Here is a 222,555-nt window from a genome sequence, read left to right as displayed (position 1 = left end):
CAGGAAATCGAAGAGCGTCAGGCAGAGATAGGAGCAGGCCGCGAAAACGAGTGCCAGGGCGAAGCTTGTCGTGGGAATGGCGGCGATCGAGCCTGTAATCTCCGCCATGAATATTGGCTCAGCGTCCGGTAGACCAGCCAGCCGGCGACAAGCACTGCGCAGGCGACAAGGGCATGCAGGATATGGCTTCGTTTCATGCGTCGGGTCTTCCTCGCTCTGTCCCGGCGGAACGAAAATGCGGCGTCCCGGGTTCCCGAAGGCGTCGGAAGCAACGAGAGGACGGCAATGGCGAGGCGGCTCAGGATCGCAACCTACAATGTGCACAGCTGCTTCGGCACGGACCGGAAGCTCGATCCCGCCCGCATTGCCGCGGTGATCGCCGAATGCGAGGCTGATATCATCGCCTTGCAGGAGGTCGATGTGGCCCGTGCCCGCAGTGGCGGCATCGACCAGGCAGAGACCATCGCCAGCATCTGCGCATGGTCTCGCATTTCCATCCGGCGCTGCATCTGGAAGAGGAAGCGCTATGGCGACGCCCTGCTCACGGCGCTTCCGACGCGGCTCGTCAAGGCCGGCGGTCTGCCGTCCCGTGGCGAACCGCGCGGCGCGCTATGGGTCGAGGTGCCGGTCGATATGGTGAAGCTGCAGGTCTTCGTCACCCATCTCGGCCTTCTCGGCGCCGAGCGCGTGCGGCAGACCGAAGCGCTGATCGGGCCTGGCTGGCTCGGAGCGGAGATGCCGGAGAATTCCCGCATCCTCTTTGCCGGAGATCTCAACGCCATCTCGCGCTCCGCCTCCTATCGCCTGCTCGTGCGGCGCTTCGGGATGCGCAGGTCATGGCCGGCGGCCGCCGCAGCCGACCTTTCCCTCACGGCTCCCGCTGCTGCGGATCGATCATATCTTTGTCGGGAGGGATTCGCGTCGAGCGGGCATTCGTGCACGACAGCCCGCTTGCCCGCCGCGCCTCCGATCACCTGCCGCTCTGCGCCGACTTCGAGATCATGTAATCCTGCCGGCGGGAAACGCGTTCCTCTTTCGGGGCTTGCGCCCGTACGCGGTGTTGATCGACAAGACGACGAAGGAGACGCTTGCAATTCGGCCTCTACCGCGACAGGCGGTTCTCGTCGTCGATCAGGACGAGGCGGCTGGGCATGGCCTCGCCCATGTCCACAGGACGAGGTTGAGATCGCCGTCCATCGCGGCCGGCGCGAAACTCTTCACGAGCAGCCCCTGATAGCCGGCGCCGAAAGCCGGCGCGCAAAATCCTGGGTTCGGGAGGTGCCGGAAGCCCGCATCTGGTCGCGCCAGGCCGGATCGGCGATCGCGGCCGCATCCATGCCTTCCGCACACAGCGCCTCCGCGTCGCGGCAGTCGAAAACCCGCGCGATATCGGCATCGTAGGAAACGAGGGTGGTCGGCTGCAGGTTGCCGACCTGGTTGGCCTCCCGCAGCGCCGTCTGATCGACAGCGACGTGTAGAGCGCCGGCATGCCCTTCGGGTTGAACCGGCCGCCCATAGAGCTCCGCACCGCGCCCGGACAGCGGTTCGCGGGCATAGACCGGGTTCAGCGCCCGGTATAACTTTCCCTGATAGCGCATCTGCCGGGCTATGCGTGGATGCCGGCGTCGACTGCGTCGATATAGTCGAGCACGTCGTCCGCGCGCCCGCTTCGGACCAGTTGCATGGCCGTCTGGCCGGAAAAGCCGGGAAGCGGCTCGGAACGATACCAGCATAAGCCATCAGCGCCGAGCCGAAACGGGGCTCGACCTTGTTGACGATCTCGATCATCTCGCGCAGGCGGCGCTGGGTCTTGTCTGAGCGGACGCGGTCCTTGCGCTGGACGGCATCCTTCCCGAGCCCGGCCCGTCCGCGCGATTTCCTCGCTGGTCGTGCGCAGGGCATCGGCGATCTTGCGCGGCACGAAAAGCCCATCGTCGGCATACTGGGCAAGGCCATGGCGATTTCCTTCCGAACTTGCCATTCATTATGACCGCAATATAGCGTCAGATATCGCGGAGTTCAATGGTAAGGTGCCGAAAGGAGGAGGCGACCGTGCCCGCAGCAGAGGGACGTCCACCCGCGAGATTCATTCGAAGCGCTCCGTTTTTGGCAAGATCGATGGAGCAGAATACGGGAAATCCGAATTATCCATTCTATGGCAGGGCAATTATCGGCGAAGGCCGCAAGACATATCTTCTCCTCGTTCATACCCGCAACGAGGCGCTCTCGCCGGTCCATCTGCCCGGCAGGCCCTGCTTTTCGCAGTACATATTCAGGAGTTTCATGATGCGAGCCATCGGCTACGAAAATCCGCAATCCATCGATGCCACGACGGCCCTCGTCGATATCGACCTTCCGCGCCCGGAACCCACGGACGCGACATTCTTGTCGAGGTGAAGGCGGTTTCGGTCAATCCGGTCGACACCAAGATCCGCGCTTCGGCAAAAGCCGAACCGGGTCAGTGGCGGGTGCTGGGCTGGGATGCGGCCGGCATCGTCACGGCCGTCGGCCCACAGGCAAGCCTGTTCAAGCCCGGCGACACGGTCTTCTATGCCGGCGCCATCAACCGCCCCGGCACCAATGCCGAATATCACCTCGTCGACGAGCGCATCGTCGGCAACAAGCCGGCCTCGCTCGACTTCCCGGCAGCGGCCGCCCTGCCGCTGACGTCGATCACGGCCTGGGAGATGCTGTTCGACAGGCTGGACGCGACGCGGCCCGTTACCGGCGCGGCAGATGCCATCCTCATCATTGGCGGCGCCGGCGGCGTCGGCTCCATCGCCATCCAGATCGCCCGGGCACTGACGGACCTCACGGTCATCGCCACCGCCTCGCGGCCGGAAACCCAGGACTGGTGAAGGCGCTCGGTGCCCATCATGTCATCGATCATCGCAAGCCGCTGGCCGCGCAGGTGGAAAGCCCTCGGCATCGGCCAGCCGGCCTTCGTCTTCTCCACGACCAACACCGACGACCATCTGGGTGAAATCGTCGAACTGATCGCGCCGCAGGGCCGCTTCGGCCTGATCGATGACCCGAAGACGCTGGATGCCCTGCCGCTGAAGCGCAAGTCGATCTCGCTGCACTGGGAATTGATGTTCACCCGCTCGCTGTTTGCCACCGCCGATATCGAGAAGCAGCACGCGCTACTGAACCGGGTCAGCGCGCTGGTGGATGCCGGCAGGATCAAGTCGACCCTCAACGAGAACTTCGGCACCATCAATGCGGAGAACCTCAAGCGCGCCCATGCGCTCATCGAATCCGGCAAGGCCAGGGGCAAGATCGTGCTCGCCGGCTTCTGACGCTCAGACGCCGCAGCCCGTCGAAAGGGCCGCGGCGATGCGGTCGATGAGCATGCGCACGCGCCGTGGCTGCACGGCGCTTGGCGGATAGACGATCTGCAATGCCGTGCTGCCGGCGGAGAAATCACCGAGCAGCTCGACAAGCGCGCCGGCGGCGAGATCCTCGGCCACGTCGCGGATCGATTTCAGCGCGATGCCGCGCCCCTGCCGGCACCACTCACGCACCAGCCCGCCATCGTTCACGACCCGCCGCCCGCGCACGGTCACCTTGCGCACCACACCGTCGATGACGAACGGCCAGTCACGGTCGATGTTCTGCCCGAAGCGCATGACGATGCAGTCGTGCTGCGCAAGATCGTTCGGATGGGTGGGCGTGCCGTGCGCCGCGAGATAGGCCGGCGCGGCGCAGACGACGCGGCGGTTCTCCCCGAGCGACTTTGCCTTGAGGCTGCTGTCGGCCAGCATGCCGTGCCGGACGGCGAAATCCATGCCCTGCCCGACGATGTCGACATTGCCGTCCGTCAGGTTGAGATCGATCGTGACGGCGGGATGCTCGGCCAGGAAGGCGTCGATGACAGGCACGAGCAGGCGACGGCCGAGATCTTCCGGCGCGCTGAGCCGGATCGGTCCGGAAATGACATCCGCGCCGTGCCGCACGCGGCTTTCCAGCTCCTCCGCCTCCGCCAGCAGTCGTCTCGCCCCTTCGACGAGCGCCCTGCCCTCCTCCGTCAGGCTGATCGCCCGTGTCGTGCGGGTCAGGAGCGCCGCGCCGTAATAGGCCTCCAGGGATGCCAGGCGTTCCGAGACGGTCGCAGGCGACAGGCCGACCTCGCGGCCCGCAACGGCAAGGCCGCCCTTCTCGACGATGCACAGGAAGAGGGAGAGATTTTCAAGCAGCATTGATCGCTTTTCCCGAATGATGATGCCGGGAACGAAGCAATTATCGGGCTCGACCGCAAGGGATGTTGCGCAACCATGTTTCCCGCGCCGAAAGGTTCATGGCACGTGGTGCTGTCGGACTTGGCGCGGATGACGGTGCCCTCGCCGTTCAGGAACGTCCCTTCAGATGTCCGGTCGGAAGCGCCGTCGTATACTTGATCTGGCTGAGGGCGAAGCTCGAGCGGATATTGGCGACGCCCGGGATGAGCGTGAGGAAGTCGACGACGAGGGCCTGGAACTTCATCAGGTCCTCGACCACCACGCGCAGCATGTAGTCCGCCTCCCCGGTCATCAGGTAGCATTCGACGATCTCGGGCTTGGTGCGGATGGCGGCGTTGAAGACGTCGAGCGATTCCCGGTCCTGCTGCTTCAGCGAGACCTGCACGAAGACATTGACCGCCAGCCCCAGCGCCTGTGCATCGACCAGCGCGACCGACCCCTTGATGACGCCGTTTTCCTTGAGGTCGTTGACCCGCCGCCAGCAGGGCGAGGCCGACAGGCCCGTCGCCTCCGCCAGTTCCGAAACGCTCAATTCGCATTCTGCTGCAGGAGGTCGAGGATGCGGATGGAGGCGGCATCGAGGCCAGGCTTGGAAATCGGCATAGTTGACCGCAGAAAGAGGAATTATCGAAATCTATTTCGCAATTTCGTTATCGTCGGTCAACTGCGATCAGTTTTCCCGGCCGCGCCGGTGTAGCATTCCTCGTCATTGGAGGACGGGAGTGAGACAAGCATGAATGAGGCGGCCTTGACGCCAGCGCAGCTGGCATGCCTGAAAGACCTGGAGCGGCAGGTGCTGTGGCATGCCTGCTGGATGATCCACAATGCCAACCACCTGCGTGAGAAGGGCGAGGTGAAGGTCGGCGGGCACCAGGCCTCCTCGGCTCGCTCGCCTCGATCATGACGGCGCTCTATTTCCATGTGCTGCGGCCGCAGGACCGTGTTGCGGTCAAGCCGCATGCCTCGCCGGTCTTCCATGCCATCCAGTACCTGATGGGCAACCAGACACGCGAAAAGCTCGAGAATTTCCGTGGTTTCGGCGGGGCGCAATCCTATCCGAGCCGCACCAAGGACATCGACGACGTCGATTTTTCCACCGGATCCGTCGGGCTTGGCGTGGCGATCACCGCCTTCGCCTCGATCGTGCAGGACTACATTGCCGCCAAGCCCTGGGCCGGGACGCAGCCGGGCGGGCGCATGATCGCGCTGGTCGGTGATGCGGAGCTCGACGAGGGCAACATCTATGAATGCCTGCAGGAAGGCTGGAAACACGACCTGCGCAATACCTGGTGGGTGATCGACTACAACAGGCAGAGCCTCGACGGTGTCGTGCATGAAGGCCTGTGGCAGCGCATCGAAGGCATTTTCACGGCTTTCGGCTGGGATGTGAAGGTGCTGAAATACGGCGCGCTCCAGCACGCCGCCTTCCGGGAGCCGGGCGGCGAGGCGCTGCGCGGCTGGATCGATCGATGCCCGAACCAGCTCTATTCCGCGCTGACCTTCCAGGGCGGGGCCGCCTGGCGCAAGCGGCTCACCGACGAGATCGGCACGCAGAAGGGCGTCGCGGACCTTCTGGCGGCGCGCAGCGACGATGCGCTTTCCGACCTCATGGGCAATCTTGGCGGCCATTGTCTCGAAACGCTGATCGAGACGTTCGAGAGCATCGACCACGACCGGCCGACCGTTTTCCTCGCCTATACGATCAAGGGCTGGGGCACGCCGCTCGCGGGCCACAAGGACAACCATGCCGGCCTGATGACCAAGGCCCAGATGGAGACGTTCCAGGAGCGCATCGGCGTTGCGCCGGGTACGGAGTGGGAGACGTTCGGGGCGATCCCCTCGCCTGCCCCGGTGCGCGCGTTCCTGAAGACGGTGCCTTTCTTCGCCGAGGGCACGCGACGCTTCACCTCCCCTGCCGTGCCCTCCTCCGGCCCGGTTTTCCTCGAGGATCGCGAGCTGTCGACGCAGGCCGGTTTCGGCAAGATCCTCGATGCGATCGCCAGGCGCGACGACGCCCTGTCGGCGCGCATCGTCACCACGGCGCCGGATGTGACCGTCTCGACGAATCTCGGGCCCTGGGTCAACCGCCGCGGCCTTTTCGCCCGCGAGCGGATGGCCGATACGTTCCGCGACGAGCGCGTGCCCTCGGCGCAGAAATGGGAGTTCGGCCCGGCGGGCCAGCATATCGAGCTCGGCATCGCCGAGATGAACCTGTTCCTGCTGCTCGGCGCCGCCGGCCTGTCGCATTCGCTGTTCGGCGAGCGGCTGCTGCCCATCGGCACGGTCTACGATCCCTTCGTGGCACGCGGCCTCGATGCGCTGAACTATGCCTGCTACCAGGATGCGCGCTTCATGATCGTCGGCACGCCTTCCGGCGTGACGCTGGCGCCGGAAGGCGGGGCGCACCAGTCGATCGGCTCGCAGCTCATCGGCATGAGCCAGGACGGGCTGGCCAGCTTCGAGCCGGCTTTCCTCGACGAGCTGTCCGTCATCATGGACTGGTCCTTCGACTATATGCAGCGTGACGGCGACGGCACGCATGACAGGCGCACCTGGCTGCGGGACGAGACCGGCGGCTCGGTCTATCTGCGCCTGACGACGCGGCCGCTGGAGCAGATCGCGCTTCGCCGCGAGGATCCGGCCTTCCGGCAGGGCGTGATCGACGGTGCCTACTGGCTGCGTCCGCCTTCGGCGCGCACCCGCATCGTGCTCGCCTATCAGGGCTGCATCGCGCCGGAAGTGCTGATGGCGGCCGGGCGGCTCGCCGAAACACATGGCGACGTCTCGGTGCTGGCGGTCACCTCTGCCGACCGGCTGAATGCCGGCTGGACGGCGGCGCAACGCGCCCGCCGCCACGGCGATGCCAGCGCCCGCAGCCATATCGAGACGCTGCTTTCCGCGGTTCCGCGCGCTGCGGGCCTCATCACCGCCACCGACGGCCATCCGGCGACGCTCGGCTGGCTCGGCGCAGTGGAAGGGAACCGCACGGTCTCGCTCGGTGTCGAGCACTTTGGCCAGACCGGCACGATCGCCGATCTCTACGCCCATTTCGGCATCGATACGCATGCCATCGTGGACGCGGCGCGCACCTTCCGAACCGGCGGCTGAAGCGGAACGTCGCATCCGGAAGGGCGGCAGCACGGGTTCGGGAACGTGAGCGGCGCCGCGCTGTCGTCCTGGATGTCTGTCATCGGCTCGCGGACCAGCCGTCTGCGGGCACGGACTGGCGTCGCCTAGGTCAGGTCCACTCGTAGGCCCGTTCCGTGCGGTAAGGCCGCTCGGCCACGAAGAGAGACGGATCGTTGCCACCAACGTAATGCAGGGCATCCGCATCGTCGTTGAAGCCGACGAACACCATCAGCATGGCGCGGGCGGCCGGGTGCCCTTTCCGGCGATAGGAGAAGCGGACGGCGCAATGCGGATATTGCGCATCCAGCGTGTCGTCGCCCCCCTTGCGGTTGCCGGTGAGCGCGACGAACTGGCCGAGCGCGAAGAACCGGTCGATGGCGGCAAAGGCCGAGGCCTGCGACATCTGCTGGTTGGCGCCGGTGCCGGCGGGACAGCCATAAAAGAGGCTGTCGGTCTGGCCCTTGCGGCGCGTCGTTTCGTAGACGACGAGGCCGCCTGCCACGGCCAGTTCCAGATGGGCGCCGAAGGTCTGGAAGCGTTCGGGATGGCGATCCAGCTCCGCGAACAGACCCCTCAGGTCCGCGACATAGTCCGCGTACAGCGCAGCATTCATGGAAGGCTCACCCTTGATTTCCGGTCGACGTGCCGCGCTCCCTAACACAGACACGGCGGCGTGGAAACGCCGCCGTGCCTGGTCTCTATTTCATGGAGGCTGCCACCGAACCGTTGTGGCCCGCTGCGCCGCTCCAATCACGGCCGTTCAGGCCGCGACTGGTGCGGCAACCTCCCTGCGGCGTGAAGATCAGGAAATTCTGCTGAAGGGGCAGTTCCTTCGCCAGCAGCATGCCGACAAGCTCAAGGGGTTGATCCGCGAAATGTATGCGGAGAACCCGCCTTGGCTGCGGCTGTCGAACGTCACCTGGTCGGCCCCTCCCCTCGTGTCAGGTGCCTGCCTGCCGGCGGACCACCTTGCCCTCTTCGGCCTTGTAGAAATACTGGCTCGCGACCAACCATCCCTTGAGTGGTCGTAGCGGGGGTATGCAGGTCAACAGCATGAAGGGCCCGGTGACCAGCACCTGCGTCAGCAGCGAGGCACTGAAGGCGACCTCCAGCCAGACGGCGAGCAGCACGCTCGGCACGCAGGCAAAGCAGATGACGAAGAAGGCCGGGCCATCGGCCGGGTCGGCGAAGGAATAGTCGAGGCCGCAGGCCTCGCATTTCGGCGCCAGGGTCAGGAACCCCTTGAAGAGATGGCCCTGGCCGCAGCGCGGGCAACGGCCCCGGATGCCGGTCTGCATGGGTGGGAGTTGAGGATAGGTCTCGTTCATGGCTGCATTTTCCTTATCCATTCAATCCTATCATTGTGTGCTGTCATATAGATGCAATCATGCGGTCAATATGTCGATCAGACATACTGACGCAGGCGCGCGGATGCCTGCCGCCGGCGGGGCTGCTTTCATTCGATCGGGAGATGTGTGGGATCAGAAGAAGGAGCCGGCCATTTCCGGAGGTCCTTCGAGCGCATGCGCCATGAATTCGAGGGCGGTCTGAAGCTGCGGCCGCGTTACCGGGCCGCCGAGGCTGACCCGCACGGCCTCGGGCGGCGTGCCGTCGACCGCAAAGGCATCGCTGGCCATCACGCCGAGGCCGCAGGTCCGCATGTGGGTGCCGAAGGTGGATCGTGTCCAGCCCTGCGGCAGCGGCAGCCAGATGTTGAAGCTCAAGGGATCGGCGCGGTAGCCGGCGGGCAGGAGACTGGCGGCCAGTGCCTGGCGGGCCGGCGCTTCCGTGCGGAGGAATTCGAGAATGGCGTCGGCCGTGCCATCCTCGATCCAGCGTGTGGCGAGCGCCGTCGTCAGGGGCGAGGCCATGAGATTGCCCGCCCGCATGGCTCCGGCGAAGGACCAGAGGGCCCGGCTGTCGTCGGGCGCGGCCACATAGGCAAGGCGCAGGCCCGCACCGATGCATTTCGACAGGCCGCCGATATACCAGGTGAGCTGTGGCGCGAGGGCGGCAAGCGGCGCGGGGCCATCTTCCGGAATGAAGCCATAGGCATCGTCCTCGACGATCGGCAGGCGGTATGTCTGCGCCACGGCGGCGATCGCCGCGCGCCGGGCGGCGGGCATGGTCAGCGTCAACGGGTTCTGCAGCGTCGGATTGAGATAGATCGCCTTCGGCTTTTCGCGTTCGCAGGCATCCGCGAAGGCATCCGGCAGGACGCCATGATCGTCCACTGGCAGGCCGACGAGCCGCAGACGCAGCTGCGCGGCGATCGAGCGCATGCCCGGATAGGTGATGGCTTCGGCAAGCACGGTGTCGCCCGGTTTTGTGAGCATGCCGAAGATCGCCAGCAGCGCGGGATGGGCGCCGGGTGCCACGAAGATGCGTTCCTGCGGCGGCGTGAGGCTGCGGCGGCTAAGCCAAAGCGCGGCGGCTTCCTTGTCCATGGCCGCGCCGCCGAAACTCTGGTAGCGCAGCAGGGGAACGAGATCGGCGGCGAGCGCGGAAAGGCCCTCGCGCATGCGAGCAAGCAAGGCCGGATCGTCCGGTTCCGGCGGCATGTTCATGGAGGGATCGATCAGGGCGGCGCGGCGGCTGTCGGGTGATGCGTCCAGGGTGAAATTGCCGCGCGCCGTATCCGCGCTACCCGTCACGAAGGTGCCGCGGCCAACATGCGACTGCACGAGCCCGCGCTTCTGCGCTTCGAGATAGCCGCGGGCGACGGTGGTGACGTCGATGGCGAGCCGCCGGGCAAGGTCCCGGTGCGTCGGCAGCCTGTCGCCGGCCGAGAGCTGCCCGCCGCGCAGGTCCATCTCGATCAGATCGGCGATCGCCATGTAGAGGGGGCTGCTGCTGCGGCCGAGATCGGGATGCCAGTTCTTCATGCCTGCGGGTTCCAAGCCAACATAGATTGACGGTATATTGCCTGTATGCTGGCCTGTCATCCCGCGGATGCGGACAAAGCGTCGCAATTCCGGAGAAGCCGGCTTGACGAATGTCAGCCGGCAGGGATGGCGGCCTTCTGCGTGAGGACGTCGGCCATGGTGCGGGCAAGCGCGCGGGCGGCGAGGGTCGGCTGCCTGTCGGCGTAGCGGATGCTGAGGGAGGAAGCGGGAAGTGGCGGCAGCGGGCCGCCTGCGGGAGCCGCGCGGATGCCGCTGCCGATATCGCCCTCGGTCACCACGGCCACCGCCAGGCCGGCACGCACGACGGAGAAGACGCCCTGCAGGCTGGTGCAGGTCACCATGCATTTCCAGCGCACGCCGTTTTGCTCCAGGGCGGAAATCGCCGCGCCGCGGTAGGCGCAGGGGCCGCGAACCAGCGCCAGCGGCACGGTGCCATCCGGTGGCGGCACCCAGTTGGGGGCGGTGATCCAGACGAGGTTCTCCGTGCACAGCACGTCGCCGTCCTGCATTGCGGGTACGTCGCGGATGACGGCGAGGTCGATGTTACGCTGGCGCAGGTCCCGCAGCAGGTCACTCGACAGCCCGCCCCGGATCTCCACGCCAACCCGCGGCTTTTCACGCATGAAATTCTTCAGCGCCACGGTGAGCGGGACGAAGAGGTAATGGTCGTCGGGAACGCCGACCACCAGCGTGCCGCTGAGAAGATCGGGCTTGAAGCTCTGCTCCATCTCCTCGATCGATTGCACCACGCGCGTGGCATGGGCGATCAGCTCCCGCCCGTCGGAGGTCAGCACGCAGGAGCGGGTCGTGCGCTCGAATAGCTGTTTGCCGAGATGGCTCTCGAGGCGTGCGATCTTGTGGCTGACGGTCGACTGCGTGATGTTCAGCCGTTCTGCCGCCGCCGAAAAGCTCTGCGTGTCCGCTACCGTGAGGAAACACTGGAGAAGAGAGGTGTCCATGGAAAAAGGATATATGAAGATTATCGCTTAATCCATGAAGAAACATCGCTTCTATCGATTAACCTTTGCGGTCATCAATGCGGGCCTGTGAAGCAGCGGAGGAGATGCCGGCGTGGCGGATGAGGACAGGCAAACCGGCGGTGATCGCCGGCGAATGACACCGTGATCGAGCCGGAAACACGGCGTTTTCTGCTGCTGCCTCGCGTCGAGGCCTGTTCCAGCATCGTCGACGCCGTGGAAGCGGTGACGGGCAAGCCGACCGCCGCCAGCAACCCGGCGCTTGCCTGGGATGCGTTTCGAAAGGCGGGGCACAACAGCCCCCTCCCCCGTGCTGGCCGTCTTTGGGCGGCATAGCGGCAAATCCACGTCTAATCAGAAGGATCACCATGATGACGACAAGCGAAAGCATCGATTCCCGGGCCGCCATGGACGGCGAGATCGGCATCCTCGCCCGGCGCAAGATCGAGGCCGGCATCATCGCGCCGATCTATGAGGAAATGTGCCGGCAGATTGGCGTGGAAAAGGCGGAGGCCATTCTCGATGCCGCCATCCGGCAGGCCGCGATCAAGGCCGGGCAGGCCTTCGCCGCGAAGACCCCCGGCGGCACGACGCTGCGCACCTTCCAGGAACTGCAGGATCTCTGGACGCAGGATGATGCCCTGGTGATCGAGGTTACGAAGGCGACCGATGCGGAATTCCACTATAACGTCAAGCGCTGTCGCTACGCCGAGACCTATCGGGAAATGGGCCTCGGCCATATCGGACACCTCCTTTCGTGCAACCGGGGCGGTGTCTTCTGCACGGGCTATGATCCGCGCATCACGCTGGAACGCAGCCAGACGGTGATGGAGGGAGCCTCCCACTGCGACTTCAAATACCGTTTCCACGCGGATGTGCAGGGGCCGGGAGAATGAGCGCCATCCCGTCACCCGCCGCCCTGCCCTCGCTTCTCGTCGATGCGGAGCGGCTATGGTCCGATATCGTCGTGACCGCGCGCTTTGGCGCCGCCGGCGAGACCGGCATGAACCGCCTTGCCGGCAGCGTGGCCGATGGCGACGTGCGCCGCTGGTTCGAGGCGGAATGCCGGGCGCTTGGCTGTACGGTCGAGGTCGATCGCATCGGCAACATGTTCGCCACCTATCCCGGTACGGATCCTTGTCTCCCCTCCATTGCCGTCGGAAGCCATCTCGACACCCAGCCGGCCGGCGGTCGCTTCGATGGCATTCTCGGCGTGCTGGCCGGCGTCGAAATCCTGCGCATCCTGCGCATATCCGGCCGGCGGCTTGCGCATCCCTTCACCGTGGTCAACTGGACCAATGAGGAGGGCTCCCGCTTCGCCCCCGCCATGATGGGGTCCGGGGTGTTCTGCGGCGTCCATGCGCTTGACGCCATGTCCGCCCGCACCGACAAGGATGGTATCTCGCTGGGAGAGGCGCTGGAGGCGATCGGCTACAGGGGCGAGCATCCGCCCGGGCATTTGCCGATGGCGGCTTATCTGGAATTGCATATCGAGCAGGGACCCGTGCTGGAAGCGGCCGGACGCGCCATCGGCATCGTTACGGGTGTGCAGGGGCTCCGCTGGCTGGACATCCGCATCAAGGGAACGGAGGCGCATGCGGGGGCCTTTCCGATGACGTTGCGCCAGGATGCGCTGGTTTCGGCCGCGAAGGTCATCCAGGCCGTCGAGGCCGTCGCCCTGAAACATTCCCCGGGCGTCGGCACGGTGGGATATGTCCATGTTGCCCCGAATTCCCGAAATGTCGTTCCGGGCGAGGTCTGCCTCGAAGTGGACCTGCGTCACCCGGACGAAGCGGGTCTTATGGCGATGGAGGCGGGTATCCGGGACGAAGTGAATCGGCAGGTGCCCGGGGCGGCGGTCTCCACCGTATGGCGCAAGGCTCCGGTCGCCTTCGATGCGGGGTTGCGCGGGCTGGTCGCACAAGCCGCGGAGGATCTAGCCCTCCCGGCGATGGACATCGTGTCGGGCGCGGGCCATGACGCGGCACATCTTGCCGGCCAGGTGCCGACGGCGATGGTTTTCATACCCTCGCGTGATGGGCTGTCGCACAATGCGCGTGAATTCTCCTCTCAGCAGCAATGCGCCGACGGCGCGAATGCCCTGCTGCGAAGTGTTTTGCGCGCCGATGAACTTTTGCTATCAAGACGGGCGCGGATCTGAAGGATACCTGCCGTTCTTCCGGACCGGGAAGAGCGTGCTGACAAGCACTTCGTTCCCCTACCCCGTCCGAGCCGCCTGCATGATTCCAGCTTCGTGCGGGAATGATCGACGCGGACAACGCCTTGCGAAGGATTGACACATGAACACGAATTCGACGCGGTTCCAGACGGAAGCCGTCCCCTCTCTCGACTGTGCCGACCGGGCCTGGGCACGCAATGCGATCGGCATCCTGGAGGGCGATGCCCGCCGTTCGGCGGATACGCATCTGGTCAATCCGGTGTTCAAGGGGTTGAAGGGCATCGCCATCTATCTCAAGGATGAGAGCACGCACCCGACCGGAAGCCTGAAGCATCGGCTCGCCCGCTCGCTGTTCCTCTACGGCATCTGCAACGGGAGGATCAGCAAGGGCACAACACTGGTCGAGGCCTCGTCGGGCTCGACCGCGGTGTCCGAGGCCTATTTCGCCAATCTGCTCGAACTTCCGTTCATTGCCGTCATGCCGCGCAGCACCAGCCGGACGAAGATCGACGTCATCGAACGTTTCGGCGGCCGCTGCGCCTTCGTCGACAGCCCGTCTGAGGTCTATGAAACCGCAGCACGCATCGCGGCGGAGACCGGCGGCCACTATCTCGACCAGTTCACCAATGCCGAACGGGCCACCGACTGGCGGGGCAACAACAACATCGCCGAGAGCATCTTCGGCCAGATGGAGCGGGAAGCCCATCCGGTGCCGAGCTGGGTGATCATGGGCGCTGGAACCGGCGGCACGTCGGCGACGATCGGCCGCTATATCCGCTACCGCAACCTCTCGACGCGGCTTTGCGTGACGGACGTCGAGCATTCGGTGTTCTACGATGCCTGGAAGGCGAGCGACATGCAGGCGACCTGCACCGCGCCGTCGCGCATCGAAGGCGTCGGGCGGCCGCGCGTCGAGCCGTCCTTCATCCCCACGGTCATCGACCACATGATCAAGGTGCCGGACGCCGCCTCCATCGCCGCCGCGCATGTTCTCTCCGACCGGCTGTTCCGCCGGGTGGGCGCCTCGACTGGGACGAACTTCTTCGGCCTGCTCTCCATCGCCGACAGCCTGATGAGGGAAGGGCGCGAAGGCTCCCTCGTCACCCTCATCTGCGACAGCGGCGATCGCTATTCCAGCACCTATTTCAATCCGGACTGGCTGGCGAAAAACGGCATCGACATTGCCCCGTGGTGCGAGACGATCGAGACGTTCCTCGACACAGGATCGTTCAAGGCACCCTGATCGCGCAAGGAAAGGGTCGCGCCGCAGCCCGGCTGTAACGGGACCCGCCCGCCCGCTTCGTTTGGGTTGGCGGATGTTGTAGACGGGTGTTGTACATGTACAACCGAGAGGCTCCCGTATGTGCCGGTGAGTCGACGCCGTGAGCGGGCATTTGCGGATGTGAGGTTCGGCCGGCAAGGCAGAAGTGCAAGGCCGGCCGATGCGGTTGTACATGTACAACTTGAAGCCTGTGGGCGCCGTCGCAGCCCTTTCCAAAAAGGGTTTGCCCGACTCGGGGAATCGGACTAGCTTCATCAGCGCTTATTCATCGAATTTCGGGGAAAAAGCGCAGAAGTTAAATCCGAGGCCACGATGTTGAAACAAGCCGCGACAGACCAGAGCGGAAATCTGCGTTCGCTGATCGTCTCTGACGCAGAGGAACTGATGCGCCAACTCCAGGCCCATCAGCAGCGGAGCTTTCCGCCGACCGCCAGGAAGAGCATCCGGCATTTCTCCTCGGCCGAAGCTGCCGAGTTCATCGGAATCCACCAGGGCTATCTGCGCCAGATCGTGGCGGAAGGCCATGGGCCGGAGCCGTCCCCCAATGGGCGCCGCACCTATTCCGTCGACGATATCGAGGCCTTGCGCAAGCTTCTCGACGAAGGCGGGAAGGGGCCGCGCAAATATATCCGGCATCGGCGCGATGGCGAAAAGCTGCAGGTCATCTCCGTGATGAACTTCAAGGGCGGCAGCGGCAAGACCACGACCTCCGCCCATCTCGCACAGTTCCTCGCCCTTCGCGGCTATCGCACGCTGGCGATCGACCTCGATCCGCAGGCCTCCCTGTCGGCTCTGTTCGGTCATCAGCCGGAACTGGATGTCGGCGACAACGAGACGCTCTATGGCGCCATCCGGTATGACGACGCCCGCCGCGACGTGACCGAGATCGTCCGGGCGACTTACACGCCCAATCTCCATATCATTCCCGGCAATCTCGAGCTCATGGAATTCGAGCATGAGACGCCCAAGGCGCTGATGGCGCGCACCGATACCAATTCCATGTTCTTCGCGCGCATCGGCGAATGCCTTGCAGATATCGAGAGCGCCTACGACGTCGTGGTGATCGACTGCCCGCCGCAGCTCGGCTTCCTTACCCTGTCCGCTCTCTGCGCCGCGACCGCCGTGCTGATCACCGTCCATCCGCAGATGCTCGACGTCATGTCGATGAGCCAGTTCCTGCAGATGACCGGCGACCTGCTGCAGGTCGTGGAGAATGCCGGCGGCGCGATGAACTACGACTGGATGCGGTATCTGGTCACCCGCTTCGAGCCGAATGACGGGCCGCAGGCCCAGATGGCCGGTTTCATGCGTTCGATTTTCGGCAACCGTGTTCTTTCCAACGCGATGCTGAAGTCGACGGCGATTTCCGATGCCGGGCTGACCAAGCAGACCCTCTACGAGATCGACCGGGCGCAATTCACGCGCGGAACCTATGATCGCGCCCTCGAATCCCTGACCGCGGTGAACACGGAGATCGAAGAGCTCGTCAAGCAGACCTGGGGACGGAAGTAAGCGATGGCCAGAAAGAACATCTTCGGCGCGGATACTGATGCACCGGTAGGCGCCAGCGGCGAAACCGGCTCACTGGCCGATATCCGCCCGCTGGCCAATCTCGATCGGCCCCTGCGGCGCTCTGGTCCGGTCGGTGCCTTCTCGCAGTCCCTGGGCAGCATTTCGGAAAAGGCGCAGCGCGCGGCCGACCTCGAAAAGCAGCTCGCCCATGGCCAGACCGTCGTCGAGCTGGACCCGTCCCTCATCGACAGTTCCTTCGTGCCGGACAGGCTCGAGATCGATCCCGAAGGCCTCAACAGCCTTGTCGGGCAGATCCGTGAACACGGCCAGCAGGTCCCGATCCTGGTCCGCCCCCATCCGGATGCCGAGGGCCGTTACCAGGTTGCCTACGGCCATCGGCGGCTTGCCGCCATCCGCAAGATCGGTGGACCGATCAAGGCGGTCATCCGGCCGCTCACGGATGAGCAGCTCGTCGTCAGCCAGGGCCAGGAGAACAATGCGCGCACCGATCTTTCCTATATCGAGCGGACATTCTTTGCCCTTCGCCTCGAGCGGCGAGGCTTTTCACGCGACATCATCATGTCGTCGCTCGGCGTGGACAAGGCCGCCCTGTCGCGGATGATCGCCCTGGCGGGCCGGCTTCCCGATGCGCTGATCGAGGCGATCGGCCCGGCGCCGAGTTTTGGCCGCACGCGATGGGCCGAGGTGGCCGATCTGCTCGACAACGCCCTGAAGAAAGCCAGGGCGCTGAAACTCATTCATGCCGATGACTTCAAGGCGCTGTCTTCCGATGGCCGCTTCGAGCACCTCTTCGAACAGTTGCGGGCGACAAAGCCGAAGCCCAGGAGCGGGGAGTGGCGCGCGGACGGCGCAAGGGCGGTGAAGGTCACGGAGACCGAGAGCCAGCTCACCTTGAATTTCAACAAGGCTGCCGTGCCGAAGTTCGGTGCTTTCGTCGAGAAGCGGCTGGACCGGCTCTACGAGGAATTCCTGAAGGAAAACGAGGAGCTTGAACCGTAAAAGAAAAAGGCCCCCGAACGACCAAAGCCGTGGAAGCCTTCTCCTGATTTCTAGCAAGATCAAGAATCGCATTTCCACGAATCCTAGTCAAGAGTCTTTGGCACCGTTTTGGTGAGCGGATTTCTTTTGCCTGAAGAGAGGTGAAGGAAAATGCGAAATGCAAATGTGACGACGCCTTTTGGGCGGCGGCCGATGACGCTTGCCCTGGTGAAAGGCCAGCTGGAGACGGCCGACCGCAACCCGAACAAGGCGGTCGACAAGTGGAAGGTCTTTCGGGACGTCTGCGAGGCCAAGGAAGTTTTCGGGCTTCAGGACCGTGCGCTGGCGGTGCTTCATGCCCTGTTGAGCTTTTATCCTGAAGCTGATCTTTCCGACGAGCGCGGCCTGGTGGTCTTTCCCTCGAACGCCCAATTGGCGATCCGCGCGCATGGCATTGCCGGAACGACTCTGCGGCGCCATCTGGCGGCCCTGGTCGATGCGGGGCTGGTCCAGCGTCGCGACAGCCCGAACGGCAAGCGGTACGCTCATCGCAACCGGGGAGGGGAGATCGAGGAGGCTTTCGGTTTCAGCCTGGCGCCGCTCGTTGCCAGAGCGGCCGAACTGGCGGGGCTCGCACAGCAGGTGGCCGAGGAGAAGCTGCGTTTCAAGCGCGCCAAGGAGGCTCTGACGCTGTGCCGGCGCGACGTGCGCAAGCTGATTTCGGCGGCGATGGAGGAGGGGGCCGATGGCGATTGGGCCGCGATCGAGGACCTTTACCTCGCTCTGATTGCGCGCCTTCCGCGTCTGCCGCGGCAAGATCAGGTCGACGCCGTGCTGGAAGAAATGCAGCTGTTGCGTGAGGAAATCGTCAACCGTCTGGAAATGCAGCTGAAAACAGAAAAAACAGATGGCAATGCTGTCCAGAATGGACAGCACATACAGAATTCAAAACCCGATTCCACCCATGAATTTGAACCTCGCTCTGACAAAGAGCAGGGCGCGATGCCGAGACCGGAAATGCGGCGACTTGCTGAGCCGCCCAAGACGTTTCCCCTTGCCATGGTGCTGAAGGCTTGCCCCGAAATTCGCGACTATGCGCCGGAGGGCCGCATCACGCATTGGCGGGACCTGTTGTCGGCTGCCGTGACGGTGCGTTCGATGCTGGGCGTCAGCCCTTCGGCCTACCAGGAGGCATGCGAAACCATGGGACCTGAAAATGCTGCCGTCGCGATGGCCTGCATCCTTGAGCGGGCAGGGCACATCAATTCCCCGGCGGCTACCTGCGCGATCTCACGCGAAAGGCCGCACGCGGCGAATTCGGCCTCGGCCCGATGCTGATGGCGGCGCTTAGGGCAAACGGCGCAGCGGAAAGGCGTACGGGCTGAGCGCTGGACTTGTGGAATCCCGAGGGCTGTGGTGCTGTTTTCAGCGGGAACTCGGACCATTTCCCCTATAATGAACAAAACGACCGATAAGGCAATCTTATCCGTTGTTTTAATCATCTCATAGGTGGTGCGGATTCTTATCAAGTTTGATTTGAAAGCGCACATGGGCTGAATCGGGCCTTCAATCCTCGGTAAGCAGTTTTCAGGTCTCGCGCAGCGGTTTTGACGCAGATCATCGCGGCGCGGCCGAATTGGAGGCTAGGCTCTTCTTCGTTGGGCAACCATTCAGGCGAAGGAGTTCGAAAATGTCTTTCAAGACCATACTCTCGCTCATCGGCACGACAAACGCCGAAGCGGATATCGACAAGGCCGCGACCTTGACGGCGGAGCTGGAGGGGCATCTGTCCGTGGTGGCGCTGCGAACCGCGATATCACCGTTCGGTGCGGATTATCCGGCCGCCGCGGCTTGGCTGAACGAACGTCAAAAGGAGATCGATGGACTGATAGACGTCCGGCGCCTGGCCGACGACCGTTGCCGGAAAGGTAGGCTGCCGTTCGACATCGACCATATCTACGATGACCGGTTCATCATCGAAAGCAACATCGGCATGCGCGCGATGTATGCCGACGTCGTCGTCGCCGGGGAGGGTATCCGTTCGGATACCGACTTGCGCAAGGCAGCCGTCGCGGCCACGGCTTTCAATTCCGGCACGCCGCTCCTCCTGATGCCGAAAACGGGTCGCGTCAGCCTCAGGCCGAAAAATGTCCTTCTGGCTTGGAACTCGCGTCCGCAGGCCGCCAGCGCAGCGAAGGCCGCAATCGAGATGCTTGCAGGGGCCGATGCGGTTCACCTCACCGTTGTCGATCCGGACACATCCTATTTTGGGAACGGCGGAGAACCGGGCGCCGACATGGCGGCGTACTTGTCCCGTCATGGCGCAAAAGTCGTCGTCGAACAGCTGGCAAGTGGGGATCGGGCGACGGAGGACGTGATCCGGCAGCATGCGCTCGAACTCGGCTGCGATATGATCGTCATGGGAGCCTACGGCCATTCGCGCCTGCGCGAGCGCGTGTTCGGCGGCGTCACCGCGTCGATCCTCGAGAATTGCGACATACCCGTCTTTATGGCGCGGTAAGGATCGAAGCGCCTCGGCCATCTGTCCAGCGCCGGGGCGATCCTATCAATCTGTGGCCGTTTGCCGTGCCGTCCAGGCAGCCTGTCCGGAGTTGCCGAGGGCGGCGGTCCCGTGGCCTCCGGATAGGCTGATCCTCGCTTCGTGACTCAAGGATGGTAAGGGGGCTGCTGTCAAGCCAGCGGCAGGGCGTAGGCGGCATAGGCCGCCGTGCCGGCGACGAGCGTGATGGCGGCGAGCGGCAGGCTGAAGGAGGCGGGTGCGAGGACGGCTGCGATCCCCGCGCGGCACAGGGCATTCGTCGCCATGGCTGCCAGGATCGCCTTTCCGATCACGTCGAGCGGCAGCACATCCCTGCCCATTTGCAGAGCGGTCAGCACGGCGACGTCCACATCGACCGTGCCTGTCAATGCCGTCGTGGCCAAAAGACCGGAGCTGCCGAACTGCGAGACCAGAACAGCGCTCGCAATGCCGGCCACCGCGAAAATCGTCGCGAAGATCAGGAGTGGACCGATTTCGAACGGGTTGCTGGCCGGTACGTCCGCGAAGGGCTTGTTCTGCGGCCAGTAGAACATCGCGAGCCCGCATGCGGAGAATATGACTGCGGCCGTGGCGGCCGCCGGGCCGACAAGAATGATCGCGGTCGGGTCGATCAGCAGGATCAGCCCTATCACACGCGTGATGGATACGGCTGCACCCAGTGCTGCGGCGCCGGCGAGCGGAAGCGGATCGACGGACAGTTTGGCGGTTCGCGCCAGAACCATGGTGACGGCGGTCGACGATACCAGGGAACCGGCAATCGCACTCAGGACGAAGCCCTTCCTTGCCCCGAACATCCTGACGGCGATATAGCCGAGGAACGAGAGGCTCGCGGTCAGGACGGTGAAGAGCCATACCTTTCTTGGATTGAGGCCTCCCCACGGATCGATGGTTTCGTCCGGCAGAATCGGCAGGATCACGGCCGTCATGACGGCCAGCATCATTGCAGAGCGCAGCTCCACCCAGGTCAGGCGCTTCAGGAAACCGTGCAGGACGTCCCGGCTTGCAAGCGTGGCCGCAAGAGCCGCCCCTCCGGCCGCCGCCGCCTGGGCGTCCCCGGCCACAGCCAGCCCGCCGAGAGCGAAAACGCCAAGGCCTGCCATGACGGTGGTGACGCTATAGTCCGAATCCGATTGCGCCTCGCGCAGCTTGAACACGCCCAGCGTGACGGCGAAGCCGAGGAAACCGATCGGAAACACCATCGGATAGTGGAGGGATGCCGCGACGGCGGCCAGCACGCCGCCGAGAAGCCCCGATATCCCGAATGTGCGCATGCCGGCGGTTCTGCTGCCCGCGGGCGCCCGGCGTTCCTGCCAGCCGCGCTCGAGCCCGACCAGAAGGCCGATCGAAAGGGCAATGCCAAGTCTGGCTATGAGTGTGTCCATCGCCCGTGCCATCTGGATTGATCCCACAGGCCGGTGCGCGGCCATGGGCTGTGAAAAGCCACTGTAGACGAGTTGTGGCCTTTGGAATTGATCTTGCGCAAGGTGGGCATGGTCGTTTGCGGCCTATTCATCCGGTATTCTGCCGATGGGAGAAGGGAACGTGCCCCAAGCGAACCAGGGCTACTGGCCGCGGCATTCCAGCATGATACTGGTCGCGGTCGCAGCCGGAGGGCTTTTGATCGGGCTGGTCTTGTCGTGGCAGGCCGCCCGATATGCCGGTTTGGTCTGGACCATCGCGACGCTGGTGGTGCTTGCCAGCCTGTTCGCCCAGATTGCCGGTGCGCTGCGTCGGGGCGATATCGGGCTCGATATCGTCGCGGCACTTTCCATGTCTGCAGCGATTGCATTCAACGAACCGCTTGCGGGAAACGTCGTCGGCGTGATGTATGCCGGCGGCCAGTTGCTCGAAGCCTTTGCCGAAGGGCGAGCGCGCCGGGAGATGACGGCCCTGATGGGCCGCGTTTCGCATTCTGCCATGCGCTACGGTTCATCGGGGCTCGAAGAGATCGCGATCTCGCAGATACGGCCGGGCGACCGGCTGCTTGTCCGGCAAGGTGAGGTGCTCCCGGTGGATGGGGTCGTGTCCGGCGATGCGGCGGCGCTCGATATGGCGGCATTGACGGGGGAGTCCTTGCCGCGGCCCGTTCCGCCGGGCGGTGAGGCCCTGAGCGGCTCCACCAGCATGGGAGCGGCCTTCGACCTCGTCGCGAGCCGGAGTGCCGCCGAAAGCACCTATGCGGGGGTCGTGCGCCTGGTCGAGGCCGCGCAAGCCATCAAGGCGCCCATGGTCCGCATGGCGGATCGCTTTGCGATGGGCTTTCTGCTTTTGACCATCGGCATCGCGGGCCTCGCCTGGTATTTGTCGGAAGATCCGATCCGGGCGCTCGCCGTCCTTGTTGTCGCGACGCCCTGTCCTCTCATCCTTGCGGTTCCTGTCGCCATCATTTCCGGAATGTCGCGTGCAGCAGGGATCGGCGTCCTCGTGAAGAACGGCGGCATGCTCGAAATGCTGGCACGCGTGCGGACGGCGGTTCTCGACAAGACCGGCACGCTGACCCATGGCCAGGCTGCGGTGATGGATATCAGGACGACGCCGGCTTTCGCGGCGGAAACGGTTCTGCAGGCGGCCGCGAGCCTCGATCAGGCTTCCGGGCATGTCGTCGCCGCCGCGCTGGTTCATGTTGCAACCGAAAGGGGCCTGCCCCTGTCGAAGCCGGAAAGCGTGCAGGAAACACCAGGGACAGGCATTGAAGGGTGCGTGGACGGAAGAAGGGTCGTGGTCGGCGGGAGCGGTTTCGTGCAGCGCACATCCGGCTGTGATGATCCGCACGCCCTGATATCGCCCGAGATGCGAGCCTCCATGACCGTTGCCGTCGCCATCGATGGCGTGCTGGCGGGCATGATCGTTCTGAAGGACCAGATCCGCGCGGACGCGGTGTCGGTTCTGAACGACCTTCGGGCTGCCGGCATCCGGAGGCTCGTGCTGGCGTCGGGAGATCGTGTGGAGATCGCGCAGGCTGTGGGCAGGGCGCTTGGCATGGATGCCGTCCTCGGCGACCTGACGCCCGAAGCCAAGGTGGCCGCCGTCCGGGCGGAGGCGCGCGACGGCCCCGTGATGATGGTGGGCGATGGCGTCAACGATGCGCCGGCGCTCGCCGCGGCCGATATCGGCGTTGCCATGGGCGCGCGCGGCACGGCCTCGTCGTCGGAGGCCGCCGGCATCGTGCTTCTCGTCGATGAGCTCGCTCCGCTGGTCAAGGCGATTGCCATCGCGCGCCGAAGCCATCGGATCGCGCTCCAGAGCGTATCGGTGGGCCTTGCGCTTTCGATCGGCGCGATGGTCGTGGCGGCGTGCGGATATCTGCAGCCTCTCGAGGGCGCGATCCTTCAGGAGGCGATCGACGTGGCCGTGATCCTCAATGCATTGCGGGCGCTCCGGTAACGCGGGAATCCGGCCTGTCCGGCGGGCGTATCCCACCCTTTCAGGCATTCCAGGATGCTGCCGGCGAGACCTTTCGCATAAGGGTCTTTTCAAGCTCCAGCACCACCATCGTCACCAAACCGACCGCAAGGATCAGCAGCCCATCCGGCAAGGCGACCGGCGCGCTGTCGAAGAGCGCGTGCATGAACGGGGCGAAGGTGAAGAGGAGCTGCGCGGCCACCACGACCGCGATGGCAGCAAGAACGGCCGGCGTGCCCATCGCGCCGATCAGGCTGAACGACGTGCGGTGCAGATAGCGCACGTTGAACAGATAGAAGATCTCCATCACCACCAGCATGTTGACCACCATGGTGCGCGCGCCGTCCTCGCTATAGCCCCTGTAGAGTGCATATTCGAAGATACCGAAGACGCCGAGCATGAAGATGAGGGAGACGAAGGCGATGCGCCAGACGAGGAAGCGCGAGAGGATCGGTGCGTCGCGCCGGCGCGGCGGGCGGCGCATGACGCCAGGCTCCGAGGGCTCGAAGGCGAGCACCAGGCCGAGCGTCACGGTAAGGATCATGTTGATCCAGAGGATCTGAACCGGCGTCATCGGCAGCGTCAGGCCGAGGAGGATCGCGAAGATCACGCACAGCACCTCGCCGCCATTGGTGGGCAGCGTCCAGCCGATCACCTTGCGGATATTGTCGTAGACCGTGCGGCCCTCGTGCACGGCGGCGACGATCGAGGCGAAGTTGTCGTCGAGCAGCACCATCTGGGCGGCCTCCTTGGCCGCCTCCGTGCCCTTGCGGCCCATGGCGACGCCGACATCGGCCTGCTTGACCGCCGGGGCGTCGTTGACGCCGTCGCCGGTCATGGCGACGATATGGCCGTTGGCCTGGAGGGCGCGCACGATGCGCAGCTTGTGCTCGGGCGTGGCGCGGGCGAAGACGCTGACCTCCTCGACGGTCCGGCGCAGCTCCTCGTCCGTCATGGCGTCGAGCGCGCTGCCTTCGAGTGCCTTCGGATCGTCGGCGATGGCGAGCTTGCGGGCGATGGCGACGGCGGTGCCGTTGTGGTCGCCGGTGATCATCTTGACGGCGATGCCGGCGGAGCGGCATTCGGCCACCGCCGCAATCGCCTCCTCGCGCGGCGGGTCGATGAAACCCGCGACGCCGAGGAAGGTGAGGCCGGTCTCGACCATCGCGAAGGTCAGCCGCGCGACATCTTTCGGCGCGGTCCCCACCGCGAAGCCGAGCACGCGCTCGCCCTCGGCGGCGGCGGCGTCGATGCGCTGGCGCCAGTAGGCCGGGTCGATGGCGCCCGTCGCCTTTTCGCCCGCCTGGTTCGTGCACATGGCCAGCACCCGCTCGGGCGCGCCCTTGACGAAGATGCGGCGCGTGCCGTCCGGATCGTCGTGCAGCGTCGCCATGAAACGATGCTGGGCGTCGAACGGGATCTCGTCGAGCCGCCCCCAGATCTCGCGCTCGGTCTCCGGGTGCAGCCCGGCCTTGGCGGCAAGGGTGACGAGCGCGCCTTCCATCGGATCGCCCAGCACCGCCCACTGTCCGTCGCGCTCGATAAGCCGCGCATCGTTGCACAGGAGGGCGGCGCGGATGAGCGTATCGCGCACGGCATCCGGTCGTGCCGTGCCGCCGTCCGGGGCAGCGAGCCTGCCCTCCGGCGCATAGCCCGCGCCGGCAAGCTCCGTCACGCCCCCGGCCGTCACCACATGGCGCACGGTCATTTCGTTCTTCGTCAGCGTGCCCGTCTTGTCGGAGCAGATCACCGAGGTCGCGCCGAGTGTCTCGACGGCCGGCAGCCGGCGCACCACGGCGTTGCGCGCCGCCATCCGGCGCACGCCGATCGCCAGCGTGATGGTGATGACGGCCGGCAATCCTTCCGGCACGACGCCGACGGCGAGCGCAACGACCACCATCAGCGCGTCGAGCCAGTCGTAGTTTCTCGCCAGGACGGCGAAAACGAAGAGGATGGCGGCCGTGCCGATGGCGAACCAGGTGAAGAGCCGGCCGAACTCGTTGATCTGGCGCAGCAGCGGCGTGGTCAGCGTCTGCACGTTGCCGATGAGGTTGGAGATGCGGCCGATCTCGGTGCGGCTGCCCGTCGCCACCACGACGCCGTGTCCCTGGCCGGTGGTGATGAGGGTGCCGGAATGAAGGATCGGCAGCCGGTCGCCGAGCGCGGTATCGGCAGGAACGGTCTCCTCCCGCTTTTCGGCGGGTACGGATTCGCCGGTCAGGATCGCCTCGTCCGCGGTGAGCCCGCGCGCCCTGATGAGCCGGATATCGGCGGGCACCTTGTCGCCTGCCTCCAGCACGACGAGGTCGCCCGGAACGATCTCGCGGGCATCGACGGTATGCCGTTCGCCTTCGCGCACGACGACGGTGTGCGGGGCGATCATGTCGCGGATCGCGTCCAGCGCCCGCTCGGCCTTACCCTCCTGGATGAAACCGACCACGGCGTTGACCACGACGACGATGACGATGACCACGCCGTCGATGACATGGCCGAGCAGCATGGCGGCGAGGGCGGCCGACAGGAGGAAGTAGATGAGTGCGTTGTTGAACTGCGCAAGGAAGCGCAGGACCGGATGCGTGCGGGCGGTGGCCGGCAACTGGTTGGGGCCGTGAGTGCCGAGGCGCCGCCCGGCCTCGTCATGGCCGAGGCCGTCGAGACCCGTCGCCAGCACTGCGCAGGTCTCCTCCTTCGTGCGGGCGTGCCAGGCCTGCGGGCCGGATTGAATGTCGACCGCGCTCATGCGCTTCTCCTTTGCCATCACACCGTCACGCCGATCATCCATCGGATCGCACGCCCCTGCCGGGAACGATCATCACGTCGCACTCCACCTCTTCCAGAAGCGCCTCGGCGACGCTGCCGATCAATGCGCCGAGAAGGCCGGTCCGGCCGTAGGTGCCGGCAAGGAGCAGGTCGATGTCTTCCTTGATCGCGAATTCGGCAAGGAGGGGTGCGGGATCGCCATGGGCGACATGGATGCCGACATCGTTTCCCGCATCCGGCAGATGACTTGCGACGAAGGCTTTCGCATCCTTCCGCGCCAGGTTCGCCCGGCCCCGCTCGGAACCATCCTTGTCGTCGAGGAAACCGCGGAACGGCATGTCGAAGGCGTGGAAAAGCGTGATGTGGGCCGGCGGGAAGAGCAGGGCGCCCATTTCGAGCGCGCCGGTGGAGGCTTCGGAAAGGTCGCTGGCCACCACGATGCGGCGATAGGCCTGCCGCACCCGCTTCTTCACCACCAGCACTGGCAGGCCGGCCTGGCGCACCACGCTTGCCGTCGTGCCGCCGACCAGCATGTGCCCGAGCGCATCGTTGCCGGCAATGCCGGTGACGATCATGTCGCAATTCCTTTCGCGCGCGACGGCGAGGATGACGTCGGCCGGCTCTCCCTCGCGGATGTCGATATCCCAAGCGATATCGCCGACATCCGCGAACTCGCGATCGAGATGGCTGGATGCGCGCCGCCTGGCCGCGGCGAGGATGGTGGAGGTCGTGCCGGTCATGCTGACGACGTCGAGCGCATGCACGATCGTCAGCTTCGCCTTCCATGCCCGCGCAAGGTCGAGCGCACGGTCCTGCGCCCTGTCGCAGCGTGCGCTGAGGTCTGTTGCCAGGAGAAGGTGACGAGGGGGATTTTCGGTCATGGGCAAGCATCCTTGTCGTGTTGGCGCAGCGGGACGGTGCGGTTGCTGGCGGCGGTCACCTCGCGATGCCCTCCAGGATCGAGACGGTTTCCTCAGCGATCACCTGCTCCTCGTCGGTGGCGATGACGAAAGCGGCGATGCGGCTTTCCGGGGTGCTGATGCGGGTGGCGTTTGCGGCATTGGCGGCGGGATCGAGGTCGAGGCCGAGCCAGCCGAGCCGCTGGCAGACATCGGCCCGGACCGCCGGCTGGTTCTCGCCGACGCCGGCGGTGAAGACGACGGCGTCGAGACCGCCGAGCGTGGCGGCGAGCCGGGCGATCTCGCCGGCGATGCGGAAGGTGAAGAGCTCGATCGCCTCCCTCGCCTCCGGCGCATCGCTGGCGAGAAGATCGCGGCTGTCGGCGCTGATGCCGGAGACGCCGAGAAGGCCGGACTTGTGATACAGGAGATCCTCGACATCCCGCAGAGTGCGTTCCCCAGGCCCCAGGAGATGCAGCAGCACGCCGGGATCGAGTGCGCCGCATCGCGTCGCCATCGGAATGCCGTCGAGGGTCGAAAAGCCCATGCTGGTGTCGCGGCTGGTGCCCTCGTTGAGGCCGCACAGGCTCGCGCCGCTGCCGAGATGGGCGACCACGACCCTGCCGCTGGCCCTTTCGGGCGCAAGGCGGGTGAGTTCACCGGCGATGAACTTGTAGGAGAGGCCGTGGAAGCCGTACCGCTTGATACCGTGCTCGTGGAGGGCGCGCGGGATGGCGAAGCGGCGCACGAGCGCGTCGTTCGTCCGATGAAAGGCGGTGTCGAAGGAGGCAGCCTGCGGCAGGTCCGGCAGCACGCTGCCGATCGCCCGGATCAGGCGCAGGCTCTGCGGCTGGTGGAGCGGCGCCAGTGCCGTCAGCGCGTCGATCGCCGCGATCGTTTCCGCATCGAGGCGCACGGGGCCGTCGAACCTGTCGCCGCCGTGCACGACGCGATGCCCGACGAGCGCAACCTTCCCGAGATCGAAATTGCGGCCGAGGATGGCGAAGGTCTCCGACAGGATGTCGCTCAGGTTCCCGTCCGGCCGGGCCTCCAGCGTGGTTTCGATCCGCTGCTCCCCCTCGCCTGCCCGCAAGGTCAGCGGATCGTGGCGAAAATCGATCACGCCGCGCGCGATCCGGGCAGGACCGGCGACATCAAGCTCGAACAGGCCGATCTTCACGGTAGAGGAGCCAGCGTTGAAGGTCAGCAGGGTTTTCCGGCTCATGCGGACAGTCCTTTCATCGGATACGGCGTTCCGGCCATCTTGGCGGGCAGGAGGCCGACCGTCCACAGGCCATGGGCGACGAACCGGGCGATTGAGGCGGTATCGCGGGGTCGAGGCGCGCCGAAGGTCCTGTTGCGGAGAATGTCGGCCAGCGGAGTTTCACCTTTGCAAAACATAGGTCCCCGGAGCATCGGCGAGCGATCTGTTGCCCTTGCGGCGGGCGCCCATCGCCGGTGCTGCGACCCGCTCCGGCGCCGAACGCGCGGCAAGCCATCTCGTCCAGGCCTCCCACCACGAGCCCGGTCGCCCCTCGGCGGTTTCCGCCCATTCGTCCGCGCCCACGCATAGCCCTTCGGCCGCGCGCGTGGCGATGCGGTAGCGGCGGCGCGGGTGGCCCGGTTCGCTGACGATGCCGGCATTGTGGCCGCCGCTGGTGAGGACGAAGGTGAGGTCTGTATTGCTGAGGTAATGGATCTTGTAGACCGATCGCCAGGGCGCGACGTGATCGCGCTCGGTGCCGACCACGAACATCGGCACACGGATGTTCTGGATGGCGGCAGGGTGCCCGTCGACCAGGAAGCGCCCGGCGGCAAGCTCGTTGCCGAGATAAAGGCGTTTCAGGTATTCGGCATGCATCCGGTAGGGCATGCGGGTGGAATCGGCGTTCCAGGCCATCAGGTCGATCATCGGCGTGCGCTCGCCCATCATGTGCTCGTGCACGATGCGCGACCAGACGAGGTCGTTCGAGCGCAGGAGCTGGAAGGCGCCAGCCATCTGGTCGGCCGAGAGATAACCGCGGTTCCACATCATGCTTTCGAGCACATGCAACTGGCTGTGGTCGATGAAGAGCGCGAGTTCGCCGGGCTCCGTGAAATCCGTCTGCGCCGCAAGCAATGTCAGGCTCGCCAGCCGGTCGTCACCCCGGCGTGCCATGTCGGCGGCTGCGATGGACAGCAGCGTGCCGCCCAGGCAATAGCCCGCGGCATGGACCCTGCGGCCGGGAACGACGGCATCGACCGCCTCGAGCGCCGCCATCACGCCGAGCCGGCGATAGTCGTCCATCGTCAGGTCGCGGTCGGCCGCCGTCGGGTTGCGCCAGGAAATGCAGAAGACGGTGTGGCCCTTCTCCACCAGGTAACGCACGAGCGAATTGTGCGGCGAAAGGTCGAGGATGTAATATTTCATGATCCAGGCCGGCACGATCAGCACCGGTTCGGCCAGCACGGTTTCGCCTGCCGGCGCGTACTGGATCAGTTCGATCAGGTGGTTGCGGTAGACCACCTTGCCCGGCGTTGCGGCGACATCCCGGCCGACGACGAAATTCTCCGTGCCGGCCGGCTGCTGTCCGGTGGCGAGGCGCCCTACATCCTCCATCCAGTTGCGCAGGCCGTCGAGGAAATTCATGCCGCCGGATCGGATCGTCCTCTCCAGCACCTCCGGATTGGCGAAGGGCAGGTTGGAAGGCGAGAAGACATCGAGGATCTGGCGCGCGGCGAAGGACACGATATCCTGGTGATGCGGCGCCACACCGGGCACCTCGTTCGTGACATTGTGCCACCATTGCTGCTGGAGCAGGAAGGCCTGCGCCCAGATGCTGAACGGCGGCTTTTTCCAGCGCGGGTCGGCAAAGCGGTAGTCTCCGGCGAGAGGCTCGATGCAGGGCGGTGCATCCGGATCGGCTGCCGCTGCCGCGAGATGGCAAAGCAGGCGGACGGCCTTGCGGTTGGCCTTGTCGAGGAGTTCCAGCCGCTTGCCGGGCGCGGAGGCGAGATGGATCGACCAATCCATGAGGGCAAGCGCGAAGGCGGCAGGCGACAGGCCCGCGCTGAACTGCCCGGTGAACGCCTCCCGCATGCGGTCGATCGCGCGGAAGGCTTCGCTCCCCAGCTCCTCCATGCGCGGAACGGGCGGCAGGCCTGCCGCGTGCCGGAAAGGCAATGTCTCGCTCATCGGGCTGTTCATGGATGTCTCCTTCGGCAGGTTCATGTGCACTGCTGGAAGCAACCGCATTCGCATTGCGACCCCATGACCGGATGGCGGATCGAGCGCCACCCTATACAGGGCAGTCTCCATCTCCGTTGACACAGATCAAGTTTCATTGTGCGAAATCGCCTAGAATGAAATGATGTCGAAACGGGAAAAAGGGAGTTCGTCATGCCTGAAGTCAATGCGACGGATGCGGAGCGGGTTGTTGCGGCCTTTGCCCCCATGGCGGCCGATCCGCTTCTCCTGACGCCCTTCGAGATCGGAATGGCGATGTACCGGCACTGGCTGGGCGCGACGTCGCGCCTGCTCCAGGACCAATCCGCCCATCTGCAAAATCTCGCCGAATGCGACAATCCCTTCAACATGCTGGTCTATCAGACGGAGTTCGCCGAGAAATCCGTCGCGGCCGGCCTCGATGAACTGCGCCGGGGCGTCGATACGGTCACGGACGCCGCCCGTGGCCATATGGCTGTCGGCGGGACGTTGCCGCAATAGAACCGTGCCGTTGCCGGAGCAAACCGGAGGGTATGGGCGTTGAAGCCTTCGAACAGGCGACAGGGAGAGAGGGCATGGCGAACGATCCTGACACCGGGGACCTCGCGCTGATCGACCGTTACTGGCGGGCGGCCAACTATCTTTCCGTCGGCCAGATCTACCTGATGGACAATCCGCTGCTCCGCGAGCCGCTCAAGGCGGAGCATGTGAAGCCGCGCCTTCTCGGCCACTGGGGCACCACGCCGGGTCTGAATTTCATCTACGCCCACCTCAACCGGATCATCAAGGCCCGCGATGCCGACATCCTCTACATCTGCGGCCCCGGCCACGGCGGGCCTGGCATGGTGGCCAACACCTATCTGGAAGGCACCTATTCGGAAATCTATCCGGAGGTGGGCGAGGACGAGGCAGGGCTGAAGAAACTCTTCCGGCAGTTCTCCTTCCCCGGCGGCATTCCGAGCCATGCGGCGCCCGAGACGCCCGGTTCGATCCACGAGGGCGGCGAGCTCGGTTATGCGCTGGTGCATGCCTATGGCGCGGCCTTCGACAATCCCGACCTCGTCGTCGCCTGCGTGGTGGGGGACGGCGAGGCCGAGACCGGCCCGCTCGCCGCCGCCTGGCATTCCAACAAGTTCCTGAGCCCCGTCAGCGACGGCACGGTGCTGCCGATCCTGCATCTCAACGGCTACAAGATCGCCAACCCGACCGTGCTGGCACGCCTGCCGGACGAAGAGCTTGCCCATCTCTTCACCGGCTATGGCTACGATCCGATCTTCGTGGAGGGCCACGAGCCGCAGGCCATGCACCGGGACATGGCGGCGGCGCTCGACACGGCCTTCGACCGCATCGCGGCCATCCGCGCCGCAGCGAAGGGCGAACCCGCCCGAAGGCCGCACTGGCCGATGATCGTGCTGCGCAGCCCCAAGGGCTGGACGGGGCCGAAGGAGGTGGACGGCAAGGTGGTCGAGAACCATTGGCGCTCGCACCAGGTACCGGTCTCCGAATGCCGCTCGAACGCCGCCCATCGCGATATCCTCGAAGCCTGGATGCGCAGTTACGATCCGGAAGATCTCTTCGACGCGGCCGGCCGCCTCAAGCCGGACCTGCGGGCGCTCGCGCCGACAGGGGAACGCCGCATGGGTGCCAGCCCGCACGCCAATGGCGGCGTCCTGCGCAAGGCGTTGCGCACGCCGGACATTCGTGACTATGCGGTCGCCGTCGACAATCCCGGGGCTATCGACGCGCAGGCGACGAAGGTTCTCGGCGACTATCTGCGCGACGTGATCCGGCTGAACGCGGCGGAAAGCAATTTCCGCGTCTTCGGCCCGGACGAGACGGCCTCGAACCGGCTCGGCAGCGTCTTCGAGGCGACGGATCGCGTATGGATGGCCGAGACGCTGCCGACGGACGATCATCTTTCGCCGGACGGCCGCGTCATGGAGGTCTTGAGCGAGCATCTCTGCCAGGGCTGGCTGGAAGGCTATCTCCTCTCCGGCCGCCACGGCTTCTTCTCCTGTTACGAAGCCTTCATCCACATCGTCGATTCGATGTTCAACCAGCATGCCAAGTGGCTGAAGGTCGCGCGCGAGCTGCCCTGGCGCAAGCCGGTCTCCTCGCTCAACTACCTCCTGACCTCCCATGTCTGGCGGCAGGACCACAACGGCTTCTCGCACCAGGATCCCGGCTTCGTCGATCTCGTCGCCAACAAGGGCGCGGATATCGTGCGCGTCTACCTGCCGCCGGACGCCAACACGCTGCTTTGGGTCGGCGATCATTGCCTGAAGACCTGGAACCGCATCAACGTCATCGTCGCCGGCAAGCAGCCGGCGCCGCAATGGCTGGCCATGGATGAGGCGGTGCGCCATTGCGAGGCCGGGCTCGGCATCTGGGACTGGGCGGGCACGGAAGAGGGGCTTGGCCCGGACATCGTGATGGCCTGCGCCGGCGACGTGCCGACCATGGAAACGCTCGCCGCCGTCGATCTCCTGCGCCAGGCGCTGCCGTACCTGCGCATCCGCGTCGTCAATGTCGTCGACCTGATGGCGCTGCAATCGCCGCAGCACCATCCGCACGGCATTTCGGACGCGGCTTTCGACCGGATCTTTACCCGCGACCGGCCGGTGATCTTCGCCTATCACGGCTATCCCTACCTCATCCATCGGCTGGTCTACAAACGCACGAACCATACGAACGTGCATGTCAGGGGCTTCATCGAGGAGGGCACGACCACCACGCCCTTCGACATGGCCGTGATGAACGAGCTCGACCGTTATCATCTCGCCATCGAGGCCGTCGAGCGCCTGCCGGTTCTGGGTGAAAAGGTGGCGGATATCGTTGCCGCGCTGAAGGGGAAGCTTGCCGAGCACCACGCCTATGTGCGCGAGCATGGCGAGGACATGCCGGAAATTCGGGACTGGAAATGGCCCTATCCGCGGCAGTAGCCGTGCCGTGGGCAAAGCGGTCCGCGAGGGGAGGGGATCATGCTGTCACTGAAATCGCTCGGCGGCGCCGGAACCGTCACCGGTTCGAAGCATCTGCTTTCCCTCGGCGAGCATCGCATCCTGATCGATTGCGGTCTTTTCCAGGGCCTGAAGAACCTGCGTGACCTCAACTGGACGCCCCTGCCGGTCTCCCCGCACGCCATCGATGCGGTGATCCTCACCCATGCGCATCTCGATCATAGCGGATACCTGCCGCGTCTGGTGCATGCGGGCTATCGCGGCAAGGTCTATGCAACGCCGGCCACCCGCGACGTCGCCGAACTGATCCTCATGGACAGCGGCCACCTGCAGGAAAAGGATGCCGAGTTCCTCAACCGGCACAAGCTGTCGCGCCACCAGCCGGCCCTTCCGCTCTATGGCGTGCGGGACGCGCAACGGGCTGTCGAGCACTTCTCGACCGTGGAGTTCGGACAGGCGGTGCGGCTTGCCAACGGCGCGACCTTCCGCTTCCGTCCCGCCGGGCACATTCTGGGCGCAGCGAGCGTGGACCTTGAATGGGGCGGCCGCCGGATCGTCTTTTCCGGCGATATCGGGCGCTACGGCGATCCGCTCATGCCGGACCCGGCTCCGCCGCCGGAGGCCGACTATATCCTCATCGAATCCACCTACGGCAATCGTATCCACGACAGGACCGACCCGGCCGATGCCCTGCAGGCGGTCATCGACCGGACGGTCAGGCGCGGCGGCACGCTCGTCGTCCCGGCCTTCGCCGTCGGCAGGGCGCAGGAACTGCTCTACTATTTCTGGAAGCTGAAGCGGGCGGGCCGCCTTCCGGCCGTTCCGCTGTTCCTCGACAGTCCGATGGCCATCGACGCGACGGGGCTTCTGGGCCGGCACATGCAGGATCACCGTCTCGATATGGAAACCTGCAAGGCCGTGTTCTCCATCGCGCGCTACACCGACGACGTCGAGGCTTCGAAGGCGATCAGCGCCAACCGGTTCCCCAAGATCGTCATTTCGGCTTCGGGCATGGCGACGGGCGGGCGCGTCCTGCATCATCTCAAGGCGTTCGCGCCCGATGCCCGCAATACGATCCTGCTTGCCGGCTTCCAGGCGGCCGGCACGCGAGGCCGCTCGCTCCAGGAAGGCGCGAGGGAGCTGAAGATCCATGGCTCCTGGGTGCCGGTCAATGCGGAGGTGGCACATCTCGACATGCTCTCGGCCCATGCCGATGCCGACGAACTGATGCGCTGGCTCTCCGCCTGCCCGCGCCCGCCGCGCAAGGTCTTCATCGTGCACGGCGAGGCCGAAGCCTCCGAAGCGTTGCGCATTCGCATCGCGCGGGAGCTTGGATGGGCGAGCGTCGTGCCGCGGCTCGATCAGGAATTCGTGTTGTGAGCCCGGCAGACCGGGTTCAGGCGGAGCGGAGGTCCTTGCGGATCAGGACGAGGGTCGCGTCGTCGGGATAGGGGATCGCGACGAAACCCTGCTCCCGTTCGAGTTCGATGGCCTCGTGGTTTTCGCGGCTTTCGAGCGATTCCAGGGTCTCGACGCCGCGAGACTGCGCGTAGCGGGCCGCATGGCGCAGCATTTCCCAGGCGATGCCCTTGTGCTTGTCCTCGGCGCGAACGGAGATCGCCACCTCCGCCTTCGTCATCGACGGATCGCAGGCAACCATCGCCGCCGCGACGATCGCCTTGCCGTCATCGGCAAAGGCAAGGAAGTGCTCTGTCGCGCGATGATCGACCTGCGTCATGGCGAGGAGACGTTCATGGCTCACCTCGCGCACGCCGCCGAGGAAACGGAAGCGCAGGTCTGCGGGCGCCACATGGGCGAAGAACGCGGCCAGAAGCACCTCGTCCTCGGGGCGGACCGGGCGAATGTGGAGCACGAACCCGGTGCGGGTCACCAGATCGCAGCTCCAGAGGTCGGTGGCCGGCCGAACGGATGAACCGCCCGCTCGTTCCGGTTCCTCGTAGACAAGTGCTATCATCGCATTCTCCTTCGCAAGGTTCGAGATCGATTTCCGATGTTGGCCATTGTGCACCCGCTGCCGCAACCGGGCTTTGATGCGGGTCAAGGTGATGCGGAGGGACCGGGTGCAGTCTTCCCACACTTTCGAATGCCGGGAGGCGGTGCCGTGCCTGACGCAGAACATGGCCGCCAGGGCCGCGGCGGGGCCACTGCATGACCTGCCCCATCGCGCGCGATCCGATCTGACAGAGGAGAAACCGACATGCCCGTCAATCTGCATGGCCGCAGCGTGCTGACGCTGGACGATTTTTCCGGCGCGGAGATCCGCTACCTGCTGCGTCTTGCCGCCGAGCTCAAGGCGGCGAAGCAGGCCGGCACGGAGGTGCCGCGTCTTGCCCGCAAGAACATCGCCCTGATCTTCGAAAAGGATTCCACCCGCACCCGCTCCGGCTTCGAGGTCGCGGCCTACGATCAGGGCGCGCACGTCACCTATATCGGCCCGTCCGGCAGCCATATCGGCCACAAGGAGACGATGAAGGACACGGCGCGCGTGCTCGGGCGCATGTACGACGCCATCGAGTTCAGGGGCTTCAGCCAGCATCAGGCGGATGTGCTGGCCGCCTATGCCGGCGTGCCGGTCTATAACGGGCTGACCGACGAGGCGCATCCGACCCAGGTTCTCGCCGACTTCATGACGATGCGCGAATTCACCCACAAGCACCTGTCGGACACGACGCTCGTCTTCGCCGGCGCGGGGCGGGACAATGTGGCGACGTCGCTCGCGATCGGCGCGGCGAAGGTCGGCATGGACATGCGCATCGCTTCGCCCCGCGCGCTCTGGCCGGACGATGCGTTCTGCGATCGCGTCCGGTCCATGGCAGAAGCGAACGGCGGCAGCTTCCGGCTGGATGAGGATGTCCATGCCGCCGTGCTCGGGGCCGATTTCGTCTATACCGACGTCTGGCTTTCCATGGGCGAGAACGAGAGCGCCTGGCGGGAAAGGATAGAGCTCCTGACGCCCTATCGCGTGACCCGCGCGCTGTTGGCCGCGACGAGAACGCCGCATACAAAGTTCATGCATTGCCTGCCGGCCTTCCACAATGCGGAGACGGAGGTCGGGCAGGACATCGCCCGAAGCTACGGCATCGATTGCATGGAGGTCACCGACGAGGTCTTCGAATCGGCCGCATCGATCGTGTTCGACCAGGCGGAAAACCGCATGCACACGATCAAGGCAATCCTCGTCGCCACTATCGGAGCGTGACATGAGGATCGGTGCCGGGCGGGTTTGCTGCACTTGATCGGCGTCAAGGTGACGTTTTGCATGTGCACTATCCTTTACCCAGATAGAAAACAGGAGGGAGGAGCAGTCCGATGAGCTACAAGTCCATTCTCGTGAATCTGGATGTCGACGGGCCGATCGGTCCGGTCGTGAAGGCGGCGCGTGCGCTGGCGCAGCGTTGGAACGCCAGGCTGATCGGATTTTGCGCGGCCGACGTGTATCTGCCGGTCACCGGGCCGGAGGGCGCGACGCTCGCCGCGGAAGTCTGGCAGCAGATGCGCGACGACGACGAGCGCCGGTTCAAGGAACTGCGCAAGGAATTCGAGACCCTGGTTGCCGGCGCCGTCGAGACCGAATGGCGCGAAGCCCTGGAAAGACCGACCTACGCCCTTGTTCAGGCATCGAGAGCAGCCGATCTCGTCGTCATGCAGGCGGCCGATGGCGCCGCGACGCGGGATACGGCGCGCCGGTCCGATCCGGGGAGCGTCGTCCTGCAGGCGGGGCGTCCCCTGCTGATCGTCGGGACGGAGGCGGAACACAGGCTCGGCAGGAAGATCGTGGTCGCCTGGAAGGACACGAAGGAAGCGCGGCGGGCGGTCCTCGATGCCGTGCCGCTGCTCCAGGCGGCCGACGATGTCATCGTGGTCACGGTGGCGCCCACCATCGATCAATGGGCTCGCGAGAGCATGGCCGACGTTACTGCGTTTCTCGCCCGCCATGGCGTGGCCGCGCGCAATGAAAGCATGGAGAGCTACCACGAGAGCGACAGCCTGATCGCGCTCGTCGACCGCTACGATGCCGATCTCGTCGTTTCGGGCGCTTTCGGGCACAGCCGGCTCAGGGAATGGGCTTTCGGAGGCATGACCCGATCGTTGCTCGACGAAGTCCGGCTCAACCGTTTCATGTCGAGCTGACCGGGCCGCTTGCGGCTGAACAAGGAACGCATGGTGGAAGGGTTTCGCAGTTCTGATTGTTGCAGCGCAAGCTCTGCGGCAATTCGGCAGGTAAGGAGCCTTTTCATCGCGAAGCACGATTGGTAAGCCTTGCGGGAGAGGTTTCGATGAACAAGCGTCTGCAACAAAGCCGGATTGGAATGGTGGCCTTCGCCGTCGCCATCCTGATGGCGTTGCAGGTGCTCCTCAGCCCGTTCGCCGTTGCAGCCAGCGCCGCCACGTCGCCGGTCGATGCCTTCGGCAACCCGCTCTGCATCACGCATATCGAGGAGCAGGAACCGGCGTCCGCGCCGGGCAAGGAGCGTTCGCTCGCTCCCGATTGCTGCGTGCTTGCCTGCGGCTCGGCCGCAGCCTTCGTGCCGACGCACCACGCCGTCCCCATCCTGTTCAATCCGCTTGCCCAGCCATCGCAGCGGATCCTCGATGGCTATGGCGTCACTGTCCCGTCGGTGTATGACGCGCTCCCCGGACATCCGCGCGGTCCCCCCACGAACGCCTGATCGCCAGGCAGGGACCGTTCCGCGGCCATGATGATCAATCTGCCTTGGGCCCATTGACGGGCAGGGCAGGTGACGTCGCGCGCCTCCTTCTTCCTTCAAATCTTGCCGGCAGGGATGACCGGCCTCATGGAGACTGACTATGCTGAAAAGAATGCTTGCAACCGTTGCCGCCCTCGCAATCGGTTCCGGAACCGCCTTCGCCCATGTTTCGCTGCAACTGAAGGAGGCGCCGGTCGGCTCGACCTACCGCGCGATCTTCCAGGTGCCGCATGGTTGCGAAGGCAAGCCGACGAATGTGGTCCGCGTGCAGATCCCGGAAGGCGTCATCGCGGTCAAGCCGCAGCCGAAGGCCGGCTGGACGCTCGAAAAGATCAAGGGCGCTTATGCGAAATCCTACGACTACCACGGCACGCCGACGACTGAAGGCGTGAAGGAGATCGTGTGGAGCGGCGGCAGCCTTGGCGATGACGAATATGACGAGTTCGTCCTGCGGGTCTATCTGACGAAGGACCTGAAAGCGGGCGAAACGCTCCACTTCCCCGTGGTGCAGGAGTGCCCGGATGGCATGGCCGAGCGCTGGATCGAGATTCCGGCCGAGGGCCAGTCGGCCGACGATCTCGAGCTTCCCGCGCCCGGTGTGAAGCTGCTCGAGGCTGCAGGCGGCCACTAAAGCATGTCGCAAAGGCGCGAAGCGGTTTTGCGCTCGCAATTGCGGAGAAGCAAAAAGGTAAGGGTAGTGTTTCCGCGGTTCGGTGAAAAGCGGAAGACATCCTGACCCCGTGAAGGCCGGCGCCATCGGGGTGCCGGTCGCATCTGTCCTTCGGAGATCGTTCGTGCGGAACCATCTTGGCCGATCCTGTATCCGGGTATTTCTAACCGGCATCCTCTGGTGCTGCCTCACCGTGGCGGCGATGGCGCATGCCGCGCTGACGGGGGCGGTGCCGGCGGATGGGGCGGTCGTCGAAACGCCCCCGAAATCCCTGTCGCTGTCCTTCAGCGAGCCGGTTTCGCCGCTCGTGCTGAGGCTCATCCTGCCGGATGGCCAGGCAAGGACGCTCGGAACATTCGTCCTTCGAGACCGCGTTCTTGAAATCGCGCCGCCGGATGACCTCGGGGCCGGTACCCATGTCCTTGTCTGGCGCGTCGTCTCCGAGGACGGGCATCCGGTTGCGGGTTCCACGGTCTTTTCGATCGGTGCGCCAGGCAATGTGCCGCCCGTCGCGGAAGGGGCGGTCGACTGGCCGGTCAGGATCGCGCTGTGGCTTGCGCGGGTCGTGAGCTATGCCGGTCTTTTCTTCGGGATCGGCGGCCTCTTTGCCGTCCGCTGGCTGATCCCGGGCGGGGCCGATGGCCTGCGCGTCATAAGGGCGGCAACGCTGCTCGGCGCGGTGGCGACCATCCTCTCCCTGGGTTTTCAGGGGCTGGACGCACTCGGCGCTCCCCTGTCTGCCCTCGCGGATAGAGCGGTGTGGCAAGCCGGCCTCGCCACGCGTTTCGGCTTGACCGTCATGGCGCTTCTGGCGGCATTCTGTCTGGCAATCGTTGCCCCTTCGAGGGCGCGATTTGCGGGCCGGGCGGCATCCCTGGTGTCTCTCGTCGTCGGAAGCGGCGCCTTGGCGTTGAGTGGCCATGCAAGTTCGGCCGCGCCGCAGTGGCTGATGCAACCTGCCGTCTTTGTGCATGCGATTACGATAGAGGTCTGGATCGGCGCCCTTCTGCCGCTGGCCTACGCCCTGCGGCGGGGCGGTGATGCGGGCCGGCAGGCGCTCGGCCGATTTTCACGCCTGATCCCCGTCTGCGTTGCCGTCCTGACCGTGGCCGGCCTGCTGCTTGCGGTCGTTCAGGTTCAGCAATTCGGCGCGCTTTTTTCAACGGCCTACGGCAACGTGCTGCTGGTCAAGCTGGCGCTGCTTGCCGTCCTGTTTGCGCTCGTGGCTCTCAACCGCTGGATTTTCACCAGGCCTGCCGTGGGTGGGGATCGCGGCGCAGCGCGGCGGCTCGGGCGCGCGATCATTGTCGAGACCATGATCGTCCTTGCGATTTTTGCCGTCGCTGCGGCGTGGCGGTTCACGCCACCACCGCGCGCACTGGTGCTCGTGGCGGCGCGACCGGTCTCGACCCACATCCATTCGGACAAGGTGATGGCCGAAATCACGCTCACTCCCGGGCGCTCCGGTCCGGTCCAGGTATCCGCCGTCATCTTGTCGCCGGGCTTCACACCCCTGACCCCGAAGGATGTCACGTTCGTCTTCTCCAACCCGGAAGCGGGCATCGAGCCGATGCGCAGGCGGGCCGTCCTACAAGCCGACGGGACCTGGCGGGCCGTGGACGTCGTGATTCCCCTGGCCGGGCAATGGCGCGTGAGGCTCGACGTTCTCATCAGCGATTTCGAGCTCGTGCGGTTGCAGGAAACGGTTGAAATCGCGCCCTAGAACATCCGACCCTCCACGGGCCGAATGTCGATTGGTCTTTAGAGTCTACCACGTATAGCTCAGGTTCGCCTTGACGGCTCGGCGGTTTCCAAACAGGACGGTGTCGGAATAGAAACCGGGCGTGAAGTATTTCTCGTCTGTCAGGTTGCTGCCCGAGACGGTGAGCTTCAGCCCGTCGAAATCCGGGTTCCGCGCGCCGAAATCATAGCTGACCGCCGCGTCGAGCAGCGTGTAGCCCGCGACCTTGACCTGCGCGCCCGTGCCTCCGTCCATCACCGCCATCGAACTTCCGACGAAGCGTACGCCGCCGCCGACCGTCAGGCCCGACAGCGCTTCCTGCTGGAAGGCATAGTCGAGCCACAGCGAGGCCTGATGATAGGGAACCGCTGCCATGCGGGTGCCGGCCTTGCTGATGCCGGTCGCATCCGGATTGTCCTTCGTTATGCGCGTATCCGTGTAGGAATAGGCGGCCGTCAGCGCCAGCGCGTCCGTCAGGTCCGCCTTCGCCTCGATCTCGAAGCCGCGCGAGCGCACCTCACCCTCCTGCACCAGGAAGCCGGGATGGAGCGGGTCATTCGTGGTGACGTTCTGCTGGGTGATCTGGAAGAGCGAGGCCGTGACCAGGCCGTTCCAGCCGAGCGGCTGATACTTGATGCCCGCCTCCCACTGTTCGCCCGTCGTCGGCTCGAAGGCGCGGCCGGAAAAGTCCGTGCCGGCCTCCGGCTGGAAGGAGGTGGAATAGCTGAGATAGGGGGCGAGGCCGTTGTCGAAGAGATAGCCGATGCCGGCCCTGCCCGTGAAGGCGTGATTGCGCTCCGATGTGCTGATGGCGCTGGCAAGGTCGTCCACATCGGTCTTGACCCAGTCGTAGCGGCCGGCGAAAGAGAGCACCCAGTTGTCGATCCTGACCTGGTCCTGCGCATAGAGGCCGACCTGGGTCTGGATGAGGTTCTCGTCCGACCAGGGTACGCCGAAGGTCAGGCCCGAGGGATCGTAGACCGGGTCGAAGATGTCGATCGTGATGAAATTGGTCGAATTCGCGCGGCGCTCGTGGCTGTCGTAGCGGCCGTAGTCTAGGCCGAAGAGCAGATTGTGCTCGCTTGCACCAAGCTCGACGGTACCGCCGATATTGTTATCGACGAGGAAGCTGTTCGTGGTCTTCGGCCGCTGCTGTGCGCCGATGCGCGCATAATGCCCATCGAAGAGCGTCGTCGGCCAGTCCCAGATCCAGCCGGCCGTATAGTCGACCTTTGCGTGGCTGTAGCGAACATTCTGGTTGAAGGTCCAGCCGTTGTCGAATTCGTGCTTGAATTCGTAGCCGACGGAGGTGTTCTGCGTGTTCCATTCCGTCACGCCGGGAATGCCGAGATAAAGGCTGGACGGGATGCGCACGCCCTTGTCGAAGATGGTGTTGTCCATCGGCAGGCTCTGCTCGCCGCCGCCCTTGTGGACCTTGTGGTAGTTGGCAAGCAGGGTGAACGACGTGCCCTCGTCGGGCTTCCAGGTGAAGGCGGGCGCGATGTAGAGCGCGTCGTCCGGCGAATGGTCGATCTGGGTGCCGCTGTCGCGGAGAAGCGCGGTGAAGCGATAGAGGAAAGCGTCGTCCTCTGAAACCGGACCGCCGAAATCGGCGGTCACCTGCCGGCGTCCGTAGCTGCCATATTCCACCTGTACCTCGCGGTAGGGCGCCTCGGTCGGGCGCTTGGAAGTGGCGTTCACGAGGCCGCCGGGCGTCGACTGGCCGAAGAGCACCGAGGACGGTCCCTTGAGAACGTCGAGCCGTTCCAGCCCGAACATCTCGATGTCGTTGTCGTAGGAATTGAAGCCATTGCGGATGCCGTCGCGATAGTTGGCATATTGGCCGATGGCGCGGAAACCACGCAGATAGAGGTCGGGCATGCCCTGGCCGCCCGGATAGTCGATGACGCGCAGGCCCGGCGTGTAGGCGACGGCCGCGTTGAAATCGCCCGCGCCGCGCGCATCCATCTCCTTGCGCGTCACGACGTTCACGGTCTGCGGCACTTCGAGGATCGGCGTGTCGCTCTTGGTGGCGATGCGGCTGCCCTTGGCGACGATGCCGTTGGTGCCGCCGTCCTCGCCCGTTACCACGATGGGCGAAAGGGCGGTGGAACCTTCCGTATCGCCGACGCTGCCGGTCTCGGACGGGTCGATCAGCATGACGGTCCTGTCGGTCCGGAAACGCCAGGTCAGGCCGCTGCCGCCGAGTAACTTCGCCAGCGCCGCGTCGGCCGGGAGCGTGCCGCTGACGCCCGGCGAGCGGATGCCGGCAGGCACCGTGCCGTTGAAGACGATGTCGATGCCGGTCGTTGCGGAAAAGCGCACCAGGGCGGCAGGAAGCGGCTGCGCGGCGATGGAGAAGCTGTAGGACTGGCTGGCCGCCTGCGCCGCTGCCGGCTGGAGCGGCGCAAGGAGCGCCATGCCCGCCGTGCTCGCCGCCAGCATCAAAGGCATGGCGATGGCCATCCTGCCCTGTCCCGATCTCTTCCGATAAGCTGTGCGCACCATGAACCCCCTGGATACTCTGAAATCCTGCCGTCGAAACGGTCTCGAAGGATTCGACGAGCGATGTTCCGAAAAACCTGAGTGGTTCTGGAAATTTTTATCGGCGGTAGATGAGGGTAAGCCAGGGCGAGAGCGGGACGACGCGGATCGGCAGGCCGAGTTCCAGGGTTTCGAGGATCCGGTCCGATCGTTTCACGTCGACGATGAGCGTGACGGGCTGGCGCGCGAGCTGCCTGTCCATCACGACGATCTTGCCCTGCCGCCAGCGCCCGATATCCTCGACCACCTTGCTGAAGGGGGTGGAGAGGAAGACGAGCTGCCCGCGACGCCAGGCGAGCCGGGCCTGCGTGTCGGCATCACCCGGCTTGGAAAGCCGGCCTTCGCTGTAGGAAAGGCTTTGGCCCTCATCCAGGATGAGGCTCCGTCCGCCGGCGGATACTTCGACTGCGTGTTTCGTCACCAGCACGGACGTTTCTTCCGGCGCTATGGCGACGGAATATTCGGTGCCGAGTGCCGTCGCCTTGAGGTCGCCGGCCTCGATCGTGAAGGGGCGCGCTGCGTCGGCCGCGACGTCGACGAAGATCTCGCCCTCCTGCAACCGCACACGCCGGGCCGTCTCGCTGAAGTCGATGGAAAAGGTCGTGCGCGGGGAAAGTTCGACGCGCGTGCCGTCGGCAAGTTTCACCGTGGCCGTTTCACCGGTGCCGGTCGCGTGGTCGCCGAAGGGGCGGGTAAGCCTCAGCGCAGTCAAGCCGGTGCCGGCGGCAATCAGGGCAAGGCCGGCCCCCTTCAGGACGGTTCGCCGGGAAACACCGGTGGTGGAGCCAGGCTCGCCGGCAAGGCCGGCCCCGGTCCACAGGCGCTCGAGTTCGCAATAGGCGTGCCCATGCCGTTCGTCCGCCAGCAGCCAGGCGCGGAACCGCTGGTGGTCGGCCGCGCTCGGCGCGTCGAGAAGGCGCGCAAACCATTCCGCGGCTGCCGTGGAAATGGCTGCTTCGCTTTCGCTTGTCTCGCCGGTTCGGGGTTCCTTTTCCATGCTTTACTCGCTGCGGCCGGATATGCGCTCCGTCACTCTTGTGGACGGCGGGGCACGGTGAAAATCTGGGTCAGGTCCGCGCCATTTCCGCTTTCAGGCGTTCCAGGGCCGTCACCATGTGGCTGAACACGGTTTTCGGCGAGATGTTGAGGCGTGCGCCGATTTCGGCATAGGTCAGCCCCTCCAGCCGCGACAGCAGGAACACCTGCCGGCACTTCGGCGGCAGGCTGTCGATCGCCGCCTGCAGCCGCCGCAGATCGTCGCGCCCCATGACGACGTCTTCCGCCGAAGGCGCGGGATCGGCGATGCGCTCAAGGCCCTCGATGCCGTGCAGAAAAGGAGCGATCCGCCGTCGCCGTTCATGGTCGGCAGCAAGGTTGCGCCCGGTGGTGACGAGATAGCCGGCGAGATCCGCCACGCCCGTCAGCAGGCTTCGGCGTTCCCAGAGCTTCAGGAATGCGTCCTGCGTCAGGTCCGCCGTCGTCGCGCGGCAGCCGACCCGGCGGTAGATGATCGCCCGCATGCGTTCCTGGACGGCAAGAAAAGCGTGAAGCAGTGGGGAATGACGGGATTCGCTCATGCCAGTCGGCAGACCACGGGACCGATTGAGGCGGGTTGTCGCCTGCAAAGTTGAGAATTAAATTCATCTTATTTGATGATTGCCTTCTTTGCAACGCTGGCCGGTTTGCCCGATCCCGGGCGCGGTCATCGGAAATTTGACTGTTATTCCAGATTAAGTGCCTCGACATTTGAATGGCAAAATCCAGACCCTAGCCGGAAACCGATGACAGAAACGCCTCGGTCGGCATTGCGTCCATCTGGGCGGTAAATCTGCGTTCGAGCAGCTTCAGCGATGCGTCATAGGTTTCGTCCGTGCCGCTGCAGACGGCATCGGTCAGGATGATTGCGCGATATCCGAGATCGATGGCACCCAGCGCGGTGGCGAGGACGCAGACATCGGTTTCGCCACCGGTGATCACCAGCGTGTCGACCTCAAGGCCTTTCAGATAGGCGTTCAGCCGACCGTCGATCCAGGGGGAATAGGTCCGCTTGTCGAAGACGATCGCGGGGGGCGTGAATGCTGCAAGCTCCGGAAGCAGGCCATACATCTCCGCCGGCAGATGCTCAGCCGTCATCATCCACCACTTCTCGTAGTAGACGCGCCACATGCCGGCTGCATCGGCAGGACGCGTCGGCGGCAGGAAGCGGGAGAAGATCGTGCGCTCGGTATGCCGGCCCGCGACCTCAAGGACCTGCGGCGAAATCCGCTCCATCCAGGACACTTTCCAAGGCGTGTCCTCGGCAAACATGCGCTGCATGTCCACGCAGATATGTCGCCACTCTCCGGTCATCTCCACTCCCGTAGATGCCCTGCAGCCGCCTGTCGCGCTGCAGGGGTGGGCGGAGATCTCGTCTCTCCGCCCATGCCGGGTCAAGCGGCCTTGGTCTTGCTCTCGCGGTTGACCTTCGCCTCCGCGAGCTGCGTCAGGGCCTGGTCGGTCTTGGTTTCTTCGGCGAGCGTCTGGTCGAGCAGCTTGGCGATATCGTTCTTGCCGAGCTGCATAGCCCAGGACTTCAGGGTGCCGTAGCGGGCGATCTCATAGTGCTCGACGGCTTGGGCTGCCGCGAGAAGGCCGGCGTCGAGCGCGGGCGAATTCTTGAACTCCTCGAGAATCTCCTGGCCTTCCTCGAGGATGCCGTCGATCGCAGGACACGTCTTGCCCCGTGCCGGCTTGCCGAGAAGGTCGAACACCTGGACGAGCCGTTCGACCTGGCCCTCGGTTTCCTGCAGATGCTTGTCGAAGGCGGCCTTCAACTCCTGCGCCTCGGCTCCCCGGATCATCTTCTTGAGGCCGGCGATGATCTTGCGTTCAGCGTAGTAGATGTCCTTGATGCCGTCGACGAAAAGGTCTTCCATTGTCTTCGTGGCCATTGGTCTCTCCTGGTTGTCTGGGTTCGTGCCGAAATGGCGAGCGCGATTGCTCAGGGATTGAACAAGCCGCCCGGGCCTTTGTTCCTTGCAGATACGGCAAAGCGCATCGTCCGCTATGCGGACGGAACGGAAGCCTTGCCGAGCTTGACGGAAGGCTCGCGCGTCCACAGGCGCAGCTTGCCCAGTTCCGTGACGAAGGCCGAAAGGCCTCCTTCGCCGGGAAGCTCGATCACGCCCTCATCGAGCTTGTCGGCGATCCCCGCCATCTGCATGAGCGGGAGGGCATCGGCGACATAACCGATGAATTTGCAGTGCTGAAAGGCATCGGCGACGAAGTCGCGCGCCGTCGCCTCCTGCAGGAGGTCGTCAGTGGCTTCCTTCGCCGGCAGCAGGGCAACCGCGTCGAAGAGGACGGAGGGGCCGCCGTCGATCATGAAATGCGCCGGTACCCACGACCCATCGGATGCGGTGACGCCGCCGATTTTTGGCGCGATCAGAGCGACTTCCGCCTTTTCGGCCAGAATGGCGTCCTGAAGACCGGTGAGCAGGTCGATATCGACGCCGTCGGTAATGAGAATGCCGAGCTTGCGTCCCTCGAAGCGCCTCGGACCGCGCTCCACGATGCTCAGCGCCGGCGAGGGATCGAGATCCTGCCGGGTCGGCAGGGCGGCGGCAGCCGGCTTTGGCATCGACTGGAAGCCGAGTTTGGCGGCGACGGTATTTGCCAGCGTCTCGTCGATGTTCATCAGATGCGAAACGACCCTCTCGCGGATGACCGGCGTTTCGACCTTGCTGAGTTCGAAGGTCAGCGCGGCCGCGATGTGTCGCTGCTCGGGCGGCGTCTGGCTGATATAGAACTGGCGTGCCTGGCTGTAGTGGTCGGCGAAGCTTTCGGGGCGCAGCCTTGCCTTCTCGCCCTGTTCCTCGGCGCGAAAGTGCGGGAAACCGCTGGCTGGCGATTCACGGGGCCCTTCGCCCCAGGAGTTCGGTTGGTAATTTGCCCGGCCGACGGGGTTGCGCATGGCCATGTGCCCGTCCTGCTGGAAGTGGTGGAAGGGACATTTCGGAGCGTTGATCGGGATATGCGTGAAGTTCGGGCTGCCCAGGCGCTTGAGTTGCGTATCGAGATAGGAGAAATTCCGGCCCTGCAATAGCGGATCGTTCGAGAAATCGATGCCCGGCGGCACATTCTGGGTCATGAAGGCGACCTGTTCCGTCTCGGCGAAGAAATTCTCCGGCATGCGATCGAGGACGAGGCGGCCGACCGGCTTTGGCGGCAGCACCTCCTCGGGAATGATCTTGGTGGGATCGAGGATGTCGAAGTCGAAACTGTCGGCGAAATCCTGATCGAAAAGCTGGAGACAGAGTTCCCATTCGGGGAAGTTGCCGGCCTGGATCGCGGTCCACAGGTCGCGGCGGTGATAGTCGGGATCGGCGCCGTTGATCTTGACCGCCTCGTTCCACGCGACAGATTGCAGGCCGAGCTTGGGTTTCCAGTGGAATTTCACGAAGGTGGATTCACCCTTCGCGTTGACGAGGCGGAAGGTGTGCACGCCAAAGCCTTCCATGAAGCGGAAGGAGCGCGGGATGGCGCGGTCGGACATGACCCACATGATCATGTGCATGCTCTCGGGCGTCAGGCTGATGAAGTCCCAGAAATTGTCGTGTGCGCTCTGGGCCTGGGGAAAGGCCCGGTCCGGTTCCTGCTTCACCGCATGCACCATGTCGGGAAACTTGATGGCGTCCTGGATGAAGAAGACCGGGATATTGTTGCCGACGAGGTCCCAGTTGCCCTCCTGCGTGTAGAGCTTCACGGCGAAGCCGCGCACGTCGCGAGCGAGATCGAACGAGCCCTTGTTGCCGGCGACGGTGGAAAACCGCACGAAGGCCGGCGTCTTTTCGCCGGGGCGCTGGAAAAGGTCCGCTTTCGTATAGGCGGCGAGCGACTCGTAGGTCTCGAAGAAGCCGTGCGCACCATAGCCGCGCGCATGGACGACCCGTTCGGGAATGCGCTCGTGATCGAAATGGAAGATCTTTTCGCGGAAATGGAAATCGTCCACCAGCAGCGGGCCGCGGGCACCGACGCGCAGCGAATTCTGGTCGTCGGCGACGGGGCCGCCCTGCGCGGTGGTCAGGACAGGCGTTTCGCCTTCGGCAAGCTGGTGCAGTTCGCCGCCATTGCCGCGTACCAGCTTTTGGTCGTGGATCTGCGCGGCCGCTGGCATGGATTTCTGGGATTTCGACGCTGCGGATTTCGATGCGGTGCTCTTGGCCATGGTTCGCTCCCTGTTTTGCGAAGGGCCAACAAAGCATGCCGCGAAAAGTTCCGCGGGGAGTGCCCCTGCAGGCCTCCGTGCGAAACCGTACAGGAACTTCGCGCCTCTCCCGCCATTCCGCTGGTTCGAACAGGAGGTCGTCATGCTGGTCAAAACGTACGTTTATTGCGGCGATGGTTTGCAGGGTGTCGCGATCATACGTGTCAAGGAAATCACGGTGCGGCTGCCGGCTTTGGGAACCGAGCCCGCGCGGCAGGGGAATGCCGAACGGGACGCCAGCGCGGGACGTGAAGGGAACACACGCTTTCCCTCCGACATACGGGGATGACGATGGCTCTTCCCGTAGCGATGATAACCGGGGCCGGCTCTGGAATAGGCCAGGCCACGGCGGAGCTCCTTGCGGCAGCAGGCTACAGGCTTGTCCTCTTCGACCGCGACGAGAAGGCTGTGTCCGACACATGCCGGGTACTTCCGGCCGATGCGCAAGCAATCGCCGTTACCGGCGACGTCTCATGCGAAGAGGATGTTCGCACGATGGTTCGGCAGGTGACGGAGCGCTTCGGCCGTCTGGATGCGGTTGTGGCGAATGCCGGCATAAACGGCGTATGGGCGCCCATCGAAGACCTGAAGCCCTCCGAATGGGACGAGGCGATCGGCATCAATCTCCGTGGCACCTACCTCACGCTTCACAATGCTGTTCCGCTCCTGAAGAGCGCTGGAGGCGGGGCAATCGTCATCGTCTCGTCCATCAACGGGGTGCGAACGTTCACAAATCCCGGCGCAACCGCCTATAGCGCCTCCAAGGCGGCCCAGGTCGCCATGGCGAAGCAACTCGCCCTCGAACTCGGAAAGTATCGCATTCGCGTGAATGCCGTCTGCCCGGGAGCAATCGACACGAATATCGTCGCCAGCAGCGAGATCCGCAACCGCGAGGCGGCGGAGGTGCCGGTCATCTGGCCGCAGGGCAGCATTCCCTTGACCGATGGCGAGCCTGGTCGGGCAACCGACGTCGCCAAGGTCATTCGTTTCCTTCTCAGCACCGATGCATCGCACATTACCGGCTCGCCGGTGTTCGTTGACGGCGGTCAAGGGCTGCTGAGATGATGCGAGCCGCATCTCGGCGAGGATGGTTCTCCGGCGTTCCAACTCCGGGGCCTGCCGGCTCCTGAGCTTTGTCAGACCTGCGACAGCCATTTCCGCGAGGGGCGGCCTGCCGTTCGAACGCCGAGACGAACGCGCGCTGTTGCCGGCGCCTTTCCGAAATGACGAAGGGCGCTCGACCCTTTCGGGGAGCGCCCTTCCGACCCGGACGACTGCGAACGCGCGACAGAGCACCATCGCTGCAGGCAGTCATCGATTACGGGCAGTGAGCGACAGATGGGGAGAAGGGGTCGCGATTTCAAGACCGTCCAGATCATCTGTCGCGCGAACGGGTACACCGAGGCACGCATCACAGATGCCGCAGCCGTCATCGTCCATCGGTTGGTCCGCCCGCTCACAACAGAGACAGACGACCGAGCATCGGAGGCGATCCTTGCTTTTCTTCGGCACCATGATTTCGATCGCATCGTCCGATACGACATTGATGACGAGTTTCTTCATCGCCCGGTTCTCCGTTGACCTCCGCAATAGAAGATAAGAGCTGCTGGACGCTTTGCAATGTTCGAAGGTTTGGAAACCGCGGCCGTCATCCCTTGCAACCCCGCCCGAGAATCCCCCTGTTAAGGGCGGCTTGCGCATGTTTGATCCCGGCTTTGATGGTGCGATTTTTTCGCCGAAGGGAAGGAAGCAACATGGGGCAAATACACTAGGCAGCGCCGCGACCACACAAGCAGTTCGCGTGGCGGGGCGTCTGCGCCGTCAGGCATCGTCGCGCTCCCAGTACCATGCGGCGTAGGTGCGCTTGCGGTCGTGCCCGCGACCCTTGAGGAAGGCGCGGATGAGCCGCACGTCCTCCCGTTCGCAGGCGACCCAGACGAAGGTTTCGCTATCCACGGCAGCGAGTGCCGCTATCGCCTTCTGCGCAAGGACGTTCTTGGCGCCGGCGGCATAGGTCGCGCGATGCAGCCAGTGTATCTCGAGCGTTCCGGCGGTCGCGAGCGGCTGCTCTTCCGCCGCATCCGCCACCTCGATGATCGCCTGCATGCGGGTGCCTGCCGGCACCTCCGCGGCGATGCGGGCGATGGCGGGCAGGGCGCTTTCGTCGCCGGAAAGGAAGATGGTTTCGGCCTGCGGCAGGTCGCCGCCGCCGGGGCCGAGAAGGGCGAGCCTGTCTCCCGGCTGCGCGTCGCGGGCGAAGTCAGCGCCGGGCGTCGGAACGCCGGGTCGGGGGTGCTGGAGAAAATCGACCCAGAGTTCGCCGCGTTCGGCATCGACGGCGCGGATCGTGTAGACACGGACGAGAAGTGCGTCCTCGCCCTCCGGCCAGGCGATGCGGCCATCGTCACGCAATCCTGGCCAAACCGGCGTCCGGCCTTTCGGCGGAACGAGCAGGCGCACATGCATGTCACCACCGATGAAGGGCTTGACGTCCGCGCAGGCGAAGACGACGCGCCGCATATGCGGCGTCACATCGAAAGCCGAGACGACGGTCACCTCATGGAGGTTGGCGAGCCGCGTGCGCCTGGCCGGTTCGGACCAGGTGAGCTCCAGCGGGTCTTCGCCTGCGAAATAGAAGAGGTGCTCGGCGATGACCGTACGGCTCATCTGGAGCGCCTCGTCGTTCGGGCAGGCGAGGTCGATGAGGAGCCGGCCGCCATCAAGGCGCATATGGGCGATGCCGATCTCGCTTGTCAGCGTTGCGGTGTTTTCCGTGCGCTGCACGTCGGCGTGCTCGATGAAATGCTCGCAGACCTCGTCGAGCAGTTTCGACGCGTCCTTGGGCAGCGCGATGCCGTTGAGCTTGAATTCCGGAAGGGCGTTCATACTGGCTCCTTGGTGGCGGAGGCGGTCATGCGATGGCGGCCGATCGGCAGCATGGCCGGCCGGCCCGAGGTCGGATCGATGATGATGCGGCTTTCGAGGCCGAAGACCTGGCGCACATGGTCTTCCGTCAGCACGGTCTCCGGCGGGCCGGCGACATGCAGCCGGCCCTTCGCCATCGCGACGAGATGGTCGGCGTAGCGGGCGGCGAGGTTGAGGTCGTGCAGCACCATGACGATGGTCGTGCCGCGCATCTGGTTGAGGTCGGTCAAGAGGTCCAGCACCTCGATCTGGTGGCTGATGTCGAGGAAGGTGGTCGGTTCGTCGAGCAGCAGCAGGTCCGTCTGCTGGGCGAGCGCCATGGCGATCCAGACGCGCTGGCGCTGGCCGCCGGAAAGCTCGTCGATCGGCCGTTCGGCCAGGTCGTCGGTCTTCGTTGCCGCAAGCGCGGCGGCCACCGCCTCGTCGTCCTCGCGCGTCCAGCGGGAGAAGACGCCCTGGTGCGGGTGCCGTCCGCGGCTGACGAGATCGGCGACGGTGATGCCCTCCGGCGCGATCGGCGATTGCGGCAGCAGGCCGAGCGTGCGCGCGAGGTCGCGTGAGGGGATGCGGTGGATCGACTTGCCGTCGAGCAGAACCTCGCCCTTTTTCGCCGGCAGCAGGCGCGACAGGGTGCGCAGCAGCGTGGACTTGCCGCAGGCGTTTGCGCCGACGATCACGGTGATCCTGCCCGGCGGTACGATAAGGTCCAGCCCGTCGAGAATGAGGGTTTCGCCGTAGCCGGCCGAAAGGCCGTTGGCGATGAGGGTGTGCGGCTTCATAGGGAACCTCCGGACCGGTTGACGCGCACGATCAGGAAAATCAGGTAGGGCGCGCCGAGCGCGCCGGTGACGACGCCGACGGGATAGCGGCTCGGCAGCAGGAACTGGCCGCAATAATCGCCGACCAGCACCAGCGCTGCGCCGGTGAGTGCGGCGGGGAGGAGCAGCGAACCGTTGCTGCCGACGATGCGCGCGGCGATCGGCCCGGAGAGGAAGGCGACGAAGGCGATCGGCCCCGAAATGGCGGTGGCGCTTGCGATCATGCCGACGGCGGCGATGATGATCAGCACGCGGGTGCGGCCGACACGGACGCCAAGCGCGGCGGCCGTGTCGTCGCCGAGCCGCAGGGCTTCGAGATCGCGGGCGCGGCTGAGCAACAGCCCGCCGAAGACGGCGAGCGCCATGAGGAGCGGCAGCGCCTGGCCGAGCTGCGCGCCGTTGACGCTGCCCGTCAGCCAGCGCAGGGCCTCCTGCAGGGTCCAGGCGGGGGCGGTGGAAAGGATGTAGGCGATGACGCTTTCCAGCATGGCCGAAACGCCGATGCCGACAAGGATGAGCCGCGTGCCGGCGACGCCGTTGCGGAAGGAAAGGGCATAGACCAGGAGCGCCACGCCGAGCCCGGCGGAAACGGCGAGGATCGACACGATCGACCCCTTAAGGCCGAGCACGACGATCGCAAACACCGCCGCGGCGCTCGCGCCCCAACTGATGCCGATGATGTCGGGACTGGCCAGCGGATTGCGCAGCATGATCTGGAAGGCGACGCCGCCGAGGCCGAAGCTGAGGCCGGCGAGGATGGCGAGGATGGCGCGCGGCAGCCGGAGCTGGCCGACCGTGAAGGCGACGCCCGGCACGTCCTCGCCCATCAGCATGCGAAGAATGTCCTGCGGCGGGGTGAAGGACTGGCCGAGCAGCAGGGTCAGCACGAAGGTCGCGGCGACCAGCGTGAGGAGAAGGCCGAGGACGCGGCGATGCCGACGGGCGCGGCGGCGGCGGTTTGTCACGATGGAATCGACGAGCGGCGCAAGCATGGTCACAGGTCCCGCACCCGCTGGCGGCGGACGATCCAGATGAAGACCGGCGCGCCGACGAGGGCCGTCACGATGCCGACGTCGAGTTCGGCCGGCCTTGCGAGGATGCGCCCGACGATGTCGGCGGCGATCAGGAGGCACGCGCCGCCGAGGGCGGAGAAGGGTAATAGCCAGCGGTGGTCGCTGCCGGTGAGGAGACGGGCGAGATGTGGCACGACGAGGCCGAGGAAGCCGATCGGGCCGCAGACCGCCGTCGTCGCGCCGCAGAGCAGGATGGCGCCGAAGGCGGCGACGGCGCGGGTCGTGGCGACGTGTTCGCCGAGGCCGGCGGCAAGCTCGTCGCCGAGCGCGAGCGCGTTCAGCTTGCGGGCCGAGAGAAGGCTGACGACGAAGCCGGCCGCGAGGAACGGCAGGACCGGAAAGATCCGCTCGAAGGTCGCCCCGCCGACGCCGCCGATCTGCCAGGCGCGCACGCCGCCGGCAATGTCGGCGCGCGGCAGCACGACCGCGATGACCAGCGAGGAGAAGGCGATGGAGGTGGCGGCGCCGGCAAGCGCCAGTTTCAGCGGCGTCGCCCCGCCGCGCCCGAGCGAGCCGATGACATAGACGAAGATCGCCGCCGCCCCCGCGCCGAGGATGGCGGTGACGATATAGGCATGGGCGGTTTCGATATGGAACCACGCGACGCCAACCACCACCGCGAGCGACGCGCCCATGTTGACGCCCAGAATGCCGGGATCGGCGAGCGGGTTGCGCGTGACGCCCTGCATGATCGCGCCGGCGAGGCCGAGCGCCGCTCCGGCGAGGAGCGCCAGAACCGTGCGGGGAATGCGCATCGCCACCGCCGCTTCGCCGATCGTCTCGACCTTGCCGCCGAGCGCCGAGGCAATATCGCTGAGGCCAACGTCCCGCGTGCCGATCGCGACGGACAGCGCGACCAGCACGAGGAGCGCGGCGGCGACCAGCAGCAGCCACAGGGCGCGCAGCCGGCGGAGGCGCCCGATGGGCGCCGGCACGCTGTGCGCCGTGGCGGCGTCAGGCCTCATTTCGCCTTCCCGGCGGCTTCGGCGAGAAGCGCGACATAGTCCTTCAACACCCAGGAGATCGACAGCGGCGTCGGGTTGGCGGCGGTGCCGACGGGGTCGCGGCCGAGCATGACGAGCGCATCCTTGCCGACGGCGGGCATGCGCGAGAGCAGGAGATCGGCCTTCACGGCATCGAGCAGCGGCGTGCCGCCGTAGCTGACGACGATATCGACGTCTTCGAAGGCATCGACCTGCTCGGCGCTGACGCTGGCGGCGAATTGTCCGGGCTTCGTCGCTTCCAGCACGCTTTTCGGGGAGGTGAGGCCGAGGTCGCCGAAGAATTTCACGCGCGTATCGTTGGCGGTGTAGAAATTGACGGTGCTGAGATCGGTCGCGTCGAGATGGGTGACGAAGATCGCCGACTTGCCCTTGAGGACCGGGTAGCCCGCAACCGTGTCGGCGATCTCCTTGTCGATGCGCGCGATCAGCGCTTCGCCGTCCTTCGCCATGCCGAGCCCGGCGCTGTTGAGCCGGATCATCTCGCGCCAGTCGGTCGACCAGGCCGATTGTGGATAGGCGATGACGGGGGCGATCTGGCTCAGCGTCTCGTAATCCGCCTGGCTGAGGCCGGAATAGGCGGCCAGGATGACATCCGGCCTCGTCGCTGCAACCGCCTCGAAATCGATGCCGTCGCCTTCGTCGAACAGGACGGGCTTTCCGCCGCCGAGTTCCTGCAGCTTCTCCGCCACCCAGGGCAGCAGGCCGTCGCCGTCGTCATCGCCGAAATTGGCGGCGGCGAAACCGACGGGCACGACGCCGAGCGCCAGCGGCACTTCATGGTTGGCCCAGGCGACGGACGCCACGCGCTCCGGCTTCTTTGTGATCGTCGTCGTTCCGAAGGCGTGCCTGATAACGATCGGATAGGTGGTTTCGTCGGCGGCCCAGGCTGTCGTCGCGATCCAGAGGCAGGCGGTGAGAAGGATCAGGGGAAAGCGCAAAAGCCGCGGCATTGGTGAAACCCTCCAGGGCGGTTTAAAGTGGAGTTTCCGTTTCAGGTTCATCGGGCGGCGTCAAGGCGAAGGCGCACCTTGCGGCGGGAGAGCGGCGAAGTTTCCGGGGTTTCGTACAAAACCATGGAAATCTACAATACTGGATAATACGTCTCAAGTTATTGCCGCTTCAAGGGACAGCCGCATCGACCTGAGGGGGTTTTGATGCGTAGGGATTTACGCCTGTTCCGACTGGCGTTCGGCATGACCTGCCGTGCGCCGGCCAGCGCAACTTCAATTTCTGGAACACGATGATGGACATCAAGACGACCGGCGCCGACATCAGACAGCCTCTCACCCGTTTGAGGACCGCGCTCCTTCTCGGCTGCACCGCGCTCGCTCTTGCGCCTTCCGTCTCGTTGGCCCAGCAGGCGGATGCGGGCTCCACCACGGTTCTCGAAACCATCACCGTCGAGGGCGACGGCTCCGCGACGGGCGTCGACAACGACGCGAAGTCGATCGTCGCGAGGAAGACGACCGCGGGCGGGCGGATGGCGACGGAGATCCTGAACACGCCGGCGACGGTTTCCGTCATCACGGCCAAGGAAATCCAGCAGCGCGGCGCCGAGACGGTCGAAGAGATACTGCAATATACAGCCGGCGTTACCACGGACTTCTATGGTTCGGACGACCGCTACGATTTCTTCAAGATCCGCGGCTTCGACGCGACGACCTACCGCGACGGGCTGATCCTCGGGCGCCCCTTCGGCGGCGTACGGGAAGAGGCCTATGCCTTCGAGCGCGTCGAGGTGCTGAAGGGCGCGAACTCCACGACCTTCGGCGTTTCCGATCCCGGCGGCGCGGTGAACTATGTGACGAAGCGCCCGAGGAGCGAGAAGTTCGGCGAAGCCTATGTCACCGGCGGCTCGTTCGACCGCAAGGAGGTCGGCTTCGACTTCGGCGACAACCTGACGGCCGACGACACGCTCTCCTATCGCTTCACCGGCAAGCTACGCGATGCGGACGCGGAATACGACCATTCACGGGACGACGAAAAGTTCTTCATGGGCGGGCTCACCTGGCGGCCGACGGATGCCACCAGCCTCACCATCGTCTATGATCACCTGAACAAGGACGGCGTGCCCGGCAGCGGCGGCCATCCGGTCGGCACGGATTTCGACCGCAGCCGTTTCTTCGGCGAGCCGGACTACAATTATCGCGGCACGAACCGCGACACGGTCAGCGTGATGTTCGATCATGATTTCGGCTCGGGCCTGACCTTCGGCGCGAATGCACGCTACAGCAAGTCCGACACCGATTTCGGCTATGCCTATATTTCCGCGACGCCGACGGACGGCTCGACGACGGCATCGCGCGCCTTCTTCGGCAACGAGGCCACGAACCGGCAGTTCATCATCGACGCGCATCTGCAATACGAGGCGAACCTCGACGCGGTGGACAGCCGCACCCTGGTCGGCATCGAATACAACGACATGAAGGGCGACAACGACACCTGGTGGGGACCGGCGCCCGGCATCGACTGGACGAACCCGACCTATACGGGCCGACCGACCAACCTGCCGCTGATCGCCAGCACGCGCAGCGACCAGACGGGCAAGGCGCTCTATATCCAGCAGGAGCTGACCTTCTGGGACAAGTTCATCGTCACGGCGGGCCTTCGAAACGACTGGCTCGACCTCAGCGAGACGAACAGGCTGACGGGCGTGGAGAGCGAAGGCGACTTCAGCGAACTGACGAAGCGCATCGGCCTCACCTATCGCCTGACGGATGAGATCGCGCCCTTCGTCAGCTACGCCGAATCCGTCGCGGCGCCCTCCATCGGCCTCGCACCGGAGCGCGGCGAGCAGATCGAGCTCGGCGTGAAATACCAGCCGGACGCTTTCCCGGCCCTCATCACGGCCTCGATCTACGACCTGACGAAGAACAACATTACGCGGACCAACCCGGCGACGAACCTGCAGGAGACGATCGGCGAGGTGCGGGTGCGCGGCCTCGATCTGGAAGCGAAGGCGGAGCTGACGCCGAACTGGAGCCTGACGGCCGGTTATTCCTATCTCGATGCCGAAATCGTCGAGAACGGCACGGCCGGCAACGAAGGCAACCGGCCCTACCATGTGCCCAAGCATACCGCCTCGCTCTGGGTCAACTACCTGCTCGAAGGCGACGGCAAGCGTGGCGACATGACCTTCGGCCTCGGCGGCCGCTATACCGGCTCCTACTACTTCAACGACGCCAACACGGTGAAGACGGGCAGCAACTTCGTCGTCGACGCGGCCTTCAGCTACAAGGTGTTCGAGAACACCTCCTTCGAGGTGAACGTCTCCAACCTCTTCGACCGCAAGCATGTCGACTACGGTGGCTTCGGCGCGGACTTCTACAATCCGGGCCGCTCGATCTCGGCGACGCTGCGCCAGACCTGGTAAGGCGCGCTGGAGCAATTCCAGCAAAAGCGCGAAGCGGTTTTGCGTCCGGAATTGCGTTTAAACAGAAGCTGGAGCGTTTTCGCGATTCGAAGAAAAGCGGAAATGTTCTAGCGGGCCTGCTGCACCCGCCGCCAGGCGGCGGGTGTCTCGCCGGCGATCTGGCGGAAGGCCTTGGTGAGGTGCGCCTGATCGGAGAAGCCGAGCTTGGCGGCGATGTCGGCGATGGTCAGCTCGCTTTCGGCCAGCAGTTTCTGCGCAAGATCGATGCGCTTGCCGAGCTGCCATTGCAGCGGCGTTTTGCCGGTCGTCTGCTTGAAGACGTTGGCGAACCAGCTCTCCGAAAGGCCGACCGTCTCTGCCATTTCGGAAACGGTCAGGCGGCCGTCGCTGCGGGCGTTCACGCGGGCGATGAGCCGGTTCATCTGCGCCTGTGTGAGCCGGCCGTTTTGCGGTTCGCTGGAAAAATCCTGGATGTCGAGCAGGCCGCTGACGATCGTGCCGACCAGGCTTTCGGCATAGAGCGCGTGCTTCGTCGGGCTCGATACCTCCTCGACGAGCAGGCTCGCCAGCGTCTCGATCGCGCCGACATCCTGGATCTCCACCGGGCGGCGCAAGGCGGCGAGCGCCGCCGACGTGCCGACCGTGGGCGACAGGAAACGCAACATGCGGTCCTTGTGGAGGTGAAGGTCGAGATGGGAGAAACGGTGCGCGGCGGTGAAGCTCGTCCAGAGCGGCACCCCCGCGGGCACATAGACCGCACGGGTCATCGGGCGGGAGTGCTCGATCATGCCGTCTTCGCGGTTGGTCATCTTGATGTGCGACGACACGTCATTGAAGAAGATCACGATGCGCGGATCGGGCGAAAGATAGTAGCCGCGCGCGCCGGATGGCCCTCCGCGTCCCAGAAGACGCCGACCAGCCCGTCGAGGCTGCGCCATTTCACCGGCGCAAGCACCTTGATACCTTCCGTATGGCAGGTCATTGCGTGCTGGTAGTTCACTGGTCAAAGTCGTCCATGTTTCGAGCCGTCAGGGCATGTCTCCCTGCGTTTAAGGCCTGGCGGAGGGCGATGGCAACCGCTCCTGGACACGCTCCGTCCGCCTGAAAAAGATGATTGAAAATATCATGTTTTTTCGGCTGAGCAAGTCGCCAGAATGGCAATCCGTCGACGGCTCGATCGAGGGGCGCGCCGCCGGGCGTGGCCGGGGAGGACGGCGGGCCGCCGCTTGGCGTATCGGACTGTCAGACGTCGTCCCGGATGCAGGCCTTGAAGTGACCCGGCGCGACTTCGCGGAGTTGCGGCACGGCCGCGGCACATGCATCGAGTACCTTGGGGCAGCGGGTGCGGAAGACGCAGCCGCTCGGGGATTGGCGGGACTGGGAATATCGCCCTTCAAGATCTCGCGCGTTCTTGCGGCATCCGGGTCGGGCGAGGGGATCGCCGACATCAGGGCCTGCGTGTAGGGATGCTGCGGGCGGGTGTAAAGGTCCTCGCTTGTGGCGATCTCCATGATGCGGCCGAGATAGAGCACGATGACGCGGTCGCAGATATATTCGACGACGGCAAGGTCATGCGAGATGAACAGCATGGTCAGGCCGAGGCGCTGCTGCAGGTCGCGCAGCAGGTTCACCACCTGCGCCTGGATGGAAACGTCGAGCGCCGACACCGGCTCGTCGGCGACGATGAAGTCGGGCGCAAGCGTCAGCGCCCGCGCGATCCCGATGCGCTGGCGCTGGCCGCCGGAGAATTCGTGGGCGTAGCGGTTGATGGCGTCCGGCGGCAGTTCCACCTGTTCGAGCGCCTTCCTTGCCCGTTCCAGCCGCTCCGCCCGCGAACCGATGCCCTGGATCTTCAGGCCTTCCGTCAGGATCTCGCCAATGGTCATGCGCGGCGACAGGGAGGCGTAAGGATCCTGGAAGATATATTGCATGCGCGGGCGCCGGCGGCGCATCTCGCCGCCCGAAAGCTTCGTCAGGTCCGCGCCGTCGAAGACGACCGCGCCGGCCGAAGGCTCGATCAATCTCAGGACCGACCGGCCGATGGTGGTCTTGCCGCTGCCCGATTCGCCCACCAGCCCCACCACTTCGCCCTTTGCAATATCGAAGGAGATGTCCTGAAGGATCTTCAGGGTGGCGCCGCGCGTCTGGTAGTGCTTGGCAAGGCCGCGGACGGAGAGGAGGGGCGCTTCGGTCATGCGGAGATCTCCTGCCAGCGGATGCAGCGGCTGCCGTGATGGTCGTTGACGGGGGAAAGGGCCGGCATGGCCTGCCGACAGGCGTCGAGTGCAAAGGCGCAGCGCGGCGCGAAGGCACAGCCGGCCGGAAGGTCGGCAAGGCTCGGCACCATGCCGGGAATGGCGGGCAGCTTTGCGCCGGTCCGTTTCATCTCGCTCGCCGTGCCGAGGCGCGGCATCGATTTGAGCAGCCCCATCGTATAGGGATGGCGCGGGGCCTTGAACACCTCGGCGACGGGGCCGGTCTCCACGATGCGGCCGGCATACATCACCGCGACCCGGTGGGCGATCTCGGCGACCACCCCGAGATTGTGCGTGACGAACAGCATGCCCATGCCGCGCTCGCGCTGCAGCGCCTGCATGAGATCGAGGATCTGCGCCTGGATGGTCACGTCGAGCGCCGTGGTCGGCTCGTCGGCGATCAACAGCGTCGGATCGCAGGCGAGCGCCATGGCGATCGTGGCGCGCTGGCGCATGCCGCCGGACAGTTCGTGCGGATACTGGCCCGCCCGGCGGCGCGCATCGGGGATGCCGACCTTGTCGAGCAGGCCGACGGCCGCCTCGACGCCCTCGCGCCGGCCAAGGCGCCGGTGGACGCGCAGCGATTCGGAGATCTGGTCGCCGATGGTGTAGACGGGGTTGAGGCTCGTCATCGGTTCCTGGAAGACCATGCCGATGTCGTTGCCGCGGATCTGCCGCATCTCCTCCTCGCCGAGCGTGACGAGGTCCTTCGTCTTGCCGTCCTTGCCGCGGAAGCGGATCGAACCATTGTCGATCACGCCGATCCTGCGCGCAAGCAGCCGCATGACGGAGAGGCTCGTCACCGATTTGCCCGAACCCGATTCCCCGACCAGCGCCACCGTCTCGCCGGGGCGGATGACAAGATCGATGCCGTTGACGGCCGCGATCTCCCGGCCGCGCACGCGGAAGACGGTCCTGAGGTTGCTGATCTCGAGAATGGGTTCGGGCGTCATCGGCAACCTCAGGCGAGGAGGCCGACGGAGCGCAGGATCTCGTCGATCCTGCGCGATTCGGCCTCGTTGAGCGGGGCGCGCGGACGCGCCATGACATTGGTGGAAATGATGCCGAGGCTGCGCATCGCGGTCTTGAAGCCGCCGACGCCGGTCGCCCCCCCGCTGACGCGGCCGGCGGCGACCCAGACGATCTCGAACAGGCGGCAGAGCCGTTCCTGTTCCGTGCGGGCGGCGGCCCAGTCGCCGCGCTTTGCGGCGTCCCAGAGGCGGACATAGCCTGCCGGATCGACATTGGCGAGGCCCGGCACGACCCCGTGCGCGCCCATGGCGAGCACGCTGTCGACGACGATCTCGGACCCGGTCATCAGAAAGACGTCCTTGTTGTCCGCGAGATCGCTGAGGACATAGCGGAAATTGCCGTCGTCGCCGGAGGAATCCTTCAGGCCGATGATCGTGCCTTCCTGCGCCAGCGTCACGACGGTCTGGCGGGAGAGCTTGGTGTGGACGCAGACCGGGATGTCATAGGCGATCAGCGGGATATCGACGGCATCGCGCACCATGCGGAAGTGATCCAGCGTCTCGGCCTGGCTGGTGATGGTGTAGAAGGGCGCGGTGACGACGACGGCATCGGCCCCCACTTCCCTGGCGGTGCGGGCATGGCGGATGACGCGGTCGGTCGCCGGATCGATGACGCCGGCGATGACGGGCACGCGGCCGTTGGCGACCTTCACCGTGTGCTCGAGGATCCTGCGGCGCTCGGCCTCGTCGTAGAACACCACCTCGCTGGTCGAGCCGAGCGGGAAAAGGCCGTGGCAGCCATTGTCGATCAGGTGTTCGAGGACGCGCGTATAGGAGGCGTAGTCGACGGAGAAATCGTCGTTGAGGGGGGTGACGACGGGAGGAACGACACCGAAGAACTTGGACATTTGCTTCTCTTTCAGGGGTTTCAATTGAGGTCTGCGCGGGGGTCGAAGGCGTCCCTCAGACCGTCGCCGATGAAGTTGATGGCCAGCACGGCAAGCACCAGCGCACCGCCGGGAAACAGCCATTGCCAGGGATACTGTTCGAGCACGGCGGTGGAGCGCGCGGCGTTCAGCATGTTGCCCCAGCTCGCCGCCGGCGGCGGCACGCCGAGGCCGAGGAACGAGAGGCCCGCCTCCAGCAGGATGGCGTTGGCGACCTGCAGCGTGGCGTAGACGACGAGGATGTCGATCGAATTGGGCAGGCCGTGGCGGAAGAGCAGGTGGCCGATGCCCGCGCCCATGCCGCGCGAGGCCATGACGAATTCCCGCTCCCGCAGCTCCAGCAGGCGGGCGCGGATCATGCGCGACAGGACCGGCCAGGACAAAAGCGCGATGACGACGACGGTCGACCAGATGCCGGAGCCGACGATGGAGGCGAGGACCAGAAGGAAGATCACCGGCGGCAGCGTCATGGCAAGGTCGACCGAACGCATGGCGAGTGCATCGGCGAACCGCCCGCCGAAGGCCGAGATCGCACCGACGAGAAAGCCGATGGCCGTCGACAGGACGACGGAGGCGGCGGCGACCAGCAGCGAGATCCGCCCGCCTTCCAGCGTTCTTGCAAGCACGTCGCGCCCGACGCCGTCGGTGCCGAACCAGTGCGCCGCCGATGGGGCGGCATTCATCGCCAGGAGGTCGATGTCGTTGGGCCTGTAGGGCATCCAGAGGGGATAGGTCAGGACCGCGGCGAGCAGCGGAAGCAGCAGCGCCACGCCGAGGAGGGCCGCCCGGTTGAGGAGGAAGCGGCCGGTTGCCCGCGCCAGCGGACCGGAGGAGGAAGGGGAGGCGGGCATTGTCATCTCAGGCTACCTTGATGCGCGGGTCGATGACCGCATAGGCGAGGTCGGTCAGGATGTTGACGACGATGACGCAAGCGCCGATGACGAGGGTGGCCCCCATGATGACCGGATAGTCGCGCGTCTCCACCGCGCTGATCAGAAGCAGACCCATGCCCGGCCAGTTGAAGACGCTTTCGACGAAGATGGCGCCGCCGACGGCAAGGCCTATGGTCGAGCCGATCAGCGTGACGACGGGCAGGAGCGCGTTGCGCAGGGCATGCTTGGTGACGACCCAGAATTCCCGGACGCCCTTGGCGCGCGCCGTGCGGACATAGTCTTGGTTCAGCACTTCGAGCATCGAGGCGCGCATGTAGCGCATGATCAGCGCCGCATGGCCGATGGACAGCACGGTCGCCGGCAGGATGAGGTGGTGCAGGAGATCGCCCACCGAGAAGTCGGTCGCCGGGGTGAGCATGCCGCCCGACGGCGTCCATTTCAGCCGGACGGAAAAGACGTAAAGGCCGAGCAGGGCGGTGAGGAAGGCCGGGCTGGAAATGCCGAGCAGCGCCAGAACCGAAAGCGAGTAATCGGGCACGGTGTTGCGGCGCACCGCACTGAGGATACCGCTGGCAATGCCGATCACGATGGCAATCGAGAGGCCGGCGCCCATCAGCAGGAGGGTGGGGCCGATGCGCGAGAGGATGAGGCCGGACACCGTCTCGTTGAAGCGCTGCAGCGAATGACCGAGATTGCCCTGCGCGGCCTGCGACAGCCAGGCGAGATACTGCACGGGCAGCGGCTGGTCGAGGCCGAGCCGCGCCCGCAGCGCGTCCATCGCCTCCTTCGTCATGGCGACGTTGGGATCGATATAGGCATCGATCGGATCACCCGGCGTCAGCTGCAGCAGCGTGAAGATCAGCACCGTCAGCGCAAGCAGCATGGCGAGCCCGACGAGCAGGCGATGGAGACAGTAGCGTAGCATGCGGGTTCAACACCTGATCGAGTGGCTGGCCAGGGATGGCCTGCGGAAAGGGGCGCGGGGCAGCCCGCGCCCTCTTGTCTGCGCCTATTCGGCGATCGACCACTTTTCGACATGGGCCTGGTACGGGCCGCCGGCCGGCGCAGGGGTCCACACGAAGTCCTTGAGCTTCGCCGAGGCGACGCCGTAGCGGTTGGCGACCCACATCGTCGCCCAGGGCAGTTCGGCATTGGTCGCCTTGCAGACGTCCTGGTAGCGGGCATCGCTCCTGGCGGCATCCGTTTCTGCCAGGGCGGCGTCCAGCGCGTCCGTCACCGCCGCCATGCGGATGCGCAGGATGTTGGCGCCGGCCGGCGGGATCTGCTTCTCGTTGAGGCCGATATTGATGTTCGAGGCATCCGGGCCGTTCTGCAGGCCGGCATAGATCAGCGGGTAGTCGCCGGCATTGCCCGACTGCTGGTAGACGATCGAGTTGTAGGTCGGCGTGTCGACGGCGCGCGGCACGATGTTGATGCCGACCTGTGCGAGCATGGCCTGCATGGCGGCGAGCACGTTGGTCGCCAGTGGCGAGGTGTAATAGGTCAGGATCGTGATCGGCTTGTCGCCGTTGATCTTGTCCCAGCCCGCCTCGGCGAGAAGCTGCTTGGCCTTTTCCGGGTCGTAGCCGTAGTTCTCGATGCCCTGCGGCACGAGCTGGTCGGCGACGTAGACGCAGTTGGCCGGCTTGGCCGCCCCGCCATAGAGGCTCTGGATGATGGCGTCGCGGTTGATCGCATACATGAAGGCCTGCCGGATACGCAGGTCCTGCCAGAGCGGCACTTCCTGATTGAAGCCGACATAGTTGACGACGTAGGAATCGCCCTCGATCACCTTGAAATTGATGTCGCTGCTGAAGGTCGAGACATCGTTGGAATCGACATAGGTGAACTGGATCTCGCCGGACCTCAGGGCCGCGATGGCGGCGGCCGGATCGGCGAAATAGCGGTTGATCAGCTTGTCGGCCGCCGGCTTGCCGCCGCGGTAGTCGGGATTGGCGGCAAGTTCGACATATTGGTCGGCGACGTATTTGGTGAACTTGAACGGGCCGGTGCCGATCGGCGAGCTGGACCACCAGGCATGTTTTGCGATCTGCTCGGCCGGGATCGCTGCGAGGGCGTGTTCCGGCAGCATCATCACCTTGGTCAGCGTGTCGAGCATGCTCGGCGACGGCGCCGACAGGGTGATCACGACCGTGCGGTCATCCGGCGCCTCGACGGACTGGACCACGCCGAGGCGTGCGGCGAAGACCGAGCCTGCCTTCTCGTTGCGGGCAAGCTCCAGCGTGAAGCGGACGTCCTTTGCGGTGAACGGCTGGCCGTCATGCCATTTGGTCTCGGCAAGCTTGAAGGTGTAGGTCTTCTGGTCGGCGCTGACCTCGTAGGTGTCGGCCAGCGCGCCGACGATTTTCGCCAGCTTGTCGTCGTAGATGACCAGAGGCTCGAAATAGGTGACGAGCCAGGTAAAGCCGCTCGTCGCCGCCAGCGGATTGAAATTGCCCTGGAAGCCCCCGGACCGACATCGAAGCCGCCCGAGATGGTGCCGCCCTGGGCGAGGGCATTGCCATTGCCCGATGCCAGAGGCAAGGCGCCGAGCAATGCCGCCGAAAGGGCAAGTGCCGAGAGTGTGGTCTTCAGATTCATGTCATCCTCCCTGATGAAACGGTGGTCTTGTTGTCGGCGATCACGCGGGTGATGCCGGCATAGTGCTTGTCGAGCCGGTCCCGGGCGGCGGCGAGGTCGCGCGCCTCCACGGCATCGACGATGGCGGCGTGGTCGCGCCAGGTCTGCATGGGGTCCGTATTGTTGAGGTTGACGAAGTCGGATGCCTTGTAGAAGGCCAGCCAGAACACCTCGATCAGCCGGAGCAGAACTTCGTTCTTCTGGCAACGGAAGAGCAATTGGTGGAAATGCCGGTCCTCTTCGGGAAAGCTCTCGCCGCGCTCCGCCCGGATCCGCATCCGCTCGACGGTCTCGCGCAGTTCGCGGATATCGTCGGCGTCGATGACCTCCAGCGTCCGCTCGATCAGGCCGACCTCCAGCGTGCGGCGGATGATGATGACCTCCTCGATCTGCTTCAGCGCGCCGCCGAGGCCATAGGCAAGGTTTTCCAGCAAGGGTTCGAAGGAGAACGCCTTGACGAAGACGCCGATGCCACGGCGCGATTCCAGCACCCCGACGGATTCCAGGGCCTTGATGCCCTCGCGCACCGAATTTCGGCTCACCCCAAGCTGGGTGGCAAGCTCGCCTTCGGGCGGCAGGGGCGCGCCCGCATCGAGATGGTTGTCCTCGATATAGCTGCGCAGGCTTTCCTGCACAGAGACATGCAGGAGCGGGGCTCGCTTCAGGGGCTTGATCGACTTCACGTTCATCTTCGTCTCCGGTTGCCTTTTGACTCCGAAAAGACAGCGGCCTACGTTTATTCACTTGTAGGATATCTGTCAATTGGATATCGAAATTGCCAATAGGTGGCTCACCCGGAGATACGCCAAATATGTCTCCCGGCGAAGCGCAAACGGCATCGGTCACGATGGCCAGCGCAGCGCCGCGCTGTGCGCAAAGCGAAATCCATTGCGCAAAGCCAATACCAGTTTAACATCAGAGAAATATTTTGACGGGGATTCGCCGCAAGGAGTATGCTTTCCGTGACCGATCGACCGATCCTCGACTTCCTCGCCGCGGAGCTTTCCGCAACAAGCAGCGATCCCCTTTACCGACAGTTGGAAAATGCCCTGAAACAGGCGATTGCCACCGCGCATGTCAAACGCGGCGGCGTCATCCCGAGCGAGCGGGTGTTGAGCCAGGTGCTCGGCCTTTCGCGTGTCACCGTGCGCAAGGCCATCGATGGCCTCGTCTCGGACGGGTTCCTCGACCGACGGCAAGGCGCCAAGACGGTTGTTTCCTCCCGGCTGGAGAAATCCCTGGCCACAATGACCAGCTTTTCCGAGGACATGCGTTCACGCGGGCTGGAGCCTGGTTGCACCTGGATTTCGCGGGAGATTTCAAGGCCTTCTCCAAGCGAAATGATGGCTCTTGGCATTTCCGGCAGCGAAAAGGTCGTGCGGCTCCGCCGGCTGCGGACGGCTGATGGCGTGCCGATCGCCATCGAGATGGCGACGCTGCCCGCCCGCTTCGTACCCGAGCCGCAGGCTGTCGGGGACTCGCTCTACGACTATCTCGAAAGAAACGGTGCATTGCCGGTGAGGGCGCTGCAGCGCATGCAGGCCAAGCCCGGCACCGAGGAAGAACGGCGGCTTCTCGACGCCCCCGACGATGCCTCGCTGCTCATCATGGAGCGCCGCTGTTTCCTTGCCGACGGGCAGATCGTCGAGTTCACGCAGACCAAATATCGCGGCGATGTGTATGATTTCGTCATCGAGCTGATGCGATAATACCAGTTTAAATCCTGTTGCCATCTGGTCTTGTTTTGCTACCATCCTGCCAACGACAGGAGATAGCCGGTGCCGCTTGACTTCAAATCCCTCGACAAGGGTCTGATCGTATCCTGCCAGCCCGTGAAGGGCGGCGCCATGGACAGGGCCGATATGGTCGTCGGCTTCGCCCTGGCTGCGCTCGACGGTGGCGCAGCCGCCCTGCGCATCGAATCGGCGGACTACGTCGCCGCCGTTCGCGCCGCAACCGACAGGCCGATCATCGGCCTCGTGAAACGCGATTTCGACGACAGTCCCGTGCGCATCACACCCTGGATCGAGGATGTCGACGCGCTGGCACAGGCCGGCGCCGATATCATCGCCTATGACGCGACGCAGCGCCTGCGGCCTGTGCCGACCCGCACGCTTGTCGAGCGCATCCACGGCCACGGCCGCATTGCCATGGCCGACTGCTCCATCCTCTCGGATGCCGAACGGGCGCTTTCTGAAGGCGCAGATGTGGTCGGCTCCACGCTCGCCGGCTATACCGGTCCGGTCGAGCCCACCGAACCCGATCTCGGCCTCGTCGCTGCCATGCGCCGCCTGACGCCGCATGTCGTTGCGGAAGGCAACATCCGCACGCCGGCGCAGGCCCAGCAGGCGCTGCTTGCCGGGGCCTCCATGGTCGTCGTCGGCTCCGCCATCACGCGGCCCGAATATGTCACCTCCTGGTTCCGCTCGGCGCTCGACATGGCCCTTGCCGGACAGGGAGCCTGAGGCCATGGCCCGCCCCGACACCATTCTTGCTCTCGACATCGGCGGCACCAAGATGCTCGCGGCGCTGGTGCGCGACGACAGGCTGATCGAGGCGCACACCATGCCGACCCCGCGCGGGGGCGATCCCGAGGCCTGGCTTGCCGCGCTCTTTGCGGCGATTGCCGGCTGGAAGGGTCGCTATGACACCGCGGGCGTCGCCGTCACCGGCATCATCGACGAGGGCTGTTGGTCGCCGCTCAACCGCCGAACCCTCGATATCCCGGATCGCTTTCCGCTCGTGGCCTTGGTCGCGCGGCTTTCCGGTGTCGATCGGGTACTGGCGGCCAATGATGCGCAGGCCGCCGCCTGGGGCGAATATGTCTTCGGCGCCGGCCAGGGCCATGATCTCGTCTTTCTCACCGTCTCCACGGGCATCGGCGGCGGTATCGTCGTCAACGGCCGCCTGCTCGGCGGCCTCGCCGGCCATTTCGGTCAGTTCCGCAGCCTCGGCGAGAAAGGCCGCGCGCTGGAAGACAAGGTTTCCGGCCACTGGATCGCCAGCGAGGCCTCACCGCACCGGCCGGGCGCCACCGCGCGCGATGTCTTCGACGCGGCTGCCGCCGGTCACGGCTGGGCGCAGGCCATCATCCAGGCCTCGGCGCGCCAGACCGCGCTTCTGTGCGGCAACATCCAGCTCGCGCTCGATCCGGCCCGCATCGTCATCGGCGGCGGCATCGGCCTTGCGTCTGGCTATCTCGAATCCGTCCGTCAGGCCCTGGGAGGCCTGCCGCCGCGGCTCACCCCGCAGCTTCACCCCGCCGCACTCGCCGAAAAGGCCGGCGTCGTGGGGATCGCGGATCTCGCAAGACGTCAGAATTAACCTGAGGGAGAACCAGACCATGACTTTTGCCAGAATGAAGAAGGGCGGCCTGATCGCCGCCGCGATCGCCAGCCTGCTGGCCGGCCCCGCCTTTGCGAAAGTGACCGTGCTCGGTTGGCCGGGAGGCCCGGAGGAGGCCGCGCTGCGCGCCGCCGCCGATACCTACAATGCCAAGGCGGATGTGAGCGACGACAACAAGGTCGAACTGCTGTTCTTCAACCGCGACGGCTTCTGGGACAAGCTGCAGGCCGACCTTGCCGCGGGCTCCACGGCTTTCGACGTGAACCTGCTGGCCACCTATTCCATCGGCCGCTACGCGCCGTTCATGGAACCTGTCACGCTGTCAGACGAGGCCAAGTCCGTCTATGGCGACCAGGTCCTCACCACCATGCAGTACGAGGGCGAGCAGTTCGGCGTGCCGACCGACCTTTCGCTGCACTTCATGTATTACCGCAAGGATCTGATCGAGGCGCTGCTGAAGGACGATGCCGCCAAGGCAAGGTTCGCCGAGATCTCTGAAAAGCATCTCGGCAAGAAGCTGGAGCCGAAGACCCCCGACGAATGGACGTGGGACGACTATGCCGCGACCGCGCTCTACTTCACGCAGGCCGTGAACCCCGACAGCCCGACCCGCTACGGCACCGTGCTGCAACTGAAGAACCTCCTCTTCAACATGATGGTGTTCCAGTCGCTGCCGCGCGCCTATGGGGCCAACTGGATGGACGATGCCGGCAAGATCACCGTGGATTCGGAGGCCTATCGCAAGGGTCTCGAAACCTACAAGATGCTCTACGACGCCGGCGCGAGCCCACGCGACTCGCTGTCCTATGAATATGCCGAAGCGAACGCGGCCTATGCCTCCGGCCAGGTCGCCGCCATGGTGCAGTGGAATGCGGCCGCCTCCGAGCTGATGTCGAAGGACAAGTCGCCGGCCGTCGGCGAGGTCACGGAGGCCATCGCCCCGCCGGCCGGCCCCGAAGGTCGCTTCACCCACATTCACGGCCTCGGTTTCGGCCTCAACAAGAACGCCGCGAACAAGGAGGGCGCGAAGGCCTTCATCTCGTGGCTGTCCTCAAAGGAAGCCGCACTCGTCTATGCCCGGAACAGCGGCGCACCGGCGTTGACGCCAGACGTCGTCACGGAGGTTGCCGCCGAGCGGCCGGACCTCGTCAAGCTCGGGGAATTCGCCGGCAAGTACGGCTACGTCATGAATGGCGGTACGTCGGCCAAGGCACTTTCGGTCTACGAGCTTCAGGCCAAGGAATTCACCGGCTACTGGTCGGGCCAGCAGTCGATCGACGACGCCCTGAAGAACACCGAGAATGGTATGAGCGACCTGCTCAAGTAAGGTGTTTGCCGATGGCGGCCCTATCGCCGCCATCGGCCCATCGTGGCGACGGTGATGACGCCGTCGCCGGGCTCCGGCGTGCTGTCGCTGTTCCCGAAAAGACCGAACCAGGATCGATCGATGACAACGAAGACACATCGCAGCCCCGTGTCCGAATTCCGCCTGCTGACGATCCCGCTGGTCGTGTTCCTGCTCGTCTTCCTGGGCTTTCCGGCCATCGTCAACCTTGTCTATTCGGTCTCCGAGGTCAGCTTCGAGACGTTGCGCAGCCCCGAAATCACCGGCTTCGGCAATTTTGCAGCCGTGTGGAGCGATGCCGCCTTCTGGCGGGCAAGCTGGTTCTCCTTCCGCTTCGGCCTGCTGACAGCCGTGCTCGAATGCGCGCTCGGCCTGTTCCTTGCCATATTCCTTGCCCCGCTTCTCGAAAGGCGAAGCTGGCTGATGGCGATCCTCATGCTGCCGCTGATGGTGGCGCCCGCACTGGTCGGCCTGATGTACCGGCTCGTGTTGCACGAATTCGCCGGCCCCGTGCCCTATTATCTCTGGGCCTGGTTCGGCGCGAGCCTTTCCTTTCTCGGCCCCGGTTCGGCCTTCTGGACCCTGATCGTCGTCGAGACGCTGCAGTGGACGCCCTTCGCCTTCCTACTGTTCTACATGGCCTACCAGGCGATCCCTCGTGAGATCATCGAGGCCTCGTCCATGGACGGCGCGCGCTACCACCACCGGCTGTGGTACATCGAGCTGCCGCTGATGACGCCGACCATCGTGGTGGCGCTGCTCATCCGCTTCATCGACGGCTTCCGCGTCTTCGACAACGTCTATGTGCTGACCGGCAGCGGCCCGGGCGGCTCCACCGCCTCGCTGTCCATCTATATCTATGAGGCCTTCTTCAAGCAGGGCGCCATCGGCAAGGCCGTCGCCGCCTCCGTCATCCTGTTCGCCGCCTCGTTCGCCGTGCTCTACGGCCTCAACGCCATTGCCGCCCGCCGCAAGGGAGCCACCCGATGATCAATATGCTGCGCTGGATCGTCTTTGCCCTCGCGGCCATCGCGATGAACTTCCCGATCCTCGTGACGCTCTCCACCTCCTTCAAGAGCGCGCGCGAGCTGACCACCAATCCGGGCCTCTGGGTCCAGGCTCCGACGCTTGAGAACTACGCTGCGGTCTTCACCGTCTCCGACCGGCTGAACATCTTCCTCTATCTCGTCAACAGCTTTGCCGTCGCCGCGCTGGGCACGCTGCTGGCGGTGGCGCTCGCCCTGCCCGCCGCCTATGCGATCGCGCGCGGCAAGGTCGGCGAACGCACGCTCTTGCCGCTCATCGTCAATCTGCGCGCCGTTCCGCTCGTCATCTTCGCCATCCCGCTCTACATGATGTTCCAATGGCTGTCGCTGCTCGACACGCGGCTCGGCCTCGGCCTCATCCTCGCCATCGTCAACCTGCCGCTCGCCCTCGTCATCCTCGTCAACGCCATCCGCGACCTGCCGAGCGAACTCGACGAGGCTGCACTGATGGACGGGGCGACGCGCACGCAGATCCTCGCGCGGGTCATCGCCCCGCTCTGCCGGCCGGCCATCGTCACCGGCGTGATCTTCGGCTTCATCACCGCCTGGAACGAATTCCTCTTCGGCCTGATGCTGACGACATCCAAGGCCGTGCCGATCACCGTCGGCGCCTCCTTCTTCTTCGCCGCCAGCGGCGGCGGCGTGCAATGGGGCGTCGCCTCGGCCGTCATGATTGTGGGCGCACTGCCGCCCATGCTGCTCGGCCTTCTCATGTATCGCCAGATCAGCGGCTCCATGACGGCCGGCGCGGTCAAGGGCTGAAACAGGGTTTCCCGGAGGTTCAAATGGGTACGATTGTGCTGGAAAAGGCCGGAAAGCGTTATGGCGGCGTCGAGATCATGCGCGATCTCGACCTTGCCATCGCCGACGGGGAATTCGTCGTCATCGTCGGGCCGTCGGGATGCGGCAAGTCCACGCTGCTGCGCATGATCGCCGGCATCGAGGAGACCACGTCGGGCAAGATCCTGATCGACGGCCGGGATGTGACCAATGCTCCCCCGGTCGAGCGCGAACTGGCCATGGTGTTCCAGTCCTATGCGCTTTATCCGCATATGACGGTGCGCCAGAACATGGGCTTCGGCCTGAAGCTCGCCAAGCTGCCCGCCGCCGCCATCAAGTCCAAGGTCGACGAGGCCGCCGAGGCGCTGAAGCTGACGCCCCTCCTCGATCGCTATCCCAGGCAGCTCTCCGGCGGCCAGCGCCAGCGCGTCGCCATCGGCCGTGCCATCGTGCGCCAGCCGACAGCCTTCCTCTTCGACGAACCGCTCTCCAATCTGGATGCGGCGCTGCGCGTCGACATGCGGCTGGAGATTGCAAGGCTCCACCGCTCGCTCGGCGCCACCATGATCTATGTCACTCACGACCAGGTGGAGGCAATGACGCTTGCCGACCGCATCGTCGTGCTGAAGGAAGGGCGCATCATGCAGCATGGCAGCCCGCACGAGCTCTACGAACGACCGGCCAATCTCTTCGTTGCGCAATTCATCGGCAGCCCCAAGATGAACGTGCTGGACTGCGCGCCCGTCGGCGAAAGTGCACTCGACCTTGCCGGCGAAGGCCGGATCGAACTTGCCTTTTCCGGTGCACCGGCTCGGCTTGGCGCGCGCCCCGAACATCTCCGGCTCGTTTCACCCGAGGCGGGCCATTGCCGCGGCACCGTGGAGGTCGCCGAATATCTCGGCGGCAGCACCAGCGTCTTCGTGCGCAACGATCGCCTCGGCCTGGTCAATGTCAGCGCCCCAGCCGACATGCCGGTGCGCATCGGCGAAACCGTCGGGATCGCCATCGACCCCATCCGCGCCTCCCTCTTCGACGCCGACGGTTTCAGCCTCGCAAGACAGGCCGGCTGATACGCTTCGCCGGGTGGCTGAGAATGGTGCCGTCTTCCGCAATCCTCCGCTCAGCCGCATCGTCAAGACGACGGTGCTCTTCGGCTATCATCTCCTAGGAGGATGGCGAGGCATGGCGGAAAACGGCACACAGGGACGACAACACAGCGTTCTGCAAAGGGTGCCGCCCATGACTGCCTATCCGATCGACCTGATCCGCGCCTCCTTCCCTGCTCTGGAAAATTCCCGCACGGCCTATCTCGACAATCCGGCGGGAACACTGGTTCCGCAAACGGTCATCGCGGCCGTGGCGGAGGCGATGGCGACGGCCTCGTCCAATCTCGGCGGACGATTTGCCGCCTCGCAGCGGGCGGATGCCACCTGGCGCCTGGCGCATGAGGCGGCGGCGGAATTCGTCAATGCCCGGTCCTGGCAGGAGATCGTCATCGGCCCGAACATGACGACGCTGGCCTTCCAGATGGGCCGGGTCCTCGGCAAGACCTTTTCGCAGGGCGACGAGATCATCGTTACCCGCATGGACCATGAGGGCAACGTCTCGCCCTGGCTTGCGATGGCCGAGGAATACGGTCTCGTGGTGAAGTGGCTGCCGTTCAACAGGGAAAGCTGGCGCATCGAGCCTGATGATCTTGCAGCCCTTCTGACGCCGCGCACGAAATTCCTCGCTCTCAACTACGCCTCCAACATGACCGGCAGCATCAACGACGTTACCGCGCTGACGGCGATGGCGCGGGCGGCGGGCGCGCTCGTCTGGATCGACGCCGTGCAGCTTGCGCCGCATCGCCTGCCCGACGTGCAGGCGATCGGCTGCGATTTCCTCGTGTGCTCGTCCTACAAGTTCTTCGGCCCGCATCTCGGCGTGCTGTGGGGGCGCGGCGATCTGCTGCGCGCGCTGCCGCCGCACCGCGTGCGCTGCCAGAGCGACGACATTCCGGACCGCTTCTGCACCGGCACGCCGCAGACCGAACTTCTGGCCGGCCTGACGGCGACGATCGACTATCTGGCTTCGGCAGGCGAGGCGACCGGCAACACCGGCACGCGGCGCGAGAAGATGGCCGGCGCCTATCAGGCCTTCGACGCCTATGAGGCCGGTCTCACGCGGCGGCTGATCGGCGGGCTGACCGCCATGCCGGGCGTCCGGCTGGTCGGCATCGCCAATTCCAATCTCTTCGCCCATCGCGTGCCGACGATCTCCTTCACGCATGAGCGTGTTTCGACCCATCGCTTTGCCGAGGCGCTGGCGGCCGAGGACATCAATGTCTGGTCCGGCCACAACTATGCGCTGGAGCCGGCCCGTCATCTCGGCCTTTCCGAGGAGGAAGGGGTGGTCCGCATCGGCATCGCCCATTACAACTGCGCCGAGGAGATCGAGCGCACGCTTGCGGCAATCGACAAGCTTGTCGCCTAGGACGGGGTGTCGTAAGGCGTAGAAGTAACCGTTTTCCTTGGGAATCTTGCAGATGGCCCCATGACAGAAACCGTCGCCGCCAGTTGGATCGCGCCTTTCGCGCATGCGCTCGACCGCTACGACCAGCCCGACAGCGTTTCGGCGCTTCTGGCGGCCATCGGTTCGGTCGCGCGATTCCATGTGGCATTGTCGGTGGTTCATCGCAAGAACGGCGGCCCGAGCTATGTGTTCGACACGTTCTCCGGGCCACGGGCCAAGCGAGCGGTGCAGCTTTTCATTGCCGGCACCTACCTGCTCAATCCCTTCTACAATGCTTATCTCGCCGGCCTGCCGGCCGGCATTTACCTGATGCGCGATCTGGCGCCCGACCAATATCTCGATTCCGATCTCTACCGCGGCCTCGACATCCGTCGCCACGAGGACGAGGAGCTGGGCTACCGCACGCATGGCTGGCCGGAGGGCATGGAGGAGCTGCTGATCGCCATGGACCTGCCGGGCGGGGAGATGGCGGAGATCAGCCTGTCGCGCATCCGCAGCGAGGGTGGTTTCGACGAGGCCTCGATCGCCCGGTTGCGCGAGGCGCATCCGATGATCGCCGCGATCTTCCGCCGGCTCTGGGCGCATCTTTCGCGCAGCGAGAATACCCCGCAGGCGCGCCCCATCGATCATCTTTTCAGCGATTTCGGCCGCGATCTCCTGAGCCCCCGGGAACGGGAAGTGGCCCTTCTCATCCTGAAGGGCCATTCCAGCGAGTCGATCAGCTATCACCTCGGTATTTCGATCGCGACGGTGAAGACCCACCGGCAGAAGCTTTACGCAAAGCTCAATCTGTCCACGCAGCAGGAGCTGTTTTCGACATTCCTGCGCAGCCTCAATCTGTGAGGCGAGGGGACGAACCGGGCTCGCCCCCTCCTTTCCTTTCAACCCTTCAGGTTGTCGCGGATCGCGGCGGAGATGACGGCAAGGCCCTTGCGCAGCTCGTCCTCGGTCGGCCAGGCATAGCCGATGCGGAAATGCCGGTCGTCCTGCTCGAACCAGCTGCCGCGGCCGACATAGGCCTGGTGACGGCTGTAGAGGCTTTCGTGGAAGCCGGCGAGATCGACATCGGCCGAAGGCACGATGCGCGGGAAACAGACGCAGCCGCCCGACGGCTCGATCCATTCGACAAGCGGTTCGGAAGCGATCCAGTCCTTGACGATGGCAAAGGCGCTGGCGATGCGGGCATTGTTGAAGGCGAGCCATTCGTCGCGCTGGCTGAGCGCGACATAGGCGATGTATTCATCCACCGTGCTGCCGGAAATGCCGATCTGCTCGCGGGCGGCAAGGAAGGTTTCCATGAGCGCGGCATCGCGCGTGATCAGCCAGCCGATGCGGATGCCGGGAATGCCGTAGGTCTTGGAGAGCGAGGAGACACTGATCACCCGGTCCGACAGGCTTGCGGCGACCGGCAGCATCGGCCCCGAGGTCATCTCGCGATAGGTCTCGTCGAAGAGGAGGCACGTGCCCTTGCGCTCGACCAGTGCAACCAGCGCCTTCATCTCGTCCTCGCAGATCATCACGCCGGTCGGATTGTGCGGATAGGTGACGGAGACATATCTGGTCTCGGGCCGGATTGCCGCTTCGATGGCCTCGAGGTCGAGCCGGTAGCCGGTCTCGAAGGTGAGGTCGACGATGCTCATGTCCGCGCCGATGGTGCGCGGCGTTTCGAGGTTCGTCGCATAGTTCGGGCGCACAACGACGATGTGGTCGCCGGCCTGAAGCATGGAGGTGGCGATGATGAAGAGCGCGCCCGCGGCGCCTGCGGTCACGAGCACGTCGTCGGCCGAAAGGCCTTCACCGGTGCGGGCGATGAGGCCGCGCAGGTCCGGCGCGCCGCGATGGTCGCCATAGCACAGGAGGATATCGTCCAGCTTCAGGTTCAGCTCGCCGAGGCGCCGGTCGGCGACGGAGCTTTCCGAGAGATTGTAGCGGATCGTGTCGTAGCCGAGCTGTTCGGGCGATTCCAGCTCGATGGGCATGCGGACATATTTCATGGGGCTCTCCTCTGGCCTGCATGTGACAGGGCTAGATCAACCGCGCGTCACATTCCATCCTCCCCGAGGGTGATGACGGGCATCATCCCCTAGGTGGATTTCCTCCCCCTTCCTCCCGGCGCATCGTTCCCCATCGGCGGAGTGAGGACCGTCGCAAGAACTGACCTAACAAAGAAGGGGAATGCCATGAAATTCATGACCGGTCTGTTGTCTGCTGCAATCGTCGGCTTGGCGGTTGCCATGCCTGCCCAAGCCGAAACGTTGCGCGTCGGCATGGAATGCACCTATGCGCCCTTCAACTACCGCACGCCGGAGGGCGAGATGGCGGGTTACGACGTCGACGTCGCCAAGGGCATCGCCGAGCGTATCGGCGTCGATCTCGACTATGTCTGCCAGGAATGGGACGGCATGATCCCGTCGCTGCTTGCCAACAAGTTCGACCTCATCGTCGCCTCCATGTCGATCACCGAGGAACGCAAGCAGAAGATCGACTTCTCGATCCCCTACCGCGTTTCCGTCGGCCGCATCCTCGGTTCGAAGGAAGCGAGCCTGAAGCTGTTCGACGAGGCCGGCAAGCCGATCCCGGATGCCTTCAACGGCCTGCGCTTCGGCGTGGAGCGCGCCTCGACCTATGCGAAATGGGTGGAAGCCAAGCTGCCGGGCGCCGAGATCTCCCTTTATGACGGCGCCCAGCCGATGCTGCTCGACCTGCAGAACGGCCGCATCGACATCGCCATCACCAACCCGATGAAGGCCTATCTCGACTTCCTCAGCAAGGAGAACGGCGCCGGCTTCGAATTCGTCTCGCCGCCGATCGACGAGGTCGAGTATTTCGGTCCGGGCGTGGGCGTCGGCCTGCGCAAGGGCAATGACGAGCTGCTCGCCAAGATCGACACGGCACTGGACGAGATGATCAAGGACGGCTCGCTCGAAAAGTACAGCCTGCAATACTTCCCCTTCTCCATCCATCCGTCGAACTGGAAGGGCGTTGGCCAGTAAGCATGACCTCCGGGCGTCGCGCCAGGCGCGGCGCCCGATCTCGCATGAAGATTACGGAGGTATGGCATGTCGGTTCTCGACGGCTGGTGGGACGACTTCTTCTTCGGCCTGATGACGGTGTTGCAGGTCTTTTCCGTAGCCCTGGTGATTGCCGTCGCCTGCGGGCTGCTCGGCGCCTCGGCCAAGCTTTCCAAAAGCCGCATCCTGCGCGCCATCGCCCAGGCCTATACGGTGGTGTTCCGCGGCGCGCCGGAGCTCCTGGTGCTGCTGCTCTTCTATTTCGGCATGGCCATCACGCTCACCTCGATCGTGCAGGCCTTCGATCCCTCGGTGAAATTCATCGATCTTCCGCCATTCTGGGCCGGCTCCATCGCGATCGGCCTGATTGTCGGGGCCTATATGACCGAGACGTTCCGCGGCGCCTTCCTCGGCGTCGACCGCGGGCAGATCGAGGCCGCGCGGGCGCTCAGCCTCAAGCGCCACCAGATCTTCCGCTATGTGCGCCTGCCGCAGATGTGGCGGCTCGCCCTGCCGAATTTCGGCAATCACATGCTCTCCATCATGAAGGATACGGCGCTCGTCTCCATCATCGGGCTGGAAGAGATCCTCTTCGTCGCCAAGATGGCGAACTCGCTGATCCACCGCCCCTTCCTGCTCTACATGACCGTCGCCCTGATCTACCTTGCGATGACGACGGTGATCACGTTTGCCGTCGGCTGGCTGGAGCAGCGCGCCAACCGTCACCTGAGAGGTGTCCGATGAGCTTCGACCTCTCGCTGATCGCCGTCAGTCTTCCGAAGATCCTGCAAGGCCTCGGGCTGACGCTCAACCTGCTCGCCGTCTCGACCCTGTTCGGGCTGATCCTTGCCGTCGGCATCCTGCTGATGCGGCTCTCGCGCCGGGCCTGGCTGGTCTGGCCGGCCAAGGCCTATATCTACTTCTTCCGCGGCACGCCGCTGCTCGTGCAACTCTTCGTCATATATCACGGCCTGCCGCAGTTCGGCTTCATCAGGCAGAGCGTACTCTGGCCGCTCCTGCGCGAGCCCTACTGGTGCTCGGTCATCGCGCTGTCGCTCAACACGGCGGCCTATGTCTCGGAAATCCTGCGCGGCGGCGTGCTCGGCGTCGACAAGGGCCTCATCGAGGCGGGCAAGGCGCTCGGCCTCAGCAGGTTCCAGCGCACGAGCCGCATCACTGCTCCCCTCGCCGTCAGGCTGGCGCTTCCGGCCTACAGCAACGAGATCGTCTCGATGCTGAAGTCGACGGCGCTCGCCTCCACCGTCACGCTGATGGAAATGACGGGCGTTGCCCGCACCATCGTGGCCGACACCTTCGCCCCATACGAGATCTTCATCGCCGCGACGATCATCTACCTCGTGCTCGTCTGGATCATCCAGACCGGCTTCACGCTGGTCGAGACCTACGCGAACCGCCATGTGAGAAAGACCTGATGGCCGATATCATTGTCCTCGAAAAGATGAACAAGTTCTACGGCACCTATCACGCGCTGAAGGATGTCGATCTCACGATCGCCAAGGGCGAGAAGGTCGTGGTCTGCGGCCCCTCGGGCTCCGGGAAGTCGACCATGATTCGCTGCATCAACCGACTGGAAGAGCATGACAGCGGTCGCATCGTCGTGGGCGGGGAAGAGCTGACCGACGACGAGAAGAAGATCGATCTCGTCCGCCGCGAGGTCGGCATGGTGTTCCAGAGCTTCAACCTCTTCCCGCACATGACCGTGCTGGAGAACCTGACGCTCGCGCCGCGGCTGGTGCGCAAGATGGCGACGGGGCAGGCCGAGGCGATCGCCATGAAATACCTCAACCGCGTGCGCATCCCCGACCAGGCGAGCAAATATCCCTCCCAGCTTTCGGGCGGCCAGCAGCAGCGCGTCGCCATCGCCCGGGCGCTGTGCATGAACCCGGAGGTGATGCTCTTCGACGAACCCACCTCCGCGCTCGACCCGGAGATGATCTCCGAAGTGCTCGACGTGATGACCGACCTTGCCCGCGAGGGCATGACGATGGTCTGCGTGACGCACGAGATGGGCTTTGCCCGCTCGGTCGCCGACCGCATCGTCTTCATGGACCAGGGCGAGATCGTCGAGGTCTCCACCCCGGCCGAGTTCTTCGCAGCCCCGAAATCCGAGCGTGCCCGCACCTTCCTCGGACAGATCCTTGCGCATTGAGAGAGCCATGACCGATCGTACCGAAACCTTTTTCGCCTTCGCCCAGGAGATCGCCAACGACTCCCGCGCTCTGCTCCTGGCCGCCGCCGAAGAGGCGCCCCGCGTCAACCTGAAACAGGATGCGAGTTTCGTCACCGCCACCGATCGCGCCGTGGAGGCACGCCTTCGCGAGCGGATCCACGCCACCTTCCCCGATCACGGCATCATGGGCGAGGAATATGGCAGCGAGCGGCTTGATGCCGAATTCGTCTGGGTGCTCGATCCGATCGACGGCACGGCGGCCTGGGTCGCCGGCATTCCGGTCTATGGCACGCTGATCTCGCTGGCGCGCGGCGGCAAGCCGCTGCTCGGCGTCATCGATCTGCCGGCGACGGGCGAACGCTTCACCGGCATTTCCGGCAAAGGCGCATGGCACAATGGCAAGCCGGTACGCTGCCGCAAGGGCACGGCTCTTTCGGATGCCTATATGACCTCATCAAACCCCCGCTTCATTCCCGAAGCCGACCGCGCGCCCTTCGCGCGTCTCGACGGTGCGGTGCAGTTCACCCAGTACGGCGGCAGTTGCTACAGCTATGCCTGCCTTGCGCGCGGACGCACGGACCTTGCCGTCGACGCCGGGTTCGACGCCTACGACCTCTTTGCCCCCACCGCCATCATCGAAGGCGCGGGCGGAATCGTCACCGACTGGCAGGGCGGCCCGCTCGATCTGAGCTGGAAGGGCTGTGTCGTCGCGGCCGGCGATGCGGCACTTCATGCGAGCGCCGTTCGTCTACTTGCTGCCTGATCGGTCCGAAGGGCCAAACGGATTGGCGACGGGTGCGCCAACAGCGCTCTGCATGTTTGAATCCAAAGCATCCTGCATGCAGGCTATTCTGCCTGGGTGCAGGATGCTCCGGCGATAGCCTTGATGAGTGCGGCGGCGGACACCGCGCCGGGGTCGGCATGGCCAAGCGAGCGCTCACGCAGGCGTGCGGCGCGGCCCTTGGTGGCGATCATCGTGGCAGTGGCGGCCGCGCCGTTTTCAGCGGCGTTTTCCACGGCCTTCCAGAAATCCGGTTTTGAAAGATTGCTGGCAACTCCTGCCGTGGCAGTCTCGGCGGCCGGCAACCAGACGTCGAGCATGGTCTTGTCGCCGCGCTGCGCCTTTCCGCGGTCGCGGATACCCTCGGAAATGGCGCTCAGCATGTCTCGGCAGGCGGCAAGATCGAGCTGATCACGGCCCGCGAGCGCTTGTGCGGCGCGCCGGAAGCCCGTCGCATAAAGCGGCCCGGTGGAAGCGCCGACGGCGTTGAGGAAACCGGACGCGGCCGTCGACAGCACGTCGGACGGGCTCGCGGCATCGAGATCGAGCGTGGAGAGGGCGGCGTTCACCGCCTTGAAGCCGATCGACATGGTGATGCCGTGGTCGCCATCGCCGATGGCGCCGTCGAGCTCGGACAGGTGATCCTTTTCCGTCTCGATCACCTCGGACATCCGTTCGAACATCCGGGCAAGCACTCGCGTCGCAGTTTCCGACATGTCTTCCTCCCCTTGAGCGCAGGCGGCCTCAGCCTCGCCCGGCTCCGTCCGTTTCAGGCGCATTGATGCTCAGGATCGCCGCCTGGCACGGATGGTGCAGCAGGTCGGTGAGCTGGCGGTCGAGATGCAGGATCGAGATGGAGGCCCCCACCATGTCGAGCGAGGTGCAATAGTGCCCGACCCAGTTGGCCTCGATCGTGATGTTCTTGGCGGACAGCCGCTGCTCCACCCGGCGGAACAGGATGTAGAGTTCCATCAGCGGCGTTGCGCCGAAGGAGTTGACGAGAACCGCCACCCGATCCCCGGGCTCGGCCTTCATCTCCTTGAATATGTTGTCCATGATCGTATCGACGATCTCGTCTGCGGTGCGGATGCGCTCGCGCGAGACCCCGGGTTCGCCATGGATGCCCATGCCGAGCTCCATGTCGTCGGGACCGATCTCGAAATTGTGCCGCCGCGTCTGCGGCATGGAGCAGGATTCGAGCGCGACGCCCACCGTATAGGTGCGGTCATTCGCCTTGCGGGTCACGGCCTCGCATTCATCGAGCGTCATGCCGCGGTCGCAGGCCGCGCCCGCTACCTTGAAGACGAAGAAATTGCCGGCGACGCCGCGCCGGCCTTCCCTGTCCTCGACCGGCGAGGAGACGATATCGTCGGTGGTCAGCACGGTGCGGATGGGGATGCCCTGTTCCTCGACCAGTTCGGCGGCCATTTCGAAGTTCATCACATCGCCGGCATAATTTCCGTAGACGAAGAGCACGCCCGCGCCGCCGGAGGCGGCTACGGCGCATTTGGCGATCGGATCCGGCGGCGGGGAGGAAAAGATGTTGCCGATCGCCACCGCGTCGGCCAGTCCCTTGCCGACATAGCCGACGAAGCAGGGCTCGTGCCCGGTGCCGCCGCCGATGACGAGGCCGACCTTTCCGGGCCGCGGACCGTTGCGGGCGACGAGCGCGCGGCGCGAATTGCCGATCGGCTGGAGATAGGGCTTGTGCGCGGCGATCAGTCCGTCGAGCATCTCCTCGACTACATCATTGGGATTGTTGAGGAACTTCTTGACGTGGGTGCGATAGGCGTTGGCGACGGGCGTGCTCTTCTGGCGCTGAGAGAGCTTGCCGTCGAGGCTCGTCACGCCATCGGCGCGCAGGATGCCGGCGCCGGTCGCCGCGTCCGTCACCAGCACGTTGACATAGCCCCCACGCAGCGCCGCCAGCAAAGCCGGCACCTTGTCGAAACCGCCCGCGACGGCGACGCGGGTGCCGATGCCACGCAGCATCTCCAGCGAGATACCGATCGTACGATCATCGAGGGGACCGGCGATGTGGCGGCCGCGCTCGTCTATGAAACGCCCGGCGAGCACGCCGGCGGCGCCCTTTGCGAGATAATGCTGCAAAGGCACGGATTCGAAGAAGCCGCTGGTGTGGATCGTCGAATTGGGACGGAGGGAGGAAATGCCGAAGACGATGCGGTTGGCGCGGGAAAGCGTGTCGAACTGTTCGCGGATCAGCGGCTCGGCGAGCAGCATGTCGTGCATCTGCGCGGAGGCGACGATGGCGGGGGCGGTGATGTTGACGCAGCGGGCGGAGATGGCGCGGGCGACGGCGGCCGTCGTCAGCTCCGGCGTATAGGCGAAGCTGGCGGTCGTGCCGCCGGTCGCCTGGACGACGGTGACATCCTGCAACGGGGCCATGTCCAGATGCTCGCCGACGGAGAGGACCGTGCGGCCCCAGGCGACGGCGAGCGTGTCGCCGGACTTGATCATCTTGGAAAGCGCCTGCGCGCCGGCAGCACCCAGCCTGCCGATCAGCGGGCGCGTGTTGTCGTCGTTCGGCACGACGAGACAATCGGCGAGGCCGAAATGGCGCTTCAGCTCCTGCGCGATGGTGAGCGAGGCGAGGCGGGCGGGCTCGATGGAGATGTTGACGATGCCCTTTTCGCGGGCGTCGGCGAGGTAGCTGTTGACGGTGGCGCGCGAGACGCCCATCGCCTCGGCGATCTCACCCTGCGTCATGCCGTCTTCATAGTAGAGCCAGCAGGCCCAGACATAGGGGTCGTCGCCATAGCGTAGCGGGATCGAATCGAGGCCCTCCGGCCCGTTCGCCCGGCTGATGCCGCCCTTGCGCGGCGAGGAAGTCTTCAATGCCATAGGTTTCGCCGGTCCCCCTTCAGGCGGCGACCATGAAAGCAACGCCGCCGGTTTGCAACATGCTTCGGCAAAAAAGCGGCGCGCGACCCGTCACGATAGACGGGCCGCGCATCCTGGGAGGAACTCTTGGGCCGGCGTCAGACGAGCCGGGTGCGCGCGCCCTCGGACAATTCCTTGAGGATGATGGCGCAGGAGGTCGCGCCGGCATCGAGCACGCCGAGCGAGCGTTCGCCGAGCCGGCTGGCGCGGCCGATCTTGGCGACGAGGCCGATCGTCGAGTCGCGGCCGGCCTCGGCGGCGGTGACCAGCACTTCCAGCGCCTCGCCGAAGGATTTTCCCTCCGCCGTCGCCTTGTCGAAGGCCTCGACGGCGGGCACGAAGGTGTCGAGCAGCGTCTTGTCGCCGACCTTGGCCGAACCGATCGACTGGATGCCGGAAAGGCCGGCATGCAGCATTTTGCTGTAGGCGGCTGCGTCGATCTTCTCCACGCCTTGGATCGTCTCGGCGAATTCCGTGAACATGACGCCGTAGAGCGGGCCCATCGAGCCGCCGATCTCCGTCATCAGCACGGTGCCGAGCGTATCGAGGGATTCGGCGAGCGGCGCATTCTTGCCCTTCAGCCGCTCGGCGGCCATGCCGAAGCCCTTGGCCATGTTCACGCCATGGTCGCCATCGCCGATCTTGCCGTCGATCTCGCTGAGATAGGCCCGGTTCTCGACGATCCGCTCGGCCATCGAGAGGACGATCGCGCCGCAGGACGCATTGTCGAAAGTCTGCATGGGTCTTCCTCCCGTCACAGGATGATCGTGCAACGCGTCTCGACATCGAGCAGCGTCTTCAGGTCGTCGTCGAGCGCCATGACGGTCAGCGTCGCACCGACCATTTCCAGCGAGGTGAAGTAGTTGCCGATCCAGGTTTTGCGGATCTTCAGGCCACGCGCCGAGATCTCGCTCTCGATCGTGTCGTTGAGGATGTAGAGCTCGTTGAGCGGCGTCGCGCCGAGGCCCGAGACCAGCACGGCGACCTCGGTGCCTTCGGGAAGATCGTGATCGTCGAGCACGATCTTCACCATGTCCCTGGCGACCTCCTCGGCCGTCTTCAGCGTCTCGACGCGCACGCCCGGCTCGCCGTGATGGCCGATGCCGACTTCCATCGTGCCCGGCTCGATCTTGAAGTTCGGATGGCCGACGGCCGGCAGCGTGCAGGGGCCGAGGCCGACGCCGATCGAGCGGCAGTTGTCGATCGCCTTCTGCGCGGCGGCGCGGACTTCTTCGAGGCTGGCGCCGGTCGCGGCCTTCGCGCCGCCGATCTTCCACATGAAGATCTCGCCGGCGACGCCGCGGCGCTTTTCGCGTTCCTCGATCGGGGCCGAGCAGACGTCGTCATTGGCGACGACGGTGGCGACCTCGATCCCGTCCTTGGCGGCGAGCTTCGTCGCCATCTTCACGTTCATGTTGTCCCCGGCATAGTTGCCGTAGAGCACGACGACGCCCTTGCCGCCGTTGGCTTCGCGGATGGCGTCGTGGAAGCTCTTGGCGGTGGGCGAGGAGAAGAGTTCGCCGACGGCGACGGCGTCGAGCATGTTCCTGCCGGTATAGCCGATGAAGGCGGGCTCATGGCCGGAGCCGCCGCCCGTCACCACGCCGACCTTGCCGGCAAAGGGGGCCTCCCTGGCGACGACGACGCGCGGGTTTTCCGCAAGGCGCACGATATCCGAATGCGCCTTCACGAAGCCCTTCACGGTATCCTCGACCACCAGATCCGGGTCGTTGATGAAACGCTGCATGGTAACTCCTTGAGAATTGCGAGAGCCGGTCCGGGCTCAAAGAATGGTGTAGCCGCCGTCGATCAGAAGGTCCGCGCCGTTGATCATGTCGGCGCCCGGCGAGGCCAGGAACACGGCGGCGGCGGCGATCTCTTCCGGGAAGGCGAAACGGCCGGTCGGGATGCGCTTCTTGGCGGCTTCGCCCTTCTCGCCGGCCCAGGCCTTCTTGCCGAGTTCGGTGAGCACGATGGTGGGCGAGATCGTGTTGACGGTGATGCCGTGTTTGCCCCATTCGGCGGCGAAGGTCTTGGACATGCCGATGACGCCGAACTTGGACGCGCAATAGGCGACATGCTCCTCAATGGCGACGGAGCCGGCCTGCGAGGCGAGGTTGACGATCTTGCCGCCCTTGCCGCTAGCGATCATGCGGCGGCCGACCGCCTGGGTGACGAGGAAGCTGCCCTTGAGATTGATGTCGATCGTCTTGTCCCACTGGGAAAGCGTCAGGTCCTCGGCGGGCGCCAGCGCGACGATGCCGGCGCTGTTGACCGCGATATCGATGCCGCCGAAGGCTTCGACCACGTCGGCGACGGCCTTTTCCACCGAGGCCGGGTCGGAGACGTCGCAGACGAAGGGCTTTGCCGCACCGCCGAGTTCCTCCGCCTTCGCCTTGGCGATGTCGGCGTTGATGTCGAGGACCGCGACCTTCGCGCCCTTGGCCGCAAAGGCAGCGGCGATGGCCGCGCCGATGCCGGATGCGCCGCCGGTGACGAGCGCGACCTTGCCGTCGAGCGGGAAGTTGAGGTCGATCTTGGGAGGTGTGTCGGTCATCGGTTCAGCCTTCGGATGTTGAAGAGAACGGGGCGGCGAAGCCGCCCCGCAGATCGTGTATTACTTGCGCAGGTCCAGGAGCTGGTCGACGTTCTCGGCCGTGACCGGCGTCCACGGAACATTGTATTCCTTGTCCTTGCCGTCGTTGAACGGCATGTCCGGGTATTGCGCCCAGATGTCGGACTGCGGCTTGTAGTCGCCCTTCCTGGCGTGGAAGATCGCAAGATCCAGCGCACCCTGGGCCTGTGCGCGGGCGTCCTGGAGGATCGAGGTCATCGTGCCTTCCTTGACGGCGGTCAGTGCGTCGGTGACGCCGTCGATGCCGGCGATCGCGAAATCCTCGGTCTTCAGGCCCGCGGCCTTGATCGCCTCGATCGCGCCGAGCGCCATCTCGTCGTTCTGGCCGATGACGCCGTTGATCTGGCCGGGATGGGAGGTCAGCCAGTTCTCCATCAGCGTCTGGGCTTCGGCGCGCGACCAGTTGGCGGTCTGCTGCTCGAGGACCTTGACGTCCGGGCACTCGGCGAGCGCCTTCTGGTTGCCTTCCAGGCGCGAGATCTGCGCGGACTGGCCGATCGGGCCCTCGATGATCACGACATTGCCCTTGCAGCCGATCTTGTCGAGAACGGTCTTGGCTTCCATGTAGCCGGAAACCGTGTCGTCGGAGCCGACATAGGCGGCGAGCAGGTCGGAGTTCACGCGGGTGTTGGAGCCGACGACCGGAATGCCGGCGTCGCTGGCGGCCTGCACGGCCGTCGCCCCGGCCTCGATGTCGATCGGCACGAAGACGATCGCATTGAACTTCTGCGTGATCATCGTGTTGAACTGTTCCTGCTGGACCAGCGCGTCATAGCGGCCGTCGAAGACGGTGAGCTGGACTTCGCCGCTCTTGACAGCGGGGTGCTCTTCGAGCGCGGCGGACCAGATCTGCATGAATTCCGCGTTGAGGCCGTAGGGGGCCGCGCCGATCTTCAGCTTCTCCTGGGCCAGGGCGGACGAGGCGAGCAGGGCGGTCGCCGAGGCGAGCGCGATCATCAGTTTCTTCATGTCTTTCTCCTCCTTTGAGAATTCCGGCAGCACTTCGGCGTGCCGTTTCGTCCACGGGCGCGGGAAGACGCCCGGTTCCTGTCGGGCTAGACGCCCTGGTTTCGCTTCTGGTCGAGCATGACGGCGCCGACGATGAGGGCGCCCTTGAGGACCTGCTGGTAGTAGGACTGGATGCCCATCAGATCGAGGCCGTTGTTCATGACGCCGATGATGAGCGCACCGATCAGTGTTCCCGTCACCCGGCCGACGCCGCCCGAAAGCGAGGTGCCGCCGATGACGACCGCCGCGATGGCGTCGAGTTCGTAGGCGATGCCGGCCTGCGGCAGGGCGGAACCCGTGCGCGCCGAGAGGATCATGCCGGCAAGGCCCGACAGCGCGCCCGAGATCACATAGACCATGAAGCGGATGCGCGTGACGTTGAGGCCGGAGGTCTTGGCCGCATGCGGGTTGCCGCCGACGGCATAGATGTAGCGGCCGAAGCGCGTGCGGGTCAGTACCCACCAGGAGACGAGGAAGACTACGGCGAGCAGGATGACCGGCATCGGAATGCCGAGGATGTTGCCCGTGCCGATCCAGCGGAATTCCGGGGAGAGCGCCGGCACCGGCTTGCCGCCGCCATAGATGAGGGTCGCGCCGCGGGCGGCCGAGAGCATGCCGAGCGTCGCCACGAAGGCGGGCACGGAAAAGCGCGAGACGATGAGGCCGACCAGCGCGCCGCAGCCGACGCCGACGAGGATGCCGGCGGCGAGCGCCACCACCATCGGATAGGGCGCGCCGGCAATGCCGGCCGTTGCCGAACTCGTCACGAAGCTGGCGCTCACCATGCCGGCCAGCGCGACGACCGAGCCGACCGAAAGGTCGATGCCGCGGGTCAGGATGACGAAGGTCATGCCGATGGCGAGCACGCCGTTGATCGACGTCTGCAGCAGCACGTTGGAAATGTTGCCGGGCGTCAGGAAGAATTCGTTGGACACCGAGAGGATGGCGACGAGCAGCAGGAAGGCGAGGAAGATGCCGTATTCCTGCACGATCAGCCGGCGGCGATCGGAATTCAGCCAACTGCTGGCGGTCTTGTTCTCGATACTGGTCACGGTGTCACCTCTTGCCATGCGGGGTTGGATGCGTCGGTCGGGTCTCGTTCCGGTCAGGTCGACAGGTGCACGAGGGACTGGGCATCCGTTTCCTGCCGGCCGTGAATGCCGGCGGATCGTCCCTGCCGCATGACGAGGATGCGGTCGGACATTCCCAGGATTTCGTCGATTTCGGAGGAGATCATCACGACCGTGCCGCCGCTTGCGGCAAAATCGCAGATGATGCGGTAGATCTCGCGCTTGGCGCCGACATCGACGCCGCGGGTCGGCTCGTCGAGCAGCAGGACGCGCGGCTGGCGCAGGAACCACTTGCCGAGCACCACCTTCTGCTGGTTGCCGCCGGAAAGGCCGGAGACCGGCATCGTGTCGCGCGCGGCCTTGATGGCGAAGCGGGCGATCATGTCGGCGCTGGCCGACTGCTCCTCGCTCCTGCGCATCACGAAGGCCGGGCTCATTTCGGGCAGGCTGGCAAGGCAGATATTGTTGCGCACGCTGTCCGTCAGGTTGAGACCCGTCACCTTGCGGTCCTCGGTGACGAAGGCGATGCCCTCGGCTATGGCGTCGGAGGGCTGGCGGATGCTGACGACCTGGCCGTTAAGGCGGATCTCGCCGGATGACGGGCGGTCCATGCCGAAGAGGCAATTGAAGATTTCCGTGCGGCCCGAGCCCATCAGGCCGTAGATACCGAAGATCTCGCCCTTGCGCGCGGTGAAGGAAATGTCCTCGATCTTGCCGGGTGCGGAAAGCCCGGAGACTTCGAGGCCGGCGGTCTCGGTCGGCGTGTTGGTCTTGATATATTCCTCGCCGAGCTCGCGGCCGACGATCATGCGGATGAGGCCGGGGCGGTCGATATCGGCGAGCCTGCCCGCGCCGACGAAGCCGCCGTCGCGGAAGACGGTGTAGCTGTCGGCGATCTGGAAGATTTCGGAAAGCCGGTGCGAGACGTAGACGATGCCCTTGCCCTCGGCCTTCAGGCGCTTGATGGCGGAGAAGAGGTGCTGGGCCTCCTTCTCGCCGATCGCCGAGGTCGGCTCGTCCATGAAGATGACGTCGGCTTCGTGGCTGAGCGCCTTGGCGATCTCGACCAACTGCATCTGCGCGACCGAGAGGTTCATCATGTATTCGCGTGCGGAGATGCTGAATTCGAGGCGGTCCAGCAGCGCCTGGGCGTTGCGGTTCATCGTCTTGAAATCGATGCTGCCGAAGCGGGCGGAGGGCTCGCGGCCGAGATAGATGTTTTCGGCCACCGTCATGTGCGGGACCGGGCTCAGCTCCTGCTCGATGATGGCGATGCCGGAACGGAGCGCTTCCGCCGGGCTGCTGAATTCGACCGGCTTGCCGCGGTGCAGGATCGTGCCGCCGTCGCGCTTGTGGATGCCCATGAGGATGGAAAGGAAGGTCGACTTGCCGGCGCCGTTGCCGCCGCAAAGCGCGTGCACCGAGCCGGTTTCCAGCTCGAAGCGACCGTCACGAAGCGCGGCAACGCCGCCGAAGGATTTTTTCAATCCCTCCACTTTCAGAAGTGGCTGCATGCATTCCTCCCGGCATTTCGAACGATGCTCTCCCATCGCATTTTTACAAAATACGTTTCTATGGCGACAAATGTCAATATATGAAATTAACAAACGATGGGCGTCATTCGTCATTTGTCAAAATGTGTCGAATTGTGCGCGTGGTGCGATCGCCATCTGGTGCCACGCGTGGATGGAGAAGTTGAGGCCGTGACGGGAACCCAATTCGCGTGTTCAAAATCAGGAACTCTCAAGCGATCAGGCCGCGCCCGCGGTAAAAAGCCACCAGATTTTGGGTCTCCGGGGCACCCCAGCCCGGGCCGTTGCCGCAGATCCGGTGAGGCGAAAAAGCCCTCTCAGCCGCAACCGAGATCAAGCCCGGCTTCGCCCCACTTCACCGGCTCTCCCGCTGCCAGAATTTCAACTCGATACCAATCGAGGCTGTTCTATGGGCGAAGGTTCAGAAGGCGGTTGGCGACGTCCACTCCCAACGCAGCACAAGCGGATTTGGCGTCTCGACGGTGTGGAGGAGATAGCTGAGCGCCAGCGAGGCCGCGTTTTCGGTTGTCGGAGTTTTCCGGGATACTCAGCGAAAGCGCTGATCCTTTATTTGCGACCCACGTAGATACGGCGCCCGTGTCAAGGGGTCATATCCCTTAAATGTCCGGGATTTGAACGGCCGCTGGAATCTGTTCGAGGCCAGAGTGAAAAATGCCGTCCGGGGTCGCGCCGGATGCGCGATTGCTGACTTCTGTCAGTTCGCGAAGGCGCCGAAGGGCACCAGGTCCGCGATCATCTTGGCCGATGTGAGTGCCAGAAAAATGCCGAACAGCTTGCGCAAGGTGCCGGGCTCGATCGTGTGGGCGGTCCTGGCTCCGAGCGGGGCGAACCACATGCTCGTCAGCATGATCGCCACCATGCCCGCGATGTTGACATAGCCGAGGGAATAGACGGGCAGGCCTTCCTTGCCCCAGCCGTTGACGATGTAGCCGAGCGTGCCGGGCAGGGCGATGATGAGGCCGATCACCGACGCCGTGCCGACGGCGCGACGGACCGGATAGCTGCAGATGCTCAAGGTCGGCACGGTGAGCGTGCCGCCGCCGATGCCCATCAGCGTGGAGATCGTGCCGATGCCGGTGGCCATCGCCGCCTGGCCGGGTTTTGCCGGCAGCGAACCGATCGGATGCCAGCCTTCCCGGGTGAAGAGCATGTAGGCGGCGACGATGGCCGCGACGAAACCGAAGATCGCCGTCAGCGTTTCCCCCGGCGCATAGGCGGCGATCAGGACGCCGATCATCACGCCCACGGCGACGAACGGTCCCCAGAGCTTCAGAAGGTCCGTATCCACTGCACCGCGTGCCCGGTGAGCCCGGATCGACTGGAAGGACGTGGGGATGATCGTTGCAAGCGACGTGCCGACTGCGATGTGGGCGCGCAGCGCCGGATCGACCTCGAAGAAGGCGAGCACATGGTAGAGCACCGGCACGACGATGATGCCGCCGCCAACGCCGAGCAGGCCGGCAAGGAAGCCCGAGACGCAGCCGACAAGGCCGAGAACCAGGGCGAATGTCGTCATAACGGTCAGCGAAACCGGCATCGTCGTTCTTCCGATCGAGGGGAGCTTGGGCGGGGCGGGACGGCGCGCCGGAGCGCGCCGCCGGTCTTTCAGGCGACCTTGAAGGACACCTCGTCGACACCGTCGACATGGGCGACCATCTCGTCGCCCTTGACGATCGCGCCGACGCCGGCCGGCGTGCCGGCGAAGATCAGGTCGCCGGGCTGCAGCGTGAAGAGGCGCGAGAGATAGGCGATCATTTCCGGCACCTTCCAGATCATCTGGTTGAGATCGCCGTTCTGGCGGACTTCGCCATTGACCTTGAGCCAGATCGCGCCTTCCGTCGGGTGGCCGACCTTGGCGACCGGATGAAGCGGACCGCAGGGCGCGGAGTTCTCGAAGGCCTTGCCGGTTTCCCACGGGCGGCCGAGCTTCTTGGCTTCGCCCTGCAGGTCGCGCCGGGTCATGTCGAGGCCGACAGCGTAGCCGTAGACGCAGTCGAGCGCCTGATCGAGGGGGATGTTGTCGCCGCCGCTCTTCAGCGCCACGACGAGCTCGACCTCATGGTGCACGTCCCTGGTCTCGGCCGGATAGGGGAAATCGGTGCCGGGCAGGACGAGCGTGTCGGGGTTCTTCTGGAAGAAGAACGGCGGTTCCTTGTTCGGGTCGTGGCCCATCTCGATGGCGTGGTCGGCGAAGTTACGGCCGACGCAGTAGATGCGGTGCACCGGGAAGAGTGCCTGGCTGTCGACGACAGGAAGCGTGGGGACGGCTGCCGGCTTGAAGACGTAGGCGGCATTGATGGAGGACATGTCGTTCATTATCGCGCTCCTGCGTAATATTCGATGCGTTTTTCAAAGAGTTCCACGCCCGCGGACAGAAGCATGGCTGCCGCGAAGAGGATGATTGTCAGAGCCCAGAAGCGCTCCATGTCGAACGAGCGGGAATAGAGCTCGAAGAGTTCGCCGTATCCGATGATGGACACGAGGATCTGGCCGATCACCACGCCCTTCACCCCACGGATGAGGCCGATGCGGATGCCCGCAAGGATCTCCGGAAGGGCGGAGAGCAGGATGATCTTGGTGAAGATCGTCAGCCGCGAGGCGCCGTAGCAGCGCCCCATCTCGATGAGCGAGGGCGGCACCTGCATGACGCCGGCCCGGGCATCGAGCACGATGATCCAGACGGCGAAGAGGAAGACGGTCACGACGACGGTGGTCTCGCCGAGGCCGAAGAGGATCATCAACACGGGCACGAGCGCGGACAGCGGCGCGCTGACGAACATGTTGACCCACAGGCCGAAGATGTTGTCGACGATCTTGAACCGCCCCATGGCAATGCCGAGCGGCACGCCGACGCCGATCGCCAGCGCCATGCCGACCACGAAGGACCGGAGCGTCACCAGCGAGGCGTTCTGCCAGGAGTTCGTCGCGACGAGGTCGAAGCCGGCCGAGACGATCGCGCTCATCGGGGGATCAGGAAGATCACGTCCATCCTGCCGACGACTTCCCAGACGAGCGCCCAGAACAGGAGCGAGGTCATCATGGGGATCTTGATGCCGAAGAGTTTCATGGCGCGTCACTCCGCATATTGCCGGAGGCCCTGCCAGATCTCCTCGACCACATCGAGATAACCCTTGTCGCGCCGGATCACGTCCGGTGCGGCGGAGCGGTCGATATTGGGTTCGATGATCTGGGAGACGCGGCCGGGGCGTGGTGAAAGCAGCACGATGCGGTCGGAGACATAGACCGCCTCCTCGATCGAGTGGGTGACGAAGAGGAAGGTCTTGCGCTCCTTCTCGACGAGCTGGAGCAGGTCTTCCTGGAATTTTCGACGGTTCTGCTCGTCGACAGCCGAGAAGGGTTCGTCGAGCAGCAGCACGTCGGCATTGACAGAGAAGGCGCGCGCGATGCCGACGCGCTGGCGCATGCCGCCCGAAAGCTCGTGCGGATACTTTTCCTCGAAACCGGAGAGGCCGACTTCGCCGATATAGTGCTTGGCGATGCGATGGCGCTCCGCCTGCGGCACGCCCTTGAGCTCAAGACCGAAGCCGACATTGCGCAGCACCGTCGCCCAGGGCATCAGCGCGAAATCCTGGAAGACGAAGGCGCGCTCGGGACCGGGCCCGGTGACGACCTTGCCGTTGATGCGGATCTGACCGGAGGTCGCGGGCACGAGGCCGGCGATGATCTTGAGCAGCGTGGTCTTGCCGCAGCCGGAGGGGCCGAGCAGCGTCGTCAGCTTGCCGCGCTCGAATTCGAGGTTGATGCCGCGCAGCGCCTCGATATCGCCGTAGCGCTTGCAGATGTCGCGCACCTCGACAATGGCGTCGGACGTGGCGGTTCCGGATTGGTCGGCCGCGCGGGCCGGCATGGGATTGGCCATGTCACTTTCTCCTCTTTTCGGGACGCAGGAAGCGGACCTCGACATATTGCAGGGCCGCAAGCGTGATCGTCGAAACGGCGATGATCGAAGCCACGGCCGCATACATGTGCGCGTAGTTGGCGATCGAGCGGTGGTAGGTGATGAGATCGCCGATCCCCGTCGGCGTGATCAGAAGCTCGGCGAGCATGACGCCGATGAAACCGGCGGCAATGCCGAGGCGCAGGCCGGCAAACAGCACCGGTGTCGCATCGGGAATGATGATCTTGGAGATCTGCTGCAGGCGCGTGCCCTGGAACGAGCGGCACATGTCGACGAGCGACGGGTTGACGTGGCGCACCGCCTTGTAGGAATTGAGCACGATCACCGGCAGCGCCAGCATGATGACGGCGAGCGTCTTGGCGACGAGGCCGATGCCGTAGACGAAGGTGACGAGCGGCACGAGGGCGGCCATCGGGGCGGCCTGGAGCACGATGAAGACCGGCGCCAGAAGCCATTCCGCCTTGTCGGACAGGCCCATGGCGATGCCGAGCCCGATGCCGAGCACCGCGGAAACGGCGACGCCGATGACGAGCGGCTGGAACGTGATGGCATAGGCCGGCAGCAGCGTGCCGTCGAGCGCCATCTCGATGAGTGCGGCGAGCGTTTCAAGGAATGTCGGGAAGGCGAAGCTGATCGGAACGCGACCGGCGATTTCCCAGGCGGTGAAGAGCGTTGCGAGCGACACCACGACCCAGAAGGACTTCCGGCGCCGGGCGAATTCGGCGAGCGTTTCGACGATGGTGGAGGAGCCGCTGCCGGCTCCTCCCGTCGCGCTCACCTTGTGAGGTGTAGCGGCCATGTGCATTATTTGGTTCCGATTTTGGCGAGCACCGCATTGAGTGCCGTGAGGTCCCAGAAGTCCTCGACCTTGAGATCCGCGGCATTGCCTTCGAGCGCGCCGGAAATCGTGTAGAAGTCGAAGTCGTCCTTCGCGGCATCCTCGCCGCCGCCGTTGAGCGGAAGGGCGGGGGCGGCTTCCGCGAAGTACGGGTCGATGTCGGCGACCATGTCGGGCGTCGCATCCGGCAGCAGCTTGTATTTTTCCCGCAGCGCGACGGCCGACGTCGGGTCCGCCGCGACCTCGCGCCAGGTGGTCAGGATGCTCTCGACCAGGATTTCCACGTCCTTCTGGTTCTTCGAGAGATAGTCGGTGTTGGCAAAGAGCGCCTCGTCGGTGGCGGCCACCTCGCCGAGCGGCAGGAAGGCGAACTTGCCCGGCGCTTCCTTTTCCAGGATGCGCTTGCCGGAGGAGTCGACGATCGTCGCCTTGACGTTGCCCTGGAGCAGGGCGCCCGTGCGCACCTCGGCACCCGGCACGTAGGAGATGTTGGAATAGGCGATGCCGTTCTTGTCGGCCATCAGCTGCATGATCGCCTCGGTGCCGGAACCGCGCGAATGCACGGCGACTTCCTGGCCGTTCAGATCCTTCCACTCCTTGTAGAACTCGGTGTTGACCACCGGATAGAACTGCAGCTTGGACAGTTGCAGGAAGATGCGGATCGGCGCCTTCACCTTCTGGAGCAGCGCATAGGGGCCGCCGATGCCGATATCGGCCTGGCCGCTGACGACGGCCTGCGCGGCGATGTCCTCGCTTTTCAGGAAGGTCACCTGCACGTCGACACCCTTTTCCTTGGCGCGTTCCAGCGCGGCGAGGAGATGGAGGGATTCGACCGTCGCGATATCGCCGAAGGCGATACGCATCGGATCGGCGAAGGCCAACCCGGGCACTGCGGCAGAAAGGCAAAGTGCGGCGGCGACCGCAGACGCCCTCATTCGTCTGGCAAGCATGTTCATCTTTCTTCCTCCCAAAATCGGGTTTTCCTCAACCCAATTGAAACCAATTCTTCATTAAACAAACATTGTGTCAACCAATTAAACGTGCTGCGCTGCGGGATACGCAGGCCAGTTCCGTTCCTTAATTGATTTAAATATCTGATTTTATTCCCTATAAATTTATGGCAGGACGCTTGATGCCAGCCGCATTGACAGCCGCTTATATGTCCAATATAACCGAACCAATCCTGAATTGGTTTGGATAATGCCATGATAGAGAACACCGACAGCGCTGTGCTTTCCCGCCTCAGGGACTTCCTCGCAACGGCGCAGCTTCCCGATGGCGGGCGCCTGCCGCCGGAGCGCGACCTTGCGGAAGCGCTGGATGTCGGACGCGGCGCGCTGCGCAAGGCGCTCGCGGCCTTGCAGGCGGAAGGCGTGGTCTGGCGCCATGTCGGCAAGGGCACGTTCACCGGCGAGCGTCCGATCGACACGGTCGCGGATATCAATGCCATGGTGCAGCGGACCAACCCGCTGGAGGTCATGGGCGCCCGCATTGCCTTCGAGCCGGAGGTCGCGCGCTGCGCCGCGCTAAATGCCACGCCCAGCCAGATCACCGAATTGCGCAGCGCCATGATGAAAGCGCAGCAGGCGCCGACCTGGCGGCTCTACGAGCAGTGGGACAACCGTCTGCACCGCCTGATCGGCGAATCCTCGCAGAACTCATTGCTGCTCGGCCTGCTCGACACGCTGAATGCGGTGCGCCGCGCCGTCACCTGGGGGCGGCTGCGCGACACGCCCGTCCGCCCGCCGCCGGACCACCATTCCTTCGAGGAGCACGCCCGCATTGTCGAGGCGATCGCCAACCGCGACGGCGCTGGCGCGGCGGATGCGATGCGCCGGCACCTGCGCAGCGTCGAGGGCCATATGCGCGACATGCGCTGAACCGAAATCCGAAGAGGGGCGGCAAAAGGCTGCCCAGGGGAGAACATGGAATGACGAAGATCAAGGTCGCCAACCCCGTCGTCGAACTCGACGGCGACGAGATGACGCGCATCATCTGGCAGTTCATCAAGGACAAGCTGATCCATCCGTATCTCGACGTGGATCTCGACTACTACGATCTCAGCATCGAGAACCGCGATGCGACGGACGACCAGGTGACGATCGATGCGGCCCATGCGATCCGCAGGCATGGCGTCGGGGTGAAATGCGCCACCATCACGGCCGATGAGGCCCGCGTCGAGGAATTCAAGCTGAAGAAGATGTGGAAGTCGCCGAACGGCACGATCCGCAACATCCTCGGCGGCGTCATCTTCCGCGAGCCGATCATTGCCAAGAACGTGCCCCGCCTCGTTCCGGGCTGGACCAAGCCGATCATCGTCGGCCGCCATGCCTTCGGCGACCAGTACCGCGCCACCGACTTCAAGTTCCCCGGCAAGGGCAAGCTGACGATGAAGTTCGTCGGCGAGGACGGCAAGGAGATCGAATACGACGTGTTCGACGCGCCGTCGGCCGGTGTCGCCATGGGCATGTACAATCTCGACGATTCGATCACCGAATTCGCGAGGGCCTCGTTCAACTACGGCCTGCAGCGCAAGGTGCCGGTCTATCTCTCGACCAAGAACACCATCCTCAAGGTCTATGACGGCCGCTTCAAGGACATCTTCCAGCAGGTCTTCGACGCCGAATTCGCGGAAAAGTTCAAGGAAGCCAAGATCTGGTACGAACACCGCCTGATCGACGACATGGTCGCCTCGGCGCTGAAATGGTCCGGCGGCTATGTCTGGGCCTGCAAGAACTACGACGGCGACGTGCAGTCCGATATCGTGGCCCAGGGCTTCGGCTCGCTCGGCCTGATGACCTCGGTGCTGATGACGCCGGACGGCAAGACGGTGGAAGCGGAAGCCGCGCACGGCACGGTGACGCGCCACTACCGCCAGCACCAGAAGGGCGAGGAGACCTCGACCAACTCGATCGCCTCGATCTTCGCCTGGACACGTGGCCTTGCCCACCGTGCCAAGCTGGACGGCAATGCGGAACTGGCCAAGTTCTCCGAGACGCTGGAGCGCGTCTGCGTCGAGACCGTCGAATCGGGCTTCATGACCAAGGACCTCGCGCTCCTCATCGGCCCCGACCAGCCTTGGCTCTCCACCACCGGCTTCCTCGACAAGATCGACGAGAACCTCAGGAAGGCCATGGCGGCCTGAAGCGGAGAACTGCTGGGCGTCGTCGTCTTCCCAGGTGAGGGTGCGGAGGCGTGGCTGGATTTGCCGAGGGCATCGGTATCCAGCCTTCTGCCGCCGCGCCTTGTGACTCAGGATCGCACTGGCGAGGATGGGACCCGGTTGGCCTGTGTTCCCGCATCGATTCAGCGCAGATGCAATAACAGTTGTGTGGAGCGGGCACGCTGAGCTGCAACGGCTGCCCGAGGCGGCCGCCTCCGCGCGCATGCCCGACATCGACACGCTGGCCCATTATTTCCGCAGGCAACCGCATTCCCTCGCACAGGTTCCGCCCGCGGGCGTGACGCCGGAAGCCTACGCGGTCTCACCGGCACTCCATTCCCCGCAATCCTTCGGCCTTTTCGATGAAAAGACGGGGATATTGTTCAGCGGAGACGCGATCCACGAGGGCAGCCTCGTGGATGACCTGCCGGGCTGCGTGCCCCTGTCGGACAAACCCTCCAAGTCACGTCGCGCCAAGGCTGGGATATCGTTCCGGCAAGGCAACGGCGTAGCGTTCCGGCCCGATCTCCGTGAAGAAGGCGCGTGCCAGTTCTATGAAGTTGCGCAGGAAGGCGGGTTTTGCGTTTCCGTAGCGATCGGCGACCATCAGACGCGGCGTGGGCAGGATTTCGATCAGCGGGCGGCGCACGAGGCGATCGCTGTCAGGGCTTCCGAGCCCGATGGGGCGCATGTTGAGGATCGACATGCCGAAGCCGGCGGCGACGGCGGCGCGCACCGTGTCGTAGCCGCGCGTGCGAAACGAGATCTGGGGCCTTTGACCTGCAAGATCGAAGAGCGTCACCAGATATCCCGAGGTCTGCGGCAGATCGAGCAGGACCAGGGGACGCGTCACCAGCTCGGCAAGGCTGAGACACTCTTTCCGGGCGAGGGGATCGTCGGCATGGAGCAAGGCATGTGCCGGCACACGCGCGAGGGTGACCGCATCCGAGGGAAGGCCGGGACCGATGTCATAGGCCACGATCACATCGACCAGGTTCGATTCGAGCCATGTCAGGAGCTGCGGCTGTTCGCCTTCGAAGAGCTGGATCTCGGTGCCGGTTCCCGCGACGAACCGGTGCAGGAGTTCCGGCATGAACAGCGCGCCGAAGGGCTCGAAGCAACCGATTTTCAGGACCGGCGGCATCCCCGAGGTGAACCTGTCCATCGTGCGTTCGAATTCCGCTTCGGCGGCGAGCAGGCGGCGGGCAGAGGCGATGAAGCGTTCGCCGGCCGGCGTGAGCGTGACGCCCTTGCTCGGCCGGCGGTCGAACAGCCGCGAGCCCATCTCGCCCTCCGCCTGGCCCATCGCGGCCAGGATCGAGGACTGTGCGATCCGGCAAGTGCGCGCCGCAGCCGATATGGAGCCGGTCTCGGCAATGAGCACGAGATAACGAAGCTGGCGAAGGGTAAGGTTCATTGTTCTATTCCATGTAGCAAGTAGCATCATATTTTGCATTTTATAGAATTCAATGTTTCGGCCATGCTGTCTTCACTGGGTTTTCAGGAGGGGAAGACGCCGTTGAACAGCCGCCAGTCCGTCTCGCCAATTTCCAACGCTCCGGACCTCTGCCGCATGGACGTGGCTGCCCTGAACGCAGCCTTCGGGTCCGGCGCGCTCTCACCGGTGGAGGTCGTCCAGGCGGCTCTTGCCCGGGCCGAGGACGTTCAGCAGCGGTTCAATGCCTTCACCTTCATCGATCACGCCGGCGCTCTGGCAGCCGCGCGCGCCGCCGAGGCCCGCTGGCGGGCGGGTGCGGCGCTCTCGGCCATCGACGGCGTGCCGACGACACTCAAGGATATCGTCCATGTCGAGGGGTGGACGGTGCGCTATGGCAGCCGGGCGACGGATGCCACGCCGATGCTTCAGGATGCGCCATCCGTTGCCGGCTTGCGGGCGGCCGGCGCCGTCTTCATCGGCCAGACCACGACGCCGGAATTCGGTTGGAAGGCCGTGACCGACAGCCCGGCCTTCGGCATTACGCGCAATCCGTGGAATCCCGAATGCACGCCTGGCGGCTCATCCGGCGGTGCGGCCGTTGCCTCCGCCACGGGCGCGGGTGTTCTCCATCTCGGCACGGATGGCGGCGGATCGATCCGGGTGCCCGCGGCCTTCACCGGTACCTTCGGCCTGAAGCCGACCTTTGGCCGCGTGCCCGCGGATCCACCAAGCGCCTTCGGTACGGTCGCTCACATCGGGCCCATGACGCGCAGCCCTGCAGACGCGCGCGCGATGCTGTCTGCCATGGGCGGGCGAAGCCTCCGGGACTGGAGCCAGCCTTGGGGCGCGATGCCTTCGCCCGACCCTCGGCCTTTCGATTGGAAGGGGCGGAAAGTCGGCCTCTGGATGACGCCGCCGACGGGTACGCTCAGTCTTGCGATCAAGCGGGTGATTTCGGATGCCGTCCGGCAAATCGAAGCGGCCGGCGCCACCGTCGAGCCCATTCGGTTGCCCGGCGAAGGCCTGCATGAAATGTTCCATGCGCATTGGATGACGGGCGCTGCAAGCCGTCTTGCCCAGATTCCTCAAGAGGCGCGCAGAGACCTGGATCCCGGTTTCGTCGAGGCTGCGGCGGAGGGGAACCGGTTCAGTCTGCGCGGCTACATCTTCGCCCAGCAGGCGCGCGCCCGCTTCGGCGCAGCGATGGACCAGCTGCTTGCCGACTACGATCTTTTGCTGTCCCCGGCCACCGCCTGCCTGCCCTTTGCGGCCGGACGGGAGGTCCCCGAAGGCTCCGGCCTGTCGCGCTGGACCGAGTGGGCGGGTTTCAGCTATCCGATCAACCTGTCGCAGCAACCGGCCTGCACCCTGTTCTGCGGATTGGCGGAAGGACTGCCGGTCGGCCTTCAGATCGTCGGCCCACGCGGCGCGGACGGCTTCGTGCTCGATGCCGCCGAGGCGGCCACCAGCCTGTTGGGAGGACCATGATGCCGGACATCGTCTCCCTTTGCCTCAACGCGCTGACGCTGATGAGCATCCTGATGCTCGTCGCGCTGGGCCTTGCCATCATCTACGGCCTGATGGGCATCATCAATCTCAGCCACGGCGAGTTCGTGACCATCGGCGCCTATACGCTGTTTACGGTGCAGGCGGCGGGCGGCTCGTTCTGGCTGGCGCTCGTCGTCGCGCCGGTCGTCGGCTATCTTCTCGGCACGGTGCTTGAGATAGCGGTGATCCGGCGCCTCTACGACAGGCCCATTTCCACCATTCTCGCCACCTGGGGCCTCAGCCTCATCCTGCAGCAGGCGATCATCCTGACCTATGGCGCCGCACCTCGGCCGGTGACGGCGCCGTTCGAGGCTTCCGTACAGCTTCTCGGCATCACCTATCCGGCTTACCGGCTCTTCCTGATCGTCTTCGCCTTCGCCGTCATGGCGGCCTGCGTTCTGGTTTTCCGCAAGTCGCCGTTCGGGCTCGATGTCCGGGCGGTGATCCAGAATGCGGGCATGGCGCGGGCCCTCGGCGTGAATGCCGAAAGGGTCTATCGCCGGGCCTTTGCCAGCGGGGCGGCGCTCGCCGCCCTTGCCGGTGTTCTCATCGCCCCGCTCGTCGCCGTGACGGCGCTGATGGGCGTCAACTATCTGGCCCGGTCCTTCTTCGTCGTGCTGGTCGGCGGCGCGGGCTCCATTCCCGGGGTGATCGCCGGATCCGCTTTCGTGGGCGGGCTGGAGTCGCTGCTCTCCACCACCGTGCCGATCACCGTGGCGCAGGCCAGCGTGCTGATCCTCGCGGTGGTCATCGTGCGGTTCCGCCCGCAGGGGCTGGTGCCGGCATGACGCAGCGGGACAAGACCTGGCTTTTCATCACCCTCGCCATCATGATGGCGCTCACCCTCTATCCGGCCTTCGGCTCCTTCTCCGGCATTTCGGGCCTGCGCGACATCCTGCTTTTCGCGCTCTTCGCCGTCTCGCTCGATCTCTTCTGGGGCCGCACCGGCATCCTTTCCTTCGGCCACGCCACTTTCTTCGGTGCGGGAGCCTATGGCATGGCGGTGATGACGATCCATCTGGCGCCGGGCGCTGCCTGGAGCAGCCTTGCGGGGCTTGCCTTCGGCGTCGGCCTTGCCGGCGTGATCGCGCTGGCTGTCGGCTACTTCGTCATCTTCGGCGGCGTGCGCGGCGCCTATTTCACCATCGTCACCCTCGCCCTGACCCTGATTGCCCAGCAGATCGCCATCGGCTGGTCTTCCGTCACCGGCGGGGATGCGGGCCTGATCGGCGTTCCGCCGCTCACTCTCGGCATCCCGATCACCGGCAAGCTCTTCTACTATGTCGTGGTGGGCCTGCTGTTCGCCGTCGTGCTGGCACTCTGGGCGGGCCTTCGCGGCCAGCGGGGCCTCATCCTGCGCGCCATCGAAGACGATGAACGCAAGGCGCAGACGCTCGGTTACAACACGCCGCTGCATCTGCTCGCCGTCTTCGTGCTTTCGGGCCTGATCGCCGGGCTTGCCGGGGCACTCTACGTCACCGGAACGGGTTTCGTCGCGCCGGACATGATTGCGCTTCTGCTTTCGACCGAGGTCATCATGTGGGTGGCGGTTGGCGGGCGCGGCTCGCTCATCGGCGCGGTCGTCGGCACGATGATCGTCTGGCGGTTGCAGCAGGAGGTTTCCACCCTCAGCGCCTCGGCCTGGCCGCTGTTCATCGGCGCCTTCTTCCTCGCGATGGTGTTCTTCTTTCCCGATGGCCTGCCGGCCGCCGCCCAGAAACTCTGGGCGCGCGGGAAAGGCATGAAGGAAGGGAGGACGGCATGACGGGCGGCGGCGACCTGCGCACGGAAGGCCTCGGCCGCCGCTTCGGCGGGCTGGTCGCGGTCGAGGATGTCAGCGTGACCTTTGCGGCGGGGGACGTCTCCTGCGTGATCGGGCCGAACGGCGCCGGCAAGTCCACGCTGCTCAACATGATCTGCGGTGCGATCGCGCCGAGTTCCGGCCGCATCCTCTTCGACGGCAAGCCGATCAACGGCCTCTCGCGCCATGCGATCGCCCGCGCCGGCATAGCCCGCAAGTTCCAGGTCCCCTCGGTTTTCGGTTCGTTGACGGTCGCGGAAAACCTCGCGGTGGCAGGCGGCGGCGACACGGAAGAAGTGATGGCGCTTACCGGGCTTTCCGCTGAACGCGATACCCGCGCCGATGTGCTGGCCCACGGAAAGAAGCAATGGCTGGAAATCGCCCTGGGGCTGATCCGCAAGCCGCGCCTCCTTCTGCTCGACGAGCCGACGGCGGGCCTGTCGCCGGAAGAAACCCAGGCCGTGGCCGATCTCCTCCTGTCGCTGCGCGGCGCATGCACGGTGGTGGTGATCGACCATGACATGCATTTCGTGCGCGCGCTCTCCGCCCGCACCGTGGTGATGCATCAGGGCCGGCTCGTCGCGGAAGGCGATTTCGCCTCAATCGAGCGCGACCCGATGGTGCGCGACATCTATCTGGGGCGGGCGTGATGCTGGATGTGAACGATCTGCGCGCAGGTTACGGCAGCACGGAAGTCCTGCAGGGCGTCACCCTGTCGGTTCGAAAGGGCGAGGTCGTGTCGATCCTCGGCCGCAACGGCGTCGGCAAGACGACGCTGATGAAGGCGCTGATCGGCCTCAACCGGCCGTGGGGCGGACAGGTTGCGCTGAACAGCAAGGCGGTCGCCGGCCTCGCGCCGGAAAAGATCGCCCGCTCGGGTCTGGCCTATGTGCCGCAGGGCCGAGGCATCTTCCACAAGCTTTCCGTGCTGGAAAACCTGACGATGGGCACACGCGCCCGCCGCGATGGCAGCACGACGGTTCCCGCCGAGATCTTCGAGATGTTCCCGATCCTCGCCGAACGCCGCAACCAGCTAGGCGGCACGCTCTCGGGCGGCCAGCAGCAGCAGTTGGCGCTCGGCCGGGCGCTCGCTTCGGCCCCCGATTTCCTGCTGCTGGACGAGCCGTCCGAAGGCATCCAGCCGAATATCGTGCAGATGATCGGCGACATCCTGCGCAGGCTCGCGGCTGAAAAGGGCCTCGGCGTGCTCCTGGTCGAGCAGAACCTCGACCTCGGCCTCTCGGCGGCCGACCGGGTGCTGTTCATGGAGAAGGGACGCATCGTCCACGAAAGCACGCCTCGGACTCTCGAAGAGGAGACGCTTCACCGATACCTGGCCATCTGAAGACGCCCGGATGGCCGGGATTGCATCAAGGCGAACCAAAAGGGGAACTGAAATGACGCTTATCACCCGCCGCCGCACGCTCCAGGGCCTTGCCGGCATCGCCGCCGTCTCGGCGCTCGGCGCGCCGTCCATCCTGCGCGCCGCCGACACGATCAAGCTCGGCTTCCTGTCGGGCCTCACCGGCCTTGAGACCATTCTCGGAGAAACGCAGCTCCACTGCTTCGAGCTGGCCGTCGAGGAACTGAACGCCGCCAACGGCATCGGTGGCCGCAAGATCGAATATGTCGTGGAGGACGACCAGACCACCACGCGCGGCGCCATCGAAAAGGCGCGCAAGCTGGTGTTCGAGGACGAAGTCGTCGCGACCATGGGCATGATCGCATCCCTGGAGCATGTCGCTGCCCGTTCCGTCACCAGCCCGGCGAACCATATCCTGATGTACTCGACCTATTATGAGGGCGGGGTCTGCGAGAAGAGCTTCTTCTCGACCGGCCAGGTGCCCAACCAGCAGATCGTGCCGTCGCTTGGCTGGCTGACGAAGAACACCGGCAAGACGGTCTATGTCATCGGCTCCGATTACATCTGGCCGCGCAATTCGACGGAAGTCATCAGGACGGAGATCGAAAAGCTCGGCGGCAAGCTGCTCGGCGCAGAATTCGCTCCGTTCGGCACGCAGGACTTCGCGCCGATCTTCGACCGCGCGCGGGCGGCCAATCCCGATTTCATCTGGATGATGGTGGCAGGGGCCGATGTCATCACGGCGCTGAAGCAGTACCAGTCCTTCGGCTTCAAGCAGCAGCTTTTCTCGAATGCGCTCGACGAGCTGTTCTCCTTCGCCCATCCGGAGCTGACGGCCGGCACGCTTTCCAACCAGGCCTATTTCATGAAGCTGGACACGCCGCGCAACAAGGTCTTCACGGAAGCCTTCGCCAGGAAATACGGCGCCGATAAACCGATCAATGCCATTGGCGAGGCAGCCTATGACGGCGTCTATCTCTATGCCGCCGCCGTGGAGAAGGCTGGATCGACCGACAGCGACGCGGTCATCAAGGCGCTGCGCGAGGTCGAGTTCGAGGCGCCGCAGGGCAACGTGAACTTCGCCGCAAACAACTGCCTGCGTGCCAACTCCATTCTTGCCCGCGGCACACCGGACGGCCATTGGGAAACCGTCGAGAATTTCGGCCAGATCGACCCGGACGTGCCCGGATGCACCCTCTGAACGGCATCCTCACCTCGGCGAAGGCCGCCCGCGCCGCCTTTCTCTCCGGCGCGGCGAGTGCCGAGGAGATCGCCCGGGCGATGCTGGCGGGCATCGTTCGGGAGAATCCCCGGCTCAACGCCTATCGCGAGGTCCTGGAGGCCACGGCGCTCGCCGAAGCCCGCGCCGCCGATGCCACCCGGGCGGCAGGCCGCGATCCCGGCCCGCTCGCCGGGCTCTGCGTGGCCGTGAAGGAAAACATCGATACGGTGCCGGCGCATGCAAGCGCCGGCATGCGCTTCCTGCGGGATCGAAGGGCGACGGAAGATGGCTGGATCACTGCGCGGCTGCGCGCGCTGGGTGCGACGATCGTCGGCACGACGGTCAGCGACCCCGGCGCCTTCGGGGTGCGGACCGCCGAAGTGACGCATCCGGCGGACGCCACGCTTTCCGTCGGCGGCTCGTCGGGCGGTTCCGGCGCGGCGCTGGCGGCCGGGCTCTGCCATGCGGCGATCGGCACCGATACCGGTGGCTCGATCCGCATCCCCGCGGCGCTATGTGGAGTTGCGGGGCTGAAACCGAGCTTCGGACAGTGGTCTCTGGCGGGCGTCTGGCCCCTCGTTCCCTCGCTCGATCATGTCGGCCCCATGGCGCGCACGCGCGAAGACCTGGCGCTGGTCAACAACGCGCTCGTTCCGCCCGGACAGCCTCGCTCCGCAGCAAGACGTGTCGTCTTCGATCCGGATTGGATCGCGGAATGCGATGGGGAAGTGCAGGCCGCTTTTGCAGGGGCGCTTGGAAGGCTGGAGCGTGCTGGTCTCACGCTGTCTGAAGCCCGCTTGCCTGCCCTCGACCGGGTGAGCGGCGTTCACAGCACGATCTTCTGCGTTGAGACGGCTGCGTTCTACCGCAGTTTCGTCGCATCCGGTGCCGAATTGCCGAGAGAGGGGCAGGGAGCCATCGCTCATGGGGAATCGATCGCCATGCCGGCCTATCTGGACGCTTGCCGCGACCGCCGGCAGATGCGGTCGGCGGTCGATGCGATCCTTGAGGACGACACCCTGATCCTGAGTCCCACGACCGCGGTTGCCAGGGCACCGAAAGCCGCTCAAAGACTGAAGATCGGCGGAAAGGAACGGGATTTCACCTATGGGCTGGTCCGGTTGACATGCCTCTTCGACCATACGGGCCATCCCGCGGCTGCCTTGCCGGTGGAGAGGGGCAGCGTTCAGGTTGTCGCGGCAAGAGGCGATGAACACGCAATCCTGGCGCTGCCGCTGATGTAGCGCCTCAAAAGCCCTCCTATCTGCGGTTCCGCCAGGATGTCAGATCATGCCTTCGCGAAAAATCTCCATCGAAGGTTTCCTGCTCTGGATTCAATCATGTCGATTGAGCCTAGGCTTCGTGCAAGACATGGGCAGCCTTAACTGCCGCGGAGGCGCGGTTCTCGACGCCGAGCTTGATATAGATCTGCTCGAGATGCTTCGTCACCGTTCGGGCGCTGAGGCCGAGGATGTCGCCGATGTCGCGGTTCGATTTGCCCTTGGAGATCCACAGCAGCACCTCGGACTCGCGCTGGGTGAGGAGAAAATGCTGGCGCAGGATCTCGTCGTCGGACAGCCGGTTCACGGCGGTGAGGCGGAAGAGATATTCGTCCGCGCCGATCGTGCCGAGGAAGGAGAGCTGTAGGCTTGCCTGCCCGGCCTGCGTGATGGTGAAGGTGTTCTCGCGCGCTGCTGTGCGCGTCTTCATCCAGTCCCGGATATGCTCCGAGATCGTATCAAGCCCGTCGTCGTTGCCCGTTGCGGCATTGACGAGGCGGGTTGCTTGCGGCGTCGACCAGCGGATCGTTCCGCCGTCGCTGACGGCAAGCAGGTGCCGTCCAGCCGCGTCGAGCGCCACGCGGGCACTTTGCGCGGAGCGGGCGTTGGTGAGATGCACGCGGATACGGGCGCGCAGTTCGTCGATATTGATCGGCTTGGTGAGATAGTCGACGCCGCCGGCTTCCAGCGCGCGCACGACATGCTCGGTCTCGGTGAGGCCTGTCATGAAGACGACGGGAACGGGGTTGCTCGCCGGATTTGCCTTGAGCTTCTGGCAGGTCTCGAAACCATCCAGGCCGGGCATGACGGCATCGAGCAGGATGATATCGGGCGTGATGCGATCGACGATGTTGAGCGCCGAGGCGCCCGAGGTCGCGATCAGCACGGAAAAGCCGGATTGCTCCAGCGCTTCCGTCAGGAAGCCGAGGGCCTCGGGGGAATCGTCGACGATAAGCACGATGTCGCGCGGGCTGGCTGTCTCGGTCACGGGCAGCGCTTTCCTGTCGGTCCATGATTTTTCAGAAAGGCGTCATAGCCGGCGAGGTCGAAGACCTGGACATAGGCGCGCACGGCCTCGGCAAAGGGCTGGTGTTCGGGCGTGCGGGCGATTTCCGAGAGCTTTGCCTCGATGCCGCGCACATAGCCGATCTCGCCGAGGCGGATCAGCTCCTGAACATGGTTTTCCGCGGGTATGACGATGCTGGCCTCTGCCGGCGCGTCCGGCTCCGCCGCGTCGTGATAGATCCATTCTAGGCCCATCTGCAGCGCGAGCTTGTCGGTGAGCTGGCGCAGGTCGAACGGTTTTGCCAGCGTGTCGTTGTGGCCGGTATGGGCCGATGCCACCGAGCCGTCGCCGATATTGGCCGAAAGCATGATGATCGGGCCGGGCTGGCCGAGCGCGCGCAGGCGTGCGACCAGCTCCCAACCGTTCATGCCGGGCATGGAGATATCGATGAGGAACAGGTCCGGCTTCAGGCCCTCGATCAGCGTCAGGCAATCCGCGCCGTCGCGCGCCGTCAGCACGGTGAAGTCGAGCGGGCGCAGCACCTCTTCCATGAGCCGGCGGTGGTCGGCATTGTCGTCGACGACGAGCACGGTGCGGCGGCGGCCGACATAGCCCTTGATGCGCCGCACGGCGTCCTTCGGGGTCGTCGGCCTGTCGACGGCGGACAGCATCAGGCGCACGCGGAACTCGGTGCCCTTGTCGCGCTCGCTCGTCACGGCGATTTCGCCGCCGAGCGTTTGGGTCAAGAGCCGCGTAATCGTGAGGCCGAGGCCGAGCCCCGGCATGCGGCCGTGCTCGGCATCGCCGCGCTGGAAGGGCTCGAAGATGCGTGGCAGGTCCTTTTCCAGAATGCCGCGGCCGCTGTCCGTGACCGTGAAGGTCGCGACCTGGCTGCGATAGGCGACATCGAGGCGGATGGTGCCGTGATCGGTGAATTTCAGCGCATTGGAAATGAGGTTCACGAGAATCTGGCGCAGGCGCTTTTCGTCGGTGCGCACGTAGTGCGGCAGGTTCGCGGGACGCGTGTGTTCGAAGGCGACGCCCTTCGCCTGCGCCTGCGGGCGGAACATTTGCACGATCTGGTCGAGGAAATCGTGGATATGGATCTCGTTGGAATAGACCTGCAGCTTGCCCGCCTCGATCTTGGAAATGTCGAGCAGCCCGTCGATGAGGCCGGAAAGATGGTCCGCGCTGCGCTTGATGACGCGGATCGCACCCTGCCGCTGCGGCGGGATGCTCTCGTCTCGCTCCAGCACCTGTGCATAGCCGAGCACGGCGTTGAGCGGCGTGCGCAGCTCGTGGCTGAGGCCGACGACATAGCGGCTCTTGGCGCGGTTGGCGGCCTCCGCCGTTTCCTTTGCCTGCTGGAGCGCGGCGTCGGTCTTCTTGTGCGCGGCGATTTCCTTCAGGAGCAGCGTGGTCTGGCGGGAGGACTCTTCCTCCGCCACCACCCGGCTGTCATGCGCCAGCACGTAGAACCAGCAGACGACGCCCGCCACCACGGCGAAGACGAAGAACACCACGGAGATGGTGCGCTCCACCACCGACGCCGTTTCCGGCGAATGGGTGACGACCTGATGGGCGATCATGGCAAGGATGATGCCCATGCCCGTGATGGAGAGCACGGTGGCGATGCCGTAGCGGCCGAGGCGGGTGGCGAGCGCCGATGTCACCGGCTCCGGCAGGATGGCCTTCGCGACGCCCGCCACCTGCGCGTTGAAGCGCGCCTTCGGCTTGCAGAGGTCGTGGCAGCGGCTGTCGAGCGAACAGCAGAGCGAGCAGATCGGCGCGGCATAGGCCGGGCACCAGGCCATGTCCTCGGGCTCGAACGGGTGCTCGCAGATCGAGCAGGTGATGGAGTGCTGGAGCGCCCAGCTCTTCCGCGGTTTTCGCGCGAGGTAGTATTTGCCGCGTGTTGCCCAGGCGATCAGCGGGGAGGCGAGGAAGGCGACGATGGCGGCGATATAGGGCGCAAGCGAGGCCGGGATTTCGCCGAAGGTGCCGAAATGGGCGGTCAGCGCGATGATGGCCGACAGCGTCATGGCGCCGAGGCCGACCGGGTTGATGTCATAGAGATGGGCGCGCTTGAACTCGATGCCGGGCGGCGAGAGGCCGAGCGGCTTGTTGACGAAGAGGTCCGCCGAGATGGTGCAGAGCCAGGCCATGGCGACGATGGAGAAGACGCCGAGCGTTTCCTCCAGCAGCCGGTAGATGCCAAGCTCCATCAAAAGCAGCGCGATCGCCACGTTGAATACCAGCCAGACGACGCGGCCGGGATGGCTGTGCGTCAGGCGCGAGAAGAAGTTGGACCAGGCGAGCGAGCCCGCATAGGCGTTCATCACGTTGATCTTGAGCTGCGAGACCACGACGAAGGCGACCATCAGCAGAAGGGCTGCCATGTCCCAGGGCAGCATGTAGCCAAAGGCGGTGTAGTACATCTGCGCGGGATCCGCCGCCCGCGTGGAGGGCACGCCGGTCGACAGCGCCAGCACGACGAGGAAGGAACCCGCGATCAGCTTCGGTGCGCCGACGATGACCCAGCCGGAGCCGGCGAGGAAGACGGCGATGCGGTGGTGTAGCTTGCGCTGCCCGTTCGGAGGCAGGAAGCGAAGGAAATCGACCTGCTCGCCGATCTGCGCCATCAGGGCGAAGATGACGGCCGAGGCCGCGCCGAATTCCACGAGGTTGAAGGGCGCATAGGTGCCGGGCGGGCCGGAGGGGTGGTGGAGGCCTGAATAGGCGAGCCACTCGCCGACCTTTTCCCAGTCCGCGAAGGCGATGAAGACGAAGGGCAGGATGTTGAGCACGATCCAGAACGGCTGGGTGAGGAGCTGGAAGCGCGAGATGAGCTGTACGCCGTGCGTGACCAGCGGGATCACCACGACGGACGAGATGATGTAGCCGATCCAGAGCGGGACGCCGAGCGCCAGCTCCAGCGCACCGGACATGATCGATGCCTCGATGGCGAAGAGGATGAAGGTGAAGCTGGCATAGACCAGCGAGGTCAGCGTCGAGCCGATATAACCGAAGCTCGCGCCGCGACTGAGGAGATCGATATCGACGCCGTGGCGGATGGCGTAGCGGCTGATCGGCAGGCCGACGACGAGGATCATCAGGCTCGCCACCACGATGGCGACGATGGCGTTCGTCGTGCCGTAGGACATGGTGATGGCGCCGCCGATGGCCTCCAGCGCCAGGAAGGAGATGGCGCCGATGGCGGTCTGCGAGATGCGGTCGGACGAGAACCGCCGCGCGCTCTTGGCGGTGAAGCGCAGCGCGTAGTCTTCCAGCGTCTGGTTGGCGACCCAGCGATTGTATTCGCGGCGGATCGGGATGATGCGCTGGCGTGCGGCCATCTTTCGCTGCTGTTCCCTCGTGTTGTTTTCGGGGCCGGTTCATCCGGCCCTTTCGGGGTGCATCGAGGCACGGCCCACCCCCATCCCCCCACCCTCCGTCATCCTCGGGCTTGACCCGAGGATCCACACGGCACCCGCTGCATGGATCCTCGGGTCAAGCCCGAGGATGACGGAGAAGAGGGTGGTGAACCTCAACACACCAGGACCCTTCGTAACACAGATGCGGCGCCCCTGAAATTGCTGCGTTGCCGCAAACGATTCCCGCTTCCCCCCGGCAACTACGTAGAATGACGTATGTGCAGCGCAGCATGGCGGGCCGATAGTTCTCGCCCAGCAACGGCCCATCCACCCCGTTGCGGTCAAAAAAGAACAGAGGGGTTCAGACCATGTCCATCAAGGCACGCGCCACTGGCGCATTGCTCGCAGCCATTCTCTCGACCACGGCCTTTAACGGCGCCTTCGCGGCCGACGACACGATCAAGGTCGGCATCCTGCATTCGCTATCCGGCACCATGGCGATTTCCGAGACGACGCTCAAGGACGCCATGCTGATGCTCATCGAGGAGCAGAACAAGAAGGGCGGCCTCTTGGGCAAGCAGCTCGAAGCCGTCGTCGTCGACCCGGCCTCCGACTGGCCGCTCTTCGCCGAAAAGGCCCGCGAGCTGGTCTCGGTCAACAAGGTCTCGGCCGTCTTCGGCTGCTGGACCTCGGTATCGCGCAAGTCCGTGCTGCCGGTCTTCGAGGAACTGAACTCGATCCTCTTCTACCCCGTGCAGTACGAGGGCGAGGAAAGCCAGCGCAACGTCTTCTACACGGGCGCCGCGCCGAACCAGCAGGCGATCCCCGCCGTCGACTACCTGATGGAGAACGAAAGCGTCGAGCGCTGGGTGCTCGCCGGCACCGACTACGTCTATCCGCGCACCACCAACAAGATTCTGGAAGCCTACCTGATCTCCAAGGGCGTGAAGCCCGAGGACATCATGATCAACTACACCCCCTTCGGTCACTCGGACTGGCAGACGATCGTCTCCGACATCAAGAAATTCGGCTCGGCCGGCAAGAAGACCGCCGTCGTCTCCACCATCAACGGCGATGCCAACGTGCCGTTCTACAAGGAACTGGGCAACCAGGGCGTCAAGGCCGAGGACATCCCGGTCGTCGCCTTCTCGGTCGGCGAGGAAGAGCTTGCCGGCCTCGATACCGGCCCGCTCGTCGGGCATCTCGCGGCCTGGAACTACTTCCAGTCCGTCGACAACCCGGCCAATGCCGAGTTCATCAAGACGTGGAAGGCCTTCACCAAGAACGACAAGCGCGTCACCAACGACCCGATGGAAGCCCATTACATCGGCTTCAACATGTGGCTGAAGGCCGTGGAAAAGGCCGGCACCACCGATACGGACGCCGTGCTCGACGCGATGATCGGCGTCTCCGTGCCGAACCTTTCGGGCGGGTACTCCACCATGATGCCGAACCACCACATCACCAAGCCCGTGCTGATCGGCGAAATCCAGGCCGACGGCCAGTTCGAGACCGTGTGGGAAACCCCCGGCCTCGTGGTCGGCGACGAGTGGTCGGACTTTTTGGCCGACTCCAAGGACCTGATCGCCGACTGGCGCGCGCCGATGTCCTGCGGCAACTTCAACGTCGCCACCGGCAAGTGCGGCGGCAAGGGGTCGTGATCCGGTGGCTTGAGGAGAGGGGTGTAAGACCCCTCGCCTTGAGGGAAAGGCAATCGCCTCTGGTGCTGGCCCCCCCCTCTGCCCTGCCGGGCATCTCCCCCTCAAGGGGGAGATTGGATGGAGCACCGTTTCGCCCGTCACAGGCGGCGCTGTTTGAGCGCGGTGTTCACCTCTTGCCGATCTCCCCCTTGAGGGGGAGATGCCCGGCAGGGCAGAGGGGGGCAGCCGACGAACTGCCATCCCAACCCATTGGGATGGCCACATCACCCAACGCTTCGAGGTCATGAGATGCACACGCGGCTCATCCATCGTTTCCTGCAATGCCTGCTCGTCGCCCTCTGCCTGATGGCGACCGACCTCCGGGCGGCGGACGACCTGCGCAGCATGGTCAACGCGCTCGGCGGCGGCAGTTTCCAGCAGAACCAGAAACAGATCGAAGCGCTGGCGAAGACGGGCGATCCGAAGATCGTCCCCGCCCTCGAAGCCCTCGCCGAGGGCGATCTCTACCTGCGCAAGGCCGACGGCATCGTTTTCATCGTCAGGCCGGCCGGCGCGAATTTCAGGCTGATCGACGCGCTGACGGGCGACGACCTCGGCGAGGAGGCCAAGGCGGGGCTGGAAAAGGTCAAGGTCAACAACGGCCTGCGCCGCGCCATCCGCGGCGCGCTCAGCGGGCTGACGCTGATGAGCCCGGACGTGAACGTACGCCTTTCGGCCGCCGGCACGATCCTGCGCACGCCGACCGCCGACGCGCTCGACGGCCTGGAGATCGCGCTTGCCGCGGAAACCGACGGCGCGGTCAAGGCCGTGCTCGAAAAGGCCCGCGCCGCCGCCATCCTGGTGTCCGACCGCCCGGTGGAGGAGAAGAAGGCCGCCGTCGCCACCGTGGTCGAGACCGGCGGGCGGGATTCGCTGTCGCTGCTCTCCGGGGCGCTCGCCTCGGCCGATGAAAGCCTGCGCCCCGATATCGAGGCCGGCATCAGGCAGATCGAGGACCAGCTTTCGCTCTGGGCCGGCGCGCAGAACATCTGGTACGGCCTGTCGCTCGGCTCCGTGCTGCTGCTGGCGGCGATCGGCCTTGCCATCACCTTCGGCGTGATGGGCATCATCAACATGGCGCATGGCGAGATGGTCATGCTCGGCGCCTACACCACCTTCGTCGTGCAGGCCTATATCCGCGCCGCCTGGCCGGGCCTCTTCGAATGGTCGCTGGCCATCGCCCTGCCGCTCGCCTTCCTCGTCACCGGCGCCGTCGGGCTCGTCATGGAGCGCGGCATCATCCGCTTCCTCTATGGAAGGCCGCTCGAAACGCTGCTCGCCACCTGGGGCGTCTCGCTGATCCTGCAACAGGCCGTGCGCTCGATCTTCGGCCCGACCAACCAGGAGGTCGCCAACCCCTCGTGGATGTCCGGCGCCTTCGAACTCGGCGGCCTGACGGTCACCTGGAACCGCATGTGGATCATCGTCTTCTCGCTCGCCGTCTTCGCCTTCCTGCTCTTCCTTTTGAAGAAGACGCCGATGGGCCTGCAGATGCGCGCCGTCACGCAGAACCGCCGCATGGCTTCCTCCATGGGCATCCGCACGCCCTGGGTCGACGCGCTGACCTTTGCCCTGGGGTCGGGCATTGCCGGCATCGCGGGCGTGGCGCTCTCGCAGATCGACAATGTCTCGCCCAATCTCGGCCAGGGCTACATCATCGACAGCTTCATGGTCGTGGTGTTCGGCGGCGTCGGCAATCTCTGGGGCACGCTGGTCGGCGCCTTCTCGCTCGGCATCCTCAACAAGGTGCTGGAGCCCTATGCCGGCGCGGTGCTCGGAAAGATCCTCGTGCTCGTGCTCATCATCCTCTTCATCCAGAAGCGGCCGCGCGGGCTCTTCGCACTCAAAGGCAGGGCGGTGGAAGCATGATCACCTCGTTTCTCGCAAAAGCCCTCGGGCGCAACATCGTCATAACGGTCGCGATCCTGCTCGCGCTCGCCGCCCTCGTCCCGGCGCTGAACCTCCTGACCGCGCCGGACCACCCGCTGCATGTGCCGACCTACATCGTCTCGCTGTTCGGCAAATACCTCACCTATGCGCTGCTGGCGCTGGCGCTCGATCTCGTCTGGGGTTTCTGCGGCATCCTCTCGCTCGGCCACGCCGCCTTCTTCGCGCTCGGCGGCTATGCCATGGGCATGTACCTGATGCGCCAGATCGGCGCGCGCGGCTCCTACGGCAATCCGCTGCTGCCGGATTTCATGGTCTTCCTCAACTGGAAGGAGCTGCCCTGGTTCTGGTACGGTTTCGACATGTTCTGGTTCGCCGCGCTGATGGCGGTGCTGGTGCCGGGCCTGCTCGCCTTCGTCTTCGGCTGGTTCGCCTTCCGCTCGCGCGTCAACGGCGTCTATCTCTCGATCATCACCCAGGCGATGACCTTCGCCCTGCTGCTCGCCTTCTTCCGCAACGACATGGGTTTCGGCGGCAATAACGGCCTCACCGACTTCAAGGACATTCTGGGCTTCAACATCCAGTCGAACGGCACGCGCTCGGCGCTCTTCGCGGCCTCCGCCATCGCGCTCGCCCTCTCGCTGGTCGTCACGTCGGGCATCGTGCGCTCGAAATACGGAAAGATCCTCGTCGGCGTGCGCGACGCGGAAAGCCGCACCCGCTTCCTCGGCTACCGGGTCGAGCACATGAAGCTCTTCGCCTTCGTGGTCTCCGCCATGATGGCCGGTGTCGCGGGCGCGCTTTACGTGCCGCAGGTCGGCATCATCAATCCCGGCGAGTTCGAGCCGGCCAATTCCATCGAGGTCGTCATCTGGACGGCGGTCGGCGGGCGCGGCACGCTGATCGGCCCGATCGTCGGCGCCATCCTCGTCAATGGCGGAAAAAGCGTCTTCACCGCCGCCTTCCCGGAATTCTGGCTTTTCGCGCTCGGCGGTCTCTTCGTGCTCGTCACGCTCTTCCTGCCGCGGGGCATCGTCGGCACCGCGCGGCAGTTTTTCGAACGGCGCAAGGAGTATCGCAAGGCGAAGGCCGTCGAAGAGGCCCGCGCCTTTGCAGCGGCAGAACCCCAGGCGGCGGAGTAACCGGCATGAACACGCTCGCAAGCAATGCAAAGCCCAGCAGCATCCTCTATCTCGACGGCGTCTCCGTCTCCTTCGACGGCTTCAAGGCGCTGAATTCGCTCTCCTTCGTCATCGAGCCCGGCGAGCTTCGCGCCATCATCGGCCCGAACGGCGCGGGCAAGACGACGATGATGGATATCATCACCGGCAAGACCCGGCCGGATTCCGGCGAGGTCTTCTTCAAGGGCACGATCGACCTCACCCAGAAGGACGAGGCCGAAATCGCCCAGCTCGGCATCGGCCGAAAATTCCAGAAGCCGACGGTCTTCGAAAGCCACACCGTCTGGGACAACCTGGAACTGGCGCTCAACCGCAACCGCGGCGTTTTTTCGACGCTGTTCTATCGCCTGACCGCCGGGGACAAGGCGCGCATCGAGGAAATCCTCTCGACGGTGCGGCTGATGAACCGCAAGGACGACCTCGCGGCGAGCCTCAGCCATGGCCAGAAACAATGGCTGGAGATCGGCATGCTGCTGGCGCAGGAGCCGGAACTGCTGCTGGTGGACGAACCCGTCGCCGGCATGACGGATGCGGAGACGGCGGAAACGGCGATCCTGCTCAAGGAGATCGCCAAAACCCGCTCGGTGGTGGTGGTCGAGCACGACATGGGTTTCATCCGCGATCTCGGCGTGAAGGTGACCTGCCTTGCGGAAGGGTCTGTTCTGGCGGAAGGCTCGATCGATTTCGTCAGCGCCGACCAGAAGGTCATCGAGAACTATCTGGGGAGGTGAGGATGTATTCGGTGTTCCTGTCGTTGGAATTCGCTGCGGCGATGCCCCCCTCTGCCCTGCCGGGCATCTCCCCCTCAAGGGGGAGATCGGATGGGGCGCTGCCTCGCCCATCACGGGCCTTGCGTTGGAGCAATGCACTGACCTCTTGCCGATCTCCCCCTTGAGGGGGAGATGCCCGGCAGGGCAGAGGGGGAGCGGCCACCCGTTCGAACGGAGATTTTCCATGCTGACCGTCGAAAACGCCAACCTCCACTACGGCGCCGCGCAGGCGCTGCGCGGCATCTCGCTCACGGCCGAGATGGGCAGGATCACCTGCGTGCTCGGCCGCAACGGCGTCGGCAAATCCAGCCTGCTGCGCGCCATCACCGGCCAGCACCCGCTCTCCTCCGGCACCGTCGCCTTCAACGACGTGAAGCTCGACGGCATGGCGCCCTACAACCGCGCCAAGCAGGGCATCGGCTACGTGCCGCAGGGCCGGGAAATCTTCCCGCTGCTGACCGTCAAGGAGAATCTCGAATCCGGTTACGCTCCGGTGAAGCGCGCGGAACGCTTCATCCCGAACGAGATCTTCAGCCTCTTCCCGGTGCTGCAATCCATGCTCGGCCGGCGCGGCGGCGATCTGTCCGGCGGCCAGCAGCAGCAGCTCGCCATCGGCCGGGCGCTGGTGACGCGGCCGAAAATCCTCGTGCTCGACGAGCCGACCGAGGGCATCCAGCCGTCGATCATCAAGGATATCGGCCGGGCGATCAGATACCTGCGCGATTCCACCGGCATGGCCATCCTGCTGGTCGAGCAGTACCTCGATTTCTGCCGCGAGCTGGCCGACCACGTCTACATCATGGATCGCGGCGAGATCGTGCACGAGGGGGCGGCCGAGACGCTTGATACGCCGGAGGCGCGCCGGCACCTGACGGTATGACAATGCCCGAAAGCCAAACCGAGCCGCTCCCGGCACTGCTTTCGCGCCAGCAGCGTCAGCAGGCGGCTTGATGTGCCTATCGGGGCGGCCGTGCGAAAATCCGTCTGCCGAAGACGTGCGACGGCGCGAGGCGACTGTGATCTTCCCGGCGCGAAGGATCAGATCGACCGGAATTCCTATTGTGCCGCCAGGGTCTCGAAAGCGGCCTTCATGCGTTCCGCAGCCTTTGCCGGCAGCTTGACGGCCTCGGCGGCCTCGAGATTGGAGGGCGTGTCGCCGACGCGGATGAGGGCCACCATGCCCATGCTGAAATGCGGGGAGCATTTGAGCCCGTAATAGCCGGGTTCGGTGACGGTCAGAACGTATTCCTCGTTCACCTTGCTCTTGAAGGGCTTCACGCCCTCGGGCAGCATGCCCTTGATCCCCTCGACATTGTGGCTCTTGTCGGTCGGGATGAAACGGATCGTATCGCCGGGGAGGGCGGCGACGGCGGCAGGTTCGAAGACCATGTTGCCGCTCTCACCCTTGTTCATCATCTTGATCGTATGCTCGGCGGCCTGGGCCGCGCCGGCGGCCAGGATCGTCATGGCAACGGTCATGTAGAGCTTTTTCATGTCCTTCCTCCTCCATCGGGTGGAAGGGATGTTCCATGGCGGGGCACGGGCTGCAATTCGACCTTGGTGCCGGTCAATTGACGTGCAGCACGAAGGCTTCCAGCGCATCGGCGGCGATCGGCTTGTACATGACCTCGATGCCGGCGGCATCGGCGGCGAGGCGTGTCTGCGGTGTTCGGTTGGCGGTCAGGATGCGGGTCGGGCGTTCCCCATATTTGGCGCGCAGCGCCTGGACCGTCTCGATGCCGGTAAGAGCGCCGTCGAGTTGCTGGTCGACGAGGTAGAGATCGGGCACGATGCCGATTTCCTCCAGAAGGATGAGCGCCTCCTCCCCGCTTGCCGCCTCCAGGACGCTGACCCCGCGCCGTTCCAGCAGCAGCGCGATGGCCTCACGCAGTTCCACATCGTTCTCCACCAGCAGCGCGATGCGGTCGTTGTTGTCGCTCGGCTCTTCGGGAATCGTCGGCGTGGCCTCGAGATAGGCGGATTTCGGGTGAGGGCTGACGAGGGCGAGATCGACCGAGAAGCAGGTGCCGTGCTCCGGCTTCGACCGGAGCGCCAGCCGGTGGCCGAGAAGGGTGCAGGCCCTTTCCACGATCGCAAGGCCAAGCCCCATTCCCTCGGAGGCCGATGCCGAGCCCTGGATGCGGTGGAACTCCCGGAAGATCGATTTCTGCTCTTCCGCCGCAATGCCCGGTCCGGTGTCGTGGACCTCGATGCGCACCTGGCCGTTCATCCGGCGGGGGCCGACGAGAACGCGGCCCCGGGCGGTATAGCGGATCGCGTTGCTGATGAGGTTCTGCAGGATGCGGCGCAGATAGGTCGGGTCGCTCGACACCGTCAGGCTGCAGGGGAGGATATCGAGTTTCAGCCCCTTGCGCGCGGCGATGGGGGCGAACTCGTCGGTGAGCTGCCCGAGCAGCAGGGAGAGCGGGACCGGCCCGATATCGACCGCTGCCCCGCCGGCTTCCAGCCGCGAAATATCAAGCAGCGCCCCGAGGATGCCCTCCACGCTGGCAAGGGCATTGTGCGCCTTTTCCAGCGTTCCGCGCATCGGCGTTGCCTCCGCATCGTCACGGGCGGCGGCGACGAAGAGCTTCGCGGCGGAAAGCGGCTGCAGGAGATCGTGGCTGGCGGCGGCGACGAAGCGGACGCGGGCGGAGTTGGCGCGCTCGGCCTCCGCGAGCGCCGCCGCCAGGTCGCCGGTGCGGGCGGCCACGCGCGCTTCGAGCGAGCTGTTCGCCCGGATCATGGCGTGGATGGCCTGTCGTTCGCGCGTCACATCCGCGAACGACATGACGAAGCCCCGTCCGGGCATTTCCTGCGCGAAGACGTCGAGCACGATACCCGACACATGCTGAAGCTCGAAGGAGAGCGGGTTTCGTGGAAGCCGGCCGTCGACCCATGTGAGGAGCAGTTCGGCGGAGAACGTGTCGCCGAGACGGACATGGCGGGCGATGTGCCTTGCCAGAAGTTCAAACGGCGTTCCGCGCCGCAGCAGGCGCGGCGGGATGTCGAGGAGCTGCGCGACCCGGCTGTTCCATCCGGCAAGCAGGCGGTTGGCGTCGAAGATGCCGACGCCCTGGTTGATGTGCTCCAGCGTGGCGCGGATCATGCGGGCCTGGTCGTCCAGCAGCTTGCCGCGCTCCGAACGCTCCATGCGGATGATGTCGGTAATGTCGGTCTGGAGGATGACGGTGCCTCCGTCGACCGTCCGCTGCTCGCTCACCTGCAGCCACCGGTCGCCGGTCAATTCGACATTGAACACCTGCCGGGCCCGGTGCAACCGCATACGCTCCGCCACCCAGGCCGCCGGCGTCACGCCCGCCGGAAGGGCAAGCATGGCGGACTGGCTGGCGGTCTCCACATAGCCGGCAAAGGTTATGCCGGGCGAGAGCTTCTCGCGCACATCGGCAAGGTCCCGGCAGAAGCGCGAGTTGCAGAGCACGAGCACCTCGGCGGGATCGAACAGCGCAAAGCCTTCCTCGATCGCCTCGATGGCCTGCGACAGGTCGCGACGGGCCCTTTCGGCCGCGCTGTTGGCCTCGTTGAGCAGCTTCAGCGTGGCTTCGAGATCATGTGTGCGCTGGCGGACGCGCTCTTCCAGCATGGCCGCCCGGCGAAACTGTTCGAACGCGGCGCCCCGGTCGCCGGAACTCTGCTCGACGTGGCGCATCAGGGCGTCGGTGATGACGAGCATCTTTTCGAAGTTCCGGGCCTCGCCATCGGCAGGATCGAACAGGCCGTCGGAGATGCGGCCGTTCATGGGGTGTTTTCCGGAACGATGGTGCCGGGCGGGTAGAAGGCAAAGCCGGTCATCGTGTGATTGATATGCATGGGGCCGATCTGCTCGCCATAGGTGGAAAAGCCGATGACGCCGTGCTGGCGCAGGAGCTCCGAAACACGGCCGGTCATCTGCTTTTCCTGCGCTTCGATCCTTCGGAGAATGCAGTCGAAGGCGAGCACGGCGACCGGATCGGCCGGTTCCTTCAGCGCCTGCAATTCCGCCGAGAGGTGCCCGACGAGATTGTGCGGTTCGGCGATCGTCAGCACCATGCCCTCGTCGATCGCAGAGAAGAACAGCAGTTCGCCGGATGGCAGCACGCGCTGGATGGCGCGCACATGGTGGCATTCGCCCATGCGCACGGTGAGGGGGTGGATGGCGAAGGTCAGCGTATCGACGCTTTCCGGCTGCATGCCGATGAGGCGGGCATATTCGCGCACGGCAGGTTCCGCATTGATGCGCCGCACGATGCGGGCCTCGGGATCCGCCTCCGTCACGACCATCCGCCGCGCCGTCGGCCTGATATGGTCCATCTTGAACGGGCGCAGCGGACAGTCGCCGCGGATGACGGAGATGACGGCGGCATTGGCGAGAAGCCGTTTGCCGTCGAAGACGAGCGTTTCACGGAAATGCGTGCCGTCGCCGGCCGAGCCGCCGATCAGCGGCATTGCGCCGGTGGCGGCGGCGAGCGCCGAGGCAAGCTCGTCCTCGCGCGCCGAAAGCCCGTCGACGAGGAGCAGGGCGAACTCCTCCGCCAGGTGACCATGGTCGCGGGCGAGCGTCTGGCGGATATGCTGCAGCGCATCGGAAAGTTCGGCGGCGACGAGTTTGGAGAGATCGGGAACCAGCAGCGTCTCGGCGGCGAAGTGGCGGGCATGGAACCCGACTGCGACGATGCTCTCCTCGTCGTAGCCCGCTCCGGAAATCTCGCCCGCTGTGGTGCAGCCGGCGATCCTCGCGCCCGGCCAGGTCTTCGCCCCTTCTGAGACGATGGCGGCGACGTCGGCCTCCGGCGAGACGAAAAGCAGGACGAGCGCAAACGGACCGGGACCAAGGCCCGCGGCCAGGCGCTCGACCGGACGGCTCTCGTGCGCGGATACGAGCGCACGGGCGATATAGTGTTCATCCACGGGTGATGGCCTCCTCCGCCGTTCCCCCGTCCTCCATTTTAAAGCATCCCGCGCGGTGCAGCGCCAGCCTGGAATGCGGCCCTTGGCCGATGGTCTTAGGCGTCGGTGATCATGGTGGCGAAGCTCGCCTCCTGGGCGAACAGCACGGCCTGCATGCGCGTCTGGACGCCGAGCTTGCGCATGATGGCGGTGACATGCGCCTTCACGGTCGTCTCGGCGATGGAAAGCTCGTAGGCGATCTGCTTGTTCATGCGCCCGGCGCAGACGAGCTGCAGGATGCGGGCCTGCTGGCGCGTCAGCAGCGCAAGCCGCTTGACCGCTTCCTCCGACAGGCTGGGCACGGACCCTTCGAGCGCCAGGCGGCTCGCATGGATCTCGCCGCGCGCGATTACGGAAAAAGCCTCGCGGAATTCCTCGCGCGAGGCGTGTTTCGGCACGAAGGCGTTGATGCCGGCCTTCAGCGCCGCGCGCACGACGCGGACCTCGTCGAGCGACGAGACGACGACGATGGGCGTTTCCGGCGCCGCCTGGCGCAGGCGCACGACGCCGTCGAGCCCGTTGACATCGGGCAGGTTGAGATCGAGCACCACGACGTCGGGCCGGGGGCCGGCGGCGAGCCGCGCCAGCGCTGCCTCCAGCGTGCCGACGGCCTCGACATCCGGAATGCCGACCGGTCCCGTCAGCGTCATCGCCAGCGCGTCGCAGAACAGCGGATGATCGTCGACGATCAGCGCCTTTCTCAGCGTGTGAACAGGTTTTTCCGGCACTACAACTGGCATCATGCGAAATTCCCGATAGGGCTGGCGATAGCTTAGCATCGAATTCATCCGTCTTCATCGGCCTTTCGGCCAGCGCCAAAGCAACAAAGCCGGGCGTTTCCGCCCGGCTTGTCATCTCAGTCCAGCGAGGCCAGTTGTTTTGGCAGGCGGAAGGTCCAGACCGTGCCGCCCTGGTTGAGGTAGTTGACCTTCTTGGCGACTTCCCCGCCCCAGAGCGGAACCGCGCCGCCCCAGCCGGAGATCACCGAGACATATTGCTCGCCGTCCTGTTCCCAGGTCACCGGCTGGCCGACGATGCCCGAGCCCGTCTGGAATTTCCACAGTTCCTCGCCGGTCTCGTTGTCGAGGGCGATGAAATCGCCTTCCGGAGTGCCGAAGAAGACGAGGCCGCCGGCGGTCGCCATCGCCCCGCCCCACAGCGGGGCGCCGTTCTTGTATTCCCACCTGATCTCGCCGGTGTTCGGGTCGATCGCCTTCAGGCTGCCGATATGGTCCTCGAAGAGCGGCTTGATGGTGAAGCCGGCACCGAGATAGGCCGCACCCTTCTTGTAGCTGATCGGCTCGTTCCAGATGTCCATGCCCCATTCGTTGGAGGGCACGTAGAACAGGCCCGTCTTCGGGCTGTGGGCCATCGGCATCCAGTTCTTGCCGCCAAGGAACGACGGCACGGCGAAGACCTGCTGGCCCTTCGCGCCGTCGGCCGCCGCCGCCGCATCGCCCGGACGGTTGTCCTCGTTGTAGATCGGCCGGCCGGTCTCGTCGATGCCCTTGGCCCAGGTGATGTTCTTCACGAAGGGATGGGCGGAGACGAACTTGCCGTCCTCGCGGTTCAGCACGTAGAAGAAGCCGTTGCGGTCGGCGGTGGCGAAGCGCTTGTTGCCGTCCTTGTCGACGAAGGGAACGACCTCGTTCACGCCGTCGAAATCCCAGCCTTCGCGCGGCGTCGTCTGGAAGTGCCACTTGATCTCGCCGTTCTCGGGGTCGATGCCGAGGCGCGAGGCGGCGTAGAGGTTGTCGCCCTTGTTGCCCTCCACCGGCGTGCCGGCATTGCGCAGGTGGCTGTTCCACGGGGCCGGGTTGCCGGCGCCGAAGACGAGCGTCCTGGTGTCCTCGTCATAGGAGCCGCCGAGCCAGGTCGCCCCGCCGCCGGTCTTCCACATGTCGCCCGGCCAGGTCGCGTTGAGCGTGCCGGTCATGGTGCTTTCCTTGCCCTTGAAGGTGCCCATGTGGCCTTCGATGACAGGGCGGGTCCAGACGAGCTCGCCGGTCTCGGCATTGCGCGCCTGCACCTCGCCGACGACGCCGAACTCGCCGCCGGAATTGCCCGTCACGACGAGGCCGTTCACGATCAGCGGAGCGGCGGTGTAGCTGTAGCCTTCCTTGTAGTCGGCGATCTTCTTGTTCCACACGACATCGCCGGTCTTGCGGTTCAGCGCGACGATGCGCGCATCGAGCGTGCCGAAATAGATGTTGTCGCCGAAGATCGCCGCGCCGCGATTGACCACGTCGCAGCAGGGAAGGATGCCCTCCGGCAGGCGGGCGTCGTACTGCCAGATTTCCCTTCCGGTCTTCACGTCGATGGCATAAAGGCGGCTGTAGGAGCCGGTGATGTACATGATGCCGTCATAGATGATCGGCTGGCTTTCCTGGCCGCGCTGCTTTTCGCCGCCGAGCGAGAAGGCCCAGGCCGGCACGAGATTCTTGACGTTCCCGGTGTTCAGCGTCTCCATCGGCGAGAAGCGCTGCAGGCCGCGTCCCATGCCGTTGGTCAAGACGTCGCCGACGGTTTCGGCGTCCCTGGCAAGGTCGTCCTCCGTCACGCCGGCATAAGCGGCGCTCGAACAGGCGATGGCCGCGATCGCGGCCAGTACGAGTTTCCTCATGGCATCCTCCCACTCCATGCCCGCAGCAGGACGCGGGCTCCACGAAGGGGATCATCGGCGCAGTTCCGGGAGGGTTGAATTGGACCTTGGTCGTAAAAGGCCCGTTCCGGCGGGTTTGGGGCATGCCCGACCCCCGTCAATAGGTCGTATATCGGGCCGTCGGGGAGATGGCTAGCATCACGGGATCAAGGGGAGGAGAGCCCATGACGATCCTGAAATCGCTTGCCGCCGCGGTCGCCGCCGCGCTCCTGTCATTCCTGCCGGCGCTTGCCGAAACGCCGGTCGTGCGCGCCGCGCTCCAGCTTTCCGGCACGGTGAACTGGGAAGCCGATACCATCCGCCACTACGGCTTCGACACGGCGAACGGCTTTACCATGGAGGTGAGGGATGTCGCCGGCGCGCCGGCGGCGCAGATCGCGCTCGTCGCGGGCGAGGTGGACATGATCGTCTCCGACTGGCTCTGGGTGGCACGCGAGCGCGCCGCCGGCCGCGATCTCGTCTTCATTCCCTATTCGCGCGCCGTCGGCGGGCTGATGGTGGCGGCCGACAGCTCCGCCAAGACCCTCGCGGACCTCAAGGGCAAGAAGGTCGGCGTTGCCGGCAGCCCCATCGACAAGAGCTGGCTGATCCTGCGCGCCTATGCGCAGAAGGTGGAGGGCTTTGACCTTTCGGCCACCACCGAGCAGATCTTTGGCGCGCCGCCGCTCGTCTACAAGGCGGCGCTCGATGGCGAGGTGCAGGGCGCCCTGAACTTCTGGAATTTCGGCGCCCGCATGCAGGCGGCGGGCATGCGCACGCTGTTGACGGTCGACAAGGCGGCCGAGGCTCTCGGGCTCGACCCGGAAACGCCGCTCGTCGGCTATGTGGTGCGCGGGGACGTGCTGAAGGCCCATCCGGGCCTCGGCGAGGCGATCGCGGCGGCCTCGCTTGCGGCCAAGCAAAGGCTGGCTTCCGACCCGGCCGCCTGGGAGCGCATCCGCCCGATGATGAAGGCGGCGAACGATGCCGAGTTCGAGGCACTGAAGGCGGGCTTCCTCGCCGGCACGCCGAAGCCGGGGGCGGTCGATGAGAAGGCGGCGGCCCGCATGCTCGCCCTCATGACCGAGCTTGGCGGTGCCGATCTTGTCGGGGACCTGAAGGAGCTGCCCGATGGTGTCTTCCATCATCCCGGCAGCTGAGCCGGTTCTCCGGCTCGATCTGGAGAAGGGCGGGCCGGGCCATGTGCTCGGCCCGCTCGCGCTTTCGCTGATTCCCGGCGAAACGGTGGCGCTGACCGGCCCGTCCGGCGTCGGCAAGACCTCGCTGCTGCGCATCGTCGCCGGCCTCGACGGGCGATTTGCCGGACGGCGGATGGCGACGGAGCGCATCGCGATGGTCTTCCAGGAGCCTGTCCTTCTGCCATGGCGCACGGCGCTCCAGAACCTCACCATCGTCGCGCGCATCGATGAGGCGGAGGCGCGGCGCTGGCTGGAGGATGTGGGGCTGGCGGGGCTCGGCGACCGTTTCCCGGGCATGCTCTCCCTCGGCCAGCAGCGGCGCCTCTCCCTGGCGCGCGCCTTCGCGTCCACGCCCGACCTGTTGCTGATGGACGAACCCTTTGTCAGTCTCGATCCGGCGCTGGCGGATGAGATGATGGGCCTGTTCGAACGTCTGATTGCCGCCCGCCCCTGCGCGACGCTGCTTGTGACCCATATCCGGGCGGAAGCCGAGCGGCTTGCCGGCCGCATCCTTCGTCTGGAAGGCCGGCCTGCGCGGCTTGCCGGGGAGGATCAGAAGGCCGGGGCATATTTCCCGTTGTCGGCGTCGGGCGTCACGACGTCGAGGTCGTAGCCGGCGCCCTTGAGGCGCCGTGCGGTGGGAAGGCCGCTTTCGGCCGCCTCGTCGATATATTGGCGGCCGAGCGCCCGGTTCTCGACGACGCCGCGGCCGCGCATCAGGTCGAGCCCGTAGTTGAGCTTGCCTACCGGATCGCCGGCTTCGGCCGCGCGGCGGTCCCATTCGGCAGCGGCATCCGGGTTTTCCGGGCCGCCGAGGCCGTTGTCGTGGAGCTGCGACATCCAGGTCATCGCCCCGCTCCAGCCGGCCGCGGCGCAGCGTTCGAAGAGCGCGCGCGCGATCTCGTGGCGGCCGGACTTGGTGATGTAGTAGCCGGTCGCACAGATCGTCATGCTGGTGCGGCCCTCCGCGACATCCTTCATGACGCGGCTCAGCGTCAGCTCCTCCGGATTGAGCGTGCCGTCCGCATCGGCTTGCGCCTGCGACAGGGCGGCGTTGGCGGGAAGCAGCAGGGCGGTGGAGAGGACGAGGATGGCAAGACGCATGGCGTTTCCCTGTTCAGGCCTTTCGTGCGGTGAGCCCGCGGGCGGGATCGTAGCCCCAGATGGCGACGAGGCCGAAGACGGCGAAGGCGGCGAGCGTGACGGCAAGCGCCGTCGGATTGCCCTTGGCATAGAGGGCGAAGCGGATCAGCTCGACGGCATGGGTGAAGGGATTGAGGGTGCACAGGTCGCGCAGGCGCGGCGAGGCCTCGGCCATCTTCCACAGCGGGTAGAGGGCGGAAGAGAGGAAGAACATCGGGAAGATGACGAAGTTCATCACGCCGGCGAAGTTCTCGAGCTGGCGGATGAAGGAGGAGAGCAGCAGGCCGAGCGCGCCGAGCATCATCGCGGCGGCGACCATGGCCGGAGCTGCGGCGAGATAACCGGACCAGGGGAAGCGGATGCCGTAGAGTGCCGCGATGGCGAGGAAGGCATAGGCCTGCAACACGGCGATGAGGCTGCCGGCCAGCAGCCGGCAGAACAGCAGCCACCAGCGCGGCAACGGCGCCGTCAGAAGCAGCCGCATGGAACCCATTTCCCGGTCGTAGACGAGGCTGAGGGAGGATTGCATGCCGCTGAAGAGCAGGATCATGCCGACCAGCCCCGGCACGATATAGATCTCGTAGGTGATGTAGGTCTGGTAGGGTGGTGTGATCGAGAGGCCGAGCGCCGCGCGAAAACCTGTCGCGAAGACGAAAAGCCAGACCAGAGGCCGCACCAGCGCCGCGATGAGCCGTCCGCGCTGGCCGAGGAAGCGCAGCGCCTCGCGGTGGAGAATGGCCTTGAGCGCAATAAGGGGATGGGATCGGAAAAAGCCGCTCGATCGCTGCTCCATTGCTGGAAAAGCCTCCGCGGTCATGTCCGCTCTCCTGTCAGGGCAAGGAAGCGAGCCGTCAGGTTGTCGCCGCCGATCGCACCGGCCTCGCCATCGGCCAGCACCCGGCCGCGATGGAGGACGACGAGGCGGTCCGTCGCCCGCACTTCGTCCACCAGATGGGTCGCCCAGAGAACGGTGAGCCCCTGCGATGCGAGGTCGTGCACATGCCCGGTGATGGCCGCGCGCGAGGCGGCATCCAGCCCGACCGTTGGCTCGTCCAGCAGCAGCACCTCGGGCCGGTGGAGGAGGGCGCGGGCGATCTCCATGCGTCGGCGGTGGCCGCCGTTCAGTTTCGCGGCCTTTTCTCCAGCGCGCTCGGCCATGCCGAGCCGTTCGAGTGCCGCCATGGCGCGTGTTTCCGCCTCACGCCCGGAAAGGCCGTGCAGGGCGGCGAAATAGAGCAGGTTGCGCTTGACGGTGAGGTCCGGATCGAGCGTCGAAGCCTGGAAGACGACGCCCATGCGGGCCAGCGCGGCGCGGGGCTCCCGCGCCATGTCGTGCCCCGCAATGGCGATGCGGCCGGTGCGCGGCGTGAAGAGCCGCGTGAGCATGCCGAACAGCGTCGATTTCCCGGCGCCGTTCGGCCCGAGCAGGGCGCAGAAGCAGCCGGGCTCGACGGAGAAGGACACGCCATCGAGCGCGCGTCGCGCGCCCCAGTCATGGCTGATGCCCTCTACCGTCAACCCGCCCATGGCTTGCTACTCTATGGTGATGGCGACCTGCTGGGTCTCGCCGGTGCTGCCGGGAACCTTCAGGTGGTAGCTGCCGGGCTTGATCGCAACGAAGCTGATTTCCGCATCGCCCGCCTCGTCGAATTCGAGGGAATCGACGCCGAGCGGCCGGATCTCGATGCCTTCGATGACGATCTCGTTGATCCAGATGGCCCGGAAGAAGCCCGCACCCTCCAGCGCCAGTTCCTGGCTGCCGTCAGCCTCGATCTTCAGCGTATAGTATTTCCCCGATTTCAGCGTCAGCGGCGCCTTGGAGACCGGCTGCCCGGCCGACAATGTCAGCTCCGGCAGCGTCTCGCGGTTGGATTTCGACAGGAGGCCGGCAAGGCCCAGGCCGGCCTCGGGCTTTGCATCGTCATCCGCCAGCGCCGCGAAGGGTATGGCGGCGAGCATGACGGCTGCCAGGATTGCTTTCTTCATCTTATCCTCCCTCTCAAAAATCATGGTCGGGTCGCCGCGCCCCAGGGGAAGCGGCCGACCTTGATGGATTTCACCGGCTCCAGCGTGGCGACATCGACCACGGTGACGTCGCCGGAGACGCCGTTGGTGGTAAAAAGCTGCGTATGGTCGGGCGAGAAGGCGAGGTGCCAGACGCGGCGGCCGACGAGCACATATTTCCGGACCTCGAACGTATCGGCATCGATCACCGCCACGTGGTTGGCCGGGCCAAGCGCGACGAAGGCCGTCTTGCCGTCGGGCGTGAACTCGAAGCCGACGGGCTGGATGAGGTCGGCATTGACGCCCGTGATCTCGAAACGGATCTTGGCCTTTTCCGCCTGGGTCGCGACGTCGAAGACGGTGATCGTGCCGCCGATCTCCGAGGAGACCCAGAGCTCCGTTCCGTTCTTGGCGAATTCGGCGTGGCGCGGGCGGGAATCGACCAGCGTATTGGCGAAGATCGTCTTCTTCTCTGCGTCGATCCAATGGGCCATGTTCGTCGTTTCCGACGTGGTGATGACGATCTTGCCGTCCGGCGAGACGGCCATGCCCTCCGGCTCGATGCCGACATTGATCTGGGCCACAACCTGCCGCGTCTCGACATCGACGACCGTCGTCACCGCATCGTCCTCGTTGGCGATCCACAGGTGCCTGTCGTCGGGGGCGAGCACGAATTGCTCCGGGTCCTCGCCGGAGGGCAGGTCGTGCAGGATCTCGCCGGTCGCCGGGTCCATCACCTGCACCGTGTCGCTGTCGGAGGCGCAGATATAGACGCGGCTGTGATCGGCGTTGAAGGTGATGCCGCGCGGCCTTTCGCCGGTCTTGATGGTGCGCACGACCTCGAGCGTTCCCGTGTCGATCACGGAGATCGTGTCGTCCTTCTCGTTCGTCACCCAGATCTCGCCGGCAAGGGCGTGAAGCGGGGCGGCCGCGAGCAGGGGGGCAATCACAAGGGCCGGAAATCTCATCTCATCCTCCAAAGGCGGCGCAGGCGCTTTCAGGCCGGTCGAGGCCCAGCGTGTCCATTTCGTTGGTCTGGTGCAGATAGCCGTCGAGCGGGGCAAGCTCGACCAGCGCGCGGGCATTGACGACCGCCATGGGTTGGCGGAGCTGCCCGTTCCAGGCGCGATAGCTGAGGCTGCGGCCCTTGAAGCCGTCGAGGGCGAACCTGTCCGAGAGGATGAAGCTGCGCAGCACGGCGGGATCGGCGGAATTGGTGCGCGTCACGGCTTCGCCGATCGTGCGCAGCGCCGTCCAGGCGGCATAGTCGCGTGAGCTCATCTCGCGGCCCGCCGCCTTCTCGAACCGGTTTTGAAGCTGCACGGCGGCCCATTGTTCGAGCACGGGCGCCCAGCCTTCGCCGCGCAGGCCGTCCGACCCCGCGACGGGGCGCGGCAGCCAGGTATTGTCGGCGACATAGCGGGCGAAATCGTCGGCCTCGTCGGCGATCAGCAGCACATCGTGATCGGGAAGATCCTGGGTGAAGAGCGGTATTTCCTGGCCGGCGGCGCGGCGCAGGTCCGTATCGAAGGTCCAGTCCTTCGAGGCGAGGATCTCGACGCCGAATTTCTGCGCCGAGGCGCGCAGCGTCCCGGCGAAGGCGCGGTCCTGCGGCTTCGGGCCGACGATCATCACCGTGCGCGTCCACCGCCGGGCCTTCAGCACCTGCATCAGGGCGTCGCTGCGCATGGCGTCCTCCGCCATGGTGTGCAGCAGGTTGGCGCGGCAATCGGCGTCGCGCAGCCGCCGCTCGCCGGAGGCGACGTTGAAGAGGAGGGCGCCCTCGGCTTCCTGCAGGTCCGCGACCGCGAGCATGCCCTCCGGGGTGGCGTCGAGGAACAGGATCTTCGAGGCGGCGAGCGCCTTGCGGGCGGCATCGAGGAAATCGCCGCCGGGCTCGACCGAGACGACGGCGAGGCTGTAGTCGTGGCCCATGAAGCTGCCGGTCGTCTTCGTGTCCGTCAGCGCCACCTCCGCCCCCGCGATGCCCCGGTCTTCCGGGATGGGGTCGAGATTGGAGAGCACGGGCGGCGCCTCCATCTCCTGCCGGAGATAGGCCATCGGTATGGCGATCGCGGCTGCGGCCGACGATGCGCAGCAGACGAATGCGGCCGCAAGGCAAAGGCTCCTGCGTCGCGCTGTTGGGCGTACCGGCATGTCTCATCCTCCCGGCAGCGAGCATGGCCGCAGAGGATGTGTGCCGAAATACGACCTTGGTGCCATAGGGCGGCGCGACCTAGGTCGCATATCGCTGCGCCTGCGGCCTGCCGTAGAAAATGCGCAGTTGGAAATGCGAGGGAGGACCGCATGTCGGCCAATATCATTCGCGGCGGGATCGCCGCTGTCATCCTCATGGCGACGACGGGCATCGTTATCGCCCATGGCGACGTGGCGCCGCAACCGGTCAACACGGACGTGCTGCCGGAGGTGGGCGAGGAGTGGCTGACCGAAAACCCCTATCGCGAGGCGAAGGTCGGCCATGAGGCATGGCTGAAGGCGGTGGAGATCGGCGCCTCCGGCTTCAACCAGAACTGTGCGCGCTGTCATGGCCTCGGCGCGGTCTCCGGCGGGCTTGCGCCGGATCTGCGCTTCCTTGAGGCCGAGGAGGCCGGCGACGAGTGGTTCATCGAGCGCTTCCGCCACGGCTATACCCAGGACGGCACGACCAAGATGCCGGCGTTCGGCGATATCCTCGGCCAGAAGGCGGCCTGGGCGATCCGCACCTATGTGGAGACGCGGCCGGAAGACGGGGCGCTCGACGACCATGCCCAGCGCCTGCACGAGATCCGCGACGAGCTCGGCAGCGGCAAGGTGGCCGATACGGCGGCGCTCAAGAAGGAACTGGAGACGATCGCCTCCGAGGTGAAGACGGCCTCCGGCGCACCCGTCGCCGACAGCGTGACCTATGAGGCCGCGCGCATCCTTTCCGAGACGCCGGAAAGCTGGAAGAAGGCGGCGGAGGTGCTGACCGTCGGCCTTTCCGCCACGCAGTAGAAGCGCCATGCTGCGCCGCGCCCTTCTCGTCCTTGCCATCGGCGTCGCCCTTCCGGGCGGCGCCTTTGCGCGCTGCGAGGACCACAAGCCCCAGCCCAGGCCCCAGAACACCTTCGCGCAGGATGTCGGCCGCGATTTCGACCGCATTATCGAAGAGGGCTGGATCGAGTTCGCCGTCTATGCGGACTATGCGCCCTGGTCCTATGAGGAGAAGGGCAAGCCGGCCGGGGTGGATATCGAGATCGGCCGGCTGATCGCCAAGGCCCTTGGCGTCGAGGCGAAGTTCCGCCTTGTCGCTGCCGGGGAGAATCTGGAGGCGGACCTCCTGAACTATGTCTGGAAGGGGGCAGCGGTCGGCGGCCGTGTCAGCGACGTGATGCTGCATGTGCCCTATGACAGCGCGCTCGTCTGCCGTATCGAGCAGGTCACCTTCACCGGCCAATATGCCACCGAAAGCGTGGCGATCGCCTATCGTGCGGCCGATTACGAGGAGAAGGGTCCGACGCCGCCGTTCTTCCGCTTCGATCCGGTCGCCGTCGAGAACGATTCCATCGCCGATTTCTACCTCACCTCGCTGATCGGCCCGGTCGACAAGATCCACCGCTACCGCTCGACGGCGGCGGCCGTGGACGGGCTGGCGGAGGGTGACACCAAGGCCGCGATGGGCCCGCGGGCCGAACTGGAGGCGGGCCTCGCCCGCCATCCGGACGGCGGGCTGAAGGTGCATTCCCCGCCGCTCGTCGGCTTTGCCCGGGGAAGCTGGACGATCGGCATCGGCATCAATTTCCAGCACAAGGACCTCGCCTATGCGGTCGACGAGGCCATCGAGACGGCGCTTGCCGATGGCGGGATTGCCCGCATCTTCGCGGCTTACGGGCTGACCTTCACGCCGCCCGCGCGGTAGGCTCAGAAGGTGGAGACGTCGCCGGCAAGGTCGACCGCCGTCACCCGCATCACGGTGCGGGACCGGCGCAGCGCGGCGCGGATCTCGTCGGCCGGCATCAGGCAGAAGGCGGTGGAAAGGCCGTCCGCCAGCGCGGCGTCTTCCGCTTCCACCGAGATCGTCGACCAGCACGGCGCTTCGCCATGCGGGCCGAGAATATGAAAGCCGCTCCCGATCCGCATCGCCGAGGGGCTTGACGTGGCGATGGCATTGCCGGCAAGGCGGCGGATGGCGATCTCGCCGAGGGCTGGGTCCTCGATGGAGACGCTGAACGGCCCGCCGAGCGCGGCGAACTCCCCCATCTCGACGAGGGCCTGCCCATAACCCGCTTCGCGCAGCAGGTGGCGCACCCGGTCGGCGGCATAGCCCTGGGCGATGCCGTTGAAGGTCAGGGCCTGGCCTTCGCCAAGCCGGACCGGCGGGCCGATCTGCACCCGCGCCCACCCGATCGACGCCCGTGCCGCGGTGGGATCGCGCCCTTCGGCAAGGGCGCGCCAGAGGGGCTGCACCGTCGGGTCGAACCGTCCATCCGTCATCCCGTGGATGTGACCGGAAAGCCGGAGCAGGTCGAGAAGGGCAGGGGGCGGATCGTCAAGGCGGCCTGCGGCATTCAGCCGGCTGAGGGCGGAGTGGCTCCTGAACAGGCTGGCCGCTGCCTCCACCTCCGTGATCGCCGCGCCGATCCGGCCGGCGACGTCCTGCGCAAGGCCGCGAGGCCCCCGCAGGTCGACACGCACCGTGCCGCCAAGCATGTCGGCCTGCCAGGTCGTGATTTCGGCGCGAGCCGCCCCGGAAAAGACGGCCGCCGCGGCGATGAAGAGGAATCGCCGCCGGTTCATGCGCGCGCCTCCGCCGGGGCCGAAACACGCTTCCGGCGCGCCAGCACGAGGGGCACGCATTGCGCAGCGTCGTCGTGGATCGAGACGCAATCGAGGCACTGGAAGCACTGCGAATAGGCGATTTCGCCGGTCTTGCGGATGGCGCCATAGGGGCAGCGCACGCGGCAGAGCTGGCACGGCGAGCCGCATTGCGCGCGGCGGGGTATCCATCGGCGCAGGCGCAGAAACCCGCCGATGGCCATGAGCGCGCCGAGCGGACAGACATAGCGGCAGAAGCCCTTGAACGTGACCATGGCGAGGAGCAGCCAGAAGGCGGCATAGGCGACATAGTACCATTCACGCTGGAAAAGCGTGGTGACCGCCGTCTTGAACGGTTCGATCTCGGCAGCGGTTTCCGCCTTCTCCGGCGCGAGGATGGCGACGGCGAGGAGGCCGGCGAGGGAAAGCCAGGCGCCCGCCTTCAGCCGGCCGTCCCAGGCCGGGGAGGGATTCCATTGCGGCAGCCGCAGCAGCCGGCCGGCATGGTGGGCGAATTCCTGCATGGCGCCGAAGGGGCAGAGCCAGCCGCAGAAGAGGCCGCGCCCCCAGAGCACGAAGCCGAGAATGGCCGCGCCCCAGATCAGCAGCGAAAAGGGATCGTAGAGCAGGACAGCGAGGTTGCCGCCGCCGCTCGCCGCCCGCAGCACCGCAAGCGGCGTGACGATCGAGAGCTGCCCCTGTCCCCACCAGCCGACGAACCCGATGACAAGGGCAAGGAAGGCAAGCCGCGCCGGGCGCAGCACGGTGGGCTCGGCAAGCCGGCGCATGCCCGGCCCGACTGCGGCAAGCAGCCCGGCGAGCAGCATGCCGAGCGCCGCGAGGTCCCATTTGCGGCTGACCATCGCCGCCTGCCATGGCGGCAGGGTGGTGGCCATCCCGGAGCGGGTGAAGAAGGCGGGATCGGCCTTGAGGGCGAGCGGAAAATGGGCGGAGCCGATCTCCGGCTTCAGCATGCCATGCAGGCGCACTGCCAGTGCGGAGAGCGTCCAGTCCCGCGTCGGATCGAAGCCGAGGCGGCGGTCGACGCGCAGCAACATCTTCGTGCCCTCCGGCACGCCTTCCCGCACGCCCACCGTCATGTCGGCATCGCGCAGCGCGACGGGCAGGCCGTCCTGCGTGGCCGCCAGCCGGTCCGGCGCCGTGTTGCGCACGAAATCCGGCGAGACGAGGCCATGGCGCCCGGCCTCGATGAGGAGGATGGGCTCGTCGTCGGGCGCGACGCGCGCAAGACGCTGGAGATCGGCGAGGCTCTCTTCGTCCAGCACCGCGCGGGCGATGGCCGGAGGACCGATATCGACCGCCCAAAGATCGAGGAAAAGCCCATCCGGGTCCGCCGTCGCCTCCGGGTCGTCATGCGCCCAGACCGTCTTGCCGAAGGCCGCGTCGAGCACCGCGTTGGTGACCTTGAGGTTCCGGGCAAGGCCGCGCTCGACCAGCATCGCCCAGTCGAGGTCTTCATCGACCGACGGGTCGGGATGCACCGGCGGGCCGCTGGCCACGCCCTGCATCTTCTCGCGCGCCACGGCGAGCGTTGCGGCAAGGATTGATTCATGGGCGATACGCACCGAGGCCGTCGCCTTGGTCACGCCGTCGAGATGGACGAGGTCGGAGCCGCTGGCGGCCTCGCCATAGGGCGTGCCGACGACCAGCGGTTCGCGGATCGAATGGCCGCGATACTGCTCGAGGAAGGCGCGCAGCGGTGCTTCCCCGAGGCCGGAAACGAAGATGGGTTCGTTGTGCGAGACGAGCCTGACATCGAGGAAGCGGCCGTCCCGGTCGATCGTCACGAGCATGTTGATCGGCGCGCCGGAGAAACCGGGAAGCGGCGCGAGCGGCCCCGTTTCGAAGACATAGCCCGCCTCCGCACCGCCGGAATTCAGCAGCGTCCAGACGCCCTTGTCGTTCACCGGCTCGCCCAGCGCATAGGGCGGCACGATCATGCCGGCCAGGGCCTCCCGGTCGAGCGGGTCGGCAAGCGCGCTCCGGCTGCACAGGGCAAGGCCGAGGATGAAAATGCTCAGCAGCGCGATGCGCTGCGCAAGGCCCTTTCCCATCGCCAGATCCTCCCGCTCCGATTTCTATGCACCTGCCGGAAGGTCGCCATACGACCAAGGTCGCGGATCGGCGAAGGGTTCCGCCGGCTATAGTCGGGTCGGGAGATTTCGCATGGCAGAAACACGCGCCGAAGACCGTCCATCGGGTGCCGTCTTCTTCTTGTCACTCGGCCTCTTCGGCCTGTTCTGGGCGGCGCTCGCCGGCCTGAAGGCCGATCCGACCGTTCTGCCGGGCCCGATCGATGTTGCACGCGTCTTCTGGTCGGAGGCCATGTCCGGGCGGCTGCCGCGCGAACTGGTCGCCACGCTGCTGCGCGTTACCGTTTCCTTTGTGCTCGCGATGACGGTGGGCAGCCTGCTCGGCTTTCTCCTTGGCCGCTGCCGGGCGCTCGACCGCTGGGCGGGTCCCTGGGTGACGATCTTCCTGAACCTGCCGGCCCTGGTGCTGATCGTGCTCTGCTATCTCTGGATCGGCCTCAACGAGATCGCGGCGATCGTCGCCGTGACGCTCAATAAGACGGCGATGGTGATGGTCACCATCCGCCAGGGCGTCGGCGCCTTCGATCCGGCGCTGGAGGACCTTGCGACTGTCGCCCGTCTTTCCCGCCGCGAACGGTTCCGGCACCTCGTCCTGCCGCAGCTCGCCCCCTGGCTTGCCGTCGCTGCGCGCAACGGCATCGCCGTGATCTGGAAGATCGTGCTCGTCGTCGAATTTCTCGGCCGGTCCAATGGCATCGGCTTTCGTATCCACCTCTATTTCCAGCAGTTCGAGACAGCGCATGTGCTGGTCTATTCCCTTGCTTTCGTCGCCGTCATGCTGGTCGTCGAACACGGGGTCATCCAGCGGCTGGAAGCGCGCGTGGCCTACTGGAAAAAGCGATAGCCTGGAGCGGCACGCCGTCGCGGCGCGGCCAGCTGTGGTGAGCGCTCACCCTGCTTTGAAACTGGACAGTGTCGCTGTTCAGGCCGTTCAGGCGCTGTACGGTGAACGGGGCGTCTATCACCGCCATGTGACTGGTAATGCTTGCGATATTTATGTGGCATGACGCTTGCTATGTGTCTCCTGCCGGGACAAGTCCCGGGAATGGAGGACACGAAAATGAAAGCACAAGTGCTGACCAGATACGACGACGGTCTGACGGCGGACCAATGGGTCTCGCTGCAGGAGGTCGCCGACCCGAACATCGAAAAGTCGACGGATGTGATCGTGCGGATCGGCGGTGCCGGTGTCTGCCGCACCGACCTTCACATCATCGAGGGCATCTGGCGCCCGCACATGGACCCGAACGGCGACAGCCTGCTGCCGCTGATCATGGGCCATGAGAACGCCGGCTGGGTGGAGGCGATCGGCAAGGAGGTCGAGGGCATCAAGGTCGGCGATCCCGTGATCGTCCATCCCAAGATCTCCGGCGGCACCTGCCTTGCCTGCCGGCGCGGTTTCGACATGCATGGGCCGGGCAAGTTCCCCGGCCTCGACTGCAATGGCGGCTATTCGGAATTCCTCTGCACGTCCGAGCGCAACATCGTGCCTTTGCCGAAGACGCTCGCGCCGAAGGACGTGGCGCCCTATTCGGATGCGGGCCTGACGGCCTATCGCGCCGTGAAGAAGGCGACGCGTCATCTGCTGCCGGGCGAAAGCTGCGTCGTGATCGGCGCCGGCGGGCTCGGCCATATCGGCATCCAGTGCCTGAGGGCGATGTGCGCGGCCGACATCATCGTCGTCGACAGGTCCGAAGCCTCGCTGGCGCTGGCCGGCAGGATGGGGGCGGACAAGCTGGTCAAGGCCGACGGCAACGAGGTCGAGGCGGTGCTGGAGCTGACCGGCGGGGCCGGTGCGGAAGCGGTCATCGACTTCGTCGGGGAGAAGGGCACCACCAGCAGGGGCCTGAAGATGACGCGGCCGATGGGCAGCTACTACGTGGTGGGCTACGGCGAGGACATCAGGATCGCGACGGTCGACATGGTCATCACCGAGAAGAACATCATCGGCAACCTCGTCGGCACCTGGGCGGAACTGGTCGAACTGATGGCGCTCGCCGATCGCGGCCTCGTCGACCTGGCCACCGTCGAATACCGGCTCGCCGATGCCAACCAGGCGCTGCGCGACCTCAACGACGGCAAGATCCATGGCCGTGCCGTGCTGATCCCCTGACGGACTGGCGGATCGTCCGGGAGGAAGCGGCACTCCCCGCCGCCTGGCGGGCGGAGGGGGCAGGCCCAGGCTGCCGGTTGAAGAGAGGTAGGAGAAGATGATGTGCAGGGTGCTGACAACGCACAGCCAGGAGCGATTCACGAAGATCAACCGCTCGATCCGGATCGCCGGCCACTCGACGAGCGTAAGGCTCGAATCCGCGTTCTGGGACGTGCTCGAGGACATCGCCAGCAGGGAAGGACTGTCGACGGCGCAGCTGATCTCGGTCCTCTATCACGAGGCGCTGGACAAGCATGGCTGTCTTGCAAGTCTTGCGTCGATGCTGCGAACGGTCTGCGTCATCTACCAGGAAGAACGCAACGCACGGTCTGCGCTGTCCTGATTGCGCCCCGCATTCAATTGGGTTTCCTGTCGCCGTCGGCCTTGCCCTCGGCGATCCATCGGGCGCCCAGAACGAGCGCGCCCATGCTGAAATCGCGTCCGTGCTCGGCCACCATTTCGCGCGAGAGGGCTGCGATCCGCTCGAAGAACGCGTCCTTGCTTCTGGCTTCGTCGGTCTGTTCGGCTTGCATGATGTCCTCCTTCGTCATGTCGATCATTTGAAGAGCTGGCGGGGAAAGGTGACGATCGCTGCATTGCCGAGCGCATCGCCGACGGCCAGGTGTTGCCCGTCCCTCGTCCAGGCAAGGCAGGTCACGGGGCCGCCGGCCGCGCGCAGGACGAGATCCTCGGGCGAGCCGAGCCGCGCAACCGTGACCTGGCCATTGGCAAATCCGGCGGCCACGAGATCCCCTCGAGGCTGGATCGCCACTGCCTCGACGATGGCGACGCCGGTGCGGCCGGTGATGCGGGCGCCGGTAGAGGCCACTTCCATCGGCGGTTCGTCCAGTGACCAGCCGGCGATGCGGAAGGCGCCTGAAGCGACGAGTGCATTGGCGGTGCTGCTGAAGCCGACGGCCCGGACAGGGCCTGGGAAGGCATCAAGTGCGCTGCTGCGGCCCGCATGGCTATCGACCAGCAGCATGCCGCCCGTCTCCATGCCGACCGCCAACCATCGGCCATCGGCATGCCATGCCAGGCAGATCGGGTCGGATTTCAGCGCAATGGATATCTTCAGGTCGAGCCGGTTGCGCAGGCGGATCTCAAGCCTGCCCTCGCCTGCGAGCGCGAGTTCCGCTCCATCCGGAGACAGCGCCGCGAGGGTAGGCGTGAAATCGCCAAGGTCTGTGCCGGGGGCGTCGGGGCCGGCCTCGTCATCGTGCAGGAAGATATGGCTGCCGGCAACGATCGCGACATCGCCCGTCTCCCGACAGCGATCGAAGGCGGTAACGGGCTTGTCGCCGGCGAAGATCGTGTCGGCGGTCTCGCCGGCGCGGCTCAGCCGGATCAACCGGCCCGTTTCGTTGGTAGCAAGAAAGCCCCCATCCGCCGCGGGGCAGGTCGAGACGGTGCCCTTCATGCGCGTGATGATCAGCGGCGAGGGCCGCCCGACGCGAGGGCGGATGCCGGTCTGCCCACCATCGGCGACGATGCGGGATTCCGGCGGCTCGTTGTCGGCCATGCGGGCGAAGGCGACTGTGCCGTCGGCCGCAACGATTGCCAATGCGGTGTCGTCCTCGTTGAAGCGGATATGCCGAACCGGCGCCGGGCGTTGCCAGTTCCGGGCGAGCAGGTCGAAAAGGGTTATGTTGGGCGTGGTCTGCTGGTTCATGAATTTCCTCCCCTTGCCGCCTCGATCAGCCTGTCGATGTCCTCCACCTCGGCCTCGACGGCTTCGGTCTCCTCCTGGCATTCGGCCTGTGACATGCGCAGATCCGTCATGCGGCCTTCGATCTCAAGCAATTCCCGCGCCAGTTGGTCATTGCCGGGATTCCTGCCGATTTCGAGTTCCAGCCGCAGGGCATCCATCTCCAGCGCAGACAGTTCCTGTATGAGCTTGTGGGCGCGGGCGGTGAGGCCGGAGAGGTCGGCGACCCGGGCGATGCGGCGTTCCAGCATTTCCCGCTGGGATGGGCCTTGACCGGTCATCGCGATCTCCTATCTGCTGGCCCGGATCGCCGCACGGGGCGGCATCGACCGGAGGGCAAGGCATGTTCGACGAGATCGGGACGAGGTTCTTCGCGGCGCTCGCAAAGGCGGCGGAAATGCATCTCGATGCCGGACATTCCTGCATCGCGGCCTTGCGGCGGGCCGGAGAGGCTCCCGATCCGGCTGCGACAGCCGCGGCGCAGGCGGCACTCGGCGCACTGGAGCCGGCCAGCATGAATGCCATCATGGGCGAGGCACACCGGCTGATGCGCGAGGATCCGGCGGGGCTTCTTAGCGCGTGGAAACCTGCCGGGCCGCGGCATTGAGACGGTGCGGCCCGGGCTCATCGCGCGCCGCCTTCCGGTGATTTCCAGGCTTCCAGCATTGCCGGCAGTTGCGGAGCCTGTCCGCGGAACTGCTGCTCGGCCATTTCGATATGGGTACGCAACTGGTCCCAGATATCGACCCTGATCATAGTGTCGCCGGTGAGCCGCTCGACCTCCTCGATCCGGAGCTGGCGCGACAGCGAAACGCCGGAAAAGACGAAGTCGCGCAACAGGATCGCATGTCGCTCGACAAAGGCGTGGATCAGCGGATGCGTCTCTTCCGTGATCTCCCGCGCCGCCAGTTCGCGCAGGATGAAATCCTGGAAATGGACCTGCATCAGATGCTGGCTCTCGCCCAGGAAGCGCATGACGAAGACGAGGTCCCGCTGCATCCGCTGCAACAGTCCGCTGGCGACCGATTCTTGGCTCGGCCTGCTGCCGTCACTGTCGGGCATTTTCTCTTTCCGTGGGCCGGTTTCAATATAGTTTCGCAGGGCGAATATAATAAACAATACCATCGATGCTTATCGTTGTATAATGCTCAAAAGAAAAATTCTATGCTGCACTTGCTAAGTATATAGTGCGTTACATCTGTAAATTACGATTGTAAAGAAACTTTACGATATTTCGGAATTGATGTCTGTCATGTCTTGAAAACACGCCGAATCCAAACTGGCACGCCCTTTGCTTCACTATCAGCACAACAAGCTGCGCGCTTAAGGCGACGTGGGAAGAACGAAGGAGTGGGGAGTGGTTCATCACCGTCCGGCCGAGGAGACCGGAGTTCCCTGGATACCTTTGCCTCGCACACAGAACGGACCGGCCACCGGGTTGAGCCTCGGCGCACCCGTCGCCATGCCGTTCCGACTTTCGCTCGGCGCCGGAGGCGCCGTCCCGGCCGGGACCAGGGGTCCGCGGCGCAAACTCAGTGGAGGCAGATGACGATGTCGTCCTTGACGCTCAACAAGATCACCTCGCAGCGCGGTATATCCGTCGGCGAGGCAACCAAGAAGATTTCCGACCTCGGTTGGAACCCGACCTATGTCCAGGAAGCGATGACCTTTCCGACGGACTACAAGATCACGAAGGCGCCGCGCGACCCGATGAAGCAGGTCCTGCGCTCCTATTTCCCCATGCAGGAGGAAAAGGACAACCGCGTCTATGGTGCACTCGATGCCGCGCTTCGTGGCGACATGTTCCGCAATGTCGAGCCGCGCTGGGTGGAGTGGATGAAGCTGTTCCTGGCGATCATTCCCTTCCCCGAGATCTCGGCCGCCCGCTCGATGGCCATGGTCGCCCGCATCGCTCCGGGGGAAGACCTGCGCACCGGCTTCACGATGCAGATGGTCGATGAATTCCGCCATTCCACGATCCAGATGAATCTGAAGAAGTGGTACATGGAGAACTATATCGACCCGGCCGGCTTCGACATTACCGAGGAAGCCTTCGGCAAGTGCTATGCCACGACGATCGGCCGCCAGTTCGGCGAGGGCTTCATCACCGGTGACGTGATGACGTCGGCCTGCCTTTATCTGACCGTCGTCGCCGAGACCGCGTTCACGAACACACTGTTCGTGGCCATGCCTTCGGAAGCGGCCCGCAACGGCGACTATGCGCTGCCGACCGTGTTCCTCTCCGTCCAGTCCGACGAGAGCCGTCACATCGGCAATGGCCACTCGTTGCTGATGGCCGCCCTGAAGGAGCCGGAAAACCACCTGCTGCTGGAACGCGACCTGCGCTACGCCTTCTGGCAGAACCATGCCATCGTCGATGCGGCGATCGGCACGTTCATCGAATACGGCACCACCAACCGTGACAAGAACAAGGAGTCCTATGCGGAGATGTGGCATCGCTGGATCTTCGAGGACTACTACCGGACCTACATGCTGCCGCTCGAAAAATACGGCATCAAGATCCACCACGACGATGTGCACGAGGCCTGGAACCGCATCACCAAGAAGCACTATGTTCACAAGGTTGTTGGTTTCCACGCAGAACTGAGCCGGTTTTTCCACCGAGAAGTGAGCCACCTCTGAGTATGGTTTTCTGATCAGGGTTTGGTCAAGGGATTGGCCTTTTCTCCTCTCTTCTGTGCTGCTGCGGCCGAGCTGGCCTTGAAGCGGAAGCTGTCGTTACCGGTTTCCAGGATGTGGCAACGGTGGGTCAGGCGATCGAGCAAAGCTGTCGTCATCTTGGCGTCGCCGAAGACGGTTGCCCATTCGCTGAAGCTGAGGTTGGTGGTGATGACGACGCTGGTGCGCTCATAGAGCTTGCTCAACAGGTGGAAGAGCAGCGCTCCGCCGGAAGCACTGAACGGAAGGTATCCTAGTTCATCGAGGATCAGCAGATCGAGACGGACCAGCGTCTCGGCGATCTGACCTGCCTTGCCCTTTGCCTTCTCCTGCTCGAGCGCATTGACCAATTCGATGGTCGAGAAGAAGCGGACCTTCCGGCGGTGATGCTCGATCGCCTGGACCCCAAGGGCAGTCGCGACATGTGTTTTTCCTGTGCCCGGCCCACCGACGAGCACGATATTCTGCGCCCCGTCCATGAACTCGCATCGGTGCAGTTGGCGCACCGTCGCTTCGTTGATTTCGCTGGCGGCGAAGTCGAACCCGGAGATGTCCTTATAGGCTGGGAAGCGAGCAGCCTTCATGTGATAGGCAATCGAGCGAACCTCACGTTCGGCCATCTCGGCTTTCAGCAACTGGGACAGGATCGGCACGGCCGCATCAAAAGCTGGAGCCCCTTGCTCAATCAGGTCTGTGACGGCTTGGGCCATGCCATACATCTTCAGGCTCCGCAGCATGATGACGACGGCGGCACTTGCGGGATCATGACGCATGGCGACCTCCCACGATCCGGACACGCAAGCCATCGTAGCGTTCGACGTTGGCCTTGGGTTCACGCAACAAGGTCAGCGCCTGTGGCGTGTCGATGTCGGGGCCGTCAGTCGTCTTCCCATCGATCAGACGATGCAGCAGGTTCAGCACATGCGTCTTGGTCGCGACGCCTTGATCCAGAGCCAGCTCCACAGCCCTGACGACGACCTGTTCGTCGTGATGAAGCACCAGAGCAAGGATATCGGCCATCTCACGATCGCCGCCCAGGCGACGCAGCATCTGGTCCTGCAACTGTCGAAAGGCCAGCGGCAATTCCAGGAAAGGCGCACCATTGCGCAAGGCACCGGGCTTGCGCTGAATGACGGCAAGGTAGTGTCGCCAGTCGTAAATCGTCCGCGGCGGTTTGTCGTGGCTGCGCTCAATCACCCTCGGATGTTCGCATAGGACATTACCCTCGGCCGCAACGACCAGTCGCTCGGGATAGATTCGCAAGCTGACAGGCCGGTTCGCAAACGATGCAGGCACGCTATAGCGGTTCCGCTCGAAGGTGATCAGGCATGTCGGAGAGACACGTTTGCCCTGCTCGACGAAGCCGTCAAACGCAGCGGGGAGCGCCATCAATGCTGGCTGTTCCGCGGACCAGACGTCCGCGATCGTGCCGGGCAAGGTGCCGTGTGCTGTGTCGCGCCACAGGTCCTGGCAATGCTGTTCCAGCCAGGCATTCAATGCCGCCAGATCAGGAAAGTCCGGCATCTGTTGCCACAGTCGCGGCCGGGCATCCTGGACATTCTTCTCGACCTGGCCCTTCTCCCAGCCCGCGGCAGGATTGCAAAACTCAGGCGCAAAGACGTAGTGGTTCGTCATCGCGAGGAAACGGATATTGACCTGTCGCTCCTTGCCACGACCGACGCGATCGACCGCGGTTTTCATGTTATCGTAAATGCCGCGAGCAGGGACGCCGCCGAACACACGGAAGCCGTGCCAATGGGCGTCAAACAGCATCTCGTGCGTCTGCAGCAGATACGCCCTGACCAAAAACGCGCGACTGTGCGATAGCTTGATATGCGCGACCTGCAGCTTTGTGCGCTCGCCGCCAATGACGGCATAGTCCTCACTCCAATCGAATTGGAATGCTTCGCCTGGGCGGAAAGACAGCGGAACAAATATGCCGCGGCCCGTCGTCTGCTGCTCACGTTGTCGTTCCGCTCGCCAATCACGGGCGAAGGCGGCAACCCGACCATAGGAGCCGGTAAAGCCGAGAGCCACCAGGTCGGCATGAACCTGCTTCAGTGTTCGTCGCTGTTTGCGCGACTTCCCGGCCTCGGTCTTCAGCCAGGCCGCCAGCTTGTCGGCAAACGGATCAAGCTTGCTCGGTCGTTCCGGTACGGTGAATGTTGGTTCGATTGTACCAGCGTTCAGATACTTCGCGATCGTGTTCCGCGACAGCCCTGTTCGCCGGCTGATCTCGCGGATCGACTGCTTCTCACGCAGCGCCATCCGACGAATGATATTTAAAAGTCCCATGTGGATCACTCCGTTGCCCCCGTCGCTCTCCGCGTTGGGGGAAGGTTCACATGGCTCAATTCTCAATGGAAATTATGCGCCTAACCGGCTCAGTTCTGCGTGGAAACCAACAGTGGATGGACACCGTGCTGATCCGGTAGAAAAGATCCCTGCGGAAACGGCCGGCATCAACCTCTCGTTTCAGGTCTCGGTTTGTGGAGGCGACGAGACGGACATCCACCGGCCGCGGACGACTGTCGCCAAGCCGGTGCACGACCCTTTCCTCCAGCACACGCAGCAGGAATGGTTGAATATCGATCGGCATTTCGCCGATCTCGTCAAGGCTCAGCACGCCACCATTGGCGAGTTCGAAAACGCCTGCTTTGCCCTCCCTGGAGGCGCCGGTGAAGGCGCCAGCGGTATGTCCGAACAATTCGCTGCCGAACAGTTCCTTGGTGATCGCGCCGCAGTTCAGTGCGATGAAGGGGTTGCTGGCGGATTTTTGACTGCGGGCATGGATAAGCCGGGCGAACAGTTCCTTGCCGACACCCGTCTCGCCTTCGATCAACAGCGAGGTCACATCCTCCGTCTCGCCGACACGGCAAGCGACATCGATGGCCGACAGCAAAGCCTCGCTTTCGCCGATGATAAGCGAACGATCGGTTTGCAGGCGCTGTGGCGCGGTCACGTTGCCAACCGAAACCGCTCTGCTCTCGATCTTCGGAAAGACCAACGCCACACCGCGGACGTCGCCATCCAGTTCCAGGGGACAGACATTGCAGGATTGCATGTCCCGGGGCAGGGAGGTGGCGACGCTGTCGAGGAAGCCGGAGCTGCTCAGCTCCGGCAATCGACAGTTCCGGCCATCCTGACGAACGGTGTCTCCAAATCGCTTCTTGTCCTTGAGCGGCACGTTGTTGCTGTAAACGGCGCGCCCATGGCGGTCGACGATCATCAGGCCATCGCTGGATCGGTAATTGCGTGTCGAGGAAATGAAGGCTTCGAGAAGCCGCATCCGCTCTTCATTCTGGGAGTCGGCCAATGCGCGCTCGATTTCCCGGGCCGCAGCGGTGACCAGCGCGATGTTGTGCGGCCGAAAAATGTCGGGATGGCCGGAGAGGTCGACGACGCCGATGATCTTGCCGTCGAAGGGGTCACGGATCGGCGCGCCGGCGCAGGTCCAGCTCTTGATGCCTGCGCAGAAATGTTCGGCGGCATGCACGAAAACGGGCTCGCCCGTCCAAAGCGCCGTGCCGATGCCGTTCGTGCCGACGACGTCTTCGGTCCATTTGCCGCCAATGCCCAAATGAATATCCATGCCGTCGAAGATCGTTTGTTTGTCGCCGATGGCGTCGATCAGAATACCCTCGCCATCGGCGAGCACCAGCATGGCACCGGTTCCTTCGAGCATGCGTCCTATGACCGAGAAAGGAAGCTGCGCGGCGCGAACCAGTTCGGAACTGCTTCTCGTGAGCGCCTCGACCACATCTCTGTCAGCCTCGAGCGGCGCCTCATGGCGTTGGGCATCAATGCCGCCCCGCGCGCACCGATGCCAGGAATCATTAATCGTCGAGCGGACCGGCAGCGACGACCCAGAGGGCTCCACCCTGCCTTCCAGCAGGGTTTCCCACGCCTTCATCGTTTTCAGTTCGTCGTAGGTCTGATGCAACGTGACATTGCTGGAGATTATACCGTCGATATGCGGTGACGATCCGGAATTCTCTGATGGATACGCATCTTGTTTCATACGGCTATCATAGTCCACGCTAGAGGGAACTTGACGTCAGGCGCCGGATTTTACCTATGGCGGGTCAGCCATACGCTCCTTGTATTTCGGGAGGAATTTCGAGTCGTGTGCCGATGTCGAGGGCCAGATCCCCGTCCGTGTAGGCTGTGCCCAGCAACACGCCGTCGATGTCGGCCAGTGCCTCGGTCACCTCACCGTCCAACGGTGCGATGAAGCCGTTTGCTGCCGTTGCCAACCTGAAGATCCTCACGCCGCGATTTTCGCGAATCTCTCCGAAAAATTGCAACTGCCGTCCTGAACCGACGTCGACAGCGATGACACGGCCGTTGGCGGTTACGCGGATCCTCGGTTCTGGTTCGGGCGCAGGCTTTGGGCCGCCGCCGATATGGATGATCAATCCTTCAGCCTGCGGCACCTGTTTTGGCTTCTTCGACGCTGAATAACGACCATTGCTCAGTTGATCCGCCAGTTGGGTAATCACGCCGCGATTCTGCTCTATCAAACGCTTCACGTGAGCATCCTCACGCCGCGGGCCGTCCTGCTTTGAAAAAATCTCGACCATGTGAATCCTCCCAGATCCGCAATCCTCGGCGCCTGTGAATGGTAGAATAGCAGCGCTCCCCATCGCCACTAGCCGTTCGCTTTTTTTGCAGGGCGCGCCGCTCGAATGAACGCCAGTCACTTTTGTGACAATCCACTATAAAGTATTCTAACATAGAAAAGTGGTACAGGAGGGCTCCTTCCGTGAATTTGCGCCCTTGGCTGTCGCTCACCGCGGTCGCGCCAACCTGCATGGAGCCGCTTCGTGCATTCCACCACTTCCCGCGACTGCCCAGGAACGGTCCGTCGATCCACGTCGACGTCCTGCGAGCCAACAAGGCCACGCCCATTGAAAAGGGGCCAGCCGTCCTGATGACGGCCGGCCCCGCTGATGGGAGGGTCGCGGCGATCAGTTCGCGCCGGCGGCGGCGTAGGATTGCCAGGTCTTCAGGAATTCGTCACGCTTGTCGGCGGCTTCCTTCTCGTCGATGTCGAAGACCTTGATGGCGGACATTTCCGGCAGCTTGACGATCTTCGAGACCTCGATGTCGCTGCGGCTCGGGCGGCGGAACGAGGTTTCCAGGAGCGCCGTCTGGGTTTCCTTCGACATCAGCACGTCGAAGGCGGTCTTGGCCGCATCGCCGCCCGGCGCGCCCTTGACCAGGCCGGCGAAGTCGGCGGTGATGAAGGTGCCGTCCTCCGGATAGACCAGCTCGATCTCTTCCTGGCCGCCGTCGACATAAGGGTAGGCATTGGCCTCGAAGGCGAGGCCCACGGCATATTCGCCCATGGCGACGCCGCTCTGCACGGCCGAGGAGGACGAGCTGACCGCGACATTGGCGGCGAGCTTCTTCAGCTCCTCGTCGCCGATCATCTTGTGCAAGCCCCACAGGATCGTATAGCCGGTCGAGCTGTTGGCCGGGTCGGCGACGACGATCTTGCCTTTCCACTTCGGATCGAGCAGGTCGGTCCAGGTCCTGGGCGCCGGCAGGTCGCCGAGCTGGTCGGTGTTGACCATGATCACCACGACATGGACATTCGCGGGCGTGAAGAGGTTGCCAGGATAGCGCAGCTTTTCCGGAATGGCGGAGAGTTCCGGGGATTCATAGGCCTGGAACTGGCCTTCGAAGGCGCCGACCGTGTTGAAGCTGGAGCTCCAGAAGAGATCGCCCTGGACGTTCGAGGCTTCCGCCTCCAGACGGCGCAGCAGAACGCCGCTGCCGCCGGTGATGGAGTTGAGGCGGATGTCCGGCGCCTTCTCCTTCAGCGTGTTCGCGACGGCCTCGATGGCCTGCTCGGGATTGGAGGAATAGAGCGTGACGGTCTTTTCCTGGGCGAAGGCCGTGGTGCCGGCGGCAAGCGCGAGGATCGCGGCGGCGAGGGTCGTGTGGATCTTCATTGTTTCGGTTCCTCTCTGTTTGTTGGATCGACTTGTCTGGATTGACCTTCACTTCGACGCGAACACGTCGATCTTGAAGACTTTCGTGGCCACGATGATCGGGATGATGATCACGGCGATGAGGACGAGGCCGTAGGCCGAGGCATAGGCCATCAGGTTGCTGCCGATCAGCCGGAAGACCTGGATCGTCAGCGTCTCCCGCCCGCCGGAATAGACGAGGATGGAGGCGCTGAGCTCGGAGACGCTGGTCGTCCAGGTGAGGATGGCGGCCGAGGCGATCGCGGGGCCCATCATCGGCAGCACCACCTTGAAGAAGGTGCGCAGCGGCGGCGAGCCGAGGCTGATCGAGGCTTCCTCGATGGAGTTCGGGATGTTGTGCAGCGTCGCCTGGGCGCTGCGCATGCCGAAGGGCAGGCGCCGCACGAGGAGGGCGAGGACCATGATCGTCGCCGTGCCCGTCAGCGGCAGCCAGCCGGAATTGAACGACACGACCAGGCCGATGCCGAGCACCGTGCCGGACAGCGCCAGCGGGATCGACGAGATATAGTCGAGCCAGGGCGTGACGGCGTTGCGCTTCTTGATGATGAGGTAGCTGACGAGCGCGCTGAAGCAGATGCCGATCAGCGTCGCCGCGCCGGCATAGATCAGGGAATTGACCAGCGGCTGCGGCGCGTTGATGAAGACGCGCTCCATGTTGGCGAGCGTCCAGTTGCCCCATTGCATGACCGGCCCGCGCGACACCGTGAAGGCACCGACGGCGATGACGGCGAGCGGCACGAGCGAGACGATGACGATGAAGCTGGCGGCAAGCCCGATGACCGCACCCCGCCAGCCGGTGATCGGGACGGGCCTTGCGCCGCGGCCCTGCGCGATCTCGAACCGGCCGCGCGAGACGATCCAGCGGTTGAGGAAGAGGATCAGCATGACCATGACGACGGAGACCGTCGCGAAGGTACTCTGCATGACGGGAGCCGCCCCGCCCTCCGAGACCGCGGCCTGGTAGGTGACGACCGACAGCAGCGGCAGCCGGTTGGCGAGGATCATCGAGATCGCGAAATTGCCGACGACCATGGTGAAGACCAGGAGCGCGCTGGCGAGGATCGAGGGCAGGATGACCGGCAACATGACCTTCATGCGCGAGCGGGCGGGCGAGGTGCCGAGGCTCTGGGCGGCTTCTTCAAGGGTCGAATCGAAGCCGCTGATCGCGGCGACGGTGCCGATATAGACATAGGTGTAGTAGACGAAGGTCATCACCGTGACGAGGCCGAACCAGCCGTAGAAGGTCGGCAACTGGATGCCGATGTTGCGCAGGAAGCGGGTGATGAGGCCATTGTTGCCGAGCGCCATCAGCCAGGTCTGGGCGGAGATCACCTCCGGGATGACGAGGGTGATCAGCGGCAGGAGCGCGATGATCGACTTGCCGAAGAAGCGGTAGCGCGCCGTGACATAGGCGAGCGGCACGCCGATCAGCACGCAGGTGCAGGTGACGACCGAGGCGAGGATCAGCGTGTTGAGGATGGCGGTGAGGCCGCGCGGGTCGGCCAGCAGCCGGCTCCAGCCGTTCTGGTCACCGGAGACGCTGGCGGTCAGGATGTTGGCCACCGGATAGACGATGAAGACGAGGAGCGCGACGAGGGCGGCGAGCGAAAGCCACAGCCACGGGGCGCGAAGGTCGGAGGCCCTGATCATGACGCGATCACCATGGCCTTGGAGGGATCGATGGTGGCGATGACGTCGGTGCCGATCTCGAAGCCGTCATGGTCGTCGCCGTGGGAATCGACGTTGATGAGCGTCTCGTCGGGCAGCGCCAGCTTGTAGCTCGTCTTGCCGCCGAGATATTGCCGTTTCACGACGCGCCCCGTGAGCCCCTGCATCTCGGCGGATGTCCGCGGCTTCAGCCGCAGGTCCTCGGGCGCATGATGAGGATGCCGTCGCGGCTCGTGCCGGTAAGCGTGTTGCGCGCGAGGATCGCGGCATCGCCCAGCATGATGCGGGCCGTGCCGTCGGCATTGGCCTCGGCGACCGTGACGTTGATGCGGTTGGCCGCGCCGACGAAATCGGCGACATAGGCGGTGCGCGGCGTCGCATAGATCTCCTTCGGCGTGCCGAGCTGCTCGACCTTGCCCTTGTTCATCACGCCGATCCGGTCGGACATGGACAGGGCCTCCTCCTGGTCGTGCGTGACGAAGACGGTGGTGATGTTGGCTTCGCGCTGGAGATCGGAGATCGTTTCGCGGATCTGGATGCGAAGCTTCGCATCGAGGTTCGACAGCGGCTCGTCCATCAGCAGGACCTGTGGCTTGATGACCATGGCGCGGGCGAGCGCGACGCGCTGGCGCTGGCCGCCGGAAAGGGCGGCCGGGTGGCGGTCCATGACGTGGCCGAGGCCGACATGCTCCAGCTCGTGGCGGACCTTCTTCATCATCGCCTCGCCGCTCTCGCCGCGCGCGCGAAGGCCGTAGGCGACGTTCTCGGCCACCGTCTTGTCGGGAAACAGCGCATAGTCCTGGAACACCATGCCGATATTGCGCCGATGCGGCGGCAGCCGGGTCACGTCCTGCGACTGGAAATAGATGTTGCCCTTTGCCGCCTGCACGAAGCCGGCGATGGTGCGCAGCAACGTGGTCTTGCCGCAGCCCGAGGGCCGAGCAGGGTGAAGAAGCACCCTTCCGGTATCGTCAGGCTCAGATCGGCGATGACGTCCATTCCTCCGTAATTGACGTAGAGGTTCTTGATATCGATCCCCATGGTTCTTCTCCCGGTTCGTTCAGGTGGTCTCAGGCGGGAATGTCGAGGCCGCTCAGCATCTCGACGATCTCCCGGTGCTTGCGTACATCGCCCGCTGCGAGGATGCGCGGGCCGGTCTTCAGCGTGACCGGCTGGCCCTGCCAGTCGGTGATGACGCCGCCGGCTCCCTCTATGATCGGGCGGAACGGAGCGTAGTCATAGACCTTCAGGCCCGTATCGAGCGCGACATCCGTGCCGCCGTCGGTAAGCAGGCCATAGGCGAGCGCGGCTGCGCCGTAGATGCGCCAGTTGGTGCGCTTGCGCAGAAGGTCGAGCGCGGGGCGCTCGGCATCGGAATAGAAGTCGGGGTTGCTGGTGGACATCATGGCGAGCGACAGGTCCTCGCAGGATTTCACCCGGCAGGGCGCGCCGTTCTTCAGCGTCGGCCGGCCGGCGACGCCGAGCCAGCGCGCGTCGACCGGCGGAATGTCGATGATGCCGAGCATGGGAACGCCGCGATGGGCGAGCGCGATGAGCGTGCCGTAGACCGGCATGCCGGCGATGAAGGAGGCGGTTCCGTCGATCGGATCGAGCACCCAGACGAAATCCGCGTCCTCGCGCTGCCATTCCTGCTCCTCGCCGATGATGCCGTGCCCGGGGAAGCGGGCAACGATCATCGCCCGCAATTCCGTCTCGATCGCCATGTCCATCGCCGTCACGAGGCTGCGGTCGGGCTTGACCGAGACGCCGAGCCGGTCGCGCCTGTGCTGCTCGATCATGCGGCGGGCCGTGTCGGCAAGCTCGATCGCGAATTCGATGTGGCAGTCCTCAACGGGCACATTGGACGTCATCAGGATTTCCCCAGTGTCAAAGGTATTGGCACCCGACCGCGCGAGTGCGAAATTAAGCGATATGAGCGCTTATGTGTGGTACTGTGGCATTACAAGCGATATGTGTCAAATTGTGTATGTGGCAAATGTGCAAATTTGTGGGATTTTCTGCCGCCAGAATGGCAAGGGCGGTTTTCTCTGGTATGGACGGGTGAGTTCGAGGGAGCGCAGGGCGACATGTGGCAGGAAGAGCGACAGCAGAAGATCCGCGACCTCCTTGCGGCCTTCGGGCAAGTCTCGACAGACCGGATCTCCCAGAGTTTCGGTGTCGCGCGGGAGACGATCCGGCGCGATCTCGTCGAGATGGAGCAGGCGGGGGAACTGCGCCGGGTGCGCGGCGGTGCCGTGCCGCTGGTGCGCGAGGCGTTCAGCTTTAAGGTGCGTCATACCCAGCGCCTGCAGGAAAAGCGCGCCATCGCCGCGACGGCCCTGCCGTTCCTGCGCAACGGCATGACGCTGTTCATGGATGCCGGCTCCACCACGACCGTCATGTCGGAAACCATCGCCGGCCCGAACGGCCTGACGGACCTGACCATCATCACCAATTCGTTCGACGTCGCCCGCAACCTGACCGAGCCGACCGGCGAGCCCTCCCGGCGCTTCCGCGTCCTCATGCTGGGCGGTGAGTTCAAGCAGGATCCGAACGAGATCGTCGGCGCGGTGGCGATCAACGAGATCCACCGCTACCAGGCCGATCTGGCGATGGTGGTGCCGTGGGGGGTCGATGCGGTCAAGGGCGCGTCGGACTTCTATCTCTACGGGGCGGAAGTGGCGCGCGCCATGGTGCAGAATTCAGGGCAGACGATGATCCTCGCCGACCATTCGAAGATCGGTGCGCCGCCGCGCACGGTGTTCTGCCCTCCCGACGAGATCGACATCCTGGTGACCGACGCGAAGGCGCGCGACAATCCGAGCTTCGAGGCCATCCTCGAAAAATTGCCGAAGGTCGTGGTTGCGGAGTAGGTCAGCAGGGCCGCGGCGACAGCGCCGCCCGGCGCAAGCGCGGATTCTCGCCCGAGACGGGAACGATGCGTTGTGCTTCGAATGGCGAGCGGCCGGCTTCACCGCCGGCTGTCGTCGTCGAGCTCCCGAAGGAACGAAGGCATGTTTGAGCGCGCGATCCTGAAGAGGAAGTCGATCACCATCCGCACCCGCGGCACGTTGCGCAGGTCGTGGTGGCAGATCAGCCAGTAGGTGCGCCGAAGCTCGACCTCGTCGGCAAGGACGATCTGGAGTTCGGGATGCTGCTTGGCGACGAAATGCGGCAGGATGCAAAGGCCCAGATCGTTCCGTGTCGCCGTCAACTGGGCGAAGATGCTGGAGCTCTGGAAGCGCGCCTTGATGCCGGGATGGACGTCGCCGAGATAATCGAGGCCCGGGGCGAAGATCATGTCCTCGATGTAGCCGATGAAGGGATGCTGGAGCAACTCGTCGCGGTTCTGCACCGGACCGTTCTGTTCGAGATAACGGCGGGAGCCGTATACATGCAGGCTGTAGTCGGCGATCTTCTCGCAATAATAGGGGCCGGCTTTCGGCGGGTCGAGGGATACCGCGAGATCGGCCTCCTTGCGGGAGAGCGACATGATCTGCTGGATCGTCACCAGTTCGAGGGCGAGGTTCGGATAACTCTCCGTGAAATCATGCAACTGGTGGGTCAGGAAGAAGTTGGCGAAGCCTTCGGGCGCGCTCATGCGGATCACGCCGCGCTGGGCGGTGGCGCCTCCGGAAATTTCCGCCTGAAGCCTGTCGGCCTCCGCCTCGATCTTTTCGGCCGTATCGATGAAGCGCTGGCCCATCGAGGTCAGGACGTAGCCGCGCGGATTGCGCTCGAACAGCTTCACCTTCAGCGCAAATTCCAGCCGGTCGATGCGGCGTGACACGGTGGCGTGGCTCGTTCGCAACTGTCGCGCGGCCGTCGACAACTGCCCGGTCCGGGCGACCGCCAGAAAGTACATCAGATCGTCCCAGGTGAATTGCGGATATGCCGACATGCGTGCCTCCTCTGTTCAAAAATGAACAGACCCTGTTTGCAATTAATTTCTGACGGGCCTTGCGTCAATCCGGCTTTTTGGGAAACTAGCGGCGGGAGGGTCGCTGTCGGGAGGACGGTCGGCCAATTTTTGAACAGATCTACATTTCTATTGATCTCGGGGAGGAGATACATGCGTAACAGTCTCATTGCGTCCACAGCCATCCTGCTCTCGATGGGTACGGCCGCCATTGCCGCCGATGTATCCGATGGCAAGGTCAAGATCGGCATTCTCAACGACCAGTCCGGCGTCTATGCCGATTTCGGCGGCAAGTGGTCCTACGAGGCGGCGAAGATGGCCGTCGAGGACTATGGCGGCCAGGCGGCCGGCGCACCGGTCGAAGTCGTGACCGCCGACCACCAGAACAAGGCCGACATCGCCTCCAATATCGCCCGCCAGTGGTACGACACCGAACAGGTGGACAGCATCATGGAACTGACGTCCTCGTCGGTCGGCCTCGCGGTCCAGGCGCTTTCCAAGGAAAAGAAGAAGATCACCATCAATACCGGCGCGGCGACGACCGAGCTGACCGGCAAGCAGTGCAGCCCCTACGGCTTCCACTGGGCCTATGACACGCATTCGCTCGCGGTCGGCACGGGCGGCGCGCTCGTGAAGCAGGGCGGCGACAGCTGGTTCTTCCTGACGGCCGACTACGCCTTCGGCTATTCGCTGGAGGAGAACACGGCGAACTTCGTCAAGGAGAACGGCGGCACGGTTGCAGGCTCGGTCCGCCACCCGCTCGGCACGACCGATTATTCCTCCTTCCTCCTGCAGGCGCAGTCGTCCGGTGCCAAGGTGATCGGCCTTGCCAATGCCGGACTCGACACCGCCAACGCCATCAAGCAGGCATCCGAGTTCGGCATCGTGGCTGGCGGGCAGCGTCTTGCGGCGCTTCTCTTCACGCTTGCCGAGGTCCATGGCCTCGGCCTTGAAGCGGCCCAGGGCCTGACGCTCACCGAGGGCTTTTACTGGAACCGCGACGAAGAGTCGGCGGCGTTCGGCAAGCGCTTCTTCGACCGTACCGGCCGCATGCCGAACATGGTCCACGCCGGCACGTATTCGGCCGTCACCCAGTATCTCAAGGCGATCGACAAGGCAGGCACGGATGATGCCGATGCGGTCTCCAAGGCGCTGCACGAAATGCCCGTCAACGACGTCTTCGCCAAGGATGGCACGGTCACGGCGAACGGCCGCATGGTCCATGACATGTACCTGCTCGAAGTGAAGAAGCCGGGCGAAAGCGATGTCGCCTGGGATTATTTCACGGTGCTGGCGACCATTCCCGGCAAGGACGCTTTCATCGATCCGGCCAAGAGCGGCTGCGATCTGGTGAGCCAGTAAGTCTGGACGCAAATATGGCCATGTCTGAACGACAGACGCAGCCGGATCCGCGGGTGGTGCTTTCCGCCCGCGGCCTTCGGCGCGATTTCGGCGGCTTCTCCGCGGTGAAGAACGTCGATCTCGATGTCCATCACGCCCGTGTCCACGCCCTGATCGGGCCGAACGGCGCCGGCAAGACGACCGTCTTCAACCTTCTGACGAAGTTCCTGCAGCCGACGTCTGGCACGATTACGTTGCTGGGGACCGACATCACGAACATGCCGCCGGACAAGGTCGCCCGCATGGGCCTCGTCCGGTCCTTTCAGATTTCCGCAGTCTTTCCGCATCTGACCGTGCTGGACAACGTTCGCGTGGCGCTGCAGAGGCCGAACAATCTCGCCACGCAGTTCTGGAAGCCGATGGCATCCTTGAACAGCCTGAATGCCCGTGCCGACGAACTGATTTCCATGGTCGGTCTCGACCGATGGCGCGACGGCATCGCCGCCGATCTGTCCTACGGCCGCAAGCGCGCGCTGGAGATCGCCACCACGCTGGCGCTGGACCCGAAAGTGCTGCTGCTGGACGAACCCATGGCCGGCATGGGGCAGGAAGACGTCGGCGTCATCGCCAGTCTCATCACCGAACTTTCCAGGGACCGCGCCATCCTGATGGTGGAGCACAACCTCAAGGTCGTGGCCAATATCTGCCATCACGTCACCGTGCTCCAGCGGGGCGAGATCCTGGCCGAGGGCGACTATGCCGCCGTCAGTCAGAACGAGCAGGTCCGCGTCGCCTATATGGGCACGGAGGAGGCCTGACATGAAACCATTGCTCGAGGTCAAGGGCCTCAACAGTTGGTATGGCGAGAGCCACGTCCTCCACGGCGTCGACATGACGGTGCGCGAAGGGGAGATGATCACCATCCTGGGCCGCAACGGTGTCGGCAAGTCGACGACGCTGCGCACGATCGTCGGCATTCTGCGCGAGCGAAAGGGCCAGATCCTCTTCGACGGCAAGGACATGATGGACGTGCCGCTGCACAGGACGGCGCATGCCGGCATCGGCTTCGTGCCGGAGGAGCGCGGCATCTTCGCGACGCTGACGGTGGAGGAAAACCTCATGCTGCCGCCGGTCGTTGCCAAGGGCGGACTGTCGCTCGAGGAGATCTACGGCCTTTTCCCTAACCTTGCCGAACGCCGCACCAGCCCGGGGACCAAGCTGTCCGGCGGCGAGCAGCAGATGCTGGCGATGGCCCGCATCCTGCGCACCGGGGTGAAGATGCTTCTTCTCGACGAACCGACCGAGGGGCTGGCCCCGGTTATCGTGCAGCGCATCGGCGAAGTGCTGAAGAAACTGAAAGAGCGCGGCATGACCGTGTTGCTGGTCGAGCAGAACTTCCGTTTCGCCAGCAAGATCGCCGACCGTTTCTACCTGATGGACCACGGCCAGATGGTGGCGGATTTCCCGGTGTCGGAGCTGCCGGACCAGATGCCGATGCTTCACAAAGTTCTGGGGGTCTGACCGAGCCATGACCATGATTTTCGGAATTCCGGTGCAGGCGTTCCTGGGCCAGTTGCTGATCGGGCTGATCAACGGTTCGTTCTATGCGCTCTTGAGCCTCGGGCTCGCCGTCATCTTCGGCCTGCTTCGCGTGATCAATTTCGCCCACGGGGCGCAGTACATGCTGGGCGCCTTCGTCGCGTTCCTGCTGCTGCAGTATTTCGCGATCGGTTACTGGGCCGCCCTCATTCTCGCACCCCTCATCGTCGGGCTTCTCGGCGCGGTCATCGAACGCACCATGCTGAGCCGGCTCTACAATCTCGATCCGCTCTACGGCCTGCTCTTCACCTTCGGCCTGGCGCTGACGATCGAGGGAACGTTCCGCTATCTCTATGGCGCTTCCGGCCAGCCCTATGCGGCTCCGTCCTGGCTTGCGGGTGGCACCAATCTCGGCTTCATGTTCCTGCCGAACTATCGCGGCTGGGTCGTCGTTGTCTCGCTGCTCGCCTGCCTTGGAACCTGGCTGCTGATCGAGAAGACCAAGCTTGGCTCCTACCTGCGTGCGGCGACGGAAAACCCTGTTCTCGTGCAGGCGTTCGGCGTCAACGTGCCGCTGCTCCTGACCTTCACCTATGCGCTCGGCGCGGGTCTCGCCGCCTTCGCCGGCGTGCTGGCCGCGCCGGTCTACCAGGTCTCGCCGCTGATGGGCACGAACCTCATCATCGTCGTCTTCGCGGTGGTCGTCGTCGGCGGCATGGGGTCCATCATGGGCGCGATCGTCACGGGTTACATGCTCGGCATCGCCGAGGGCCTGACCAAGGTCTTCTACCCGGAGGCCTCCAACATCGTTATCTTTGTAATCATGGCGATCGTGCTTCTGCTGCGGCCCGCCGGCCTGTTCGGAAGGGATGCGTGACATGGTGGAGCTTTCTGAGAAAATGGCGACGAATGTCCAGCCGGAGCGTACTGCCTCCATGATCCAGGTGGGATTGCTGGTTGTGGCGGTGGGCTGCCTGGCCGCGGCCCCGCTGTTCCTCTACCCGATCTTCCTGATGAAGCTCTTGTGCTTTGCGCTCTTCGCCTGCGCCTTCAACCTGCTGCTCGGCTATACCGGCCTGCTTTCCTTCGGCCACGCCACCTTCTTCGGCGGCGCGGCCTACTTCACCGCACATGCGGTGAAGGAGTGGGGCGTCACCCCGAGATCGGCATTCTCATCGGTGTCGCGGGCGCCGCGCTGCTCGGGCTTGTGGTCGGATTCTTCGCCATTCGCCGGCAGGGCATCTATTTCGCGATGATCACGCTGGCGCTCGGGCAGATGTTCTATTTCTTCTGCCTGCAGGCGGCCTTCACGCATGGCGAGGACGGTATCCAGTCGGTGCCGCGCGGCCATCTGTTCGGCCTGATCGACCTCAACCGGCCGACCAGCATGTATTATTTCGTCCTGGTCGCCTTCCTGATCGGCATGGCGATCATCTGGCGCTTCATCAACTCGCCCTTCGGCATGATCTTGAAGTCGATCCGAGAGAACGAGCAGCGCGCGATCTCGCTCGGCTATTCCGTTCGCAATTACAAGCTTGGGGCCTTCGTCATGTCGGCTGCGCTCACGGGTCTTGCCGGCGGGCTGAAGGCCCTGGTGTTCCAGTTCGCCACGCTCACCGATGTCGGCTGGCAGATGTCGGGCGAAGTGATCCTGATGACGCTGCTCGGCGGTATCGGTACGATGATCGGGCCGATCGTCGGCGCGGGCCTTGTCGTCACGCTGCAGAACTACCTCGCCACCTCCGACTTTCCGGTCACGATTGTCACCGGCATCGTCTTCATGGCCTGTGTGCTGCTCTTCCGCCGCGGCATTGTGGGAGAGTTCTACACCTCGCGATTGGGCAAGAAGCTCGGCTTCTAGAAGCCCCTCCTGATCGCGCCGGCATAGGTGCCGGCGCGACACGAACCTGCATCGGCTCCCCGGTGCGAAACGGCAGGGTGCCGGAGGCCGGCCCCACGAGAATGGAATGGACACACCACCCGCGGCGCCCGTGCGGCACGCTGGAAGGGTCCTGCTTGGAGTTCGACATGGAACAGTTCGACTACATCATCGTAGGTGCCGGCAGCGCCGGCTGCGTTCTGGCCAACCGGCTGTCGGCGGACCGACGCAATCGCGTGCTGTTGCTGGAGGCGGGCGGAAGCGACAATTATCACTGGATCCACATTCCTGTCGGCTATCTCTACTGCATCAACAACCCGCGCACTGACTGGTGCTTCTCCACCGAAAAGGAGGCCGGCCTCAACGGCCGGGCGCTGAACTACCCGCGCGGCAAGGTGCTGGGCGGCTGCTCGTCGATCAACGGCATGATCTACATGCGCGGCCAGGCGCGCGATTACGATCTGTGGCGCCAGCTTGGCTGCACCGGCTGGGGCTGGGACGACGTGCTGCCGCATTTCCGCAAGTCGGAGGACTTTTACAAGGGGCCGAGCGACATGCACGGCGAAGGCGGGGAATGGCGCGTGGAGCGCGCGCGCGTGCGCTGGGCGGTGCTCGATGCCTTCCAGAAGGCCGCAAGCGAAGCCGGCATACCCGAGACCGAGGACTTCAACCGCGGCGACAATGAAGGATCCGGCTATTTCGATGTCAACCAGCGCTCGGGCATCCGCTGGAACACCTCCAAGGCCTTCCTCAAACCGGCCCGCAACCGGCCCAACCTCACCGTCCTTATTAAAGCGCATGCGCGACGCCTGATTGTCGAAAATGGCGACGTGAAGGGCGTCGAGTTCCAGCACCAGGGCATTGCGAAGAAGGCGTATGCGGCCCGCGAGACCGTGCTCAGCGCCGGCGCGATCGGCTCTCCCCATCTTCTCGAACTCTCCGGCATAGGCCGTGGCGACATCCTGAAAAATGCGGGCATCGAGGTCGTAAGGGATGTGAGGGGCGTCGGCGAAAACCTGCAGGACCATCTGCAGCTTCGACTGGTCTATAAGGTCACCGGCGTGCCGACGCTGAACGAGAAAGCGAGCACGTTGCTCGGCAAGGCGTCGATCGGGCTCGAATATCTGGTGAAGCGCTCCGGCCCCATGGCGATGGCGCCGAGCCAGCTCGGCATCTTCACCCGTTCGGGGCCGGACAAGGAGACGCCCGACCTGCAATATCACATCCAGCCGGTGTCGCTCGAAAAGTTCGGCGAGGGGGTCCATCCGTTTCCGGCGATGACGGCGAGTGTGTGCAACCTTCGCCCCGACAGCCGCGGCTCGGTCCATGTCAAGGGGCCGGACTTTGCCCTGCAGCCGCAGATCCGCCCGAACTATCTCAGCGAACAAAGCGACCGCGACGTGGCCGTCCGTGCCATCCGCCTGACACGCCGCATCGCGCAGCAGCCGTCCTTCGCCCGCTTCACGCCGGTCGAATACAAGCCCGGTCCCTCCTTCGAGACCGACGCGGATCTTGAAAAGGCGGCGGGCGACATCGGCACGACGATCTTCCACCCGACCGGCACCTGCCGGATGGGGTCCGATCCGGAAAGCGTCGTCGATCCGCAACTGAAGCTGCGGGCGCTCGGCAGGCTTCGCATCGCCGATGCTTCCGTCATGCCGCGCATTACCTCGGGCAACACCAATTCGCCGACGATCATGATCGCGGAGAAAGCCGCCGCGATGATCCTGGCGGAGAGGTGAGCCAGCAATTCCCGGGCGGATGCGCTTTGGTCGCGCGCCCATGCCTAACCCCTATAGGTCTGTACTAAGGACGATCAGCATGGCTTATGTCGCATTCATCGGATTGGGCAATATGGGCGGCCCGATGGCTGCAAATCTTGTCAAGGCCGGACACAGCGTTTCCGGTTTCGACCTGTCCGAAGCCTCGCTCGCCGCTGCTGCGCAGACCGGCGTGAAGACTTTCGCAACCCTGACGGAGGCCGTGAGCGGTGCGCAGACCGTGATCACCATGCTGCCGAAAGGCGAGCATGTCGTTGCCGTTTGGGAGAAGCTGGCAGGCCTGGTTCCCGCCGGAACCCTCCAGATCGATTGCTCGACCGTGGATGTGGAAAGTGCGCGCCGGGTCCATGGCATCGCCCGGGCGGCGGGTTGCCCCTCGTTGGACGCGCCGGTTTCCGGCGGTACGGGCGGGGCTGCCGCCGGAACGCTCACCTTCATGGCCGGCGGCTCGCCCGAGGCCTTCGCCGATGCCAGACCGTTCCTGGAAGCAATGGGCAAGAAGATCGTGCATTGCGGGGCTGATGGCGCCGGCCAAGCCGCGAAGATCTGCAACAACATGATCCTCGGCATCTCCATGATCGCCGTCAGCGAGGCCTTCGCGCTGGGCGAAAGGCTCGGTCTTTCCCACCAGGCCCTGTTCGACGTGGCTTCGGCGTCTTCCGGCCAATGCTGGTCCCTGACCTCCTATTGCCCGGTGCCCGGGCCGGTTCCATCTTCGCCCGCCAACAATGCGTACAAGCCCGGCTTCGCTGTCGCCCTGATGCTGAAGGATCTTCTGCTCTCCCAGGATGTTGCCGAGGCCTGCGGCGCCACCACGCCGTTGGGTGCGGCCGCCGCGAGATTGTACGAGGCTTTTGCGAAAGAGGGGAACGGCGACCGGGACTTCTCCGCCATCATCGACATGCTGCGGGGATAATCCAGGCGCTTCGCCGCTCTACAGTCCGATCCTCGCCTCTTTCGGCTGCCGGGGCCATGCGGTGAGAGCCCGCTCATTGGCGCTTCAGGCCTCGGCGGCCTTTGCCGCCATGGTCGCCCTGGCCCACCAGACCAGTTCGTCGAGTGCCGTTTTCGCCGCCGGCAGAAGGCTGGCTTCGATCGCGGCGACCGGCTTGTTTCCATTGGCCGGATGTATGGCCATGAAGTCGCTGCCGCCGATATGCACGGCGGCATGGGTGGAAACCATCTGCAACTCCACGCCGATCCCCCGCAGATGTTCGATCGCGCGTGCCGCGCCGGTTCCACCATAGCCGATCGCGGTGAACGGCTTGCGATTCCACTCCCTGTAGGCCTGATCGAGCGCATTCTTGAGAACGCCGGTGATCGAATGGTTGTATTCCGCGACGACGAAGATGTAGCCGTCGTAGCGGGCGATTGTCTCCTGCCAGCGAACGGCTTCGGAATTCCGGCTCGGCATCCACATGTTCGATGCCATCTCGTCGAAGAAGGGAAGGGGATGATCGCGCAGGTCGACCAGTTCCACGTCCATGTCGGTCCGGGCCTGCGCCTGCTGTAATATCCACTGGGCAGGCTTGTCGGCGAGCCTGGTCGGGCGTGTCGAGCCGATGATGATGGCGATTCGCGGCCTAGAATTCACGATAACCTCCTGTATCTTGGTTTCCAAGAGGAACCAGCTTACGAAAGGTTTCCAGAAGCGGACAAGGAGGCACTTTGTTGAAACCAGATAACCAGGAGCATACCGCAGCCTGCGCCCACATCGGCCGGATGCTTGCGCGCATCAGCGACAAGTGGACCTTGCTCGTGGTGCAGGTGCTCGGCCGTGGGCCGCTGCGTTTCAATGCCTTGCGACGCGAAGTCGGCGAGATCAGCCAGAAGGTGCTTGCATCGACATTGCGGGAACTTGAGGAGAATGGCTTCGTCTCGCGGACCGTCACGCCGGTCACGCCACCCCAGGTCGAATATGCGCTGACGGATCTGGGGCGGGATTTCCTGGAACCGGTTCGCGGCCTGGCCGAGTGGGTCGTCGCAAATTCCGCGCGGATGGATGCGGCGCGTGCTGCATATGCGCGCCGCCGCGGGCATGGCTGAAGCAAGGAGGGGTTTCCCGAGAACGGCGCGCCGTGGTGGCGCCGCTGCAGGATAGGGCGGTGCGGGCGATGATCACCGTGGCAGGCGTTGACCAGGACCTTGAGCGTCTCGGCCATGTCCTGCGGCTCCTGTTGTCTGCCGTAGGCAACGACAGCCAATCCTGACCATGGGATCGGCTGTCGGCTTTCGTCAGCGGGGGACCGCGAAGGTCTTGAGCCGGAGTGCATTGCCGAGGACGAAGACGCTCGACAGGGCCATGGCGCCAGCGGCGAAGACGGGCGACAGGAGGATGCCGTAAGCCGGATAGAGCAGGCCCGCGGCAACCGGGATCAGGGCCGTGTTGTAGGCGAAGGCCCAGAACAGGTTCTGCCGGATGTTGCCGATCGTCGCCTTGGAGAGGGCAATGGCGTTCGGCACGCCTTGCAGGCTGCCCGACATCAGCACCACGTCGGCCGCCTCGATGGCAATGTCCGTGCCCGTTCCGATGGCAAGGCCCACATCCGCCTCGGCCAGTGCCGGAGCGTCATTGATCCCGTCTCCGACGAAGGCGACCTTGCCATGCGCGGCCTTGAGGCGGCGAACCGCGGTGACCTTGCCGTCCGGCAGCACTTCGGCCACGACCTCGTCGATCCCCAGGCGCGCCGCGATGGCCCTGGCCGTGCGCGCGTTGTCGCCGGTGATCATCGCGACCTTGAGGCCGAGATCATGCAGTGCCCTGATGGCCGCGGGCGTCGTCTCCTTGATAGGATCGGCCACGGCGATGATCGCCGCCAGCCTGCCGTCGATCGCGGCATAGAGCGGCGATTTGCCTTCATTGCCGAGGCGTTCGGCAATGCCGGAAAAGGCCGCGACGTCATGGCCGAGCTCGACCATGTACCGATCCGCACCGACCTCGACAGGCCTGCCATCGACCACGGCCCTGACCCCGAAACCCGTTACCGATTCGAAGTCCGACAGGACGGGTCGTGCGATATTTTCCGCAGCGGCTGCATCCACGATCGCCCGGGCGATCGGGTGCTCCGACTTGGCTTCCACGGCGGCGACGAGCCCGAGAACGTCTGTCCGTTCGAAGCCCGCGGCCAGTTCCAGATCGGTGAGGGCCGGTTTTCCTTCGGTCAATGTGCCCGTCTTGTCGACGGCGACGACGTTCGCGTCCTTCAGCAGTTGGAGTGCTTCGCCCTTGCGGAAGAGCACGCCCAGCTCAGCCCCGCGACCGGTGCCCACCATGATCGAGGTCGGCGTTGCCAGTCCCATCGCACAGGGGCAGGCGATGATCAGGACGGCGACGGCATTGACCAGCGCGAAGGTGAGCGCGGGCGGCGGGCCGAAATGGAGCCACGCGGCGAAGGTGAGGGCGGCCACGGCGAAGACGGCCGGCACGAACCACATGGTCACCTTGTCCACGAGCGCCTGGATCGGCAGCTTGGAGCCCTGCGCGTCCTCGACCATGCGGATGATCTGCGAAAGCACCGTGTTGCCGCCGACCGCCGTGGCGCGGATCGCAAAGGCGCCCTTCTGGTTCACGGTTCCCGCGACGACCGGGCTGCCGCTCTTCTTGGAAACTGGGATCGGCTCGCCGGTGATCATCGATTCATCGACATAGCTTTCACCCTCGACGACCTCTCCGTCCACCGGCACGCGCTCGCCGGGGCGAATCTCGACGATATCGCCTGATGCGACGGCGTCGATCGGCAGTTCCACCGTCTTGCCGTCCCTGCGCACATGCGCCGTCTTGGCCTGGAGACCGACAAGGCGCCTGATCGCTTCGGAGGTGCGTCCCTTGGCCCGGGCCTCAAGCAGCCTCCCGAGCAGGATCAACGTCACGATGACCGCGGCCGCCTCGAAATAGACGTTGACCGTTTCTGCCGGCAGGAAACCCGGGGCGAAGGTCGCGACCAGCGAATAGCCGTAGGCGGCAAGCGAGCCGACGGCGACCAGCGAGTTCATGTCGGGAGCAAGGCGCCACAGGGCGGGCAATCCCTTGTCGTAGAAGCGGATGCCCGGGACAAACAGCACCAGGGTTGTGAGCACGAACTGGAGGTACCAGCTGTTCTGCATGCCGATTGTCGTGGCCATCAGGTGATGGGCGCCCGGAATGAGGTGCGCGCCCATTTCCAGGATGAATACCGGTGCCGTCAGAACCGCCGCGATGGTGAAGTCGCGGGTCAGCTCGCGGCGTTCCGCTTCCTTCCTTTCAGCGTGGTCCTCCGTCTCGGCCTGGTGGCTGCCGGCTGCCGCTGCGATTACTTTGGCCTCGTAGCCGGCGTTCTCGATTGCTGCCACTATGGCCGCGGCATCGGCCGTTCCCTGCACGGTCGCTTTCTCGGTCGCGAGGTTGACGACGGCGTTCGTGACGCCGGGCACGGCCTTGAGTGCCTTTTCGACCCGCCCCACACAGGAGGCGCAGGTCATGCCCTCGATCGCAACCTCGCGCGAGGTTGCGGCCGGCGCGGAGAAGCTTGCCGGAACCGTATAACCGGCTTTTTCGACCGCGCCGATCAGCTTGGCACGATCGACCGGCACGCTGGTGGTGATGCTCGCCCTTTCGGTCGCCAGATTGACGACCGCGTCAGCAACGCCGGGCACGGCCTTGAGCGCCTTTTCGACCCGGCCGACGCAGGAGGCGCAGGTCATGCCCTCGATCGGTATCGATAGCGTTCCGGACAGGTCTGTTGTTCGAACGGGGGCATTCATGGCCGCCCTCCTTTCTCGTTCCGAAAATCAGGTTCGGGTGGAAGATGGGGCTTCCAACGATGGGAAGGTCAATAGCAGTTTTTCTTTTTTGCGCGCTTGACCTTCCCATCGTTGGAAGCCCCATCTTGAGTGCCATGAGACCCAACAAGGAGATTTCTCATGGAACTCAAGATTGAAAGCATGACCTGTGGCGGTTGCGCCAGATCCGTCACCCGGGCAATCCAGTCCGTCGATCCGAATGCCAGGATCGAGGCCGATCCTGCCGCGCGCAGCGTCAAGGTCGAGACGAGCGTAAACCTCGGGACCCTTCGACAGGTCCTCGAAGAGGCCGGATATCCGGCAACTGTGGACTGAACGGGAGCAGGACCATGAACAAGCTCACGCCGATCTTCATCGCAGGCGCCCTCGCCATCAGCGCAGGCCTGGTGATTGCACAGAGCCAGATGAAAACGGGCGACGCCATGCAGGGCCACGACATGTCCGGCATGGCGATGCCGGCTTCGGACAGCCCGTCTACGAAAGCCTATGCGATGGCCATGGACGCCATGATGAAAGGCATGATGGTAGACTATACAGGCGATGCCGATGTCGACTTCATGCGCGGCATGATCCCCCACCACCAGGGTGCGATCGACATGGCGAAAGTCGTGCTCGAACACGGCAAGGATCCCGCGGTCCGCAAGCTCGCCGAGGAGGTCGTCAAGGCCCAGGAAGGCGAGATCGCCATGATGAAAAAGTGGCTCGCCGATCGCGGCAAGTGATCGAAGCGCCGCAAAACCGCAAGGCACCCGGCTCCGCTATCCGGGGAGCGGACACCGGGATGCCCGTCGCGTTTTGCTGGATGACCTCGAAAGACCACTATCTTGCAACCATGCGCGAAATGATCGTGCCCAAGGTTGGCAGGACTGCGGATTGAAGCATGCGCAGGCAGGGGATGTTCAAACCCCTGCCGGTTTTCCGGACTTTTGCTGAAGGCGGAGCCTCGGCAACGGCCGGTATTGCCCGCACCTGGCGCAGGAACCGGCGCCAGACTTTGAGAAGCGCGTTTCCTCAAGATCAATGTGCTGGCCTGGTTATGGCGCGACCCGAAGCAGAATCGCGCCCGAAGACATCACGATCACCACGATCCACGGAGGTGCCTTCCAAATCACCAGAAGGAGGAAACCTGCGAGAGCGAGGGCAAAATCCGCCGGTGTCAGCACGGCACTTGTCCAGACCGGGTTGTAGAGCGCTGCCCCCAGTACGCCGACCACGGCGGCATTCGCGCCACGCATTGCAGATTGTGCCGCCGGCAGCCTGCTCAAGCTGCCCCAGAACGGCAGTGTACCGACAAGCAGGAGGAAGCCGGGCAGGAAGATCGCGATCAGGCAGAGCGCTGCTCCCAATACGCCATTCGGGGGCGGCCCCATTACCGCGCCAAGATAGGCGGCAACGGTGAAGAGCGGACCGGGTACGGCTTGCGCAACGCCGTATCCCGCAAGGAACGCGTTATCCGACACCCAGCCCGGGTGCACGACCTCCGCTTGAAGCAACGGCAGGACCACATGGCCGCCTCCGAACACCAGCGAACCGGATCGATAGAAGGCATCGAAGAGGTTCAGCCCCTGCGAGCCGCTCGTGGCCGCGATCAATGGCAACAGGACGAGAAGCAGGGCGAAGCCGGCCAGGCACCCGAGCCCGACGGTCTTGGAAACACGAAGCGAGATGGCCCCGCCGGGTCTTTCTTCCGCCTCGCGACAAAGCACGAGCCCGACCAGACCGCCCAGAACGATTGCGGTCAACTGACCGAACACGCCGCCAAATGTGACGACGGCGACTGCTGCAAGTGCGATTCCTGCTCGTGGCCGGTCAGGCGTCAGCGACTTGGCCATGCCCCAGACGGCCTGGGCGACGACGGCGACCGCGACAAGCTTGAGGCCGTGGAGCAGCGCTTGCCCGATTGGATTGTCGAGGGCGGCCGCAGCCATGGCAAAGATCACCAGGATCACCGCGGACGGCAGTGTGAAGGCGCTCCACGCGGCAAGCGCGCCCAAGGGGCCGCCTCGCATCAGCCCGAGCGCGAAACCGACCTGGCTCGAGGCCGGGCCGGGCAGGAACTGGCAGAGCGCGACGATATCGCCGTATCCCTTTTCGTCGATCCATTTTCGCCGAACCACAAGCTCGTCGCGGAAGTATCCGAGATGGGCGATCGGGCCGCCGAATGACGTCAGGCCGAGCTTCAGGAACGCCGAGAAGACCTCCGATGCCGTCCCCGCAGGACGGGATGCCGCCTGACCTTCCATCACGTCCAAGCCCATTTCTCCACTTCATTCCTCGAACTGCTGCCTTGGAGGTATTCCGTCATCGATGACAACACAATGACGGATTCGCAGGCTCGGGCACCCTCGCTGCCCTGCGCGTGGAGAAAGCGGCTGCAACAAACGCGGCGATGCCGATGGATGATGCGGATGACGCCGGTTACGGTAACGGGCTGGTCTTCGCGTGACGGAGAGGGATCGATCGTCCGTCGCCGGGTGTTTGCCAGCCTTGGCCGGCGATGCCGCATCCCATGTCATGGATGGGCCTTGCCGTCCGGCTCGCGATACGGCGAACCGGACGGCGGCACGTATCAGGCTGCGTTGAGCTTCTTCTCGCAGCGCAGCAGCATGCCATAGAGGTCGCGCGGCTCGTCGGGATCGGCGAGCAGGTCGAGTTCCGTGAACATGCCGTGCTCGGCAATCTTCTCCCGCACGTAGCGCAGCGCGGAGAAGTCCTCGATGGCGAAGCCGACGCTGTCGAACAGGGTGATCTGGTCGGCGCTCCTGCGGCCCTCGGTCTCGCCGGTCATGACCTGCCAGAGTTCGATGACGGGATGCTCGGCCGGAAGCTGCTGGATTTCGCCTTCGATGCGCGTCTGCGGCGGATATTCGACGAAGATGTCGGAGCGCAGCAGGATGTCCTTGCTGAGCTCGGTCTTGCCGGGGCAGTCGCCGCCGACGGCATTGATGTGGGCGCCGGGGCCGACATGGTTGTCCGAAAGGATCGTCGCATATTGCTTGTCGGCGGTAACGGTGGTGATGATGTCGGCGCCCTCGACGGCCTCTTCGACCGACCGGCACTCCTCGATGGTGAAGCCGAGGCCGGCAAGGTTCTCCGCGCACTTGCGCGTTGCCGACGCGTCGATATCGAAGAGGCGAAGCCTGTCGATCCCGAGAAGCGACTTGAAGGCGCGCGCCTGGAATTCGCTCTGCGCGCCGTTGCCGATGATGGCCATGGTGCGGGAATTCGGCCGCGCCAGATATTTGGCCGCCACCGCCGAGGTCGCCGCCGTGCGCAGCGCGGTCAGGATTGTCATCTCGGTGAGCAGCATCGGATAGCCGTTGCCGACATCCGACAGCACGCCGAAGGCCGTCACGGTCTGCCGGCCGTCGCGGGTGTTCTTCGGGTGGCCGTTGACATATTTGAAGCCGTAGAGCGTCCCGTCGCTGGTCGGCATCAGTTCGATGACGCCTTCCTTGGAATGGGACGCGACACGCGGGGTCTTGTCGAAGACCGGCCAGCGCCGGAAGTCTTCCTCGATCGTCGCCGCCAGTTCCGTCAGGAACCGGTCGATGCCGACCTTCAGGACCAGCTTCATCATGTGGTCCACGCTGACGAACGGAACCACGTTCAATTTCGGATCAGTGTTCATTTTCCCTCCAACCAGGAACAGCCGGCTCAGCCTGCAAGCGTCGGGCGATCCATCACCCGCTTGCCCATCAGGCTGGCAACAAGATCGACGAGCAGCTTTGCGGTCTTGCCGCGTTCGTCGAGGAACGGATTGAGCTCGACGATGTCGAGGCTCGTCACCAGGTCGCTGTCATGCAGCATTTCCATGATCAGGTGCGCCTCGCGGAACGTCGCCCCGCCCGGCACGGTGGTGCCGACGGCCGGCGCGATATCCGGCTCCAGGAAATCGACGTCGAAGCTGACATGCAGGAGGCCGTTTGCGGCCCGGACCCGCTCGATGAAGGTGCGCACGAGGACGCCGACGCCGTGTTCGTCGATCACGCGCATGTCGTGGACCGTGATGCCGGTCTTCCGGATGGCGGCCTGTTCGGCGGGATCGACGCTGCGGATGCCGATCATGCAGACATTTTCCGTGGGCACGGCATGGGCGAGCGCCGGGAAGTAGCCATCGAAGCCGGCCTGGCCGGTATAGTAGGCGACGGGGGTGCCGTGCAGGTTGCCGCTTGCGGTCGTTTCAAGACTATGGAAATCCGTATGGGCGTCCAGCCAGAGCACGAAGAGCGGCCGGCCGCGTTCGGCAGCGCGGCGCGCAAGGCCCGGAACGGTGCCGGCGGATATCGCATGGTCGCCGCCGAGGAAGATCGGCATGCCGGCCTTGCCGTGCTCGTAGGCCGCGGCCGACAGCGCTTCTACCCAGGCGACCGTCTCGCCGAGATGATGCACGGCGGCGTTCGGATGCGGCATCTCGTCGAAGGCGCGGGGCGTGAGGTTGCCGATGTCCTTCACCGTGTGGCCCAGTTCCTCCAGCGCCGTGCGAAGGCCGGCGATGCGAAGGGCGCTCGGCCCCATCTCGCAGCCAAGCTGCCCTGCACCAATTTGCAAGGGCGCGCCGATCAGCGTGCACTCCATGACTTAACTCCTCATTGTTTTTCCAGATTCTAGAAGCCCCGAACGGCAGATTGAATATTGAATTTTGGCATCTCGGAATGCCATATTGATCATAATGAGAAGCCAGGAAACCAGATTGGCATGGACGAGCTCGACCAGAAGATCGTGACGCTGCTGCGCGGCAACGGGCGCAGGAGCGTTTCGGACCTCGCTTTGGAAACCGGGGCGTCGCGGGCGACCGTGCGTGCGCGCATCGAGCGGATGGAGCAGGACGGAACCATCCTCGGCTATACGGTGATGCTGCGTGCCGATGCTCTCGAAGATGTCGTTCGCGGCGTCATGACGATCGAGATCGAAGGCCATGTGACCGATCGCGTGATCCGCACACTCGGCGGGTTCGCCGAGATTTCACAGATCCATACGACGAACGGCCGGTGGGACCTGCTGGTGGAGCTCAGCGCCTCGAGCCTTGCAGAGTTCGACGCCGTCCTGCGCAAGATCCGTCTCGTGCCGGGCATCACGGGCAGTGAAACGAGCATCCTCCTCTCCACGCCGCGCTCGACGAGGGCGAAACTTTAGCGGCCGGAATCCGCAGGATGGACCGACTTCGATCAGTTGGAGGAAGCGGCAGTGAACACCGCCCGTTGCGCGTCGAAGGCCCGCTTGTAGGCGGGGCGATCCTTGCCGCGGGCGATATAGGCGGAAAGGACCGGATAGTCGTCCAATATGCCCGATTCCTCCAGCCTGCGCAGGACCGTCACCATGAGAAGGTCGCCGGCACTGAAGGCGCCGTCGAGCCAGTCGGCATCGCCGAGCCGGCGGGAGAGTTCGTCCAGCCGCGCGCGGATACGGCCCTCCAGGACCGGCAGGCGCTCCGCATACCAGGGTTTGTCGCGTTCCGTATAGCCCGGTATTTCGTAGTCGAGGATCGGCGGCTCCACCGTGCTGAGCGCGGCGAACATCCAGGTAATCGCCCGCGCCCGCGCATTGGCGTCGTCCGGCAGCAGGCCTGCATGGCGCTCGGCGATGTGGAACACGATGCCCCCCGATTCGAACAGGACGAGATCGCCGTCCTCATAGGTCGGGATCTGCCCGAAGGGATGAAGCGCAAGATGCGCGGGCTCTTTCATGTCCTTGAACGTGAGAAGACGAACCGCGTAAGGCTGGCCCACCTCCTCGAGCGCCCAGCGAACGCGCATGTCACGCGCCAGACCCCGGCCACGATCGGGTGATTGGGCAAAGGCAGTTATCGTGATCGTCATGCTGTCCTCCATAGCGTGTCTGCTTGAAGACGACCGGCTGGACGGGATTCCGACACATCTGCCTGGGATACCTTTCGCCGTTCCGGCCATGAGGCCTGCTGGCGCGGCAAGGCCGGCTGCGCGCCGGCCCCGCGTCTTCCTTACTCCATCGTCTTCAGGAAGGTTTCGGCCGTGGCGCAAAGCACCGTGGCACCCTGCGGCAGGGCGGCCTCGTCGATGCGGAATTGCGGATGGTGCAGGGGATGGATCGCGCCGGCCGCCTCGTTGCGGATGCCCAGGCGGAAATAGACCGACGGGCATTTCTCGCTGTAGAAGGCGAAGTCGTCGGCAGCGGTCCAGCCGGGCGCTGACAGCACATTGTCCGGCCCGACGATCGCCCTGCCGGCCTGCCGGACGAGTTCGACCATTTCCGGCGCATTGACGACGGGCGGCTCGCCCCGTTGCAGGTCGACCGCGACCGTCGCGCCGTGCGTCGCCGCCACCCCTTCCAGGACCTGTCGCAGCCGTCGCCACGCCTTTTGCCGGGTTTCCTCGTGGCCGCTGCGGATGGTGCCCTTCAGCCGGGCCTCGGCGGCGATCACGTTGTAGGCGCCGCCACCCTCGATGCCCGTGACGGAAATCACCAGGGGATCGTAGGGATCGATCTCCCGCGCGACGATCTTCTGCAGTTCCGTCACCATCGAGCAGGCGACGGCGATGGCGTCGATGCCGTCGGAAGGCCGGGCGGCATGCGCGGAATTTCCGGTCACGACGACGTCGAAGATATCGCAGGCCAGCGTATAGGGGCCGGCGCCGACCGCCATCCTGCCGGTCGGGGTATAGGGATCGACATGGATGCCGATCGCCGCGTCGACGTCGTCGAGAAGGCCTTCCGCGACGACCCGCCGTCCGCCGAGTGGTTCCGCCTCCTCGGCAGGCTGGAAGATCAGCCGCACGGTGCCGCTGAAGGATTGCCTGCGCCTGTCCAGCAGAATGGCGGCGGCGTAGCCCATGGCTGCGTGCGCGTCATGGCCGCAGGCATGCATCACACCCGGCTTCTCGGAGGTGAAGGGCTCGCCCGACATTTCTTCGATCGGCAGCGCGTCGATATCGGCGCGGATGACGACCTTGCGGTTGGAGGGGCCGGCCGTGCCGACGATGTCGACGGCAAGGCCGAAGCCGGCGACCGGCCGGACCGGGCCGAGCCCCGCCTCCTCCAGCGCCTGCTTCAGATAGGCCTGCGTCTCGCGCTCCGCATTGGAAAGCTCCGGATTGCGGTGGAGGTGGCGGCGAATCTCGATCATCCGCCGCGCGAGGGCCGCGTCCACTGCCGCCGTGTCGGGCTCAGGCCTTGACATGGATGTCCCGGGGGAAGCTCGTCAGCGTCTCGCAGCCGGTTTCGGTGACGAGGATCGTCTCGCTCACCTCGATGCCCCAACCGTCCATCCACATGCCGAGGATGGAGTGCAGCACGTTGCCGGGCTTCAGGACGGTCGTGTCGCCGGGGCGCAGGCTGATCGTGTGCTCGCCCCAATCCGGCGGGTAGGCGACGCCGATCGAGTAGCCGATGCGCGATTCCTTCTTGAGGCCATGGCGCTCGATGACCCGGCGCCAGCTTGCCTCGACCGCCTCGGCCGTCACGCCCGGCCTGATGCTGGCGAGGACGGCCTCCATGCCCTCAAGGACGGCCCTGCTCGTGTCGCTTACCTTGGCCGGCATCCTGCCGAGCTGGAGGGTTCGCGCAAGGCCGGCCGTGTAGCGGCGGACGACGCCGGCGAGTTCGAGCGCGACGGTCTCGTTCTCGCCGAAGCGGCGATCGCTCCACATGACATGCGGCGCGGAGGCATTTTCTCCCGCGAGGATGGTCGGGGGCAGGGCGGTGATGTCGCCGGCAAAGTCCGGCGCGCCGGCAACCTGGGCGGCCTGGATCCGGGCGATCGCGTCGCATTCGCGCACGCCCGGCGCGATGACGTCATAGGCCGCGCGCACCGCGGCCTCGGCAAGGCGCGAGGCCTTGCGCAGATAGTCGACCTCGGCCGGCGACTTGACGCTGCGGATCCAGTTCACCAGCAGGTCGGCGTCGTGGAAGGTGGCGTTCGACAGGCCCGCGGTCAGGCGAGCATGGGCCTTCGGCGAATAATAATAGGCTTCCAGCTCGATGCCGATATTGCCGCCGCCCCAGCCCTTCTGGCTGATCCAGGCTGCAATCCAGTCCATCGGGTGGCGGTCGGCCCGCTGGACATGGTCCTCCGGGAAGCCGACGATGTTTTCCGGCTTCATCCAGGCCGTCAGCAGGCCGCCGGCGGCATCCATGGCGCGGCCGATCCAGACCGGCTCCTCATCGACGAGCGGCACCAGCACGACTTGGGGCGTATAGAAGGACCAGCCGTCATAGCCGGTGATGTAATGCTGGTTGGCGACGTCGTTGACGACGAGGAGGTCGAGGTTGCGTCGCGCCATCTCCGCGCGGATGGCCTGGAGCCGGGCTCTGTACTCGGAAAGGGCGAAGGGTAGTTCGATCATGAGAGAGGCATCCTGATTGACGAAACGGGAATGTCAGGCGGTTGCGAGCAGTCGGCATGCGGCCTTCGGATCGGGCGCGATGCCGCACTGCCGCAGGCTGGCCCAGGCGGCCGCCAGATTGCTGGTGACGACCGGCAGGCCGGTCTGCCGTTCGATCTCGGGGGCGCATTGTGCCGCGCGCAGCGCCGTGCAGGCGATGAACAGGGCTTCGGTACCGGCAGCGATGCCTGCGGCGAGCCGGACGATCTCCGCCTGCGGCAGGCGCGCCATGTCACGATCGTCTTCCATGCCGAGGCAGACGAGGCGATTGACGGCAAAGCCGTTCGCTTCGAAATAGGCCTGCATGGGTTCGGCCGTCTGGCGGATGTAAGGTGTCAGGATGCTGATGTGCCGCGCCTTCAGGGCACGCAGCGCCAGGACGGCCGCGCCGGCCGGCGTGATGACGGTGGCGCCCGGCTTGCCCTCGCGGATGGCGGCCGTGACAGCCTCCTCGCCGATGACGACCGAGGCCGAGGTGCAGCCATAGACGACGGCGTCGAGCGCCTCGCCCGGCAAAAGCAGGGCCGCCGCCGTGGCAAGATGGGGATGCATCGCGCGAAGGTTCTCCGGCGTCGTGGGGTTCGCATAGCCGACGCGTGTCACATGCACGGCGATGTCGTCGCTGGCGACGAGCCGGCGGAAGTCCGCTTCCACTGTATGGTCCGTGGCGAGCGCGATCAGGCCGATGCGCCGGGCCGCGGCGCGAGCCTCCAAGGCCGATTGATGCTGGATCTCCTCGATCATGCGCGCTCCCCCGCTATGGGTGTCGCCATTCAGCCGTGCGGAGGAATGCATGTCAATCTGGGAAAAAGACACATATCAATTTCCGGCGCGTGTCGTGCAAAGCGCCTGGCGGTCTTGCGATGACGAGATGCGCGAAGCAAAGGCGCCGAAGCGCAAGGAGAAGGACCGCAGCTTTTCAGGGTGCCAGGACGCTCCGGTCGGGTGCGGCGCGCAGCAGCGAGGCGAGGATGTCGAGGCCGGCGTGCAGTTCATCAGCCTCGGTTGCGCCGAGCGATACCCGGACGGCGCCCGCCGGCGCGCCGGACAGGGAGAAGGGCGTGCTTGGCGCGACCGCCACGCCGCGGACGCGCGCCTGAGAAACGAAGGCGGGCTCATCGTGCTCCGGCGGAAGCGGCAGCCAGAGATGAAGCCCCTCGGGATGTGCGTGGTACACGGTGCCCTGAAGCACCGCGGAGACGATCCGGTGCCGCTGGCCGAGGGCGTTGCGCTGCCAGTCCACCAGCGCCTGCATCGTGCCGTCGGAGAGCCACAAAGTGGCGATCTCGGCCATGACGGGCGTCGCCATCCAGTTCGCCATCAGGTGCCGGTTGGCGACCGTGGCGGCAAGATGATCCGGCGCGGCGACATAGCCGATCCGGAGGCCGGGAAGGGCGACCTTGCTGAAACCGGTTATATAGACCGTCCGTTCCGGCGCCAGCGCCGCGATGGGGCGCGGCCGGCGGGAGAGGAGCGGGCCGAACACGTCGTTTTCGATGATCGTCACGTCATGTCTGCGCGCCGTCTCGGCGATGGCGCGGCGCCGGCCTTCCGACATCAGCGTAGCGGTCGGGTTGGCGAGATTGGGCTGAAGGGCGACCACGCGCACCTCCTCCCTGCGGCAGGCCTCCTCCAGCGCTTCGGGAACCATGCCGTCCGCGTCCGCGACGATCGGGCGGACCCGGATGCCGAGATAGTCCGCGAGCGGCCGGATGACATGGTAGCAGACCTCCTCGGCGGCAAGGATCGCGCCGGGGCCTGCAGCGGACAGGAGGGCGACGGTAAAGGCCGAGGAGGCCCCGTTCGTTACGAGCAGGTTGCGCGGCGCGGTTTCGACGCCGAGCATGGAGAGCCACGCGGCGGCGGCCTCATTGTGCCGCGGAAAGATGGTGTTGGGCCGGAAGGACAGGGCTGCGGCAGACGGGAGGCCGTCGCCGAGCCGGTGCAGGGCATCCTTCATCCGCTCGAGGTGAAAGGGCGTGCAGACGGGCGTGACGATCGAAAGGTCGATCTCGTTCGCCAGCCGTTCCGCGATATAGGGCGACTGGGGCACGGAGCCGCCTGCCTTGACATAGGTGCCCCGGCCGACCTCGCCCGAAACCAGCCCGCGGCGGGCAAGCATGTCATAGGCCTTGCTCACCGTCTGGATCGAAATCTTCAGGTCATAGGCAAGATCACGATGCGGCGGCAGCTTGTCATTCTCGGCAAGCCGGCCGCTCTTGATCGCTGCCGTGAACTGGTCCGCGAGAGAGATATAGACGGGCCGCCGCAACTGGCCGGGATCGGGGTGCCATTTTGTCATGCATTCTTGTCGGCCAAATGCATGGCAATTTCAATCGGCAACGACATTGCCCGCCTCACGGCTGCGAAGCACATGCCCTTTCATGTCGCGGCGCTAAATTGTCACGTCGCGCTCCGCATTAAAGTGGTATATCATTTGCCACATTAACAGGAGAGGCCCATGAACAAGGAAGAAACCCGCAAGCCCCTGGTGTTTTCCGGCGAGCACGTCAGCGGCCGGGACGTCAATGGCAGCAGCCTGATGCCGATGCTCGTCGTCGGGCTGGTTCTGATTGCGGTCGGCTATGCGGGCGTGATGGTCTTCGTCTAATCGGGACAAAAAGGGCGGCATGATCAGCCGTGCCCGCTTTCAATGCCATGGCGGCTGCTTCCGTCGCGGTTGCGGATATCCGCGCCGAATCCTGCCTGTGTTCACCATGTTCAAGGGGCGCCAGGACCGGTGGCACGCCGGCCCTGCGTGGCGGATTTTCCAGGGCAAGAAAAAACCCCCTGCAGTTGCTGCAGGGGGCTTAATGCGGGTAGGCGTGGTGTCCGTCAGGCGGCGTAGGCCTGGCGTGCAGCCTGCGGCACGTTGCGTGCCCTGTCGAGGCGGAACTGGGCGAGCAGGGCGGTCAGCGCGGCCGCCTCGCCGGCAAGGCCGTGGCTGGCGGCGGTCTGCTCCTCTACCATGGCGGCGTTCTTCTGCGTGCCCTGGTCCATCGTGTTGACGGCGGTGTTGATCTCCTGCAGGCCGGTCGACTGTTCGCGGGCGGCCAGGACGATGGCGTTCACATGGCCGTTGATCTCCTGCACCTCGCGCACGATGGCCTCCAGCGCGGCGCCCGTCTCGTCGACGAGCGAGACACCGGAACGGACCTGCTCGCCGGACGCCGTGATCAGCGCCTTGATCTCTTTCGCGGCATTGGCCGAGCGCTGGGCGAGCTCGCGCACTTCCTGCGCCACGACGGCAAAGCCCTTGCCGGCCTCGCCCGCGCGGGCCGCTTCCACGCCGGCATTGAGCGCGAGGAGGTTGGTCTGGAAGGCGATGTCGTCGATGACGCCGATGATGTTGGAGATCTCGTGCGAGGACTTCTCGATGCCTTGCATGGCCGAGACGGCGCGGCGCACCACCTCGCCGGATTTTTCAGCGCCCTCCCGGGTGCGCGAGACGAGTGAACCGACCTCCTCGGCGCGGCGGGTGGAGTCCTTCACGGTGGTGGTGATCTCCTCCAGTGCGGCGGCGGTCTCCTCGACGGAGGCCGCCTGCTGCTCCGTGCGGCGGGCGAGCGCGTCGGCGGAGCCGCGGATCTCGTTCGCGCCGCCGTCGATCGCCAGCGCCTTCTCGCCGACCGTCGACATGGCCTGGTGCAGGCGGGTGACGGAGTTGTTGAAGTCGATGCGCAGGCGGTCGAGATCGCCGGCAAAGGGGGTGTCGATGCGCGAGACGAGGTCGCCGTCGGCAAGACGGCCCAGCGCATCGGCGACCGTGTGGACGGCCAGGGCGACGGTCTCGGCCTCCTGCGCCTTGATCGCGTCGCGCTCACGGCGCTCCTGTTCGCTCAGGGCCTCGTTCTCTTCCGCCGCACGGGCGAGGCGCGCGCGCTCGATGATGTTTTCGCGGAAGACGGTGACGGCAGCCGCCATCTGGCCGATTTCGTCGGTGCGGCCTGCTTCCGGGATGTCCTCGGAAACGTCGCCGCGCGCCAGCTTGCTCATCATGCCGGTCATGCGCACCACCGGCCGCACGACGAGGCTGGACAGAAGCAGGGCAAGGACGCCGATCATGGCGAGAACGCCGACGACGGTGGCGATGGTGGCGGCGATGCGGAATTCGGAAATGCCGGCATAGGCCATGTCGCGGTCGACGATCAGGCAGAGATACCAGCTATCGATCACCGGCAGGCCCGTGACCTGCACGAAGCGCACGAGGACGCGCTTGCCGTCGAGCTCGGTTTCCGTCAGCCCGGTCGCCTCGATCGACGGGGTCTCCTGCGGGAAGACCTCGGTCAGGGGCTTGGCGACCAGATCGCCATTGGGATGGACGAGAACCGTGCCGGACTTGTTGACGAGGAAGGCGGAGCCCATGCCGCCGAGATCGACCTCGCCGATCATGCCGAGCAGGCCCTGCAGGGGGAAGTCGGTGCCGGCGATGCCGAGCAGCTTGCCGTCACGCTTGACCGGGGCGGTGGCGCTGATCACCAGCTTCTGCGAGGCGGAATCGACATAGGGATCGGTCAGCACCGGCGCGTCGAGCCTGACGGTATCCTTGTACCAGCCGCGCTTGCGCGGGTCGTAGCCTGCCGGCATCGTCGCGGCGGGAATGCGGGTCATGGTGCCGTCCTCGCCGCCGAAATAGACGAGGGCGAATTCGCGGCTGAGCAGCGCGTTGTCGAAACCCTTCAGGATCTCCTCGGCATTCTCCGCCCGGGCGACGCCGGCGCCGGCGAGCTCGGTCAGCATGACGCGGGCATTCAGCCAGTTGGCAATGCCGGTGGCCGCCAGCTCGCCGGCGGATTCGATCTCGGAGGCCGCTTCCCTGGAGAGCGTGTTTCGCTGGAGACTGTCGATATAGACCGAAAAGCCGCAGAAGGCCGCGATGACGGCGAGCGAGGCGGCCAGAAGAATTTTGGTCATGAGATTGAAACGTGTGCTCAAGGAAACCCCCCAGTATTCCATCGCCGAACCGCACGCGTCTTGCGGGCACGGGCTCGGCACAGCAGATGTCAGGAAAAACGCGCCTTCATGGCAGCCGGCGCGAGAACCGCGCGCTTGCGATCGGTAAAATTGAACAGAGTTCGTTAAGACGAGCCTAAGGCGGAGGCATTTGTCTGGCCTGACGGCGAAATAAGGACGAGCCGACGTGCCTGTCCTGTGCCAGGCCCTGCGCTCAGTCCGGCTTGTAGCCGTGCCGGGCAAAGAAGCGGTCGAGTTCCCGTTTCCGGGGGATCTCTCCGGTATAGATCGCGATATAGTCGGGGATGCGCTTCATGCGCAGCGCGATGTCTTCCGTCGATTGCATCGAGATATACCCGATCTGGACGAGATAGGTCGTTCGCGCACGAACGTCCGCCGGGCCCTCGTCATAGCCGAACCGCACGAACATGCGGCCGATCGCCTCTATTCTCGCCTGGTCGGCCGCCTGCACCTCTGCCAGGATGTCCGGCGATTGCAGCGCCCAACTGCGCACGGCGAATTCGAACTGGGAATCGAACAGGTCCTTGTTCAGCCAGCAGTCGAAGACGTTGAGCATCGCTTCGGCAAGCGTTTCCGCATAGGCCTCGGACTGCTTCACGAGATTGCCCGTGTTCTTCTCCCGCCAGCGCGCGATGAGGGCACCCAGCAGCTCCTCCCGGTCCTTGAAGAACCAGTAGAAGCTGGTGCGGGACAGATTGAGCCGCTTGGCGAGCGGCAGGATCTTCACCGATTCCACGCCGGATTCGAGCAGGCAGTCGTAGGCGGCCTCCAGCCACCCTTCCGGGGAGCCGCGCCAGCCGCTGTCACTCGTCGCCTGTTCCATGGTGCCTCCTAACAAATTCGGCATGTCGCAGCAAGCAGAATGTACACTTATGTCGACAATATTGACTATAGTGTTTTGGGCGTTGACACATGTGTACATTTTCTCTTACCGTTCGTGAAAGTCCCCCAGTCCGGAGCCCGTCGCATGTCGAACGATCCCCTGCTTCAGCCCTATCAGTTGAAGCACCTGACCCTGCGCAACCGCATCATCGTCACGTCGCACGAGCCGGCCTATCCCGAGGACGGCATGCCGAAGGGCCGCTACCGGGCCTATACGGTGGAACGGGCGCGCGGCGGCGTGGCGCTGACGATGACGGCCGGATCCGCCGCCGTCTCGAAGGACAGTCCGCCGGTCTTCAACAACCTGCTCGCCTACAAGGACGAGATCGTGCCGTGGATCCGGGAAATGACGGACGCCGTGCATGAAGCGGGGGCGGCGATCATGATCCAGCTCACCCATCTCGGCCGCCGCACGCGCTGGGACAAGGGCGACTGGCTGCCCGTCCTTGCGCCTTCCCATCATCGTGAGGCCGCGCACCGCGCCTTTCCCAAGAAGCTGGAAGACTGGGACATCGCGCGCATCATCAAGGATTTCGCCGATGCCGCGGAGCGCATGAAGGCGGGCGGCATGGACGGGGTCGAGCTGGAGGCCTATGGCCACCTCATCGACCAGTTCACCTCGCCGCTAACCAACGAGCTCGACGGCCCCTATGGCGGCTCGCTCGACAACCGCCTGCGCTTCTGTTTCGACGTGTTCAGGGCGATGCGCGAAAGGGTGGGCGAGGATTTCATCCTCGGCGTGCGCTACACGGCCGACGAATGTCTTCCCGGCGGAACCGGAAAGGCCGAGGGCCTGGAAATCTCCCGTCGTCTCAAGGAAAGCGGTCTCATCGATTACCTGAACGTCATCCGCGGCCATATCGATACGGATCCGGGCCTGACGGATGTCATCCCGATCCAGGGCATGGCGAGCGCGCCGCATCTGGATTTCGCCGGCGACATCCGCGCCGCCACCAGGTTCCCGACCTTCCATGCGGCGAAGATCCAGGATGTCGCGACGGCGCGTCATGCGATCGCCGCCGGCAAGGTCGATATGATCGGCATGACCCGCGCCCACATGACCGACCCGCATATCGTGCGCAAGATCATCGAAAAGCGCGAGGACGACATCCGTCCCTGTGTCGGCGCGAATTACTGTCTCGACCGCATCTACCAGGGCGGCCTTGCCTTCTGCATCCACAATGCGGCGACCGGCCGCGAGGAGACGATGCCGCATGCGATCCCGAAGGCGGCGGTGCGCAGGAAGGTGGTGATCGTCGGCGCCGGCCCGGCCGGCCTCGAAGCAGCGCGGGTCGCCGCCGAGCGCGGCCACGAGGTGGTGGTGTTCGAGGCGGCGAGCGATCCGGGCGGCCAGATCCGACTGACGGCGCAGAGCGAGCGGCGGCGCGAGATGATCGGCATCATCGACTGGCGCATGAGCCAGTGCGAGAAGCACGGCGTCACCTTCCACTTCAACAGCTGGGCCGAGGCGGACACGATCCTTGCAGAAAACCCCGATGTCGTGATCGTCGCGACGGGTGGCCTGCCGCATACCGAGGTTCTTTCGAAGGGCAACGAACTGGTGGTCTCCTCCTGGGACATCATTTCCGGCGACGTGAAGCCGGGCACCAACGTGCTCGTCTATGACGATGCCGGCGACCATGCCGGCCTGCAGGCGGCCGAACTGATCGCCAAGGTGGGCGGCAAGGTGGAGATCATGACGCCGGACCGTGCCTTCGCGCCCGAGGTCATGGCCATGAACCTCGTTCCCTACATGCGCGCGCTGCAGAAGCTCGACACGACCTTCACCGTCACCTACCGGCTGGAGGCGGCGGAGAGGAGCGGCAACCAGATCATCGCCCATGTCGGCAGCGACTACGGCGGTGTCAGCAAGCAGCGCACGGTCGACCAGATCGTCGTCAACCACGGCACCATCCCGCTGGACGATCTCTATTTCGAGCTGAAGCCGGGCTCGAAGAACCTCGGCGAAGTCTCCTATGACGACCTGATTGCCGGCGCGCCGCAGACGGTCACGCGCAATCCCGACGGCACCTACCAGCTTTTCCGCATCGGCGACGCCGTTGCCGCCCGCAACACACATGCGGCCATCTACGATGCGCTGCGCCTTGCCAAGGATATCTGACCGCGGTGCGTGCGGATGTCTTGCAGGGTCTCCCGGTGCCTTGATCCGGTCGGATTCGGTGCACACCCTCGGTGTGCCTCCGGCTTGGCGTCCACAAACTGGTTGACAATGCGCTTTACCGCTGTCTTCTTCCTGGGCGTGGTGCCGAAGCAGTAAGACTTGCGCGGACAGCCATCGCCTTCGTTTCCCTGAAGAACAGGCGAAACAGAAACGTTCGGGACCGTTCGATGCCGGCAATTGTTGCCATCAATCGTATGATGGAATTCTTTTCCAGCCTGGCCCTTGGCTAGCGGGCGGCCGCTTTTCTGCATCCATTGACGGGATGGATTACTCGGAACGTTGAATCTATTCGCTGAAGCGGCCGGGCTCCAGCCTCCTTGCGCGTGCCAAGGCCGCGCCGAGGGCCCTCGCGCTGGTCCCGATACGCCATCTCAAATCGCGAAAATGCACTGGAAAGGATGGGATATGAAACGCATCGATCTCCTGGCGCGCCTCAAAGCGGTCGAAGGTGATGATCTCTACAGGGGCAAGCGCATTGGTTCCCTCAGCGCCTATATGAGCGACGAGCAGCTCGAAAAGCACATATGCGCTCTGGAGGATCGGCTGCATGCGGACCGCCCGCGGCCGGAGTGAAGAGTGCGACGCCTCGATCAGTGCCTCCAGCGAATAGTCGCGGCCTCCGGCCGGATGCCGGCCGAGGCGACCTGCGTGCCGTCGATTGCGAAATGTGCGGGAAGGCGACCGACCCAGCCCATGCGGCGGGCCAGATTGCGTCTCGCCGCGTTCGACGATGTTGATCGGCAGGCTTACCGACGAATTCCGCGACATGATCAAGCGCAGCCGTTTCCGCGATGCCTGGTTCCAGGTGGTCGTCGGCTGAGGGCGCGCCTTTGACATGGTGGGCAACTCGTCATAGGTTTCGCCCCCATTTTGCGATGCTTTGGCGGCAAGAACCCTGAAAACGACCAAGAAGACCAAGGCGCAGAAGAGCCGCAGGCCCAAGACCCTTCTGCAGAAGCTGGCGGCTACCCCCGAAAAGCTGTTTTCGGGGGCGTTTCGCCAGCAATATGCTGCCTTATGTTTCCGCAGCGCGCCTGAAGGCGCCGGGATTGAGATCCTCGTGGTGACCTCGCGCGACACCGGTCGCTGGATCATTCCCAAGGGCTGGCCGATGAAGGGCAGGAAGCCCTATGAGGCAGCTGCGATCGAAGCCTTCCAGGAGGCCGGCATTCGCGGAAAGGTCCGCAAGAAGCCGATTGGTCGCTACACCTATCTGAAACTGCTGGACGACGGCGACGTGGCGCCCTGCATCGTCGATGTGTTCCAGATCGAAGCCACCGAGCTTGCCACGAAATTCAAGGAAAAGGGCGAGCGCCAGCTTGCCTGGGTCAGTCCGGACGAAGCGGCGTGGCGCGTGCGCGAAATCGAGCTCAAGTCGCTGCTGGTCGAGTTCAAGCCCCGCTGAGGCCGCCCTGTCGCGCGGCTGGTGTCATGCCGCGCGGGCGCGGGCCTTCGCACAATGGCGAAGGAGGCATTGACGAGCTTGCCGTTGGTACGCTCGCGGAGACGGAGAAGGGCCTTGTCCATCAGCATTTGTCGAGGGAGATGGGGACGAGGCGGTTGTCCTGACGGAACCCGGCGGCGGAGACGAAGCCGTCCCCGCCGCCGGCTGCCACGATCTTGGGGACCGCCTCGCGGTCTTCCGAAGTCGCTGGATTGCAGCCTGGCGATTGCCAGGCGACAGCATTGCCCGGCACGTCAGCCCTGTGCCGGCTTCCAGTCCGCCGGGGGAATGCTGTTTATCATCCACGGGATGCCGAACTTGTCGATGAGGGAGCCGAAACCGGGCGACCAGAAGGTCTCGCCGAATGGCATGACGGCCTTGCCGCCTTCGGCGAGCTGGTCGAACCAGCGTTTGGCCTCGGCCTTGTCCGTGGTGTGCAGCGTGACGTCGAAACCGTTCTTGGGCTTGTCGATGTTGGGCGCCCAGCCGGCATCCATGTCGGCGCCCATCAGGGCCTGGTCGCCCACTTCCAGCCAGCAATGCATCAACCAGTCCTTGTACTTCGCATCGGTGATCGGCATGTCCGGCGGGGCTTCGCCATAGGGAAAGGCGGCGGTGATCTTGCCGCCCAGCACCTTGGCATAGAACTCGAATGCCGCGCGGCACTGTCCCTGAAAACTCAGGCTCGTCACGATTTTCATGCTTCATTCCTCCTCGTGGTTGTCGTTTCGTCCGCCGGGGCGGCTGTGGATTTTCAGACCGATCTGATGGGTGGGACGGAACCCGCCGATGCGGCGCGTGCCGCGCCGTTCCGGATCGGCGGCGCCGTGTCCGGTGTCATTGATGTTGATATCAACGTAAATGACACGGCAAGTCAACCCGTGACGGTTCATCCGCCGGGCCTTCAACTTTCTGCGGCGGGCAGGTTGCCGTCTTGACGGCGGCGTATCGGCCGCGGCCGTCAGGGATCGGGCTTCGACGCGGCCGGTTTCTCGCCTGTCGCGGAGAATTCCCGCCTGACGATGCCGTGGCGCTGGAGCTTGTCGTAAAAAGTCTTGCGCGGAATGCCGAGGGCGGCGATCGTTTCCTGCACATTGCCATCATGGGCGCTCAGCGTGTCGCGGATGATCTCGGCCTCGATCCGTTCCAGCCGCTCCGGCAGCGAGCCTGTGCCGCCGGTTTCGGACGAAGGGCCTTGCTGCGCGAGCGCCGCCGATGTCATGCCCAGCACCGTGCGCTCGGCGAAATGGGAGAGTTCGCGCACATTGCCGGGCCAGTCGTGTTCGCGCAGGTGGCGCAGGATGTCGGCCGAAAGGCCGGGCGCCGCGCGCTGGAAGCGCCGGGCGGCGCGCTCGGCGAAGTAGCTGAACAGGAGCGGAATGTCCTCGCGGCGCTCGCGCAGCGGCGGGATGGAAAGCGAGACGACGTTCAGGCGGTAATAGAGGTCCTCGCGAAAGGTCTTCCGCTGGGCGGGGTCGGCGAGGTCGACCTTGGCGGCCGCGACGATGCGGATATCCACCGGGCGCACCTCGTTCGTGCCGAGCGGCGTCACTTCGCGCAGTTCGAGCACGCGCAGCATCTGGACCTGTGTGGAGAGCGGCATGCTTTCCAGTTCGTCGAGGAAGAGCGTGCCGCCGCTCGAATGTTCGATGCGGCCGATACGCTTCCTCTGCGCGCCGGTGAAGGCGCCGGGCTCATGGCCGAAAAGCTCGCTCTCGATCACCTGCTCGGGCAGGGCGCCGCAGTTGAGCGCCACGAAATTGCCCTTCGCCCGCCGGCTCCAGCCATGCAGCAGGCGGGCCACGACCTCCTTGCCGCTGCCCGTTTCGCCGGTGACGAGCACGTCGACATCCGTGTCGGCGATCTGGCGCAGTGTCCGGCGCAGCCGGTCCATCGCCGGCGTCTGGCCGATCAGGGGAAAGTCGTCCTCCGCCTGCCGGGCGCTTTCCCGCAGGCGGCGGTTTTCCATAACGAGGCTGCGTTTTTCCGCCGCGCGCTGGACGCACTGGATCAGCCGTTCGGCGGGAAAGGGCTTGGCGATGAAATCGTAGACCCCCTCCTGGATGGCCTTGACCGCCGTCGCGATGTCGCCGTGGCCGGTGACGAGCACGACCGGGATCTCGGCATCGAGCGCGCGAATGCGCGCAAAGAGCTGGAGCCCATCCATGCCGGGCATGCGGATGTCGGAGACGACCACGCCGGCGAAATCCGCGTCGAGCCTTTCCAGCGCCTCGGCGGCGGAGCCGAGCGGCGACACGGCAAAACCGGCGAGGTCCAGCGTCTGGGCGGTGGCGCGCAGGAGCTGCCTGTCGTCATCGATGAGGAGAACCGGCACGCTCATTCGTCAGCCTTTCGCAGGTGGACGCGGAAGGAGGCGCCGCGCTCGCCCGTCTCGACCTCCAGCCTGCCGCCATAGTCGGAGACGATGTCCTTGGCGATGACGAGGCCGAGGCCGAGCCCCTTTTCCTTCGACGTGTTGAACGGTTCGAAGAGCGAGGCGAGGATGGCGGCCGACAGGCCGGGGCCGTTGTCGGTGACGGAAACGACGACACCGCCTTCCCCCGCGACGACCGCGACGTCGACGCGCCCGTCCGCGCGGTCCTCCACGGCTTCGAGCGCGTTCTGGAAGAGGTTGATGAAGACCTGTTCCAGCCGCAGCCGGTTGCCGGCGACGCGCAGGCCTTCCGAAAGCGGAGCGACGACGAGGCGATCGAGCCGGCCGGTGAAGCGGCTGCGCAGCAGGAGGATCGCGCCATCGATGACCTCGCGCAGCACGACGGGTTCAGCGGCGGTGCGTCCCTTGCGGGCCAGCGCCTTCAGGTCGTCCGTGATGCCGGCAATCCGGTCGGTGAGGTCGGCGATGAGGTCGAGGTTCTCCTGCACCGGCTCCGGCCGGTTGCGCGTCAGGAAGACCTTGGCATTGTCGGCATAGGCGCGGATGGTGGCCAGCGGCTGGTTGATTTCATGCGCCACGCCGGCGGCGACCTGGCCGAGGATGGCGAGCCGGTTGGCCTGCACAAGATCCTGCTGCACGGCCTGCAGTTTCGTCTCGGTCTGCCGGTGGTCGGCAATTTCGGCCTGCAGGTGGTCGCGGGCAAGGCTGAGGTCGCGCGTGCGCTCGATCACGCGGCGTTCGAGCTCCTCGCGCGCTGCCTGGTCGCGCGCGGCATTGGCGAGCGCCGCCTGGCGCCGGCGTAGCCAGAGTGCGGCGGCGAGCGTGATCGCGCCGACGGCGAGGAGGGCCAGCAGGCGCATCTCGCGCATGCTGGCGGCAATGGCGTTGCCGGTCGGCACGAGATATTCGAAATGCCATGGCGTCGTGGCGACGGGCACCCGTATGCGAAGATAGGTCTCCGCGCCGCCGCCGGGCTGGACGGCGCGCAGCAGCGGGCCACCTTCGATGAGGGTGAAGGGAAGGGGGGCGAGGGAGGCTTCTCCGAACTGCAGGCTTTCGCGAATGGCCGCGAGGCTTTCGGCCGGCAGCGGCTCCGTGGTCATGAAGCGCCAGGAGGGGATGCTGGTGATCAGCACGACATGATCGGCATCCACAACATAGGAGGGGCGCTGCGTTTCGTGCCAGTCGCGCTCCAACTGGTCGAATTCCATCTTGACGACGACGACGCCGAGCGGCGCGGCGGCGGGGCCGACACGGTGGGAGATGTAGAGGCCGGGCCGCTTGCTCACCGAGCCGAGCGCGAAATGCTCCGCCGTGCCCTCCGCCATCGCGCGGGAGAAATAGGCGCGGAACGAATAGTCGTTGCCGACGAAGCTCGTCGGCTCGCGCCAGTTGCTGGCGGCGATCGCCACGCCCTTGCCGTCGATGACATAGATCACCGCGGCATTGGTTCCGGCGACCAGCTCCTCCAGCTTGCCGTCGAGGAGGGATCGCCCGGCAGGGTCGGCGCCCGCGAGGGTCTCCGTGACGTCCCGGTCGCGCGACAGCAGGAAGGGAAGGGCCCGCGGCCGTTCCAGAACGGCCTGCAACAGCGCCACCTTGAGGTTGGCATCGATCCGGCCCTGCTCCTCCAGCGTCGACAGGGCCGAGGCGCGGCCATAGAGCCCGGCCGCATGGAGTGCGGCGAGGGCAAGGACGAGGACGGCAACGGCAAATGCCGCCCACTGCCGCCGCGTCGCGCGGTGGAGGGCGATCTGGTTGCTCGTCGTCGGAACCGGGTTCATCGGGAATTTTGAGCATAAAACCGCACGATACTCAAGGAAATCTGTGCGAAAATCCGCACTTCGCTGACCCGTTGCCTGCGATGCACTCCTGTAAAGTGAATTATTACAATACTTTATATGGTGTCGCGCAAACTGGCACGCCGCTTGCGAAGTCCTCCGCGATTGCAGCAAAGCCACCCCGGGAAGAGCCAGCGCGCTGGTTGGGGTGCGAAAGGAGGAAGCCATGCACATTTCGTCTGCCGCCACGCCGGACCGTGGTCCGTTGCCGTTCTACCGCCACCTCTATGTTCAGGTCATCGTCGCCATCGTCGCGGGCATGCTGGTCGGCCATTACTATCCCGATTTCGGTGCCGGCCTGAAGCCGCTCGGCGATGCCTTCATCCGGCTCGTCAAGATGATCATCGCTCCGGTGATCTTCCTGACGGTCGCCACCGGCATTGCCGGCATGTCGGACCTCAAGAAGGTGGGGCGCGTTGCCGGCAAGGCGATGATCTATTTCCTCACCTTCTCCACGCTCGCGCTCGCCGTGGGCATGGTGGTCGCCAATGTCGTGCAGCCGGGTGCGGGCATGCATATCGATCCCGCCTCGCTCGACGCCAATGCCGTGGCGACCTATGCCAGCAAGGCGCATGAATCGACCATCACCGGCTTCCTGATGAACATCATCCCGCAGACCATCGTCGGCGCCTTCGCCGAGGGGGATATCCTGCAGGTGCTGTTCTTCTCGGTGCTGTTCGGCATCGCGCTGGGCATGGTCGGCGAGCAGGGTAAGCCGGTCGTCGATTTCCTGCAGGCCCTGACGACGCCGATCTTCCGGCTGGTCGCCATCCTCATGAAGGCAGCGCCGATCGGTGCCTTCGGCGCCATGGCCTTCACCATCGGCAAATACGGCATCGGCTCGGTCGCCAACCTTGCCTTCCTGATCGCCACCTTCTACCTCACCGCCTTCCTCTTCGTCTTCGTCGTGCTGGGCGCTGTCGCAAGGTACAACGGTTTCTCGATCATCGCGCTGATCCGCTACATCAAGGAGGAACTGCTGCTCGTCCTTGGCACGTCCTCGTCCGAGGCGGCGCTGCCGGGCCTGATGCAGAAGATGGAGCGGGCCGGCTGCAAGCGCTCGGTCGTCGGCCTCGTCATTCCGACGGGGTATTCGTTCAATCTCGACGGCACGAACATCTACATGACGCTTGCCGCCCTCTTCATCGCGCAGGCGGTCGATATCCCGCTGTCGATGGGCGACCAGATCCTGCTGCTGCTCGTGGCGATGCTGAGCTCCAAGGGTGCAGCCGGCATCACCGGTGCGGGCTTCATCACGCTCGCTGCGACGCTCTCCGTCGTGCCCTCCGTGCCGGTCGCCGGCATGGCGCTCATCCTCGGCATCGACCGCTTCATGTCGGAATGCCGGGCGCTGACCAACTTCATCGGCAACGCCGTCGCGACGATCGTCGTCGCCCGCTGGGAAAACGAGCTGGACGTCGCCAGGCTGAATGCGGTGCTGAGCGGCGATCTCGAGGAGATGCCGGTTCCGGCGCCGGCCCTGCAGGCGGCGGAGTGATCACGACTCTCGCCTGAGCCCCCGAACTTGCAGCCTCCTCAAGGCGCGGCGTTAGGATCGCCGCGCCTTGATCGTGTTCATCACGAAGCTGGTTTCGATCGTGTCGACGCATTTCAGCTTGGCGATCTTGTCCTTGATGAAGCGCTCATAGTGATCGAGGCCGGCGCTCATGACCGTCAGCACATAGTCGCGCGCGCCGGTCACGAGCTGGCATTCGATCACCTCGTCCCAGCCTTGCACCGCCTCCTCGAACATGCGGATCTCGTCGTCGTGCTGGCGGCTGAGGCGGATCGATGCGATGGCGGTCATCGTCCAGCCCTCCACGGCCGGGTCGATGATCGCGGCATATCCGCGGATGATCGCGGTTTCCTCGAGGCGCCGCAGCCGGCGCAGGCACGCCGATGCGGAAAGGCCGACCCGCTCGGCCAGTTCGTTGTTGGTGATGCGGGCATCGGCGGCAAGTTCCCGCAGGATGCGCCGGTCGATCTCGTCTGCAATTTTCTGCGACAATTTTCAGTGAACTCCGCAAGAAGTTGCTTTCAAAAACAACAAGGCGCACCAAATAGCAAGGAAGCGCCAGCGAGTCTGATATAATTTGTGCCTGGAGCTCGCCACACGAACGAGGGAGACGTTTCATGACCGCGCCGCATCCGTCGAGAACCCATATCGGCAACCATGCCCTGCATCCCGAAACGCAGATGCTGAACTACGGTTACGACCCCGAACTCTCCGAGGGCGCCGTCAAGCCGCCGGTCTTCCTGACATCGACCTTCGTCTTCAAGTCCGCCGAGGACGGGCGCGACTTCTTCGACTACGTTTCCGGGCGCAAGGAGCCGCCGGAGGGCAGGGGCGCGGGCCTCGTCTATTCGCGCTTCAACCATCCCAACAGCGAGATCGTCGAGGATCGCCTTGCCGTCTACGAGCGGACGGAAAGCTGTGCACTGTTTTCGTCAGGCATGTCGGCGATCGCCACCACGCTGCTCGCTCTCGTGCGGCCTGGCGATGCCGTGCTGCATTCGCAACCCCTCTATGGCGGCACGGAGACCCTCCTGGCGAAGACCTTCCTCAATCTCGGCGTCTCGGCCGTGGGTTTTGCCGATGGCGTCAGCGAGGCATCGGTACAGGCTGCGGCGGAAGCGGCGATGCAGAAGGGCCGCGTCTCCGTCATCCTGGTCGAAACGCCGGCAAACCCCACCAACAGCCTCGTCGATATCGCGATGATCCGCCGGGTCGCCGATGCGATCGGTGCGCGGCAGGGCCATGTGCCGGTCGTCGCCTGCGACAACACGCTGCTCGGCCCGGTCTTCCAGCGGCCGATCGAGCACGGGGCGGATCTCTCGCTCTATTCGCTGACCAAGTATGTCGGCGGCCACTCGGACCTGATCGCCGGGGCGGCGCTCGGCCGCAAGGCGGTGATGAAGCAGGTCAAGGCGCTGCGCGGGGCGATCGGCACGCAGCTCGACCCGCATTCCTGCTGGATGCTCGGGCGCTCGCTGGAGACGCTGCAGATCCGCATGGAGCGGGCCAACAGCAACGCGGCGGCGGTCGCCGAATTCCTGCGCGAGCATCCCAAGGTCGAGGCGATCCACTACCTGCCGTTCTACGATCCCGCATCGCCGGCCGGCCGGACCTTTGCCGCCCAGTGCAGCGGCGCCGGCTCGACCTTCTCCTTCGACATCAAGGGCGGGCAGCCGGCCTCGTTCCGGTTCCTGAACGCGTTGAAGATCTTCAAGCTTGCCGTCAGTCTTGGCGGAACGGAGTCGCTCGCCTCGCATCCCGCCACGATGACGCATTCGGGAATCCCCGTCGAGGTGCGCCAGCGGATCGGCGTGCTCGAATCGACCATCCGCCTGTCCATCGGCATCGAGCATCCCGATGACCTGGTGGCCGATCTGGTGCAGGCGCTCGATGCGAGCTAGGAGCCTTCCAGCCGAAGCGGTATCGCTTCGGCGTCTGATAAGGCTGTAAGAACAGAATACCGGAAATGCTCCGGAGCTGTTCATCGCACCACGGGCTTCTTGCCCAGCCCGTAACGGGCTGCGGCGTGGGCAAGCGAAAGGTGCGGTCGCAGCGCATCGCGGGCGACAAGGAAGGCGTCGAGGGCAGCGGACTCGGGCAGGGAGGGGACGGTCAGCGTCTCGCCGAGATCAAGGCCGGCCAGCGCGGCGTCGACCATCTCCTCGGCATCCATGACCATGGCCGCCGGCAGGGCATCAAGCTTCTCCTCCTCCCAGATCGCGGTGCGCGTGATGCCCGGCAACACGCCCTGCACCCTGACGCCGGCCGGGGAAAGCTGTGCCTGCAGCGCCTCCGTGAAGGCCAGGACGAAGGCCTTGGTGGCCGGATAGACGGCAGTGAAGGCGGCCGGCATCAGGGCGGTGACCGAGGTCATGTTGATGATCGTGCCCCTGCCTGCGGCGGCAAGCCGGGGGGCGATCGCGGCGGCAAGCCGGGTGACGGCGAGGATGTTGAGGTTGATCATGCCGGTGACCTTGACGGGGTCCAGCTCCGTGATCATGCCTTCCCCGGCAATGCCGGCATTGTTGACGAGGCCGGTGATGGCGCTGTCCGCGCGCAGGCGGGCTTCGGTGAGGGCCAGCCCCTCGGGCTGCGAGAGGTCGGCGGAGAGGATCTCGACGGCGACGCCATGCGTCGCCCGCAGCCGCTCGGCAAGCGCCGCCAGCCTGTCGGCGCGGCGGGCGACGAGCAGCAGATCGTGGCCGCGACGGGCAAGCCGGTCCGCATAGACCGCGCCGATGCCGTCGGATGCGCCGGTAACGAGAAAAGTGTCCTTGCTCATGGTCTGTCTCCTTGATGGGGCGTTGGATGAAACGGCGCCGGGCTGGCGTCCTCTGGCGCTGAAGCCCGTGCCGGGAGGCGGTCAGGCATTGATGAAGTCGAGAAGGTCGGCGTTGAACCGGTCCTGATGGGTCTGCGTCAGGCCGTGGTCGGCGCCCTCGTAGACCTTCAGCACGGCATGTTCGACGATCCCGACGGTCGACAGGGCGGATGCGCCGATCGGCACGATCTGATCGTCGTCGCCGTGCAGCACCAGCGTCGGCTTGTCGAAGGCTTCGAGATCCTGGTGGAAGTCGCTTTCGGAGAAGGCGCGGATGCTGTCGAGCTGGCCCTTGAGGCCGCCCATCATGCCCTGCCGCCAGAAGTCCGCGCGAATGCCGTCGGAAATGACCGCGCCGTCCCTGTTGTAGCCGTAGAAGGGAATGGTCAGGTCCTTGAAGAACTGGCTGCGATTGTCGTAGGTGCCCTTGCGGATGCCGTCGAAGACGTCGATGGGCAGGCCGCCGGGATTGGCCTCCGTCTTCAGCATCAGCGGCGGAACGGCACCGATCAGCGCGACCTTGGCGACGCGGCCCGTGCCGTGGCGGCCGATATAGCGGGTGACTTCGCCGCCGCCCGTGGAATGGCCGACCAGGATGACTGCGTGGAGATCCAGTTGCTCGATCAGCTCGGCGAGGTCATCGGCATACTGGTCCATGGTGTTGTCGTGCCAGACCTGGTCGGACCGGCCGTGGCTGCGGCGGTCGTGGGCGATGGTGCGGAAACCCTGATTGGCGAAGAACACCATCTGCGCGTCCCAGGCGTCGGCGCTGAGCGGCCAGCCGTGGGAGAACAGGACGGGCTGGCCGTCCCGCGGACCCCAGTCCTTGTAGAAGATATGCGTGCCGTCCCGGGTCGTGATCGTGCTCATTTGTCTCTCTCCTTTTGTCGAGGGCTTGATTGCCTCCCGTGTGAACAGAGATACTCTTGCGTGCCTGCGGGCTGGATGGGCGCTTCTGACAGAAGGCGAGCCGAAACTGACAAAAGGCGGGGACGCGAAATGGAAGTCGGATTGATGCTCTATCGGGATTGCCAGGTTGCGATGGTGCACGGCATCACCGATCTCTTCGCCATCGCGTCGGCCTTTTCGCGCGATCGTGGCGGCTCCACGGTGCGGGTCAGCCATTGGCGCATGGATGCGGAGGGGTGGTTCTCCCGCAGCCACGACACCGATCCCGGCGCTCCCGGAACGCCGGACATCCTCATCGTGCCGGGCCGGCTGACGGGGCCGGCCGAAGCGGAGGAGGCGGCGCCCTATGCCCGCTGGCTGCTGGATCGCCACGGTCACGGGGCAACGCTTGCCTCCACCTGCGGCGGGGCGTTCATCCTGGCGGCGACGGGCCTGCTTGCCGGCCGCCCCGCCACCACGCACTGGTTGTTTGCCGAGCGGTTTCGCGCGCGCTTTCCCGATGTGCGGCTGGAGGCGGACAAGATCGTCATCGAGGATGGCGACATCATCACCGCCGGCGGGCTGATGGCCTGGACCGATCTCGGCCTGCGTATCGTCGATCGCCTGCTCGGCCCTTCGGTGACGATCGAGACCGGCAAGTTCCTGCTGGTCGACCCGTCCGGGCGCGAGCAGCGGCACTACAGCAATTTCGCGCCGCGCCTCACCCACGGCGACGAGGCGGTCCTGAAGGTGCAGCACTGGCTGCAGGAGCGCGGCGGCCGGCCCACCAGCATCGCCGACATGGCCGGCCACGCGCGCTTGGAGGAGCGCACCTTCCTGCGCCGTTTCAAGACGGCGACCGGCATGAAGCCGATCGAATACGTCCAGCACCTGAGGATCGGCAAGGCGCGGGAGCTTCTGGAATTCACGCGGCGCACCGTCGACCAGATTGCCTTTGCGGTGGGCTACGAGGACGCGGCCGCCTTCCGCCGCGTGTTCCACCGCATCCTCGGCCTCTCGCCGGGCGAATATCGCAGCCGGTTCTCGGTCGCCGCGGCCGCCTGAACTACGCCCGGATGGGCTCCTTCTTTGCCGCGGCGCAAAGACCCCGTCCTTCTTCTCCTGCAGGGTTGGCGAGAACCGGAAACGCCAATCCCTGCAAAGGAGCCAGGATGCAAACGCTTTCTCTTGACCGGACCGTGGCGTCGATCGCGGCGGAGCTGCCGGGCGCGGCCGATCTGTTCCGCCGATCGGCCATCAACTTCTGCTGTGCGGGCGATGTCCCGCTTCGCGCGGCGGCCGGTCGGGCCGGCCTCTCGCCGGAGGATCTGCTGGCCGCACTGGAAGCGCTCGAACGGGCGGCCGGCCGCGACGCGCCCGAGGAGACGGAGCCGCTCATCGACCACCTCCTCACCCGCTATCACGCGACCCATCGCCAGGAGCTGGCATTCCTGATCCCGCTTGCCGAGAAGGTGGAGCGGGTCCACGGCGACCATCCGGCCGCGCCCTCGGGATTGGCCGCGGCGCTGAGTGCGCTGCGCGACGAGCTGGAAGGGCACATGATGAACGAGGAACAGGTGGTCTTCCCGATGATGCGCCGGGGCGGGACCGTGCGGATCGCCCAGCCGGTCGCGCAGATGCGCCGCGAGCACGACGATGCCGTCCGGCTTCTCCACGATATCGAGCATGCCGCCCACGGCATGGCCCTGCCATCTGGCGCCTGCGGTTCGTGGACGGCGCTCTATACCGGGCTGCGCAAGTTCACCGATGATCTCGTGATGCACATGCATCTGGAGAACACGGTGCTCTTCCCACGCTTCGAGATGCCGGCTGCCTGAGGCTGAAGATCCGGTGCCGCCGTGGCCGGGGAGCGGGCTTCCGCTTTCAATCTCATGGATGAGGACAGGATCCGCGATGGCGCTGCGCGCGCTTCCGGCAACGGAGGCGCACCTGCATGAGCCGGGCGGCTATCGGCATATCGTCCGATGGAGTGGGGACGAACGACCGGCTGCGCTGCTGCCCGTGGTCAGGTGCCGAGCATCACGACGCGGTTGCGGCCCGCCCGCTTGGCTTCGTAGAGGGCATTGTCGGCCCTGAGGATCGCCGAGCCGAAGGGTTCGTCCGATGGATCGGCGAGCGTGGCGCCGATGCTGACGCTGAGCGGGATCGTTGCGCCCTCGATGTCGAAGGGCGTGGCATGGATCGCCGTGCGGATGCGCTCGGCCAGAGTCACCACCGCGGCCGGCTCCTCGGCCGCCAGCAGCACGGCAAACTCCTCGCCGCCAAGCCGCGCGAAACGGTCGCCCGCCCGCACGACCTCCTGGCAGCGGCGGGCGAATTCCATGAGGACGAGATCGCCCGCGCGATGGCCGTGCGTATCGTTGATCGATTTGAAATGATCGATATCCAGCATCAGCACGCCCATGGATGTGCCGCCGCCCGATTTGGCGAATATCTCTTCCGCCTCCTCGAAGAAGCGCCGGCGGTTCAGGATGCCGGTCAGCGGATCGGCATTGGCTAGGGCCTTGAGCTGTTCGGCATAGGCCCGCTCCTTCGTGACGTCGATATAGAGATTGACGTTGAAGTTGCCGATCGTCCTTTGCCGGAACTGGATACGCTTCGTTGCGCCGCTTGCCGTCCTGACGTCGAGATCGAAAGGCGTCATCTCGCGGTTTTCGCGCCGGGCGTCCGCGATGGAGGAATGCCACTGCGTGCGGGCATATTCGCGGTATTGCGGATCGGGATAGACGAGCCGCCACCAGTCCTCGATGCTTTCGATCTCGTCCTGCGTATAGCCGAAGAGTGCCTTGAACGTCGAATTGGCGAACTGGATCTGGTCGTCGCTGCTGGCGATTTCAAAGCCGAAGGGCAGCCAGTCCAGAAGCGAGATCATCTGCTCCTGCCAGCCGGCAAGGGAAACGGAGCCCTGCGGCGGCGCATCGGTGAAGGTGAACAGGCGCACGAGTTCGCCCTCGACCGCAAGCTTGGTGACCTGCACCATCAGCACGCGCTCCTGCCCTTGCACCGTGGCCCGGATCAGAAAGGGTTCGCCCGGCACGCCGATCGGCGCGACGCTCCAGATCTGCGAGAGCAGGAGGTTCGCCTCGCGGCCGACGAGGTCTTCCATCGGCAGGTCTTCGAAGGCATCCAGCCCCAGCCCGAACAGCACCGCGGCATTGGCGTTTGCCCGGCGCACATGCAGCCTGCCCTTCTCGACAAGCACCATCGGCGCACCGACGCACCCCATCCAGAAGTCGATTTCCTCACGGGATCTGCCGTAGGGCACCTCGTCCGTCTTGGTTCGCTGTGACGCCGTACTGTTCATGCGATCCGGTACCCATTGTCATCTGTGCCAGGCCACAGAGACCTCCCGGGCCTGAAGATAATCGCCTAACGTAAGAAAAGGCTTAAGCGCCGGCACTCTTTCACCCGGTGGTCGTCGACGCTCGCCGACCGGCCGCTCGCGCATCGCCGTGGGTGACAGCGTGATCATCGCAGCCGCGGCTCCAGGCGGGAGCCCTCGTCAGCGTTCGCCGGTCAACGGGATGTGGCGGGCATGCCGTTTCGCCGGCATGCCGCCAGCCGCGCCATGACGCACAGAAGCTCGAACATGATCGTCGCGCCGGCGAGCGAGGTCATTCCCGCGAGGTCGAAGGGCGGGGAGACTTCCACCACGTCCGCGCCGACGATGTCGACGCCCTCGAGCAGCCGCACGAGATGCTGGGCCTCCCGGGTCGAAAAGCCGCCGAGCTCCGGCGTGCCGGTGCCTGGTGCCATCGAGGGGTCGATGGCATCGATGTCGAAGGTGACATAGGTCGGTGCGTCCCTGACGATCCGATGGACCTCTGCCATGACCGCCGCGACGCCGCGCTCGATGAACTCCTCCATGTAGATGATGCGGATACCCTGTTTCAGTGCCCAGTCGTGCTCGTCGGGCGCATAGACCGAGCCGCGGATGCCGATCTGTACCGTGCGGCGCGGATCGATGAGATTTTCCTCGATGGCACGGCGGAAGGGGGTGCCATGTGTATAGGGGTTGTCGCCGAAATAGGTGTCGTTGGTGTCGGAATGCGCGTCGAACTGGATGAGCCCCACCGGCCGGGATGCGGCGACGGCGCGCAGCACGGGCAGCGTCGTGAGGTGGTCGCCGCCGACGGCAAGCGGCAGGGCGCCGGCCTCGACGACGGAGCGCATGCCGGCCTCGATCAGCTTCAGGGCGTCCATGAGGTCGATGGGATTGATTGGCAGGTCGCCGACATCGGCAATGTTGGCGATCCTGAACGGCTCGGTCTTCGAGGCGTGGTGGGTGCTGCGCATGAGGCTGGAGGCGCTGCGCACCTCCCGGGGACCATGGCGGGCGCCGGCGCGGTTCGTCGTGCCGCCATCCCAGGGAATGCCGACAAGGGCGATATCGAGTCCCTCGGCGCTTTCTACCGCCGGCAGGCGCATGAAGGTCGCATGGCCCGCGAAGCGCGGTACCTTGGCGGCATCGACAGGCTGATGGAAGGAATTCTGCATGGCTGTTTCCCCGTTGGACTCTCTGCGCAGCATGCCGATGGGCCGGTCTCCTCGCGTGTCATGCCGGGCAGATTTCCCATTTCTTGCATTGAAGTAAATCCACTTGTCTGGGATTCTGCATTGAAAATCATCTATGTATGGGCCTTGGGCGAAGGGGCACGCCTGTCGCACGCAGAACGGCTCCAGCCCGCCCGTCCGGGCGTTTTTGGAGGCGGTGCGCATTGCGAAATGCGATAGTCCGTGAGCACAAGGATGTCCGGGCGATCCGGTCGCCAGCCAAGCGAGAATTCGAATGCCGAAACGAGACAAAGACGCCGAAGCAACCACGCCCTCCGATGCGCTGAGGACCTATCATCCGGTCTGCGATGCCATCGCGCTGATCCTGCAGCCCTATGCCGAGGTCGTGCTCCACGATCTTGCCAGCGAGACCGTGAGCTACATCGCCAACAACTTCTCCAAGCGGGATCTCGGCGAGCCCTCGCTGCTGCACGAAATCGACTTCAAGCCGAACGACCGGACGATCGGGCCCTACGAGAAGGTGAATTTCGACGGAAGGCGGCTGAAATCGGTGAGCGCGGTGCTGCGCGCGCCCGATGACCGGGCGATCGCCATCCTGTGCATCAATATCGATGTTTCGCACATCCAGTCCGCGATCCAGGTGCTCAGCGCCATGTCCACGGTCTCGATCGACCAGGGCAAGCCCGCCGCCCTCTTCAAGGAGGACTGGCATGAGCGGGTGAACGAATATGTGCACGGCTGGACGACGAAGCGGGGCCTCCTGATCGCCGACCTCACCCGGGCGCAGAAACAGCAGCTCGTGCGCGAGCTGGCCGAAGACGGCGCCTTCAGCGGCAAGCACGCGGCCGCCTATATCTCGAAGATCCTGCAGATGGGCCGGGCGACGGTCTACAACTACCTTCGCGACACGAAGGCCTGAGCCTCTACGGCAAAAGGGCGCCCGATGGGCGCCCCTATGTCGTGCGGCAGAAGGTGGTGTGGTCAGGGGCCGTAGATCGCCTGCGTGACGAGATCGCGGTCGAAATTCGCGCCGCATAGCAGGATCACGCTCGTCTGGCCGGCAAGGCTGGCGGCGACCTTGTTAAAGCCGGCAAGGGCAAGGGCGGCCGAACCCTCGACGATCATGTTCTCCTCGAGGGCGAGCGTCTTCAGCGCGGCGCGGATGTCGTCCTCGCCGCATTCGACGACCTCGTCCACGGTGGCCGTCGCCAGGGGAAGCGTGATCGTGTCGAGGTCGATGCCGCCGGCAACGGCATCGGCGAGCGTTTCGCGATGTTCGGTCTCGACCACTCGGCCGGCCGCCATCGATTCCGCCAGCGCCTTCGAGTGGCTCGCGGCGACGCCGTAGAGCTTCGTGCGCGGGCTGAAGGCCTTGAGCACCGCGCCGATGCCGCTGATCAGGCCGCCGCCGCCCATCGCGACGAAGACATTGTCGACGCCGGTGCACTGTTCGAGGATTTCGAGGGCGATCGTTCCCTGGCCGGCGATGACGTCGGGATCATTGTACGGCGAGATATAGGCATGGCCCTCGGAGGCGGCGCGTTCCTGGGCGTGCTGTTCGGCAAGGCCGGTCTCCTCGCCATGCAGGATGACCTCGACGCCGTAGGAGCGGATCTTCTCCAGCTTGGCGGGCACGACGGTTTGCGGCAGCACGACGGTGAGGTTGCGGGACAGGGCGTGGGACGCATGCGCAGCGCCGATGCCGTGATTGCCGGAGGAGGCGGTGATCAGCCGCCCGCCTGCCGGCTGGGCGGACATCTTCGCCATCGCGCCCCTGATCTTGAAGGATCCGGTGAGCTGGAAGTTCTCCGCCTTGAAGAGCACCGTCGCGCCCTCGGCTTTTCCGGCCTTGCGGGCGGGCAGGAGGGGCGTCTGGTAGATATGGTCGCGGATGCGGGCCCTTGCCCGGACGGCGGCGGCCGCGGTTTCGAAGACGATGGTCTGCATGGTTTCCTCGCTGGTCAATATTGCGGCCCGATTTGCCGAAGGAATTCCTTCGTACGGGCATGGGATGGATGACGGAAGAACGTTTCGGGGTCGGCCTCTTCGAGGATCGTTCCGCGGTCCATGAAGATGATGCGGTCCGCGACGCTTCGTGCGAAGCCCATCTCGTGGGTGACGACGATCATCGTGAGGCCCTGGCGGGAAAGGTCCGTCATGACGTCGAGCACCTCCTTGACCATTTCCGGATCGAGGGCGGAGGTGGGCTCGTCGAACAGCATGACCTTCGGCTTCATGCACAGGGCACGCGCGATCGCCACGCGCTGCTGCTGTCCGCCGCTGAGCTGGCGCGGATAGCTCGCCGCCTTCTCCGTCAGTTGCATGCGCGCCAGCATGGCCATCGCCTCTTCCTCCGCCGCCCGGCGCGGCGTCCGGCGTACCCGCCGCATGGCGAGCGTCAGGTTGTCCAGGACCGTCAGGTGCGGAAAGAGGTTGAACTGCTGGAAGACCATGCCGACGTCGCCGGCAAGCGCCAGCACGTTGGCGCAGTCGGCCGAAAGGCAGTGGCCGGCGATCTCCACGGTGCCGCCCTGCCGCTCCTCCAGTCCGTTCAGGCAGCGCACGAAGGTCGATTTGCCCGAGCCGGACGGCCCGCACAGGACGATGCGCTCGCCGGCCGCGACCGTGAGGCTGACCCCGTGCAGGACTTTTGCGGCGCCATAGGATTTGATCAGGTTCTGCGCGACGATCATGACGACGCTCCCAGGGCTTGTGGCCGCGGCTGCGCCGCGCGGCCGCTTTTGCCGATCGCGGCGACCCCCGGAATGCGCCGCTCGACGAAGCGGAAGGCGATGCCGAAGAGGAAGCCGATCGCAAGGTAGAGAAGGCCGGCGACGATGAAGACCTCGAAGGGCGCATAGGTTTTTGCCGTGAAGGCGCGCGCCGCTCCCGACATTTCCATGACCGTGACGGCGCTCGCGAGCGAACTCGCTTTCAGCACGAGGATCAGTTCATTGCCGATCGAGGGCAGGATCGCCCTATAGACCTGCGGCAGGAGGACGTCCCGCATCCGGCTGAACCTCGAAAGGCCGAGCGAGATGCAGGCCTCCGCCTGGCCGGGCGGAAGCCGCTTCAGGCCGCCGGCGATGATGACGGCGACATAGGCGGCGGAATTGAGCCCGATGGCGATGATGGCGCAGTTCACCGGCTCGCGGATGATCGGCCAGATCACGCTGGCGCGCACCGCATCGAACTGGGCGAGGCCGTAATAGAGAATGAAGAGCTGGACGAGGAGCGGGCTGCCGCGCAGGAGGAACGTAAGCGTCGCCACCGGCCAGCGCAGCAGCGGGGACCTTGCCGTCAGCGCCAGCCCGAGCGGCAAGGCGAGGACCTGGCCGAGCACGAAACCCGCCAGGGTGACGATCAGGGTCAGCTTCAGGCCCGCATAGACGATGGGAATGGATTGCAGGAGGATCTCGTAGGACATCGCGCTCACCGTCCGAAGGTCAGGCGCCGGTTGCCATAGGCGAAGATCGCCATGGAGACGCTGGTGATGGCCACATAGAGACCCGCGACGATGAGGTAGAAGGTCATGGGCGACTGCGTCGCGCCCGCCGCCACCACGCCCTTGCGCATCAGCTCCTCCAGCCCGACGATCGAGACCAGCGCGCTCTCCTTGAGGATGATGAGCCACTGGTTGCCGAGCCCGGGCAGGGCATAGGAGAACATCTGGGGCAGGATGACATGCCGGAAGGTCGCCCCGGTGCCGAGGCCGAGGCTCTTGGCCGCCTCCGCCTGGCCGGGCGGGATCGTGTGGAGGGCGCCGCGCAGAATCTCGGTGAGGTAGGCGCCGGAGACGAAGGAAAGCGCGCAGATGCCGGCCGTCAGCGCGTCCACCTCGACATAGGCGCCGAACATCCTGCTGAGCAGAACCGTGCCGCCATAGAAGACGAGGAAGATGACGAGCAGTTCCGGAAGACCGCGGATGACCGTGACATAGGTGGAGACGCACCAGCGCACCGGCGCATTGCCGAACTCGGCGCCGAACACCGCCGCGATGGCAATCACGAGGCCGATGGCGAAGCTTCCGAGGGCCACTTCGAGCGTGACGAGCAGTCCTTCCAGCAGATGCGGAAGATAGGCGAGGATGAGTGACATGGGTCGGCCCTTGCGGGTCATGCGCCGCGCCGCGCCGGGCGCGAGGCATGACCCTGCCCGTTGTTAGCCCTTGTAGGAGAGATCGTAGCCGAAGAACTTCGTCGAGATCTTCCCGATCGTCCCGTCGGAGATCATGTCGACGATGGCCTTGTCCACCCGCGCCTTCAGGTCTTCCCGGCCCTGTTTCAGGGCGATGCCCTGTCCGTTGCCGAATTCGGCATAGTCGGCGCTGGTCAGCATGGGGCCGGCAAGCTCGAGCTTGCCTTCGCGGGCCTTCATCAGTTCCTCCCACACCGATTGCTCCAGCAGGCCGGCATCGATGCGGCCGGCGGCCAGATCGTCGGCGATCTGCTCGTTGCGCTCGTAGAGACGGACATCGGCATTCTTGAAGTACGTGTTGGCCACGGCCTCATGGGTCGAGCCGGTCTGCACGCCGATCGCCTTGCCTTCCAGCGCTGCCTCAAGCTCCGCCCTCGTCTTGGTGGTGGCAAGCGCGCCGCCCTTGATGGTCGCGATGTGATAGGGCGCGTCGGCATAGGCCTTGGAGAAATCCACCTGCTTCGCGCGTTCGGCGGTGATCGAGAGGCCGGAGATCACGAGGTCGAACTTGCCGACCTGGAGGCTTGCCAAAAGGCCGTCGAAGGACTGGTTGGTCCAGGCGCAGTCCGCGCCGATGCGCTTGCAGATCTCGTCGCCGACCTCGCGGTCGAAGCCGACGATGTCGCCCGCCGTGTCCGTATAGCCCCATGGCGGGAAATCGGCGCTGGTGCCGATGCGCAGCGGTTCGGCGCCGGCGCTCCCGGCAGTGATGGCGGCAAGAACGGATGCGATTGCTAGGATTTTCATGTCATTCCCCTTTTCAGTGATGGTTTTGTCGCGGCCGGTCCGGCCGCGGGTCAGGTCCGGATGTCCAGCCCGGCGACCCGTTCGAGCACGGTTCTGGCCATGGCGATGTCCTGGGTGGCGACGCCGGTGAGATCGGCGATCGTGATCTGCGAGGCGGCCTTGCGCCCGCGCGCCCGCCCGGAAAGGATGAGGCCGAGCTCGATGCAGTCTTCGGCCCTGATCAGACCCGCGGCGAAGGCGCCGGCGAATTCGCCGTGCTCCAGGCATTGGCGCGCAAGATCGACGGCCAGAACATTGGCGCGGGCGACGAGATCGACGGCCAGCTCCCGCTTGCCCGGCGCATCGGCGCCCATGGCGGTGATATGCGTGCCTTCCCGGATCCAGTCGGCCTTGATGAGCGGATGGGCCGAGGGCGTCGTGGTGACGATGACGTCGGAGGTGCGGCACATGGCTTCGAGATCGTCCGCCACATGGACCGCGAGCCCGATGGCCGCGAGGTCGGCCTGAAACGCCGCGGCTTTGGCGCGCGCGCGACCCCAGACGTTGATCGTGATCGGCCGGCCGGCGAGGGCGGCCATGGCCCTTGCCTGGAAACGGGCCTGCGTGCCCGTGCCGACGATGGAGAAGGTCTCGGCGTCGTCGCGGCAGAGGGCGAAGGTGGCGACCGCGCCGCCGATGCCGGTTCTCAGGTCCGTCAGCCAGCCCTCGTCGTTCAGCGTGGCGATCACCTGGCCGGTCTCGGCCGAGACGGCGACGATGATGCCGTTGCTCGACGGCAGTCCCTTGGACGGGTTGTCGTAGAAGCCGGCGGCGATCTTCACGACGAAGACCGGGTCGCCGGCGATGTAGCCGTACTTGATGTGGCAATCCCCGTTTCTGTCGGGAAAGCCGAGATAGCCGACGGGCGGCACGTTCGCACGCCCATCCGATATCGCGATGTAGGCGTCCCGTATCGCCGCGATCGTCCCGGGATCGATGCTGACGAGGTTCTGGATGTCGGAACGTGAGAGCTGGATCATGGGCTTCCCGCCTTTTCAGGCAATCAGGGTTTGCGGGCCGCATCGCAGCCGCACCCGGTGGAGACCCGGCTGGCCGCAGGCGGCGTGGATTGGTTTGCGGGCAACCGGAAAGGCTTGGCCGGGGTTGCCGGGAACGCCGGCTGCAGCCTTTCGGGCTGCTGGCCGTCGTTCCTGGCGGGCACTATAGGAGATAAAACTAAATTGTCCAGTATGGATTTTACTGTCTAATTTTATGTTCGTCCGGCAAGCGCGCCGAGCGCCGTGCTTGCAAGGAGCGTCGCCCCCGGGGCGATGATCGCATCGTTGAAATCGTAGGCCGGCTGGTGCAGCCGGCCGTCCAATACTGCCGGGCCGTTGCCGATCCAGGCATAGGCGCCGGGGCGGTGAAGCAGGAAGAAGCCGAAATCGTCGCCGGCCATCGTGGGGCGCGGATCGCCCCGATAGGCTGCAAGGCCCGCCTGTCGCACGGCCGCGCGCATGAGGTCGCGTTCCGCCGGCGTGTTTGCCACCGGCGGGCATATGGGATCGTCGAAGGCAAGATCGACGGTGCAGGATGCGATGGACGCGGCGGCCGCGGCGACGGCGCGCGTGCGCTCCCGGAGCAGGGTGAGGGTCTCCATGCGGAAGGCCCGCAGCGTGCCCTTCAGGTCAGCGGACTGGGGGATGATGTTCTGGGCATGGCCGCCGTGGAACGAGCCGACGGTCGCGACCGCCGCCTCATAGGGGTCGACCGCCCGTGCGACGGCCTGCTGGAGGCCGGTGAGGAAATGCCCGCCGGCGAGCAGCGGATCGCCGGAAAGATGAGGCATCGCGGCATGCGCGCCGTCGGCGCGGAAGGTGATGTCGAATTCCGACGTGCCGGCCATGACCGGGCCCTCGTGCAGCAGGACTTCGCCGGCCGGCATGTCGGGCCAGTTGTGCAGGCCGAAAATCCGCTCGAAGGGGAAGCGCTCGAGCAAGCCGTCCTCGATCATCAGCCGGGCGCCGCCGAAGCGCTCCTCCGCCGGCTGGAAGACGAGATGGACGGTGCCGGCGAAGTTTCGCGTCCGGGCAAGCAGGGTCGCCGCGCCGATCAGGATGGCGACATGTCCGTCATGGCCGCAGGCATGCATCTTGCCGGGGTTCTTCGAGGCGTAGGAAAGGCCCGTCGTCTCGCTGATCGCAAGGGCGTCCATGTCCGCGCGCAGCGCCACCGCCGGGCCGGGCGCAGACCCTTCGATGACGCCGACGAGCCCGTTGCCGCCGATCTTCTCGTGAACCGGGATGCCGAGGGCTTCCAGCCGGTCCCGGATGAACCCGGCCGTCCAGACCTCCTCGAGGGAAAGCTCCGGGTGGGCATGCAGGGCGTGGCGGTAGGAAATCAGCGTGTTGATGTCGGCTTGGGAAAGAGTGTTCATCGGCGCCTGCGCATATACATTGTTGTCCCGTTTGAACAAAATTGTATAGCTCTACGCGACTCCGCTTTGCAACCTGCTTCGTCCCTCCCAATGTGCATGTTGTCCCGCCGAACGGGCGTCACGACAGGATCAGGCGCTCCATGAGGGCCTTCAGGTCCCTCGCCACGGCAAAGCTGTCGTCCTGGTGCTGGCGCCTGCAGAAGAGCTCGCAGCTCCACCAGCCGGTATAGCCGGTCGATTTGACGGCATCGACCCAGCTTTGGAGGTCGAGCACGCCCTGGCCGGTCGGCACGTCCCGGAGGACGGGTTCGTTCGGTATACCGCCGGCATAGGGCAGGGAATCGCAAAGATGCACGCCGTAGATCAGCTCCTTGTCGAGCCGGGCGATCCGTTCCGGCGTGTCGCCGCTGGTATAGGAGTGCCAGAAGTCGATGACGATGCGCACATTGTCCCGCTTGCAGCGGTCGATCACCTGCAACTGGGCATCCATCGTGTTGAGCGGCGTCCAGGACAGCGCTTCGAGATAGACGAGCAGGCCATGCGATGCGGCGATGTCCGCGACGGCCTGGAGATTGACGGCGGTGAGATCAAGCTGGGCGTCCGTCGGCAGATCGACGAGGCCGCGGTAGAGGTCGGGATACCGTTCTGCGGCGCCTGCCTCGAAGACCCGGATATCCAGCGGGCCGGTGATGGCCTCGATGCCTTTCGCCCCGGCCGCCGAGGCCAGCGCACAGAGCTCCTCGGCCTCCCGCAGCATCTGCCGGCGGCCGTCGCCCTGCCGCTCGAGGTCGATCAGGAAGCCGATGCCGGGCAGGACGAGGCCGTCGAGCCGTGCCTTCAGCTCGGATGTGGAGAAGCCGGCTTCGAGGAAGGCGGCGATCTTCGGGCCGGAGGTTTCGAGGCCGTCGAAGCCGAGGCTGCGCGCGATCGCGATGTCGATCGCCAGCGTGTTCGGCCGGGATGCCATGGAATGGTAGATGAGCTGGTTTTCTGTCCGGGTCATGGATGCGAGCCTCCTGCGCTCGTCTTTGCGTCAACGGTCCCGATGGAAACCGGCCGTTTGTTCCGGGCCGCGCGGATGGCTTCCGCGGCGCGCAGCGCGATGACGTTGTCTTCGCCGAGCGACATCCAGGTCGCCGGCTTTCGCGGCAAAGCCAGGAAGGCTTCGATCGTCGTGACATGCGGGTCGCGCTCGCGCACCGGGATGAGCTCGTTCCGCCCGTTCAGCCGCCGGACCAGCGTGCCGGCGCCCTTTCCGCTCAGCGTTCCATGGGCGATCAGCGTGCCGCGGTCGCCGGCGAGCATGACGATGCTTTCGAACTCCGCGGTCGTGAAACTCTCGTAGGATTGAAGGACGGCACCGCCGGACAGGCCGAGCGCATAGGACTGCTGGTCGGTTTCGCCCTGCGCCGGCGAGGCCGAAAGGGCGGAGACGGCGACCGGCTCCTGGCCTGTGAGGAAGCGGGCAAGGTCGATGCTGTCGATGGAGGCTTCGAAAAGCGCATCGCCACGGTCCACCGCCTCGTCGGCATGGCGGTTGGGCGGCGGGTGAAAGGGGGCGCCGCGCGCGATGAGGAGGGATTGCAGCGTGCCGATTTCCCCTTCCAGCAGCAGCCGGCGCATGGTCTGATGGGGCGAAAGGGTGCGGAAGGGCTGGTGGAGCGCCAGGGTGATGCCCGCCGTCCGGCATGTCTCGACGAGGCTTGCCGCCAGACGGCTGCTGCCGGCGATCGGGCCGTCGCACAGGACGTGTTTGCGCTGCGCCGCCGCTGCCAGGATGTAGTGCCTGCGCCGGTCGCGGACGGCGCTGACATAGGCGAAGCCGACGCGCGGATCCTCCAGCGCCCGACGGGCATCGAGGGCGACGCCGGGGATCTGCATGTCCTGCGAGAAATGCGCTGCATATTGCCGGTTGCGGCTGACGACCCACAGGGGTTCCTGTCCGGCCGACCGGATCGCCGCAACCATGTGCTCCGTTGTTATGGTTCCGGTCCCCATGACGGACCATCCGACCGCTTCGCTGGACTGCACCACGGGTCCTCCCTTTCATCCTCCGGAGATTGAACGGTCGGCCCGCGCGCCACAACTTCGCAGGCAGTTGATGTCTTTAGCGATATGAAGTAGAATTAGCGTCACAATGCGTCATATAAGGCGCTGGTGGGGACGGGAATGGATCAGCTGGGACGAGACGGGGCCGCCTTGGCGGCGAACCTCAGGACGCTCTGCGAGCAGCACGGTTCGGTCGCGGCCGTCTGCCGCAAGATCAACGTCAACCGGCAGCAGTTCAACAAGTACCTGTCGGGCGCCCATGTGCCGTCGCCCGCCAATCTCAGGATCATCGCGAACTATTTCGGCCTCAGCGTCCCCATGCTCTTTGCCGACCCGGAGGAGTTCCGCACGCTGGTGGAGGGCAACTTCTTCCACGCGATGGCGACCGCCCGGCAGCTACCGGAATTCTCGCGCTTCGTCTCGGACATGATCGTCGAGAACAATGCCGATCACAACGACATCGTCGGGGTCTACGATCGCTACCAGTTCTCCTCGATCTACAAGGGTTTCGTGCTGCGGTCGGCCTTCTGCATCTACCGCAACAGGGAATTCCTCCAGCACTATTATGTCGAGCGCTTCCCGAGTTTCGACGATCCGAAGAAGACGGAATATGTCTTCAAATATTACGGCTTCTGCTTCCCCGTCGCCGACCGCCTCTTCACGGCGGATTTCGAGGGCATCCAGTCGAACGAGATGACCTTCGGCGTCTATGCGCAGGTCAAGCGCAACGCCAAGCGCTTCATGTTCGGCATTTCGAGCGGCATTGCCGCGACCGTCTTCCGCCAGCCCTATTCCACGAAGGTCGCGCTGCACTATCGGGGGCCCGGCCTGTTGCGCCGCGCGCATCTCAAGGAACTGACGGTGATGGACCGCAACGACCCCAGCATTCCGCGCGAGGCCTTGCAGTATCTCGGCGACGGCTCCGACATGATCCAGATGAGCTGAGGCGGCCCCGTCAGGGGTGCAGTTCGACGGCGAGCCAGACGCTGTCGCTGTCCGCATAGTAGCGGTGCCAGGGATAGGTCCACTGGTTCTCGCCCGTCACCCGGCAGAAGGGATCGTGCGAATAGCCGATCGGCATCACCACGTCCTCGTAGAGCGTTGCCGCGTCGCGGGCCTTGAATTTCTGCATGCGGCCCAGCCCGTGGATCTGCGTGTGCGTTTCCAGGAACGGGTGCTCGTTGTGGATGAAGCAATCCGTGTCGCCCGGCGACCACCAGAGATTGAGCTTCAGCGTGAAGACCTGCGGCGCCTCGGCCGCCGCGCGCTCATTGGTGAAGACGCGCGGGTCGAGCGTGACGGTGCCGATCTCGTCCTGCGCCGAGATGTAGAGCGGCGTGTCGCGCGGGAAGCTGCGGATGCGGTTGCCCAGCCAGTCCCAGCCGCGGAACATGCAGCCGCCGAGATTGGTCGGGTTGACGACCTTGATGATCGCCGCCCGCTCCGCCGAGCGGATGCGGCCACCCTTCAGCCAGGTCGACTTCCATGCCGGCACGATGGCGGGGTGCTCGTCGCCCGTCACCATAGGGGTGGGGCTGATATTGACCACGACGGCGTCCGCCACATCGTAGTCGACCACGTTCTCAACCAGTTTTGCCGAAATGAAGTCGTCTGCGAAAGCCAGGTCTCTGCTCAGGTTCTGCACGGCGGTGCCTCTTTTATCTGTCCGTATCCTGAGAAAGCCATAGCGCGCGCCGCGAAAAAAGTGCGCGCCGGAATTAATTTGTTCGCATGACGACGCGGTGTCAGCTTCACTTTGCGCAGGATGGCTTTCTCCGGGGGCTTCCGCTCTTCTCAGCCAGGGCGCGTGCGGACCGTCACGAAATGGCCGGACCGGCGGCGGCGCGTTCGGAGCGAGCGGAAACTATGACGCAGAACTGCTTTTGGAGTGCGTCATCTCGCGTCAGTGTTTCGATGGCTGCGAACTTGCGGCGGCGCTCCGCTCGGCCGAAGAATAAGCCCATCGCCGGAAGGCTCCCTTCCTGCTCACGAGACAACGATATTTCAGAGGGTCGATCACATGAAACTGACAGGTGGCCAAGTCGTCGCGAAAGCGTTGAAGGAATACGGCGTCGAATATGTGGCGGGCGTGCCGGGCCATGGCATCTGGTCGCTGTTCGACGCCTTCCTGCAGGAAGGCTCGGAGATCCCCTTCATCCAGGTGATGCACGAGCAGAGCGCGGTTCACATGGCGGACGGCTATTATCGCGCCTCCGGCAAGCCGATGGCCTGCTCCACCTCGGTCGGCCCGGGCGCGGCCAACACCATCATCGGCCTTGCGACCGCCTATTGCGATTCCACCTCGCTCTTCTACGTCTCCGGTTCGCCCCAGACCTACATGCACGGCCACGGCACCATGCAGGAGCTGGAGCGCCAGCAGGACAACGCCTTCCCGCGCATCACCGAGCAGGTGACCAAGCGCGCCTGGCAGGCCAATTCGGTGCAGGTCCTCCCAAGCATCATGCACCGCGCCTTCAGCGAGTTGCTGACCGGCCGCCCGGGTCCGGTTCACGTCGAAGTGCCGATGGACGTTCAGGTCGAGGCGGCGGATGTCACCATCCATCCGCTCGGCAAGCGCCTGCCGGTCGGTGTGGCCTATCCGGATCCGAAGGCCGTCGAGGCGGCGCTGAAGGTGCTCCTTGCCGCCGAACGCCCGGTCATCGTCGCCGGCGGCGGCGCGATCACGGCGAACGCCTCAGCCGAACTGACGCGCCTTGCCGAAAAGCTCGGCGCTGCCGTCTCCATCACCTGGAACGGCAAGGGTGCGATTTCGGAAGATCACGCGCTGTTCATCGGCGCGGTCGGCCAGACGGGCACGACCTGCGGCAACAAGATCACCGCCTCGGCCGACGTCGTCGTCTCGGTCGGCTGCCGCTTCACGGACTGGTCGGCCTCCTCCTACGCCAAGGGCGTCTCCTTCTCGATCCCCTCGGCCAAGCTGATCCATATCGACCTCGACCCGCGCGAGATCGGCAAGAATTACGAGACCGAGGTCGGCATCGTCGCCGACGCCAAGGTGACGCTGGAGGCGATCCTGTCGCTCATCTCCGATGCGGACTCGCAGAAGATGCTGGCGCGCCGCGAAAATTTCCTCGCCGACGTGCAGAAGGCCAAGGCCGACTGGCGCGCCCAGGTCGAGCCGCGCGAGAACAGCCGCGAGACGCCCTTTACCTCGCAGCGCCCGCTGATGGCGCTGCGCAAGGTCCTCGACCGCGACGGCATCGTCGTCGTCGGCTCGGGCAATACGCAGGGCTCGGTCAAGCAGAGTTTCCCGGTCTACGAGCCGCGCACGCACCTCACCTCCGGTTCCTATTCGCCGATGGGCTGGGCGGTGCCGGCGGCGATGGGCGCCAAGCTCGCCTGCCCGGACCGGCAGGTCGTCGCCATCGTCGGCGACGGCGACTTCATGATGTCGCTGCCGGAAATGGGCACGGCGGTCATGAACGGCATCAACGTCGTGTTCCTCGTTCTGAACAACCAGGGCTACATGTCGATCCGCGGCGGACAGCGCAAGTTCATGGGCCGCCACATCGCCTCCGAGTTCAACCACCATGCCGGCAACGGCGCGCCCTATTCGGCCGATATCGCCGCCTCCGCCAGGGCCTTCGGCCTCCAGGCCTGGAAGGTCGAGAAGGATGAGGACCTTGAAAGCAGCCTGAAGGCGGCGCTCGACTGCGGCGGCCCGGCCCTCGTCGAAGTCATCGTCTCGCGGGATGCCGCCGGCCCGTTTGCCACCGGCTGGTGGGACTTCCCGTCGCCGGCCTATTACGAGAAGGAGCAGGCCGCCTACGCGGACATGCGCGCCCTCGAACAGCATCTCTAAAATCCCGGCGGGGAGGCATCCGCCTCCCTTGCCCTCCCAAGACGATTGACAACGCGGCGCCGACGGCGGCCGTGAACGAAGAGACTTTGTCATGATACGCCACATCAAAACAGCCAAGGCCTCCATCGAGCAGGGCGGCACCGACAGCGCGGTCACCAGGACGGTCGAGGCCCTTCTTGCGAAGGTCCGGGACGGCGGAGACAAGGCGGTTCGCGCGCTCTCGGTCCAGTTCGACGGGTTCGACCGGGAAACCTACCGCCTGACGAAGGAAGAGATCGCGCACTGCATCAATTCGCTTGCGCCGCGGGAACGGGAAGACCTGGATTTCGCCCAGGACCAGATCCGCCGGTTCGCCGAAGCGCAGAAGGCGGCATTGAAGGACATCGAGGTCGAGACGCTGCCGGGTGTCGTGCTTGGCCACAGGAACGTGCCGATCCAGAATGTCGGATGTTACGTGCCGGGCGGCAAATATCCGCTGCTCGCCTCCGCCCACATGACGGTGCTGACGGCGCGCGTCGCCGGCTGCGAGCGCATCATCACCTGCGCTCCGCCGTTCCAGGGCAGGATCGCGGAAAAGATCGTGGCGGCACAGGCGCTTGCCGGCGCGGACGAAATCTATTGCCTCGGCGGCGTGCAGGCCATTGCCGCCATGGCCTATGGCACCGAGACGATCGAGCCCGTCGACATGCTCGCCGGCCCCGGCAATGCCTATGTGGCGGAAGCCAAGCGCCTGCTCTTCGGCCATGTCGGCATCGACCTTTTCGCCGGCCCGACGGAAACGCTTGTCATCGCCGATGACAGCGTCGACGGCGAACTGGTGGCGACCGACCTCCTCGGCCAGGCCGAGCACGGGGTGAACTCGCCCGCGATCCTCATCACCAATTCGGAGAAGCTGGCGCGCGATACGCTGGCGGAGATCGAGCGCCTTCTGCAGATCCTGCCGACGGCGGCCGTCGCCGGCAAGGCCTGGGAGGATTTCGGCGAGATCATCCTGTGTGACACCGTCGATGAAATGGTGGCGGAAGGCGACCGCGTCGCCTCCGAGCATGTGCAGGTCATGACCCGCGACCCGGACTATTTCCTTCAGAAGATGAAGAACTACGGCGCGCTGTTCCTCGGCGCCCGCACCAATGTCGCCTTCGGTGACAAGGTGATCGGCACGAACCACACCCTGCCGACCAACAAGGCGGCCCGCTACACTGGCGGCCTCTGGGTCGGGAAGTTCCTGAAGACCTGCACCTACCAGAAGGTCCTGACCGACGAGGCCTCCGCCCTGATCGGTTCCTACAGCTCGCGACTCTGCCTGATGGAAGGTTTTTCCGGCCATGCCGAGCAGGCCAACATCCGCGTCCGCCGCTACGGCGGCCGGAACGTCGGCTACGCGATGCCCGCAGACCCCGTTTAACAACCACGCACAGAGCCTGCCAAGGGCCGCGACCAAAACTCAACCAGAGAGGATGAAACCATGTCCAGATTTATCGCCACAGCGCTTGCGGCGACCATGCTCGTGCCCGTTGCAGCCCATGCGGAAGGCCAGATCGAAGTCCTGCACCACTGGGTCTCGCAGAGCGAGGTCGACGCGCTCAACGTCATCCGCAAGGAACTCGAGGCCAAGGGCTTCGAGTGGAAGGATTCGGCGGTCGGCGGCATGAGCGGCGCCAATGCCCAGCAGGCGCTGCGCTCGCGCCTGACGGCGGGCAACCCGCCCGGCGCCATGCAGTTCCTCGGCTGGGAAGGCGTGCAATGGGCGGAACAGGGCGTCGTGCGCGACCTGAACGACCTTGCCACCGCCGGTGGCTGGCGCGAGGCGCTGGCCCCGCAGCTTCTGCCCTTCGTGACCTCGGGCGAGGCCTTCATCGCCGCGCCGATCAACATGCACCGCCAGAACTGGGTCTGGGCCAACAGGAAGCTCTTCGACGACGCCGGCGTTGCCGTTCCCAAGACCTGGGCGGAACTGATCGAGACCGGCAAGACGCTCAAGGAGAAGGGTATCGTCCCGGTCGCGATGGGCGACGAGCCCTGGCAGATCGGCATCATCTTCGATGCGCTGCTCTCCGATATCAACGGCCCGGAATTCTACCAGAAGACGGCGATCGATCTCGACCCCGAGGTGCTCGGCAGCCCTGAAATGGTGAAGGTGTTCGATATGCTGCGCGAGGTCCGCGGCCTCGTCGACGACAATTTCGTCGGCCGCGACTGGGCTGTCGCCACCGGCATGGTCATCAATGGCGAGGCGGCCATGCAGTTCATGGGCGACTGGGCGAAGGGCGAATTCCTCGCCAAGGGCCTGAAGCCCAACCAGGACTTCTACTGCTTCGCGACGCCGGGTGCGGTCACCTCCTTCCAGTATCTCATCGACAGCTTCGGCATGTTCACCGTCAGCGACGAGACCGTGCAGAAGGCCCAGGTCGCATTGGCCGAGACCATCATGGACCCGAAGGTCCAGAAGGGCTTCAACCTCATCAAGGGCTCGATCCCGGCGCGCAACGACGTGTCGGTCGACGATTTCGACGATTGCGCCAAGCTCGGCTACCAGGAGCGCGCGGCGGCGATCGAGAAGGGCAGCATGCAGGGCGCCATCACCCATGGCTTTGCCGCAAAGCCGGAATTCGCCTCCGTCTTCAGCGATGTGGCCGCGCAGTTCTTCGTCGGCAAGATGAGCTCCGAAGACGCCGTCAAGATGCTGGTCTCCGGTATCGACAACGCCCGGTAACCCGCATCCCCATCGGAGGAGCCGGCGTGCCGGCTCCTCCCACAGTCCTTGCCATCGGAGCTGACCCATGAGCGCCTCTACGCGCATGTCATCGCGATTGGCAGGCTGGCTGCCGCGCATCGTCGTCGCTCCCAGCCTGCTCGTCGTCATCGTCACGGTCTACCTGTTCATTCTCTGGACAGGCGTGATTTCCGTCACCTCGTCGAAATTCGTGCCGACCTACGATTTCGTCGGCCTCGAGCAATATGTCCGCCTGTGGGCGACGCCCCGCTGGCACACCGCCGTCGCGAACCTCTTCATCTTCTCCGCGTTGTTCCTCGCGCTCTCCACGGGGCTCGGGCTGCTCATGGCCATCCTGCTCGACCAGAACATCCGGGCGGAAGGCGCGCTCCGTGCGATCTACCTCTACCCGATGGCGCTCTCCTTCATCGTGACGGGGACGGCCTGGAAGTGGATCATGAATCCCGGCCTCGGGGTGCAGAAGGTCGTCAACGATCTCGGCTGGACCGACTTCCGCTTCGACTGGATCACCAACCCCGACATGGCGATCTACACCGTCGTCGTCGCCGGCGTCTGGCAGTCCTCGGGCTTCGCCATGGCGATCTTCCTCGCAGGCCTGCGCGGCATCGACAACTCCGTCATCAAGGCCGCGCAGATCGAAGGGGCCTCGCTGCCGCTGATCTACCGGCAGATCATCATCCCGATGCTGCGCCCCGCCATGCTGAGCGTCATCGTCCTCTTGAGCTACATCGCCATCAAGAGCTTCGATCTGGTTCTGGCGCTGACGAATGGCGGCCCCGGCACGGCGACCGAGCTGCCGTCGACCTTCATGTTCTCCGCCACCTTCCGCCGCAACCAGATGGGCGTCGGCGCGGCGAGTGCCGTGATGATGCTGATGACCGTCGCGGCCATCATCGTCCCCTACCTCTATTCCGAACTCCGGAGTGAGAACAATGGCTGAAGCCCTTTCCCGACCCGGCAAGGCGCGGCTCGGCCGCCTCTTCGTCTACGGCTGCCTCGTCGTCGTCGCGCTCCTCTACCTCATGCCCCTCTGGGTCATGGTCGTGACGTCCCTGAAACCCCTCGACGAGATCTATGGCGGCTCGTTCATCGGCGTGCCCAAGGTGGTGACGCTCGATGCCTGGCGCGCGGCGTGGTCTGAGGCCTGCATCGGCACGGATTGCACCGGCCTGAAACCCTATTTCGTCAACTCGCTGCTGATGGTGATCCCGGCGGTGGCGCTCTCGACCGGCATCGGCGCGATCAATGGCTACATCCTCACGAAATGGAGGTTTCCCGGCGCGAATTTCGTCTTCGGCCTCCTGCTGTTCGGCTGCTTCCTGCCCTACCAGGCGATCCTCATCCCCATGGCCCGCACGCTCGGCCTTCTGGGCCTTGCCGGTTCCATTCCCGGCCTCGTCGCCGTGCATGCCTCCTATGGCATCTGCTTCACGACGCTGTTCTTCCGCAATTACTTCGTGTCGCTGCCGGATGAACTGACCAAGGCGGCGATGGTCGACGGGGCGGGCTTCTTCCGCATCTTCTGGAGCGTCATCCTGCCGACCTCGATCCCGATCATCGTTGTCTCCTGCATCTGGCAGTTCACGCAGATCTGGAACGACTTCCTGTTCGGCGTTTCGTTCACATCAGGCTCCAGCAGTCCCATCACGGTGGCGCTCAACAACATCGTCAACGTGACCACCGGCCGCAAGCAGTACAATGTCGACATGGCCGCCGCCATGATCGCCGCCATCCCAACCCTGGTCGTCTACATCGTCGCGGGCCGCTACTTCGTCCGCGGGCTGACGGCCGGCGCCGTGAAAGGCTGAAGCCATGTCCACTCTCGAAATCGATCGCGTCCGCAAGGCCTATGGCCATCTCGAAGTCCTGAAGGAGGTGTCGATCTCCATCGGAACCGGCGACTTCCTCGTGCTGCTCGGCCCCTCCGGCTGCGGCAAGTCCACGCTGCTCAACATGATCGCCGGGCTGGAGACCATCACCGGTGGTCAGATCCGCATCGCCGGGAAGACCGTCAACGACCTCTCGCCGAAGGACCGGGACATCGCCATGGTGTTCCAGTCCTATGCGCTCTATCCGACGATGACGGTGCGGCAGAACATCGAGTTCGGCATGAAGATCCGCCGGATCGCCCAGGCCGACCGCGACAGGGCCGTGAAGACCGCGTCGGATCTCCTGCAGATCACCCATCTTCTCGACCGCAAGCCCTCGCAGCTTTCCGGCGGCCAGCGCCAGCGCGTCGCCATGGGGCGGGCCATCGTGCGCGAGCCGAAACTCTTCCTGTTCGACGAGCCGCTGTCGAACCTCGACGCCAAGCTGCGTGTCGACATGCGCACCGAGATCAAGCGCCTGCATGCCCGCCTCGGCACGACTATCGTCTATGTCACGCATGACCAGATCGAGGCGATGACGCTCGCCACGCGCGTTGCCGTGATGAAGGACGGCGTGGTGCAGCAGCTCGACGAGCCGCAGGCCGTCTACGACCGGCCGGCCAATGTCTATGTTGCCCGCTTCGTCGGCTCGCCGGCCATGAACATCGTGCCGGCGGTGCTGGAGGCCGAGGGGGCCACGGCGATAGCCGTCATCGATATCGCCCGGCGGCCGGCGGCGCGCATCGGGGGCATTTCCCTCTCCGCGGAGGCGCTTCGCCGCTATGCGGGCCGAAAGGTACTGGTCGGCATCCGCCCGGAGAACTTCTCGATCGCCGCGGGCAGTGCCGCACCCGCGCTGACCGTCGATTTCGACGTCGTCGAGCCGACGGGGCCGGATACGCTCGCCGTCTTCCAGCTCGGCGGCGTGGAGGTGACCGCCCGCCTTCCGCCACGCCAGGCCCATGCGGGCCGCGAGGCCGCACTGGCGGTCGATACGTCCAAGATCGTGCTCTTCGACAGCGAAACCGAAACGCGCATCGACTGAAAGATTTTTTATGACCGAGACGACAGACATCGTCATCATCGGCTCCGGCATCGGCGGAGCGTCCCTGGCGCACAGCCTTGCGCCTTCGGGCCTCAAGATCGTCATTCTCGAACGGGGCGTGCGTCTGACGGACAGCCCAGAGGCGCGTGACGATGTCGCCATCTTCCAGAAGGGCTTCTACCGGTCCTCGGAGGAATGGCTGGGCACGGATGGCGAGAGTTTCCTGCCGGGCAACTACTATTATGTCGGCGGCAATTCGAAGTTCTTCGGCGCGGTCATGTACCGGTACCGCCGCGAGGATTTTGCACCGCGGCCGCATATGGACGGCGCGTCTCCCGGCTGGCCGATGTCCTACGAGGACCTGTCGCCCTGGTATGACGCGGCCGAGCACGTTTTCAGGGTACGCGGCTCGACCACGGACGACCCGACGGAGCCGTGGCATGAAAGACCCTATTCCTACCCGCCGGTTCCCGACGAGCCGGCGATCGCCGCCGTCCGCCGCCGGCTGGAGAAGGCGGGCATCCATCCGGCCTCCCTTCCGCTGTCGATCGATCTCGACGCCTGGCTGAAACGGGCGCCGACGGGGTGGGATGCGTTCCCCAACACCGGGACGGGCAAGATCGATGCGGAGGTGGGGCCGCTGGCCAGCGCGCTTGCCCATCCCAATGTCAGCCTCGTGACCGGTGCCAGCGTCATGCGCCTCGAAACGGACGGGACCGGGCGCCGCGTCACCGCGGCCGTCTACAGGAAGGACGGCGTGGAGCATCGCATTTCCGCCGGCCGTTTTGCCGTTGCCGCCGGCGCGGTCCAGTCCGCGGCGCTTCTCCTGCGCTCGGCCAATGGGGCGCATCCGGCCGGTCTCGGCAACAGTTCGGACCAGCTCGGGCGCAATTTCATGAACCACAACACGACGGCGATGCTGACGATCCGTCCTTTCGCCGCCAACAGTTGTGTCTACCAGAAGACCATCGCCTTCAACGATTTCTACAACGAGGACAACGATTATGGCTTCCCGCTCGGCAACGTCCAGCTCCTCGGCCATATCACCGGCAACATCCTCAAGGCCAACCTGCCGATGCCGGCGCCGGCCTGGTTTGCACGGCTGGTGGCGCGCTATGCCTATGGCTGGTTCCTGACGAGCGAGGACCTGCCCAATCCGGAAAGCCGGGTCATGGTGCGGGATGATCGCATCGTCATGCACTGGATCCGCTCCAATATGCGGGCGCATGAGGCGCTGATCGCGAAAACCCGCGCCGTCATGCGCAAGGCGGGGTTTCCGATCGTGCTGACGCACACCTTCGGCCGCAAGACGACATCGCATCAATGCGGCACGGCGCGCATGGGCCATGATCCGCAAAGTTCGGTCGTCGATCTCGATTGCCGCAGCCACGATGTCGAGAACCTCTACATCACGGATGCCTCCGTGTTGCCGACCTCGGCCGCCGTCAATCCGGCACTCACCATCGCTGCCCTCGCCATCAAGGCCGGCAGCGCCATTGCAGGGGGAAAGTGATGGCACTTCGCGACATGGGATCGGCCCGCTTCGGGATTTCTCCCCGGCATCCGGACGAGGTCGATACGTTCGACTATATCGTGATCGGCGGCGGCTCGACGGGCTGCGTCGTGGCCGCGCGCCTCTCGGAGGATCCCGCCGTGCGCGTTCTCCTCATCGAGGAGGGGCCGCGCGACCTTAGCCCCTACATCCATATTCCCGGTGCCTACTACAAGACCGCGCAGGGCGATCTCCTGAAGCGCATTCCCTGGGAGCCGATGGCCGAGCAGGAGCGGACGGAAACGCCGACCATGGTGCAGGCCCGGGTGCTGGGCGGCGGCAGCTCGGTCAATGCGATGATCTATATCCGCGGCGTGCCCGACGACTACGAGCAATGGGCGCGCCTCGGCGCGGAGGGCTGGGGCTATGCCGATGTCCTGCCGTATTTCAAGCGCGCCGAGGACAACAACCGCTTCTGCAACGAGGCCCATGGCGTCGGCGGGCCGCTCGGCGTCTCCGATATAGATTACATCCATCCGCTGACCCGCGCCTGGCTGCAGGCCTGCCAGCAGGCGGGGCTGCCCTATAATCCGGACTTCAATTCCGGCGATCCGGCGGGCTGCGGGCTCTACCAGATCACGGCGCGCAATGGCCGCCGCAGCTCGGCCGCCGTCGCCTATCTCAACCCGGCCCGCAAGCGCGGCAACCTGCGCATCGAGACGGGAACGACGGTCACCCGCATCCTCATCGAGAAGGGCAGGGCGGTCGGTGTCGAATGCGCCAGGGGCAAGCGCAAGGTCGTCTACCGCGCCGATCAGGAAGTGGTCGTCTCCACCGGGGCGATCGCGACGCCGAAGCTGCTGATGCTGTCGGGCATCGGCCCGGCAGATGAGATCGGGCGGCACGGCATTGCGGTCCATGCCGACCTGCCGGGCGTCGGCCAGAATCTCCAGGACCATATCGAGATCTCGCTGGTCTACCAGCTCAATGGCCCGCACAGCTACGACAAGTACAAGAAGCTGCACTGGAAGGCCCTTGCCGGACTGAATTATGCACTCTTCCGCAACGGTCCCGCTTCGTCCAACCTCATCGAGGGCGGTGCGTTCTGGTGGGGCAACAGGAGCGAGGCGACGCCCGACATCCAGTATTTCATGGTGGTCGGCGCCGGCATCGAGGAGGGCGTCGATGCCGTGCCGGGCGGCAATGGCTGCACGGTCAATCTGGGGCAGATCCGGCCGCGCTCGCGAGGGGAGGTCACGCTTCAGAGTGCCGATCCGGCGGCAAATCCGCGCGTGGCGCCGCGCTATTTCTCCGATCCCTACGATCTCGAGGCCATCACCGACGGCACGATGGCGGCCCTCGACATCATGGCGCAGCCGGCCATCTCGAAATTCGTGACGGCGCGGCATACGCCGGTGCCGTCCCTCAGGACCCGCGAGGAGATCCGTGCCTTCTGCGTCAAGGACGCCCATGCGGCCCTGCACCCCGCCGGGACCTGCCGGATGGGCGAGGACGACCGGGCCGTGGTCGATCCGAAGCTGCGCGTGCACGGCATCGAGCGGCTTCGTGTTGCCGATGCCTCGGTTATGCCGACGCTGATCTCCGGCAATCCGAATTCTGTCTGCATCATGATCGGCGAACGCGCTGCTGATTTTCTGCGTCAATAGGCGCTGCTTTTTATTGCATATATTTGCGTGTTTGTGCATGATTAGAATCAATACATGCACAAAGAGGCAAGCGAAATGAATCCAAGCATTGTGGTCTTCGATATCGGCGGCGTGCTGATCGACTGGAATCCAGCCTATCTCTATCGCCGGCTCCTGCCGGACGAGGCGGCGGTTTCGGCCTTCCTGGCGGAGGTCTGCACCCCGGCATGGAACGAGGCGTTCGATGCCGGGCGGCCGTTTGCCGAGGGCATAGCCGAACTCGTGCGGCGCCATCCCGAGCGGTCCGATCTGATTGAGGCCTACTGGCTGCGCTGGCACGAGATGCTGGGCGGCGAGGTGCCGGGGACCGCCGGCATTCTGGGACGGCTGAAGGCGGACGGCGTTCCCGTGCACGCGATCTCGAACTGGTCGGCGGAGACCTTCCCGCGGGCGCAGGCGATCTTTCCCTTCCTCGATGCGTTCGATGTCCTCGTCGTCTCCGGACGGGAGAAGCTCATAAAGCCGCATGCGCCCATCTTCGAGCGCTATCTGGAGCGGGCGTGCGTGCGCGCCGAGCAATGCATCTTCATCGACGACAATCCGGCGAACATCGCCGCGGCAGCGGCACTCGGCTTCCACACCGAGCACTTCAGCACGGCCGAAGCGCTGGAGACCCGCCTCACGGCCCTCGGCCTGCTCGTGCCCGAAGTGGAGACGGCGGGATGACCGCGGACAGGAAGGAACTGGCGGCGCTTTCTCCGGAGGAGCGGCAGGCCGTCATTCTCGAAAAGGTCAATGCGGCCGGCCGGGTCATTGCGGCCGGGCTGGCGCAGGAGTTCGGCGTGTCGGAGGATTCGATCCGCCGCGACCTGCGCGACCTTTCGGATGCGGGGCTCGTGCAGCGCTTTCACGGCGGCGCGGCGCGGCTCGTCACGCCGGCGCTCGATTTCCACCGGCGCGAGGCGCTGCATGCGGAGGAAAAGCAGTCGATCGGCCGCGCCGCGGCCGCGACGATCCCCGACGGGGCGACGCTGCTGGTGGATTCGAGCACGACGGTCGTCCGTTTCGTGCGCTCGCTCTCGCCGGCGCTGTCCCTGCGCATCATCACGACCGCGGTCGACGTCGCCGCCGCCGCGCTCGATCATCCGCTCGCCGAGGTGGTCATGCTCGGCGGCCGCCTGGGCCGGCTGACGCGCAGCGCGACCGGCGCCGGCGCGATCGACGCGATCCGGGCGCTGCGGGTCGACTATTGTGTTCTCGGCACCTGCGGCGTTGATCACGGCCTCACGCTCCGCGCCGACGATTTCGAGGATGCCCATCTGAAATCGGCGATGATCCGGGCCGCGAACAAGACCCTGCTCCTGGCGACGGCGGACAAGCTCGGCCAGGCGGCAACTTATGAAGTGGCGCCGATTGCCGCCGTATCGGCGCTTTTCACCAGCAGCCGGGATACCGCCATCCTCAAGGCCATCCGCGAGGCCGGCGTCGATGTCGAGACAGTCTGACGGACCACGGAGATGACGATGTGCTTTTCACCGGATGAGGACGCCCGGGCGATCCTCCTGCCCGCCTTCGATACGCTCGACATCATCGATGTCATGGTGCCCTTCCTGAAAAAGGGCGGCTGTTCCGTCCTGATCGGCGAGACGCGGGCGGAATATGTCGCACGGCGCATGTCGGCCGAACGGTTGGCGAGCGAGACGCCGGATAGCTTTCAAGCCGCCGTCGCGCGGCTGAAGGCCGTAACTCCCGGCTTGATCGTCGCCGTGGACCAGGAACTGGGCGGCATCCAGCGGCTGCAGGGGCTGGTTCCCCCGCTTCCCTCGCTTGACGAGGCGCATGCGCTTGACGACGCGGCGCTCGCCGAACGGTGCAGGGCGACGGCCGCCGCCGCCCGCGCGCTTGGGGTTTCGATGTTCCTGGCGCCCATCGCCGATGTCATAGACGGGCAGAACGCCTGGCTGCACGGCCGCACGATGGGCAGCTATCCGCAGGCCGTTGCCCGGGTGGCGGCGGCCTTCGTGAAAGGCGTCCAGAGCGCCGGCATCACTGCGGTGACGAAACATTTCCCCGGCTTCAACGACCTGGAGGGCGATCCGGCTCTCGTCGACGTTTCCCTGCGCACATCGCGCGATCGCCTTCTTCACAACGTCCTGCCGTTCACCGCCGCCATCGAAGCCGGGACACGGGCGATCATGACGGGGCCGGCGCCCGTCGCCGCGCTCGACGGGCAGAATGCCGCGAGCACCTCGCCGGCGGTCATGGCGATGCTGCGAAACGACTTCGGCTTCAAGGGCCTGATCGTCAGCGACGATCTCGATGCCCCCGCCACGATGCGCGGTCGTTCCCTGCTCGAAACCGCGATCGCTTCCCTCGGCGCGGGGGCGGATTTGCTGCTCGTGGGCGGCGGGCCGCACCTCGATGCGCTGTGCGACGGCATTGCCGACGCTGCCCGCTCCGGACGCCTCGCGCCGGATCGCCTGGCGCAGGCGGCGGCCCGCGTGCGGCAGGTTGCGGCAGGCGGGTAGGCGCGCGAGCGCGAAGACCGAGGTTCTGGTGTCTTGTGGGAGGCGAATCCAAACGCAGGGAACAGGCCTTGAGATTGGAATCGGCTCGTGCGCTGCATGGAAGGGAACCAAAACCGTTCCCGCGAATTTCCGCGCAGGATGCGTGATACCACCAGACGAGGCGGCAGAGAGTGCGAAACGACGGTTTCCCGGTGCATGTTGCACACACCAGCGCGCCGGCCCCCATCATCCGGCCCGGCGTGAATGCCTGGCGGGTGGCGAGGGCCGACCGGTTGAAGGTCCTCGTCGATGGCGAGGCCTATTTCCGGCGGCTGGAGAGCGTGCTGCTGCAGGCGCGCAAGGAGATCTGGATCGTCGGCTGGGACTTCAATCCGGATATCCCGATCCGGCCCGACAGGCCGCATTCGCCGAGCCTCGGCACCTTCCTGCTCGACCTTGTCGCGGCGCGCCCGGACCTCACCATCCGCGTGCTGATCTGGGGCATGGGGCCGATCTATTCCGGAAAATCGCTGAAAATGTTCCGCAAGCGGCGCTGGTCCTCCCATCCACGCATCCAGCTCGCCTTCGATAACCGCCATCCGATCCGTGGCTCCCATCATCAGAAATTCGTGGTGGTGGACGACCGTGTCGCCTTCATCGGCGGCATCGACCTTACCGCCAAGCGCTGGGATACGAGCGAGCACCGCATCGACGATCCCCGCCGGGTCATGCCGTCGGGCGAGCCCTACGAGCCGGTGCATGACATGCAGGTGGCGCTGGAGGGCGAGGCGGCCCGTCTCGCCGGCGATATCGCGCGCCGGCGCTGGCTGTTCGCCACCGACGAGGCGGTGCCGCTCACCGAGGCCGCGGCTGAAGTTTCCCTCGACGGGCTCGCGCCTGACATGGCCGGGGTGGATGTCGCCTTCACCCGCACGGAGCCGGCGATCCGCGGGCGGGAGGCCTGCACCGAGGCGATGGACCTGACGGTGGCGGCCCTCAAGGCTGCGCGGCGGCACATCTATATCGAAAGCCAGTATTTCGCCTCGAAGAGGGTCTGCGACGTGCTGTGCGAAAAGCTCGCACAGCCGGATGGGCCGGAGGTGGTCGTGGTCTCGACGCTGAGCTCGCACGGCATCATCGAGCGTCTCGTGCTCGGCGCCAATCGCGACCGGCTGATCCGCCGCCTCGGCCGGTGCGACAGATATGGCCGCATGCGTGCCTTCTATCCTGTCGTGCCGAGGCCTGACGGTACGGAACAGGAGATCGTCATCCATTCCAAGCTCGTCATCGTGGACGACGTCTTTCTGCGCATCGGCTCCTCGAACCTCAACCAGCGCAGCGAAGGGCTGGATACGGAACTCGATATCGCAATCGAGGCGCACAGGCAGGAGGAGCGCAAGGCCATCGTCGGCCTGCGCGACCGGCTGCTGGCGGAACATCTCGACGCCGATCCGGTGCTGTTCGGGGCCGCGGTGGGCGCAGAGGGATTGCTGGGCAGGACCATCGACGCCTTCAATACGCGTGCGCGCGGGCTGCGGCCGTTCCCGGATGCCCGAGGCAGGGGCTCCATCGAGCCGGTTGCCGGCACCGGGCTTGTCGATCCGGTCGCGCCGTGGTGGCCGCTTCCGGCCTGGCGGGATGCGGCCCGGGCGTTTTTTCGCCGTCAGTTCGGGCTGTCGCGCAGCCCGGCATCGCCGTTCGATCCCAGCAAGGCCTCGCTGGCGAGCAGCGACACCAGTCCCAGCGGCAGCGGGATGAAGAAATAGACGGCGCGAAAGGCGATCAGCGCGCCGATCGGGGCCGCGCCTCCCAGAAGAAAGGCGATCGTCGCCTCCAGCACGCCGAGCCCGCCCGGTACATGACTGACGAGCGCCGTCAGGTTGCCGACCACATAGGCCGCCGTCGTTTCCATATAGCCGGTCTTGCCGCCGAGCAGTTGATGCAGGCAGGCGCCGACGCAGGCGAAGTTCAAGGTCCCGATCACGATCTGCATGCCGGCAAGGTGCACCGTCGGCAGGGCGAAGCGCCAGCTCTTCACCTTCAGTTCGCCGCGCACGAAGGCGGCAAGCGCGAGATAGGTTGCGCCAAGCGCAAGGCAGGCAAGGCCGAGGGCAAGGGATGCCGCCGTTCCCAGCCCCGCGATCCTGCCGGCGGTGCCGGGAAGCAGGATGAGGCAAAGCCCGGCCAGGGTGATGAGCCCGAGGCCGACCGTCACGCCGCAGAAGACGATCAGCTTGGCGATCTCCTCGCCGTCGAGGCCCCAGCGGGAATAGAAGCGGTAGCGCACGGCGCCGCTGGAAAGCGCGGCGACGCCGACATTGTGGCCGATGGCGAGACTGGTGAAGGAGGCGAGCGCCGCGCGTGGATAGGAGAGCGGTTTGCCGACATAGTGCAGCGCC

193 protein-coding genes and 14 pseudogenes are annotated in these 222,555 nt (G+C 65.1%); 93 read left to right on the top strand and 114 right to left on the bottom strand.

Going from position 1 to position 222,555, the window contains the following annotated elements; translation table 11 throughout:
• Positions 1-195: 195 nt before the first annotated feature.
• Positions 196-819: pseudogene (locus shn_RS37245) on the top strand (endonuclease/exonuclease/phosphatase family protein); the annotation flags it as partial.
• A 283-nt stretch (positions 820-1,102) separates the two neighbouring features.
• Here the strand turns inward: shn_RS37245 and shn_RS37240 are convergent.
• Positions 1,103-1,598 (bottom strand): annotated as a pseudogene (locus shn_RS37240) (RES family NAD+ phosphorylase).
• 8 nt (positions 1,599-1,606) lie between these two features.
• Positions 1,607-1,981: pseudogene (locus shn_RS35320) on the bottom strand (MbcA/ParS/Xre antitoxin family protein).
• A 305-nt stretch (positions 1,982-2,286) separates the two neighbouring features.
• Here shn_RS35320 and shn_RS30120 point away from each other — a divergent pair.
• Positions 2,287-3,299, top strand: a pseudogene (locus tag shn_RS30120) (zinc-binding alcohol dehydrogenase family protein).
• Positions 3,300-3,302: 3 nt separating this feature from the next.
• Here the strand turns inward: shn_RS30120 and shn_RS30115 are convergent.
• Together shn_RS30115 and shn_RS30110 are read right to left on the bottom strand one after the other, a co-directional pair.
• On the bottom strand, positions 3,303-4,199 hold the full coding sequence (locus shn_RS30115; RefSeq protein WP_064334214.1) for a LysR family transcriptional regulator: 897 nt from the start codon (positions 4,197-4,199) through the stop codon (positions 3,303-3,305).
• A 148-nt stretch (positions 4,200-4,347) separates the two neighbouring features.
• Positions 4,348-4,841: pseudogene (locus tag shn_RS30110) on the bottom strand (Lrp/AsnC family transcriptional regulator).
• Positions 4,842-4,971: 130 nt separating this feature from the next.
• Here shn_RS30110 and shn_RS30105 point away from each other — a divergent pair.
• A pseudogene (locus shn_RS30105) lies at positions 4,972-7,346 on the top strand (transketolase).
• Positions 7,347-7,476: 130 nt separating this feature from the next.
• On the opposite strand, the gene shn_RS30100 reads toward shn_RS30105, so the two are convergent.
• From shn_RS30100 to shn_RS30085, 5 genes are all read right to left on the bottom strand, one after another.
• Positions 7,477-7,980 carry a hypothetical protein gene (locus shn_RS30100; RefSeq protein ID WP_064334213.1) on the bottom strand — a complete coding sequence of 168 codons (504 nt, stop codon included), beginning with the start codon at positions 7,978-7,980 and terminating at the stop codon, positions 7,477-7,479.
• Positions 7,981-8,065: 85 nt separating this feature from the next.
• Positions 8,066-8,212: a hypothetical protein gene (locus shn_RS36635; protein WP_168168995.1), complete on the bottom strand. Its 147-nt coding sequence runs from the start codon at positions 8,210-8,212 to the stop codon at positions 8,066-8,068.
• A gap of 96 nt (positions 8,213-8,308) precedes the next feature.
• Positions 8,309-8,695, bottom strand: coding sequence for a DUF983 domain-containing protein (locus shn_RS30095; protein WP_050745294.1), 387 nt, complete (start codon positions 8,693-8,695; stop codon positions 8,309-8,311).
• Positions 8,696-8,848: 153 nt separating this feature from the next.
• The gene (locus shn_RS30090; protein WP_064334212.1) at positions 8,849-10,252 is read right to left on the bottom strand and encodes a PLP-dependent aminotransferase family protein; all 1,404 of its coding nucleotides are present in this window, start codon (positions 10,250-10,252) and stop codon (positions 8,849-8,851) included.
• A 113-nt stretch (positions 10,253-10,365) separates the two neighbouring features.
• Entirely contained in the window at positions 10,366-11,232 is an 867-nt protein-coding gene (locus shn_RS30085; protein WP_064334211.1) for a LysR family transcriptional regulator, read from the bottom strand.
• A gap of 162 nt (positions 11,233-11,394) precedes the next feature.
• On the opposite strand from shn_RS30085, the gene shn_RS30080 reads away from it, so the two are divergent.
• The 8 genes and pseudogenes from shn_RS30080 (at position 11,395) to shn_RS30045 (ending at position 19,743) form a co-directional block, all read left to right on the top strand.
• Positions 11,395-11,586 (top strand): hypothetical protein, encoded by a 192-nt coding sequence (locus tag shn_RS30080; protein ID WP_064334210.1) that lies wholly within the window; start codon positions 11,395-11,397, stop codon positions 11,584-11,586.
• A gap of 35 nt (positions 11,587-11,621) precedes the next feature.
• On the top strand, positions 11,622-12,146 hold the full coding sequence (locus shn_RS30075; RefSeq protein WP_371328633.1) for an L-2-amino-thiazoline-4-carboxylic acid hydrolase: 525 nt from the start codon (positions 11,622-11,624) through the stop codon (positions 12,144-12,146).
• Complete coding sequence (locus shn_RS30070) at positions 12,143-13,411, top strand: M20 family metallo-hydrolase (RefSeq protein WP_064334208.1); 1,269 nt, start codon at positions 12,143-12,145, stop codon at positions 13,409-13,411. The genes shn_RS30075 and shn_RS30070 overlap by 4 nt, the downstream gene beginning before the upstream one ends.
• A gap of 139 nt (positions 13,412-13,550) precedes the next feature.
• Complete coding sequence (locus shn_RS30065) at positions 13,551-14,672, top strand: PLP-dependent cysteine synthase family protein (protein ID WP_064334207.1); 1,122 nt, start codon at positions 13,551-13,553, stop codon at positions 14,670-14,672.
• A gap of 351 nt (positions 14,673-15,023) precedes the next feature.
• Entirely contained in the window at positions 15,024-16,223 is a 1,200-nt protein-coding gene (repA, locus tag shn_RS30060) for a plasmid partitioning protein RepA (protein ID WP_064334206.1), read from the top strand.
• Between the two features lie 3 nt (positions 16,224-16,226).
• Positions 16,227-17,243 (top strand): plasmid partitioning protein RepB, encoded by a 1,017-nt coding sequence (gene repB, locus shn_RS30055; RefSeq protein WP_064334205.1) that lies wholly within the window; start codon positions 16,227-16,229, stop codon positions 17,241-17,243.
• 150 nt (positions 17,244-17,393) lie between these two features.
• Positions 17,394-18,607: pseudogene (repC, locus tag shn_RS30050) on the top strand (plasmid replication protein RepC).
• Between the two features lie 305 nt (positions 18,608-18,912).
• Positions 18,913-19,743: a universal stress protein gene (locus shn_RS30045; protein WP_064334204.1), complete on the top strand. Its 831-nt coding sequence runs from the start codon at positions 18,913-18,915 to the stop codon at positions 19,741-19,743.
• A gap of 170 nt (positions 19,744-19,913) precedes the next feature.
• On the opposite strand, the gene shn_RS30040 is transcribed toward shn_RS30045, so the two are convergent.
• Positions 19,914-21,209: an MgtC/SapB family protein gene (locus shn_RS30040; protein ID WP_245337513.1), complete on the bottom strand. Its 1,296-nt coding sequence runs from the start codon at positions 21,207-21,209 to the stop codon at positions 19,914-19,916.
• Between the two features lie 115 nt (positions 21,210-21,324).
• Between shn_RS30040 and shn_RS30035 the strand changes: the two genes are divergently transcribed.
• Positions 21,325-23,166: a heavy metal translocating P-type ATPase gene (locus shn_RS30035; RefSeq protein WP_371328631.1), complete on the top strand. Its 1,842-nt coding sequence runs from the start codon at positions 21,325-21,327 to the stop codon at positions 23,164-23,166.
• A gap of 40 nt (positions 23,167-23,206) precedes the next feature.
• On the opposite strand, the gene shn_RS30030 is transcribed toward shn_RS30035, so the two are convergent.
• The 4 genes from shn_RS30030 to shn_RS30015 form a co-directional block, all read right to left on the bottom strand.
• On the bottom strand, positions 23,207-25,924 hold the full coding sequence (locus shn_RS30030) for an HAD-IC family P-type ATPase (RefSeq protein ID WP_064334236.1): 2,718 nt from the start codon (positions 25,922-25,924) through the stop codon (positions 23,207-23,209).
• A 34-nt stretch (positions 25,925-25,958) separates the two neighbouring features.
• Positions 25,959-26,825, bottom strand: a complete 867-nt coding sequence (locus shn_RS30025) for a universal stress protein (protein ID WP_064334203.1) — start codon at positions 26,823-26,825, stop codon at positions 25,959-25,961.
• Between the two features lie 55 nt (positions 26,826-26,880).
• Positions 26,881-28,068 carry an acetate/propionate family kinase gene (locus shn_RS30020; RefSeq protein WP_064334202.1) on the bottom strand — a complete coding sequence of 396 codons (1,188 nt, stop codon included), beginning with the start codon at positions 28,066-28,068 and terminating at the stop codon, positions 26,881-26,883.
• A gap of 159 nt (positions 28,069-28,227) precedes the next feature.
• On the bottom strand, positions 28,228-29,964 hold the full coding sequence (locus tag shn_RS30015; protein ID WP_245337520.1) for an alpha/beta hydrolase: 1,737 nt from the start codon (positions 29,962-29,964) through the stop codon (positions 28,228-28,230).
• Positions 29,965-30,222: 258 nt separating this feature from the next.
• Here shn_RS30015 and shn_RS30010 point away from each other — a divergent pair, with 258 nt between their 5' ends.
• From shn_RS30010 to shn_RS30000, 3 genes are all read left to right on the top strand, one after another.
• Positions 30,223-30,549, top strand: a complete 327-nt coding sequence (locus shn_RS30010) for a hypothetical protein (RefSeq protein ID WP_064334201.1) — start codon at positions 30,223-30,225, stop codon at positions 30,547-30,549.
• A 74-nt stretch (positions 30,550-30,623) separates the two neighbouring features.
• Positions 30,624-32,990: a phosphoketolase gene (locus shn_RS30005; RefSeq protein ID WP_064334200.1), complete on the top strand. Its 2,367-nt coding sequence runs from the start codon at positions 30,624-30,626 to the stop codon at positions 32,988-32,990.
• A gap of 39 nt (positions 32,991-33,029) precedes the next feature.
• Positions 33,030-34,388 (top strand): MBL fold metallo-hydrolase RNA specificity domain-containing protein, encoded by a 1,359-nt coding sequence (locus shn_RS30000; RefSeq protein ID WP_064334199.1) that lies wholly within the window; start codon positions 33,030-33,032, stop codon positions 34,386-34,388.
• Positions 34,389-34,404: 16 nt separating this feature from the next.
• Here the strand turns inward: shn_RS30000 and shn_RS29995 are convergent, their stop codons facing one another.
• Positions 34,405-34,983: a GNAT family N-acetyltransferase gene (locus tag shn_RS29995; protein ID WP_145926102.1), complete on the bottom strand. Its 579-nt coding sequence runs from the start codon at positions 34,981-34,983 to the stop codon at positions 34,405-34,407.
• Between the two features lie 243 nt (positions 34,984-35,226).
• Between shn_RS29995 and argF the strand changes: the two genes are divergently transcribed.
• The 5 genes from argF to shn_RS29970 all read left to right on the top strand — a co-directional run bounded on the left by argF (position 35,227) and on the right by shn_RS29970 (position 40,131).
• Positions 35,227-36,228: an ornithine carbamoyltransferase gene (argF, locus tag shn_RS29990; RefSeq protein ID WP_064334198.1), complete on the top strand. Its 1,002-nt coding sequence runs from the start codon at positions 35,227-35,229 to the stop codon at positions 36,226-36,228.
• A 110-nt stretch (positions 36,229-36,338) separates the two neighbouring features.
• The gene (locus shn_RS29985) at positions 36,339-37,160 is read left to right on the top strand and encodes a universal stress protein (protein WP_064334197.1); all 822 of its coding nucleotides are present in this window, start codon (positions 36,339-36,341) and stop codon (positions 37,158-37,160) included.
• 146 nt (positions 37,161-37,306) lie between these two features.
• Positions 37,307-37,699, top strand: a complete 393-nt coding sequence (locus shn_RS29980; RefSeq protein ID WP_145926101.1) for a hypothetical protein — start codon at positions 37,307-37,309, stop codon at positions 37,697-37,699.
• A 139-nt stretch (positions 37,700-37,838) separates the two neighbouring features.
• Positions 37,839-38,369, top strand: coding sequence for a YcnI family protein (locus shn_RS29975; RefSeq protein WP_064334195.1), 531 nt, complete (start codon positions 37,839-37,841; stop codon positions 38,367-38,369).
• A gap of 163 nt (positions 38,370-38,532) precedes the next feature.
• On the top strand, positions 38,533-40,131 hold the full coding sequence (locus shn_RS29970) for a copper resistance CopC/CopD family protein (protein WP_145926100.1): 1,599 nt from the start codon (positions 38,533-38,535) through the stop codon (positions 40,129-40,131).
• A 45-nt stretch (positions 40,132-40,176) separates the two neighbouring features.
• On the opposite strand, the gene shn_RS29965 is transcribed toward shn_RS29970, so the two are convergent.
• The 6 genes from shn_RS29965 to catE form a co-directional block, all read right to left on the bottom strand.
• A complete protein-coding gene (locus shn_RS29965; RefSeq protein ID WP_064334194.1) occupies positions 40,177-42,615 on the bottom strand; it encodes a TonB-dependent siderophore receptor in 2,439 nt (812 codons plus the stop codon).
• Positions 42,616-42,751: 136 nt separating this feature from the next.
• The gene (locus tag shn_RS29960) at positions 42,752-43,690 is read right to left on the bottom strand and encodes a FecR domain-containing protein (RefSeq protein WP_064334193.1); all 939 of its coding nucleotides are present in this window, start codon (positions 43,688-43,690) and stop codon (positions 42,752-42,754) included.
• Positions 43,691-43,760: 70 nt separating this feature from the next.
• Complete coding sequence (locus shn_RS29955) at positions 43,761-44,213, bottom strand: RNA polymerase sigma factor (protein WP_245337512.1); 453 nt, start codon at positions 44,211-44,213, stop codon at positions 43,761-43,763.
• A 247-nt stretch (positions 44,214-44,460) separates the two neighbouring features.
• Entirely contained in the window at positions 44,461-45,042 is a 582-nt protein-coding gene (locus shn_RS29950) for a cysteine hydrolase (RefSeq protein ID WP_064334191.1), read from the bottom strand.
• Positions 45,043-45,122: 80 nt separating this feature from the next.
• A complete protein-coding gene (locus shn_RS29945; protein ID WP_064334190.1) occupies positions 45,123-45,623 on the bottom strand; it encodes a ferritin-like domain-containing protein in 501 nt (166 codons plus the stop codon).
• Between the two features lie 113 nt (positions 45,624-45,736).
• Positions 45,737-47,848 (bottom strand): catalase C, encoded by a 2,112-nt coding sequence (catE, locus tag shn_RS29940; protein WP_245337519.1) that lies wholly within the window; start codon positions 47,846-47,848, stop codon positions 45,737-45,739.
• Positions 47,849-48,041: 193 nt separating this feature from the next.
• Between catE and shn_RS36060 the strand changes: the two genes are divergently transcribed.
• Together shn_RS36060 and shn_RS29935 are read left to right on the top strand one after the other, a co-directional pair.
• Complete coding sequence (locus shn_RS36060) at positions 48,042-48,227, top strand: hypothetical protein (RefSeq protein WP_145926098.1); 186 nt, start codon at positions 48,042-48,044, stop codon at positions 48,225-48,227.
• A complete protein-coding gene (locus tag shn_RS29935; RefSeq protein WP_064334188.1) occupies positions 48,224-49,003 on the top strand; it encodes an SDR family NAD(P)-dependent oxidoreductase in 780 nt (259 codons plus the stop codon). Before shn_RS36060 ends, shn_RS29935 begins: the two co-directional genes overlap by 4 nt.
• A 246-nt stretch (positions 49,004-49,249) precedes the next feature.
• Here the strand turns inward: shn_RS29935 and shn_RS35315 are convergent, their stop codons facing one another.
• From shn_RS35315 to shn_RS29905, 6 genes are all read right to left on the bottom strand, one after another.
• Positions 49,250-49,501 carry a hypothetical protein gene (locus shn_RS35315; RefSeq protein WP_162853087.1) on the bottom strand — a complete coding sequence of 84 codons (252 nt, stop codon included), beginning with the start codon at positions 49,499-49,501 and terminating at the stop codon, positions 49,250-49,252.
• A 258-nt stretch (positions 49,502-49,759) separates the two neighbouring features.
• Positions 49,760-50,824, bottom strand: coding sequence for a DUF2218 domain-containing protein (locus tag shn_RS29925; RefSeq protein ID WP_064334186.1), 1,065 nt, complete (start codon positions 50,822-50,824; stop codon positions 49,760-49,762).
• Entirely contained in the window at positions 50,821-51,642 is an 822-nt protein-coding gene (locus tag shn_RS29920; RefSeq protein ID WP_064334185.1) for an ABC transporter ATP-binding protein, read from the bottom strand. Before shn_RS29920 ends, shn_RS29925 begins: the two co-directional genes overlap by 4 nt.
• Positions 51,639-52,673 (bottom strand): iron chelate uptake ABC transporter family permease subunit, encoded by a 1,035-nt coding sequence (locus shn_RS29915; protein WP_206362247.1) that lies wholly within the window; start codon positions 52,671-52,673, stop codon positions 51,639-51,641. The genes shn_RS29920 and shn_RS29915 overlap by 4 nt, the downstream gene beginning before the upstream one ends.
• A gap of 2 nt (positions 52,674-52,675) precedes the next feature.
• The gene (locus shn_RS29910; RefSeq protein WP_064334183.1) at positions 52,676-53,719 is read right to left on the bottom strand and encodes an iron ABC transporter permease; all 1,044 of its coding nucleotides are present in this window, start codon (positions 53,717-53,719) and stop codon (positions 52,676-52,678) included.
• Complete coding sequence (locus shn_RS29905; RefSeq protein ID WP_064334182.1) at positions 53,716-54,708, bottom strand: iron-siderophore ABC transporter substrate-binding protein; 993 nt, start codon at positions 54,706-54,708, stop codon at positions 53,716-53,718. Before shn_RS29905 ends, shn_RS29910 begins: the two co-directional genes overlap by 4 nt.
• Positions 54,709-55,001: 293 nt before the next feature.
• Between shn_RS29905 and shn_RS29900 the strand changes: the two genes are divergently transcribed.
• Complete coding sequence (locus shn_RS29900; RefSeq protein WP_064334181.1) at positions 55,002-57,131, top strand: TonB-dependent siderophore receptor; 2,130 nt, start codon at positions 55,002-55,004, stop codon at positions 57,129-57,131.
• Between the two features lie 107 nt (positions 57,132-57,238).
• Here shn_RS29900 and shn_RS29895 read toward each other — a convergent pair.
• From shn_RS29895 to shn_RS29860, 9 genes and pseudogenes are all read right to left on the bottom strand, one after another.
• Positions 57,239-58,131: pseudogene (locus tag shn_RS29895) on the bottom strand (helix-turn-helix domain-containing protein).
• 242 nt (positions 58,132-58,373) lie between these two features.
• A pseudogene (locus tag shn_RS37660) lies at positions 58,374-58,559 on the bottom strand (oligopeptide/dipeptide ABC transporter ATP-binding protein); the annotation flags it as partial.
• Positions 58,553-59,326, bottom strand: a pseudogene (locus tag shn_RS29890) (ABC transporter ATP-binding protein); the annotation flags it as partial. The pseudogenes shn_RS29890 and shn_RS37660, both read right to left, overlap by 7 nt.
• Positions 59,323-60,339: an ABC transporter ATP-binding protein gene (locus shn_RS29885; RefSeq protein WP_064334180.1), complete on the bottom strand. Its 1,017-nt coding sequence runs from the start codon at positions 60,337-60,339 to the stop codon at positions 59,323-59,325. The pseudogene shn_RS29890 and the gene shn_RS29885, both read right to left, overlap by 4 nt.
• An 8-nt stretch (positions 60,340-60,347) precedes the next feature.
• A complete protein-coding gene (locus shn_RS29880) occupies positions 60,348-61,265 on the bottom strand; it encodes a dihydrodipicolinate synthase family protein (RefSeq protein WP_064334179.1) in 918 nt (305 codons plus the stop codon).
• Positions 61,266-61,285: 20 nt separating this feature from the next.
• Positions 61,286-62,155, bottom strand: coding sequence for an ABC transporter permease (locus shn_RS29875; protein WP_064334232.1), 870 nt, complete (start codon positions 62,153-62,155; stop codon positions 61,286-61,288).
• Between the two features lie 7 nt (positions 62,156-62,162).
• Positions 62,163-63,122: an ABC transporter permease gene (locus shn_RS29870; protein ID WP_064334178.1), complete on the bottom strand. Its 960-nt coding sequence runs from the start codon at positions 63,120-63,122 to the stop codon at positions 62,163-62,165.
• Between the two features lie 84 nt (positions 63,123-63,206).
• A pseudogene (locus shn_RS29865) lies at positions 63,207-64,798 on the bottom strand (ABC transporter substrate-binding protein).
• Positions 64,795-65,526 (bottom strand): FadR/GntR family transcriptional regulator, encoded by a 732-nt coding sequence (locus shn_RS29860; RefSeq protein ID WP_064334177.1) that lies wholly within the window; start codon positions 65,524-65,526, stop codon positions 64,795-64,797. The pseudogene shn_RS29865 and the gene shn_RS29860 overlap by 4 nt, the downstream one beginning before the upstream one ends.
• Positions 65,527-65,790: 264 nt before the next feature.
• On the opposite strand from shn_RS29860, the gene shn_RS29855 reads away from it, so the two are divergent.
• From shn_RS29855 to shn_RS29815, 9 genes are all read left to right on the top strand, one after another.
• The gene (locus tag shn_RS29855; protein ID WP_064334176.1) at positions 65,791-66,546 is read left to right on the top strand and encodes a GntR family transcriptional regulator; all 756 of its coding nucleotides are present in this window, start codon (positions 65,791-65,793) and stop codon (positions 66,544-66,546) included.
• A gap of 69 nt (positions 66,547-66,615) precedes the next feature.
• Complete coding sequence (locus shn_RS29850; RefSeq protein ID WP_064334175.1) at positions 66,616-67,302, top strand: N-acetylmannosamine-6-phosphate 2-epimerase; 687 nt, start codon at positions 66,616-66,618, stop codon at positions 67,300-67,302.
• Between the two features lie 4 nt (positions 67,303-67,306).
• Positions 67,307-68,161 carry an ROK family protein gene (locus shn_RS29845; RefSeq protein ID WP_064334174.1) on the top strand — a complete coding sequence of 285 codons (855 nt, stop codon included), beginning with the start codon at positions 67,307-67,309 and terminating at the stop codon, positions 68,159-68,161.
• 19 nt (positions 68,162-68,180) lie between these two features.
• Positions 68,181-69,509, top strand: a complete 1,329-nt coding sequence (locus shn_RS29840; protein WP_064334173.1) for an extracellular solute-binding protein — start codon at positions 68,181-68,183, stop codon at positions 69,507-69,509.
• Between the two features lie 120 nt (positions 69,510-69,629).
• On the top strand, positions 69,630-70,517 hold the full coding sequence (locus shn_RS29835) for a carbohydrate ABC transporter permease (RefSeq protein ID WP_064334231.1): 888 nt from the start codon (positions 69,630-69,632) through the stop codon (positions 70,515-70,517).
• Positions 70,514-71,335: a carbohydrate ABC transporter permease gene (locus shn_RS29830; RefSeq protein WP_064334172.1), complete on the top strand. Its 822-nt coding sequence runs from the start codon at positions 70,514-70,516 to the stop codon at positions 71,333-71,335. Before shn_RS29835 ends, shn_RS29830 begins: the two co-directional genes overlap by 4 nt.
• A 23-nt stretch (positions 71,336-71,358) precedes the next feature.
• A complete protein-coding gene (locus tag shn_RS29825) occupies positions 71,359-72,423 on the top strand; it encodes an ABC transporter ATP-binding protein (RefSeq protein ID WP_064334171.1) in 1,065 nt (354 codons plus the stop codon).
• 169 nt (positions 72,424-72,592) lie between these two features.
• Positions 72,593-73,828: a cysteine desulfurase-like protein gene (locus tag shn_RS29820; protein WP_064334170.1), complete on the top strand. Its 1,236-nt coding sequence runs from the start codon at positions 72,593-72,595 to the stop codon at positions 73,826-73,828.
• 60 nt (positions 73,829-73,888) lie between these two features.
• Complete coding sequence (locus shn_RS29815; RefSeq protein ID WP_064334169.1) at positions 73,889-74,710, top strand: helix-turn-helix transcriptional regulator; 822 nt, start codon at positions 73,889-73,891, stop codon at positions 74,708-74,710.
• A 38-nt stretch (positions 74,711-74,748) separates the two neighbouring features.
• Here the strand turns inward: shn_RS29815 and shn_RS29810 are convergent, their stop codons facing one another.
• Positions 74,749-75,861 (bottom strand): aminotransferase class I/II-fold pyridoxal phosphate-dependent enzyme, encoded by a 1,113-nt coding sequence (locus shn_RS29810; RefSeq protein ID WP_064334168.1) that lies wholly within the window; start codon positions 75,859-75,861, stop codon positions 74,749-74,751.
• Positions 75,862-76,047: 186 nt separating this feature from the next.
• Here shn_RS29810 and shn_RS29805 point away from each other — a divergent pair, with 186 nt between their 5' ends.
• The 5 genes from shn_RS29805 to shn_RS29785 all read left to right on the top strand — a co-directional run bounded on the left by shn_RS29805 (position 76,048) and on the right by shn_RS29785 (position 79,832).
• Complete coding sequence (locus shn_RS29805; RefSeq protein WP_064334167.1) at positions 76,048-76,860, top strand: transporter substrate-binding domain-containing protein; 813 nt, start codon at positions 76,048-76,050, stop codon at positions 76,858-76,860.
• 66 nt (positions 76,861-76,926) lie between these two features.
• Positions 76,927-77,622: an ABC transporter permease gene (locus shn_RS29800; protein ID WP_064334166.1), complete on the top strand. Its 696-nt coding sequence runs from the start codon at positions 76,927-76,929 to the stop codon at positions 77,620-77,622.
• Positions 77,619-78,311, top strand: coding sequence for an ABC transporter permease (locus shn_RS29795; RefSeq protein WP_064334165.1), 693 nt, complete (start codon positions 77,619-77,621; stop codon positions 78,309-78,311). Before shn_RS29800 ends, shn_RS29795 begins: the two co-directional genes overlap by 4 nt.
• Positions 78,311-79,048 carry an amino acid ABC transporter ATP-binding protein gene (locus shn_RS29790; RefSeq protein ID WP_064334164.1) on the top strand — a complete coding sequence of 246 codons (738 nt, stop codon included), beginning with the start codon at positions 78,311-78,313 and terminating at the stop codon, positions 79,046-79,048. Before shn_RS29795 ends, shn_RS29790 begins: the two co-directional genes overlap by 1 nt.
• Before the next feature lie 7 nt (positions 79,049-79,055).
• A complete protein-coding gene (locus shn_RS29785; protein WP_064334163.1) occupies positions 79,056-79,832 on the top strand; it encodes an inositol monophosphatase family protein in 777 nt (258 codons plus the stop codon).
• An 83-nt stretch (positions 79,833-79,915) separates the two neighbouring features.
• On the opposite strand, the gene dhaL (shn_RS29780) is transcribed toward shn_RS29785, so the two are convergent.
• From dhaL (shn_RS29780) to shn_RS29710, 14 genes and pseudogenes are all read right to left on the bottom strand, one after another.
• Entirely contained in the window at positions 79,916-80,566 is a 651-nt protein-coding gene (dhaL, locus tag shn_RS29780) for a dihydroxyacetone kinase subunit DhaL (RefSeq protein WP_064334162.1), read from the bottom strand.
• A gap of 28 nt (positions 80,567-80,594) precedes the next feature.
• Positions 80,595-82,712: a bifunctional sugar-binding transcriptional regulator/dihydroxyacetone kinase subunit DhaK gene (locus tag shn_RS35310; protein WP_084438665.1), complete on the bottom strand. Its 2,118-nt coding sequence runs from the start codon at positions 82,710-82,712 to the stop codon at positions 80,595-80,597.
• Positions 82,713-82,849: 137 nt separating this feature from the next.
• Positions 82,850-83,491 carry a dihydroxyacetone kinase subunit DhaL gene (gene dhaL, locus shn_RS29765; RefSeq protein WP_064334161.1) on the bottom strand — a complete coding sequence of 214 codons (642 nt, stop codon included), beginning with the start codon at positions 83,489-83,491 and terminating at the stop codon, positions 82,850-82,852.
• Between the two features lie 14 nt (positions 83,492-83,505).
• On the bottom strand, positions 83,506-84,498 hold the full coding sequence (locus shn_RS29760; protein ID WP_064334160.1) for a dihydroxyacetone kinase subunit DhaK: 993 nt from the start codon (positions 84,496-84,498) through the stop codon (positions 83,506-83,508).
• 36 nt (positions 84,499-84,534) lie between these two features.
• Positions 84,535-85,308, bottom strand: a complete 774-nt coding sequence (locus shn_RS29755) for an SDR family oxidoreductase (RefSeq protein ID WP_064334159.1) — start codon at positions 85,306-85,308, stop codon at positions 84,535-84,537.
• Between the two features lie 60 nt (positions 85,309-85,368).
• Positions 85,369-86,355 (bottom strand): substrate-binding domain-containing protein, encoded by a 987-nt coding sequence (locus tag shn_RS29750; protein WP_064334158.1) that lies wholly within the window; start codon positions 86,353-86,355, stop codon positions 85,369-85,371.
• An 86-nt stretch (positions 86,356-86,441) separates the two neighbouring features.
• Entirely contained in the window at positions 86,442-87,446 is a 1,005-nt protein-coding gene (locus tag shn_RS29745) for an ABC transporter permease (RefSeq protein ID WP_064334157.1), read from the bottom strand.
• Positions 87,447-87,499: 53 nt separating this feature from the next.
• Positions 87,500-88,978, bottom strand: a complete 1,479-nt coding sequence (locus shn_RS29740; protein ID WP_064334156.1) for a sugar ABC transporter ATP-binding protein — start codon at positions 88,976-88,978, stop codon at positions 87,500-87,502.
• A gap of 733 nt (positions 88,979-89,711) precedes the next feature.
• A complete protein-coding gene (locus tag shn_RS29735; RefSeq protein WP_064334155.1) occupies positions 89,712-90,554 on the bottom strand; it encodes a sulfite exporter TauE/SafE family protein in 843 nt (280 codons plus the stop codon).
• Between the two features lie 68 nt (positions 90,555-90,622).
• On the bottom strand, positions 90,623-91,333 hold the full coding sequence (locus shn_RS29730; protein WP_064334154.1) for a fumarylacetoacetate hydrolase family protein: 711 nt from the start codon (positions 91,331-91,333) through the stop codon (positions 90,623-90,625).
• A pseudogene (locus shn_RS29725) lies at positions 91,333-92,084 on the bottom strand (ABC transporter permease). Before shn_RS29725 ends, shn_RS29730 begins: the two are co-directional and overlap by 1 nt.
• 6 nt (positions 92,085-92,090) lie before the next feature.
• Positions 92,091-92,897: an ABC transporter ATP-binding protein gene (locus shn_RS29720; protein ID WP_064334153.1), complete on the bottom strand. Its 807-nt coding sequence runs from the start codon at positions 92,895-92,897 to the stop codon at positions 92,091-92,093.
• 1 nt (position 92,898) lies between these two features.
• On the bottom strand, positions 92,899-93,741 hold the full coding sequence (locus tag shn_RS29715) for an ABC transporter permease (protein WP_084438664.1): 843 nt from the start codon (positions 93,739-93,741) through the stop codon (positions 92,899-92,901).
• The gene (locus tag shn_RS29710; protein WP_064334152.1) at positions 93,741-94,730 is read right to left on the bottom strand and encodes an ABC transporter substrate-binding protein; all 990 of its coding nucleotides are present in this window, start codon (positions 94,728-94,730) and stop codon (positions 93,741-93,743) included. Before shn_RS29710 ends, shn_RS29715 begins: the two co-directional genes overlap by 1 nt.
• Positions 94,731-94,979: 249 nt before the next feature.
• On the opposite strand from shn_RS29710, the gene shn_RS29705 reads away from it, so the two are divergent.
• Both shn_RS29705 and shn_RS29700 read left to right on the top strand, forming a co-directional pair.
• On the top strand, positions 94,980-95,654 hold the full coding sequence (locus shn_RS29705) for a FadR/GntR family transcriptional regulator (protein WP_084438663.1): 675 nt from the start codon (positions 94,980-94,982) through the stop codon (positions 95,652-95,654).
• 50 nt (positions 95,655-95,704) lie between these two features.
• Positions 95,705-96,919: an NADP-dependent isocitrate dehydrogenase gene (locus shn_RS29700; RefSeq protein ID WP_064334150.1), complete on the top strand. Its 1,215-nt coding sequence runs from the start codon at positions 95,705-95,707 to the stop codon at positions 96,917-96,919.
• A 481-nt stretch (positions 96,920-97,400) separates the two neighbouring features.
• Here the strand turns inward: shn_RS29700 and shn_RS29695 are convergent, their stop codons facing one another.
• A complete protein-coding gene (locus shn_RS29695) occupies positions 97,401-98,354 on the bottom strand; it encodes a LysR family transcriptional regulator (RefSeq protein ID WP_064334149.1) in 954 nt (317 codons plus the stop codon).
• Between the two features lie 63 nt (positions 98,355-98,417).
• On the opposite strand from shn_RS29695, the gene shn_RS29690 reads away from it, so the two are divergent.
• From shn_RS29690 to shn_RS29660, 7 genes are read left to right on the top strand one after another with little or no spacing between them, the layout of a single operon-like run.
• A complete protein-coding gene (locus shn_RS29690; protein ID WP_084438668.1) occupies positions 98,418-99,863 on the top strand; it encodes an amidase in 1,446 nt (481 codons plus the stop codon).
• Positions 99,860-100,711, top strand: a complete 852-nt coding sequence (locus shn_RS29685; RefSeq protein ID WP_371328630.1) for a branched-chain amino acid ABC transporter permease — start codon at positions 99,860-99,862, stop codon at positions 100,709-100,711. The genes shn_RS29690 and shn_RS29685 overlap by 4 nt, the downstream gene beginning before the upstream one ends.
• A complete protein-coding gene (locus shn_RS29680) occupies positions 100,708-101,688 on the top strand; it encodes a branched-chain amino acid ABC transporter permease (protein ID WP_064334147.1) in 981 nt (326 codons plus the stop codon). The genes shn_RS29685 and shn_RS29680 overlap by 4 nt, the downstream gene beginning before the upstream one ends.
• Positions 101,685-102,374: an ATP-binding cassette domain-containing protein gene (locus shn_RS29675; RefSeq protein WP_064334146.1), complete on the top strand. Its 690-nt coding sequence runs from the start codon at positions 101,685-101,687 to the stop codon at positions 102,372-102,374. The genes shn_RS29680 and shn_RS29675 overlap by 4 nt, the downstream gene beginning before the upstream one ends.
• Positions 102,374-103,069, top strand: a complete 696-nt coding sequence (gene urtE / locus shn_RS29670; RefSeq protein WP_064334145.1) for an urea ABC transporter ATP-binding subunit UrtE — start codon at positions 102,374-102,376, stop codon at positions 103,067-103,069. Before shn_RS29675 ends, urtE (shn_RS29670) begins: the two co-directional genes overlap by 1 nt.
• A 52-nt stretch (positions 103,070-103,121) precedes the next feature.
• Positions 103,122-104,288 (top strand): substrate-binding protein, encoded by a 1,167-nt coding sequence (locus tag shn_RS29665; RefSeq protein WP_064334144.1) that lies wholly within the window; start codon positions 103,122-103,124, stop codon positions 104,286-104,288.
• Positions 104,276-105,553, top strand: coding sequence for an amidase (locus shn_RS29660; RefSeq protein ID WP_064334143.1), 1,278 nt, complete (start codon positions 104,276-104,278; stop codon positions 105,551-105,553). The genes shn_RS29665 and shn_RS29660 overlap by 13 nt, the downstream gene beginning before the upstream one ends.
• A gap of 109 nt (positions 105,554-105,662) precedes the next feature.
• Here the strand turns inward: shn_RS29660 and shn_RS29655 are convergent, their stop codons facing one another.
• Together shn_RS29655 and shn_RS29650 are read right to left on the bottom strand one after the other, a co-directional pair.
• On the bottom strand, positions 105,663-106,577 hold the full coding sequence (locus tag shn_RS29655; protein WP_064334142.1) for a response regulator: 915 nt from the start codon (positions 106,575-106,577) through the stop codon (positions 105,663-105,665).
• Positions 106,574-109,951 carry an ATP-binding protein gene (locus shn_RS29650; protein WP_064334141.1) on the bottom strand — a complete coding sequence of 1,126 codons (3,378 nt, stop codon included), beginning with the start codon at positions 109,949-109,951 and terminating at the stop codon, positions 106,574-106,576. Before shn_RS29650 ends, shn_RS29655 begins: the two co-directional genes overlap by 4 nt.
• Positions 109,952-110,337: 386 nt before the next feature.
• Between shn_RS29650 and urtA the strand changes: the two genes are divergently transcribed.
• The 5 genes from urtA (at position 110,338) to urtE (shn_RS29625) (ending at position 116,387) form a co-directional block, all read left to right on the top strand.
• On the top strand, positions 110,338-111,630 hold the full coding sequence (urtA, locus tag shn_RS29645) for an urea ABC transporter substrate-binding protein (RefSeq protein WP_064334140.1): 1,293 nt from the start codon (positions 110,338-110,340) through the stop codon (positions 111,628-111,630).
• Between the two features lie 288 nt (positions 111,631-111,918).
• Positions 111,919-113,538 (top strand): urea ABC transporter permease subunit UrtB, encoded by a 1,620-nt coding sequence (urtB, locus tag shn_RS29640; protein ID WP_064334139.1) that lies wholly within the window; start codon positions 111,919-111,921, stop codon positions 113,536-113,538.
• Positions 113,535-114,698 (top strand): urea ABC transporter permease subunit UrtC, encoded by a 1,164-nt coding sequence (gene urtC / locus shn_RS29635; protein WP_064334138.1) that lies wholly within the window; start codon positions 113,535-113,537, stop codon positions 114,696-114,698. The genes urtB and urtC overlap by 4 nt, the downstream gene beginning before the upstream one ends.
• A 5-nt stretch (positions 114,699-114,703) precedes the next feature.
• Entirely contained in the window at positions 114,704-115,468 is a 765-nt protein-coding gene (urtD, locus tag shn_RS29630; RefSeq protein WP_064334137.1) for an urea ABC transporter ATP-binding protein UrtD, read from the top strand.
• A gap of 223 nt (positions 115,469-115,691) precedes the next feature.
• Positions 115,692-116,387: an urea ABC transporter ATP-binding subunit UrtE gene (gene urtE, locus shn_RS29625; protein ID WP_064334136.1), complete on the top strand. Its 696-nt coding sequence runs from the start codon at positions 115,692-115,694 to the stop codon at positions 116,385-116,387.
• Between the two features lie 176 nt (positions 116,388-116,563).
• Here the strand turns inward: urtE (shn_RS29625) and shn_RS29620 are convergent, their stop codons facing one another.
• The 5 genes from shn_RS29620 to shn_RS29600 all read right to left on the bottom strand — a co-directional run bounded on the left by shn_RS29620 (position 116,564) and on the right by shn_RS29600 (position 123,077).
• Positions 116,564-117,001: a pseudoazurin gene (locus tag shn_RS29620; protein ID WP_064334135.1), complete on the bottom strand. Its 438-nt coding sequence runs from the start codon at positions 116,999-117,001 to the stop codon at positions 116,564-116,566.
• 73 nt (positions 117,002-117,074) lie between these two features.
• Positions 117,075-119,267, bottom strand: coding sequence for a PAS-domain containing protein (locus tag shn_RS29615; protein ID WP_145926095.1), 2,193 nt, complete (start codon positions 119,265-119,267; stop codon positions 117,075-117,077).
• Positions 119,264-120,415, bottom strand: coding sequence for an FIST N-terminal domain-containing protein (locus shn_RS29610; protein ID WP_064334134.1), 1,152 nt, complete (start codon positions 120,413-120,415; stop codon positions 119,264-119,266). The genes shn_RS29615 and shn_RS29610 overlap by 4 nt, the downstream gene beginning before the upstream one ends.
• Before the next feature lie 95 nt (positions 120,416-120,510).
• On the bottom strand, positions 120,511-121,197 hold the full coding sequence (locus shn_RS29605) for a response regulator transcription factor (RefSeq protein ID WP_245337517.1): 687 nt from the start codon (positions 121,195-121,197) through the stop codon (positions 120,511-120,513).
• 113 nt (positions 121,198-121,310) lie between these two features.
• On the bottom strand, positions 121,311-123,077 hold the full coding sequence (locus shn_RS29600) for a PQQ-dependent methanol/ethanol family dehydrogenase (RefSeq protein WP_064334133.1): 1,767 nt from the start codon (positions 123,075-123,077) through the stop codon (positions 121,311-121,313).
• Between the two features lie 203 nt (positions 123,078-123,280).
• On the opposite strand from shn_RS29600, the gene shn_RS29595 reads away from it, so the two are divergent.
• Together shn_RS29595 and shn_RS29590 are read left to right on the top strand one after the other, a co-directional pair.
• On the top strand, positions 123,281-124,255 hold the full coding sequence (locus tag shn_RS29595) for an ABC transporter substrate-binding protein (RefSeq protein ID WP_064334132.1): 975 nt from the start codon (positions 123,281-123,283) through the stop codon (positions 124,253-124,255).
• Positions 124,227-124,907 (top strand): ABC transporter ATP-binding protein, encoded by a 681-nt coding sequence (locus shn_RS29590; protein WP_064334131.1) that lies wholly within the window; start codon positions 124,227-124,229, stop codon positions 124,905-124,907. Before shn_RS29595 ends, shn_RS29590 begins: the two co-directional genes overlap by 29 nt.
• Here the strand turns inward: shn_RS29590 and shn_RS29585 are convergent.
• Genes shn_RS29585 through shn_RS29560 form a run of 6 tightly spaced genes read right to left on the bottom strand, consistent with a single transcriptional unit; the run spans position 124,847 to position 129,598 of the window.
• On the bottom strand, positions 124,847-125,398 hold the full coding sequence (locus tag shn_RS29585; protein WP_064334130.1) for a tetratricopeptide repeat protein: 552 nt from the start codon (positions 125,396-125,398) through the stop codon (positions 124,847-124,849). The genes shn_RS29590 and shn_RS29585 overlap by 61 nt on opposite strands.
• A 13-nt stretch (positions 125,399-125,411) precedes the next feature.
• Positions 125,412-126,230: an ABC transporter permease gene (locus shn_RS29580; protein ID WP_064334129.1), complete on the bottom strand. Its 819-nt coding sequence runs from the start codon at positions 126,228-126,230 to the stop codon at positions 125,412-125,414.
• 20 nt (positions 126,231-126,250) lie between these two features.
• Complete coding sequence (locus shn_RS29575) at positions 126,251-126,964, bottom strand: ABC transporter ATP-binding protein (RefSeq protein ID WP_064334128.1); 714 nt, start codon at positions 126,962-126,964, stop codon at positions 126,251-126,253.
• A 6-nt stretch (positions 126,965-126,970) separates the two neighbouring features.
• Complete coding sequence (locus shn_RS29570; protein ID WP_064334127.1) at positions 126,971-127,423, bottom strand: hypothetical protein; 453 nt, start codon at positions 127,421-127,423, stop codon at positions 126,971-126,973.
• Positions 127,424-127,443: 20 nt separating this feature from the next.
• On the bottom strand, positions 127,444-128,409 hold the full coding sequence (locus shn_RS29565) for a YVTN family beta-propeller repeat protein (protein ID WP_064334126.1): 966 nt from the start codon (positions 128,407-128,409) through the stop codon (positions 127,444-127,446).
• Position 128,410: 1 nt separating this feature from the next.
• Positions 128,411-129,598, bottom strand: coding sequence for an ABC transporter substrate-binding protein (locus tag shn_RS29560; protein WP_064334125.1), 1,188 nt, complete (start codon positions 129,596-129,598; stop codon positions 128,411-128,413).
• Positions 129,599-129,748: 150 nt separating this feature from the next.
• Between shn_RS29560 and pedF the strand changes: the two genes are divergently transcribed.
• Complete coding sequence (gene pedF / locus shn_RS29555) at positions 129,749-130,435, top strand: cytochrome c-550 PedF (protein ID WP_064334124.1); 687 nt, start codon at positions 129,749-129,751, stop codon at positions 130,433-130,435.
• Between the two features lie 7 nt (positions 130,436-130,442).
• A complete protein-coding gene (locus shn_RS29550) occupies positions 130,443-131,339 on the top strand; it encodes a transporter substrate-binding domain-containing protein (protein WP_064334123.1) in 897 nt (298 codons plus the stop codon).
• Positions 131,340-131,341: 2 nt separating this feature from the next.
• Here the strand turns inward: shn_RS29550 and shn_RS29545 are convergent, their stop codons facing one another.
• The gene (locus shn_RS29545) at positions 131,342-132,217 is read right to left on the bottom strand and encodes an FAD:protein FMN transferase (RefSeq protein ID WP_064334122.1); all 876 of its coding nucleotides are present in this window, start codon (positions 132,215-132,217) and stop codon (positions 131,342-131,344) included.
• Entirely contained in the window at positions 132,214-134,310 is a 2,097-nt protein-coding gene (locus tag shn_RS29540) for a 4Fe-4S binding protein (RefSeq protein WP_064334121.1), read from the bottom strand. Before shn_RS29540 ends, shn_RS29545 begins: the two co-directional genes overlap by 4 nt.
• 112 nt (positions 134,311-134,422) lie before the next feature.
• Here shn_RS29540 and shn_RS29535 point away from each other — a divergent pair, with 112 nt between their 5' ends.
• From shn_RS29535 to shn_RS29525, 3 genes are all read left to right on the top strand, one after another.
• Positions 134,423-135,193: an ABC transporter permease gene (locus shn_RS29535; RefSeq protein WP_064334120.1), complete on the top strand. Its 771-nt coding sequence runs from the start codon at positions 134,423-134,425 to the stop codon at positions 135,191-135,193.
• Between the two features lie 216 nt (positions 135,194-135,409).
• Positions 135,410-136,462: an NAD(P)-dependent alcohol dehydrogenase gene (locus shn_RS29530; protein WP_064334119.1), complete on the top strand. Its 1,053-nt coding sequence runs from the start codon at positions 135,410-135,412 to the stop codon at positions 136,460-136,462.
• A 97-nt stretch (positions 136,463-136,559) separates the two neighbouring features.
• Positions 136,560-136,844 (top strand): ribbon-helix-helix domain-containing protein, encoded by a 285-nt coding sequence (locus shn_RS29525; protein WP_371328632.1) that lies wholly within the window; start codon positions 136,560-136,562, stop codon positions 136,842-136,844.
• Between the two features lie 13 nt (positions 136,845-136,857).
• Here shn_RS29525 and shn_RS36630 read toward each other — a convergent pair whose 3' ends face one another.
• The 3 genes from shn_RS36630 to shn_RS29510 are packed head-to-tail and all read right to left on the bottom strand — an operon-like array spanning position 136,858 to position 138,490.
• Complete coding sequence (locus shn_RS36630) at positions 136,858-137,034, bottom strand: hypothetical protein (protein WP_168168993.1); 177 nt, start codon at positions 137,032-137,034, stop codon at positions 136,858-136,860.
• Between the two features lie 23 nt (positions 137,035-137,057).
• On the bottom strand, positions 137,058-138,173 hold the full coding sequence (locus shn_RS29515) for a WD40 repeat domain-containing protein (protein WP_064334116.1): 1,116 nt from the start codon (positions 138,171-138,173) through the stop codon (positions 137,058-137,060).
• Positions 138,170-138,490: a hypothetical protein gene (locus shn_RS29510; RefSeq protein ID WP_133037264.1), complete on the bottom strand. Its 321-nt coding sequence runs from the start codon at positions 138,488-138,490 to the stop codon at positions 138,170-138,172. The genes shn_RS29515 and shn_RS29510 overlap by 4 nt, the downstream gene beginning before the upstream one ends.
• Positions 138,491-138,552: 62 nt before the next feature.
• Between shn_RS29510 and shn_RS29505 the strand changes: the two genes are divergently transcribed.
• Complete coding sequence (locus tag shn_RS29505; protein ID WP_064334114.1) at positions 138,553-138,816, top strand: hypothetical protein; 264 nt, start codon at positions 138,553-138,555, stop codon at positions 138,814-138,816.
• A 17-nt stretch (positions 138,817-138,833) separates the two neighbouring features.
• Here the strand turns inward: shn_RS29505 and shn_RS29500 are convergent, their stop codons facing one another.
• On the bottom strand, positions 138,834-139,271 hold the full coding sequence (locus tag shn_RS29500) for a hypothetical protein (protein ID WP_064334113.1): 438 nt from the start codon (positions 139,269-139,271) through the stop codon (positions 138,834-138,836).
• Positions 139,272-139,760: 489 nt separating this feature from the next.
• Here shn_RS29500 and shn_RS29495 point away from each other — a divergent pair.
• Positions 139,761-140,810: pseudogene (locus tag shn_RS29495) on the top strand (methane monooxygenase); the annotation flags it as partial.
• 56 nt (positions 140,811-140,866) lie between these two features.
• Here the strand turns inward: shn_RS29495 and istB are convergent.
• The 9 genes from istB to shn_RS29455 all read right to left on the bottom strand — a co-directional run bounded on the left by istB (position 140,867) and on the right by shn_RS29455 (position 150,426).
• Positions 140,867-141,661, bottom strand: a complete 795-nt coding sequence (istB, locus tag shn_RS29490; RefSeq protein ID WP_064328778.1) for an IS21-like element helper ATPase IstB — start codon at positions 141,659-141,661, stop codon at positions 140,867-140,869.
• The gene (istA, locus tag shn_RS29485) at positions 141,651-143,183 is read right to left on the bottom strand and encodes an IS21 family transposase (RefSeq protein ID WP_145925847.1); all 1,533 of its coding nucleotides are present in this window, start codon (positions 143,181-143,183) and stop codon (positions 141,651-141,653) included. Before istA ends, istB begins: the two co-directional genes overlap by 11 nt.
• Before the next feature lie 55 nt (positions 143,184-143,238).
• The gene (locus shn_RS29480; RefSeq protein WP_084438659.1) at positions 143,239-144,909 is read right to left on the bottom strand and encodes a sigma-54-dependent Fis family transcriptional regulator; all 1,671 of its coding nucleotides are present in this window, start codon (positions 144,907-144,909) and stop codon (positions 143,239-143,241) included.
• A 64-nt stretch (positions 144,910-144,973) separates the two neighbouring features.
• Positions 144,974-145,471: a hypothetical protein gene (locus shn_RS29475; RefSeq protein WP_064334111.1), complete on the bottom strand. Its 498-nt coding sequence runs from the start codon at positions 145,469-145,471 to the stop codon at positions 144,974-144,976.
• Positions 145,472-145,858: 387 nt separating this feature from the next.
• Entirely contained in the window at positions 145,859-146,848 is a 990-nt protein-coding gene (locus shn_RS29470; protein WP_064334110.1) for an extracellular solute-binding protein, read from the bottom strand.
• Between the two features lie 48 nt (positions 146,849-146,896).
• Positions 146,897-148,537 carry an iron ABC transporter permease gene (locus shn_RS29465; RefSeq protein ID WP_064334109.1) on the bottom strand — a complete coding sequence of 547 codons (1,641 nt, stop codon included), beginning with the start codon at positions 148,535-148,537 and terminating at the stop codon, positions 146,897-146,899.
• Positions 148,534-148,722 (bottom strand): TOBE domain-containing protein, encoded by a 189-nt coding sequence (locus shn_RS35305; protein ID WP_084438658.1) that lies wholly within the window; start codon positions 148,720-148,722, stop codon positions 148,534-148,536. Before shn_RS35305 ends, shn_RS29465 begins: the two co-directional genes overlap by 4 nt.
• 20 nt (positions 148,723-148,742) lie before the next feature.
• Positions 148,743-149,513 (bottom strand): ABC transporter ATP-binding protein, encoded by a 771-nt coding sequence (locus shn_RS29460; RefSeq protein WP_245337516.1) that lies wholly within the window; start codon positions 149,511-149,513, stop codon positions 148,743-148,745.
• Between the two features lie 112 nt (positions 149,514-149,625).
• Positions 149,626-150,426, bottom strand: coding sequence for an inositol monophosphatase family protein (locus shn_RS29455; RefSeq protein ID WP_064334108.1), 801 nt, complete (start codon positions 150,424-150,426; stop codon positions 149,626-149,628).
• 216 nt (positions 150,427-150,642) lie between these two features.
• Between shn_RS29455 and shn_RS29450 the strand changes: the two genes are divergently transcribed.
• Complete coding sequence (locus tag shn_RS29450) at positions 150,643-151,428, top strand: DeoR/GlpR family DNA-binding transcription regulator (RefSeq protein WP_064334107.1); 786 nt, start codon at positions 150,643-150,645, stop codon at positions 151,426-151,428.
• A 98-nt stretch (positions 151,429-151,526) separates the two neighbouring features.
• On the opposite strand, the gene shn_RS29445 is transcribed toward shn_RS29450, so the two are convergent.
• Positions 151,527-152,456 (bottom strand): LysR family transcriptional regulator, encoded by a 930-nt coding sequence (locus shn_RS29445; RefSeq protein WP_064334106.1) that lies wholly within the window; start codon positions 152,454-152,456, stop codon positions 151,527-151,529.
• A 171-nt stretch (positions 152,457-152,627) separates the two neighbouring features.
• Here shn_RS29445 and shn_RS29440 point away from each other — a divergent pair, with 171 nt between their 5' ends.
• From shn_RS29440 to mmsB, 7 genes and pseudogenes are all read left to right on the top strand, one after another.
• The gene (locus tag shn_RS29440; RefSeq protein WP_064334105.1) at positions 152,628-153,836 is read left to right on the top strand and encodes an ABC transporter substrate-binding protein; all 1,209 of its coding nucleotides are present in this window, start codon (positions 152,628-152,630) and stop codon (positions 153,834-153,836) included.
• A 14-nt stretch (positions 153,837-153,850) separates the two neighbouring features.
• Positions 153,851-154,633: an ABC transporter ATP-binding protein gene (locus shn_RS29435; RefSeq protein WP_064334104.1), complete on the top strand. Its 783-nt coding sequence runs from the start codon at positions 153,851-153,853 to the stop codon at positions 154,631-154,633.
• 1 nt (position 154,634) lies between these two features.
• On the top strand, positions 154,635-155,336 hold the full coding sequence (locus tag shn_RS29430; protein WP_064334103.1) for an ABC transporter ATP-binding protein: 702 nt from the start codon (positions 154,635-154,637) through the stop codon (positions 155,334-155,336).
• Between the two features lie 7 nt (positions 155,337-155,343).
• A complete protein-coding gene (locus shn_RS29425) occupies positions 155,344-156,231 on the top strand; it encodes a branched-chain amino acid ABC transporter permease (RefSeq protein ID WP_064334102.1) in 888 nt (295 codons plus the stop codon).
• 58 nt (positions 156,232-156,289) lie between these two features.
• Positions 156,290-157,215 (top strand): annotated as a pseudogene (locus shn_RS29420) (branched-chain amino acid ABC transporter permease).
• A gap of 167 nt (positions 157,216-157,382) precedes the next feature.
• Positions 157,383-158,975 (top strand): GMC family oxidoreductase, encoded by a 1,593-nt coding sequence (locus tag shn_RS29415; protein WP_064334225.1) that lies wholly within the window; start codon positions 157,383-157,385, stop codon positions 158,973-158,975.
• 79 nt (positions 158,976-159,054) lie between these two features.
• Positions 159,055-159,930 carry a 3-hydroxyisobutyrate dehydrogenase gene (gene mmsB / locus shn_RS29410; protein ID WP_064334101.1) on the top strand — a complete coding sequence of 292 codons (876 nt, stop codon included), beginning with the start codon at positions 159,055-159,057 and terminating at the stop codon, positions 159,928-159,930.
• An 84-nt stretch (positions 159,931-160,014) separates the two neighbouring features.
• Here mmsB and shn_RS29405 read toward each other — a convergent pair whose 3' ends face one another.
• Positions 160,015-160,608, bottom strand: coding sequence for an NADPH-dependent FMN reductase (locus tag shn_RS29405; protein WP_064334224.1), 594 nt, complete (start codon positions 160,606-160,608; stop codon positions 160,015-160,017).
• Between the two features lie 77 nt (positions 160,609-160,685).
• On the opposite strand from shn_RS29405, the gene shn_RS29400 reads away from it, so the two are divergent.
• Positions 160,686-161,060, top strand: a complete 375-nt coding sequence (locus shn_RS29400; RefSeq protein WP_064334100.1) for a helix-turn-helix domain-containing protein — start codon at positions 160,686-160,688, stop codon at positions 161,058-161,060.
• A 189-nt stretch (positions 161,061-161,249) separates the two neighbouring features.
• Here the strand turns inward: shn_RS29400 and shn_RS29395 are convergent, their stop codons facing one another.
• Positions 161,250-163,754 carry a heavy metal translocating P-type ATPase gene (locus shn_RS29395; protein ID WP_084438657.1) on the bottom strand — a complete coding sequence of 835 codons (2,505 nt, stop codon included), beginning with the start codon at positions 163,752-163,754 and terminating at the stop codon, positions 161,250-161,252.
• Positions 163,755-163,913: 159 nt separating this feature from the next.
• Between shn_RS29395 and shn_RS29390 the strand changes: the two genes are divergently transcribed.
• Complete coding sequence (locus tag shn_RS29390) at positions 163,914-164,108, top strand: heavy-metal-associated domain-containing protein (protein ID WP_064334098.1); 195 nt, start codon at positions 163,914-163,916, stop codon at positions 164,106-164,108.
• Positions 164,109-164,122: 14 nt separating this feature from the next.
• Positions 164,123-164,515 carry a DUF305 domain-containing protein gene (locus shn_RS29385; RefSeq protein WP_064334097.1) on the top strand — a complete coding sequence of 131 codons (393 nt, stop codon included), beginning with the start codon at positions 164,123-164,125 and terminating at the stop codon, positions 164,513-164,515.
• A gap of 312 nt (positions 164,516-164,827) precedes the next feature.
• On the opposite strand, the gene chrA is transcribed toward shn_RS29385, so the two are convergent.
• The 3 genes from chrA to rocF all read right to left on the bottom strand — a co-directional run bounded on the left by chrA (position 164,828) and on the right by rocF (position 168,371).
• The gene (gene chrA / locus shn_RS29380) at positions 164,828-166,036 is read right to left on the bottom strand and encodes a chromate efflux transporter (protein WP_145926103.1); all 1,209 of its coding nucleotides are present in this window, start codon (positions 166,034-166,036) and stop codon (positions 164,828-164,830) included.
• Positions 166,037-166,362: 326 nt separating this feature from the next.
• Complete coding sequence (gene ocd, locus shn_RS29375) at positions 166,363-167,424, bottom strand: ornithine cyclodeaminase (protein WP_064334095.1); 1,062 nt, start codon at positions 167,422-167,424, stop codon at positions 166,363-166,365.
• 26 nt (positions 167,425-167,450) lie between these two features.
• The gene (gene rocF, locus shn_RS29370) at positions 167,451-168,371 is read right to left on the bottom strand and encodes an arginase (RefSeq protein WP_064334094.1); all 921 of its coding nucleotides are present in this window, start codon (positions 168,369-168,371) and stop codon (positions 167,451-167,453) included.
• A 120-nt stretch (positions 168,372-168,491) separates the two neighbouring features.
• Between rocF and shn_RS29365 the strand changes: the two genes are divergently transcribed.
• Positions 168,492-168,929 (top strand): Lrp/AsnC family transcriptional regulator, encoded by a 438-nt coding sequence (locus shn_RS29365; protein WP_023517321.1) that lies wholly within the window; start codon positions 168,492-168,494, stop codon positions 168,927-168,929.
• Between the two features lie 32 nt (positions 168,930-168,961).
• On the opposite strand, the gene shn_RS29360 is transcribed toward shn_RS29365, so the two are convergent.
• The 5 genes from shn_RS29360 to shn_RS29340 form a co-directional block, all read right to left on the bottom strand.
• Positions 168,962-169,612 carry a glutathione S-transferase family protein gene (locus shn_RS29360; RefSeq protein ID WP_064334223.1) on the bottom strand — a complete coding sequence of 217 codons (651 nt, stop codon included), beginning with the start codon at positions 169,610-169,612 and terminating at the stop codon, positions 168,962-168,964.
• 140 nt (positions 169,613-169,752) lie between these two features.
• The gene (locus shn_RS29355; RefSeq protein WP_064334093.1) at positions 169,753-170,949 is read right to left on the bottom strand and encodes a M20 family metallopeptidase; all 1,197 of its coding nucleotides are present in this window, start codon (positions 170,947-170,949) and stop codon (positions 169,753-169,755) included.
• A complete protein-coding gene (locus tag shn_RS29350) occupies positions 170,936-172,114 on the bottom strand; it encodes a M24 family metallopeptidase (protein WP_064334092.1) in 1,179 nt (392 codons plus the stop codon). Before shn_RS29350 ends, shn_RS29355 begins: the two co-directional genes overlap by 14 nt.
• Positions 172,115-172,147: 33 nt before the next feature.
• Positions 172,148-172,897, bottom strand: a complete 750-nt coding sequence (locus tag shn_RS29345) for an aspartate/glutamate racemase family protein (protein ID WP_064334091.1) — start codon at positions 172,895-172,897, stop codon at positions 172,148-172,150.
• A gap of 175 nt (positions 172,898-173,072) precedes the next feature.
• Positions 173,073-174,455, bottom strand: a complete 1,383-nt coding sequence (locus shn_RS29340) for a PLP-dependent aminotransferase family protein (protein ID WP_064334090.1) — start codon at positions 174,453-174,455, stop codon at positions 173,073-173,075.
• A 159-nt stretch (positions 174,456-174,614) separates the two neighbouring features.
• Between shn_RS29340 and shn_RS36625 the strand changes: the two genes are divergently transcribed.
• Positions 174,615-174,764, top strand: a complete 150-nt coding sequence (locus shn_RS36625) for a hypothetical protein (RefSeq protein ID WP_162853089.1) — start codon at positions 174,615-174,617, stop codon at positions 174,762-174,764.
• A 224-nt stretch (positions 174,765-174,988) separates the two neighbouring features.
• On the opposite strand, the gene shn_RS29335 is transcribed toward shn_RS36625, so the two are convergent.
• A complete protein-coding gene (locus tag shn_RS29335) occupies positions 174,989-177,088 on the bottom strand; it encodes a methyl-accepting chemotaxis protein (protein ID WP_064334222.1) in 2,100 nt (699 codons plus the stop codon).
• 232 nt (positions 177,089-177,320) lie between these two features.
• The gene (locus tag shn_RS29330) at positions 177,321-177,950 is read right to left on the bottom strand and encodes a TetR/AcrR family transcriptional regulator (protein ID WP_064334089.1); all 630 of its coding nucleotides are present in this window, start codon (positions 177,948-177,950) and stop codon (positions 177,321-177,323) included.
• Positions 177,951-178,094: 144 nt separating this feature from the next.
• Between shn_RS29330 and shn_RS29325 the strand changes: the two genes are divergently transcribed.
• Positions 178,095-180,131 carry an NADH:flavin oxidoreductase gene (locus shn_RS29325; RefSeq protein WP_064334088.1) on the top strand — a complete coding sequence of 679 codons (2,037 nt, stop codon included), beginning with the start codon at positions 178,095-178,097 and terminating at the stop codon, positions 180,129-180,131.
• A 345-nt stretch (positions 180,132-180,476) separates the two neighbouring features.
• Here shn_RS29325 and shn_RS36620 read toward each other — a convergent pair whose 3' ends face one another.
• The gene (locus tag shn_RS36620; RefSeq protein WP_168168992.1) at positions 180,477-181,133 is read right to left on the bottom strand and encodes a hypothetical protein; all 657 of its coding nucleotides are present in this window, start codon (positions 181,131-181,133) and stop codon (positions 180,477-180,479) included.
• Between shn_RS36620 and shn_RS29320 the strand changes: the two genes are divergently transcribed.
• Positions 181,087-181,596: an NUDIX hydrolase gene (locus tag shn_RS29320; RefSeq protein ID WP_064334221.1), complete on the top strand. Its 510-nt coding sequence runs from the start codon at positions 181,087-181,089 to the stop codon at positions 181,594-181,596. The genes shn_RS36620 and shn_RS29320 overlap by 47 nt on opposite strands.
• Before the next feature lie 293 nt (positions 181,597-181,889).
• Here shn_RS29320 and shn_RS29315 read toward each other — a convergent pair whose 3' ends face one another.
• The 4 genes from shn_RS29315 to shn_RS29305 form a co-directional block, all read right to left on the bottom strand.
• A complete protein-coding gene (locus shn_RS29315; RefSeq protein ID WP_064334087.1) occupies positions 181,890-182,336 on the bottom strand; it encodes a VOC family protein in 447 nt (148 codons plus the stop codon).
• A 3-nt stretch (positions 182,337-182,339) separates the two neighbouring features.
• On the bottom strand, positions 182,340-182,528 hold the full coding sequence (locus shn_RS36040) for a hypothetical protein (RefSeq protein ID WP_145926093.1): 189 nt from the start codon (positions 182,526-182,528) through the stop codon (positions 182,340-182,342).
• Positions 182,529-182,596: 68 nt separating this feature from the next.
• On the bottom strand, positions 182,597-183,976 hold the full coding sequence (locus shn_RS29310) for a sigma-54 dependent transcriptional regulator (protein ID WP_064334086.1): 1,380 nt from the start codon (positions 183,974-183,976) through the stop codon (positions 182,597-182,599).
• Positions 183,973-185,814 (bottom strand): ATP-binding protein, encoded by a 1,842-nt coding sequence (locus shn_RS29305; RefSeq protein WP_064334085.1) that lies wholly within the window; start codon positions 185,812-185,814, stop codon positions 183,973-183,975. The genes shn_RS29310 and shn_RS29305 overlap by 4 nt, the downstream gene beginning before the upstream one ends.
• Positions 185,815-186,037: 223 nt before the next feature.
• Between shn_RS29305 and shn_RS29300 the strand changes: the two genes are divergently transcribed.
• Positions 186,038-187,369 (top strand): dicarboxylate/amino acid:cation symporter, encoded by a 1,332-nt coding sequence (locus shn_RS29300; protein WP_064334084.1) that lies wholly within the window; start codon positions 186,038-186,040, stop codon positions 187,367-187,369.
• A gap of 51 nt (positions 187,370-187,420) precedes the next feature.
• On the opposite strand, the gene shn_RS29295 is transcribed toward shn_RS29300, so the two are convergent.
• Positions 187,421-187,879, bottom strand: a complete 459-nt coding sequence (locus shn_RS29295) for an Lrp/AsnC family transcriptional regulator (protein ID WP_064334083.1) — start codon at positions 187,877-187,879, stop codon at positions 187,421-187,423.
• 125 nt (positions 187,880-188,004) lie between these two features.
• Here shn_RS29295 and shn_RS29290 point away from each other — a divergent pair, with 125 nt between their 5' ends.
• Entirely contained in the window at positions 188,005-189,288 is a 1,284-nt protein-coding gene (locus tag shn_RS29290) for a cystathionine gamma-synthase family protein (RefSeq protein ID WP_064334082.1), read from the top strand.
• Between the two features lie 80 nt (positions 189,289-189,368).
• Here shn_RS29290 and shn_RS29285 read toward each other — a convergent pair whose 3' ends face one another.
• Positions 189,369-190,169, bottom strand: a complete 801-nt coding sequence (locus shn_RS29285) for an SDR family oxidoreductase (protein ID WP_064334081.1) — start codon at positions 190,167-190,169, stop codon at positions 189,369-189,371.
• A gap of 81 nt (positions 190,170-190,250) precedes the next feature.
• Entirely contained in the window at positions 190,251-191,078 is an 828-nt protein-coding gene (locus shn_RS29280; protein WP_064334080.1) for an alpha/beta fold hydrolase, read from the bottom strand.
• Positions 191,079-191,207: 129 nt separating this feature from the next.
• Here shn_RS29280 and shn_RS29275 point away from each other — a divergent pair, with 129 nt between their 5' ends.
• Together shn_RS29275 and ric are read left to right on the top strand one after the other, a co-directional pair.
• Entirely contained in the window at positions 191,208-192,161 is a 954-nt protein-coding gene (locus shn_RS29275; protein ID WP_064334079.1) for a GlxA family transcriptional regulator, read from the top strand.
• A 107-nt stretch (positions 192,162-192,268) separates the two neighbouring features.
• A complete protein-coding gene (gene ric / locus shn_RS29270) occupies positions 192,269-192,934 on the top strand; it encodes an iron-sulfur cluster repair di-iron protein (protein WP_064334078.1) in 666 nt (221 codons plus the stop codon).
• 188 nt (positions 192,935-193,122) lie between these two features.
• Here the strand turns inward: ric and shn_RS29265 are convergent, their stop codons facing one another.
• Together shn_RS29265 and speB are read right to left on the bottom strand one after the other, a co-directional pair.
• Complete coding sequence (locus shn_RS29265) at positions 193,123-194,421, bottom strand: sensor domain-containing diguanylate cyclase (RefSeq protein ID WP_084438656.1); 1,299 nt, start codon at positions 194,419-194,421, stop codon at positions 193,123-193,125.
• Positions 194,422-194,633: 212 nt separating this feature from the next.
• Positions 194,634-195,614: an agmatinase gene (gene speB, locus shn_RS29260; protein ID WP_064334076.1), complete on the bottom strand. Its 981-nt coding sequence runs from the start codon at positions 195,612-195,614 to the stop codon at positions 194,634-194,636.
• A gap of 292 nt (positions 195,615-195,906) precedes the next feature.
• Between speB and shn_RS29255 the strand changes: the two genes are divergently transcribed.
• Entirely contained in the window at positions 195,907-196,551 is a 645-nt protein-coding gene (locus shn_RS29255) for a transcriptional regulator (protein ID WP_064334075.1), read from the top strand.
• Between the two features lie 62 nt (positions 196,552-196,613).
• On the opposite strand, the gene shn_RS29250 is transcribed toward shn_RS29255, so the two are convergent.
• The 9 genes from shn_RS29250 to shn_RS29210 form a co-directional block, all read right to left on the bottom strand.
• Positions 196,614-197,579: a threonine/serine dehydratase gene (locus shn_RS29250; protein ID WP_064334220.1), complete on the bottom strand. Its 966-nt coding sequence runs from the start codon at positions 197,577-197,579 to the stop codon at positions 196,614-196,616.
• 14 nt (positions 197,580-197,593) lie between these two features.
• Entirely contained in the window at positions 197,594-198,325 is a 732-nt protein-coding gene (locus shn_RS29245) for an amino acid ABC transporter ATP-binding protein (RefSeq protein ID WP_064334074.1), read from the bottom strand.
• Entirely contained in the window at positions 198,322-199,059 is a 738-nt protein-coding gene (locus tag shn_RS29240; protein WP_064334073.1) for an ABC transporter permease, read from the bottom strand. Before shn_RS29240 ends, shn_RS29245 begins: the two co-directional genes overlap by 4 nt.
• 5 nt (positions 199,060-199,064) lie before the next feature.
• On the bottom strand, positions 199,065-199,730 hold the full coding sequence (locus shn_RS29235; RefSeq protein WP_064334072.1) for an ABC transporter permease: 666 nt from the start codon (positions 199,728-199,730) through the stop codon (positions 199,065-199,067).
• Positions 199,731-199,793: 63 nt separating this feature from the next.
• Positions 199,794-200,576 carry a transporter substrate-binding domain-containing protein gene (locus shn_RS29230; protein ID WP_064334071.1) on the bottom strand — a complete coding sequence of 261 codons (783 nt, stop codon included), beginning with the start codon at positions 200,574-200,576 and terminating at the stop codon, positions 199,794-199,796.
• Positions 200,577-200,626: 50 nt separating this feature from the next.
• Positions 200,627-201,595 (bottom strand): ornithine cyclodeaminase family protein, encoded by a 969-nt coding sequence (locus tag shn_RS29225; protein ID WP_064334070.1) that lies wholly within the window; start codon positions 201,593-201,595, stop codon positions 200,627-200,629.
• Between the two features lie 230 nt (positions 201,596-201,825).
• Positions 201,826-202,992: an amidohydrolase gene (locus tag shn_RS29220; RefSeq protein ID WP_064334219.1), complete on the bottom strand. Its 1,167-nt coding sequence runs from the start codon at positions 202,990-202,992 to the stop codon at positions 201,826-201,828.
• A 118-nt stretch (positions 202,993-203,110) separates the two neighbouring features.
• Positions 203,111-203,995, bottom strand: coding sequence for a sugar phosphate isomerase/epimerase (locus tag shn_RS29215; RefSeq protein ID WP_064334069.1), 885 nt, complete (start codon positions 203,993-203,995; stop codon positions 203,111-203,113).
• Positions 203,992-204,990, bottom strand: coding sequence for a Gfo/Idh/MocA family protein (locus shn_RS29210; RefSeq protein WP_064334218.1), 999 nt, complete (start codon positions 204,988-204,990; stop codon positions 203,992-203,994). Before shn_RS29210 ends, shn_RS29215 begins: the two co-directional genes overlap by 4 nt.
• Positions 204,991-205,161: 171 nt before the next feature.
• On the opposite strand from shn_RS29210, the gene shn_RS29205 reads away from it, so the two are divergent.
• The gene (locus shn_RS29205) at positions 205,162-205,986 is read left to right on the top strand and encodes a helix-turn-helix domain-containing protein (RefSeq protein WP_064334068.1); all 825 of its coding nucleotides are present in this window, start codon (positions 205,162-205,164) and stop codon (positions 205,984-205,986) included.
• Positions 205,987-205,996: 10 nt separating this feature from the next.
• Here the strand turns inward: shn_RS29205 and shn_RS29200 are convergent, their stop codons facing one another.
• Positions 205,997-206,686, bottom strand: coding sequence for a hypothetical protein (locus shn_RS29200; RefSeq protein WP_064334067.1), 690 nt, complete (start codon positions 206,684-206,686; stop codon positions 205,997-205,999).
• 375 nt (positions 206,687-207,061) lie between these two features.
• Between shn_RS29200 and shn_RS29195 the strand changes: the two genes are divergently transcribed.
• The 12 genes from shn_RS29195 (at position 207,062) to shn_RS29140 (ending at position 221,922) form a co-directional block, all read left to right on the top strand.
• Positions 207,062-208,864, top strand: coding sequence for a thiamine pyrophosphate-binding protein (locus shn_RS29195; RefSeq protein ID WP_064334066.1), 1,803 nt, complete (start codon positions 207,062-207,064; stop codon positions 208,862-208,864).
• 91 nt (positions 208,865-208,955) lie between these two features.
• A complete protein-coding gene (gene hisD / locus shn_RS29190; RefSeq protein WP_064334065.1) occupies positions 208,956-210,269 on the top strand; it encodes a histidinol dehydrogenase in 1,314 nt (437 codons plus the stop codon).
• 60 nt (positions 210,270-210,329) lie between these two features.
• Positions 210,330-211,577 (top strand): ABC transporter substrate-binding protein, encoded by a 1,248-nt coding sequence (locus shn_RS29185; RefSeq protein ID WP_064334064.1) that lies wholly within the window; start codon positions 210,330-210,332, stop codon positions 211,575-211,577.
• A gap of 67 nt (positions 211,578-211,644) precedes the next feature.
• Positions 211,645-212,538 carry a carbohydrate ABC transporter permease gene (locus shn_RS29180; RefSeq protein ID WP_064334063.1) on the top strand — a complete coding sequence of 298 codons (894 nt, stop codon included), beginning with the start codon at positions 211,645-211,647 and terminating at the stop codon, positions 212,536-212,538.
• Positions 212,531-213,406, top strand: a complete 876-nt coding sequence (locus shn_RS29175; RefSeq protein ID WP_064334062.1) for a carbohydrate ABC transporter permease — start codon at positions 212,531-212,533, stop codon at positions 213,404-213,406. Before shn_RS29180 ends, shn_RS29175 begins: the two co-directional genes overlap by 8 nt.
• A 4-nt stretch (positions 213,407-213,410) precedes the next feature.
• Complete coding sequence (locus shn_RS29170) at positions 213,411-214,511, top strand: ABC transporter ATP-binding protein (protein WP_064334061.1); 1,101 nt, start codon at positions 213,411-213,413, stop codon at positions 214,509-214,511.
• A 10-nt stretch (positions 214,512-214,521) separates the two neighbouring features.
• Positions 214,522-216,024 carry a GMC oxidoreductase gene (locus shn_RS29165; protein ID WP_064334060.1) on the top strand — a complete coding sequence of 501 codons (1,503 nt, stop codon included), beginning with the start codon at positions 214,522-214,524 and terminating at the stop codon, positions 216,022-216,024.
• A gap of 14 nt (positions 216,025-216,038) precedes the next feature.
• Complete coding sequence (locus shn_RS29160; RefSeq protein ID WP_064334217.1) at positions 216,039-217,670, top strand: GMC family oxidoreductase; 1,632 nt, start codon at positions 216,039-216,041, stop codon at positions 217,668-217,670.
• Positions 217,671-217,745: 75 nt separating this feature from the next.
• Complete coding sequence (locus shn_RS29155; RefSeq protein ID WP_064334059.1) at positions 217,746-218,375, top strand: HAD family phosphatase; 630 nt, start codon at positions 217,746-217,748, stop codon at positions 218,373-218,375.
• A complete protein-coding gene (locus tag shn_RS29150) occupies positions 218,372-219,154 on the top strand; it encodes a DeoR/GlpR family DNA-binding transcription regulator (protein WP_064334058.1) in 783 nt (260 codons plus the stop codon). Before shn_RS29155 ends, shn_RS29150 begins: the two co-directional genes overlap by 4 nt.
• Positions 219,155-219,172: 18 nt before the next feature.
• Positions 219,173-220,177: a glycoside hydrolase family 3 N-terminal domain-containing protein gene (locus shn_RS29145; RefSeq protein ID WP_064334057.1), complete on the top strand. Its 1,005-nt coding sequence runs from the start codon at positions 219,173-219,175 to the stop codon at positions 220,175-220,177.
• A gap of 170 nt (positions 220,178-220,347) precedes the next feature.
• Positions 220,348-221,922 (top strand): phospholipase D-like domain-containing protein, encoded by a 1,575-nt coding sequence (locus shn_RS29140; protein ID WP_064334056.1) that lies wholly within the window; start codon positions 220,348-220,350, stop codon positions 221,920-221,922.
• Here shn_RS29140 and shn_RS36615 read toward each other — a convergent pair.
• Positions 221,820-222,443, bottom strand: coding sequence for a UPF0104 family protein (locus shn_RS36615; protein WP_064334216.1), 624 nt, complete (start codon positions 222,441-222,443; stop codon positions 221,820-221,822). The genes shn_RS29140 and shn_RS36615 overlap by 103 nt on opposite strands.
• Positions 222,444-222,555 lie beyond the last annotated feature (112 nt).

It is taken from the genome of Shinella sp. HZN7 (assembly GCF_001652565.1).
GTDB classification, from domain to species: domain Bacteria; phylum Pseudomonadota; class Alphaproteobacteria; order Rhizobiales; family Rhizobiaceae; genus Shinella; species Shinella granuli.
The sequence above is the reverse complement of the archived record's forward strand: the minus strand, read 5'-3'. Positions and strand labels throughout refer to the sequence as shown.

Excerpts from the sequence above, each read along its gene's own strand:
- shn_RS29605 (WP_245337517.1), bottom strand. The coding sequence starts at position 121,197 with ATGATGCCAGTTGTAGTGCCGGAAAAACCTGTTCACACGCTGAGAAAG.
- urtA (WP_064334140.1), top strand. The coding sequence starts at position 110,338 with ATGTCCATCAAGGCACGCGCCACTGGCGCATTGCTCGCAGCCATTCTC.
- shn_RS29160 (WP_064334217.1), top strand. The coding sequence starts at position 216,039 with ATGGGATCGGCCCGCTTCGGGATTTCTCCCCGGCATCCGGACGAGGTC.
- shn_RS29505 (WP_064334114.1), top strand. The coding sequence starts at position 138,553 with ATGTTCGACGAGATCGGGACGAGGTTCTTCGCGGCGCTCGCAAAGGCG.
- shn_RS29350 (WP_064334092.1), bottom strand. The coding sequence starts at position 172,114 with ATGATCGAACTACCCTTCGCCCTTTCCGAGTACAGAGCCCGGCTCCAG.
- shn_RS29315 (WP_064334087.1), bottom strand. The coding sequence starts at position 182,336 with ATGAAAATCGTGACGAGCCTGAGTTTTCAGGGACAGTGCCGCGCGGCA.
- shn_RS29455 (WP_064334108.1), bottom strand. The coding sequence starts at position 150,426 with ATGACGTCCAATGTGCCCGTTGAGGACTGCCACATCGAATTCGCGATC.
- shn_RS36630 (WP_168168993.1), bottom strand. The coding sequence starts at position 137,034 with ATGCAAGCCGAACAGACCGACGAAGCCAGAAGCAAGGACGCGTTCTTC.
- shn_RS29355 (WP_064334093.1), bottom strand. The coding sequence starts at position 170,949 with ATGTCAAGGCCTGAGCCCGACACGGCGGCAGTGGACGCGGCCCTCGCG.
- shn_RS29345 (WP_064334091.1), bottom strand. The coding sequence starts at position 172,897 with ATGATCGAGGAGATCCAGCATCAATCGGCCTTGGAGGCTCGCGCCGCG.
- shn_RS29450 (WP_064334107.1), top strand. The coding sequence starts at position 150,643 with ATGTGGCAGGAAGAGCGACAGCAGAAGATCCGCGACCTCCTTGCGGCC.
- shn_RS29540 (WP_064334121.1), bottom strand. The coding sequence starts at position 134,310 with ATGGGAAAGGGCCTTGCGCAGCGCATCGCGCTGCTGAGCATTTTCATC.
- ocd (WP_064334095.1), bottom strand. The coding sequence starts at position 167,424 with ATGAACACTGATCCGAAATTGAACGTGGTTCCGTTCGTCAGCGTGGAC.
- urtE (WP_064334145.1), top strand. The coding sequence starts at position 102,374 with ATGCTGGATGTGAACGATCTGCGCGCAGGTTACGGCAGCACGGAAGTC.
- shn_RS29445 (WP_064334106.1), bottom strand. The coding sequence starts at position 152,456 with ATGTCGGCATATCCGCAATTCACCTGGGACGATCTGATGTACTTTCTG.
- shn_RS29465 (WP_064334109.1), bottom strand. The coding sequence starts at position 148,537 with ATGATCAGGGCCTCCGACCTTCGCGCCCCGTGGCTGTGGCTTTCGCTC.
- shn_RS29870 (WP_064334178.1), bottom strand. The coding sequence starts at position 63,122 with ATGCTACGCTACTGTCTCCATCGCCTGCTCGTCGGGCTCGCCATGCTG.
- shn_RS29800 (WP_064334166.1), top strand. The coding sequence starts at position 76,927 with ATGTCGGTTCTCGACGGCTGGTGGGACGACTTCTTCTTCGGCCTGATG.
- shn_RS29965 (WP_064334194.1), bottom strand. The coding sequence starts at position 42,615 with ATGGCCATCGCCATGCCTTTGATGCTGGCGGCGAGCACGGCGGGCATG.
- shn_RS29720 (WP_064334153.1), bottom strand. The coding sequence starts at position 92,897 with ATGGCCAATCCCATGCCGGCCCGCGCGGCCGACCAATCCGGAACCGCC.
- shn_RS30070 (WP_064334208.1), top strand. The coding sequence starts at position 12,143 with ATGAGCGCCATCCCGTCACCCGCCGCCCTGCCCTCGCTTCTCGTCGAT.
- shn_RS29185 (WP_064334064.1), top strand. The coding sequence starts at position 210,330 with ATGTCCAGATTTATCGCCACAGCGCTTGCGGCGACCATGCTCGTGCCC.
- shn_RS29430 (WP_064334103.1), top strand. The coding sequence starts at position 154,635 with ATGAAACCATTGCTCGAGGTCAAGGGCCTCAACAGTTGGTATGGCGAG.
- shn_RS29925 (WP_064334186.1), bottom strand. The coding sequence starts at position 50,824 with ATGAACGCCCTTCCGGAATTCAAGCTCAACGGCATCGCGCTGCCCAAG.
- shn_RS29690 (WP_084438668.1), top strand. The coding sequence starts at position 98,418 with ATGCTGTCTTCACTGGGTTTTCAGGAGGGGAAGACGCCGTTGAACAGC.
- shn_RS29995 (WP_145926102.1), bottom strand. The coding sequence starts at position 34,983 with ATGATAGCACTTGTCTACGAGGAACCGGAACGAGCGGGCGGTTCATCC.
- shn_RS35310 (WP_084438665.1), bottom strand. The coding sequence starts at position 82,712 with ATGGCATTGAAGACTTCCTCGCCGCGCAAGGGCGGCATCAGCCGGGCG.
- shn_RS29660 (WP_064334143.1), top strand. The coding sequence starts at position 104,276 with ATGCACCCTCTGAACGGCATCCTCACCTCGGCGAAGGCCGCCCGCGCC.
- shn_RS29815 (WP_064334169.1), top strand. The coding sequence starts at position 73,889 with ATGACAGAAACCGTCGCCGCCAGTTGGATCGCGCCTTTCGCGCATGCG.
- shn_RS29750 (WP_064334158.1), bottom strand. The coding sequence starts at position 86,355 with ATGAAGAAACTGATGATCGCGCTCGCCTCGGCGACCGCCCTGCTCGCC.
- shn_RS29665 (WP_064334144.1), top strand. The coding sequence starts at position 103,122 with ATGACGCTTATCACCCGCCGCCGCACGCTCCAGGGCCTTGCCGGCATC.
- shn_RS29275 (WP_064334079.1), top strand. The coding sequence starts at position 191,208 with ATGGAAGTCGGATTGATGCTCTATCGGGATTGCCAGGTTGCGATGGTG.
- pedF (WP_064334124.1), top strand. The coding sequence starts at position 129,749 with ATGTCGGCCAATATCATTCGCGGCGGGATCGCCGCTGTCATCCTCATG.
- catE (WP_245337519.1), bottom strand. The coding sequence starts at position 47,848 with ATGCCAGCGGCCGCGCAGATCCACGACCAAAAGCTGGTACGCGGCAAT.
- shn_RS29330 (WP_064334089.1), bottom strand. The coding sequence starts at position 177,950 with ATGGAACAGGCGACGAGTGACAGCGGCTGGCGCGGCTCCCCGGAAGGG.
- shn_RS29950 (WP_064334191.1), bottom strand. The coding sequence starts at position 45,042 with ATGACCGGAGAGTGGCGACATATCTGCGTGGACATGCAGCGCATGTTT.
- shn_RS30115 (WP_064334214.1), bottom strand. The coding sequence starts at position 4,199 with ATGCTGCTTGAAAATCTCTCCCTCTTCCTGTGCATCGTCGAGAAGGGC.
- shn_RS29205 (WP_064334068.1), top strand. The coding sequence starts at position 205,162 with ATGGATCAGCTGGGACGAGACGGGGCCGCCTTGGCGGCGAACCTCAGG.
- shn_RS36625 (WP_162853089.1), top strand. The coding sequence starts at position 174,615 with ATGAACAAGGAAGAAACCCGCAAGCCCCTGGTGTTTTCCGGCGAGCAC.
- argF (WP_064334198.1), top strand. The coding sequence starts at position 35,227 with ATGCCCGTCAATCTGCATGGCCGCAGCGTGCTGACGCTGGACGATTTT.
- shn_RS29395 (WP_084438657.1), bottom strand. The coding sequence starts at position 163,754 with ATGAATGCCCCCGTTCGAACAACAGACCTGTCCGGAACGCTATCGATA.
- shn_RS30090 (WP_064334212.1), bottom strand. The coding sequence starts at position 10,252 with ATGAAGAACTGGCATCCCGATCTCGGCCGCAGCAGCAGCCCCCTCTAC.
- shn_RS29240 (WP_064334073.1), bottom strand. The coding sequence starts at position 199,059 with ATGTCCTACGAGATCCTCCTGCAATCCATTCCCATCGTCTATGCGGGC.
- shn_RS29255 (WP_064334075.1), top strand. The coding sequence starts at position 195,907 with ATGCCGAAACGAGACAAAGACGCCGAAGCAACCACGCCCTCCGATGCG.
- shn_RS29840 (WP_064334173.1), top strand. The coding sequence starts at position 68,181 with ATGACTTTTGCCAGAATGAAGAAGGGCGGCCTGATCGCCGCCGCGATC.
- shn_RS29290 (WP_064334082.1), top strand. The coding sequence starts at position 188,005 with ATGACCGCGCCGCATCCGTCGAGAACCCATATCGGCAACCATGCCCTG.
- shn_RS30025 (WP_064334203.1), bottom strand. The coding sequence starts at position 26,825 with ATGACCGAAAATCCCCCTCGTCACCTTCTCCTGGCAACAGACCTCAGC.
- shn_RS29265 (WP_084438656.1), bottom strand. The coding sequence starts at position 194,421 with ATGAACAGTACGGCGTCACAGCGAACCAAGACGGACGAGGTGCCCTAC.
- shn_RS29760 (WP_064334160.1), bottom strand. The coding sequence starts at position 84,498 with ATGCAGCGTTTCATCAACGACCCGGATCTGGTGGTCGAGGATACCGTG.
- shn_RS29515 (WP_064334116.1), bottom strand. The coding sequence starts at position 138,173 with ATGAACCAGCAGACCACGCCCAACATAACCCTTTTCGACCTGCTCGCC.
- shn_RS29245 (WP_064334074.1), bottom strand. The coding sequence starts at position 198,325 with ATGATCGTCGCGCAGAACCTGATCAAATCCTATGGCGCCGCAAAAGTC.
- shn_RS29530 (WP_064334119.1), top strand. The coding sequence starts at position 135,410 with ATGAAAGCACAAGTGCTGACCAGATACGACGACGGTCTGACGGCGGAC.
- shn_RS30020 (WP_064334202.1), bottom strand. The coding sequence starts at position 28,068 with ATGAGCCGGAAAACCCTGCTGACCTTCAACGCTGGCTCCTCTACCGTG.
- shn_RS29790 (WP_064334164.1), top strand. The coding sequence starts at position 78,311 with ATGGCCGATATCATTGTCCTCGAAAAGATGAACAAGTTCTACGGCACC.
- shn_RS29675 (WP_064334146.1), top strand. The coding sequence starts at position 101,685 with ATGACGGGCGGCGGCGACCTGCGCACGGAAGGCCTCGGCCGCCGCTTC.
- shn_RS29910 (WP_064334183.1), bottom strand. The coding sequence starts at position 53,719 with ATGAGGCCTGACGCCGCCACGGCGCACAGCGTGCCGGCGCCCATCGGG.
- shn_RS29905 (WP_064334182.1), bottom strand. The coding sequence starts at position 54,708 with ATGCCGCGGCTTTTGCGCTTTCCCCTGATCCTTCTCACCGCCTGCCTC.
- repB (WP_064334205.1), top strand. The coding sequence starts at position 16,227 with ATGGCCAGAAAGAACATCTTCGGCGCGGATACTGATGCACCGGTAGGC.
- dhaL (WP_064334162.1), bottom strand. The coding sequence starts at position 80,566 with ATGTCGGAAACTGCGACGCGAGTGCTTGCCCGGATGTTCGAACGGATG.
- shn_RS29600 (WP_064334133.1), bottom strand. The coding sequence starts at position 123,077 with ATGAGGAAACTCGTACTGGCCGCGATCGCGGCCATCGCCTGTTCGAGC.
- shn_RS29535 (WP_064334120.1), top strand. The coding sequence starts at position 134,423 with ATGGCAGAAACACGCGCCGAAGACCGTCCATCGGGTGCCGTCTTCTTC.
- shn_RS29470 (WP_064334110.1), bottom strand. The coding sequence starts at position 146,848 with ATGAAGATCCACACGACCCTCGCCGCCGCGATCCTCGCGCTTGCCGCC.
- shn_RS30100 (WP_064334213.1), bottom strand. The coding sequence starts at position 7,980 with ATGAATGCTGCGCTGTACGCGGACTATGTCGCGGACCTGAGGGGTCTG.
- shn_RS29435 (WP_064334104.1), top strand. The coding sequence starts at position 153,851 with ATGGCCATGTCTGAACGACAGACGCAGCCGGATCCGCGGGTGGTGCTT.
- shn_RS29215 (WP_064334069.1), bottom strand. The coding sequence starts at position 203,995 with ATGACCCGGACAGAAAACCAGCTCATCTACCATTCCATGGCATCCCGG.
- shn_RS36060 (WP_145926098.1), top strand. The coding sequence starts at position 48,042 with ATGCTGGTCAAAACGTACGTTTATTGCGGCGATGGTTTGCAGGGTGTC.
- shn_RS29550 (WP_064334123.1), top strand. The coding sequence starts at position 130,443 with ATGCTGCGCCGCGCCCTTCTCGTCCTTGCCATCGGCGTCGCCCTTCCG.
- shn_RS29735 (WP_064334155.1), bottom strand. The coding sequence starts at position 90,554 with ATGCCGGTTTCGCTGACCGTTATGACGACATTCGCCCTGGTTCTCGGC.
- shn_RS29900 (WP_064334181.1), top strand. The coding sequence starts at position 55,002 with ATGGACATCAAGACGACCGGCGCCGACATCAGACAGCCTCTCACCCGT.
- shn_RS29225 (WP_064334070.1), bottom strand. The coding sequence starts at position 201,595 with ATGATCCAGCTCTCACGTTCCGACATCCAGAACCTCGTCAGCATCGAT.
- shn_RS29385 (WP_064334097.1), top strand. The coding sequence starts at position 164,123 with ATGAACAAGCTCACGCCGATCTTCATCGCAGGCGCCCTCGCCATCAGC.
- urtE (WP_064334136.1), top strand. The coding sequence starts at position 115,692 with ATGCTGACCGTCGAAAACGCCAACCTCCACTACGGCGCCGCGCAGGCG.
- shn_RS29560 (WP_064334125.1), bottom strand. The coding sequence starts at position 129,598 with ATGCCGGTACGCCCAACAGCGCGACGCAGGAGCCTTTGCCTTGCGGCC.
- shn_RS29705 (WP_084438663.1), top strand. The coding sequence starts at position 94,980 with ATGATAGAGAACACCGACAGCGCTGTGCTTTCCCGCCTCAGGGACTTC.
- shn_RS29710 (WP_064334152.1), bottom strand. The coding sequence starts at position 94,730 with ATGAACATGCTTGCCAGACGAATGAGGGCGTCTGCGGTCGCCGCCGCA.
- shn_RS36635 (WP_168168995.1), bottom strand. The coding sequence starts at position 8,212 with ATGCTGCTGGCGAAGGAACTGCCCCTTCAGCAGAATTTCCTGATCTTC.
- shn_RS29805 (WP_064334167.1), top strand. The coding sequence starts at position 76,048 with ATGAAATTCATGACCGGTCTGTTGTCTGCTGCAATCGTCGGCTTGGCG.
- shn_RS29975 (WP_064334195.1), top strand. The coding sequence starts at position 37,839 with ATGCTGAAAAGAATGCTTGCAACCGTTGCCGCCCTCGCAATCGGTTCC.
- shn_RS29845 (WP_064334174.1), top strand. The coding sequence starts at position 67,307 with ATGGCCCGCCCCGACACCATTCTTGCTCTCGACATCGGCGGCACCAAG.
- shn_RS29575 (WP_064334128.1), bottom strand. The coding sequence starts at position 126,964 with ATGGGCGGGTTGACGGTAGAGGGCATCAGCCATGACTGGGGCGCGCGA.
- shn_RS29820 (WP_064334170.1), top strand. The coding sequence starts at position 72,593 with ATGACTGCCTATCCGATCGACCTGATCCGCGCCTCCTTCCCTGCTCTG.
- shn_RS29880 (WP_064334179.1), bottom strand. The coding sequence starts at position 61,265 with ATGTCCAAGTTCTTCGGTGTCGTTCCTCCCGTCGTCACCCCCCTCAAC.
- shn_RS29480 (WP_084438659.1), bottom strand. The coding sequence starts at position 144,909 with ATGAAACAAGATGCGTATCCATCAGAGAATTCCGGATCGTCACCGCAT.
- shn_RS29170 (WP_064334061.1), top strand. The coding sequence starts at position 213,411 with ATGTCCACTCTCGAAATCGATCGCGTCCGCAAGGCCTATGGCCATCTC.
- urtB (WP_064334139.1), top strand. The coding sequence starts at position 111,919 with ATGCACACGCGGCTCATCCATCGTTTCCTGCAATGCCTGCTCGTCGCC.
- dhaL (WP_064334161.1), bottom strand. The coding sequence starts at position 83,491 with ATGCAGACTTTCGACAATGCGTCCTGCGGCGCGATCGTCCTCTCGATG.
- shn_RS29580 (WP_064334129.1), bottom strand. The coding sequence starts at position 126,230 with ATGGAGCAGCGATCGAGCGGCTTTTTCCGATCCCATCCCCTTATTGCG.
- shn_RS29885 (WP_064334180.1), bottom strand. The coding sequence starts at position 60,339 with ATGACGCCCGAACCCATTCTCGAGATCAGCAACCTCAGGACCGTCTTC.
- shn_RS29285 (WP_064334081.1), bottom strand. The coding sequence starts at position 190,169 with ATGAGCAAGGACACTTTTCTCGTTACCGGCGCATCCGACGGCATCGGC.
- shn_RS29620 (WP_064334135.1), bottom strand. The coding sequence starts at position 117,001 with ATGAAAAAGCTCTACATGACCGTTGCCATGACGATCCTGGCCGCCGGC.
- shn_RS29145 (WP_064334057.1), top strand. The coding sequence starts at position 219,173 with ATGTGCTTTTCACCGGATGAGGACGCCCGGGCGATCCTCCTGCCCGCC.
- shn_RS29525 (WP_371328632.1), top strand. The coding sequence starts at position 136,560 with ATGATGTGCAGGGTGCTGACAACGCACAGCCAGGAGCGATTCACGAAG.
- istB (WP_064328778.1), bottom strand. The coding sequence starts at position 141,661 with ATGCGTCATGATCCCGCAAGTGCCGCCGTCGTCATCATGCTGCGGAGC.
- shn_RS29155 (WP_064334059.1), top strand. The coding sequence starts at position 217,746 with ATGAATCCAAGCATTGTGGTCTTCGATATCGGCGGCGTGCTGATCGAC.
- shn_RS29795 (WP_064334165.1), top strand. The coding sequence starts at position 77,619 with ATGAGCTTCGACCTCTCGCTGATCGCCGTCAGTCTTCCGAAGATCCTG.
- urtC (WP_064334138.1), top strand. The coding sequence starts at position 113,535 with ATGATCACCTCGTTTCTCGCAAAAGCCCTCGGGCGCAACATCGTCATA.
- shn_RS29755 (WP_064334159.1), bottom strand. The coding sequence starts at position 85,308 with ATGACCGACACACCTCCCAAGATCGACCTCAACTTCCCGCTCGACGGC.
- shn_RS29300 (WP_064334084.1), top strand. The coding sequence starts at position 186,038 with ATGCACATTTCGTCTGCCGCCACGCCGGACCGTGGTCCGTTGCCGTTC.
- shn_RS29230 (WP_064334071.1), bottom strand. The coding sequence starts at position 200,576 with ATGAAAATCCTAGCAATCGCATCCGTTCTTGCCGCCATCACTGCCGGG.
- shn_RS30015 (WP_245337520.1), bottom strand. The coding sequence starts at position 29,964 with ATGGAGGAGCTGGGGAGCGAAGCCTTCCGCGCGATCGACCGCATGCGG.
- shn_RS30085 (WP_064334211.1), bottom strand. The coding sequence starts at position 11,232 with ATGGACACCTCTCTTCTCCAGTGTTTCCTCACGGTAGCGGACACGCAG.
- shn_RS29700 (WP_064334150.1), top strand. The coding sequence starts at position 95,705 with ATGACGAAGATCAAGGTCGCCAACCCCGTCGTCGAACTCGACGGCGAC.
- shn_RS29545 (WP_064334122.1), bottom strand. The coding sequence starts at position 132,217 with ATGAACCGGCGGCGATTCCTCTTCATCGCCGCGGCGGCCGTCTTTTCC.
- shn_RS30045 (WP_064334204.1), top strand. The coding sequence starts at position 18,913 with ATGTCTTTCAAGACCATACTCTCGCTCATCGGCACGACAAACGCCGAA.
- shn_RS29360 (WP_064334223.1), bottom strand. The coding sequence starts at position 169,612 with ATGACGATCACGATAACTGCCTTTGCCCAATCACCCGATCGTGGCCGG.
- shn_RS29565 (WP_064334126.1), bottom strand. The coding sequence starts at position 128,409 with ATGAGATTTCCGGCCCTTGTGATTGCCCCCCTGCTCGCGGCCGCCCCG.
- repA (WP_064334206.1), top strand. The coding sequence starts at position 15,024 with ATGTTGAAACAAGCCGCGACAGACCAGAGCGGAAATCTGCGTTCGCTG.
- shn_RS30005 (WP_064334200.1), top strand. The coding sequence starts at position 30,624 with ATGGCGAACGATCCTGACACCGGGGACCTCGCGCTGATCGACCGTTAC.
- shn_RS29835 (WP_064334231.1), top strand. The coding sequence starts at position 69,630 with ATGACAACGAAGACACATCGCAGCCCCGTGTCCGAATTCCGCCTGCTG.
- shn_RS29920 (WP_064334185.1), bottom strand. The coding sequence starts at position 51,642 with ATGAAGCCGCACACCCTCATCGCCAACGGCCTTTCGGCCGGCTACGGC.
- urtD (WP_064334137.1), top strand. The coding sequence starts at position 114,704 with ATGAACACGCTCGCAAGCAATGCAAAGCCCAGCAGCATCCTCTATCTC.
- shn_RS29180 (WP_064334063.1), top strand. The coding sequence starts at position 211,645 with ATGAGCGCCTCTACGCGCATGTCATCGCGATTGGCAGGCTGGCTGCCG.
- hisD (WP_064334065.1), top strand. The coding sequence starts at position 208,956 with ATGATACGCCACATCAAAACAGCCAAGGCCTCCATCGAGCAGGGCGGC.
- shn_RS29165 (WP_064334060.1), top strand. The coding sequence starts at position 214,522 with ATGACCGAGACGACAGACATCGTCATCATCGGCTCCGGCATCGGCGGA.
- istA (WP_145925847.1), bottom strand. The coding sequence starts at position 143,183 with ATGGGACTTTTAAATATCATTCGTCGGATGGCGCTGCGTGAGAAGCAG.
- shn_RS29250 (WP_064334220.1), bottom strand. The coding sequence starts at position 197,579 with ATGCAGACCATCGTCTTCGAAACCGCGGCCGCCGCCGTCCGGGCAAGG.
- shn_RS29650 (WP_064334141.1), bottom strand. The coding sequence starts at position 109,951 with ATGGCCGCACGCCAGCGCATCATCCCGATCCGCCGCGAATACAATCGC.
- shn_RS29305 (WP_064334085.1), bottom strand. The coding sequence starts at position 185,814 with ATGAACCCGGTTCCGACGACGAGCAACCAGATCGCCCTCCACCGCGCG.
- shn_RS29715 (WP_084438664.1), bottom strand. The coding sequence starts at position 93,741 with ATGCACATGGCCGCTACACCTCACAAGGTGAGCGCGACGGGAGGAGCC.
- shn_RS30065 (WP_064334207.1), top strand. The coding sequence starts at position 13,551 with ATGAACACGAATTCGACGCGGTTCCAGACGGAAGCCGTCCCCTCTCTC.
- shn_RS29390 (WP_064334098.1), top strand. The coding sequence starts at position 163,914 with ATGGAACTCAAGATTGAAAGCATGACCTGTGGCGGTTGCGCCAGATCC.
- shn_RS29595 (WP_064334132.1), top strand. The coding sequence starts at position 123,281 with ATGACGATCCTGAAATCGCTTGCCGCCGCGGTCGCCGCCGCGCTCCTG.
- shn_RS29220 (WP_064334219.1), bottom strand. The coding sequence starts at position 202,992 with ATGAACACTCTTTCCCAAGCCGACATCAACACGCTGATTTCCTACCGC.
- shn_RS29955 (WP_245337512.1), bottom strand. The coding sequence starts at position 44,213 with ATGCGGGCGATCATCTACCGCCGGGTCGGCTGCCGCGCGACGACGGCG.
- shn_RS29680 (WP_064334147.1), top strand. The coding sequence starts at position 100,708 with ATGACGCAGCGGGACAAGACCTGGCTTTTCATCACCCTCGCCATCATG.
- shn_RS29945 (WP_064334190.1), bottom strand. The coding sequence starts at position 45,623 with ATGGCCACGAAGACAATGGAAGACCTTTTCGTCGACGGCATCAAGGAC.
- shn_RS29235 (WP_064334072.1), bottom strand. The coding sequence starts at position 199,730 with ATGTCACTCATCCTCGCCTATCTTCCGCATCTGCTGGAAGGACTGCTC.
- mmsB (WP_064334101.1), top strand. The coding sequence starts at position 159,055 with ATGGCTTATGTCGCATTCATCGGATTGGGCAATATGGGCGGCCCGATG.
- shn_RS29310 (WP_064334086.1), bottom strand. The coding sequence starts at position 183,976 with ATGAGCGTGCCGGTTCTCCTCATCGATGACGACAGGCAGCTCCTGCGC.
- shn_RS30010 (WP_064334201.1), top strand. The coding sequence starts at position 30,223 with ATGCCTGAAGTCAATGCGACGGATGCGGAGCGGGTTGTTGCGGCCTTT.
- shn_RS29695 (WP_064334149.1), bottom strand. The coding sequence starts at position 98,354 with ATGAACCTTACCCTTCGCCAGCTTCGTTATCTCGTGCTCATTGCCGAG.
- shn_RS29825 (WP_064334171.1), top strand. The coding sequence starts at position 71,359 with ATGGGTACGATTGTGCTGGAAAAGGCCGGAAAGCGTTATGGCGGCGTC.
- shn_RS30030 (WP_064334236.1), bottom strand. The coding sequence starts at position 25,924 with ATGAGCGCGGTCGACATTCAATCCGGCCCGCAGGCCTGGCACGCCCGC.
- shn_RS29440 (WP_064334105.1), top strand. The coding sequence starts at position 152,628 with ATGCGTAACAGTCTCATTGCGTCCACAGCCATCCTGCTCTCGATGGGT.
- shn_RS29510 (WP_133037264.1), bottom strand. The coding sequence starts at position 138,490 with ATGACCGGTCAAGGCCCATCCCAGCGGGAAATGCTGGAACGCCGCATC.
- shn_RS29175 (WP_064334062.1), top strand. The coding sequence starts at position 212,531 with ATGGCTGAAGCCCTTTCCCGACCCGGCAAGGCGCGGCTCGGCCGCCTC.
- shn_RS29855 (WP_064334176.1), top strand. The coding sequence starts at position 65,791 with ATGCTTTCCGTGACCGATCGACCGATCCTCGACTTCCTCGCCGCGGAG.
- shn_RS30075 (WP_371328633.1), top strand. The coding sequence starts at position 11,622 with ATGACGACAAGCGAAAGCATCGATTCCCGGGCCGCCATGGACGGCGAG.
- speB (WP_064334076.1), bottom strand. The coding sequence starts at position 195,614 with ATGCAGAATTCCTTCCATCAGCCTGTCGATGCCGCCAAGGTACCGCGC.
- shn_RS36040 (WP_145926093.1), bottom strand. The coding sequence starts at position 182,528 with ATGAACCGTCACGGGTTGACTTGCCGTGTCATTTACGTTGATATCAAC.
- shn_RS29195 (WP_064334066.1), top strand. The coding sequence starts at position 207,062 with ATGAAACTGACAGGTGGCCAAGTCGTCGCGAAAGCGTTGAAGGAATAC.
- shn_RS29875 (WP_064334232.1), bottom strand. The coding sequence starts at position 62,155 with ATGCCCGCCTCCCCTTCCTCCTCCGGTCCGCTGGCGCGGGCAACCGGC.
- shn_RS29740 (WP_064334156.1), bottom strand. The coding sequence starts at position 88,978 with ATGCAGCCACTTCTGAAAGTGGAGGGATTGAAAAAATCCTTCGGCGGC.
- shn_RS29570 (WP_064334127.1), bottom strand. The coding sequence starts at position 127,423 with ATGAAGAAAGCAATCCTGGCAGCCGTCATGCTCGCCGCCATACCCTTC.
- chrA (WP_145926103.1), bottom strand. The coding sequence starts at position 166,036 with ATGGAAGGTCAGGCGGCATCCCGTCCTGCGGGGACGGCATCGGAGGTC.
- shn_RS29425 (WP_064334102.1), top strand. The coding sequence starts at position 155,344 with ATGACCATGATTTTCGGAATTCCGGTGCAGGCGTTCCTGGGCCAGTTG.
- shn_RS30040 (WP_245337513.1), bottom strand. The coding sequence starts at position 21,209 with ATGGCCGCGCACCGGCCTGTGGGATCAATCCAGATGGCACGGGCGATG.
- shn_RS29475 (WP_064334111.1), bottom strand. The coding sequence starts at position 145,471 with ATGGTCGAGATTTTTTCAAAGCAGGACGGCCCGCGGCGTGAGGATGCT.
- shn_RS29985 (WP_064334197.1), top strand. The coding sequence starts at position 36,339 with ATGAGCTACAAGTCCATTCTCGTGAATCTGGATGTCGACGGGCCGATC.
- shn_RS29280 (WP_064334080.1), bottom strand. The coding sequence starts at position 191,078 with ATGAGCACGATCACGACCCGGGACGGCACGCATATCTTCTACAAGGAC.
- shn_RS29365 (WP_023517321.1), top strand. The coding sequence starts at position 168,492 with ATGGACGAGCTCGACCAGAAGATCGTGACGCTGCTGCGCGGCAACGGG.
- shn_RS29210 (WP_064334218.1), bottom strand. The coding sequence starts at position 204,990 with ATGGGGACCGGAACCATAACAACGGAGCACATGGTTGCGGCGATCCGG.
- rocF (WP_064334094.1), bottom strand. The coding sequence starts at position 168,371 with ATGGAGTGCACGCTGATCGGCGCGCCCTTGCAAATTGGTGCAGGGCAG.
- shn_RS29585 (WP_064334130.1), bottom strand. The coding sequence starts at position 125,398 with ATGCGTCTTGCCATCCTCGTCCTCTCCACCGCCCTGCTGCTTCCCGCC.
- shn_RS29415 (WP_064334225.1), top strand. The coding sequence starts at position 157,383 with ATGGAACAGTTCGACTACATCATCGTAGGTGCCGGCAGCGCCGGCTGC.
- shn_RS29325 (WP_064334088.1), top strand. The coding sequence starts at position 178,095 with ATGTCGAACGATCCCCTGCTTCAGCCCTATCAGTTGAAGCACCTGACC.
- shn_RS29935 (WP_064334188.1), top strand. The coding sequence starts at position 48,224 with ATGACGATGGCTCTTCCCGTAGCGATGATAACCGGGGCCGGCTCTGGA.
- shn_RS29915 (WP_206362247.1), bottom strand. The coding sequence starts at position 52,673 with ATGCTTGCGCCGCTCGTCGATTCCATCGTGACAAACCGCCGCCGCCGC.
- shn_RS29340 (WP_064334090.1), bottom strand. The coding sequence starts at position 174,455 with ATGACAAAATGGCACCCCGATCCCGGCCAGTTGCGGCGGCCCGTCTAT.
- shn_RS29860 (WP_064334177.1), bottom strand. The coding sequence starts at position 65,526 with ATGAACGTGAAGTCGATCAAGCCCCTGAAGCGAGCCCCGCTCCTGCAT.
- shn_RS35305 (WP_084438658.1), bottom strand. The coding sequence starts at position 148,722 with ATGCAGGGGCTCACGGGGCGCGTCGTGAAACGGCAATATCTCGGCGGC.
- shn_RS29810 (WP_064334168.1), bottom strand. The coding sequence starts at position 75,861 with ATGAAATATGTCCGCATGCCCATCGAGCTGGAATCGCCCGAACAGCTC.
- shn_RS29590 (WP_064334131.1), top strand. The coding sequence starts at position 124,227 with ATGGTGTCTTCCATCATCCCGGCAGCTGAGCCGGTTCTCCGGCTCGAT.
- shn_RS29960 (WP_064334193.1), bottom strand. The coding sequence starts at position 43,690 with ATGGAAAAGGAACCCCGAACCGGCGAGACAAGCGAAAGCGAAGCAGCC.
- shn_RS30095 (WP_050745294.1), bottom strand. The coding sequence starts at position 8,695 with ATGAACGAGACCTATCCTCAACTCCCACCCATGCAGACCGGCATCCGG.
- shn_RS29785 (WP_064334163.1), top strand. The coding sequence starts at position 79,056 with ATGACCGATCGTACCGAAACCTTTTTCGCCTTCGCCCAGGAGATCGCC.
- shn_RS29615 (WP_145926095.1), bottom strand. The coding sequence starts at position 119,267 with ATGAACGGCCGCATCTCCGACGGCCTGTTCGATCCTGCCGATGGCGAG.
- shn_RS30000 (WP_064334199.1), top strand. The coding sequence starts at position 33,030 with ATGCTGTCACTGAAATCGCTCGGCGGCGCCGGAACCGTCACCGGTTCG.
- shn_RS29685 (WP_371328630.1), top strand. The coding sequence starts at position 99,860 with ATGATGCCGGACATCGTCTCCCTTTGCCTCAACGCGCTGACGCTGATG.
- shn_RS29980 (WP_145926101.1), top strand. The coding sequence starts at position 37,307 with ATGAACAAGCGTCTGCAACAAAGCCGGATTGGAATGGTGGCCTTCGCC.
- ric (WP_064334078.1), top strand. The coding sequence starts at position 192,269 with ATGCAAACGCTTTCTCTTGACCGGACCGTGGCGTCGATCGCGGCGGAG.
- shn_RS29500 (WP_064334113.1), bottom strand. The coding sequence starts at position 139,271 with ATGCCCGACAGTGACGGCAGCAGGCCGAGCCAAGAATCGGTCGCCAGC.
- shn_RS35315 (WP_162853087.1), bottom strand. The coding sequence starts at position 49,501 with ATGAAGAAACTCGTCATCAATGTCGTATCGGACGATGCGATCGAAATC.
- shn_RS29830 (WP_064334172.1), top strand. The coding sequence starts at position 70,514 with ATGATCAATATGCTGCGCTGGATCGTCTTTGCCCTCGCGGCCATCGCG.
- shn_RS29730 (WP_064334154.1), bottom strand. The coding sequence starts at position 91,333 with ATGAACGACATGTCCTCCATCAATGCCGCCTACGTCTTCAAGCCGGCA.
- shn_RS29150 (WP_064334058.1), top strand. The coding sequence starts at position 218,372 with ATGACCGCGGACAGGAAGGAACTGGCGGCGCTTTCTCCGGAGGAGCGG.